The following is a 230,686-nucleotide window of genomic DNA, read 5'->3' on the forward strand; positions in this document are numbered from 1 at the left end:
ATCAGACATTCGATACCTATCTGGGCGAGTGGAACTATGAAATTCCATTATTGCTGTATCCTCTGCTCGCAGAAGACATCAAAGTGGAAGGCGTTGAATTTTTCTCAGATAAAAATCAGGGAATTGTTCAGTTGCGTTATTTTTTCAATCTGCTGGCAGATACTTTTCAGCTGCATTACAAGAAAGCTTATTACGAACCCGTTAATAAGATGTTCGAGTTTCTGGAAGCTTTACCTTACGACACTTTTGTATTGAATGCAACAGATGTTTTCAATATGAACGAAGAAGAACATACGGTACAGGCAAAGGAATGGCTGGTAGAAATTCAGCAAAAAAGCAAGCTGTATAAAAAGGCTGTTAAAGCCCGTAACCTTTCGCTGCTGGATCCCTTGTTTTCACAGACAGGATATTCCTCATTTCTTGAAATTTTACAAACCGACTGGGTTAATTACGGATTAGGATATTTTGAAGAGCTTGCTTATAAAAAAGCGGCATCTTCTGTATTTGAAGAGAACGGGAAGTTTGGCCTTAAAGATGCAAAAGGGGGTATTTTAGCTCCGGCAGTTTATGATGATATTTTTGAAGCCGATGATTACTACAATATATCGGTAATTCAAAAAGGTGCTTTTTTTGGTTACCTGCAAAGTGACGGAAAAGAATGGGTTTCTCCGGTATATGAAGATGCTTTTGACGTATTCGATTTTGGGCAGGAACCTTTAGGTGAAGTAAAGGTGAATGGCAAATCAGGGATTTTAAAAATCTATTCAAACACCTGGATGATTCCTGCGGAATACGATGCCATTGAAAGAGCAGCCTATGGATTTCTTTTGGTAGAAAAAGATGGAAAATTCGGAGTTTACAACGATGAAAACATACTGATTATCCCTATTGAAAGCGAAAATCCATATGAATATGATTATTTCCCTGAATTATTTTTCACCAGACAAAAAGGTACCGGAAAACGAAAATATTATACAAAAGAAGGAAACTATCTCGGAGACTTTTTAGAAGGCAGCATCTCAAAAGCAAGTACCTGTTTCTGGATCAAACCGAACAAATTTGACAAGAAGGGCAGATTGATTGATGAAAGAGGCCGCCTCATTATAGACGAAGCAGATCAGATGATCTTAATTGATAATTATGAAACTCTTGCTGTTCGTAAAGACAAAAGCTGGAAGATCTATCATGCTTTAAAACATCAGTTTCTGCTGGAAAATGAATCTGTTAGTAAAATAAAAGCACAGTCCAATGCCGGATATAAAAATAATGTCTTTATCCTGGAAACCAATGCGGGATCAGGACTTTTTGATGCAGGTAATGGAAATTGGTTAATCACTCCCCAACCGGAAATTAAGCAGATTCACTATCTGGAAAATGGATTTTTATCGGTTCAAAAAAATGAAGGGTATCAATTGTTCGGTTTTGAGAATGGTCTGTCAGCCCAATTGTATGATTATATTTCCAATCCTTTGAATTACAGAACAGAAGAAGGTTTATTGTTTCTGTATCAGGGTGAAAATATGTTGAGGATGCATGAAGACAAAAGCATTCACCGGGTAGAGGCTTCCGAATATGGTGCCGTTTATCTGGACCGGTATTCATTCCGGGGAAAAGATCTGGAATACTTTACTTCCTTTTATAACCGTTGGAAAAGCCAGAAAGGTAAGAACCCCGAACAATTCATGGAGGTTGGAACGATTAAAAAAATGGCTTTTGACGAAAAGGAAAACCAGAATTACCACGAAGCACTTCGTCTTTTTGAGTTATCTGCCCAAAAGGGTGACATGGATAGCCTGGTAGAAATAGGATTACTGCTTACGGATCCTGAAATAGAATCATTATTTGATCCGCAAAGAGGCATTGCATATTACGAAAAAGCAGCACAACGAAACCACCCTGTAGCCTGGAACAATCTCGGGGCTTTGTACCACAACGGAATTGGGTATTCTTTTAATATCAAAAAAGTAATTGAGGCCTATGAAAAGAGTGCCGAGCTTGGTGACGAAATGGCTCTTGTCAACCTGGGTGATCTGTATTATTTTGGACAACACGTGAAGCAGGATTACAGTAAAGCTTTGGATTTTTATCAGAAAGCTGAGAAAAAATATACCTACAATTACGATAAAATCTCAGAAATCTATTACCAGTTAAGAGACTATAAAAACCTCTTGGTATACTTGAAGAAAGACTATGATCAATCTTATTCCGGGATTTATTACGGCATTATCTACGAACACGGTATGGGAGTAAAAACGGATCTGAAGAAAGCCATTAAGTATTATGAACAGGCCAATACTTACAGTGCCTACGAATATGCAACTCAACGTTTGATGTATTATTATGGTGAAGATCCGGTCTTTAAAAATGAAAAGAAATACCTGAAGTGGAGTGCTTTTGCTGAAAAGCATGGTTTCGAAACAGATTAACAGGGATTTACCTATATTTACGTTCCTTAATGGAATGCAATTTAATAAAGATAAGGGTTTGATGCACAGGTTATTACTTATATTTACTTTACTTATTTGTCCATTTTTTGTTCAGGCACAGGATGTTTTAAGCAAATTAGAAAGAGAATACAGCCATGCCTCAAACAATACGGCAGAACAGCTCAACCTGGCTCCCAGGTACGCTACAGCACTATTTTTTCATAATCTTAAGTCCAAATCTTACCAGATTTTAGATACTAATATTTCCCTTGCTGCAAAACAGGCGGATGGAAAGTATGCCACAATTTTATATGCGGTACAGGCCATGAATTACCGGCTGGATAATAAAGCCGCGGAGTCTTCAAAAAGCCTCGATATGGCAAAGGCCTACAGCTTAAAAACGAATAGTAATGAAGCAAAGGGTTATGTACAATATGCAAAAGGCTGGATTCTGGTACGCAATAATAAAACGACCGATGCTGTCGCTGCTTACCTGAAAGCGATCGAATATTATGAAAACTCACCAACTACTTCCACACTATATGGAAGATTGGGTAATGCAGCCAAGGAATTATCTGCTATTTATTCTGACCTGAATGAATATCAGCTGGAAGAAAAATACAGCAAACAATTTCTATTGTTAGCTTCCAAGCAAAATGACCCCAATCTTATCTTTGATGCTTACATGCGGATGGGGTACGTATATGAACAAAAATATACACAGGAGCCATCCAATACAATGTTTCGAAATAAAACGGAACAGTATTATTTACAGGCTATTGCGACTTTTAATAAAAATAAAGATGCGATGCTTAGCAGAAACAGCCTCTCATATGCTGCCATCAATTTAGCTAATTTATATACTGGGTTTGACAGTGATAAAGCTATGCAATATGCACAGTTAGCCAATAAAGTGAGCCTGGAGATTGGTGATGCTATTCACATTGCTTCTTCCTTTGGAATTCTGGCAGAATTGGCATTGCAGGATAAAAATTATGATTTAGCCAAATCTTATTTTCTGAAAGCCTCCATGGAAATTGGGAAAAGCCCGGTAAGAAATCATATGATAGAATTGTCTATCCTTGAATCTCTATCCAGAATTAGTGAAGAGCAGGGTAATTATAAAGAAGCACTGACTTATTATAAAAGCTATGTTGATCAATACAAGAGCATTTACGATCAGGAAAAACTGGATATCACCAAAAGATTAGAATCCCAGTTTGATAAAGAGCGACAGGAGCAAAAGTACATCAAGCTACAGCTCGAAAGCGACAAGAAAGCACAGGAAATCAAACTTATTAATATTTTGCGTGCACAGCGTGAACAGGTTTATAACAACCTAAAATTGGTAGAAGAAAACCAGCGTGAAAGACTGAAATTCTCAGAACTTGAATCCGAGAAAAAAGAACAGCAGCTTCGTTTGGCAAAACTGGAGACCCAACAGAAGAATAACGATATTAATACCTTTAAAAAGCTTCTGGCGTTCAAGGAAAAGATCAATACGTACTACATTTTTTTTATTATCTTTTTCATTATTTTGATCCTCTTGTTGCTGTATGCCTATAAACAGCGTGCCAGGTCTATTAAACGAAGAGACGAATTGCATGCTTTAGCCATGGAACAGGAAAAGCAAAACTCGAAAATATCTACCCTTACTGCATTGCTTGAAGGGCAGGAGCAGGAGCGTGGCCGTCTGGCCCGTGATCTCCATGACGGATTGGGAGGTTTGCTGTCCGGAACTAAGCATCAACTTTCTTATTTAAATCCTCATCAATCCGAAAATATTGAAGAAGGAATTTCAAAATCAATTGAACAGATCGATGGTGCTGTGGAAGAACTGAGAAGGGTGGCACATAATCTAATGCCTGATTTATTAACAAAATACGGTCTGGAAGTGGCTATTCAGGAGTTTGCTTCACGAATTTCCAATTATGCTCTGGAAATCCATACAGAGTTTATCAATTACAGCAATTCCATATCGAAGGAAAAGCAATTGATCATTTACAGGATTATTCAGGAACTGGTCAACAATGCGATAAAGCATGCAGAGACTTCTGAAATTATCATTCAGGTAAGCGAAGAAGAAAACCTAATAAATCTTACAGTAGAGGATAACGGTAAAGGTTTCGATCATACCAATTTAGACGTTAGAAAAACGGCAGGTTTTCACAATATAGAATTGAGAGTCCAGTTTTTAAAAGGAACCATGAATATCACCTCCGAATTAAATATTGGCACCAGTATAGAACTTCAAATCCCTATTCATTAAACATGATAAAAGTAGCCATAACAGACGATCATCCGCTTCTATTGGAAGGACTGAAAAATATTTTAGGCAACAGCGGAACAATAGATGTCGTAGATTGTTTCAAAAGTGTCTCCGAAATGAATGCAGGCCTTGCAAAACAGGCGGTTGACATTCTGCTGCTCGACATTAATCTGGAAGATACCAACAGCATTGAACTCATCAAACCTTTAAAGAAAAAGTACAGCAGCCTTCAGATTATTATCCTTAGTGTTCATAACGAACTGCCCGTCATCAACAGTACTCTTGCTGAAGGGGCTTTGGGATATATTCAAAAAAATGCTTCAGTTTCCGAAATTATCGAAGGAATTAATGCTGTATATAGCGGTAACAGGTTTTTATGCTCTCAAACCAAAGCTGTTCTGGAGAAAAAATCAACAGACGGATTAAGTCAGGTTCCGAAACTGACACGAAGAGAAAAAGAAATTCTGGGTGAAGCAGCAAAAGGGCTTACTACCAATCAAATGGCGGAAAAGCTTTTTATAAGTCCGCACACGGTAGAAAGCCACCGCAAAAATCTTATCGAAAAATTTCAGACCTCCAACCTGAGTTCAGCTATAAAATTAGCTATAGAATACGGCTTGATTATCGAATAAAATAATCATCCCGAAAAAAGGCTGCTCACATCATGTAAGCAGCCTTTTTCTTATATAATCAAATAATTTGGGTGTGTACGGTTAATCTTTAAATTTCAACGCAGCCTGAAACAGATTCTTTTTGTCTACTAAATCGTATTCGTCATTGTAAACCGGCTGGTACATCAGGATGAAAACGCTGCCGTCAAAATCTTTTAAACTGATGGGCTGATCTACCATGATATCATAAAATCTTGTAATCGTACGGGTAGCAGTCCATTGCTTTGCATTGCCTTTTGGGTTTTTATCAAATCTGTGATCTTTTGCATCTGTATAATACCAGTATGAAGGCGCGGAATCCATCAGAAACATTTCTTTATCCTTGTTATAGAGCTCTTCGGCCATACCTGTATTCTGGAACCATGGAACTTCAGTATTCAAAACGCCCAAAGCTCCTGCATAGATATCTTTATTTGTTGTGGCACCCACTAAAAATCCTTCCAGATTGGAAGACGTGATTTCAAATAAAAAAGGAGATTTTTTCAGTTCATAAACATCATTCACGGGTTCAATTACTTTTCCATCCTGTTTAATAACGACTTTTAACGATTGTGCAAAAGTCATAAAACTTAATAAACAAAAAAGAAGGGTCAAACTTAATTTTTTCATTGTATCTCTTTAAATAATTGCAGCAAAGATATTAGACTTTATTTCCCTGTGCACTCGCTGATTTCAGGGGTTTTTATTTCATCAAATTAAAGCAGGTCAGTCTTCAGCTGGATTTTTATATAAGCCGTTTTATGTTTTTTACCATTAGCCGAAGCAGAGTTAAGAGGGTAGACTTCTGCATAGAAAGTGTCATTATCGGTCCAGAAAGCCTTTTTATCATCTGCTATTTTAAAGTTGGTGAAATTCACATATAAAAGGTTGTCCTGTTTCTTAGTTTGAGGAAAGTATTTAGAAATAACAAAATTACTCCCCACATCATGATTGGATGAAATGAAGGTAACCCAGCCTTTAGTTGGAAGGATTTGCGGATAACCTTCTGTACTCAGTTCAAACATAACTGCATTTTTTAAATTATAAAAAGAATAGTAGGAATCTGCAGCTTCATCAGAATTTTCTTTGAATACTTCCAGGTTTAAATAAGGCGACCTTCCTACATATTCATTGGCAAGCGGTCCGGTCTCTGTAGAGATACTTTCATGTTGTGTAATGACATCTTCTCTGCCGTTTTCTTTGTAAACCCAGTTATCTGCCTGCAGTTGTATATTGGGATTTTTTACCAGCTTTTCACCAATTTGTTTTTTTGAACTGGCTTTAAATTCCTGTTCAGAAATCTCCACAATGGTCCCGAACTTCTTAAAAGATTTATTCTTAGAATCACTAGATTCTCTAAAAGTGCTGCTTCTGATCTCATAAAGGTCAACCCCTTTTAACGTAAGTTCGTATGCCGGTGTGAATTCCGACTTCAGGACAAACGCTTCAATACTGTTCGAAATGTTATTATTAATGCTGTAATGAATAGAATAGAAGTCCTCAAACTCTTCAAATCCATAATAATTATCGAGTTTATTGTAAGGCATTTTCAAATAGGGAGCATCTGTATTCGGCGCGGTAAAAAACTGTACAGAATCCAGTTTAGTAAATAATTGAAACGGTACCTCCTGAACATTGTCCACGCCTTGTATTTTTTTGAAATCGGCAAATGTTACCGTTTTCTGCTTTACTTCAGTTTTTACATTATGTGTTTCTGATGTTTTATCCTTTTGGTTACATCCTGCAAGAATCACCATGGATGATATAAAGAATTGATTGATGACTTTCATTTTTATATTTTTGCCCAAATGTATCAGTATTCGGACCAATAGCCAATAAAACCACCTGATATAGGGAATAAATGGCCGAAAACAGGGATATTTTGAACGATGGATTTTGGAGAATTTTACAAAATGAAAACCTCAATATTGTAATTTACTTTATAAAAATGAAAAACTTAATAATCAGCCTTTCAATGGTGACTGCTTTATTAGCATCCTGTTCACCTTCTTCAGACAAAAAAACAGAAACAAATACATCTCCGGATACTCAAAAAGAAGTGGCATCATCTCAACCGGAACCAGTAGAAATTCCAGCTGATTTTTCAACATTGGTTCCTATTGACGTGTTGAATAGTAAAAGCCCCAATGTGCATGATAAATATGGGATAGAATTCTCCGGGAACTGTTACTCATGCGATTTGGCCAGTCTTTCTATAACGAAGAAGCAGATCAGATGGACCAACGTCTGTGATGAAAAAGACACTTTTGAAATTGATGATTTTTCATACACTACTGAAGAAAACAAAACGATCTTTAAAACACCGGAAAGAACCTATATTTTAACTCAAATAGATAAAGCACCCGTTTACGAACTTGTGATAGAAGGCAAAAAACTGGAGTTAAAGAACAAAAGAATATCAAAATATTTTACCACCAAAAAAGCTTTGCCGCTTTTCACAGAACATGACTGTGGAGATTTTGAGGGATAAGCCGTAGAGTAGCCCGGGACAGTCTTGTCTTAAAATATAAGCATAAAAAAACCTCAAAGTAATTTGAGGTTTCTTTATATAAAATAATGACTTAATTATTTTGCTGGTTTTTTAGGACTCATCATCATAATCATCCTTTTTCCTTCAAGTTTAGGAAGCTGGTCTACTTTACCCACATGCTCAAGTTCCTGAGCAAGTTTTAAAAGCAAAATTTCTCCCTGGTCCTTAAAGATAATCGAACGTCCTTTAAAAAATACGTAGGTTTTTAATTTAGAACCTTCTTCAAGGAATTTTTCAGCATGCTTCTTTTTGAATTCGTAATCGTGATCATCAGTCTGAGGTCCGAAACGGATCTCTTTTACTACCACTTTTACCTGCTTGGCTTTAAGTTCCTTCTGTTTTTTCTTTTGCTCGTATAAGAATTTCTTGTATTCCAATACTCTTGCAATAAATGGTTCTGCCTTGTCAGAAATTACTACTAAATCCAATTCTTGTTCCGCCGCAATTTGTCTTGCTTTGTCAATTGGGTAAATTCCTGGCTCTACGTTATCGCCCACTAAACGAAGCTCTCTCACACGAATTTTATCGTTGATCAAGTGAGCGTCCTCTTGTACCGGACGTCTCTGTGGGCCCCTGTTGTTAAATCTTTGTGCTATTGTATTATAATTTTATTGGTTAATTACTTAATTTAATTGATTTAAATATTTAAAATTAAAAGATTCCAGTTAATTATTTAAATTTTTGAATCCTTCAATCTTTTAATTTAAAAGTTATATGGCTGCTTCTTTTTTGAAGTAAGCAACGAAATCCTCCAGCTTCATCGCTCCAAGATCACCTTCTCCACGTCTTCTTACAGAAATCGTGCCTTCTTTCTCTTCATTTTCTCCTACAACAAGCATGAAAGGAATTTTCTTCAATTCAGCATCACGGATCTTTTTACCTGTCTTCTCATTTCTTTCATCAATCTGACCGCTAATATCGTGATTTTCCAAAAATTGTGAAACTTTTTTTGAATAATCTACATATTTTTCACTGATTGGTAGAATAATAAACTGATCCGGGCTCAGCCATAACGGGAAATCACCTGCAGTGTTTTCCAGCAGAATAGCGATAAAACGCTCCATAGAACCGAATGGTGCTCTGTGGATCATCACCGGTCTGTGCTTTTCATTATCATTTCCGATATAGTGAAGATCAAATCTTTCCGGTAAGTTATAATCTACCTGGATAGTTCCTAACTGCCATTTTCTTCCTAAAGCATCTTTCACCATGAAGTCAAGCTTCGGACCGTAGAATGCCGCTTCTCCGTATTCTACTACTGTTTTTAAACCTTTCTTTTGAGCTGCATTGATGATCGCACTTTCTGCTTTCTCCCAGTTTTCATCAGAACCGATATATTTTTGTTTGTTTTCAGGATCTCTTAATGAAACCTGAGTTACAAAATCTTCAAACCCTAAAGATTTGAATACATACAACGTAAGATCAATTACTTTTTCAAATTCTTCAGAAAGCTGATCAGGAGTACAGAATAAGTGAGCATCATCCTGAGTAAATCCACGAACTCTCGTTAAACCGTGAAGCTCTCCACTTTGCTCATATCTGTATACCGTACCGAATTCTGCATATCTTTTTGGTAAATCTCTGTAGCTCCATTGTGAAGTTTTGTAAATTTCACAGTGGTGAGGACAGTTCATCGGCTTCAGCAAAAATTCTTCTCCTTCGTTCGGCGTTTTAATCGGCTGGAAGCTGTCTTCACCATATTTGTCCCAGTGTCCTGAAGTTACATATAATTCTTTTGCCCCGATGTGTGGAGACATTACGAATTCATAACCTCCTTTTTTCTGAGCATCAGAAAGGAAATTCTCCAGTTTTCTTCTTAAAGCAGTACCTTTTGGCAGCCAAAGTGGTAAACCTGCACCTACTTTTTCAGAGAATGCGAAGATTCCAAGTTCTTTACCTAATTTTCTGTGATCTCTTCTTTTAGCTTCTTCCAATCTTTCTAGATATTCTGTCAGATCTTTCTGCTTAGGGAAAGAAATACCATATACTCTTGTTAATTGTGGGTTCTTTTCATTACCTCTCCAGTAAGCTCCTGCTGCATTTAATATTTTAACCGCTTTTACGATTCCTGTATTCGGAATGTGACCACCACGACATAAATCTGTGAAGTTATCGTGGGTTACAAAAGTGATTTCCCCATCATTAAGATTAGAGATCAATTCCACTTTGTAAGGGTTATCTGCATACGTCTTCAAAGCTTCTTCTTTTGAAACCGGATATAAAGAGAAAGTAGAACCTTTCTTTGCATTTTCCAGGATCTTTTTCTCAATCTTCTCAAAATCTTTTTCAGATAGACTTTCATCCCCGAAATCTACATCATAGTAGAATCCGCTTTCGATAGCAGGACCGATGGTCAACTTAGCATCAGGATAAAACTCAAGGATTGCCTGCGCCAGAAGGTGGGCAGAAGAGTGCCAGAAAGCCTTCTTTCCAAGATCATCATTCCAGGTCAAAAGCTGTACCGTAGAATCCGTGGTTATAGGTGTGGTCGTTTCTACTTGTTTGTCATTAACAATTGCGGAAATGGTGTTTCTAGCCAATCCCTCGCTTATAGATTTTGCCACATCAAGGGGAGTCACTGCTCCCTCGAATTCTTTGACACTATTGTCTGGAAGTGTAATTTTTATCATTGTTTACTAAGAAATTTTAAGATGCAAAAATACGGAATTTTTAGATAAAATACTATATTAGCATATATTTAGAATGAGAATTAATATTAAAAATGTAAAAGATGCAGATGGTTTTAGTCTCACTGAATTCCATATTTCGTTTTTCATAGAAAAATACCTTTGATTTTTTATTCAAGATAACACCAATATTAAGATACTTAGTCTATTTGTAAGTCTTTAAAAATAAATTAATTACAATTAATATGAATGCTATAAATGTTGACCTTCACTGCGATTTATTATGCTATTTGCTGGAGCCGGGTTCATTAATTAACGACAAAGAACTTGGATGCTCACTTCCTTATTTAAAAGAAGGAAATGTAAAGCTTCAGGTGATGGCTATATACTCCGCGACAGGGCAAAATAGTACTGCTTACGGAGCAAAACAGAGCGAAATATTTTCAGATCTCCTGCAAAATGAAAGTTTTTTCTTATTTGATGGTAACAATTATAAAAATCCTGAAAATATAGGCAAAGTAGGAGTTATCGCTTCTATTGAAAATGCATCCGGCTTCTGTGGCGAAGATGACACTTTGGAAACGGGTTTTAAAAATCTGGAAGCGATTATTGAAAAAACACAACGAATTCTTTACCTTGGAATAACCCATCATACTGAAAACCGCTTTGGAGGAGGAAACAATTCCGATGTAGGATTGAAAGATGACGGTAAAGTTCTGCTTGACTATTTCTCAGAAAAAAACATTGCTATTGATCTTGCCCACACCAGTGATCAGCTTGCCTATGGAATTCTTAATTATATTGATCAGAGAAACTACAAAATTCCTGTTATCGCAAGCCATTCCAACTACAGACAGGTACATGATAAAAAGAGAAATCTTCCCGATGAACTGGCGAAAGAAGTGATTAAAAGAAAAGGGCTGATCGGACTCAATTTTATCCGCAATTGTGTCGATGATACAAATCCGGAAATGTTATATGAACATATTCAGTACGGCCTTGATTTGGGCGGAGAAGATGCAGTTGCCTATGGTGCCGATTTTTTCTTCTGTAAAAACCATCCTGATAAATCCCGTCATCCATTTTTCTTTAAAGGATATGATGATGCATCTGCATTTAATGCTATCAATAAAGAAATTGAGAAGCGTTTTTCACATGAACTGATGGAAAAAATCAGCCATAGAAATGCATTGAATTTTATAAAGAAGATGTATAAATAAAATCATCATCCGATTACATCACAGCATAATTAACAGGTCGCTCCTCCGGAGCGACCTGTTAATACCTAAATCTATAAAAGATTATATTAAAAATGTTTTTTGATGTTTTATTTTACATGAAATAAAACATTGTAAATTATTGAAAAATATATTTTTATATATTCTTATTTAATGCTTTCTTTTATACTTTACTTTCTGCTTGATAATCTCAATAACATCCACATTCTGAACTTTGGACTTAATCCATCCGTGGATGTCAATATAGAATAACGAACGTCTATAATATTCATTATTGGAATATTCTTCCAGCTTTTTATCAAAGCTTTCAAAAGCTTTTTGTCTCTGATCCGGGATTTGATTATTCAGGTTCTTAAAAAACTGAATGCTTTCAAAATGGAATTCTTCCGGTTTTTTCATTTTCTTCGCAAATTTCAAAGTAGAAGCAATAAATTCATCATAATCTTCATCATTGCCAGACTCATATTTTGCCATTAAGATCAGAATTCTTGTATGGAACAAGAGGTCTTCCTGTACATTTCCTTTGGATTCTATAATCCTCATAGAATATTCAATGGACTTTTCAAACATTTTACTTCCGAAGAACATGGCGGCCATTTTAAGGTAAAGAATCATAAAATGGTGCTCATCAATCCTCTCTCTGAGCTTTTCCATTTTTAATTCCACTTCAGGAATAAGTTTGGTTCCTGTGAAGAATTCTCCTTTTACAAAGTGAATATTCATCAGCGTATTGTACTGAGTAAGAAAAATAAGAGACTGAAGGTTCTCATTCTGAACAAAATTCTCCGAATGAACCATTGTATTGAAGTTCTGGAAATGTTCCTCCAGAATATCAATATTTCCGTATAAAAACAAAATTTTCAGCAAATACGTATTCCCTTTGATATACCAGACAGGATGGCTATAGATCATTTCAGGTTTCTTGTGAAAAAGATCGACCCATTGATAAGCATATTTCAAGGTATATTTATAGTCCTGTAAAAGCTGGTTTTTCCAGACATGGGCTTTGTAATACCATAATTTCTCCGTAAAATTCAGCTTCTCCGGGTTAATACTTTTAATCTCTGCGTTAAAAATATCCATAACTTCCTGCCGGTCTGCATCGTTTTTTACATAACCATGGGTCAGCATTTCGCTATATAATTTCAACGAAAGATTGGATAATTTTGTAGTATAACGGTTTTGTTTACTGATCTCCTGAGATTGCTTGATAAGCTCTTCGGCACGACCTTCAATACTTCGTGTAATGAATTGTGATTCAATTACTTTTTCAAGATCTATGATCTCCGAAGCAATACTCTTTTCATCCAGTTCCAATGCTGTCTGCTTGGTTTTGTCTAATATCTTTAAAGCCTGCTTATAAAGTCCTTTCTGATAGAGGATATTGGCAAAATCTAACTGTTCGCGAAGCTGGATTCTATAATTCTGATGACTCGGGTTCATACGGAGACTCACCAAAATCTGCTTGTAAAGATGAGCCTTAAGATTAGAAAGCTGTTGTTTTGTAGATATTTTTTTCTCAATAATAATACTTTCGTCATATTCTTTCATCTTGTCCATCTCAGAAAATAACAATAGAAATTTGGCATCTACGTTAATTCCGAGACGGTTTACGTAGAGCTTAAACTGTCTTTTTTCAGAGGTCGTCAATGACTTTACCAATACAAACAAAAAATCTTTCTGCAATTCTGCCATTGTAAATTTTAAGGGATTAAATTATTGATTAATAAATAAATACAATTGTTTTTAAGCTGTTGAATATTGTAATTTTCAGAAAAAGTGAAAATAAAAAAATATCGCAAGCTGTAGTTTTGAGCCAAAATTAAGTAAAAAACTTCACTTATGAATTCCGAAAAAATCGAAATTTTTGATACGACACTGAGAGATGGGGAGCAGGTTCCGGGATGCAAACTGAATACGGAACAAAAACTGGTTATTGCTGAAAGGCTTGATGAATTAGGGATTGATATTATCGAGGCAGGATTCCCGATTTCCAGCCCCGGCGATTTTGAATCGGTTTCAGAAATTTCAAAACTGGTGAAAAATGCGAAGGTATGCGGACTCACAAGAGCGAACAAAAAAGATATTGATGTAGCAGCAGAAGCGCTGAAGTTGGCAAAGAAACCAAGAATCCATACAGGAATCGGAACTTCGGATTCTCATATTAAATACAAATTCAACTCAACAAGAGAAGATATTATTGAAAGAGCAGCAGAAGCAGTAAAATATGCGAAAACATATGTTGAAGACGTTGAGTTTTATGCTGAAGATGCAGGAAGAACGGATAATGAATATCTGGCAAGAGTGTGTGAAGCGGTGATTAAAGCAGGAGCAACTGTCCTGAATATTCCTGATACCACAGGATATTGCCTGCCGGAAGAGTATGGTCAGAAAATAAAATATCTGAAAGAAAATGTAAGGGGAATTGAAAAAGCAGTGCTTTCATGTCATTGCCATAACGATCTGGGGCTGGCTACTGCCAATTCTATTGCCGGAGCAATTAATGGAGCCCGCCAGATTGAATGTACGATCAACGGATTAGGAGAAAGAGCGGGTAATACAGCGCTGGAGGAAGTCGTCATGATTTTAAAACAGCATAAAAATCTGAATCTGCATACCGATGTGAATTCCAGAATGCTGAATGAAATGAGTGCTATGGTTTCTGATCTGATGGGAATGTCTGTACAGCCCAACAAAGCTATTGTAGGAGCTAATGCCTTTGCTCACAGCTCAGGAATTCATCAGGACGGAGTGATTAAAAACAGGGAAACGTATGAAATCATAGATCCTGCAGAAGTAGGTGTGAATGCCTCTTCAATCATTCTTACTGCCAGAAGCGGACGTTCAGCATTGGCTTACCGTTTCAAACATATCGGCTATGAGGTTACCAAAAATGAACTTGATTATCTGTATCAGGAATTTTTGAAAATCGCTGATCTTAAAAAAGAAATAGACAACGATGATCTGAGTGTTATGATGGATTCTTTCGCCAGAAAAATAGGATAGGTTTGATTTAAAATCAAGATAAAGTAAAAAATGAACAACAGTAAAAAGACACTTTTTGATAAAGTATGGGACGCCCATGTGGTAGAAACCATTCCTGACGGACCTCAGATCATTTATATAGACAAACATCTTATTCATGAGGTAACCAGCCCTCAGGCTTTTGCAGAACTTGAATCCAGAAATCTGGAAATCTTCAGACCGGAACAGATTGTTGCGACTGCCGATCACAATGTACCTACATTGCATCAGGATCAGCCCATCAAAGATGATCTTTCAAGAAATCAGGTAGAACAGCTTACAGAAAACTGTAAAAAAAATAATATTGAACTTTTCGGATTAGGACATCAATATCAGGGGATTGTTCATATCATCGTTCCGGAATTAGGGATTACCCAGCCGGGAATGAGCATTGTGTGTGGTGACAGCCATACCTCTACGCATGGGGCATTTGGCTCAATTGCCTTTGGAATTGGAACCAGCCAGGTGGCTCAGGTATTTGCCAGCCAGTGTTTATTGCTGAACAAGCCAAAATCAATGAGAATTACCGTCAATGGCAAATTAAACGAAAATGTTCAGCCTAAAGATGTTATTCTTTATATCATTTCAAAAATAGGAACAGACGGAGGGACAGGATATTTTTGTGAATATGCAGGGAGTGTATTCGAGGAAATGTCAATGGAAGGAAGAATGACCGTCTGCAACATGAGCATTGAAATGGGTGCCAGAGGCGGAATGATTGCTCCGGATGAAACTACTTTTGAATACGTAAAGGGAAGAAAATTCGCCCCGGAAGGAGAAGACTGGAATGAAAAAGTAGCGTATTGGAGAACCTTGAAAACAGATGAAGGCGCTGTTTTTGATCAGGAACTCAGCTTTGATGCTGCAGATATTTATCCTATGATTACCTACGGTACTAATCCGGGAATGGGGATTTCAATCCGTGAAGTTATTCCGGCACCACAAAATGAATCTGAAGAGAAAGCTTTACAATATATGGGACTGGAAGCCGGACAGGCAGTTAACAGTATCAAGGTTAATTATGTGTTCATAGGAAGCTGTACCAATGCAAGAATAGAAGATTTCCGTTCTGCAGCCCAGTATATTAAAGGGAAAAGCAAATCTGAGGCTGTAAAAGCTCTGATTGTTCCCGGATCTCAGCAGGTAGTTAAACAGATTTATGAGGAAGGTTTGGATAAAATATTCAGTGATGCAGGATTTCAGATTCGTCAGCCGGGATGTTCGGCATGTCTGGCAATGAATGATGATAAAATCCCGGAAGGAGAATATTGTGTTTCCACTTCCAACAGAAACTTTGAAGGCAGACAGGGACAAGGCTCAAGGACAATTCTTGCCAGCCCGCTTACTGCAGCAAAAGCAGCCATAGAAGGTAAAATATCAGCTTTTGAAAGTTTAAACTAAACAGATTAAAAGTAAATGCAAAAATTAGTTGTTTTAAAATCCCGTGCAGTTCCACTGCCGGCAGAAAATATAGATACAGACCAGATTATTCCGGCAAGATTCCTGAAAAGTATAGACAGAAAAGGGTTCGGAGAAAATCTGTTCAGAGACTGGAGGTTCAATATTCATACTGGGGAACCTAATCCGGACTTTGTTTTAAACAATCCCAAATTTGGTGGTGAGATTCTTGTTGCAGGAAATAATTTCGGTTGTGGGAGTAGTCGTGAACATGCTGCCTGGTCTTTAACGGATTATGGATTCAAGGTCATTGTTTCAAGTTATTTCGCGGATATTTTTAAAGGAAATGCTCTCAATAACGGACTTCTTCCCGTAAAGGTTTCCGAAGAATTTTTAAAAGAAATTCTGGAAGGCATCAATGAAAATCCTGACAATGAAATCGCTATTGATGTGGAATTACAGTCGATCAGCTTTAAAGATACCACAGAAACCTTTGAATTAGATTCTTATAAAAAAATATGCCTGCTGAACGGCTATGACGATATTGATTTTTTAATCAGCAGAAAGCAGACGATCACAGAATTTGAATTAAAAACACAAAAAGCAAATGAGCGACAATTATTTTAAAATCGCGGTTCTTCCCGGAGATGGGATTGGCCCGGAAATCATCGGTGAAAGCATTAAAATATTAGATGCTATTGCTGAAGCTTTTCAATGTAAATTCCATTTTGAATATGGATTAATCGGTGCAGAGGCTATTTTTAAAACTGAAAATCCTTTGCCCGAAGAAACGCTGAAAATCTGTAAAGAGTCTGATGCTGTACTGTTCGGAGCTATTGGTGATCCGGTTTTTGATAACAATCCGGAAGCGAAAGTAAGACCTGAACAGGGATTATTGAAACTTCGCAAGGAGTTAGGATTGTTTGCCAATATCCGTCCTTTAAAAACCTATGCCTCTCTGATTGATAAAAGCCCATTGAAAAGAGAAATTATTGAAGGTGCTGATATTCAGATTTTCAGAGAACTGGTAAGCGGAATCTATTTTGGTGAAAAATTTACAGATCCGGAAGGTGCTTACGCTTATGATGTCTGCAAATACAGCCGTGAAGATATTATTCCGATTGCGCACATGGCGTTTCAGGAAGCACAGAAAAGAAAGAAAAAGCTTACGCTTATCGATAAAGCCAATGTTTTGGATACGTCAAGATTGTGGAGAAAGACGTGTCAGGAAATTGCACCGGAATATCCGGATGTAGAGCTTGATTATATGTTTGTGGACAACGCAGCTATGCAGCTGATCCTTAATCCTAAGCATTTTGATGTCATTGTAACGGAAAATATGTTTGGTGATATTATTTCCGATGAAGCAAGTGTGATCGGAGGATCCATCGGATTGTTACCATCTGCTTCAGTAGGAGAGAAGAATGCTTTGTTTGAGCCTATTCACGGATCTTATCCACAGGCGAAAGGGAAAGGAATTGCCAATCCTGTTGCTTCTATTTTAAGTGTGGCGATGATGCTGGATCATCTTGGTTTAAAGACCGCAGCCGAAAAATTAAGACAGTCGGTAGAGCATGCTATTGAGAATAAGTATGTCACAATCGATCTTAATAGCAAACAGTATTACTCCACAAGTGAAGTGGGAAGCTTTATTGCCGATCATATCAGATATTCTGAAAAGTCTTATTACAATTTTGAAAATATTAAGATCGGAAAATCGACCATTGTATAGAAACAAAAGTTCAGTTAGATAGTTAGAAAGAAAAGTTCCGCCTCGTATGAGACGGAACTTTTCGTTTTTCATTATAATAAAGCCTTAAAAGCTCTTTTATTTTTTTGTGTTATCCGTTTTTCCTGATTTGTTTTTGGAAGACTTCTGAACATCTTCTTTGTCAATATCAGGTGGATTGGTCTTTTTTGATGCTGCAGGAATATTCTGGAAATCCTGATTTTGCTTTTGGGTTTCTGCGGTATTGGCAGATTCTTTCCTGGTGGTTTTTCCTTTTGTATCCATGAGTTTGAATTTTAAATGTAACAATATGGATATTATCATTCAAAGGGTTTGCCAAACAGAAATATTTTAACCTAAAGTCCCAGAATACCAATTTTTCCGGTCTTGTCTTCTATTTCATAATTCAAAGCCTTAGCCAATACAAAAATATTATTCAGGTTTTCCATGAGCTGCTTACGGCCTTCTGTTCTCAACTGATTCTGATCAATTGATTTTTCTGCCGTTTCTTTAGCTTTAGCTGTAACATTTTTAATGTCTTTTTCCGAGATCCTGTTAATAAAAGAATCGTCTAAAGATTGAATTTCAACACTTGGAGTTATTCTGATCTCAGCATCAGGAAGCTCGGTAATAATAAGCTTTTTATTGATGGAATCTACTTCGATCTTCATTTTGTTAAGATCATAAGAAACCTGTGCATTGGTTTTGGTATACGTAATAATGCTGTTGCTGGAAATTTCTTTCCCAAAAACTTCATAACCCATTTTGGTTTTCTGCATACTGGAAGTATTTTGCTCCATGACCACCATCTTATTCATCTTGGAAATCTGATTGGTCAGGATATAATAATCCGATTTTTCAGTTTTATTTCCAGGGTTCAGGCAGGATTTCAGACCAAAAAACAGCAGCACCATCGCACCGGCACCGGCTACAAAGGATAATATTGTTCTATAATTTCTCAAAATCTATTTAAAAATTTCTTTGATGACAGATGAATCGTTCTTTTTAAGAATTTGAACCAAATCCCTTTCAATATATCCTGTAGTGGGCATTTCTATAATTCTACCTACTTCTTTTCCATATCTTTTCAGAATAATGGTAGGAACTTTCTGAAGATTGTAAAGACTTTCGTCTCCGGTAGGAGATTCTTTCTTACGGTTAACAGCAATAATATTCAATTTATTTTCCGGATAACCTACGGCTTCCAATATTTTCATCAGTCTTGGAAAATCTCTGTGGCTATCTTCACACCAGGTTCCCATGAAAACAATAATATCATAGGTTCCGATTCTCTCTTTTTTTAATTCACTGACTGCTTTTTGATCAAGAACATACTCATCATGTTCTTTCACATACCAATCTGCATAAGGAGCTTTTAAAAACTGCTCTTTCAACTGGTTTCCCAAAAGCATTTTGCCGTCATTCTGGGTTTCAACTTCACGGTTTACCACTACTTTTTGTGCAGTAAGCTGTTGTGAAGCCAAAAACAAGGTTGAAAAGGCAACAATATTGGTAATAAATTTTTTCATATTTTATTTTTCGATAATTGATTTTAAATCAGCAGGAGAGTAGTATTTGTTTTTCAATACTTTATGATCTGCCTGTCTGTAAACATTGAATTTTTCTCCGGACTTTTCATAAAAAGATTCTACTTCCTTCTCTTTGTAAAATTCAACAGTTTCCTTTGCCTGCTCTTCATTATCACATGCCTTCGACATATTGGAGCGCTGAACTTCGTTGAATAGCTCTACAAATTTGTTGCCAAGTCCGAATTCCAGTACAGCACCACTCAAAACATACTGAAGATCACACAATGCATCAGCAATTTCTACAATATTATTGTCAGCAATTGCCTGCTTCAGTTCGTTTAATTCTTCCTGTAAAAGTTCTACTCTCAGATTGCATCTTTCCGGAGAAGGAATTTGTGGGGTATCTAAAATAGGGGCTTTGAAAGTAGTATGGAATTCTGCTACTTGGTTCAGACTATCAATTTTATCCATGAATTTTTTTATTTCCCACAAAGATAGAAAAGGATTTGTAAAATGTGAAATGTACACGAGTAAAATATGAGACTCAAAAGCGCAGGCTGTCTATTGTTTTAATTTTATTCCCGCGAATTAAAGTTAATAGGTATTCTAAACCATGATTTTACTGGTGTTCCATTCTTTTTTGCCGGACTCCACTTCCCTTTTATTTTTTTCAGAGCAAATTTTACATCCTCAAGAAGAATTTTATTGTTTTCTACTTTGGGCTCAATATCTACATTGATGATGTCTCCATTTTCATCTATTGAAAAGGATATAAGAAATGTTCCTTTTGGGTTGTAAGTTTCCCAATCCAAATAATTATTTAAGCTTTCAACAACTTCTTTTCTAAATGCTTTCATCCCTCCGGGCATGGCAGCGGATTGATATGATTTAACAATATCGTAATCGGGTTTGTAATTTTCAAAAAAATCTTTGGGTTGAAATATAAAATCGAAATAAGCGGCAACTTTCTGTCCGTTTTGTTCTGCAGGCTGCCAGTTTTTTAAGCTCCCTAAAGATTTGACAGCAAGAGTAAAAGCGCATTTGTTCTTTTCTATAATAGGATCATCGCTCTTTTTCTTTACTAAAGCAGGTTTACCTTTCTCATCAATCTTTAGGCTTACAAAATACATCTCATTTTGATCACATGGTTTTGAGCTGCTTTTCAGGAAATAGTCCTGCATATCTGAGAACAATTGGATAGAACCTCCTTGGTATGGAAACTGGTTATCAGGATACTGGGTAAGTGTTTTTTGTGAATATGCTGGCTCAAAGAACAGCATGAAAAGAAGTAAAGTAATCTTTTTCATGAATTAATGTGTTTTCCTGGTTATCAATAATGTTATTAATTTCTTCACTAAAGTAAGAAAAAGTCCACAATCTGAAACTTGTGGACTTTTAATAGGATATAGATAAGATTTCAATTACTCATATTTCCAGATTCCGGAGATAGTCAATATCATCAATCCTGGCTGCTTTTCCCCATAGCTGAAAACGCCTATATATTTTGAATGACAGGAAGTGCAATCGATACCAAAATATAAAGTAGGTAAATCATTAACTGTTAATTCTCCGAAATGCAACATTCTTTGAGAAGTTCCGTTGACAATTTTGTGCTTTAACAATTCATCTTTAGATACTACTTTATCTTCATGATACAGCTGCAGAACAGGAAATCCTGATTCATAAGGTACTATTGCAACAGTATTTTTGTTGCCGCAACGACAGCAGGTGAAAGTGGTTATTGCTGATGGAAGAGCTTCATCGTTGATGAAGGTGCTTTTTTCAACAGTAGCTTTTTCGGTTAGGTTTATTTTTTCTGATATTGAATACATCTGGGTTGATTTATGGCTGAATAACTGTGCCTACTAAATTAGGGTATTTTCCGCTTGGGCTTTTCTTAATGGTAACTTTTATATAACCTTCTTCAGCCAGCTTATTCCATGTTTTCTGGTAACCCGTGTTGATGTCGATAGGGATTTTCCACATGGTTTGTTTTCCTTTCCCTGCCTGGTTAAACCAAGGAATGATGTCTGCGGTTTGGGTTTTAAACTGCATGGAACTATTCAAAACATCGATTTCATAGTAAAAATCATACTTGTCTTCAGGTTGATTTAATGCTCTTTGGGTAAAAGTATAAGTGTAACCATTGATAATAGGACTTGTAAAACTTCCTCCTAATGTAGGAACTCCGGTACCGGTATAGTTGCCCACTGCTCCGCTGTATCTGTCGAATTTCTGTCCAACCTGTAAAGGAACATCATCAACAATATTATAACCTCCGTTGGCAGGCGGCCATCCACCATTTAAATTATTAGCTTTAAAAAGTGATTCCAATTCACTCCATTTTCCCCTTTTGTATAGGTCATAAGCTTGATTTTTTATGGCTTGACTTACCGAATTACCGGGATCATAGGTTACTGCCAATTCATCCGCATTTTTGTAGAATACAGTGGTCACATCCGGATTGATGTCTATTATTTCATCATCATCAGAACTACAGGCAACCGAGAAAGAAGTGATGGCTAAAAAAAAGATGTACTTAAATAAATGTTTCATATAAAAAATTTAAAATTATTTTAAAATAGTGAGGTATTAGAGGGAATTACCTTTTTGAAACATCATATTATTTACAAAGATTTTAAATGAATTACTGAAATGAGGATTAGTAATGATTTTCTGTTCAGTAAGAGAAATTTTTGAGGCTGGAATTTGTTTTAATAATACACTTTTCTGACAGTAAAGTGTAGAAATATCAATTTACTCCAAAATAGAGTCAGAAACAGCAGCTGCATGAGACATCAAAAACGGCTTTGGAGCTCCCTTAAATACAATCTGGGTAAACGGCACAATAAAATATTGTTATGCGATAAATTTAAATTAAAAAACTTAAATTATAGTTATTTTGTTTTAAATAAAATGTTTTTATGTAATTAATTTCATTTATAATTGTTTATTGTGATGATATTTTACTTAAAAAATAAAACTGCCCCATAAGGAGCAGTTTTTACATCGTTTAATTGTAAAGGATTAGTTTTTAACAAATCTCTTAGAAGATTCTCCGATTTGAATCATATAAGCACCTTTGATAAGGTTGCTTACGTTCACGGATCCTCTTTGTAGTTTTCCTGAGTCTATTAGTTTTCCACCCATATCGAAGATTTTATAATCTTCAGAAGTTGTATTGGAAATATAAAGTATATCTCTTGCAGGGTTTGGATAAAGTTTCACATCGGTGATCAGATCTTTCGTACTATGAAGATCTCCTTTTCCGGAAGAAACAATATTAAGGGTATAATCTTCTACTTGTCCGTAAGTGAAAGCTTCACATGAAGAAGTAGGGATTGAACTATACTTCATCATTACTCTCATTCTTGTAGAACCAACAGTAGCGGTAGCCGGGATTGTAATAGATCCTGTAACCGGACTTGTTGTAGAACCTGCTTTTGTCCATGCCAGTTCTCCGCTGTCTGTAAAGTCTCCGTCTCCGTTGTAATCAATATAAACCGCGTAAGCTTCGCTGTATTTTGTGGAAGTCCAAACCGGAGTAATGGAAATTGTGTAAGCGCTTCCTCTTGTAACATTCGTGGAAACTGAAGTGAAGTTTTCATATCCTGCAGTTCCTGTAGACGTATTATTGATAGATCCAAAGGTTACATTTCCTATTCTTTCATCTGCTGTGTTTGAGGCCGAAGAAGAACAATAAGTAACTGTTCCTCCAGAAAGAGTCGTAACGCTTACGGTGTTGCTAGATACTGAAGCATTCCCAGCTGCATCTTTTGCTTTCACAGAGAAAGAATATGTAGTTGCCGGTGAAAGTCCTGTTACAGTATATGTAGTAGAAGCCGTAGAACCAATTAATGAAGCTCCTTGGTATACATCGTATCCGGTAACGCCAACATTATCTGTAGCTCCAGACCATGAAAGGTTAGTGGTTGTAGCTGTAGTTCCTGAAGCTGCAAGAGTAGGAGCTGTAGGAGCAACGGTGTCAGGAGTTCCGGAACCTGCATTTACAGAGATGTTAGCATTGTTAACATCAAAGAAAATGTGGTTTGATCCTTTTACCATAATTCTTCCTGTCGTTGTATTGGCATTAGGGATAGTAACTGCCTGTGAGCCATCATTAGGCGTTCCTGCCAATAGAGTAGTCCATGTATTTCCACTGTCTGTAGACCAAAGGATATCCACATTAGCAGCATTTACCCCGTTGGCTGTAGTTCCTGCCACATTCCATGTTACTGTCTGAGAACTTCCTCCGGCGTATGTTGTTGCAGAGTTCTGTGAAGTGATATTGAATGGTCCGGCAGTTCCGTTAACAGTGATAACAGCATCATCGGAATTATTTCCTGAACCTCCTGCTTTGTTATCACGAACGGTAAATCTGAAGTTTAATGTTCTGGCTACTGAAGAAAGAGCCTCAACTGTGATTTCAGAACCAGCTGTAGTAGTTGCTCCTGTTAAAATCGAAGCCATTCTTGGGAAATATCTTACAGGTGCAGTAGTAGGAGTCCATGATCTGAAATTAGGTCCTGAAGCTTTTGTAGCACTTGCGGCGGAACTTGCTCCTGTCTGAGAAGAAGAAGCGTTGTCCATTTGTTCCCAGATGTAGGTTAAAGAATCTCCGTCAGCATCCGTTCCTGTTCCTGTCAGTACGAATGGAGTTCCTTTTGGAATGGTATAATCTAATCCTGCATTGGCTGTAGGAATTGAATTTCCTGTATTGGTATTAACAGAGCAGGTTTTAGCTTTAATATTATTGGTGATTTGTTGGATACTGATTGCATGGAAAAATGCGTCAGAATGCGGCTGGATATCCTGGCTGGTAATTCCTGCATAACCCATGATTGTTGATCCTGAACCAGGTTCCATATTGGCACCTGTTCCTTCATTGTTCATGGAGAAGGTGTGGTTTCCACCGAACTGATGTCCCATTTCATGAGCTACATAGTCGATATCGAAATTATCTCCTGAAGGAATGGCATCTGCCGGAGAAGTATAACCACTTCCTTTTGATCCGTTTGTACAGATACAGCCGATACAGCCTGCATTTCCTCCACCTCCTGAAGCTCCGAACAAGTGTCCGATGTCATAATTAGCTTCGCCAATTACAGATGTTAAAGTGCTTTGCAGCTGTGAATTCCAGTTGCTCATTCCTGAAGCAGCAGAATAGGGGTCTGTAGACGCATTGGTGTAGATGACAGCATCATTGTTGGCAATCAGAACCATTCTTGCAGCGAAATCTTTTTCAAAAACACCGTTTACACGGGTCATTGTGGTGTTCATTGCTGCTAAAGCCTGAGCTTTTGTACCTCCGAAATAAGTGGTGTATTCTCCTGTGCACGATAATGCCAGTCTGAATGTTCTCAGTTTGGCATCGTCAGCGTTAGGTCTTGCTGCAAGAGCAGAATTGGAAACTCCTTTCTGTGCGGCATCCACCACGGTACATTCAAATTTGTTAAGATCATCTTTTTTGTCAGATTTTCTGTACACTACATACGAAGAAAGATCTTTGGTGTAAGGCTCGATGAAAACAGCCGATTTGTCACCATAAATTTCCATAGATGACAGTCCTAGTGGAGAAACACTGAAATAAACTGTGGAATTAGGATCATCCAGACCTTGTCCTACATAGGATTTGATATCCGGATATTTTGCTGCCAACTCAGGGGCAAAATTGGAATTCTCCCTCACTTTAAAATTTTCCATTCTGCCTTCAGAATTCGGAAAAGAGATGATGAGTTCTGATTTTTCGCCTGCAGCCAGTCTCTTGGGAGCTTTTGCCAGAATGTTTTTCAATCCGTTGATATCCAAGTTGTATACCTTAGGATTGCTGATGCCGGTTTTGTTTGCAAAGATTTCTGATGAAGTTCTTTTTGAACCTTCAGACCAAAGACGGTCAGTCTGTGCGAAAGAAATACCCGAAATAAGGAGCATTCCAATCAGCGTTAATTGTTTTTTCATATTAAATATTAAATTTGATTGTGGAATATCAAATCTAATAAAAAATATATTACGGAAAACAAAATTTTTTAAGGAATATTTGGAGTTTATATATAATATATTATGCAATACATTATATATAATTGAAAAGGCTCATTAATACAGAAAAGTGAAAGTAATGAAGGATGTGTTGATTTTGAAAAAAAACAATATATTGATATTTTGTTTGTTATTTAATTAAAATGAGACAATATAAATTGATAATTATTTAAAGATATGCGGATAATGTTAGTAAATTGAATTTGTTATGCTGTTCCGTATTCTGTAGACAAAAAAAGCTGTTCCAGAATGAAACAGCTTACTATATTTAATGTATGTAATCCTTAATTACATTTTATCATCAGCAGTGGGACCATAAAGTCCCGGAACTTTATTTCCGGTTGATCTTAGGTAAACCACAAGCTCACCTCTGTGATGGTACAAATGATTATAAAGAAAAGCTCTTACCACCTGAACCTTTGGCATAGGAGGGAAAAGTACATTTCCATCCATTTCCATTTTCCATTCATTGAAATAAGTGTTCTCATCCGAGTTTTCAAGAGCTTTCTGTGCGTTGGCAACATTTTCTTCGAATTTTGCAAGGATATTCTCCGCTTTGGAAATATCTCCTTTGTCATACTTATACGTACCCATATCAAAAATATCCTTATTGAAAGTGGATTCGTACCAATTGTATACTTCAGCAATGTGAGAGGCAAGCTGACCGGTTGTCCAGTTTTTTTCGGACGGTTTCCAGTCTAGTGCGCTGTCGGGGATTGCCTGTAAAATTTTTCTGGTGTTTTCAGCTTCATGCAGAAATTCACCTAAAAGTGCCTGTTTAATCATTTGTATTGGGATTTTAAAATGTTATTTCGTGATATCTCTTCCGATGACCAGTCTCTGGATTTCAGAAGTTCCTTCTCCAATCGTACAAAGCTTAGAGTCTCTATAGAACTTTTCAGCAGGGAAGTCCTTTGTATATCCGTATCCACCGAAGATCTGAACTGCATTGTTTGAGATTCTTACACAAGCCTCAGAAGCATATAATTTAGCCATAGCTCCTTCTTTTGTCATTTTTTGTTTTGCATTTTTAAGTGTAGAAGCTCTTTGGATAAGAAGTTCAGCGGCATCAATTTCTGTAGCCATATCTGCTAACATGAAGTTGATTGCCTGGAAATCTGCAATAGGTTTTCCGAACTGATGTCTTTCTTTTGCATATTTCAAAGCAGCTTTGTAAGCTCCTCTTGCAGTACCTAAACTTAATGCAGCAATAGAAATTCTACCTCCGTCCAAAACTTTCATAGCCTGCTTGAAGCCTTCGCCTACCTCTCCTAAACGGTGAGAATCCGGTACACGTACGTTATCAAAAATTAATTCTGCTGTTTCAGAAGCACGCATTCCCAGTTTATTTTCTTTTTTTCCGGAAGTAAAACCAGGCATTCCTTTTTCTAAAACAAAAGCAGTAGAGTTGTTCTTAGCACCTATTTCTCCTGTTCTTGTCATTACTACGGCAATATCTCCTGAAATAGCGTGAGTAATGAAATTTTTAGCTCCGTTGATGATCCATTCATCACCATCTTTTACAGCTGTAGTAGACATGCCTCCTGAATCAGAACCTGTGTTGTGCTCTGTAAGTCCCCAAGCTCCGATTACTTTTCCGGAAGCCAGCTGAGGAAGCCATTTGTGTCTTTGTTCTTCATTTCCAAATTCATAAATATGATTGGTGCAAAGTGAGTTGTGTGCTGCTACAGAAAGACCAATAGATGGGTCAACCTGAGAAATTTCGTCCAGAATAGTAACATACTCATGATAACCTAAGCCGGAACCTCCATATTGTTCAGGAACTACAATTCCCATAAAACCCATCTCACCCAATTGGTGGAATAACTCTTTTGGAAACGTTTGGCTTTCATCCCATTCCATAATATTCGGTCTGATGTTCTTTTCTGCGAATTCTCTAGCGGTTTCCGCTATCATTTTGATGTTGTCAATAGTCTCTGTATTCATATAATAATAGTTAGTTCCCAAAGATAACCAAATTGATGGAATGCTAAAATAAATTATTTCAATCGTAATATCTAAAGGGTAATCCCTTTAGTTTTCAAATTTTTATATTTTCAGAATTAATACTTTATTAATAAAATATTCAGTCCTTTCCGTTTTTTATTTCACTATTTTAGTTCCCCAATTTTTAAAGCATGAAAAAATTTCTACTTCCTATCATTTTAATTTCCTCTTATATTTCTGCGCAGGTTCCTGCCGGATATTACGACGGAACTGCCGGATTGACGGGATATGCTCTGAAATCAAAACTTCATGATATTATTTCTGAAAAGATGGTCAACTGGCATTATGACGATCTTAAGGTGTTGTATGGACAGACTGATCTGGATAAATATTATGATCATGATGCTTCCAATACTCAGTATCTGCTGGATATCTATTCTGAAATTCCTTCAGGACCTGATTCTTATGAATATACTGCGGATCAGCTGGTAGCAGGTGTCGGCATGGAAGGCCAGGGATATAACAGAGAACACATGATGCCGCAGAGTACATTCAGTACAAGCTCATCTATCAGTGATTATCCTATGTATTCGGATCTGAATTTTATAATTCCTGTTGATGGATGGATCAACCAGCGCAGGAGCAATTATCCTTATGGAATAGGAAATAATACCAACCATTATATTTTTTCCAACACTTCGAGAATATCCAATGCAGCTATTCCCAATTATCCTTATACCGGAAGAGTGTATGAACCTATTAATGAATTCAAAGGTGATATTGCCAGGAGCTTGTTGTATTTTGCAGTACGGTATGAAGGAAAATTAGGTTCATTCAATACAGCTTATACTACTTCGGCCAATCTTACTCCTGCTACTGATCAGTGTCCATTGGATGGAACGGAAGAAAGAGCGGTTGATCTTGCTTATATTGCAATGCTGAAACAATGGAGTGCAGCAGATCCTGTTTCACAAAGAGAAATTGACCGGAACAATGCTGTTTATACTATACAAAAAAATAGAAATCCATTTATAGATCATCCTGAGTGGATTGATATGATCTGGTCCGAAACGCCTGATAATATTGCTCCCGCAGCTCCCGGATCACTGGTTTCAACCCAGCAGAATGCTTATTTTGTGAATCTGAGCTGGACGGCTTCTCCTGATAATGATGTTTTAGGCTACAGAGTTTATATGAATGGATCAGCGACACCTGTTGCGGTTACAAAAGGGACTTCCATCAGCATCGATCATCTGAGCCCGTCAACCATCTATACTTTTACGGTGAAAGCTTTTGATAAAGCATACCTGGAATCTCCATTCAGTAATACGGTGACAGCCTCAACAATTGCTTCGGATTCCTATGCCTCGGATCTTATCATTACCAAATATATATCCGGAACAAATACGGAATCTGTGAAAAATAATGCGCTGGAAATCGTCAATAAAACAGGACATGAGGTTAATTTAAATAATTACAGAATTAATATTCAGTTTAAAAATAGTCTATCCGGAGATTTCTATAATGGTGACACATATGAATTGGAAGGCAGGGTAGGAAACAATGAAACTTTTGTTATCCTGAATCCGAAAGGCACTTTATCATGTTATACTCCTGATGAGGCAAGATTTGCTACAGCTTCTGATCCTATGATGTTTGCGGGAGGAAATTATGTGGAACTTGCGTATAACAAAACAGTTACAGTAGATGCTATCGGGGTAAAATACACGACCAATAATAACGGGAACGTATCTTTATACAGAAAGAACACCATCAATCAGCCTAATAATACTTTTACTATCAGTGAATGGGATTCTTATCCGTCCAATTACTGTCAGAACCTTGGTGGCACATTGTCTACAGCAGAATTGATTGCTGACAATAATGAATTTATTATCTATCCCAATCCGGCTGATGATTATCTTTATGTGAAAGGAGCGGTTGACAAAGTAAAAATAGCCCAAATCATAGATCTTTCGGGAAAAGTGATTTATACCGAAAAAGATCCTTTCAGATATAAGAAACATATTTCTGTACAAGATGTTCCAACGGGAACTTATTTCCTGAAGCTTGATGAAAAGGTACATCAGTTTATTAAAAAGTAAATAACATCAGATTTAAATACTATCAGCTAAACCTAACAGGTTTTTAAAACCTGTTAGTTCTATTTTTATATGGTGTAGAAATAATTCAGGAGATTGCTTCGCCTTGCTCGCACTGACTGTCCTAGCCCTGATAGCAGCGGTTACCCCGCAGTAGAAGTGGGAGAGTTGTAGGGTTAGGGAGTTGGAATACGAAGGCGCGAGGAGTATGAGCGGATAGCAGGAACAGCTTCTTATTATAAAAAAAGTATAAAAAAGTAGAGTTAAAGTAAATATAACAACAGGATGATTGAATGTTTTTTTGCTTTTCCGTAATTTTATGGTTGGCATAAAGCCTTAAAAACCTTATGTTTACTACATCATTGATATAAGCTGATTCGCTAATAATGAATATCTATAAGTGTTTCTGCTTATATTTTTTATATATAAGTAATTATGCTTATATTTGCAGTATGATAGCGGTCATTACCGGTGATATTATAAATTCACAGCATGCGGACACTGAAGTTTGGATTACCAGACTTAAACATCTTCTCGAAAAATGGGGAAGCGCTCCTCACACATGGGAAATCTACAGGGGAGATGAGTTTCAGTTCAAGTGCAAAATTGATGACGTTTTCTGGCGTTTTCTAGCCATAAAATCTCTTATTAAAAGTGTCGAAAATCTGGATGTAAGAATGGCCATAGGTATTGGTGAGGAAAGTTTCTCTTCTGAGAAGATCACTGAATCTAATGGTACAGCTTATGTTAATTCAGGAAGACTGCTTAATGATCTTAAAAGTGACGGTCATACGGTTGCTATTAAAACCTCCAGTGATCCGGTGGACAGGGATCTTAATATCCTGTTGAAATGGTCGTCCAAGGATTTTGATAACTGGACGATGGCTACGGCAGAGATTATTCATGAAATGATCATGAATCAGGATATCACACAGGAGGATCTTGCTAAGAGATTTGCTATTTCACAGTCTTCGGTAAGCCAGAGGCTGAAACGAGCCAACTATGAGCTCATCGTGGAAACCAATCAGTATTTCAGAAAGAAAATCTCAGAATTATAGGCATGATCTTCATCAAACTCATATTGGCACATCTACTCGGAGATTTTATACTTCAGCCAAATTCATGGGTTGCAGATAAGGAAAACTATAAACTGAAAAGTAAGTTTTTATACATTCATGTTCTGATTCACATTGTTTTAAGTCTGATTTTTATTTGGGATCTTCAGCTTTGGTGGGTTGCTGTATTAGTGGGAATAACTCACTTTATTATTGATGCAGCCAAGCTTAGTTTCCAGAATGTAAAGACTAAGAAAAGATGGTTTTTCATAGATCAGCTGCTGCATATTCTGGTGATTGGCGGAGTTTCTTTTTATTTCCAGGAATTCAGCTTTGGATTTTTACAGAATCAGGAATTTTTAAAGGTAATTATGGCGGCACTGTTTTTAACAACACCGGCTTCTATTTTTATAAAAATCTTATTGTCATCATGGACGCCCGCTCCGGATGGCCCCAATACTATTCAAACCGAATCTTTATCAAGTGCCGGAAAATATATCGGAATTTTAGAACGCCTGCTGGTTTTCACTTTTATTATGGTGAATCACTGGGAAGGCGTAGGTTTCATGGTGGCTGCCAAATCTGTTTTCAGATTCAGCGACCTTGCACAGGCAAAACAGAGAAAGCTTACAGAATATGTATTAATTGGTACACTGCTGAGTTTTGGACTGGCTGTCTTAACAGGAATAATAATAAAATAAATTAATAAATCTAACTACAATTTAGAAAGTAAAATTATGAGTCAAAAGAAAGAAATGTTGTACGAGGGGAAAGCAAAACAAGTATTTGCAACCGATAATCCTGATGAAGTAGTAGTACGTTTCAAAGACGATGCTACAGCATTTAATGCTCAAAAAAGAGGTCAGGTAGACCTTAAAGGAGAAATGAACAACGCCATCACAACTCTTATTTTTGAATATTTAAATGAAAAAGGGATCAAAACTCATTTCATCCAAAAATTAGACGAAAGAGAGCAGCTGGTAAGAAAAGTATCTATCATTCCTTTGGAAATGGTAGTAAGAAACTACTCTGCAGGAAGCATGGCGCAAAGATTAGGAGTGGAAGAAGGAATTAAATCTCCGGTAACGATCTTCGATATCTGTTATAAAAAAGATGAATTGGGAGATCCGCTTATCAATGATCACCATGCCGTTTTCTTAGGAGCAGCTACTTACGAAGAACTTGACGAAATGTATGAGTTATCTTCAGATATCAATGATATCCTTATCGACCTGTTTGACAAAATCAATATCATCCTGGTAGATTTCAAAATCGAATTAGGTAAAACTTCAGACGGTGAAATCATCTTAGCAGACGAAATCTCTCCTGATACTTGCAGACTTTGGGATAAAGATACCATGAAGAAATTAGACAAAGACAGATTCAGAAGAGATCTTGGTGAAGTTACTGAGGCTTATGTTGAAATCTATAACCGTCTTAAAAATCTTTTACAGAAATAAGATTTAATTTATTTAAAGATTAAACCATTTAAAAATTAAACAGGCTGTAATCTTTTTAATCGTTAAATTTTTTAATCTTTTAATTTAGAAAAAATAGAAATGAAAAGTTTAGACATTCATAAAAGTGAATATTTAAAACAGTTTGAAACCCAGACTTACGGAAGGAATCTTTTCAGAACTCAGGAAGAGGAAAGACTGGATGCCCCTAATGAAGAATGTGGGATCTTCGGAATGTATTCAGATAATGATCTGGATACTTTCTCTCTTTCACAGTTTGGCCTTTTTGCATTACAGCACAGAGGTCAGGAGGCTTGTGGTATTTCCGTTTTAAAGGATGGAAGAATCACAAACATGAAAGACGAAGGACTGGTTTTGGATGTTTATAAAGAAATTCAGGAACCTGAAACTTTTATGGGAAATTCTGCAATTGGGCATACCCGTTATACCACTGCAGGAGATAAGAAGAAATATAATTTTCAGCCATTTTTCGCGAAAAACGAATATGACCAGATTATACTTTCTATAGCACACAATGGTAACCTTACCAATGCCAAAGAATTAAAAGCAGAATTAGAAGCTGAAGGCGTGGTTTTCAGAGCGACTTCCGATTCTGAAGTTATCCTGAGACTGATTCAGAAAAACCTTGATTTAGGTCTTCGTGGAGCGATTAAAGCAACCATGGAAAAGATTGAAGGAGCTTATTCTGTAGTAGGGATGACCAGAAACAAATTCTTTGCATTCAGAGACTTCAACGGTATCCGTCCGTTAGTATTGGGGGCTATTGATGAAAAATCTTATGTAGTAGCTTCAGAATCTGTAGCATTGGATGCTGTGGGTGCTCAGTATGTACGTGATATCCTTCCTGGTGAGATCATTTATACCAACGAAAACGAACCCGGAAAACTTCATTCTTATATGATGGATGAAGCGAAGGGTAAGCAGAGAATCTGTTCTTTCGAATATATTTATTTCGCAAGACCTGACTCTACCTTAGAAAATATCAATGTTTACGAGATCAGAGAAAAATCCGGAGAGAAAATCTGGGAACAGGCTCCTGTAGAAGCTGATTTGGTGATTGGAGTTCCGGATTCCGGAGTTCCGGCTGCTATTGGTTTCTCTAAAGCTTCAGGAATACCTTTCCGTCCGGTTTTGATCAAAAACAGATATATCGGAAGAAGTTTCATCGTTCCTACACAGGAAATGAGAGAAAGGGTAGTAAACCTTAAGCTGAACCCGATCATCTCTGAGATGAAAGACAAGAGAGTAGTCATTATTGACGATTCTATTGTTCGTGGAACAACATCTAAAAGACTGGTTAAAATTTTAAAAGATGCAGGTGTAAAAGAGATTCACTTCAGAAGTGTTTCTCCACCCATTATTGCTCCTTGTTATCTGGGAATTGATACTCCGTCTAAAGATGATCTTATCTCAGCGAATATGACTACGGAAGAACTTAAAAATTATTTGGGAGTAGATTCCTTAGAGTTTTTAAGTATAGACAACCTGAAAGACATTCTAGGATCAGCTAATCACTGTTTCGGATGCTTTACAGAAGAATATCCTGTTGGAAAAGGAGAAGAGATAGATTTATTCAATTAATCTCTTTATTGAAATATAAAAAGGACCGGGCGTACAACCTGGTTCTTTTGTTTTAGAAATGTAGCAAAAGCTTAATATTCCTGTATTATAAAATATATAATGGAGTTTTAATTTTGTAAGATTAAAACTTCAGGATATGAAAAATGCACTATTCACAGGTATTTTTATTGTATTTACCCAATTTTATGCTTCACAATCTTTTGACAAGCAGGCACACCGCGGAGGAAAATCCCTTTACCCGGAAAATACAATACCGGCTATGAAAAACGGATTAAAAATGAATGTTACCACATTGGAAATGGATCTGGCCGTTACAAAAGATAAAAAAGTAATTCTTTCCCATGATGCTTTTCTTTCACCGGAACTGGTTACAAAACCGGATGGAACTTACATTCCCAAAGATTCAGGCTTTTATTACAAAATATATAAAATGCCTTACGCAAAGATCAAAACATTTGACGTAGGTTTAAAAAAACTGAATAATTATCCTGATCAAAAGAAAATGAAGGCTCAGAAACCGCTCTTTTCAGACGTCATTGATGCTTGTGAGGCCTATGCACGCGAATTGAAAAGACCACTGCCTTTTTACAATATAGAAACGAAAACACGTCCCTTTTCTGATAACATTTTTCATCCTGAACCGAAAGAATTTGTAGATCTGATGATGAAGATTATTGTAGAAAAAAATATTCAGGACAGGGTAATCATTCAATCTTTTGATCCACGGACACTGGAAATTCTTCATAAAGAATATCCTAAAATCATGACCGCTTTACTTGTGGAAAAGGTAGATGATAAAAAACTGGCCCAGCAGCAGGCTTATTTTAAAAATATTTCTGTGGAAAAGTTCAAAATGTATCCAGATCATCTGAGTGGAGTAGCCGGAGATATGAAGTTCCTGAGTTTCACTCCTACTATTTACAGTCCGGAACACAATCTTGTAACGTCTCAATTAGTACAGGAATGCCACTCATTAGGCATGAAAGTAATCCCATGGACTGTGAATACCAGAGAAAGATTAAAGGAATTAAAAGAAATGGGAATAGATGGGGTGATCAGTGATGATCCGAGAATATTTGAATAAAACTTTTGATATAAATAGCCGGAAGAAAATCTTCCGGCTATTTTATGCGTGCAAGGTTAATGCACTTCGGTTAAAAAATTGGTTCTTAATTAGAATTTGTAGTTAAGACCTAACTGAAATACTCTGTTGTTGTTTTCAGCGGCAGACATGCTCTTATCAATCTTTGTTAAGCTGTTTACATATCTTGCATTGATACCGATATTGGAAGTGATATCATATCCTAAACCAAGGCCTAAACCAAAGTTGAATTTGTTGATCATATCTTTGTCGATATCTGTAGAGTGAGAACTTGAAGTAGTTGTTGTAACACCTCCAGTAGTACTTGCTACAGTAGATTCTCCTTTATTTTTCCCGTTAATGAAATAACTGAATTCAGGTCCTGCTTCAATATAAAATTTGTCAGTAGGTCTCATCTGAACCATTAATGGAACTGAAATGTAATCCATTTTTACTCTGCTCTGTACTTTAGTTTTTACATTCGTTACTCCATTGTCAGTTTCTGTAGAATACATTACATCTTTTGCCCCCATTTGGTTGTATAATACCTCTGGCTGTAAGCTGAAATGTTTTGAAAGTGGAATATTAACGAATGCACCTGCGTGGAAACCTAGTTGTTGTGTGTTGATTCCAAATTTCTGCTGGCTGAAATACGCTGAGTTTCCCCCTGCTTTGATCCCGAATCTAATAGGCTGAACATCTTTTTTTAGTGGTGATGCATTGACTGTTTTCGTTTCCGTCTTTGTTTCTGTCTCCTGAGCAAAAGCTAGTGTACCAGCAGTTAATGCTAATCCTAAAAATAACTTCTTCATAATTTTATTTTTTAATTTTACTATTTGTGTGTCGGATATCTCTCAATCAGACTCCAAGTATTTTGCAAATTGCTTGCCAAAGTCGAAAAATGCCTGTTTAAAGGGCTTTTCAAATGGTTTTTGAAAAGTTTATTTTAAACCATTTATCCCTTTTTGATGAATAAATGTTTTGTAAACTGAATGTTTTGTGAAAATAGTTGAATGCTCAATGCGCTTTATTATTGATAATTGAAATCATGAAAAATTTTTAACTGGAATTGACTTTTTCAGGGATTAATAACTCTTCCGGGCTCTTTTTAAGAATAAAAAATAAAAATACCGGACTCTTAAAAGCCCGGCATCCGTTTTGAAAATAATAAATATCTCTATTTAAAGCGATAAGCCACTCCAAGCTGAAGCGCATTGTTTTTGACTTTACTACCGTAATCATTCTTGAAAATTCCTGTTATACCTGCTGTGAATCTTGCAGTCACTCCAAAATTTTGTGTAAAATAATATCCTGCGCCAATTCCAATTCCAAAATTGAATTTATTATATAATTTCATTGAAATTTTATTAGAGAAATTCTCAGAATTAACAGTCGTTGTATTATCGTATCTTATTTCGTTTCTTCCGTCTCCTTCTATTTTTCCTCCCAGAAGTAATCCGAATTCAGGTCCTGCTTCCACATACAATTGAGGAAGAATATTGTATTGAACCATAATAGGAAGAGTAAGGTAGTTTAGATTAGTTTTGTACTCATATTCCTGCTTCGTAAAATAATCTCCGGAATCATGAATAAAGAGATCTTCCGTTTTTGATCCTAGCTGGCTGAAAAGAAGCTCGGGTTGTATACTGAATTTTTCAGCAACAGGAATATTGGCAAATATTCCGATATGTGAACCGGCTTTGATTTTTTCGTTATTATCAACTTCGTTTCTTTCCCCTCTGCTGAAAGTAGAACCATTGAAACCAGCTTTAATCCCAAATTTTACTGAAGATAGTTGGGTAGGAGACTTTTCTTTTTCCTGAGCATTCATTAAAAAAGAGCCAACAAGTGTAAGTCCTAGAAAAATTTTTTTCATGATTATAAGTTTTATTTTCTATTTTTTTTGTGGCAAAATATCTGCCATAAAGATAAGAAGTGATAAAAATCATACGGTATGCGAAAAAGTCAGGATTAAACTAATAAACCTGACTTTTTCTATTGAAATCAAAATGTATTTTAAATAAACAAAACACTTTTCAGTATTTTGTTGTGCACTCTAATGCCCAGCTATCTCTTGCAGTTCTCGTTAAAAATTAATGGTAATAGTTAGAGCTAGTTTTGAATTTCAATTGAATACACAATTGAATCAATACCTATTCATTGTAAAACAGGAACTGTAAAATTGGAAATTCCGGAATAGAGTACAATTACTATTCTATAGGCAAATTTCTTGCCAAAAAATATTCAAACAATAAAAAAGCCGGATTTACTATAATCCGGCTTTGTATTGAATAGAAAGTTTGTCTTTAGAATTTGTAAGCTAAACCAAATTGGAATACTCCGTTTTTTGCTTTATCTTCAGATAAATCAGGTCTGTTTTTCGCTACATCTGTTAAACCTGCAACATATCTTGCAGTAACTCCGATATTTTGTGTGAAATAGTATCCTGCTCCAAGACCAATTCCGAAATCAAATGATTTGAAAATATCTTTGGCATCTGCAGAGTTTGATTTATATTTTAATTTTGAATTCACAAGGAAACTAAACTGTGGTCCAGCCTCCAGGTATAGATTAGGAAGAGCATTGTACTGAAGCATTAAAGGAACAGAGATGTAATCTAGGTTTGCTTTAGCATCGCTGTCTGCTTTAAATTTTGCTCCCATTCCGCTGTACATTACTTCCGGTTGGAAAGAGAAGTCCTGAGCTACAGGAATATTAGCGAATACTCCTCCGTAAAATCCGGCTTTAGAGTTGAAGTCATTATCAGAAAGAGTAGAGATATTAAGACCTGCTTTTACACCAAATCTAACTGGCGAAGCGGAAGCTGTTGAAGTTTTCTGAGAGAAAGCAAAAGTACCTGCTACTAGGGCAAGGCCTAAAAAAATCTTTTTCATAAGTTTTTTATTTTAATAGTTTTTAAGTTTTATTTAACTTTTCATTAAGAAACAAACTGTATGCCAAAGTGTAAATGTACTGTGAATGTACCATTTATTGTGGTTTTTGAAGAATAATTTTTCTATCGCATTAAAAAAGTCGGATTAATTTTAATCCGACTCCACTTTAATTATAAAAATTTAATGAAAAAAGCTTAATAAAGCTTTAGAATTTGTAGTTTACTCCTACCTGGAATACACCATTTCGAACAGATCCTTCTCTGTCATATCCGTATTGGTATTTTGTTTTTACAATATCAGATAATCCTGCAGTGTATCTTACATTCACGCCAATGTTTTTGGTTAAATTGTAACCGGCTCCCAACCCGATTCCAAAGTCGAACGATTGAGTTGCATTTTTTAAAGCACCAGTAGAAGCGCTTTTCTTTAATCTTGCATCAATTAAAAAGCTAAATTGTGGTCCTGCTTCCACATATAGATTAGGAAGTGCTTTATATTGGAACATTACAGGTACGGAAAGATATTCTAAATTAAGTTTTGCATTGCTGCCTCCTTTCTCTTTAGCTCCCACAGCATTATATAATACTTCCGGCTGAACAGAAAAATCCTTAGCGACAGGAATATTCACAAAAACACCACCATAGAATCCGGCTTTTGAATTCATATCCATATTAGAAAGGTTGGAAACATTTAATCCCGCCTTCAAACCGAATTTGATTTTGGGTGAAGATGTGGATGGAGTAGTAGCCTCTGTAGAAGTTGAAGTGCTTTGAGCAAAAGCAAAAGTACCTGCGATAAGTGCCAGGCCCAGAAAAATCTTTTTCATAGATTAGTTTAATTTTTACGTTGTTTAACGTCCGAGAAGCAACAAACAATATGCCGGTAAACCCCTTGTATAAAGACTTTATGGGTTTTTAACAAATCCATAAATCATCAAATTGGGATATATTTTTGTTATTTTGTCGACACTTTGTTATTTTAACATAAAAAAAGAACAGATTAAAAAATTAATCTGTTCTTTTTTATTGAATATAAAATTTGTTAGTGAATATGTAGCTTACTTAAATTTATAAGCTAATCCTACCTGGAATAGGTTGTTTCTTGTAGCATCAGATCCACTAGGTCTGTTTTTCGCTACATCTGTTAAACCTGCAACATATCTTGCGGTAAGTCCTAAGTTCGGAGTGAAATAATATCCAGCTCCAAGACCAATACCAAAGTTAAATGTATTTAAATTGTCTTTGTAGTTGTCTGTAGTACTTGACTGTCCGTTTGATTCATTTTTGAACTTGTTTTTAGCACTTACCATGAAACCAAATTCAGGTCCTGCTTCCACATAAAGATTTGGAATCAGGTTGTACTGGAACATTACCGGTACTGTAATATAATCTAGTTTAGTAGAAGCTGAATATTTAGTTCCTGCTAACGTATAATCTGATTTATTACCATATTGTGAATACTGAACCTCTGGCTGAACGCTGAATGAAGCGGCTAATGGAATGTTGGCAAATACACCTGCGTTGAATCCTATTTTAGATTTTTGATCATCAAGACCACTATCTTTTGAAAGGGAAGAAACGTTCATACCTCCTTTTACCCCAAATGTTACCGGATTAGAAGATGTGTTTCCTGTCTGTTGAGCGAATGCGAATGTTCCTGCAGTTAACGCTAATCCTAAAATTAACTTTTTCATAACTTTAATTTTTTTAATTTTACTCTTTCTTAATTTTAAATTTTACTACTTGTCCAGCTTTTCAGTTGAACGGAGAGTATCTTTCAAATTGCTTGCCAAAATTTTTTTTATGAGTAAAATCAATAAAAAAATCACTTAGTGTTTAAGTGATTTTTTAAATAAAGTATTGATTGTTAATTATTTGTAATTTTAAATAAATGTTTGTTTAGACGTGGTCTAAATTGACAATTTTGTCAAAAACACGTTTTAAAATAAATTTATTTTTGAAAAACACGTTAAGCATCGTTCAATTTTCTATAAAAAGATAAAGATTCAAGGATATTTTCCTTGCTGCACTGATGATCATAGATGCAACAACCTATTCCAGAAAGCAGAGAGAAATTGATTTTGCTGTCGGTATTCTTCTTGTCATTCAGTAGTAAAGCAGTAATATCTTCATCTTTAAAATCGCTGATATCAAGGTATGGATAATATCTCTGAATGTTTTCAATGATTATTTTTGAATCTTCTTCAGAAATAAGGTTTTCAAGATAAGCCAGATGAGCTTCAGCAATCATTCCCATAGCCACAGCTTCACCGTGAAGGATCGGGTTTTCCTGCTGCAGACATAAACTTTCTACCGCATGTCCTATGGTATGCCCGAAATTAAGTGTTTTTCTAATGTTCTGCTCATGGAAATCCTGATCTACAACATTCTGTTTAATATTCATAGACGTTTGAATATGTGGGATTACCGTTTCTACTTCCAGTTTACGGATCTGTGTTAGCTGGTCCCAATGATTTTTATCAGCAATTAACCCATGTTTCAGCATTTCAGCAAATCCGCTTCTTAATTCTTTAAAAGGTAGTGTTTCTAAGAATTTGGGAAAAATAAAGATTTGCTCAGGGAAAGCAAAAGTTCCCACCATATTTTTATAGTGCATCAGATCAATCCCGGTTTTTCCCCCTATGGAAGCATCACACATCGATAGAAGGGTAGTAGGAATATTGATAAACTGTATTCCTCTTTTATAAGTAGATGCCACAAATCCGCCCATATCGGTTATTACACCACCGCCAAGGTTGATAACCAGCGCTTTTCTGTCCGCCTGCATTTCTGTAAGAATTTCCCAAAGTTGATTGGCTGTCTGGATATTTTTCATTTCTTCTCCCGCTTCAATCTCTAAAATTTCAAAGCCAAGATCCGTTTCCATATTTCCTAAAAGAACAGGAAGGCAGTATTCATGGGTATTTTCATCTACAAGAATGAAAATTTTACTGAAAGTTTTTTCGTGAAGAAACTCGTTGAGCTGTGAAAAATTATCGTTTAATATTGTTATCATCTTCTATTTTATGTAAAGTTAAAATGTAAACTATAGTGCAAAGTTATGATTCTTAATTTTTAACTCGTAACTAAATTACTATCTTTGCATAAATTTTTAGAATGAGCAGAGATAATAATAATTCAGATAGACCAAAGAGACCAAGAATTTCAACCAAGAAAAGTTCTGATGATTCTCGTGCTTCCAGATCTGGAAATTCTTCAGGATCAAAACCTTTCAAGAAGCCGTTCTCTAAAGACGGAGGAAGAAAAGGACCAGAACATCAGGGATCCAACTCAAGATTTGAAAAGAAACCTTTTAAAAGAAATACCGACAGTTTCGAAAATTCTAACGAAGATTCAGGTTCAAAATCTGAAAGAAAACCTTATATCACGAACAAAAGTGAGAGCTATGAGAAAAAATCTTTTGGAAAACCGAAGAGAGGAGGAAAGAATTTCGATACAAGAGATAAGTATGAAAGAGGCAGCCTGAAATACGGAAGAAGACCATCTAATGGTGAAGACAGAAATGATGACAAAACAAGATCTTTTGTACAGAAAAGAAGGTTGAATAAAATTGAAAAAGATGTTCATAAAGACAGCATCCGTCTTAACAAGTATATTGCTAATTCCGGAATCTGCAGCAGAAGAGAAGCTGATGAACTGATTACTCAGGGATTGGTAGAAGTCAACGGAAAGGTGGTAACTGAAATGGGATATCAGGTACAGAAAACAGACAGAGTAGTTTTTGACGGACAAAGCATTACTCCTGAAAAACCTGTATATGTACTTTTGAATAAGCCAAAAGGTTATATTTCTACTACAAAAGACGATAAAGCAAGAAAAACTGTAATGGATCTTGTAGCGAATGCTTCTCCGTACAGACTTTTCCCGGTGGGAAGACTGGATCGTTCTACAACAGGAGTTATCTTACTGACCAATGACGGACACATGACCAAAAAACTGACGCATCCATCTTTTGATGCTAAGAAGATTTATCATGTAACATTGGATAAAAAACTTACTGGTGAAGATTTACGTCTTATTGCAGAAGGAATCCGTCTTGATGAAGGATTAGCTGTGGTTGATCAGATTTCATATATTGAAGGGAAACCTAAGAATGAAATTGGAATTGAGATCCACATCGGATGGAACCGTGTGATCAGAAGAATTTTCCAGAGATTAGGATACGAGGTAGAATCTTTAGACAGAGTAATGTTTGCAGGATTAACGAAGAAGAATATCAAGAGAGGACACTGGAGAATCCTTACAGAACTGGAAGTGAACAACCTTAAAATGCTTTAAAACAATGATAAATGATGAGTTATAAATGATGAATAACAGATTCAGATTTGTAATTTACTTCATTCTCTCAAAAGTATCTTTAGGATAAAAAACAAAAAGCGCAGAATTATTTTCTGCGCTTTTTTATTTTATTAAGCTATAAATTTTAAAATTCATAACTCATCATTTATAATTCATCATTAAAAAGAATTAACCCAACACCGTTACTCCTTTTTCAATCATTTCATAGATGGCATCTCTGCCGTTGTCAGGTTTTACGTTTACTGCACGTGTTCCATTGAAATGAAGGCACGTTACATATCCGTTAGCTACTGCATCCTGTGCTGTAAATTTAACACAATAGTCTAATGCCAGACCTACAATTTCTACCAGTTGGATATCATGGTATTTCAGGAAATCATCCAAACCTGTTTTCATAAAATGGTTGTTATCCTGGAAACCGCTGTAGCTGTCAATTTCAATATTTTTACCTTTCTGTACAATGTGGGTTACTTTATCTCTGTTCAGATCTTTGTGAAATTCTGCCCCAAAAGTTCCCTGAATACAGTGATCCGGCCACATAAACTGGGGAACACCATTTAAAATAATACTTTCTCCTACCTTTCTTCCATTGCTGCTTGCAAAACTTTTATGACCTGCAGGATGCCAGTCTTGTGTAAGAACCACCTGATCATATTCATTTTCTTCCATCAGGAGATTGATGTATGGAATAATTTCGCTCGCTCCAGGAACTGCAAGTGCTCCGCCTTCACAAAAATCATTCTGTACATCGACTATTATTAACGCTTTTTTCATATTTTGATTTCTCGAATTTTTGATAAATTTACAAAACTAATCTTCAAAAATTTGTCCAAACCTGAATTTTCGGACAAATCGGCAATATAAATTTTCAATGCTTTTGAATGAAAGGCATAAAATTTTAAATAATTGAAGTTTATCTGCAGCCTATTGTATTTTGAGGCTTACACCAAATATCAATAGCTTATCTTTGCAGGAAATAAGTATTTTTATGTCATTTGAATCGTTAGGATTATCACACAATATTATTCGTTCTGTCAAAAAATTAGGATATTTAAAACCGTTCCCTATACAAGAGCAGGCTGTTCCTGTTATTTTGGAAGGGAAAGATCTGATGGGAATTGCTCAGACAGGTTCTGGTAAAACAGCGTGTTTTGTGATGCCGATTCTAGAAAAATTACAGAATGCGGAAGTTAAAAAAAACCGTAATGTTCAGGTTTTGATATTGGTTCCTACCAGGGAATTAGCTATTCAGATCGATGAAGTTTTCAGGGCATTCACAGAAAATCTAAAGAGAGAAGTCCGTACGATGGCTGTTTATGGAGGTGTTTCTATCAATCCACAGATGAAGGGAATGTTTGGAGTGGAAGTTTTGATTGCTACTCCGGGACGTCTGCTGGATTTAATTGATCATAATGCATTAAGTATTTCAGGAATTAAACATTTGGTGATTGATGAAGCAGATAAAATGTTTCAGCTAGGGTTTGGTGAAGAAGTGAATAAGCTTTTTGCCATGATGCCTGTAGCGAAACAAACTACTTTATTTTCAGCCACCTTGAATGATAAAGTTGCTGAAATGAAAGAACGTCTTTCTATCAATCCTACAATTATTGAGATTAAAAAAGAAGAAGTTGAAATTGATAATATCGAACAGCTTGCTTATCATGTTGCTCCGGAAAATAAAGGACCTTTTTTACGATATCTGATCAAAGAAAAAAAAGTTGAAAAGGCTTTGATTTTTGTTTCGTCTACAAGATCTGCAGATAATCTGGTAGAGAAACTTAAAAAGAATAAAATAAAAGCTGTGGCCATTCATAGCCAAAAGTCACAGGGAGCGAGAAGAAATAATCTGGAAGAATTTAAAGTAAACGGTGCTCAGATTTTGGTGGCTACAGACTTAATTGGGCGAGGAATCCATATTGAATCCCTGCCATGTGTTATCAATTACGAGTTGCCGCGTTCACCGCTGGATTATATTCACCGTATTGGTAGAACAGGGCGTGCCAATGAAAAAGGAACTGCAATCAGTATTCTGACGGATGATGAATTGCAGCATTTCAGAGTAATTCAAAAGAAAATGGGTCGAAAAGTAGCCCTGCAAAGAACAGAAGGTATTGATTTACACGGATATTAATACTTTATTATAATCAAGAAAGGTTTCAGTTTATACAATTGAAGCCTTTTTTAATAAAAAATCGGTACCACAAAAAACATTATCGGTATAATTAATGCTTTATTCACTTTATATTCTTGAATTTTTGATAAATTCGCGCAAGCTGGTATTTGTCAATTATTCTCATCAATAATAGTAATACCAATCGGCAATAATTAAAAAATTAAAACCTGAACAATGATTGATTTAGAGAAAAAAAAGTTTCCAATAGGCCCGTTTGAAGTGCCTGAAAATATTTGTGATATTACATTGGATACTTATATCAAAGTAATCAAAGATTTTCCTGGAAGGCTAAAGAATCTTATTGAACATTTTACAGACGATCAATTGGATACTCCTTACAGAGAAGGAGGCTGGACAGTAAGGCAACTTGTGAATCATCTTTCTGACAGTCATATGAACAGTTTTATCCGTTTCAAACTGGCACTGACAGAAGAAAATCCTACTATAAAGCCTTATGATGAAGCGAAATGGGCGGAGCTTCAGGACAGTTTTCATATGCCCGTAAAACCGGCAATGAGAATGTTGAAGGGAACACACCAAAGATGGGTAGCTCTTCTTAAAAGTCTTACCAATAAACAGTTTGAAAGAACCTTCCATCATCCTGAGCACAATAAAAATTATAATTTAAGAGAAAGCCTTGCTTTATATGTGTGGCACTGCAATCATCATTTTGCTCATATTGAAAATCTGAAGATAGAAAAAGGTTGGTAAGAAAACGTCTTAATAATCCTATATATTATCAGGAAATTATTAACAGGATTTCTATGTTATCTGAAAACTCTATTGGAAAATGGGGGAAGATGAACGTGTGTCAAATGCTAAAGCATTGTGATTTAGTTCTTCAGGTGGCTTTGGGAAAGTTCGAACTTCCCCGTATTAATGTCATTTTTGAGGCAGTAGGGATTTTTACTAAAATAGAAATGCATATTTTCAATAATGGAATTCCCAGAAACATGCCTACTTTTCAAAAACTAATCGTTAATTTTGAGTGTGATTTCGATGTTTCAAAAACCAATCTGCTGAAAACGCTGGAAGAATTCCGGGAAGTTTGTGAAAAAAACAACCTGCCGGACCGCCACAGATTATTCGGTACAATGACTGAAAAAGACTGGACATTTTTAGAATACAAACATCTTGATCATCATCTAAAACAATTTAATGTATGAGTTTTTTTGATAAAATATTCGGTGGTAAAAACGAAACCCCTGACCAAAAAACATTCTGGAAAAAGATAGAATCTGAAGAAGACCTTGCCAAAGCAATGGAAGACTCTTTTCAGAATAGGATAGCGATATTTAAACATTCTACAAGCTGTTTCATAAGCAGGACAGTTTTGAAAAACTTTGAAAAAGAAATAGAAAATTCAGACCAACTGGTGAGTGTATACTATCTGGATTTATTGGCACACCGGCCTGTTTCTAACAAAATAGCAGCAGATTTTGAGATCAGACATGAAAGTCCGCAGCTGATTGTCATAGAGAACGGAAAACCTGTTAACAGTGCTTCACACCAGGATATTTCTTTAAGCCAGATTGTATCATGAAGAATATAAATAATTATTTAGCCAAAGTTTTAAATGTTCCGCTTCAGAATGTGAATACGTGTAGTCTTCACTATGAAGTAAAGAAAATTCCTAAAAACCAGTTCCTTCTTCAGTATGGTGAAATCTGCCGACATATTTTCTTTGTAGAAAAAGGCCTGATAAAGATGTATTCCATTGATAAAAACGGAAAGGAACATATTATACAGTTTGCTCCGGAAAGCTGGCTGATTTCTGACCGAAGCAGCCTTTATTTCAATGAAAAATCCATTTATTATATAGAAGCAGTGGAAGATTCTGAAGTTTTGTTTCTTCATCCTGATTTCTTCAACAAACTGGTAGAACAATTTCCGAACAGCATCGAAAGAAGTGATTTTCTTCTTCAGAAACATATCAGAAGTCTTCAAAACAGGATCAATTCTTTATTGGGAGAGACTGCAGAAGAAAGGTATATGAAATTCATCAAAATGTATCCGGATTTACTCCTGAGAGTTCCACAATGGATGATTGCTTCTTACCTCGGAATTACTCCTGAGAGCCTGAGCCGTGTAAGAAAGGAGCTGGCGAGAAAAAATTTCATCCCGGATAACAAATAAGAAAGGCTGGGAGATGGAGGCTTGAAGTTCTGGTAAATATAAAAAAACTTCAAGAGTTATAAGATTTCCTTTACATTATCAATAAGAATTGAGGTAAATTATTTTTAAAACTATTTTAGCCTCCATCTTCCTTACTTTAAATAAATCTTTTTGGCAAGCTGTCCAACCTGTCTGAGTTTTGTCTGTGTATCTTCCGACCATGGAAGCCCTATGCAGAGCCTCATGCAGTTTTCAAACTGTTCCTGAAAGGTAAACATTCTTCCGGGAGCGATACTGATATTCTGTTTAATGGCCAGATCGTATAATTCTGTTGTTCGAATCTTTTGATCAAATTCTACCCATAAAGACAAGCCTCCCTGTGGACGACTGGTTTTTGTGCCTTCAGGAAAAGATTCCGCAATGGTCTGTACATAGTTCTGATAATTGAACTGTAATGTTCTGCGAAGCTGCTGAAGGTGCTTTTCGTATTTTCCGGATTTCAGAAAATTGGCAACAGCTTCATTCACAATGGAAATAGAAGATGTAGAATGCAGCAGTTTAAGCTTAAGAATTTTATCTTTATATTTCCCCGGAGCAATCCAGCCTACACGATATCCGGGAGCCAAAGTTTTTGAAATAGAGCTGCAATACAGTACGTTTCCGTCCTTATCGAAAGATTTACAACATTTTGGACGGCTGGAACCAAAATAAAGGTCTCCATAGACGTCATCTTCTATCAACGGAATATTATTTTCAGAAAGTATTTTTACAATTTCCTTTTTATTTTCATCAGGCATACAGCTTCCCAAAGGTGAATTAAAATTGGGAATCAACAAGCACAGATCTATTTTAGGCATTAATTTTTTTAAAGCCTCAATTTCTATTCCGGTAGTGGGATGGGTAGGAAGTTCCAAGACTTTTAAACCCAAACCATTGGCAAGCTGAAGAATTCCGGGATAACAAGGGCTTTCAATAGCAACGGTGTCTCCTGGTTTTCCTAAAGCCATTAAACAAAAAGAAAGAGCATTCATTCCGCCATTGGTGGTAATCAGGTCATTTTCGCTCAGATTTCCTCCCCATTGCAAAGAACGTACAGCAATCATTCTTCTTAATTTCAGATTTCCCTGAAGTTCTTCATATTCTGTACCACCGTCTTTTAATTCCCTTGTGGCGTTTACAATTTCTTTCTTAAGTTTAGCCTGAGGTAAGAGAGCTCCTGATGGAATTCCTATAGAGAAAAAGGTAAGATCCTTTTTACCCATATTTTCATATACCTTACTGATCAGCTCATCCGGTTCATCATTATTGGCGATCAATGATGGGCGACTTACCTCAGGTAAAGGAAGTTTTACAGAGAGCAGCTGGCTTACAAAATACCCAGACTGTGGTTTAGATTCTACTAAAGACTGTGATTCCAGTTCCAGAAAAACACGCTTGGCAGTATTCATACTCACCTGATGTTCCTGGCATAGCATTCTTACAGAAGGAAGCTTGTCTCCTGTCTTTAGAATCCCATTTCTGATCTGTCCTGCAATTCCGTCTGCAATTTCCGTATATAAAAATTCTTTACTCATATTGTTAAACTGTGCTCATGCAAATATACAAAACTGATACTGTGTTTATTTAATTATCCTTTCTAATTTTGAATATTAATTAAAAGCTTGAATAAAATGATGACAAAGCAACTATCAAAAGATGAAAATATAAGTGGCTGGATCAATGGATTTATAGGTGTAGTTTTATTTAGCGGCGGTTTGCCGGCCACTAAATTAGCTGTAATGGAAATGAGTCCTACTTTTGTAACGATTGTTCGTGCAGCTGTTGCCGGAGTCCTGGCGCTTATCGTATTATGGCTTGGGAAAGAAAAACGTCCTGTCAAAAAAGATTTGATTCCATTATTATTGGTTTCTCTTGGCTGTGTGGTAGGGTTTCCTCTTCTTTCAGCATTAGCGCTTCAATATCTTACTTCAGCGCATTCTATTGTATTTCTGGGAATGTTACCTTTGGCTACTGCTGTATTTGGTGTGATGCGTGGTGGTGAAAGACCTCATCCTATATTTTGGCTTTTTTCGATTGTAGGAAGCCTTTTTGTGATTGGCTATGCTGTTTCACAAGGAATATCTGCATCACCTATTGGAGATATTCTGATGCTGCTTGCCGTTATTTTATGTGGTATGGGTTATGCTGAAGGAGCTAAATTATCCAAGACATTAGGCGGATGGCAGGTGATTTCGTGGGCTTTGGTATTGGCGCTGCCTGTAATGATTCCTTTATTTTTTATTTATTTTCCGGCTGATATTCAAAATGTCAGTTTTCAGGGATGGTTTGGAATGGCTTATATTTCTCTTTTCAGTATGTTTATTGGATTTATATTCTGGTATAAAGGATTAGCACAGGGAGGAATAGCTACTGTTGGCCAGCTGCAGTTACTTCAACCTTTCTTTGGGCTGGCATTGGCTGCATGGCTTCTTCATGAGCAGGTAAGTGTAGGAATGCTAGGGGTGACAGTAGGGGTGATCTTATGTGTTGCAGGAACTAAGAAGTTTGCGAAATAATTAAATATAAAGCATTATGATTTAAGTCATAAGAATCTGCTTCACAATAGTCTACCTTTGATATATCACCACAAAATAGAGCATTATGAAGTTTATTATGTCAAGTCTGCTTATAGGATTTATTGTCCTGAGCTGCAAAAAAGAATCGAGGACAGAAACACATGTAGCTACAGACACAATCATAGCTGATACCATAAGGACGAATTCCGTTTCTCCTGTAAGCCCAATCCCTTCCGATACAATCCATCGTGATACGGTTTCCTCAAAAAAACTTACAGATACTATAGGAGCCCATAAAAACAAAATCCCAAAAAAGTAGCAACTTTTTATGTAATTACTTTGAAAAACCCGTTTTCATTAAGTGAAAACGGGTTTTACTATTTTGTTTTCCGACATACTATTAAAACCACAGATTTAGAAATGTGGTATCAAAAAAGCAATTTAATTACACTTTTAGTAGTGATATCTAATCAATAAATATAAAAACACTTAAAGTTGTTAAATTTTTTAACGTTTTTTAACTTTAGGAGTAATAATTAAGGTGCGGTTTTTGCATGCACATTACTATCGATTACCAATATTTTTACTAAGACTGAGAAGAGGAGAAGAAGAAAACAACACCAAAAACAACTATTATGGTTATCGACGAAAACATTTTGATTTCAGCGGGAGCAGAAACGAGACATTATACCCCTTCAGAAGTGATATTCTACGAAGGGGATATCCCTAATTATTATTACCAGATTATTAAAGGAGAAGTTAAGCTTAATAATTATAACGAAGAAGGAAAAGAATTTATTCAGAACATTTTATCCGATGGAGAAAGCTGTGGAGAATCTATTCTGTTCATAGAGAAACCTTATCCTATGAATGCTGAAGCCATTACAGAATGCAGTGTTCTAAGACTTCATAAATCCATTTTTTTTAATTTACTAAACCAGAACCCTGAATTATATATGGAGGTTAACAGTTTTCTTTCTGAACGCCTTTATTATAAATTTATTATGATGCAGAATCTTTCTTCTCAAAACCCATCCATCAGGCTTAGGGGCCTTATGGATTATTTGAAGAGCTTTCAGAAAGATGCACGTCCCTATTCATTCCTGATTCCATTAACCAGGCAGCAAATGGCTAGCCTTACAGGTCTTTGTGTGGAAACAGCAATAAGGACTATTAAACATATGGAACGAGATAAAATCGTAAGAATTGAAAATCGTAAAATCTTATATTAGATTAAATTTCTATGTTTTGTTTTTTTATTTAAAACCTATTTGATATTATGAAAACAATCAGCTGTATGAATATTGATGAAAGTCTTCTGCACTCTTTTGGTGCAGAAGACAAGGATTATAAAAAGCGGGAAGTAGTTTTTAGAGAAGAGGATCATGCACTTTATTATTTTCAGATTAGTGAAGGGAAAGTAAAATTGAATAATTATAATGAAAACGGAAAAGAATTCATTCATAATATTCTGGGCAAAAAACAAAGCTTTGGAGAAGCCATGCTTTTTCTCAACCAGAATTATCCAATCAATGCCATATGTCTTGAAGATTCCCGGATTATCAGACTTCCCAAAAATAATTTCTTTGAAATGATCAAACAGAATCCAGATCTTTCTCTTGAAATGAATGCCTGTTTTTCACAGGAGATTTTTTATAAATTGAAAATGGTACAGAGCCTTGCATCAGAAAACCCTATGCAGAGGCTTAAGGGTTTACTGGAATATCTTAAAAGCTATCATGATGAAGACTGCCAAAAATGTTTTCACATTGAATTTACAAGACAACAGATTGCCAACCTTACAGGTATGCGCGTGGAAACAGTAATCCGTACTCTGAAAAAAATGGAAAAAGAGGGTAGTATTATCCTAAAAGACAGAAAAATTTTGTATTAATCTGCATAAACATGATTCAGGTCATAAAAAAGTGAATTATTCTAACGTATATTTGACATACATTCTTTCACAATTCTTAAGCCCTTAGTAAAAGGCAAGCAAAAAGCATTTCGCTTATATTATTTAAAATTACCGACACCCAATTGTTGCCGTCTAATACTAGTCACGGACTGCAATAGACATCACTAAATATTAATAAAAAAATTCAGTTATGAACACTAGAAATTCGAGAAGCAGCAGCTCAAGAGGGCGTTCGCATTCGCCAGAAAACCTTGAAGAAGTATATCAATTAGGATATGATCATGGTTTTAATGATGCAACAAGAGATGAAGATTATGACGATGATTTTTCAGAATATGAAAATTATTTTGATAATGAAAATGACGATTATGATGATGATTACGATGAAGATGATTATGATGAATACGACGACGATTATGATGATGAAGATGATGAAGATTATGATGATGACGAAGAAGACGATGATGATCAGAGGGGTCGTAGAGGAGGAAGAAGCAGTTCAAGAGGCGGAAACGGCAACCAGCAGAGAGACAGCCAGGGAAGATTTACTTCCGGTAGAGGCGGTTCTCGTGGAGGAAACTCCGGTGGTAGTTCCCGAGGACGTTCAAATTCTGGTTCCGGCTCCCGATCAGGAGGCAGAGGCAGGTCATCATCGGGAGATGGTACTTCAAGAAGAGGTTTCGCTTCCATGAGCAAAGCTGAGCGTACGAGAATAGCCAGAATGGGAGGTCAGGCTTCACATGGTGGAGGCAGATCTTCGAACTCAGGTTCCGGCTCAGGAAGAGGAGGTTCATCGAGATCAGGAAACAATAGTAATAGCTCAGGAAGAGGAGGTTCAAACTCAAACTCAGGAAATTCAAGAAGAGGATTTGCTGCGATGAGTAAATCTGAGCGTACAAGAATAGCCAGAATGGGAGGCCAGGCATCCCACGGAGGCGGAAGATCTTCAGGTCGTTCCGGATTCGGAGGCAGACGTAATTCATAATTCTTTTTCCAGGATTGCCTCTTTAGACTTATATAAAGAGGTAATCCTTTAATAACAAACACCATTTACACCATGCCCAATAAAATATTAGAAACTGAAAGTGCAGTTCCTGCTACCAAGAAAGGTACGGCAGACAAAGAAACAGTCAACAAGGATGAAATGAAAAGTTCTCCGCTGCATAAGTTTTTTGTAAGTGCTCTTAAAGATATTTATTTTGCTGAAAATGCCATTCTTGAAGCGCTGGAAAAGATGCAGGAAGCCGCAACAACGGAAGAACTGAAGGATGCGTTTGAAGATCATCATCTTCAGACCCAAAAACACGTTAAGCGACTGGAAAAAGTATTCCAGCTTATTGAAGAAAAGCCCGAAAAAAAAGAATGTAAAGCTATTAAAGGAATCATCGAAGAAAGCGAAGAAGTCATCAAATCCACAGAAGATGGTTCTGCAACAAGAGATGTAGCACTAATTATTGCTGCACAGAAAGTAGAACATTACGAAATTGCCACTTACGGCGGGCTGGCCCAGCTAGCCATAACCATGGGACATGATAAGGCTGCAGACCTTCTTGAAAGAACCCTTCAGGAAGAAGAAGATACGGATTCGTATCTTACAGATATTGCGGAGACATCCATCAATTTCGATGCAGAACAAGAAGACTAAACTATGCAATAAGCCATATAGCTTGTTCTATATGGCTTATTTTAATCATGAAATCAAAATATATGGACTGTCAGAAAATCATAAAAACACTGAAACACAAAGATTTTGTAAAAGTCTCCCATACAGGGACGTGTTTCGAAGATGGAGCTGCAATTTATGCTAAAGAGATCAGAGAAAATATCTTCCTGCTATTTATCATTCTGAAAGATATTGATATTGAAAATATCCAGGCGTTAATTGCTCATTTCGACTGTTTAGGCAGTATAGGCTTAAAAGAACCGGAGCAGATCATGTTTTATTTATCCATAAAAGATAAAAATGACCTTCATTATTTTGAACAGTATTTGAAAGTTTCCAATAACTAATACCATTTTTTGAATATGACATTTGAAAACGACACTTTGCAACAGTCCGAATTGAATAACAAAAATAATGCAATAGAGAATGAGTCTTTATTTCCGTCTGTTATGAATTCTTACGGAGTGACAGCTTTTCTGATCAAGTCTCTGGAAAAGATTAAGAACAATGCTACCTGTGAAGTTCTGAAAGGAGTTATAGATACTTATCTCGAAGAATATATCCTCAATATCCAGGAGTTCCACTCTAATAACACAACGAAAACTACGGATATGGATGCTGAAATAAGATATGAATCTCCCGCATTTACTTTATATGCCAAAACAGCTTATTATAAAGTTCTGAAGGAAGAAGAATATATCAACAGGATTCTTGAAATTCTGGGAAATAAGACAGATTAATTTCTGTGTCCCATGATCTACTGCTTTTGAAAGAAAATACACCAACCACAAAAAGATTATGAATATGAACACCAACGAACACAACAAGAAAGCAGAACAACTGGATGTACACAGTACTTCCAATGATAATGAAAAACTGACTACCAATCAGGGCTTAAAGATCAATAACAATCAGGATTCTTTAAAAGCCGGAGAGCGCGGCCCTTCATTACTGGAAGATTTCATTCTGAGGGAAAAGATTACCCATTTTGATCATGAAAGAATCCCTGAAAGAGTAGTTCACGCCAGAGGTTCCGGCGCGCATGGCATTTTTAAACTTACTAAAAGCCTTGCAGAGTATACCAAAGCAAAATTTTTAACAGAACTGGGAAAAGAAACACCTGTATTTGTACGGTTTTCAACTGTAGCAGGGAGTAAAGGAAGTACAGATCTTGCAAGAGATGTCCGCGGATTTGCGGTGAAATTCTATACTGAAGAAGGAAATTATGATCTGGTGGCCAATAATATGCCGGTATTTTTTATTCAGGATGCGATCAAGTTTCCTGATCTTGTGCATGCCGTAAAACCGGAACCAGACAATGAAATTCCGCAGGCTGCATCTGCTCATGATACATTTTGGGATTTTATTTCACTAATGCCCGAAAGTATGCACATGATTATGTGGCTAATGAGCGATAGAGCGATCCCGAGAAGTATGAGAATGATGGAGGGCTTTGGCGTACATTCTTTTAAATTCATCAATGAGGCAGGAAAAGTACATTTTGTAAAATTCCATTTTAAGCCCAGATTAGGCGTGCATTCCGTAGCCTGGAGTGAAGCTCAGATGATTTCCGGAGTAGATTCTGACTTCCATAAACGCGATCTATGGGAAGCCATTGAAAATGGTGATTATCCGGAATGGGATTTCGGGGTACAGCTTATTCCTGAAGAAGATGAACATAAATTTGATTTTGATCTTCTTGACCCTACAAAAATAGTTCCCGAAGAAGAAGTTCCTGTAGAAATTGTTGGAACTTTAACGCTTAATAGAAATCCGGATAATTTCTTTGCAGAAACCGAGCAGATTGCTTTTCACCCGGGACATATTATTCCTGGGATTGATTTCACCAATGATCCGCTGCTGCAGGGAAGATTATTTTCATATACCGATACACAGCTTTCAAGACTGGGGTCGCCTAATTTCCATGAAATACCGATCAACAGATCTATCAACACGGTTCATAACAACCAAAGAGATGGTCATATGAGACAGCAGATCGTGAAAGGAAAAACCAGCTATGAACCGAATTCCATAGGCGGTGGATGTCCTTTTCAGGCCATGATGTCTGAAGGCGGCTTTACCTCCCAGCAGGAAAGAGTTTCAGGAGTGAAGATCAGAGAAAGGAGTAAAAGCTTTGTAGATCATTATTCACAGGCGAAATTATTCTATAACAGCCAGTCTGCACCGGAGAAAACACACCTTCAGAATGCGTTGATCTTTGAATTGTCAAAGGTAACCCGTCCTGAGATCAGAGAAAGACTGGTAGGGCAGCTTGCCTATATTGATACAGATCTTGCATGGAAAGTAGCGGAAAAATTAGGAGTGGAAGTTAAAAAACTGGAATGGCCCAATCAAAGTCTGCCTGCGGATAGTAACATTATAGAACTTCAAAGCGAAGAAAGAGAACCACATACACAGTTTTCTGATGCTTTAAGCATGATGAATACCGTTAAAAACACGATTAAAAGCCGAAAAATAGGCTTTATTCTGGCTAACGGTGCAGATGGAGGAGCTGTCAATGATCTTAAAACAAAACTTGAAGCAGAAGGTGCCAGAGTGGAACTGATTGCAACAAGTGTTGCTCCGGTAAAACTCAATGACGGTTCCGAACTGACTCCCAAACATTCTCTTACCAGTACGGCAAGTGTCTGTTTTGATGCTCTTACCATCTGTCCGGGAGAAAATTCCGTAAAAGAACTGATGATTGCTGAAAACAAACATCTGGTTCTGCATTTCATCAATGAAGCTTATAAACACTGTAAAGCAATTTACTTTGGAAAAGATACAGAGGTACTTTACCATAATTCCAATGTATCAGCGAAACAACATGAGGATCCTGCAATCATTACATGGGAAGACAATGATCCATCAGATAAATTCATCCAGGCTGTTGCTCAGCACAGAGTCTGGGATCTTGAAAAGGAGAGAAACGCGTAATCATAAAAACATCCTTCACACCAACACCAATCACTTTAAATATTTTAGATTATGAAAGCAGCCGTTTTTCACTCACCGGGTAATATTACCTGTGACACCGTAGAAGATCCCAGAATTCTGGATGAAAATGATATTATTCTGAGAGTCACCTCCACAGCCATCTGTGGCAGTGATCTCCATATGTATTCCGGAGGAATTCCGCAGGCCAGACCCATGGTAATGGGCCATGAGTTTATGGGTATTGTAGAAGAGACCGGGAAGAATATCGGTCATCTAAAAGTAGGTGACAGGGTAGTAGTTCCTTTTCCCATAGCTTGTGGAAGCTGTTTTTTCTGCCAGCATGATCTTCCTACTGCATGTGAACACAGTAACCCTGATTATTATGGACCGGAAGGAGGTATTTTTAAAGAAAAAGGCGGTGCCCTGTTCGGGTATACCGACCTTTATGGAGGATACAATGGCGGACAGGCACAGTATGTAAGAGTTCCATATGCCAATTTTGGTCCCAGAAAAGTTCCGGAAAACCTTACTGATGAACAGGTATTATTCCTTACAGATATTTTCCCCACAGGCTACACAGGAGTGATGTGGGGGGAGCTTAAAGGAGGAGAAACCGTTGCTGTTTTTGGAGCAGGCCCTGTAGGTACAATGGCCGCCAAAAGTGCTGTTCTTCATCATGCAAAGAAAGTTATTGTAATTGATACCCTTCAATACAGATTAGACAGAATTAAAATGCTTACAGGATGTGAAACCATTTTGTGGGAAGATGCTGAAAGCACCATTGGGCAAATCAGGGATATGACAGACGGCCGGGGTGCTGATCTTTGTATTGAAGCTGTAGGTTTTGAACCGGAAAGAAGTTTTATAGACCGTGCAAAAGCTGTTTTGAACTTTGAAAAAGGCTCAATCAAAGTTCTCGAAGCATGTATGAGCGCCGTACGCAGAGGTGGCATTGTTTCTGTTCTGGGAGTTTATCCCGTTAATTATGACAATTTCAGACTTGGACAGATTTTTGACAAGGGAATTACACTTAAAGCAGGACAGTGCAATGTTCATCCTATCATAGATAAGCTCTTGGACTATGTGGTGACCGGAAAAATCACCCTTGATGATGTTATTACCCACCGTTTATCTCTTGATGAAGTAAGCAAAGGATACGAAATTTTTGATAAAAAAGAAGACGGATGTGTAAAGGTCGTTCTTGACCCGTGGAAGCTGACAGGCTTTTAATTACAAATAAACGATAAACCTATTACTCAAAATTTAATAGTATGGATTTTCAGAAAAATCTTTTAGAATATATAAGTCAGTCACTGATGACCACCGATGAAACCATTTCAATTGCAGAAAGTGTTACGTCAGGATGCTTGCAACTGGCTTTTTCACAGATGCCTAATGCGTCAATGTTCTACAAAGGAGGAATGACAGCCTATTCTTTGTCAGAAAAAGTAAAATTACTAAAGGTTGACAGACAGGAAGCCGAAGAATGTGACTGCGTTTCAGAGAATATTGCAGAGACGATGGCTTTAAATGTAGCAAGACTTTACGAATCCGACTGGTCTATTGCCACTACCGGCTACTGTACGCCAATCCGGAATTCAGGATATAAAATTTTTGCCTATTTCTCATTCTCCTACAAAGGTGAGATTGTCCTGACTAAAAAACTGGAATTACATCCGAAAACACAAGCTCTAAATGCCCAGCTGTATTACACGGAATTTATTCTGGGCTGTTTTAAAAGTGAGCTTAACAGGCTTTTAATCTTAAAATAAAATTTATGCAACGCAAGAATCAATTTGTACTTATTACAGGTGCTACCAGTGGTATTGGTTATGAACTCGCGAAACAGTTTGCCATGAACGGCTACGATCTTGTTATTGTAGCCAGAGACCATGAAGAACTGGTAAGAAAAGCCGAAGAATTTAAAAACCATGGAGTAAACGTGATCAGTATCTCTAAAAATCTGTTTTTAGAAGAAGAAGCGTATTCTCTTTATTCTGAATTGAAAATGAATGCAATAAGTCCTGAAATATTAGTTAATGCCGCAGGACAGGGAGTGTATGGGAAATTTCAGGATACGGATATTCATAGGGAAATAGATATTGTTCATTTAAATATTATTTCAGTTCTCATCCTTACAAAGCTTTTTATTAAGGACAGGCTTCCAAAAGGATCAGGAAAAATTCTGAATCTGGCTTCTGTGGCCAGTAAAGCTCCTGGCCCATGGCATTCGGTATACCATGCTACCAAAGCATTTGTTTTGTCGTGGTCTGAAGCCATTCGTGAAGAGCTGAAAGACTCCGGAATTACAGTGACGGCTCTTTTACCCGGCCCTACAGATACTGACTTTTTTAATAAAGCAGATATGAACCGCAGTAAAATACTGGAAGATAAAGATAGTCTGGCCTCTCCGGAAGAAGTGGCAATTGACGGCTATAACGCTCTGATGAATAATGAAGATAAAATAATTTCGGGTTTGAAAAATAAACTGTCCGTAGCGATGGCGAATCTTACAAGTGATAGTATGGCCGCTCATAGAATGGCAGAAATGCAGAAACCAATAGAATAGAGCAGAAATAAAAAGATTATGAAATGGGAAAATTAGATAACAAATCTGTTTTGATTACCGGAGCCGACAGCGGAATAGGTAAGGCAGTGGCTCTTCTTTTTGCTTTGGAAGGAGCAGACATTGCTATTATTTATCATTCAAGTGATAGTGATGCTGAAAAAACAAAAAGAGAAATTGAAAACCTGAATAGAAAATGCATCATTTTTCAGGGAGATATCAATGATTATGAATTTTGTGAAAAAACAGTAAAAGAAGTTAATTCATCATTCGGAAAAATTGATATCGTCATTAATAATGCTGGAGTTCAATTTCCTGCTGACAGTATTGAACAACTTGAAGAGAAAAACATCAGACAGACCTTTGATTCCAATATTGTAGGAATGATTTTATTAACGAAAGTTGTATTTCCTTACCTGAAACAAGGAAGCTGCGTAATCAATACCACTTCCGTTTCCGCTTATCAGGGACATCCTGAGCTCCTTGACTATTCTGCAACAAAAGGCGCTATTGTCTCCTTCACGCGTTCACTGGCACTGCAGGCCAAACCAAAAGGAATCAGGATTAATGCCGTTGCTCCGGGACCTGTGGCTACACCGCTTACTGAAGAGACTTTTGATGAAAAAGAAGAAAATCCCAACAAACCACCGTTGGAAAGAAATGCAACGCCTGAAGAAATAGCCTTCAGCTTTCTTTTTCTGGCAAGTCAGGATGCCTCACAAATGACAGGACAGGTACTTCATCCCAACGGTGGACTGATAGTAAACGGATAAAGTATATTAAAGTATAAAACATCAAAATATTTAAAATATGAAAACTACAGCACTTATTTTAGGCGTTATCAGCCTGTTTGCTTTTACTTCCTGCCGATGTAATATTGATGAAGACGAAAACAAGAAAAGGGATCAGAAAAGCAGTTCGTCCAATACCGATAAATCCGGTCTGCCCGAAAGTGATACCCTGAGTATCAGATAAATTAACTATAAAAAATTCTGATGATGTACAGAGACGGTGCAAGAAAAAGTATTTGGCAGGAAGAGATCAGAAAATTTTCTACAGAAACGGATCTCAGCTCATTATTTGACGTTGCCATTGTAGGAGGTGGAATTACAGGAGTTTCAACAGCACTGAAACTTCAGGAATCCGGAAAAAAATGTATTATTCTGGAAGCAGCCAATATAGGATTCGGAACTACCGGCGGTACAACGGCCCATTTAAACGATTTTTTTGATACAACCTTTAATCAGGCTATCCGCGATTTTGGACTGGATAATGCACAACTGTATGCACAATCCGGAACTGATGCTATCAGTATTATTGAAGATAATATTCAGAAATATCAGATCAGTTGTGATTTCACAAGAAAATCAGCTTACCTTTTTGCCCTGGATGAAAAACAGGAAGAACAGTTAAAAGACATTGTAGAAGGAGCAGCTAAAGTAGGCCACGAAATGAGTTATGTAAATGAAATTCCTTTTCCTATCCCGTTCAGAGAAGCGGTGCTTATTCCTGGTCAGGGGCATTTTCATCCGATAAAATATATTAAAGGACTTTGCGGGGCTTTTATAAAACTGGGCGGTTCTATTCTGGAAAATTGTCTTGTTGAAGAACATGATGAGCAGAAAGACAATGTTATTTTAAAAACCTCCCAGGGAGAAATACAAGCAAAACATGTAGTATATGCCACTCATATTCCGCCGGGAGTGAATCTGCTTCATTTTACTAACGCGCCTTACAGAAGCTATGTGACGGCATTTACTCTGAAAAATGATAAATATCCGCGGGAGTTAGGTTATGATCTCTGTGAACCTTATCATTATTACCGTATTCAGAATATCGATGGTGAAAACTTATTGATTGCAGGCGGTGAAGACCACAAAACAGGACATGCTGATGACACCGGAGCATGCTTCTCAAGGCTTGAAAATTATGTACGGAAATACTTTGATGTGGAAACGATATTCTACAGCTGGTCCAGCCAATATTACGAACCAGTAGATGGGCTTCCATACATTGGGAAATTACCAGAAACTAAGGAAAGAATTTTTGTGGCAACAGGCTTCAGAGGTAACGGAATGATATTCGGGACACTTTCCTCACAAATAATACATGATTTAATCATTACCGGAAAAAGTAAATATGGAGACTTATTTAATCCTTCAAGAATCAAACCTATTGCCGGATTTTCTGATTTTGTGAAGGAAGCAGCAACTGTGGCATTTGATTTTGTGAAAGATAAAATTTTCAAGGATAAAATTGAATCCTTTTCAGAAGTTGGAGAAGGTGAAGCAAAAGTGATCCAATACAAATCCGAATCTTATGCACTGTACAAAGAAAATGATGGCACGTTGCATCTTCTGAGAAGTACCTGTCCACATGCAGGATGTGAAGTGCGGTGGAATAGTGCTGAACTGAGCTGGGACTGCCCATGTCACGGATCCCGGTTTAATGTTAACGGAAAAATCCTTACCGGGCCTACCACAAAGAACCTGCCAAAGGTATTTCCTTACCAAAAACGTGATTTATAAACGTTAAACCTTAAACTTTGAACCCTGAACTCTAACCTTTAAACTCCGAAATATGTCACGCAACAGCTTCCTGTATCGCAACAGCTTAAGTATTGTTCTCATTATCCTGATGATTATTTTTCTTGCAGGACAGTTATTTATGGGCTGGAAAACAGAAAATAAAGAACTTATTGAAAACGGACAGCCTGCTTTAAAGATTGGTGAATACATCCATAGCGGGCATTTTATACAGGCAACTTTTGAAAATTGGGAAAGCGAATTCCTACAGATGATGCTGTATGTTTTATTAACGATTTCCCTGAGACAAAAAGGCTCTAGTGAATCAAAATCTATGACAGAGGACGAAGATGTTGATAAAGAACCCGTACCACACCCAAAAGCACCGTGGCCTGTTAAAAAAGGAGGCATATGGCTGAAACTCTACAAACACTCTTTATCACTCGCTTTTGCCATTCTCTTTCTAGCAAGTTTTATTTTACATTTTTATGGAAGTCTTAAGGATTTCAATGATGAACAGATGATAAATGGAAATACTGCTGTAACGGCCATTCAATATATTTCAGAATCAAGATTCTGGTTTGAATCTTTTCAAAACTGGCAGAGTGAATTCCTGGCAGTAGCTTCTCTTGTTCTTCTCTCTATATGGCTCCGCGAAAAAGGTTCTCCGGAATCAAAACCCGTTGATATGGCTCATGATGAAACCCCTTGATTTTTATTCATCTTTGGCTTTGTCTGCATAATCGCAAAATATGATGCTGTGAATGCTGACAGGCTTTGGTAACCTACTTTATAAGCTACTTCACTCAAAGTATATTGTTGGGTATCAATTAACTCAATGCTTTTTAAAATTCGGGTTAGCTGGAGGTATTTCTGTAACGTAATTCCTGTTTCATTTTTAAAAATTCTCTGGAGACTTCTCACAGACATTTGTGCTTTTTCGGCTAAAGAAACAATATCCAGATTATATTTAAAATTGGAATTAATATCATTGCACACGGGAATCAGTCTGGTGTCAGTTGGTACAGGGATTTCTAGACCGCTGCTTTCCCTGCAGAAATTAGGAAGACTTTTTAAAATAGCTCTAAAGAAGATATCCTGTTCTTCATTTTCATTCAGAGATTGGTTCCATTTTGAGGCATACAAAAGCATTTCTTTCAAAACAGGTGGAACAGCAAATACCTGAACATTCTGATAAAATTCATCTTCAAAAACAGATTTGAAAAGAAATACCATCAGATTAACGGTTTGTGCCTCTGAGGTAATTTTGTGGGCCCTTCCTGAAGGAATCCAGATGACATGATATTGTGGGACAAGATAAATTTTCCTGTCAATATGAAAATACTGATAACCTTCTTCCACAAATGTAAGCTGGGCACGGGTATGCCTGTGTTCATAATCATCATGTTTCCAGTTTTTTTCGCACCACACATAAGCTTCTTTTTCTATAGAATCTACAAACTGGCTTTCCGTTTTTTCAATCAGTCCACATTTCATATGTCGTTTTGTATGTATATTTTGGCAAATTTAATAAAAACGACAGTAGTAATTTTGTATTATCAATGTAATAGCTACATGATTAATCCAAAATATAATTTATATCTTATTCAGAATGAAAAAACTATGTCTTTTTTTTATTTTAATTTTATTATCTAATAACACTTACATCATGGCACAAAATAAAGCTAAAATATTGGTTCTTATCCATTCCGATAATGGTGGAACTTACGAACTGGCTAAAGAAATAGCCAAAGGAATGGAAATTGAAAATAATGCAGTTCCGTATATCAAATTAGTCAAAGCCTCACAAAATCCAACCCTGAAAAATCTTCCTGTAGCAACTGTAGATGAACTAACCTCGTATGATGGAATTGCTTTTGGTTCACCGGTTTATTTCGGGAATATCAGTACGGGGATGAGTGAGTTTTTATCGAAAACCGTTCCGTTGTGGACTAATCACGCTTTGGAAGGAGTTCCTGCCACTGTTTTCATGTCAGCGGGAAGTGGAGCAGGAAAAGAGCTTGCTCTTCAGGCCTTTTGGAACAGTCTTGCTGTGCACGGGATGGTATTGGTATCTAATGGAATTCGTGGAACAGAAGAGCTGAACAAATCTATTCCACAGGGGAATACGGTTTTGGGAGTTACCAGCATGGCTTCATTAAAAGATGTGGAAAGACCAACGAAAGGAGAACGAAATATTGCTGAACTTCAGGGAAGAAATTTCGCAAAAATAGCACTGGCGTTAAAGGATACTCATCTTAAGAAAACAATAGCTGCTGCTGAAAATCACCAGAATTTCAATGAAATATTGAAGCAGAAAAATATTACACTTCCACAGGTTCCAAAACCGGCAGGAAATTATCAGCCGTTTGTACGTTCCGGAAATCTGGTATTTATCAATCAGGTTGCTTTAAAAGACGGGAAAATTTTCAATCCGGGAAAATTAGGTGTTGAAGTAAATGAGCAACAGGTGAAAGATGCTACAAAAGTAACCATGCTGAACGTGATTTCAGTGTTAAATGAAGCGGTTGGAGGAGATTTGAGCAAAGTAAAACAATGTGTTCAGCTTACAGGAATCTTCAATACCAAGGATGATTATACAAAACATGCAGATCTGATGAATATTGCTTCTGATCTTGCGGTTGAAGTCTTCGGGGAAAAAGGAAAACATGCCAGAGCTACTTTGGGGGCTTCTTCTATTCCTGTAGGTTCTTCAGTAGAGATTCAGGCAGTTTTTGAAGTAGAGTAGATTTTCATAATCATTAATGTTTTTTACATAAAAATCTGACAGATCTGACAGATTACACCGAGCATAAAAATCTGTGTAATCTGTAAAATCTGCCAAGGATAAAAACCCGGGTATAATTATTTTCCATTATAATTCAACGTTATCTTTGATCATAAACCTTGAAAAAATCTCAGCAATCAAAGGAATACTTTGTTTCAGCTGTTCTTCGGAAAGCGCTCCATAGCTTAATCTGAATCCATTTACATTATTTTGACTATATTGTTTAGGATGAATAATCTTAATATTTTTTTCCAGTAATAAAGTTGTTGCCGCATCCCAATCCAATTGTACTTTAGGAACTATCCAAAAAGCCAGACCACCTTCGGGTAGTGTAAAATCAGCAATATCTTTCATGTTTTTCTTCAACAATTCAAAAACAAAATCTCTTTTGTTCTTATAATGAACGGTTGCTTTTCTGATGTGCTTTTTTATGGCACCTTCTTTAATGAGCTGAAGAACTGCCTGTTCCATGATCACATCTCCATGCACATCAATGATCTTTCTCAGATCACCAATTCTTTTCAGCAGTTCCTGATTTTTAGTGGTCAGATAACCAATCCTCAAAGCGGGAGCTACCACCTTACTTAAAGTTCCGATATACACATAATTGTGCAGTTCGGGAAAACTTGAAATCGGGAGAATAGGACGATATCCGAAGTGAAACTCATTATCATAATCATCTTCAATGATGGTCATATTGTACTGATTTGATAACTCAATCAGTTTTAATCTTCTTGAAAGGCTTAGTGTAACGGTAGTAGGATATTGCCTGTGAGGAGTAATGTATAATGCTTTTATATTTCGATGTTGTTTTAAAAGCTTTTCAACAGCCTCGACACTGATTCCTTCATTATCTACAGGTACAGACAAAAGCTGTGCTCCCGCATACTGAAACGCTTGCCATGCAGGCTGATAGCCGGGATCTTCCACAACAACCATATCATCAGGACTTAAAAGACTCTGAGCAGTAAGGAACATACCCATCTGACTGCCTCGGGTGATAGAAATTTCGTTTTCAAGAATATGCATTCCGCGCTGATGATTAAGCATCTGAGAGATCATTTTTCTAAAATCCAAATCTCCATGTTCATCTCCGTAACCCATCATCTGCCATTTGGCTTTAATACTGAAAATTTGCCTATAAGCTCTTGCCAATTCTGTTACAGGTGCAATTTTACTATCGGGATGCCCGTCATCGAAATTAATTAAAATTCCATTAGGCAAGACCTGTAGATTTTTAGAATCCTGCAATGCATTTGCATTTTTTTCATGTAAGACAGGAAGCTTTTCTGACACGAAAATACCTTTTCTTTCCTTTGAAATTACCCATTCTTCATTGATCAACACCTGATAGGCTTCTACAACAGTGTTTCTGTTTATTTTTAACGTTTGGGCAAGGTTTCGGCTTCCGGGAAGGGCATCCCCTGCTTTTAATCTTCCTGTACGAATATCAGTGATAATAGTATCCGCAATCTGTAGATAAACTGCTTTATCAAGCTTTTTATCAATTTCTAATTCCAATTTCCAAGGCCGTAACATCTGGACTATCTATTTATGTAAAAACTGAATCATTTAAACAGTCCAAATATAAAATAATTTTGTCATGCAATAAAGCACAAAACCATAATAATTTTAAAATCATGGATAAGAAACAATTCAGTTCTAAAGATTTCCACGAAACTTTTGCAAGACCTAAGTATGTAAAACCAAGCCATTTGATTCATAAAAATGTAGAAAATGCAGGAGAGCATAATCAGTTTTCAACAGAAAGAAAGCATCCTGTTTTCTTTGTAGATCTTCCGAGTAAGAATGTCAGTATGACGATTGGAGGTTTAACTCCCGGGCAGCAAACCAACAGACACCGCCATACTTATGAAACCGTATTATTTGTAATTGAAGGAAAAGGCTGGACAGAAGTAGAGGATGAGAGAGTATATTGGGAAGCTGGTGATGCTGTATATATTCCTTCCTGGGCCTGGCATAAACACCAGAATCTGAGCGATACCGAACCTGCCAAATATATCGCTTGTGAAAATGCTCCTCAGCTGCAGAACTTAGGAGTCGCTTTGAGAGAGGAAGAAGGAAGAGACCTCTAATATCAATATTTTAAACTTTTAAACAAAAAACATGAAAAATGTACCGTTCAAAGGGATTATAGCCTATCCTATAACCCCTTTTGATAAAAACGAAAAAGTAGATATTCCGCTTTTCAAGCATTTGGTAGAAAGGCTGATCACTTCCGGAAGCCATGGTATTGCTCCATTGGGAAGTACAGGAGTCATGCCTTATCTGTCTGACGAAGAAAAAGAAGAAGTTACTGAAGCTACTTTACAGCAGGTAAAAGGTAGAATTCCGACATTGGTAGGGGTTTCTAATCTTACAACAGAAAAAACAATTCACCATGCCCAGTTCGCAGAAAAAGCTGGAGCAGATGCGGTAATGATTATCCCGATGAGTTACTGGAAGCTGACGGATGATGAAATTGTAGCGCATTATGATGCCGTTGCCCGTAAGATTTCCATTCCGATTATGGCGTACAATAATCCGGCAACAAGTGGAGTAGACATGTCTCCGGCCTTGCTGAAAAGGCTGCTTGAAATTCCCAATGTAACGATGATCAAAGAAAGTACGGGAGACATCCAGAGAATGCATTATCTATGGCGGGAACTTGGAGAAGAGGTTGCATTCTATAACGGTTCAAATCCTTTGGCTCTGGCTGCATTTTCTGCGGGAGCGAGAGGCTGGTGCACTGCAGCTCCCAATCTCATTCCCGAATTGAATATCAGTCTTTATAATGCAGTGGAGGAAGGTGATCTTGAGAAAGCAAAAATAATTTTCTATCAGCAGTTTGATCTTTTAAAATTTATTGTGAACAAAGGATTGCCAAGAGCGGTGAAATCGGGTCTCAATATTCTGGGTGAAGATGGCGGAAATTTGAGAAGTCCTTTAAAACCTTTACACGAAAAAGAAACCGAAGAATTAAAAAATATTATTGCAACGCTTATTAATTAGTACAATCCTATGAAAAAGTCCATTTTTTATCATGCAGGATGCCCTGTATGTATCAGTGCAGAACATGATATTGTTAGCCTTATAGGTTCGGAAAATGTTGAGATTATCCATTTAGGTGATGACAAAAGCAAAATTGAAGATGCTGAAAAAGCGGGTGTAAAATCTGTACCAGCTTTAGTAACTCCCAACGGGAATGTTCTTCATATTAATTTTGGAGCGTCTATGGAGGATGTGAAAAATTAGAATTTCATTAATCTGGTATAAACGGCTCAATTTCTTGAGCCGTTTTTTATCTCGCAGATTATACAGATTACGCAGATAATTACATAGAAATCTGCTTAATTTGCAACATCTGCGAGAGATTTTTTTATTCCGGACTTTTTAAATCGTTGCATTTCCCTCAACACCGTCAGAATTATTGGTTTTGTTTCCGGTTATGGCAGAAGCTACAAAACTGAAAAGGCTTACCAGTTTCCCCGCTTTGGTATCCCAATAATAGGTTTCTTTAGGTTCTACGCGGATAATGGTAACATTTGGGTCATCTTTTCCGTCAAACCAGGCTTTAGCCAGAGGAGACCATTTATCTTCGATCGTTGCTTTATCTTTATAAACAGAAGCTTTTCCGTAAACGGAAAGATATTGGGAATCGCTGTTGTTCATAAAAAACAGTTGTACTCTACGGTCTTCTTTTATCTCAAAATTTTTGTTACTGGTACCACTGCTTATGAACCATAGATTTCCGCTGTCGTCTGTTTCCTGCAGGGTCATGGGTCTTGAATTGATGGGAGTGGTTTCCAGTTCCGTACAGAACATACATATTCTTGCATTTTCTGACAATTCTTTGATCTTTTTGATCGCTTCCAGGTGGGTAAGGTTTTCTGTTGACATATTCTTATATTTTAGTGATTGGTAAGTAGTATAAGATTCAAATACCTGACCAAAAGAGGATAAAATGTGGTATCTTACATGGATTTCTTTTAGTTTTTTTTTGAAATCACAAAGAAGCAGAATAATTTTTAATACTATATAAGATGCAAGTATTTCATCAATTTCTATCTTTTGCAGATCATATAGATTTCGCAGATGATTGTATATATCTGCATAATTAAATTCTGCAAGAGAATTAAATGTTTGATTTTACATCTCTTAAATTCAGATATTGTCTTTTTCTGCCCATAAGTTTTCTGTAAATTTGATGAATGCAGATTTCGCCTCCCAAACACCTGGCTTCTTATATCAGACATTATATCTTTTTGGAAAATTCCCGGGAGGATATAAAAAGAATTTTCATAGCTTGCTCAGAATTTTTTTATCAATATAAAAAGTACCAAACGGAATAAAGCAGGCCAAAATTACCTTCCATGTTATTTCTTTAAATTTCCAGTTCTGCTCTACGCCCACACTCAGTGTATTGAACAGGAAGAGTAGGAATAATGTTCCGTGCACAGGGCCAATGAGTCTTACCCATAAAGGATTGTCCATCCAGTATTTCATAGGGACTGCAATAAATATCAGAATCAGTAAGGAAATTCCTTCCAAAATAGCCAGAATCCTAAGCCGGCCGATTTTTGTTTTAAATAAATTGATCATAATTATCTGAAATAAGGTCTGTTTGCAAAAGGAGAAAAAGGCCACGGAATGGCAATGAAAATAATAATCAATGCGATAGAAAACCAGAGTCCCATTGTCTTGAATTGTTCTTTATCTGACAATTTTCTTTTGGCTAATGCAGAGCCGATCGTGATGATAATAATGGCTGTAATCATCAGCGAAATATGGATTAGTCCGAAAAATACATGTTCCAAAGAGTCTTTGGCTTCGTTAAAATTTTTCCAGAAGTATTGGATCATTGGGCTTTTAAAATAAAATATCATTCCTATGGCCAGCTGAATATGAGCTATCGTTGCAGTCCAGTGCCTTACCTTGTTATCTGCTCCTGTAAATTTTCTGTTGGAAGAATATCCTTTGAAAGAACGATAAATTGCATAAATCAAGCTTATTAAGACCAACCATCGGGTGAGGGAATGTAAAAAAGTAAGGGTTTGATACATCGTTTTTTTTTGAACACAACAAAGGTAAAATAAAAACATACTAATTAGTATGTTTTTTGAGAAAAAATTATTGAAGCGTGTTGAAATAAGACTTAAGTCCTTTTAAATAAATAAGATATACTTCTTTTGAATTTTCTAACTTACCCAGATTTCTTATTCCCCAATAGCCTGAAATAACAAAAACACTTACTTCTTTTGCATTTACTTCTTTGTTGATGATTCCTGCTTCTTTACCTTTCTCAATACTTTCTGCAAGAGCCTGTTCCCATTCTTTTGAAAGTTCATGCAAAGCCTGTGTAAAAGCATGATGCCATGGTGCCATTTGCTGTACGAAATTTGAAGTAGGGCAGCCATATTCCACTTTTAAAAAGTCGTTTTCAATCAGTAAATGGAACATGATATCATAAATACTGTCTAAAGGATTCTGACTGTTTTGAAGAGAGTTTATGAAAATCTTTCTGAAATTGGGCTTCATCAGATCCGTAATAATAGCGAGTCCCATATCATCCTTGGTTTTAAAATGATAATAAAAAGCACCCTTCGTCACCTGAGTCGTTGCGATAATTTCATCAATGCTTGTAGTCTGAAAACCTTTCACATAGATCAATTCGAATGCTTTCTGGAGAATAGTAAGACGGGTTGCTTCTGATTTCTTCATTAAAACTGATGATAATATTTTACAAAGGAACACATTTTAAATGTAAAATAAAACTATCATTATTCTGATACTTTGATACAATTTAAATAATTTTTATAATACAGATATTCGTCGGAACTTTGCCTTGTCAATCTCAACAAATTACAAGACAATGAACTTTCAAAAAGAAATACAGATCAATACTGCATCAAAGACTGTTAAAAAAGGTCTTCCTGCAGCGCTTTGGGCATTAACGATAAGTGCCTTTGGAATTGGGACTACAGAATTTGTTATTGTAGGCCTGCTTCCCACAGTAGCTTCTGACCTTGGTATTACTATTCCATCTGCAGGGCTATTGGTAAGTCTTTATGCGATAGGAGTAGCTATCGGAGCACCGATATTAACGGCATTAACAGGGAAAGTACCACGCAAAATGCTTCTGGTTTCCATTATGATGCTATTTGTTATTGGAAACGGACTGGCGTCTATAGCTCCCAGCTTTATAACATTAATTCTGGCAAGAATACTTACGGGGTTGGCCCATGGAGTTTATTTTTCCATAGGTTCTACCATTGCAGCTTCGCTGGTCTCTGAAGAGAAGAGAGCCACAGCCATTTCTATTATGTTTGCCGGACTTACTCTTGCGATTGTAACAGGAGTTCCACTGGGAACATTTATAGGACAGCATTTCGGATGGAGAGCAACTTTCATAGGGGTTTCAATCCTTGGAATTATAGGGTTGATAGCCAGTTTGTTATTAGTTCCAAATAACCTTAAAAATGGGAAAACTGCATCTTTAAAGAGTCAGTTTAAAGTATTGGGAAACAGACGTTTGATTTTTGCTTTTTTAATGACTGCGATGGGGTATGGAGGTACGTTTGTAGTATTTACCTATCTGTCACCTATTTTACAGAAAATTACGGGATTTCAGGAATCTACGGTCACTTTTATCCTTTTGATTTATGGAATTGCCATTGCTTTAGGAAACCTCATTGGTGGGAAAGTTGCGAATAAAAATCCTCTGAAAGCTCTTTTATGGATGTTTGCAGCACAGGGATTGGTATTGCTTGCGTTTTATTTTACAGTAAGCAGTCCGGTTTTAAGCATCATTACTCTTTTTCTTTTAGGAGCTTTATCATTTGCTTCTGTTCCCGGACTTCAGTTATTGGTGGTACAGATTGCTGAAAAAGAAGTCCCGGGAACTGAGGATGTAGCTTCAGGGATCAATATTGCGGCTTTTAATATCGGTATTGCAATCGGATCTTATGCTGGAGGAATGATTGTTACCTCTTCCTTAGGTTTGGCAAGTACGCCATGGATAGGTGCTTTATTTCTGTTGGTTACGGTATTGATTACAGTCTACAGTATTCGTTTAAGCAAGAAAAATTAAGATTTCACGAATCGTTTTTATAATAATTTCTAAGCTATGCTTCATAGCGAAAACTACAAACCAGGATGTTAGAGGCATGTAAATGATGGTTTTATAAAGGCAGGTTTTATCTGCCTTTTATTTTTTCTTAAAATATTTTCAGTTTAAAAAATCTCTTTAATTCTGATTATGTAGCATGTATAAAATTACAATTTTCTGATTATAGAATAGACTTCGTTATTTAAATTGTATTAATTGAAATTATTGAAAATTAATTATTTAACATAAAATAATAATTCGTTTCTGAGATGAGTTATTGTGTACATTTATATTCAAATTTAAAAACACAAATAATGAAAAATTTAAAAAAATTATCCCGAAACGAACTTAAAGCGGTAAAAGCAGGTCAAGTTTGGATTGCCGAAACTTCTTGCGGTATAACAGCTACGACGACTCAGGACTGGACACCACAACAAGCAGAATGGCGTGAAAGGGTTGAAGCTATTAACTGTAAAACACCTATCTTTTCCGGCTCTGATCCTAAACATCTTGCAGCTAGCCTTAATTAATGTAAATTGAAGCACTTATAGTAGAAGATATTTGATTATAAGTGCTATTTAAAAATGAAATCTCGCCTATGGATTGCCATAAAAAGTTACTTCAACTATTCATTCTGTTGTATAGTGTTTTATCCTATAGCCAATCATACAAACAAGATACTTTACGTGGTGAGTTCACATATATGTTAAGAGCCAAATTTGATACGCGAACAGATAACAAATATGAAGACCAATTTTTGTTGCAAATAGGTGATAATTGTGCATTTTTTGCAAATGCAGTATCACTTAAAGGAGATTCAGTAATGGCAAACTCAGGAACAACAACAAATAATCCAGATGGAAGTATAACACTGGGTTGGAAAAAAGGAACGGTAATTCCAAAAACAGACTTTAACTTTACCATTATACAAACTCATGAAAACATACAATATTTTGATTCAGTTTTCATGTCATTGTTCACCTATAAAGAACCCGTGATAAAGAACTGGAAGCTTATAAATGAAACTAAAGTAATCAATACGATTAATTGTAAAAAAGCGGAAGTTACCTTTAAAGGAAGAAACTGGATTGCATGGTATGCTCCTGAAATTCCGTTTCCGTACGGGCCAATGAAATTCAGTGGATTACCTGGTTTAATCATAAAAATCACCGATGAAAAAGGAGATTATGATTTTGAATTGGTAAAATCTATTTCTAACTCTCAATTAAAAAACAAACGAATCAATATGAAGAAAAGCAGATACACCGGAGCTGCAGAAACCACACAGGCAAAATTAAAACAGGCACAAAGCAATGCTGAAACGAATGCAGCAGGTGTACTTGCTAGTTATGGAACTACCATTATAAAAGGACAGGAAATACTGAAGAAAAGAGAAAAAGAAAGAAAAGAGAATAAGAAATATGAAAATCTCCTGGAGTTAACACCTTAAGTGATCATATTTCATAAATTTCTTCATCTGTAAATACAAAAAATGTACTTTTCTTAGGCAGGTTTTTTGTATCTAATCCTGTGAATTCGCTGAAAGCAGGTAATAATAATTGATTGTTGCTGAGAGCAAAGCATGGAAGTCTGATGTTTTTAACAGCAGAATTCAGCACAATTCCTGGGTGGATATGTCCGGTAATCTGGAATCCGGATGCTGTTGCATCAAAATCATGAATAAAAGTGATGCCTTCTATTTCAAGTAATTCAGATTTATAATTAAAGCATAACTTTTCTTCCAGAGGTTTTGAGATCCGGTCATGATTTCCCTCAATAAGATAAAACTTCATATCTGGATACTGATTTTTCCACCTGCAGAATTCATCTACATCAGAATTGTCTCCGGCATGAAGTAGATCTCCGACTACAATAAATTTTTCAGGCTGAAAATATGCAATCAGCGCTGACAATCTTTCCATATCACTTTTCATAATATGATTGGCCAGTGCAATGCCGTTTTTACGAAAATGAGCGGTTTTTCCAATATGCAGATCAGATAGAATCAAGGCTTTTTCTTTTTGCCAGAATGCTGCCCGCTGGTTGGTGAGAATGAAACTTTCGTTTTGGATGGAAATATTTTTAGTTGCTATCAACACTTAATAAATTGAAAATTGAAGGTTTAAAGTTAATCTATTTAAACCAGATCAGCTAACTTTCCTGCTTACATGAAATTTCTCATCAAAAATATAAGTCAGTGGAAAACCAGTAGCAATTTCTCTTTCTAAAATTTCTTCAGGAGAAAGATGTTCCAGATACATGATAAGCGCTCGTAAACTGTTGCCATGCGCTACAATTAATACATTTTCCCCTTGTTTCAGCAACGGCCTTATCTGGCTTTCAAAATAAGGGATTACTCTGTTGTAAGTATCTTTAAGGCTTTCTCCACCTGGTGGAACTACATCAAATGATCTGCGCCAGGTATGAACCTGTTCATCACCATATTTCAGAGCCGTTTCTGCTTTGTTGAGCCCTTCAAGATTTCCGTAAGAACGTTCATTTAATGCTTTATCTTTAACGACAGGAATATCCGGATTTCCTATTTCATCCAGAATGACAGAGAGGGTATGCTTGGCTCTGATCAGGGCAGAAGTGAATGCTATATCTATTCTTTCTCCTCTCAGCGCAATACCTGCTTTTTTTGCTTCTTCAATACCGGTTTCAGTTATATCGATATCTTTCCACCCTGTAAATCTGTTTTCCAGATTCCAGAGTGACTGTCCGTGACGGACTAAGAACAATTTTTCCATTTTTAATTTTATTTCAACTTCTAAGAAGGTATACTCTAAGTTACGATGATTATTTAAACTTATCAAGAAAATTAACGTAGAATATTAGGTAATGAATAAGATTTAAAATAGCGTGGATTTATTGAGAAAAATATTGAATTAATCATCAAATATCACTTATATCAGACAGTTTCAGCATTCTTTTAATTCTCGCATCCAGTCCTTCACTTGAAAGCGTTTGTCGTAAACTGTCTACTTTAATAGGAAAACTTAACGGAGTAAATGATCGGGAATATTTTAAAATAATTTCAGATTTTTCAATTCTTTTAAAAGCTTCTACAAGCCGCTGTTCCTGAAGTTGCATATTAAAAACTTCTGTATACGCCTGTTTTATTAAAAAATGATTGGAATCATGGTCTTCCAATACTTTAAAAATCAGTCCGGCAGAACTCTGTAATGATTTGTTAGAACGTTGTTGCCCGGCATAATTTTGAATCACCATTCCTGAAATCACTGCAATATCACGAAATTTTCTCCTTGCCATTTCCGCAGAATTGATACTTGCGATCACATCATTCATCAGATTCTCTCTGCTTAAAATCTGTTGAAGATTGTCTTCATTTAAAGGAATTTCTTTATCACTGAACAGTTCAAATCCATAATCATTCATCGCCATAGAAAAGGATATTGGAGCCAGTTTCGAGATCCGATAGGCAATCAGAGCTGCCATTACTTCATGAACCAGACGTCCTTCAAAAGGATACATAAACAAATGATATCCTTCACGGTTTTTGATCAATTCCACCAGAAATTCATCTTCTTTGGGAATATGGGAGTTCTTTTCCTGGTTCATTAAAAGTGGGTGTAAAAATTTAAGCTCTTTTTCCGAAGCTTTCGGATTTAAGGCATGTGACAGTTTTTCTCTAAGAAAATGCCCCAGATTGGAGCTCAAAGGGAGCCTTCCGCCAAGATAGCTCGGAACCAGGGCTCTTCCTTTAGCTGCTCTTACATATACCGTCATATCTTTAATGATAACAACTTCCAGTGTACGTCCGGCCAGAATAAATTTTTCTTCTTTTTTTAATTTTGAAATAAAATATTCTTCAATCATTCCGATATAGCCACCGGAAATAAATTTTACCTTCAACATGGCATCACTCACAATCACACCCATATTCATCCGGTGGAGCATAGCGATTTTTCTTGAAGTTACTTTATAAAGACCATCTTCCATAATGACGATTTTATGAAACTCTTCATAGCTTTTCAACACACTACCGCCAATCGTAAGAAATTCCAGGATGCTTTTCCATTCTTCATCCAGCATTTCCTGAAAGGCATATACTTTTTTAATTCTTGGGTACAGTTCATCAGGATAAAAGCCGTCTCCAACCGCCAATGTCATCAGAAACTGAACCAGCACATCGAAACATAAAACCTGTGGCTCTCTGGGCTCAACCACTTTCTGTTTTACAGCTTCTTTTAGAGCTGAAACCTCGATCAGTTCCAAAGAATGGGTGGGAACACAATAGATTTTTGAAGTTTCAAAAGGAGAGTGGCCACTACGTCCGGCTCTTTGAAGAAAGCGTGCAACGCCTTTGGCAGAACCAATTTGAATAACCGTGTCTACAGGTTTAAAATCAATTCCGAGGTCTAAAGATGATGTGGAAACCACAGCTTTTAATTTTCCTGAACTTAAATTTTCTTCAATCCAGATTCTTAAATGAGCATCAATGGAACTGTGATGGATAGCGATCTGACCTGCAAAATCAGGATAAGCATCGAGTAAAAGCTGGTACCACATTTCACTCTGACTTCTGGTATTCGTAAATACAATGGTAGATTTTGATTCCAGAATAATAGGAACAACTTTATCTGCAAGTTTGTTTCCAAGATGTCCTGCCCATGGCAATATCTCGATTTCATCCGGGAATACCGGCAGAATATCTATTTTCTTATGTTCTTTGGCTGTAATTTTTGTCTTTGTAATATCATACGGAATAAGCACTTCCATGGCTTCATCCAGATTTCCTATGGTTGCGGTGATTCCCCATATTTTGATCTTCGGAACATATTTTTTAAGCTGAGAGATACCAAGTTCTACCATGACACCACGCTTTGAACCCAATAATTCATGCCATTCATCCACTGCTACACATTTCATATCCCGGAAAAATGTTTCATTATTTTTTTGTGCCAGAAGTAGATGAAGGCTTTCAGGAGTTACAACAAGAATTTCAGGCATCTTTTTTACCTGCTGTTGTCTAACTTTCGGATCCGTATCTCCGTTTCTTACGCCTACAGCCCAATCAAGCCCGATTTCATCAATGGCTTCCTGCATCGCTTTTGCAATATCTTTGGACAAAGATCGGAGTGGCGTGATCCAGATCATTTTTAATCCTTTTTTATATTGTTCAGGATGATTCAGAAAATCTGAAATTAAGGCTAAAAAAACAGAAAAAGTTTTTCCAAAACCCGTAGGAGCAACCACCATTCCGCTGTATCCGTTTCCAAATTTTTTCCAGGTTTCCAGCTGAAATCTGAAAGGGGCAATACCTTTATCCGTCATCCATTGCTGAATGATCTTTAGTCCGTTGGTATGTTCGAAAGCTGCCAATTTTATTTTTTATTTTGTTTTAACGCAAAAGGGGCTAAGAATTTGTGTGATATTGTTTAATTTTCGATCGAAAGGACGTTTCACTCAGTAAAGATAATTATTACTATCGCTGAACGTAGTGTCTTTGCGAACGAAAATAGTATTAATAAAAATATCTTGCGACATTGTTTTAAAATCTATTGTATTAATTTTTTTATTTCTTCCAAATCATCAATTTCGTCTACGGTTTTGTCTTTCCTCCATCTTACAATTCTTGGAAATCGTAGAGCTACACCACTTTTATGACGATTGCTGAAACCTATACCTTCAAAAGCAATTTCAAAGACCAGTTCTGCTTTTACCGTTCTTACAGGACCGAATTTCTCGATGGCATTTTTGGTAACAAATCGGCTCACCTCCATGATTTCTTTATCTGTTAATCCTGAGTAGGCTTTGGCAATGGTCACCAGGCTATCTCCGTTTTTCACAGCAAAACTATAATCTGTGTAATAAGCACTTCGCCTGCCGCTTCCTTTCTGGGCATAGATCAGAACGGCATCAATGGTAAAAGGATTGATTTTCCACTTCCACCAGTCACCTTTTTTCCGTCCGGAATGGTAAGGTGAATTTTTTTGTTTTAACATCAAACCTTCGCTGTTTACATCTCTTGAATTTTCACGAAGCAAATTCAGTTCTTCCCATTTTTCAAAATCCAGACTTTTGGAAATGCTGATGCGTTCAGGGTTCTCATTCAGTAATAATTCTTCAAGTAAAGCTCTTCTTGCGGAGATGGGTTTTTCTCTCAGATCGTTGTCTTCCAGTTCCAGTAAGTCATAGACAAAGACTTCTATAGGTATTTCTGAGAGCATTTTTTTAGTTAAAGTTTTCCTGTTTAATCTCTTTTGTAATTCATTAAAATTTAAAACTTTACCATCGTTTACTGCAAGTATTTCTCCATCCAGTACAAAGTTACCTTTCATGGCTTTTATGGCGTCTGTAATTTCCGGAAATTGTTCTGTGACGAGTTCTTCACCTCTTGACCAGATGAACACTTCATCGTTTCTCCTGATGATTTGCCCGCGTATTCCGTCCCATTTGTATTCTACCAGCCATTCATCAGGACTTCCCAGTTCTTTAGTCTCTTTTTCCAAAGGATAGGCAAGGCAGAAAGGGTATGGTTTTGAGTTGTCTGGGTTTACATTTTCGGCATCAATAAGTTCTTTGAAGGAAACTTGTTCCGGCTGCCATTTTCCCATTAAACTGTGCATCAAAGCACTCGGTTCCTGCCCTGAAAATTTTGTCAGTGCATTGATTAATGTTTTATCTGAAACTCCAATCCGGAAGCTTCCGCCAATTAATTTATTGAAAATCAATCGCTCGGTATAATCCAGCCCATTCCAGGACTGCAGTACAAATTCTTTTTTTTCTGCATCTGTTTTGCCTTTCAGACTCACGATATCATTCATCCATTCTGATAATGAACGTTCAATTTTTTCCTCTGGAGGCGGAAGAATTAATGATAGAGTTTCTCCAAGATCTCCTACCGAAGAATAGGATTCCTGAAACAGCCAATAAGGAAGTTTTGTGATTTCCAGGGCCCATTCTTTCATATAATTGGTATTGACATTTCTCTTAGGTCTTTTGCCGGTAAATAAAGCGATAAACCATACTTTATCTTCATCAGGAGCACGCTCAAGATAGTCAATGATAGCATCAATTTTAGCATTGGTTTTATTGGTTGTTTCCAACGCGTTGATAAGGTCTGCAAAATGTCTCATGATTCCGGATTTTGTGAGATTTCTTTTTCAGATTCTTCTTCATCTTCACCGTAAAGTGTTTCTACAACATCTGCTTTAATTCCTGTTTCATTCAGATATTTTGAAAAAACTTCTGTCTGTCCATGAGTAACATGAACCAGCTCTGCTTCAGTTGCTTTTACCGTCTGTAACAGCCCTTTCCAGTCTGCATGATCACTCATCGCAAATCCTGCGTCCGCGCTTCGCCATCTTCTGGCACCACGTACCTGCATCCAGCCGGAACATATGGCCGTGGCCGGATCTGGAATCTTTTTGATGATATTACTGTCGAGCAAAGCAGGTGGTACAATCACAATTTCGTGCTCCATTTCTTTCGGACGTTCTCTGAAATCCGCAATGGTATATTCAGGAAGTTCAATTCCGACTGTTTCAAAGGCTTCATTAAGCTTTCCGATAGAATAATGAACATATATTTTCCCTAAATCTTCCACTGCTTTCATGATACGCTGGGCTTTTCCTAAAGAATACCCTATGAATACAGAAGTTTTATTGTTTTCTTTATTTTTCAGAACCCAGTTCTGGAGTTTTTTATTTAAGTCCGGAACTTCCAGCCAGTTGTAAATAGGCAGTCCAAAGGTGCTTTCTGTCACAAATTCATTGCATTTTACCAGTTCGAAAGGAGTACTTAACCCATCATCCTGAACTTTATAATCTCCTGAAATGACAGTTACATAGCCTTTATATTCAAGCTTTATCTGAGCAGAACCAATGATATGTCCGGCAGGGTGAAGTGAAAGTTTTACTCCATTGATGGTAATCACTTCTCCATATTCTACGCTCTGGCATTCGATATCTGGTCCAATTCTTTGGTACAGAATAGGTTTGGTAAAATGGTGACAAAGGTATTTTTTCATTCCCCAGCGGGCATGATCAGCATGACCATGGGTGATAACAGCCATCTCTACGGGTCTCCAGGGATCTATATAAAATTTTCCCTGGGGACAGTAAATGCCTTTTTTTGTAAATGTGATTAATTTCAATGGTGTAATTGGTTTATAGAATTAGCTTCAAAAACTTAACCAATTTACAATAAAGTGTTTATTTTTTAATTTTTGTGGTATGAAATCTAATAACAGGATCTATTATGTTTGAATGATCATTCATAATAAATTCAGGCCAAAGCCGGTAATGAAATTTCTTTTATTAAACAGGCTTTCTCCGACTACGCCCAGGATAATGGTCCATTTCTATTGATGGAAAATGATACAGGAAAGATTGAAGGCATAAAAAAAGCTGTTCCGATTCGAAACAGCTTCTATCGATTATTTTTCATTCAACACGTCATTTACGAAGTCAATCCATTGATAATCCGGAATAGTTTTGTCTATGAAATAATCGGGTTGAATACCTTTTTCGTCAATGGCCATATCAGGAATACGAAAGCTTTTGGAGAGTGCATAACCCAGTTTAAACTCGTTACAAGGGGAATTTACAAAATACATATTGGAGATATCCAGAACTCCGGCAGTAGTGGTTCCGAAAAGCTTTACTTTTTTACTTTGTTTAGCAGCCAGTAAAAATTCTTCTGCAGTGCTTCCGTTTCCGTTGTTAATGATGATTCCTACATTCTTTGGATATGGTGAAATTTTATCCATTTTGGTGATTCCTACAATTTTTCCATCATCCTGAAGGCTTACAAATTTGCCTAAGTTCTTGCTGAGCTTGTCATAAGCTTTCTTCAGATATTCTCTTTCATCTGCCTGCATACCATATTTCTGATAGTTGTCATAGAAATCAAGCATTCTCTGATTATTCAGTTTTGTAGAATAAAGCTGTGTTCTTACACTTCGGATAGGGTTTGTGTAGAGATAAGGAATAATTTTGGCAAAACTGTTATCACTTCCACCACCATTATATCTGATATCAATAATTAGGTTTTCTGTACTTTCAATTTTTGATTTATTGGCTGTAATAACGCTGTCAATATCTTTTTTCAAAGCACCATTAAATGAAGGGATTCTCAAAAGCAGTGTAGTCTTATTAAGCTGCTTCAGGAACGGTTTTTGTGCCATAATAGCCTCATAATACGTTTCAATTCCTTCTTCTTTTTCAAATTTCGGGAAAACTCTTTTCAGGGTAAAGTCATTGATTTCAAGATAGTTTTTCCCTACAAGTCTCATATCGTGAATTTCCTGTCCGGTTTTATTTCTCAGATAATAGGTTCCTTTGGTTTTATCGTTGTTGAAAGTCAGCTTTAATTCATTAGGTTTCCAGTTTTCGGCTCCGGATTGTATGATAAAACCTTTATAGACTTCCCCAAACTTTTTAATACCTATTGTATAGGGCTCAACTTCCCAGATTCCTTCAATATCTGAATCATTTTTAGATGCAGCTTCTTTTTTGAACTTTTCAAGATCTATTTTCACCAATTCTGTTTTGGTATTTTCACTAGCTGCTGGCGGGGCTTCGGTAGCTTTATTTTCTATTTTTGAAACTGAAAAATGACCGGATCTGAAGAATTTAAGCCAGTCATATATTGTCTGATAACATTCTGTATCGGATTTTGCATTTTTGATTCTTTTCAGAAAGTCATCATTATGAGCCTGATAAGCGGGAAGACCTTTTTTATCAATCACATACTGATATCCGGCATCATTTTCTTCAAAAGTCTTTTTTACCCACTGATAATTACTTTCACAATTGCAGTTTTGAGCAAAGCTAAAAGAAGTAGATGTGATAAAAATTAAAAAAAGTGTTTTAATTTTAAGCATATATTAGTTATTAGTTGTGTTGTAAAGCTTACAAACCTAACGATAATCCTAATTTTTTATGATGCAAAAAAGAGAATTTTTCTAAAAAATCTTTTCTGATGCACTTTTTTGAGCTTTTCAGCAATATGAAAATGAACTTTCAGGCAATATTGACCTTCTTAAAATCTTTGAAATTTGTACATCATTAAAAAAGAATACAATGAGTAAAACAATTTTAATTACAGGGGCAGCAAGTGGATTTGGAAAGATAGTAGCTTTTGATCTTGCTAAAAAAGGACACAAAATAATCGCTACAGCTCAGGTCTATCCTCAAATGAGTGATTTAATCCGTGAAGCTAAAGAACAGGGAGTTGATCTGACTGTCGACAAACTGGATGTAACAAGCCAAAGAGATGTAGACTATATTGTAAAGAAATATGGTGATATTGACATTCTCATCAGCAATGCCGGAATTATGGAAGGCGGTCCGATTGCTGAACAGCCCGTAGACATTATCCGTTCTATGTTTGAAGTGAATGTATTTGGTGCATTGAACCTTGCACAAGGTTTTATTAAAAAGTTTGTAGAAAAGAAAAGTGGAAAGATTATTTTCACGTCTTCGATGGGAGGTTTATGGACCGTTCCTTATGTTGCGGCTTATTGTGCTTCAAAACATGCGCTGGAGTCTATTGCAGAAGGATTGCGAACTGAGCTAGCTCCGTTCAATATCAAAATTGCAACTTGTAATCCAGGTGTATTTGGAACAGGTTTCAATGATAGAGGCGTAGATTCTATTTTCCATTGGTATGATCCGAAAAGCAACTTTACTCCTGAATCAGCGTTTGACGGAGCGGCAGAATCTTTAGCACATCAGCTTGATCCTCAGTCTATGGCCGAAGTGATTGTAAATGTAGCTTTAGATGACAACAGCAACTTCAGAAATGTTCATCCGAAGGAAACCGAAGAGTTTGTAAAACAGCTTCAGGCAGAGGCATGGACCGCAAAAAGCTAATATCATGGAATTGAGTTATGAAACAGCCGAAAAGGCTTTGCAAACAGCTAAGGAAAAAGCATTATCTCTAAATATTCCTGTAACTATTGCTGTGGTAGATATGGGCGGACACCTTATCGCATTAGCAAGACTGGATAGTGTTTATGGAGTGATTGATTTTGCCGTTAAAAAAGCAAGAACTGCCGCTATGTTTGGTGTAAATACTGAAATGATGGGAAGTATTATCTCAGAAACAGGCATCCATGGATATGGTATGCTGAATTCAAATGAAGGGCTTTTGACTATTGCAGGTGGTGTTGTCCTTCAAAATGCAGAAGGAAAAATTATTGGTGCTATAGGTTCTTCAGGAGGAAGCCCGGAGCAGGATAAGGAAATTGCAGAAGCAGGAGCACAGGCTATTGCTTAAATTTCAGATATTTGCATGATGGAAAATACTTCTGAGATCATATTTGACAAACTGGTTTATTCATGCGCCTTTGAATCTTACAGAGGCCATGAGGAGTTTATTCCGGATCATTTTCTGGGATTTCAGATATCCGGAGAGACTCATGCTTTTCATGAGCATGGTAAAACGGTGATTAAAGAAGATACCGTAGTTCTGGTGAGAAAAAACCAACTGATCAGAACGATCAAATATCCTTCGAGCCATGAAAAGTATCAGTTTGTTTCCATTACATTGGATGATGAAACGCTGAGACAGTATGCTACAGAAAATAAAATAACCGTAAATACAGGTTTTAGTGGTAATGAGCGGTTATTTTTTGAACCTGATGAATTTTTTAAGAGCTATTTTGCTTCTCTTATTCCTTACATTAATAAAACAAAGAAAATTCCCTCAAAGTTAGCAGTATTAAAGGTGAAGGAAGCTATTGAGTTACTTTTGCTGAGTAATCCGGATGTTAAGAACCTTCTTTTTGATTTTTCTGAACCTCATAAGATTGATCTTAAAGAATTTATGAACAAAAACTTTATGTTCAATGTATCTGTAGATGCTTTTGCAAGACTTACAGGACGCAGTCTTTCGGGATTTAAAAGAGATTTCAGCAAAACTTTTGAAATGACACCCAAGCAATGGCTGAAAGAGAAAAGATTAAAAGAAGCGTACTATTTAATTAAGAACAGAGATAAAAAGCCTTCAGATATTTATCTTGATCTGGGTTTTGAGAATTTATCTCATTTTTATTCTTCTTTCAAAAAAAAGTTTGGAGTGACGACTACGGAGGTCTAACTTTTAACCATTAAAAAAACACAATTATACTATAATTTAACTGTTGGAAAAGCGCAAAGACGCAAGAAAGGTTTTACAATGTGATGATTTTAAGTCGCAAGGATTTTATCTCTGATAAAATGTGATCCTGAATCGTTGATTAATCACAACATCTGCGAGAATCTATCGATCATTTATGATTTTCCGGCCTCTTTGCGTTTTCTTACTGTTATGGGATCATATTTTCTGATCTTAATCTTTCAAATACCTGTGTAAAAGAGTCTTCTGTACTTGTGTAAGCTGTAAAGCCCAGTTTTCTGCTTTTAGACATATCACACATCACTTCCAGAGGTCTCCCCAGATCCAGGTCAGTATGCCATGCAGACGACAGACGGCTAAGATTACTTTCTTTGAGATTATATTTTTCTGCAATGGATGTCCAGGTTTCGTGATCGTTTTCCAGTTCTTTTTCAAGAGGTCTTATCGTTCCGTTGAAACCTTCAGCTTCTACACCAAACCAGACCGCCAGTTTTTTCCAAAGCCATTTCCATCGGAAAACATCTCCGTTAACAATATTAAAAGACTGGTTTTTTGCAGATTCTGTAGATGATGCCCAAACCAATTGTTTAGCCAGTATTTTGGCATCAGTCACATCTGAAACACCGTTCCATTGAGCCTCTGAACCTGGCCAGATGAACTTTCTTCCAGTTTCTTTGCAGATGCTGGCGTATACAGCCAATGTAGTCCCGATATTCATAAGATTTCCTATGGCATATCCAACTACGGTGTGAGGCCTGTGAATGCTCCAGGTAAAACCATCTCTTTCAGAAGCTTTATATACTTCGTCTTCCTGCGCGTAATAAAAGTTGGGAAGGGAAAGTCTTGGATGTTCTTCTCTGACAGGTGTTTCCGGTAAAACGCTTTCTTTAGCATAAGCTTCAAATGGCCCCAGATAATGTTTAAGCCCTGTAACCAAAGCCACATGCTGAACCGATTTTTTATGGGATAAAACGTTTAGCAGATTTCTCACCAATAGGCTGTTGACACGGATATTTTCTTCTTCTGTGTCGCAGCGCATCCATGTGGTAAAGTAGATATGAGTGGGAGAGATCTCTTTCAGTGCTTCTGCAAGGTTCTGCTCATTCATCAGGTCTGCTTTAATGGTACGAAGACCATCAATAGGAGTGTTCGGGTTTCTGGATAATCCGTATGTTGTCCAGCCTTGTGCAATCAATTCTTCAGCAAGGTTACTTCCTGTAATTCCGGTAGCGCCAACTACCAATGCAATATTTTCCATAAGTATTGTAAAATTTCCTGTACAAAATTATAGCTGACAGAAGGCTTTACCATTGATGTGGATCATGCATTTGGGTTGATCTGGATCAAGGATTATTCATAAAATTCTTTTTACGGATTCTGCTTACGGTTTCAGGAGCAAGACCAAGATAAGAAGCAATAAGGTTGTGTGGAACTCTTTTGATCATTTCAGGATTCTTTTGTGCCAGTTGAAGATATTTTTCTTCAGCCGTATAGCTATTGGAAACAATGAGTCTGTAATCTTTTGTCACAAGGCTGTTTTGATATAAAATTCTGAAATAGCGGTCCATCATAGGAATTTCCAGCATCATTTTTTCATAGTTTTCCAGGGTAATCATCAGGACTTCTGTTTCTTCAATAGCATCAATATTCAGGACAGATTTTTCCTGATTGATAAAACTGTTGAAATCTGAAATCCACCAGCCCTCAAAGGCGAACATATTGATGTGCTCATTTCCTTTTTCATCAAGAAAATAAGACTTCAGCAACCCCTTGCTTACAAAAGACAACGATTTGCAGACATCTCCTTCCATAAGAAGATACTGTTTTCTGCGAAGTTTTTTAAGGGTAAAATAGGACTGAATCAGGTTCTTCTGTTCGTCCGTGATATCAACCTTGTTTTCGATATGGGAAAGCAGTACTTCAAACATCCAATAAATATTTCATTAAAATTACTATTTTTCAACAGCAATTGAAACCCTATTTTTCGAAATCATAGAGGTTGATGCCTATTTCTTCATTTTTGATTTTGACAGCCCTTGTATTCAATGGATAGAAAATAAATTCTGCCGCTCCCTGAATTTTTGCCTCCAGAAGATGCCCAGCCAAAGCGGTATAATCTTCTCTTCCCAGCGTTATATGAAGGTGAAGCGTCTGTTTCCCTTCTATTTCAGACACATTTCCGGAAATATTGGTGACTTCCATCTGTTCTTTGAAAGTCTTGTCCACATATTTTTTGGTTGCGGGATTAAAGAAGCGAAGGGTAGCTTCACTTACAGCTCCAATTCCGGTTACTTCTCCTGCCTGGATATTTTGATCCTGAATAAAATCCGTTAAAGTTTCTATAATATAGGAATGATTATCAAGACTCAAGAGGTAAATCTGATCTGTTTTTCTAGCAGACCAACGGTTTCCTTTGTAATTCATAATCTCTGTATTTATCTTATTGTTTTCAAATAATTGATGATTCCAATCACATCATCTTCACCAAAACCTTTGTCATGCGCATTTTGATAGGTTTGAATCAAAGCTTCGGAAAGAGGATAATCTGCTCCTGCATTTTTAGCGAGAAGAATGTCTTTCAGCATCAGATCAAGGGCAAATGCCGGAGCGTACTGATCTTCAATCAACAATGGCGTTTTTACTTTGGTTGCACCGCTTCCGCTGGCACTTTCGTTAATAATTTCCAGCATATCTGATCGTTCAATTCCTAATTTTTCTGAGAGTAAAACAGTTTCCGCCAGTCCCTGATAGATAGTGGACAAAAAATAATTGATCGATAGTTTCCCTGCGATTCCTTTTCCGTTTTCACCCAAATGTTTTACAGATTTTCCCATTTTCAAAAGATAAGGCATAGCGCGCTGGATATCGTTTTCCTCACCTCCTGCCATAATGATCAGTGTTCCTTCTTTTGCCGGTAAAGTACTTCCTGCTACAGGAGCATCAATAAAAGATGCTTCTTTTATTTTGAGAGCGGCAGCGGTTTCTGTGGACGTTTCCGAAGAAATAGTACTCATATCCACAAAGAGTTTTTCCTGAATGTCTAAAGGAAGAATCTCTTTATATACTGCTTTTACAGCACTGTCGTTGGTCAGCATGGTGAATATAATATCACTGTTTTGTACAAGGTCTTTAATTTCGGTATAGATGGTAGATTTTTCCTGAAAACCTTTGGTTTTTTCCAATGATCTGTTGTAAACCGAAAGTGGAAAACCTGCTTTTTCAATATTCTTTGCCATAGGGTGGCCCATATTTCCTAGTCCGATAAATCCGATTTTTTCCATTATCCTATCTTTTATTTTGTTATTAATTAAGGTTGTATGTTTTCAATCTCCTGGATGAAAAGGAGTTAGTTGAAAAGTAAATCAATGAAAGTATAAAATATGATTGTTTTGCAGCAAAATATCGACCAAATGGGTATTTTACAAAATTAAGTTTTAATTATATTTTTCAGCATAAACTTTTAAAACCGGATAAACTTTCAGAAATTTGCAGCAAATAAGAATCAATGAAGATCGTAGATATAGAGAACTGGAACAGAAAAGAACATTTTGAATTTTTTTCTGGTATGGCAAGCCCTTATTTTGGATTTACAACCGAGGTAGACTGTACAAAAGCATATAATAAGGCAAAAGAAAAAGGGTATTCATTTTTTGCCTATTATTTCCACAAATCTATGGTCGCAATTAATACTGTGGATGAGCTAAAGCTCAGAATCATTGATGATCAGGTGATACAGTTTGATACCGTTCACGCTGGCAGTACGATTGGCAGACCGGATGGTACTTTCGGTTTTTCATTCACTCCTTTTTCAGAAGATTTCGAAACATTCAATGCCGCTTTGCAGGAGGAGATAAAAGGTGTTCATGCAAGTACAGGCCTTAGGTTAAGTAATGAAAGGCTGGGGAAGGACCACATCAGACACACCACCATCCCGTGGAACTCGTTCAGTGCGATATTACATCCTACTGATTTTAATACCACAGAATCGGTTCCTAAAATCGCCTTTGGACGGTTCAATATTCGTGAAGGAAGAAAATACCTTCCGGTTTCTATTGAAGCTCATCACGGATTGGCAGATGGAATTCATCTTTCTAGATATCTGGAAGAGTTTCAGAAAGGGTTGGATCAAGACTAAAAATAATACATAATTTATAAGAAAGCCGGATTTACAATAAATCCGGCTTTTTATGGATACATCATTATTCACTTCTGTGGTAAATACGCTGAAAACATTGATCGAGATCATAAAAAGTTAATGCAATAACCCACTACATTTACTTCCTGTTAAAATAAGACGCAAATAATGGGAAACAGGCTGATAAAAGCAGTTATGATATTTTGACTCAAAATATAACGTGGTATGTATGTGGTACACGTATTTAATAAAATTTTAATCATTTTTTTCTTTCTTTGCCTGTGTAAAAATGGAAAGAAATTCATAGGTGTTATTTTTTTAACAAAATATTTCAATAATTGCAAGCTATAAACCGTAAAATATTGAATAATATTAATTAAAACTTATAGGATTTTGAATATATAAAAATTATTTTATTCCCGGTATTGATTCTGTAAAACACAAATTGAACAGTGAAAAAAGACTTTGTACAGATACACAAGAGATGTGGTATCTGAAATAAGAGATGAAAAAGTATTATGAAAAATAGAAAACCTGAAACTAACTTAGAGGATTTAACCCAAAAGATTCTTGTACAAGACGAAATAATGGCATTGGCTAAAGCAAATTCTCCTCGTCTCTTGAATAAATTCAGATTGGTTTATCCCGATTTTTTTAAAAAGTTATCTGATATACAGCCTTCCCTTAAAAATTCTGAACTGATCTTTTGTATTTACCTTAAGCTCAATATGACCACCAAAGAAATTGCAACCTGTATTTTTGTGACTCCAAAAGCAATACAGAACAGGAAAAACAGAATCAGAAAAAAATTGAATATTCCTTCTGAATTTGATATTTATAAATGGTTTAATGAAATTTAAACCATTTTTTCTGCATTTATACTTCTACTATGGCTTTATCCAGATCATGATATAAAAGAATTTTCCAGTTATTTTCTCTTGCTTCTTTTTCCCATTTAAGCCTTAGCTCCATTGCTTTTCTGCCATCGAAATCGCTTTTATAGGCCAAATGGTATTTTAAATAAGAAGCCTGAGGAAGATCATCGGCTCCGTAGAAAGCCGTTTCATCATTTTCCCTGATCCAGAAAACCTGCATAAAAGGAGTGTGCCCACCTACCACTTCATAGGAAATTTCATTTGTGATCTGTCCCTGGTTTTCATTCATCCAGATAATGTTCGGAAGTTGAATCAATTTTTCCAGGATATCAAAGTCAAAAGAAGGATTTCCTTTCTTTTCCATTGCAAAATCCAGTTCGCGTTTCTGGATATACATCTGAGCATTTGGAAAAGCAGCTTCAAAACCATTTTCCGTAAGCTTTACAGCTCCTTCAATATGATCTTTATGGAGATGGGAAAGCAATAACTTTGTGATCTGTTCAGGACGAATATTTTCTTTTTTAAGAATTTCTGAAGCCACCGTTATTCCGGACTCATTTTTCCAGCCAATTCCTGCATCCAAAAGGATATAATCATTTTCAGTAATAATAAGAAAAGGCTGCACAGACATTTTGATTCCTCCGATGGTATCAAAATTTTCTTCTGTTAAAAGCGTAAAATCTTTGGTTTTACTCGTTGAAAAATTGCCTTCTTTAAGTGGAATTATTCTCATGTTGCAAATTTCTTTAATATTTCTAATATTCAAAAGGTTTTTCATCGATATATATGATCAATAAAAACAATCATAGATACAGAATGCTGAGATTATTCTACTTATCGCAACATTACGGATTATTCATAAAGATGTAAAAGATGAGACCAGGAAATTTCTTTTTTTAATGATTATCTTTGATCTCTTAAAATCTGACGATCTGCTGTCAGATGACTTTCAATTCAAATAAAAACTTTATATGTAATGCAGGAGAGTTCTTCCCAGGGTATTTCCCGGACTGTCATCTGGCTTATGGCTGTTATTTCCGGGCTTGTAGTCGCCAACAATTATTATAATCAGCCTTTATTGGCACTCATCTCTGAAGAACTTCAGGTTTCTGAAAGTGCTGCGAGTAAAATTTCTGTCCTTACACAGATTGGCTATGCATTAGGATTGCTGTTGATTGTTCCTTTGGGAGATAAGTTTTTCCGCAAGAAATTAATTTTAATTGATTTGTGTCTGGTTTTTGGTTCACTTTTATGGATGACTTTTGCTACTCAGTTGTGGATGCTGTATGCAGCCAGTTTACTGATTGGAGCTACATCAGTAATTCCGCAATTATTTGTCCCTATTGCAGCTGAGCTTTCATCTGATAAAGAAAAATCCTCCAATATCGGGTTGGTTATGTCCGGGTTATTGCTCGGAATCCTTCTGTCACGTTTTGTAGGTGGAATCGTAGGAGAAGTCTGGGGGTGGAGAGCCATGTTTGGAATTGCAGCCGGACTGATGATTCTTGTTTGGTTAGCTGTTTATAAAATGCTTCCGGAGCTGTCTCCTAATTTTAAAGGAACTTATAAGGAACTGATGCGTTCTGTTGTCCAACTTGCCAAAACACAACCGATTCTTCAACTGGCATCATTCCGTGGAGCTATGGCATTCGGGTCGATGTGTGCTTTGTTTACCACATTGGTTTTTCACATGGAGAAACCTCCTTTTAATGCCGGATCGTCTGTAGTGGGAAGCTTTGGATTAGCAGGAGCTGTAGGAGCTTTAGCTGCAGCTAAGGTGGGGAAACTTCAAAAGTATCTGGATATTAACCGGATTATATTGTACTCTTTATTGATTGTGATAGGAAGCTGGGGCTTTACCTATTTTGCAGGAGAAACCTATTGGGGATTAATTGTAGGGGTGATTCTTGTTGATCTGGGAGTACAGTCGAGCCATATTATGAACCAGACCAATTATTTCCTGATTAAATCCAATGCGGTGAACCGACTGAATACGGTGTACATGGTATCTTATTTTATCGGAGGATCACTGGGAACCTGGCTGGCTTCTATCGCCTGGCAAAAGGCTCAATGGACAGGTGTATGCTTTGTAGGAACTGTATTTGGTGTATTGGCTCTGATCGCTCATATATTGTTTTCAAAAAGAGTAAATAAAGCAAACACAGAGATGTGATTTTTTATATTTTGACTTGCTGAAGAAGCGTGATTTTATCTTGATAAAATCACGCTTCTTTTATTTTCAAATCTGCAGATTCTAATCTTTACTCTTCAATTGTTTCCTGGGTCTGCATCATTTCCCTATGTTTTCCTCCCCATTCATCAAGCTGTTTCCAGATCGGAATCAACTCTCTGGCAATAGCTGTAAGTTCATAATCTACTCTTGGCGGAACTTCAGCATGGACAGTTCTTTTTACCAGACTTTCTTTTTCAAGTTCTCTCAGCTGAAGGGTTAGCATTCTTTCCGTTATTCCTGAAATAGAGTTTCTAAGTTCACTGAAACGTAATTTTCCGTCTTTTAACTTATTTAAAATAATCAGTTTCCAACGTCCTCCGATTTTGCATACTGCATAGCTCAGATCACATCCCTGAATATACTTTTTGTTGATATTATTCGTTGAGTTTTCTTTTATTTTGCCCATTACTTACAAATTTGTTAGTACCATACATTTAGCTGTATACAATGCAAATGTAAGGTTTGAGATTTAATTTTGCTCATCAAAACAGAAAATAACTGCAAGAGGAAGGACAATAGCGCTCATGTTTTTCCGCAGTAGCAACAACTTAAATCAAAATAAAAATGCAATTAACGCCTAAGATAAAACAGATTTTAAATCATTTAGAAAGTATACAACCCTTCAATCCTCAGGATTCTTTAGACGGAGCAAGAAAATTTCTTGAAACCATGTCTCTTCAGCTTAGCGGGAAGAAAGAATCAGTAACCATGATTGAAGAGCTGCATATTCCACAGGAAAATCATCAGATTCCTATCCGTATTTACCGTCCTAAAGGAAGAGATGTTCAACAATCACCAGCTATTATTTATATTCATGGAGGATGGTTTATTGCCGGTGGGTATGAGACCCATGATGCTGTAGTCCGCAAGTTGGCTAATAAAACAGGAGCTGTAGTTATTTTTATAGATTACCGTCTTGCTCCCGAACATCCTTTTCCGGCTGGTCTAAATGATTGTATCGATGGTGTAAAATGGGTATTTGAAAATGCAGAATCTTTAGGAATCGATACTGATAAAGTAGGAATCATAGGGGACAGTGCCGGAGCGGCTTTATCAACGGCAGTTTCTACTCAGCTGGGAAAACATCTGAAATTTCAGGTATTGATTTATCCTGCAGTTGATAATCAGTTGAATTCTAAGACCTGGGAAACCTATGAAAACGGTCCGGTTCTCAATAAACAGGGTGGGATAGAAGCATGGGCAGGATATCTTCCGGAAGATGAGAAAGATAATCCTCTGGCAATTCCTGTTTTAATCAGAGATTTTAAAGAGACACCACCTACCTTAATTATTCTGGCAGAACATGATCCTTTACTGGATGATGGAAAACAGCTTTCTGCCAATATGGAAAATGCGGGAATTAAGCTTAAAACAAGCCTCTACAAAGATATGGTCCATGGATTTATGCATATGGGAGAACTACTGGAAGAAGTACAGTCAGCAGTGAATGAAATGGCTGAGTTTGCCCATCAAAACTTAAAATCCGGCGAATAAGTATCATGAAGAAATATGCATACATTGGATGTCTGGGATTTATAGCGGTTATTACAACAGAATTTGGGGTGATCGGAATTCTTCCACAGATTGCAGAACATTATAAGATCAGCATAGACAAGGCTGGGTATCTCTTGAGTGCTTTTGCTTTAATTATTGCGCTTACAGGACCTTTTATGACTTTACTGACATCAGGTTTTGACCGTAAGAAAATAATGCTTACTGCGATTTTCATGTTTCTGATTACAGGATTTGTATCTTCTTTTTCACCTCCTTTCTGGCTGCTGATGTTGGTGAGAATTTTACCTGCATTCCTTCAGCCGGTATATATCGCGACTGCATTATCTGTGGCGGTATCTCAGGCAGATGACCGGAAAAAGAATGGATTAATGGGAATTGTTTTTAATGGAGTAGCCATTGCCATGGTAACAACAGTACCGTTTGCCACCTGGATTGCCGGGCTTTGGGCCTTTCAATATTCATTTATGATACAGACTGTGGTGAGTCTGATTGCTCTGATGGTCGTTTATTTTATGCTTCCTCCAATGCCTGTGAAAGAGAAAAAATCTTATGGAAATCAGATCAGAATATTGAAGCAACCTCCATTTGTACTGAGTACACTGACTAATTTTTTCATGATTACTGCGTGGTTTTCTACTTACAGTTATTTTGCAGATTATCTGAACAAAGCCAAGGGAATGGATACTTCAATGATAAGCTATATGCTTCTGTTGTTTGGAATTATCGGAGTATTTGCCAATGGAGTTGCCGGAAAAATGCTTAATAAAAATGTGGCAGGTACCACCGCTATTTTTCTTTCCGGAACTATTGTGGTACCTGTTTTTCTCTATTTTTCTGACGGAAACCTATGGGCAACGATTGCTGTTATTGGAATCTGGGGATTCCTTTATTCACCGAGCTTTTTGAATGCATCCACTTATATGATTTCTTCAGCACCGGAGTCACTGGAGTTTGCCAACAGCCTTGCTACCTCATTCGGAAATCTGGGGGTGACGGTGGGAACTACCATCGGTGGATGGGTAATCGTTACTAAAGGAGTAGAGTATATTCCCTGGATAGGCCTTGTTTTTGGACTTCTTGCCTTTGCAATGATGATTCTAAAAGGAATCGTAGGGAAGCGCAGACAGGTACTTTCCGCCTGTCAGAATTAAACTGTAATAATTTTTGTTACATTAAATAAAATACAGTATCTTTGTACTATTAATTTGAAATTGATTAAGCTTTTATTTTTGAACCATTAAGATTTAATAAGAGTTTAAGAGTATTAAGATGGGCTTCGCTTTACGATTAAAAATCTGAATGACTCATCTAACTACGCTTTATCTTTTAAATGCTTCTTAACGGTTTTAATAGAGATTGAATATTTTTTGATAAGTTTAAACAGTTTCTTGATTAAAATTAAAGACAATGAAAATAGAAATCTGGTCGGACGTGATGTGTCCGTTTTGTTATATCGGAAAAAATAATTTTGAACAGGCTTTGAATAAGCTTCCTTTTAAAGATGAAGTAGAAGTAGAGTGGAAGAGTTTTCAACTGGATCCAACTCTAGACCCCAATAAAACTCAGGATACAATACAATATTTCAGGGAGAAAAAAGGAGTTGCTGAGCCTCAGGCTGCTCAGATGCTGGGGCAGGTTACTCAAATGGGAAAAGGAGCCGGAATTGATTTTAATTTTGGGAAAACTTTGATCACCAATACCTTCAGTGCCCACAAACTGCTTCATTTGGCTAAAAAACACAATAAATCCAATGAAATGGAAGAAGCATTATTTATTGCCCATTTTATTGATGGTAAAAACGTGGGAGATATAGAAGTTCTGGTTGATCTTGCTGAAAGTTTAGGAATTGATAAAGAAGAAGCAAGACAGGCCGTTACAACAGATCAACTGGATTATGAAGTCAACCAGGATATTCAGGAGGCGAGAAACAATGGAATTTCCGGAGTTCCTTTCTTCGTTTTGAATGGTAAATATGCCGTTTCCGGTGCGCAGCCTGCAGAGGTATTTGAAAATGCCCTTCAGCAGACGTATAAAGAAACCGTGAGCCCGTTTAAGGATCTTTCCGGTGAAAACGGAGCTTCCTGTGATGCAGACGGATGCAGCATCTAAGATATGAGAACCCCAAAATAGTTTTATTTTGGGGTTTTTAATTAGGTATATAATTGAATATTTATATATTTGAAAGACTTCAATGAAATCCGCTAAGATTTAAGAAAATGAACATTAACATTTTTAGATATACCTCAATTATTTCTTACCTGTTCATTATCTTAATGGGACAAATGATAGGATTACCATTTATTTTTTGGCTTCTATTTACTGCTTTTGATTTCTGGAATATAGAGCAAATTTTTGCTATATTAGGGCTTTTAGGTGCTATACTTAATAAGATGGAAAAATAAAGTACTCATAACAATTTTAAGTTTTATGATGATGCTTTCACCCATTATGGGCAGGATAGTGCAAACTCCCATAGAAAAGTTTAATTATTTTGCATTCAAGATTCCTTTGTTTCTGTTTATTGTATGTTATTTAATATTTATCGTTCTTAATGCAAAAAAAGGAAAACCTGTTGTATCTTTGTAATACAGTGTCAATAGCTGTATAAATCTGATTTCTCAATGATAAAAATTAACAACGAAAGTCATTATTCAATAGATGATACCCTTTTTGTTTTTGCATTAGATTCCGAAGCAGGAACCGTTTTTGACGATAAAAACAAATTAATTACCGGCATCGGAAAAGTAAATGCAGCGATTGAATTAACCAAAGAAATTCATACAAGAAAACCTAAACTGATCGTGAATTTAGGTTCTGCAGGAAGTAAAGGATTTCACAAAGGAGAAGTGGTATGCTGTACAAAGTTCATCCAGAGAGACATGGACGTAAGAGGATTAGGGTTTCAATTGTATGAAACACCATTATCCGGAGTACCACCTGTATTGGAATACGGTCTTAAAATGGATACTTTGAAAGAGGGAATCTGTGGAAGCGGAGACAGTTTTGAAATGAACCACTCTGAGACAGATTACAATATTGTAGACATGGAAGCCTATCCACTGGCATTGATTGCCCAACAGGAAAACATTCCGTTTTTATGTCTGAAATATATTTCTGACGATGCAGGAAGTGATGCTGCTGACGACTGGAGTGTACAGGTACATCTGGCTTCCGAAGCATTTAAGAAAATTCTTTTTTCATAACATTTATTCTTATCATTATGAGTTCAATTATCATTAATAAAGCCTCGGCTGAAGACGTAGAAATTGTACAAAGTTTAGGAAGACAGACGTTTTCTGAAACTTTTGCAGAAGATAATACGGAAGAGGCCATGAAAAAGTATCTGGAAGAAAGTTTTAATACAGAAAAAATAAAATCAGAGTTGAATAATCCTGATTCATTTTTCTATATTGCCTGGGAAGAAGACAATCCTGTAGGCTATCTGAAAGTCAATTCCGGAGAGGCACAGACCGAACTTCAGGATGATACCGCCCTTGAAATTGAAAGAATCTATGTAAAGAAAAGCCATCACGGTAAAAAAGTGGGCCAGCTTCTTTATAACCAGGCTTTGGAAACAGCTGAGCAGCTTGGTAAATCATACTTATGGCTTGGGGTTTGGGAAAAAAACCTGAGAGCTTTACAATTTTACAGAAAAAATGGATTCGTTGAGTTTGATAAGCATATTTTCAGGCTTGGGGAAGAAGAACAGACCGATCTGATGATGAAAAAAGTATTGGATTAATTTTCTGCAAAACAGAAAGATTGTATGTAACCACTGATTACACAGGGTTTCACAGATGATTGTGTAATACAATCCTTTATACTTTCCAAATACCAAAATGAAGCATTCAGAATTTGTAAAACATATTAATCACTATTATCCTTTATCTGAGGAAACCATTAAAGATTTATTGGATATCTGTACAGAAGAATACTACCACAAAAACGATCTTCTGCTGGAATCCGGTTCTATGGCCAGATATTATTACTTTTTAAAGTCAGGACTTATAGGATATTACACAGTAGATGAACAGGGGAATAACATTTACAAAATCTTTTTTGAAGAAAACAGCTTTGTTGCTTCTACAGCTGCTATTATAAAAAATGAACCCAGCGATTTTAATATCGTTGCACTGGAAGACTGCTCAGTAATACAATATCCTGCAAAAGCCTATCGGGGATTGCTTGAAAAACACCATGACCTTGCTCTTTTTCATATGTATTATCTGGAAAAAAACTGGGTAGTTAAAAAAGAACCTCTGGAAGTTTCCCTCAAATACGAAACAGCTAAAAAACGGTATTTGCAGTTGCTTGAAAACACCACTCTTTATAACAGATTAAAACAGCATCACATTGCTTCTTATCTGGGAATTACACCTACACAGCTCAGTCGGATCAAAAAAGAAGTTCAGGGAGATAAATACCATTAAATTTTACCCGTATTTATAATAATCAGTTATTAATGATTTATTTCATGTTTCTGGGATATATTTTAATATTATGTTAAATTTACATTATATCACAAATAAGAGATATAATTAAAATATTAACCAAACATGAACTTACACCACACGTATTTCTATCATCCTGATTTTGTAGAAAATAATACAGCCGTTATTGAACACTTTGAAAGGCAGGAAATTTCAATGCAAAAAATCCAGAATGCCTTAGGCAGGGCAGAACGTTTTATTGTTCCCGAGAATTCTTTTGAAACTACACTTTCTATGGGAATTGAAGCTGCAAGAGGAGTTCTTAAAGAAAGTAATATTTCAATCCTCGATATAGATATTATTATTTTTGTAAGCAGTTCTCCCGAACATCATATTCCCTGTGACGCCATCCAGATCCATCATGCGCTTAACGGAAAACCGAATACCCTATGTTATGATATGAACGCCAACTGTATTGGAGCGTTTATAGCGCTGGATCAGGTATCAAAATATTTAAAAGGAACCCGGTCCGGAACAAAAGCCTTGGTAGTTTGTGCCGAAAAATTTTCAAGGATATTAGATCCTGACAATCCGATTACCGCTTTTTGTCTTTCAGATTCTGCTTTTGCTTTCATCGTAGAAAATGATGGAGACAACACCTCAGGGTTATTAGATGTATTATATCATACAGACAGCAGTTTTTGTAATACCGTACTCTACCCACCTAAAGGAAATTCACGTCATGATCATGGCGATCTGACAACCTGGGATCGTATTTTTGACGGCATGGGAAGTGTTAATTTTGCACTGGAAAATATTCCTCTGTTCTTAAAGCGCAATCAGATAAGCCTTGAGCAGATTGATTTGTTTTTATTTTCACAGTTTTCTATCAGGAATATCAATATGATCCGCGATTACTTTCAGCTGCCGGAGGAAAAAATTCCTTTTTACTCTAAAGAGCTTGGGTATACCGGAGCATCCAGTCCATTTTTAGCTTTAGACCAATATCAAAAAGAAGTAAAATCATTGAAAAAAGGAGATTATATTCTTATATGGACCTTGGGAACAGGTTATCAGGCAGGATTAATGCTTTGGAAATACTGATGATCACCATTTTGCATGGATCCCACGGTATTAAAACAAAATAAAAAGATAAAAGCCTCAACATATGTTGAAGCTTTTATCTTTTTTATGCTACAATTTTGCTCTGTCAAAGATGCATTGGTACACAATATGTTTTAAAAAATACGATACCAGTGATTATCATTAATTAAAATTTATTTCAGCATGAAGAAGCTTATCAACATTGTATTTGTAATGACTGCCTTTGTACAGTTATCCGCACAAAAAATTATTCATCAGGAAGTTTTCAGTCCGAAAATGAATAAGAAAATCAAAACAGTAATTATTACCCCCAATCTTCAGCGTAATACGAAATATCCGTCCGTTTATATTCTTCACGGCTTCAGCGGAAATCCGGACAGGATTATCAAGCAGGATATTCCTGATCTGGTTAAAAAAGCTCAGCAATTGAAAACAATCTATGTGCTTCCGGATGGGAATTACAGTTCCTGGTATGTAGACAGCCCGGTTGTTAAGGATTCGCAATATCAGACTTTTATTGGAAAAGAACTGGTAGAATTTATTGATAAAAACTATCCTGTGAAAGCTGAGAAGAAATTCCGCGGGATTTTAGGATGGAGTATGGGAGGCTATGGAGCTACCAACATCGGGGTTACGTATAATAAGACATTTGGAATCGTTGGAAGTTCATGTGGAGCACTAGACTTCAATTCGTTCGGGGAAGGATATCAGAAATATATGGTGAATAAAGTGCTGGGACCATTGGAGTCTATCAATCCGAATTTCCTTACGGACAACAAAATAAAACTGATGGTCGCAGCAGATCAGCAATATATTTTCGACTGTGGTACAGAAGACACTCAAATGATTAATATGAACAGGAATTTTCATAAAAAGCTGACTGAAATGAAGATCCAGCATCTCTACACAGAATCTTTAGGCGGGCACGTTCCGGAATACTGGAGCAGATCATTATCGGAACAGTTGTCTTTGTTTGACAGATTTTTTAAACAATGAACCCTTTTTTAAGTTTCGACTAAAATCCGCTTCTATTGATATAAAAACTAATCAATATTCAATAGGAACGGGCTTTAGCCCGTTTAAATAAATAGATAATAAATCCATTGGCTTTAGCCAAAACTTACTTTATTAACCTTTTAAAAGGGCTAACCAGAAAAAAAACCTTTTTGAGCAATGCCAAAAAGGTTTTCGACTGATTGAATGTTCAAAAATACCAACTAACCAGGCATTCTATTAAAAATGTTGAAAATTTTTCCCCAGATGTTCCTCAATCACAAAGAACGGATCTTCCGTAAGGGTGTGTGCTCTCATATCAATAAGACTTACTTTGCTCATCATACGAAGCATAATCCTTCTTTCACATGGCTGTTCTACACCATCAATATTTCTTATTCCCGCACGGAAGGCCGATCTTCCATGAGCACATAAGTGATTATTAACAAGAATAACATCACCAGCCTGAGGAGTAAATCCTGAATAAATCAAATGTCGGGCTTCTTCCCAGAATTCATGCAGTGTATTCTGCGCTTCATCAGACTGTCTGATGCTGGAATTGAAAAGCTGTTCAGCAGCATCGAATCTCATGAAAGGAAGGCTATAATTCCCATACAACACAGAATCCAGGGTGTCTTCTTCACTGTTTCCAGTTTCCAGGTTGGCGTCTTTCGGAATTTTATAAATAGGATCAAAAAGTGCTCTGTACTTTTCCCCGATAGACTCATGAGAACGGATGGAATATAGCGTTGAAGGAACCTGCTCTTCGTTTCTCACATACATAAAGCTTAAAAAATCAGCCTGATGTTTCAGAAAAGCGTCTTCCGTATGGACATATAAATCTGTAGAAGATCCTGATCCGGTTTGCGTTTCCTTCATTTTTTCATCAGGAATGATGGCATGGATCAATCCGCCGCCTTTACGCTGTGAATAATATTGTACAGGCTTTGAGGGAAGTGCCCCATGAATAAGCGCACACGCAAAACCATATAAATTAAACTTTGAATAATCTGCCGATTGCCAGTTGGGTGGAGTAGAACCTATTTCCTCCTGATCTATATCCATCAATCCTGTAAAAACCAGCGCGCCATACTGATTTTCAGAAAAGTCACTCGCAAAATCAGCTGCTATATTTAGAATCCTTTCCGGAAGAAAATAAGAGGCCAGTTGATGTACATGCTTTATAAAATCACGGTTTTCATAAGTGTCATACTTTTTCTGAAGATGCAGAGCAGCATCTTTTATCATTCTTCTTTCCTGAGAGGTGACTTCTATGACCGTAGGAAGCAGTTTTACAGCTGTTAAACAGTCTTTATCTAAAATTTCTGTAGAATTCATTAAAAAAAATTTGGTGTTAAGTAATAATTTTTATCTTTGTTTTTAATTATTCTAAATAACAATAGCTGGTTCAAATTTAGTAATAATTACGTAATCACCAAATAAAATATAATAAAAAATGTAAAATTTAAAAACCTGACTATCAGATATATATAATCATATATCGAAAAAACCACAACAACTCACAGATTTAAAAAATCACATTACAAAACTTTTATGAACAACAATTTAATATCCCTAGAAGAGCTCGCAAGCACCACTTCACCTCACATTTCGGGGAATTTTGGGAATATTTTTCATCCTGACAATTATGATCATTATCGTAATGCTGTCAATAGTACTTTAGACCTGGTTCAGGAATTTCTTCACAGAAACAACAAGCCTTTCAGTGGTATAGAAGCCAAAACAATGAAAGGAATGGTACAACAGATTGATCTTAATCAGAAACTTTCCAATTATAATGAGCTTCTGGCAGAAGTAGATGATATTTATGTAAAGCATGCCACAGCTTTTCACTTACCACAATATGTAGCTCATCTTAACTGTCCTGTAGTAATCCCGGCATTGGCAGGAGAGATTCTTGTAAGTGCCATCAATTCTTCACAGGATACTTATGATCAGAGTGCCGGAGGAACCTTTATGGAAAGAAAACTGATCGACTGGACTGCCGGTCAGATCGGATATAATCCGAACGAAAGCGATGGCGTTTTCACAGCAGGAGGATCACAGAGCAACCTAATGGGATTGGTGATGATGCGTGACTGTTTTTCTCAGAAAAGATATAACCACAATATTAAAATGGATGGTCTGCCAGCGGAGGCAAGCCGTTTCAGGATATTTGTTTCCGATAAATCTCACTTCAGCAATCTGAAAAATGCATCCATTATGGGATTGGGTGAGAAAAGTATTGTTAAAGTTCCGACCGATGACCGTTTCCGTATGGATATTTCTCTTTTAAAGAAATACATTAAGAGGGAAGAGCAATTAGGAAATATTCCTATCGGAATCGTAGCGACAGCCGGAACGACAGACTTTGGAAACATTGATCCACTGGATGATATCGCCAATATTGCAGAACATTATAACATCTGGATGCATGTAGATGCCGCTTACGGTTGTGCTTTATTATTAAGCGAAAAATACCGTGATCTTATCAATGGCATTGAAAGAGCCGACTCTGTAACGATTGATTATCACAAATCATTCTTCCAGCCGATCAGCAGCAGTGCTTTTATTGTGAAAAACAAAAAAGAACTGTTGATTCTTAAACACCACGCAGATTATCTGAATCCTAAGGAAATGGATGAAGAAGAAATTCCGGCACAGATCAATAAATCCATTACCCAGAGTACAAGAAGATTTGATGCGTTAAAACTTTGGTTTACCCTAAGAATGATGGGGAAAGAACAATTGGCAGAATATACAGATACCGTGATCGATCTTACCAAAGATGCTGCAGCGATGATCTCTGAAGATGCTGATTTTGAACTCCTTTCAGATTCCGACTTGAGTGTTCTTGTTTTCAGATATGTAAATCCGGAAATCAGTGATCTGAATGCCTTGAATCAATACATCAAGATGAAATTGTTCTATAGCGGAGAAATCCTTGTAGCCAGTACAAAAGTGGATGGGAACTTCTATCTGAAGTTTACCTTCCTGAACCCGATTACGACTACGGAGGACATTCATCAAATTCTCACCACAATCAAAGCACATGGAAAAGACTTTAATTCAGAAAAATAAAACGGGAGAAAAAGCCCGGGAAATTACTTTCAGAATTCTGTTGAACGGAATGCTGAGAGAACTGGGAAACGGAAAATTCTATCAGGGCGTTCCGAAATATGATCTTCTTACAGCAAAGGCTCTTCAGAACAGTGATTATTCATTGTTTATGAGATTTGAAATGAAAAAAAGCGGACTGTTTTTATTTGCTCCGGTTTCCTATCGTTCCGAAACTCTTTTTCATGAATACGGACCTGTTTTGTGGGCGGTAGATCATCAAAACCAAGAAGTTTTTGAAGTGAATGATCAAAAGCTTACTGAACTGGTTTACAAAGAACTTTCTGAAACTACCAACGAAACGGGTTTTAGAAACTTTGTGGAAAGAATTCAAAGCAGCTTAAGAAATCTGGAACTGACAACAGAAGCCTGCCTGCAGGATGATCAGTTGTTGACCTATTCTTTCCTTGAATCTGAGCAAATGCTTCCCGCAGGCCACAATCTGCATCCTTTCACCAAATCAAGAATGGGATTTTCTGAGGAAGAACAGTTGTTATACGGCCCTGAATTCGGGAAAGGATTTCAGCTGGATTACTTCCTGATCCATAAAGACTGTATTACAGAAAAATCTCTTCCGGGGATTTCAGCAAAAGAAATCTTCGAAAAATGGACTTCTTTACCGGAAAGCTACGATTTTGAAAACACAAGTGATTTTTACATCGTTCCATGCCATCCATGGGAGGCACAATATCTTTTATCTACAGAAGAATATCCTGAAATGCTCGGTTCCGGGAAAATCATTCACATCGGGCCATTGGGTGAGGATTTTTATGCAACATCTTCCATAAGAACGGTGTATAATCCTGATTTCAGCTGGATGTTGAAGTTTTCTCTGCATGTTTTAATGACAGGATCTGTAAGAACAAACAGCTTAAAAGATCTCAACAGAGGTTATGCTTCCGCTATCTGGTGGCAGCACGAAAAAGCTTCATTTGAAAATGACTTTCCGAATTTTAAATTATTACTGGAACCATCCACGTTAAGCGTTCATTATGAAGGGAAGAATATGGACAGTCTCAATATTCTGCTCCGTGAAAATCCTTTTTCAAATGAAGATAAAGTGATTCTGTTAGCAAGGCTTTGTCAGGATGAATCTACAGACGGATTCAATTTTACGGCGCATTTCTTTAAAAATGTAGCCAATCAACTGGGTGTAGATGCAGAAAAAGCAGCCATTATCTGGTTTGAAAAATACATAAATCTGTTGCTTTCGCCTTTAAACTGGTTGTACAATCAATTGGGAATGGCTCCGGAAGTACATCAGCAGAATCTGCTTGTACAATTGGATAATCAATTGCTTCCTCAATCTATTTATGTGAGAGACGGACAAGGTTATTTAATCAAAGAAAGCTTCAAAGGAAAATATGAATCTTTGATCAAAGATTATCCTGAAGTGGAAGATCTTTTCATCAGAGATGAGCGTCTGCTGGATATTGTTTCTCACCATCTTTTGGTAAGCAACCTGAGTGCACTGATTGCTTCAATAGGTAAGACGGGACTTGTTAAAGAAAGAAGATTAATCCATATTCTGTACAGGGAATTTGAAAATCTTCATGAGTCTGAGCCATCATCTTTAACGGATTATGCATTGAATCAAAGATATTGGGCTGTAAAATCAAATCTTCAGTCGGCGGTTGCTGATGTAGATGGAGGTGTAAATGCTTCTTCAATTGCTTATGCTAAAGTTCCGAACCTTCTTCACAAACACTTCTTCTCGGATCAATTAATAAATCCGCAGGGAACAGAGGTTTTCTTTAAAAGGTACTTCCAGAAAGAAGACGTGACGATGAGTATGCGTCCTATAGATCTTGAAAACGACCTTGAAATGCTTCATGAATGGTTCAACCGTGAACACGCCGTTAAAATCTGGCAGATGAACTGGCCCATTGACGAATTGGAAACCTATTACAGACTGATGCTTCCAGGTGATGAAGCCCATAGCTATATTATTGCCGGAAATGATGAGCCTTCCTGTAATATCGAGATCTATTGGGCATGCAGAGATATTGTAGGCGATTATTACGAAGTATTGCCTACCGACTACGGAACGCACCAGTTTATTGCACCTACCGATCCAAAGAAAAAATTTGTCTCTCCATCCACGCAGTCTATGGTGGATTATGTTTTTGCACAGCCACAGGTAGGAAAAATGGTAGGCGAAGGATCTGTAGACTCGCTTGCGTCTATGATGAATAAAGCCCACGTAGGCTTCAAAGTAGACAAAGTAATTGAAATGCCTCATAAAAAAGCCAATCTGAACTTCTGCTACAGAGAATGGTACTGGGAAAAATTTCCACAGAATAAAGAGGTACAAATCACCACAAACATCACAAAAAATGACTAACAAAGCCGTATACAATGTAATAGGCATCGGTATAGGCCCTTTCAATCTGGGACTTGCCGCATTATCCAATCCGATTTCAGAACTGAAAACCCTTTTCCTGGACCAGAGAGATGGTTTCGACTGGCATCCGGGACTGATGATCGACCATGTAACCCTGCAGACACCATTTTTATGCGACTGCGTATCAATGGCCGATCCGACGAATCCTTTAAGCCTTTTAAACTATCTGAAAGAAACCGGAAGACTGTATAAGTTTTTTATCAGAGAAGATTTTTTCATTCCGAGAAAAGAGTACAACCGTTACTGCCAATGGGTGATTGAACAGCTTCCGCAATGCCGTTTTTCTACTCAGGTAGTGGATATTACGTATGAAGACGGTTTATATCATGTAACGACTATTCATACCAAAACCAAAGAAACGACTATTTTTAAAACGGAAAGATTGATTTTAGGAACAGGAACACAACCTCATATTCCTTCTTTCATTCCGAAGGATGATTCCCGTGTTATTCATACCAGTTCTTATCTGTATAGAAAAGAGGAATTGTTATCTCAAGGAAAGAAAATTGCCATTATCGGATCTGGACAGAGTTCAGCAGAAGTTTTTTATGACCTGCTTCAAAACAGGAACGAAGAAACACATCTGGGTTGGTATTCCCGTCCGGACAGATTTTTCCCTATGGAATATTCTAAGCTGACACTGGAGCTTACTTCACCTGATTATGTAGACTATTTCTACAACAGAAGCGAATCTGCAAGAAAAACCATTTTAAGCAAGCAGCAGGCTCAGTTTAAAGGAATCAATTACGATCTGATCAATGATATCTACGATTTTATTTATGATCTGAATATCGATAATGCGGATCCTAATCTTACAATTATTCCTAACAGCCAGCTGAACAGAGTAGACAACAGCAATCCGGATTTCATCAATCTTGAGTTTACCCAACTGGAACAGGAAATTCCTTATGATCAGGAGGCTGATTATATGATTCTGGGAACAGGATACCGTTATCACGAGCCTGCATTCTTGAAGAATATTCAGGATAGAATCAAAAGAGATTCCAGCGGATTGTTTGATGTCAACAGGAATTATTCAATAGACCACAACGGAGGCGAAATCTATGTGCTTCATGCCGAAGTTCATACCCACAGCTATATTTCTACCGATCTGGGAATGGCTGCGTACCGTAATTCCTACATCATCAATGATATTCTGGGAAGAGAGCATTATAAAATTGAAAAGAAAATTGCTTTCCAGGATTTTGATGTCGAAAAATATGCTGACTTACCAACTGCCAAAATTTAATCAAAAAATGAACACCAACTTAAAAAATACAATAAGCCAGGAAAACTGGAATCAGGCCAACAGAAACCTAATGGCCAAAACCATCTCAGAACTGATGCACGAAGAGCTTCTGAAACCTGTGGTAACCTTTGAAAATAAAAACGGATATACTGTTTTTACCCTTGAAACCGGAGTTGAAAATATTGTCTACAGCTTCCACGGACAGGAAAGAATGATGGATTACTGGCATATTGATAAAGACAGCATTACAAAAACAGAAAACGGTGAAGATCTGTCTTCGGTAGATGTAGCGGCCTTCTTTCTGGAAATGCAATCAGTTTTTGACTTAGACCCTTATACCATTGCAAGATATACAGAAGAATTACTGCATACTTTGTATTGTGATGCTTTAATCTTATCAAGAGGAGTGATGTCTTCAAAAGATCTTGCGGATGCGGATTATCAAACTGTAGAGCATAATATGACCGGACATCCTTGGGTAATTGTGAACAAAAGCCGGTTAGGTTTTTCTCCAAAAGACCTGAAAACATTTGCCCCTGAAGCCGATGAGAATCTAAAAGTGATCTGGCTGGCTTCCCATAAAAGCAGATCTTCATTCCAGTCTCTGGAACATATTGACAGAGATGAGTTTTATCGTTCCGAAATAGGAGACCTGCTGTATAATGATTTTCAGCAGCAACTGATCAGCGAAGGAAAAATTGTTGAAGATTATCACTTTATTCCTGTGCATCCATGGCAGTGGGAGCACAAGCTTCAGATACATTTTGCGGGAGATATTGCTTCCGGACTTTTAATACAATTGGGTGAGGGTAGTGACACCTACAGTCCGCAGCAGAGTATCCGTACTTTATTCAATGTAGATCATCCTAAAAAGAGATACCTTAAAACGGCGGTTTCTATTCTGAGCACAGGGAATATCAGAGGATTATCACCTAAACAGATGAAAATTGCTCCTGCTATTACAGATTGGGTAAAAGGTTTAATAAAAGATGACGCCTATCTGGAAAATAAAGAAACTATTTTCCTGGGAGAAGAAGCTGCTATTACTTATCTGCACCCTCAATACGGAGCTATTGTCAACGTTCCATATCAGTATAATGAATTCCTTGGCGCATTATGGAGAGAAAGTGCTGAAAACTATCTGAAAGAGGATGAACAGATGGTGACGATGGCTTCTTTACTGTACGTAGACGAAAGTGGAGTTCCATTGGTTCAGGCATTCGCAGAAAAAGCAGGAGTGAGTATCAAAGAATGGATTGAAAGCTACCTTAATGCTTATCTTACTCCTTTGCTACATATCTATTACACGCATTCATTATGTGTAACGCCTCATGGGGAAAATATTATGGTTGTTTTGAAAAATGGAGTTCCGAAGAGAATTGTCATCAAAGACTTTGTGGATGATATTGTACTTACTACAGAAGCCAGAGAAAAACTTCCTGCACACCTTGCAGATGGTTTGATCCAGTCTTCCAACAAAGAAAATATCCCGTTGTTTATTTTGCTTGGCGTTTTTGATGCTTTCTTCAGATATCTGTCGAATGCATTGCATACGTATTCCAACTTTAATGAAGAAACATTCTGGGAACTGGTTCACAACTGTGTAAAAAATTATAAAGCTGAGAATACCCACCTTCAGGAACGATACGAAAAATATGACCTGTACGTGCCGGTATTCAAAAGATTCTATATTAACAGTCTGCGTCTGAAAAATAACGGTTACAGTGAAAACAAGGCATTTGCCATTCCGAGAAAAGACGGAGCGCTGCCTAATCCGCTGTATCAGATTGCCAATAAAAATTCAGTAGCAGCAGTATGAGGAAATTCCTGCATATACTAAAAGAAGGAGCGGTTTTTACGTATGGAGCCATAGCCGGAAAGAAAGTTGAACTGACTTCCGGAAGTATCAACCGTTCCATCTTTAGTCTTGCCATTCCCATGGTGATGGAACTTGTCATGGAATCTGTTTTTGTGAGTGTCAATCTATTGATTATTGCAAAATTAGGCGACAAGGTTCTTGGGCTTGTGGGAATTACTGATAACTACATCAACTTCGCTTATGCCATCGCAGTAGGTTTGGGAATTGCAGCAGCAACCCTTACCGCCAGAAGAGCAGGCGAAAAAGATAAAGAAGGAATGGGAAGAACAGCCCAATACATCATCTTGCTGGCCCTGTTTTTTGCAGTGCTTATTGGTGGGGTTTCCTGCTTTTTTGCATCAGAAATTGTTGATTTTCTGGGAATCAATGCCAGTACGGTAACCGAAGGAGTTTCTTTCTCGAGACTGGTCTTCCTGAGTATCGGTCTTGTGATTCTCCGTCTCTCTGTAAATGGACTCTTCAGGGGTGCCGGTGATGCCGATATTGCGATGAAATCACTTTGGATTTGCCATATTTCCAATATCATTTTTGCAGTAATCCTTGTTTTCGGATTAGGATTTATTCCTGCTTTCGGATTGATGGGATTGGCATATGCTACAGTTTTATCAAGGCTTTTAGGCGTTTTATACCAGGCTTTTGTATTTGCCACAGGAAAAACCAGCATCAGCATCAGAGTTCCTTTACAGCTTGATATTCCATTGCTGCAGAAGATTCTGAAACTCGCCTTTGGAGGATTGGTTCAGTATATTATCCCAACATCCAGCTGGCTGATTATGGTGAAGATCATCTCCACTTTCGGAACTACAGCGCTTGCAGGATATATTATTGCCCAGCGTATTGCTTCGGTGGCAACAATGCCTGCCTGGGGAATAGGAAACGCAGCAGGAGTGCTTACAGGACAGAATCTCGGTGCCGGAGAACCGGAACGTGCTGAAAAAACAGTATGGAGAGCCGGAACCATCAACATGACTTATCTGGTCATTGTAGCCTTATTCTGGCAGATTGCTGCGGAATATGTGGTGAAATTTTTCACTACAGAACCTGAAGTTGCAGGATATGCGGTGCAGTACATCCACGTGGTATCAATGGCTTATCTGCTGTTAGGATTCACCATGGTCATCAGCCGTGCCTTGAATGCAGCCGGAAATATCATGCAGGTTACCCTGCTGTATATCGTCATGTTTTATGTGATACAGCTTCCTATGGCTTATCTCTTAGGGGTAAGACTTCATTGGGAACTGAGAGGAATATTTACCGCTATCGTTTCTTCGGAGATTGTTTTAGCTGTGCTATTCCTAATGATTTTTAAAAATGGAAAATGGAAAACTATAAAAATTTAAAATGAACACTACAGAAGAATTTTATGAAATTATCGCCTCTGCCATCGCTATAAAAAAAGAACTGGTAGATGAAAAGCTTACGTATCAGGAAATCCCGGAATGGGATTCTATGTCTCATCTTCTGATCGTAGAAGCCCTTGAACAGTTTTATCAGATCAAGTTTGATTTTAACGATATTCTGGAGATGGGAACCGTCGGCAAGATTCGTGAAAAAATGAAAAAATACGATGTATTCGTAGAAAACTAAGCCTATGAAAATTTTAGAAAATGTAATTGCCAATAAGAACCTGGCGTTTACAGATGCTTCCACCGGTACAACAATACCGGTGGGAACACTGTACCGGTCTTTAGGCTTAAATCCTGTAGAAAAAGGACTGCTCTTTTTATACAATGACAATCAGCTGCCAAGCATTGAGGTGCTTCTCAATTTTTACGGAACAGCGCACACGATTGCGGTACTGGGACAGAAACTGCATGAAGAATTCAAAGAACGTATTGAGGCAGAATACCGTCCGAAATACATCTTTGACCCACAAAGAGAAGCTATTGAAGGATATACTCTGAAATCATTCTCAGACAACATCAGCATCTTCGCAAAGGATGATTATAAGAGTGAAGTTACCATTCACCCTGACATCAAAATCCTTTTGAGTACTTCAGGGACAACAGGTGTTCCAAAACTGGTTAAATTATCTGATGAAAGTCTTTATCAGAACGCATTGAGCATCCTTCAGTATATGCCGATTCAGAAAACGGATGTAGTTCCTTTAAACGTTCCGATCAACTTTGTGTACGGATTCTCTATTTTCACCACCAACTGCATGCGTGCCGGAAGAATTGTCTGTACCGATAAAGACATTATGCAGAAAGCATTCTGGGATGAAATGGAGGAGTACGGTTACAGTACTTTGGGTGGAGTTCCCTTTCTTTATGAAAATCTGAACAGAATAGGATTCTTCAGAAAAGATTCTCCAGGTCTGAGGTATTTTACCCATACCGGCGGAGTAATTAACGCTGAATTGAGAAAAACCATTTTCTCTTATTGTCATGAATTTAAAAAAGAATTCTTTGCACAATATGGCCAGACTGAGGCTGGAGGAAGAATGGCTTATCTTACTACAGAAGGATTGCTGGAGGGAGAAACCTCTATCGGAACGCCCGTACACAACGGAAGTTTCAGAATTGATCCTGAAACCGATGAACTTCTCTTTTCACACATCAGTATTTTCGGAGGCTACGCCAATAAGCTGGACGATTTGACAACGTACGAGCAGCCTTCTGTACTGCATACCGGAGATACCGCCAGAAAAGGTGAAAACGGGATGTATTATATCACAGGAAGAATAAAACGTATCATGAAGCTTTTCGGAATACGTCTTAATCTGGATGAGGTAGAATTTATCCTTAAAAATGAAATGCAGGGCAATACTTTCGTATGTCTGAATGCCAATGATAAAAAAATTGTGGTATTGTATGACAATCCGGAAATAGATCCTCAGATCATCACCGAAACCATTAAAAATAAACTGCGTATTAATCCACAATATGTACGCATAGAACATATAGAAACATTTCCTTTATCACAAAACGGTAAAATAAACTATCCACTGTTACAAAAATTACAGCATGAAAACATCTAAAACCCTTATATTACTTCTTGGTCTTGCTTTATCTTCCAATTCGCTTTCTGCACAGCAGGGCGACAGAGTTCATGGCAAAATCATGCTGTCTGAAAAAGCACCGGTAAAAAATGCTGTTTTAAGACTTGTCAATACGTCTTATCAGGCAAAAACCAATAATTTAGGAGAATATTACTTTGAAAATGTGCCACCTGGAGAATATACGCTTCAGGTGGTTTTAAATGACATTGAACTGATGAGGGAACCCATCCACATTCAGAAAGATGTCTACGAAATTCCTGCGATCTACGCTCCTTTACACAATAATGTGATAGAGGGAATTACCGTATATGCAGTGAGCAGAAATAAATTTCTGGATAAAGACAGTACTTCAGTGGCCAAAATGCCTTTGAAAGTTCTTGAAAATCCACAGGCTTATACAAGCATCAATCAGCAGATTATGAAGGAACAGCTTACTTATGATATTTCGGAAGTATTGAAAAATGTTCCGGGTATGGTAAAAATGCAGGGAAGTCCGGGAAGAGGCTCGGGAGACGGAAGTTTCTACTACAGCCTTAGAGGTTTCCCTACGAAAGTATCGATGGTAGACGGTGTTCCTGCAACCACCAATGGTGAGATCGATCCTGCAGATATTGAACGTCTTGAAGTCATCAAAGGACCTTCAGGAACGTTGTATGGAGGCGCGGTAACTTCGTTTGGAGGCCTGATTAATGCGGTAACCAAAAAACCGAAAGATTATTTCGGAGGAGAAGCTTCTTATCTGATGGGAAGCTACAACCTGAACCGTGTTACCGCCGATGTTTACGGACCGATTACAGAATCCAGAAATATGTTATTCCGTTTAAATGCAGCGTATCAGTATCAGAATGGTTTCAGGGATTCCGAATTCAGAAAATCATTCTTTGTAGCCCCAACTGTAAGCTACCAGGTTAATGAAAGATTGAAATTTAACCTGGGAGCTCAGATTTATAATTATGAAGGAACAAATACTCCGATTATTTTCCTTCCGAGAACAAGGCAATATTTTGCCCATAATCCTGATGAACTAGGCTTTGACTGGAAAAGATCATATTCCAACAATGATATGACCTTAAAAGCTCCGTCTATTAATGTAAAAGCAGAGGCTAATTACAAAATTTCGGATCACTGGACTTCGCAAACCTTGCTTTCAAGAAACTTCAGAAAAACGGAAGGATTATATCAATACCAGTTTATCAGAGGGACAACCAGTGATGCCCTGCTGGAACGTAATGTACAGTGGCAGAACTCTGAAGCTTCTTCTACAAGTGTTCAGCAGAACTTCAATGGACAATTTAATATCGGGAAAATTAAAAATAAAGTATTGATCGGATTGGATTATCTGAATCAGACAATTAATAATAACCATTCTCCAATTGTAGTCTTTGATAATGTCAACGGACAAAGCTTAGAAGGATACCCGAATATTTCTAAAGATCTTGCCCTTCAAAAAATCCAGGCATTTACACAGGCAGCCATTCAGGCAGGCAAAACACCTTTAGTGAGAAATAATTCCGCATCCAACCTTTATGGAGCCTATATTTCAAACGTCACTTATATTACGGACCGTTTGATTACGCTTTTAAGCTTGCGTATGGATCATTACGAAAGTAAAGGACAGCTTAATCTGAATGATAACAAACGTACCGGTGATTTCAGTCAGACTGCATGGTCTCCAAAAGTTGGAATCGTATACCAGATCCTTAAAGACCAGTTATCTGCTTATGGTAATTATATGAACGGTTTCAGCTATACAGCACCTGTTGCGCAGCAGCTTCCGGACATTAGCGGGGAAATGAAACCTCAGATGGCCAATCAGTGGGAAGTTGGAATCAAGGGAAATCTTTGGAGGAATAAAGTGAATTTCACGGTTGGATACTATGATATCCTTGTTGATAATATCCAGAGAGGAACCGGAGTGATCCGTGACGGAAAAGAATACAATATTGTTGTTCAGGATGGAAAGCAAAGAAGTAAAGGGATTGAAATCGAAACTATCATGAACCCTGTTCAGGGATTAAATATTATGGCCGGATATAGCTACAATCACAGCAGATATGAAAAGGCTGATCCCGCTGTAGATGGGCGCCGTCCGGAATCTGCAGGTCCTGCCAATGTATTCAATTCATGGATCAGTTATATTCTTCCGATCAAAGGACTTCAGGGACTGGGAATTGGTTTCGGGGTAAACCGTGTTGGAAAACAGATTACAGGAAATAAAGTGGTTACCGGACAATTTGTATTTCCTGCCTATACTTTAGTGAATGCTTCCATTTCCCTTGAAAAAGAAAGATACAGATTAGGATTTAAAATGAACAACCTGGGGAATGCACAATATTTCGCAGGGCAGGGAGTGGTAGTCGCTCAGATGCCTCGTAACTTCGTTGCTGAGGTAAGCTTTAAATTTTAAGAATGAAGCTGAAATTCAGAAAAATTGCCTATCAGTTACATCTATGGCTCGGACTCACGTCCGGGCTTATAGTTGTTATCATGGCCGCTACAGGATGTATCCTGGCTTTTGAAGAAGAATTTAAACATATTGTTCACCCCAACCGATATTATGTTGAAAACATTGGAAGAAACAAACTTTCATTGGCTGAACTTACGGAAAAAGCAGAAAAAGTACTTCCTGAAGGATTGAAAGTCAAAAGTGTAGTGATGCCTTCCGATCCCTCACGAACGTATGTATTTCGTACCTTAAAAATGGACAATGAAGCATGGACGTATTGGGGAACCTATCTTTATTATTACCGGATTTATGTGGATCCTTATACCGGAAAAGTACAGGAAGTAGAAGATGCCAAAAAGGACTTCTTTGAAATTGTACTGGATCTTCACCGAAGACTTCTGCTAGGTGAGAAAATCGGAAAAACGATTACCGGTTATTCCACATTGATATTTGCTTTGATTCTTCTATCAGGGCTTGTGATATGGTATCCCCGAAAAATGAGTAAAGCCATGCTGAAAGGAATGTTTTTCATTAAAATATCGGCCAACTGGAAAAGAATCAATTATGACGCTCATAATGTCTTAGGATTCTATGCCATCATTCCTTTACTTTTAATATCTTATTCTGCATTGATATGGAGCTTTGAAGATGTAGATAAATGGGTAAAGAATACACTGAACGGAAACATTCCAACAGAAAAGAAAGCCAAAAGTACAATTCCTTCCGAAGAATTTTCAAACCGAAAAAACATTCTCAATCTCATTGGAAATACCATGGAAAAAGGGATGAAAGACAAAAAATCAGCACTTGTCAATTTTCCGAGATCGGAAGAAGGAACTTATTATGCAGAGTTGACCTATGACGCAAGACAATACAGGAATGAACAGTTTAATTTTGATCAGTATTCAGGAGAAGTTTTAAAATCTCAATCTTATAAAAACAAAAATACCGGATATGGAACCGCATTAAGGGAAAGAAATTACGATCTTCACACCGGAAGTATTCTGGGAATAACCACCAGAATTATTTATTTTCTGGCAGCTATTATTGCAACTTCACTTCCCATCACCGGTTTTATCATCTACTTAAACAGAAAAAAGAAGCAACCGAAGCATAAGAAAAACAAAATAATTTTTCCTTCTCATCATTAATAAAGAGAAGAGGTTATCTCAAAAGTCAAATGACGTGGTTTTTGTGGCTTTGTCATTTTGACGAAGGAAGAATCTCATTATAATTTAACTAAGAGATTCTTCACTACATTTCATTTCGTTCAGAATGACACTTTGACGTAGCCTCTTCACTTTTACTATTCAAAGCAAGAATATACAGTATCAATTTTATCGCATATAAAATCCTCGCGCCTTAAAACACATTGTTTTGGTCATTATTTGCGCCTTCGCGTTCAAAAATAAGATAATCTTTTTTTTGGAAAGTCGCAAAGGCGCAAGTTTTTTAATATTAATGCATTTTTAAGACGCAAGAAAATCAAAGATTTTCAGTAAGTGAAGCCGTAATTTATTCAATCGGCGAGAGATCTCATCACCCAATCAATCCCTTCACATTTTTTGAAAACACCTCAATTCCTTTATTCATCTCTTCAACATTCAGATCTCCGAAACCTAAACGAATAGCCGTAAGCCCTTTATTCTGATATAACAATGTTTTAGGAATAAAAAGATTGTCCTTCGCACAATTTCTACTCAGCTGCATCAGGTTCAGCGGAATATTCCATTCCAGCCATATAGCCAGTCCACCGGAGGGTTTTTCAAAAGAGATAAACTCACCCAGATTCTCTTCCAGCAATCCGGAAAAATAATCACGCCTTTCCTGATAAACTTTCAAAGATTTCTTCAGATAACGGTTGATTTCTCCTTCTGCAATCATTTCTCCAAGTGCTCTTTCCATCAGAATATCGCCTTGACGGTCTATAATTCCCAAGTATTTACGCATTTCTGTCATCAGATTCTCAGGAGCCACAATAAATCCTGTCCTGAATCCCGGTGCCAGAGATTTCCCGAAAGAACCGATATAGATCACCATTCCGTTGGTATCAGCACTGGCAAGAGGAAGAATGGGACTTTTATCGTAATGAAATTCATAATCATAATCATCTTCCAGGATGATAAATCCGTATTCATTGGCAAGCTCCAGCAGTTCAAAACGTCTTTGAGCACTCAATGCAACTGTAGTAGGATAGTGGTGGTGCGGTGTCAGATAAAGCATCCGGATTTTCTGCTTTTTACAGGCTTCCCGTACGCTTTCTACTATAATTCCTTCTTCATCAATCGGAATTGAAACAATGTCAACACCAGCTTTCATAAATATCATATTGACTGAAAAGTAGCTCAAAGCTCCCACCAATACGGTATCACCTTTGGAAAGAAGAATCTCGGAAACAATATAAATACTCATTTCCGTGCTTCTGGTAATGAGAAGATTGTTCTTAGAAATAGGAAGTCCACGGGAAAGATTCAGGTATTGGGATAAATGTTCTTTAAAAAATTCACTTCCGTCATGATTATAATGTCCAAACGCTTTTTGGTTAGATTTACGTTTTAAAATAGAACTGTAAAATCTTGAATGCTGCCCTATCTGCGTCAAACGAATATCCGGAACCCCATCATTAAAGATATATTCACAATTGGAATGCTCGAAAGGATTATCTAAAATATTGGACGTTTTAAATGAAAAACCAGTCGAAACAGGATAATTCTGAAGGTTATTTTGCTTAAAATCATTCAATTTAACCGGTTTTTCCTGATCTTTTCCAATCACAAAAGTTCCTTTATTCGGAAAACTCTCTGTCCAGCCCTGTGCAGAGAGTTCATCATATACTGCTACGGCTGTATTTCTATGGATTTCCAGCATTTCACTGAAAGTTCTTGTGCCTGGAAGCTTCGTGCCAAAAGGAAGAAACCCTCTCTGGATGGCATTGATCAGCTGATTGGCAATCTGCATATAGATAGATGTTTCTGATTTTCTATCAATTTTTATAAAACTTTCGTAAGGAATCTTAACCGGACTATCCATAATATCAAAACTGGCACAGTGTAACCATCCGGCAATATACTACTTTTGACATCAAAATAAAAATCTATGGAATTTCATCATCTGTTAAAAAAAATTGTACAGGAAGGAAGTATCCACGCCAAATGGCTGAACACGCTTTCATTTATGGAAAATGCCGGTGCAAGAAAAATATCAAAATGTGAACATCCAACATTAGTTTCTCAAATCCAGCTGAAACATGCTGCTGAAGAGCACCGCCACGCCTATTATTTAAAAAAGCAGATTGGGAAAATAAACCCTGAATTATGCAAAACCTATGAAAGCACAGAACTTCTGGCTCCTATCGCAACAAGCCAATATCTTCACTCATTAGATATTAAAGCCTGTCGTTATCTTCAGGAAGCTTTCCAACTTAATAAAACAGATATCAAATATGCTGCCTATCTTTTCGTAACCTATGCTATTGAGGTTCGGGCGGATGAACTTTACCCTGTTTATCAGCAGGCACTAACCGAAGCTTCTTCTAAAATTATGGTAAAATCTATTATCCTTGAAGAAGAAGGACATCTGGAAGAAATGATTCATCAGCTCAATGAGTTTTCGCCAGACTGGAAGCATCATGCAGACCATATTCTGGACATAGAAAAAGAACTGCATAAAGAGTGGATTAATGCGATTACAGAAGAAGTAGCTCAATTAAATTATGCTTAGCAATACTTCCCATTTTCAGGAATCCCTTGATAAACGAAAAGAGAAGGGAACCTTAAGAAGTTTGAGGCTTCAATCCGATGGAATTGATTTTTATTCCAATGATTATCTGGGGTTTGCAAAAAGTAAAGACCTTCAACAATTACTGCTGCAAAAGATTATGGATAACCCTCAACTGCTTTCGGGAAGCACAGGTTCAAGGTTAATTAGCGGAAACAGTGATATTGCAGTTTCCGTGGAAAATGAGATTGCGCAGAAACATCATTTTGAATCGGCATTGCTCTTCCCATCCGGATATAATGCCAACCTTGCTTTGTTTTCAACGCTTCCCAGCCGTCATGATGCCATTATTGTGGACGAACAAATTCATCGGTCAGTACATGATGGTTGCAAACTATCCAATGCTAAAAAACTGAAATTCAAACACAATGATATCGAAGATCTTGAAAATATTTTAAAAAGACAGAAAGGACATTGTTATATCGCGATAGAAAGTCTTTATTCGATGGAAGGAGATTTTGCTCCTGTTCAGGAAATCGCTGCCCTTGCCAGCAAATATAAATCTTCTTTGATTGTTGATGAAGCCCACGCCTTCGGCGTTTTTGGATATGGATTGATTGAAAAATTACAGTTACAGAACCATGTTTCAGCAGTTGTGGTGACCTATGGAAAAGCTCTCGGGGCTCATGGAGCAGCTATTCTCTGTAATGAAACAGTGAAATCTTACCTGATCAATTTTGCAAGTCCTTTCATTTATACCACATCAGCACAGGATTTCCAATGGATGAGCATCAAAACAGGATATGAATTTTTAGATCAAAATCATGAACTGGCTGAAAAACTTCAGAATAACATCAAAGTTTTCCGAGGTAGAAATTTACAGTCTCCGTCAGCAGAAACCAGTCCGGTTCAGGCTATTCTAATTCCGGATAATCACAAACTGAAAGAATTACAGTACATTTTATCTGAAGAAGGATTTTTAACCTATGCTATATACAGTCCTACAGTAAAAGAAGGAAGCGAAAGGTTGAGAATATGCCTTCATAGCTTTAATACAGAAGAAGAAATTATGAAACTGACGGGAATTATTAAAGAGTTTATTTAAAGCAAAAAAGATTCAAAACCCGTAACACGAATCCCGAACCCCGAATCTCAAAACATGAAATTATTTATAACAGGAATAGGAACCGAAATAGGAAAAACAGTTTGCTCAGCCGTTTTGGTTCAGCATTTTAAAACAGAATACTGGAAACCGATACAATCAGGAGATCTGCACTATACAGACAGTCATAAAATTGAAGCATGGACAGATACCAACTTTTGTCATCCGGAAACTTACCGTTTACAACTGGCTGCATCACCACATCAGTCTGCAAGAGAAGAAAATATAACCATCAATCTGAATGATTTTCAACTCCCCAATACAGCAAATCCTCTGATTGTAGAAGGAGCAGGAGGGCTTATGGTACCCATATCAGATACTACTTTCATGATAGATCTTATTGAAGAATTAAACATTCCGACAGCATTGGTAGTCAGAAATTATTTAGGCTGCATCAATCATAGCCTGCTATCAATTTTAGCTTTACAACAGAGAGGAATTAAGTTGGAATATTTAATTCTTAACGGAGATTTCCCCAAAGATACAGAAAGAGTGATCTGCAGTTTTATTGAAAAAGAAACAAACATTATAAAGATTCCCGAAATCAACAGTACAGATAAGGAATCTATACAACATGCTGCAAAGCAATTAACAATAACAAAAATAGGATAATGGATACAAAAACAACATTGAGAAATAACTGGACTAAAGAAGAGATCGAGGAAATTTATCACCTTCCTCTAATGGAACTGATCTATAAAGCAGCCACAGTACACCGCGAATGGCATGATCCTTCCGAAGTACAGATTTCAACATTATTATCTATCAAAACCGGCGGATGTCCTGAAGACTGCTCCTATTGTGGGCAGGCAGCCCGTTATCACACGGATATCAAAGTACAGGCTTTATTACCTACAGAAACTGTAATTGCTCACGCCCAAAAAGCGAAAGATTCAGGATCTTCAAGATTCTGTATGGCAGCAGCATGGCGTGAAGTTCGTAATAACCGCGATTTTGACAGGGTGATTGATATGGTAAAAGGAGTCAATGATCTTGGCCTTGAAGTTTGCTGTACATTGGGAATGCTTACCGAAGAACAGGCGATCAGACTTCAGGAAGCCGGATTATATGCGTACAACCACAACCTTGATACTTCTGAACAGTATTATGAGGAGATCATCTCTACCAGAACTTTTGACAACAGGATCAATACGATCAACAATGTAAGGAAAGCAGGAATCACAGTATGTTCCGGAGGAATTATCGGACTTGGTGAAACGCATAGAGACAGAATTTCAATGCTTTTAACATTGGCAACAATGCCAAAACATCCGGAATCCGTTCCAATTAATGCATTAGCAAGGGTAGCGGGAACACCATTAGCGGATAATGAAAAAGTAGATACGTGGGAAATGGTAAGAATGATTGCCACAGCAAGAATCGTAATGCCATCTTCTATGGTGAGATTAAGCGCAGGACGTATAGAAATGACCGAAACAGAACAGGCATGGTGCTTTATGGCAGGAGCCAATTCCATTTTCACGGGAGAAAGAGAAACTTTACTGGTAACACCAAATCCAGGAGTTTCTGAAGATATGCAGATGCTGCAGACCTTAGGATTGAAACCTATGATGAAAAAAGAAACATGCTGCTAGTAAATTATAAACGATAAATAATGAGTGATGAGCTGGATTATTGGTATTATAGTGCTTATTATAAAACTGGTTTTTGAACTTTTATAAACTGCTCTATAAGTTGGAAAACGCAAAGGCGCAAAAGCTTAGTAAGCAATATTTTCTTGCGTCCTTAAATATCACACGCAATCTATGATAAAACTTTGCGTCTTTGCGATTAATACAACATTTACGCCAACATATTCAACTAAATTATTGTTAAATCCATCTCCATCACTTATTACTTTTTAGATCAATATATGAATACATTAACCAAAGAAATCAGTCTGCAGGAGAGAGATAAAGCGGTGAACTGGCATCCGTACACGCAGATGAAAACAGCTGATGATGCCATTCCTATTGTAAAAGGAAAAGGAATTTATCTTTATGATACCGAAGGAAAAAAATATCTGGATGTCGTTTCATCATGGTGGGTAACATTGCACGGCCATTCTCATCCTTATATTGCGCAACGTGTTTTTGAACAGTTGAATACACTGGAACAGGTGATTTTCGCAGGATTTACCCATGAGCCGGCAATACAGCTTTCAGAAAATTTACTGAGACTTCTGCCTGATAACCAGGAAAAGGTCTTTTATTCGGATAATGGCTCTACCGCAGTAGAAGTTGCTTTAAAAATGTGTATTCAATATGCATACAATACAGAGAAAAAGAAGACAAAGATTTTAGCTTTTAAAAATGCGTATCACGGAGATACTTTCGGGGCTATGTCTGTAAGTGGAAAAAGCTTTTGGACAAGACCTTTTGAAAGCATGCTGTTTGAAGTTGTTTTTATAGATACACCCAATGCAGAAAATCTGGAAAGTCTGCGGAGACAGATTAAAGAATTAGCGGATGAGGCGGCTTGTTTTATCTATGAGCCATTAGTTCAGGGGGCTGCCGGAATGCTGATGTATAAAGCTGAAGACCTAAGCCAGCTAATGAAATTCTGTAGAGAAGAAGGCGTTCTCATGATCCAGGATGAAGTTTTTACAGGGTTTGGAAGAACAGGTAAACTTTTCGCAGCAGATTATCTTACGGAAAAGCCGGATATTATGTGTTTTTCAAAAGGATTGACAGGAGGAACGATGCCTATGGGAATTACAACCTGCTCCAATGAAATTTATGAGGCTTTCCTTTCTGAAGACCGTTATAAAACCTTATTTCACGGGCATTCGTTTACAGCTAATCCTCTAGCCTGTACCGCGGCACTTGCCAGTATGGAATTACTATTGACAAATGAAACTCAAATGAATATTAACCGCATCACTCATCAACATTCAGAGTTTGTGAAAGTACTTGCTTTGCATCCTCATGTAGAAAAGGTTCGTCAGATCGGAACTATTTTAGCGTTCGATTTTAAAACCGGGAATGATACTTCTTATTTCAATGAAATAGGGAAGAAGCTTTACAATGAATTCTTACAGAGAGGGATTATTATGAGGCCGTTAGGAAATGTAATCTATCTGGTTCCTCCTTATTGTATTACATCGGAAGAATTGGATTTTGTCTATCAGAATATTACAGAGGTTCTGGATCAGTTTAGAGAATAAAAGATCCGGTCCGGTAATAATTATTTTTAATTTTTTTAATATACCTTATAGGTTTCCAGGACCTATAAGGTTTTTATGTTGAATGCCAGTGCCGGTATTTTTTAAATATCCTGTTCTGATTTCTTCAAAATAGCAATCAATTCTTTTAATTCATCTTTATTGAATTCCAGCAAGTTCTGATTAAAATGATTGGATGGAATTTTGATATAATTCACCCATGAAGAAAGTTTTTCACGATAAACACTTCCGAATTCAATATTACTCATCGTTACAAACTTATATCTGGTTTCCTGGCCAGCCTTTTCGTTTTCTTTCTGTTCTACCATCTGAAGAGCCTGAATCAGTTTTCCCAATTCATTTTTGTCAATAGTAAGTGTCTTTTTGGAGATTTCATCAAAGGTTTCATATTCATACATAATTCCAAGAAAAGTATCCGATGAATTGTCAGAAATATCTTTCGTTACAATTTTTTGAATATTCAGGTTTTTAAATTTACCTAAATTGATGATTTTCTTTTCAATTAATGTTCCTTTTCTTGAATTGACAGTTAGGCCGCGGGATGTTGTGTTGGATCTTTGAATCGTTGGTGGTGGCACTATCTGTGCAGTTACCCATGTGCCTATTGCGCAGGAGATCAAAATAATGATTCTTTTCATTTGTAAAAAATTGTTATTAGTTTTTTTTTCAACACTATATAAAATATTTAAAAATAATTTTATCCCAATTCATTTCCCCATGAATGAAGTTCGGAAAGAATAGGTCCCAGTTTTTGTCCTTTCTCTGTTAATTTATAATAGACTTCCGGTGGGAAATTATAAACTTCAATCCTTTCAATAATAAGGTCTTCTTCCAACTGTTTCAGCTGTTCTGCCAATACTTTCTTGGAAACCCGGGGCATATTCCGCCAAAGTTCTACAAAACGTACCCGATCTTCTTCAAAAAGATTGTGCAGGATCAGAGGCTTCCATTTCCCTGAAAGAATATTCAGGCTTTTTCTTAATCCACAGTTTTTAAATTCTTCGAAATTCATAACACAGTTGAATATTTGTGGTTAACCTTTTGGTAACCTTCGATTGTTTTACCCTCATCGGGTAATAGCTTTGTTCTACAAACATACTCAAAATGAAATTACAATTATGGCGCAATGCAACATTGCTATTAAATATTGATGGAATTTCCGTCCTTGTAGATCCTATGCTGGGTGAAAAAGACTCTATGGGGAAAATACCTATGACGGACAGTGAATTACTGAACCCACTTACAGATCTGCCTTTTAATAAAGAAGAACTAAATAAAAGATTAAAAGAAATTGATGCTGTTGTCGTCACCCATCTTCATCCTGATCATTGGGATCCTGCAGCCGTCGGACTTCTTGATAAAAATATTCCGATCATCTGTTCGGATATTATTGCAGACCACATTGCTGCACAGGGATTTACCAATATTATTGCTGTGAATAATAAGATTCAGTGGAAAAATATTGAGATATCTGCCACGAAAGGACAACATGGAACCGGAGAAATAGGAGAAAAAATGGGTATCGTAAATGGTTTTGTTTTTAAAAAAGAAAATGAATCCGTTTACATAGCAGGAGACACGATTTGGTATGATGAAATTGCATCAGAAATTGACAAACACCAACCACAGCACATTATTGTTGCCGGAGGAGCCGCCACTTTCTCTGTGGGAGATCCTATTATTATGACCAGTGAAGACATTGTAAAGGTCTGTGAATATGCACCGGATTCTACTGTTTGGGTAACCCATCTGGAAGCGGTAAGCCATTGCAGAGAAGACCGGAAATTTATTCAGGGAAAAATAACAGAAAAAGGACTCGAAAATCAATGTTTCATATTGAAAGACGGAGAAGAGGCGAGTTTGAAATAGATGTGAATAAATAACAGGAGTTATGGCTTATTTTTTGAATATTTCCTGATAAATAATTTATATGCTGTCAGTTTTTCTCTTAAATCTTGATTGGAAAGAATTATTATTGGGACACGAAGAATGGTCTTTTCTCTTGGAGATCATTCTTCGTACCATGATTATGTTCATTGCCATCATCATCGGACTTAGAATTTTAGGAAAAAGAGGGGTAAAACAACTCTCAATCTTTGAATTGGTAGTCATTATTGGCCTGGGATCGGCAGCAGGAGATCCTATGTTTAATAAAGATGTTGGAATTATTTCGTCCCTTATTGTTTTTATTGTTATTATTCTTCTATATTCTATTGTGACGCATTTTATCGGAAAAAGTAAAAGTTTTGAAAATCTGGTGGAAGGAAAATCCATCTGCCTGGTAGAAAATGGAGAATTCTCCATTAAAAACTTTCAAAAAGAAAACCTTGGGAGTGACGAATTCTTTGCAGAGCTGAGACTAAAGGGAATTTCGCAACTTGGCCAAATTGAAATGGCTATAGAAGAAATATCAGGAGAGATCAGCGTATTTTTTTTAGAAGATGAATTTGTAAGATATGGACTTCCTATTATGCCAGGCTCATTACATAATCCGTTACGATATATTCGTGAGGAAAGACATTACTCTTGTATATTCTGTGGGTATACTGAACATAAAAGAGAGGGTAATGCCGGACGCTGCCCGAAATGCCAAAAAGAAGAATGGGTAGCATCCAGCAATAAAAGACGTGTCACCTGACCTTTGACTATCCTAATCCTCAACATATTTATTTCTCGCTGCTTTCAATCCAAAATACAGCATCAGTATTACCGCACAGCTTAACAAATAGAATGAACTGTTCCAGGAAGTATCCCAATCATGCAGTTTTCCAAACAATGGAGGCCCGAACGCTGCAATCAGATATCCTACAGACTGAGCCATTCCTGATATCTTAACGGCATTGATACTGCTTTTCGTTCTTGTAGAAAAGAAAAGAATTGACAAACTGAAAGATAACCCATTAGAAATACCAATTATCACCGCATTCCCATAAATCCACTGAGATTTCAGGAAGACAAACATCAGAGTACTTCCAAACATCAGGGTACATATAAAAAGGATCATAAGTCTTTGGTCTTTCATTTTACTGGCAATAATCGGACAGCAGAATGTCACAGGAATCATGGTAATCTGAATGACAAAAAATACCCAGCCCGAACTTTCTCCCTGCATATGAAAGTCAGCAAGAAAGGAAGGAAGCCATGCTACCAGGCAATAATAAAATAAAGACTGCAATCCCATAAAAATACTGATATTCCATGCCTGGGCAGATTTGAACATATTAAAATCTGAAGTACTGAGCGCTGTTTTAGGTGGAGCCGGATTTCTTTTGTTAAATATGAATTCCAATGATAAAACAAGGAAACCCAATGCGGCAATCACCAGCCATATTCCCAGAGAGCCTTTCCATCCAAAACCTGTCAGTTCTCCTATTTTCACGCTGAATCCTGAAGCTAAAGCTGCTGTAAGATTCATAGATACCGCAAAAATTCCTGTCATAAGACCAATCTGCTTTGGAAAATTATTTTTAACGTATCCGGGAGTAACCACATTTCCAATGCATATTCCCAAACCAATGAAGATAGAACCCAAAAACAAAAGCCATAGAGATCCGGTGATTCGCAAGAATAATCCAAAACTTAGAATAATCAGAGAATACATAAGCAGTTTACTGATTCCAAACTTATTGGAAAATCTGCTCACCAGTACAGAACAGGCGGCAAACATAAACAGGGGAATAGAAGTAAGCAGACTCACCTGAAAATTATCCAGTTTCAAAGCCTCCCTTACTTCTCCAAGTACAGGAGCAACCGCCACAATCGGTGAACGGAGATTGCTGGAAATAAGTATAACTACCAGAACATTAATAATTAATAAAACATACGAAGCATTCTTTTTTACTTCATTCTTCATCATAATAAAAACTTTTGTACAAAATTAGCACAGTAATTTTGTTTAATTTTGCCAAAGTTTTAACCTAAAACGACATGAATGCTAATGACAGTATAAAAATAGATGAACTGAAAAAGCCTTATTTTGTATGGTTTGAAGAAAACTGGGTGCATGATAATGTTCTGCATCACCATCAGAAAGGGCAGCTCGTGTATGTAGAGAGTGGTTTCCAGTATATTACTATCGAAGAAAAAATCTATCTCCTCCCTCAAAATCATGCCGTATGGATCCCACCAAATGCAGTCCATAAAACCAATTCCCATTCTGAAAAGATCAAACTGATGATCATGTTTGCGGAGATCAGTATCCAAGAATCTTTTTATCAAGAAGTGAAGGTATTTTCTGTTCCTCCGGTTTTAAAGGAAATGATAAAATATGCAGAGAAATGGTCTAAGCTGATGACTCCGGATCATCATGAAAGCTTGTTTCTGAAAGCATTGTTCAACGAACTTCCACGGTTTGTAGAACATTCCCTGACTCTTCATATCAGTCTTCCCAAAGATAAACGCCTTGCTAAAGTCATAGAACATCTCCACAGTCATTACCGAAATGAGATCAAAATGGAAGACCTGAGTGATACAGCACTTTTATCTTTCCGTACTCTGGAGCGTATTTTCAAAAAAGAAACAGGTCTTACTTTAAGCAAATATCAGCAAATGCTTCGTATCATCAAGAGTCTGGAATATTTGAGTTCCGGAAATCTTACCATTTCAGAAACAGCTTATGAAGTAGGGTACAAGAGTGTTCAGGCTTATACCAGAAGTTTTTATTCTGTGATGAAATTCAGGCCCACTGATTTTATTAAAACCATTCAATAGTTTTTTTAATCTTTATGAAAACAGTTTGAAATTATTAAAAAAGGGGAGTTATTAACATTATAAAACTTCGTACATTCCTTTAAAGAAAAGCAATCAACTGAATTAAATAAGAAAATATTTCACATTTCGCCCGTTTTTTTCACTTCATTAGTCAATATTCAATTATGATATTGTTGAAAATAAAAAGGTCTCCACGGATGGAGACCTTAAAAAAACACAAATGATGAAAAAAAATTATTTCGATTCACAAATATAAACAAAAATCATGTTATGCAAAACACTATAAGTTTATTTTTTTTAAAAATTATTGATTTTTCCTAAAAGTAATTATTTCCTAAATCTTCCTTGTTTTCTTTGAGATTCCGAAATCAGCAATATATAAACCTCTCCTGATAAAGATAATTCGCCATTTGAAGAATTGTACGCATGTTTTTTAAGCAAAATAAAGAAATTTCAAAAAGTGAATTATTATCAGTATACGACTTTATAAAGGTAATAATTAAACACACGCTTAACTATTTTGTGATCCTACTCATAAATTCTGAAAGTTTTTTGTACTACTTTGGATAAAAACCTGTCATATGAGTCCAAAGATATTTAAAGGAGTTCCTGCACAAAAGTTCGGTGGCTTCCATGATACGGAAAGCAGAAAAGTTTTTGACCAGGATCTGATTCCGAAAAAGTTTAACCTATTAAAAGAAAGATTCTTTTCAGTTAATAATTGGGAAAATTATACCGGAAAAGCTTTCGCTGCATTTAAATTATATGATTTTAATGGGAATCCTGCAGACCGAGAACCTCAAAAAGGAGATTTTATCAGGATTGATATTCCTGGTCCGGGAGAACCTGAGGCTAAAGGGTATGATTGGGTAAAAATAACAGATATCTGCTTCTATCAGGACAGTTTTTCTGAAAGTATATCAATCACATGCAGACCTTCGATAAATCCTCAAAATAAAAAAAGTCGTCATATTGCCCATTTTTATAGTTCTGCAGCCAGCTCAACTTTTATGATATCCCGCAATATAGCTTATTTAAAAGCAGCCGTATACGGACGAAATGAAAGACCCAACTGGAACGCAAAACTTCCGGATGTCATCAGAAATCTTGCTACTGCTATAGGCGGAATGCTGGGAATTGCAAAAATACAGTGGAAACAACTTACGGATAGTTTTCTGGATTTTGATTAATGCCGTTCTTCCTTTTTTGATCTAAGTCAAAGTTTTTTATCTGTTGTACCGGGACCTTTGCACCCGAATATTTTAAACAAATTTATGAGTACAACATTAAAAAAAGGACAGACTATTAATTTCTATCAGGCAACGGCTCCTATTATCATTTCGGTATTTTCAGTTTACCTTACCATAGGAATTGCGTTGGGAGTACTTCCCAGGTTTGTTCAGAACACGTTGGGTTTTGACAGCATTATTGTAGGACTTGTGATTGGTCTGCAATCATTGTCAACACTTTTAACCCGTGCCTATTCCGGAAAAATCACAGATACCAGAGGTGCTAAGAAAAGTAAAATGTCCGGCGTAATACTGGCTGTTATTGCAGGAATTGCTTATGTCCTGGCGGTATTATTTCAGACTCAACCGATTCTGGCACTTGCTTTTCTCTTATTGGCAAGAATTATTCATGGGATTGGTGAAAGTTTTCTCGTTACAGGAGCATTAACGTGGGGAATAGGTCTTGCAGGACATTCCAGTTCGGGAAAAGTAATGACCTGGAATGGTATTGCCATGTATGCGGGAATTGCAATCGGAGCTCCCATCAGTATCTGGTTAAGTAAAGAATACAATATTTTTCCTGCTTTTCTTCTTATTGCCTTACTTCCGCTGGTAAGCTGGCTTTCCACGGCAAAACTTCCTTCTATTCCCGTAGATAAAGATCATGTAAGAATGCCTTTCTACAAAGTAATTGGTACCATATCGGGTCAGGGTCTGAGCCTTGCTTTTTCATCAATGGCTTTTGGATGTATTGCTTCTTTTATTGCCTTGTTTTTCTCTCAAAAAAATTGGGGTGATGCTTCTCTTGCCTTTATGATCTTCGGAGCATGTTATGTGCTGACCAGAATTTTATTTGCTTCTTTTCCGGATAAATACGGAGGATTTACAATAGCCTTGATCTCTCTGATTATCGAAGTGGCAGGACAAATGCTGATCTGGACCTCTGCCTCCAAAACATTGGCTATTATCGGATGTGGATTGACGGGAGTAGGATTTTCATTGGTCTTTCCTGCATTGGGAGTTCTTGCCATTCAACAAGTAAAGCCCCAGATGAGAGGAACAGCACTAGGAGCCTATGTCGCATTTGTTGACCTTTCATTAGGATTGGCAGGTCCTATAGCAGGATTAATTGCCGGGTGGTTTGATTATCAGACTGTATACCTGTTCGGAGGAATCAGCTGTGTCATTGCAATGATTATTTTACTATTTAACAAAAAATAAAAATGGAATATTCCCTAATATATCAAGTAAAAGAAACGAAAAAAATACGTTCTGTATTTACCGTTAAAAAGAAACTCTTTATTACACCGCATTTAATCCGTGTCATATTTAATATTGATAAAAAACAGACTGAACTATTGGCTAACGTTAAGTCAGGATCTAATAATAAAATATTTATACCCGCTGAAGAAGAAAACGTAGCTCTCATCAGAACGTATACCAACAGAAAAATTGACCTTGAAGAAAAGGAACTGAGCATTGATTTTGTAGCTCATGGTGACAACGGACCAGCTTCTGCATGGGCATTGAAGGCCAATCCAGGTGATGTATTGGAAATAGGAATGAAAGAAAGCACAAAACCTTTAATTCCGGATGCTGATTTTTATCTGATGGCAGGAGACGCAACGGCTCTGCCTGTGATTTGTGCCATCGCAGAACAGTTTCCTTCCTACGTAAGAGCAAAAATAATATTGGAAGTGGCAGGTAAAGAGGACGAACTGATCTTATGTTCGGCAGCAGATTTATCTGTAGAATGGCTGCACAATCCTCATCCTGAGCAGGGAAGCATGCTTGCCGAAGTGGTGAAATCTGTTCAGTTTCCATCAGGTGTATTGAAAGAATATGTTTACATCGCTGCAGAATATACTACTGTACATGAGCTTCGCACCTATTTTAAAACAAACCTGAAATGGGACACCCAAGCCCTATACGCCTGTTCCTATTGGAGAGCAGGGCAACCGGAAGGAAAAACTTCTGAAAGCACTTAAGAAGCAGGAATAGCAATAAGTTTTTAACATATTTATTGCTACATTTGCAGTGACTGATTTAAATAAATGGAAGACGTATTAGTTTCATATATTAAAAGCAAAATATCAATAACAGATGAAGAATTGAAAGTTATTCTTTCTTATTTCAAACCTGTCAAATTAAAAAAGAACGAGCTTCTCGTTACCAATGTTCATTCTCCCAAAAAAACATTCTTTGTTGTAAAAGGCTGTTTAAGGATATTTTACATTAATAAGGAAGGGCAGGATTCTACAAGATATTTTGCTTTTGAAAATCAGTTCGCTACAGCACTTCATACCTTTATTACTTCGGAACCTTCTGATGAACTTCTTCAGGCAGTAGAAGATTCAGAGGTCTATTATATTACCCATCAGGATTTTTATCATTTATTGGACATTATTCCTCAATGGGAAAAATTTTACAGAATTTATATTGAAATTGCCTGTATTGCCAACACTAAAAGGCTGATGTCTTTTATGGTGCAGGATGCTCTTGAAAAATACAAACAGTTACTGGAAGAAAATCCGATTATTGTACGCCGGCTTTCCAACAAACTGGTGGCTTCCTATCTTAATATCTCACAGGAGACACTGAGCAGACTGAAGTCAAGGCTTTGATTTTTTGTTTGATAAACCTAACATTTTTACGAAGAGTTATTATTTATTTAAACTGCTTTTAAACTGGCTAAAATTCTCAAAAAATTAATACTAAAGCCCATTCAGAAAAAATTTAAGCCCTATATTTGCACTCATGTTAAAATGGTTCTCCATATTATGTTCAATGATGTATGTGCTGGCTACCACCAATGCGGGGGAAGTACTTAAAGTGCCTATGTTTGTGGAACATTTCATGGAATACCATGGAAGCTTTTCAGAATTTGTAATGGAGCACTATGATAACCACAAAGAGGATTCAGACTGGGATACCGATCAGAAACTGCCGTTTATCAATCCTCCTATCGTACTTACCGTACACGCACAGCTTCCGGAGCTTTCATTCGAAATAAAAAAACCTAAGGAAATTACTGTTTCAAAGAAAAGCAGTATTTACAAGGAAAAAGACTTTTCCAACCAATACCTTTCTCAGATTTTCCAGCCACCGCGGCTTTCTTAATCGACTTCACATTGAAAATTAATGCTTTATATTCTTATCTAAAGCAGTGAATTTTTGTTACATATCAATTAATTCGTAATGCATTGTATTGATGCTTAAGCCTTAACCAAAGAAGTTACAAATGCATGTTTTGATACTTTAAGTTTTGGGAGCATTTCAGCTTTTATAAAGCATTCCGAATTACCATTAATCGTTTTTTCCATGTTAAATAAAATTATTGAGTTTTCTGTAAAGAATAAACTCATCATTGCTCTGTTTACTGTGGCTCTCATCCTCTTTGGAGTCTATGAAACCACTAAACTTCCTATTGATGCCCAGCCGGACATCACCAATAATCAGGTTCAGATCATTACTACTGCTCCTTCATATGGTGCAGCAGATATAGAACGTCTTGTTACGTTTCCTATCGAACAGGCTACCAGCAATATCAGCGGAATTACAGAGCTGAGAAGTTTCTCCCGTTTCGGACTTTCATTAGTGACGGTAGTTTTTGATGATCAGACGGATGTGTATTGGGCGCGTCAACAGGTTCAGGAACGGCTGCAGCTTGTTCAGGACAATATCCCTGCCGGAATCGGTAAACCGGAATTAGGACCTATTTCAACAGGGTTGGGAGAGATTTTCCAATATGTGGTAAGAGCCAAAAAAGGATACGAAAATGTATATGACGAAACAGAACTGAGAACCATTCAGGATTGGGTGGTCAGAAGACAGCTTTTGGGAACAAAAGGTGTGGCAGATGTAAGCAGTTTCGGAGGAAAACTGAAACAGTATGAAATTGCCATTAATCCTAATAAATTACAGGCATTTAACATCAACATCAATGATGTTTTTGCAGCACTGGAAAAGAATAACCAGAATACCGGAGGTGCATATATTGAAAAGAAAGAAACCGTTCTGTTTATCCGCAGCGAAGGACTTGTGGGAAGTACGGAAGATATTGGAAGCATTCAGGTAGCGGAAACTAAAGAAGGAATTCCTGTGCATATTAAAGATGTAGCGTCTGTCAAGATCGGTTATGCGACAAGGTATGGTGCTATGACCTATAATGACACCGGAGAAGTATCCGGAGCAATTGTTCTGATGCTGAAAGGAGAAAATGCCAATGTCGTTATCGGAAATATTAAACAAAGACTGGAGAAAATCCAGGAATCATTACCGGAAGGAGTGGTGATTGAGCCTTTCCTTGATCGCGCTAAAATGGTGAATAATACCATTAGTACTGTAAAAACAAACCTGATGGAAGGGGCTTTGATCGTTGTTTTCATTCTGGTATTATTTTTAGGAAATTTTAGAGCAGGATTACTGGTGGCTTCCGTTATTCCTTTGGCCATGCTTTTCGCCATTATCATGATGAATATTTTCGGGGTTGGAGGAAATCTGATGAGTCTTGGAGCGCTGGATTTCGGTCTTATTGTAGATGGTGCTGTCATTATTGTGGAAGCCGTGCTGCATCAGCTTGCTCATAAAAAGCACTTTGGGAAAGACAATATGCTCACCAAAAAAGAAATGGATGATCAGGTTTCAGGCTCTGCGACCAAAATGGTTAACAGTGCAGTTTTCGGACAGATTATTATCTTAATTGTATATCTTCCGATTTTTACCCTGCAGGGAATTGAAGGAAAAATGTTTAAGCCTATGGCTCAAACTGTTGCCTTTGCCCTGATCGGAGCATTTATTCTTTCCCTGACTTATATTCCGATGATGAGTTCTCTGGTATTAAGCAGAAAGAAAAAAGAAAAAGAAAACATCTCGGACCGCGTCATGGGTAAAGTGGAAACCGGACATCAGCAATTACTGATGAAAGCTCTTAAATTCAGAAAAACTATCATCATTGGTGTGCTAATCCTGTTTGCAGGTGCTGTTTTTATCCTTTCCAGAATGGGTGGAGAATTTATACCATCTTTGGAGGAAGGCGACTTTGCTGTCGAAATGAGAATTCTTCAGGGAAGTAATATCAATGAAACCAAGAAAGCCACTACACAGGCGGCGCATATTCTTTTAACACAGTTTCCTGAAGTAGAAAAAGTAGTCATGAAAATTGGAAGTGCAGAAATTCCCACGGAACCAATGGCAATGGATTCCGGAGATATGATCGTCGTTTTAAAGCCTAAAAAGGAATGGACCTCTGCAACGACATTTTCTGAGCTTTCTGACAAAATGAGCAAAGCTTTAAGCATTATTCCGGGGCTGACAACCAGTTTTCAATTTCCTGTACAGATGCGTTTCAATGAGCTGATGACCGGAGCAAGGCAGGATGTAGTCTGCAAGATTTATGGTGAAGACCTGGACAGCCTTGCCGCCTATGCAAAAAAGCTGGGAAGCATCATCAACACCGTAAAAGGTGCTCAGGATCTATATATCGAACCAGTAGTAGGTGCTCCGCAGGTTGTGATTGATTATAACCGTTCGGAACTTTCCCGATACAATATTTCAGTGGCGGACATCAACAGGGTAATTAATATGGCTTTTGCAGGGCAGACCGCAGGTGCTTTGTATGAAGGCGAGAAAAAGTTTGATATCGTTGTCCGCATGGATAATGAACATAAAAAAGATATTACCAGCATTCAGAATCTTTTGGTTCCAACTTCTTCAGGAGAACAGATTCCTTTGTCACAATTGGCTAAAGTAGAGCTTAAAAACAGTCCGAACCAGATTCAGCGGGAAGATACTAAAAGAAGGATTATTGTAGGTTTTAATGTGAGAGGAAGAGATGTCCAGAGTATTGTTGAAGAACTTCAGCAAAAAGCAGATAAAAACCTGAAACTATCACCAGGATACACTGTTTCTTATGGAGGTGCTTTTGAAAACTTAAATGAAGCCAAAGCCAGACTGGGAATCGCAGTTCCTATTTCGTTAGTAATGATTTTCCTGCTCTTATTCTTTGCTTTCGGTTCTGTAAAACACAGCTTGTTAATCTATACTGCTATTCCATTATCTGCGATAGGAGGGGTGTATTTTCTGGCATTGAGAGGAATGCCTTTCAGCATCAGTGCAGGTGTAGGATTCATTGCATTATTTGGAGTTGCCGTACTTAATGGAATTGTTTTGATATCAGAATTTAATCGATTGAAAAAGAATGGAATAGCCAACACCAGCAGAATTGTACTCATAGGCACAAAAATCAGGCTTCGCCCGGTCTTAATGACGGCTTTTGTGGCTTCTCTCGGATTCCTTCCCATGGCCATCAGCAACGGTGCAGGAGCAGAAGTACAGAGACCTCTGGCAACGGTGGTGATCGGAGGATTAATGCTTGCCACTCTTTTAACCTTGTTTGTCCTTCCAATTTTATACGTCCTCTTTGAACATATTAATAAAGATAAAATGAAATTCTCAAAAAAAACCAACTATAAAAAACTGTCTGTTTTCCTGTTGTTAATATCCTTTGGAACTTATCAGGCTCAGGAAAATATTACCTATGATCAGGCTTTGGAAAAAGCATACCAGCAGAATGGTACTCTTAAAAATTCAAAATTAGTCTCAGAGTATCAGGAAAAACTGAAATCCAGTTATCTGGATATTCCACAAACGGAAATTACCGGAGGATTTGGCCAGATTCAGGGAGAGGAAACGGATAATTCATTCGGAATCACTCAAAGATTCAGTTTTCCAACGGTGTATTCAAAAAGAAAACAAATGCTGGATGCCGAATGGTCTGCCAGTGTCATCAATCAGAATCTGACCAGGGCACAGCTTACCAAAGAAGTAACAAGTGTTTTCTACAGGATACTGGTGCTTCAGGAGAAGAAAAAAGTGCTGGAATACATCAGCCAGCTTTACAATAATTTTGCAGATAAAGCCGGATTAAGATTAAAAAAAGGGGAAGCCAATATTCTGGAGGAATCCACCGCAGAAATCCAGAAAGAACAGATCAAAGTACAGTTGAATACGTTAGAAAACGACGTGAATATTGCAAAACTTCAGCTTCAGTTATTACTTCAGTCAGAGGTTCCGTACCAACCAGTTGCCGATCGTCCCACGGTGAATATCGGACTTCAGATTTCAGAAGAAATGGTACAACAGCACCCTGAGCTTCAATATCTGCAGCAGCAGATCAAAGTAGGAGAGGCAGAAGTACAGCTTGAAAAAAGCAGGCTGCTTCCGGATCTTCTTATAGGATACACCAATCAAAGTATGAAAAACATCAATAATAATCGGTTCAATTCGGTTCAGATAGGAGTAGGAATTCCACTGTTCACCAAAGGACAGAGAGCTTTGGCAAAGGCAGCACAGGCAAAAATAGCCATCTCCGAAAATCAGTACCAGAGAAAAGAAATTGAACTTAAAAACAGATTGAAACAACAGTTGACTACCTATATGAACCAACAGCAGATCATTGAAAATTATGAACAAAAACAGCTTCCAAAATCCGAAACTATTCTAAAAACGGCTCAGAAACAGATGGAGGTAGGAGAAATAGATTATCTGGACTGGGTAATCCTGGTGAATCAGGCCGTAAAAACCAAAGCAGATTATATTGATCAGCTTGAAAAACTGAATCAGATCGGAGCGGAACTTCAATTCTTAATTTCAAAATAATATCAACATGCATTTCAAGAATATATCCCTATACAGCTTGGTTTTCATCCTTACTTTATCTTCATGTTCTAGAAAAAATGAGGAGGAAAAAGCGGTGTATGAAAACACGAAATTTTCTAAGAACGACAAAAACTCCGTTCATCTTACAGAAAAACAGATTCAGTCTGTAGGATTAACTACAACCAGTATTCAGAACAGGAATATGGAAAAACTGGTGAGATTAAACGGAAAGGCAGAAATTGCACCATCGCATATCAGTTTAGTTTCCAGTATTATGGGTGGACATATCAAATCGATCAATGTCATTAATGGAAGTCATTTCAGCAAAGGACAAGTGCTTGCAGTAGTGGAAGACCCTCAGTTTATACAATTGCAGCAGGATTATCTGGTGACCAAAGCTCAGCTCGAAGCGGCAAGACTGAATTTCAACCGTCAGAAAGATTTGAATACAAGCAAAGCCAGCAGTGACAAAACCCTACAGACTGCTCAGGCAGATTATTCTACTTTGAATGCTACTTTAAAAGGACTTGAGGAAAAACTGAGAATCATCGGAATTAATGCCAAAGGTCTGACTACCGGAAATATCAGAAGTAAAATCAACATTTATGCTCCTTTTACAGGTTTTGTAAGTAAAATTCTTGTGAATAACGGGCAGTATATCAACCCGGCAGATACATTATTTGAGCTGATTAATCCAGCTGGATTACTTTTAGAATTAAAGGTTTTTGAAAATGATGTGAATGATGTAAAAGTGGGGCAGGAAATTCTGGTGTACAACAATCAGAATCCGGATGTGAAATCAAATGCTAAAATTGTCAGCGTAGTTCCCAGTATTGAAAACGGAGGTTCTGCAACGGCAATTGCCAGATTATCTTCTGTGAATACTGAATTTGTAAAAGGAATGTACATGAATGCCGAAGTGAATATCAGCAGTCGTTATACAATGGGACTTCCTAACGAGGCTGTAGTGTCTTTTGAAAATAAAAATTATGTTTTTGAAGATCTTGGAAAATCCAATTACAAAATGATTCCAGTGGTCACCGGAATTGCTGACGATCAGTTTACGGAGATTGTAAAAGCAGATGCTTTAAAGGATAAGAAAATTATACAGAAAGGAGCCTACAGCCTTCTGATGATGCTTAAAAACAAAGCAGAATAATTAAAGTGAAATCATAAAAGTCACAAAAGCTTTTGTGACTTTTGCGGTTAGAATAAAACAGACAAGAAGAAAAGATCAGTTATTCAGCTGATCTTTTTTATTTTAAACAATTCAAAAAAATGACATTTGACATGTTTTCAATAATTAAAATACTATTTGACGCATAATTCATTTTAAAATAATATTTTTAAGAAGTGAATAGTTGTAAAGGATTTCTAGATAAATAATTAAAAAAATTTTATCAAAACTTTATGACACAAAAACCTTTGCACAATTTCCATATTCCGGTAATGGGACTGGCTTACACCATAGACAGCCCGATTCGTGTTGCCCAGTATGGAATTTCTTCCGTCATCTCTATTATTGATGATGAAATCCTGGAAAAAATGAAGAACTTTTACAATAAAAAGTTCAATCTCAACTATTTCGGGATCTCAGCAAAAACAGAAGATTACAGAGCAAAAAGAGTTACCGCTTATCTGGATATGGTAGATGATATCGTGAATGAAAAATTTGAATCTTTCAAACAGGAAATCAGCAAAAACAAGGAAGCTTTGAAGGAATTCATGGCTATGCTTCCGAATACTTCAGATCTAAAAAACAGCCTTCAAAACCTTGTCAATCAAAAAGATAACTGGAGTTCCAATATCAAAAACTTTATCGAATCGAATTTAAAACCGGGAAGTATTGATGTCAATATCATGACGAAAGTAGATAAAGACAACTATCAGAATAATGAACAGCTTCCTGTAATGTATAACGATGCGCATGCTTCACTGCGTGGATTTGCCAAAAGTAAGCTATCATCATCAATGGTTCTTTCTGCAGGCATGAATCCCCGTTTGTACAGCTACATGGAAGAGTTTGAAGATTTTTTCCCGGACGAACACGGAAACATTAAAAAGAAAATTATCCTTAAAGTAAGCGATTTCCGTTCGGCTATGATTCAGGGAAATTTTCTGGCTAAAAAAGGATTATGGGTTTCAGAATACAGAATAGAATCCGGACTGAATTGCGGAGGCCATGCATTTGCTACTGAAGGAATGCTTCTCGGGCCTATCATGGAGGAATTCAAGCAGAAAAAAAACGATCTGATCCAATCAGCTCACGCCTTAATGACAGCTGCTTTGGAACAAAAAGGGAAGCATGTAGTTTCCGAACCTTTAGAAATGAAAATTACCGTTCAGGGTGGAGTAGGAACTTCTGAAGAACATGAGTTTTTATTGGCTAATTATAATGTAGACAGCGTAGGATGGGGTTCTCCGTTTCTACTGGTACCCGAAGCAACATCGGTAGATGCAGAAACCAGGAATTTACTTGTACAATCAAAAGAGCAGGATTTCTATCTGAGCAATATTTCGCCATTGGGAGTACCTTTCAATACTGTAAAAGGTACATCTAATGAAGTATTGAAGTTTGAAAAAGAAGCAAAAGGGAAATATGGAAGTTCTTGTCCTAAAAAACTTCTCGCACTAAGCAAAGAATTTTCTCCGGAAGGAACCTGCACCGCTTCCAGAAAGTTTCAGGATATCAAACTGAAAGAGCTTTACGAAAATAAAGATACATTCACTGAAAAAGAATTCAATAAAAGAAAATCCGAAATTACCGATAAAGCCTGCCTTTGTGTAGGACTTGTGAATGCAGCATACATGGAACAGAACCTTGAAATCAAAGGTGAAAAGCAAGGCGTTGTGATATGTCCGGGACCTAACATTGCCTTTTTTGATAAAGAAGTTTCTCTTTCGGAAATGGTAAAACATATCTACGGAAATACCAATATCCTTTCAGATAACCAACGTCCGAATATGTTTATTAATGAATTAAAAATGTATGTGGATTATCTGAGAAAGGAAATCACCGAATCCACTGCACAGATTACCCATTCGCACACAAAAAAATGGAATGCTTTCAGGAAAAATGTTCTTGAGGGTATCGAATATTATCATGAGCTTTTTAAAGCATCACCATTCTTCAGCAACGGTTTGTCAACCATTCATCATCAGTTACAGGAATATAAACTTCAGCTTATCGCTATTGAAATTCCTCAGGTTGAAAAATAACCGTATTTTTAATTGATAGATAATAAAAACAGCTTTTACATCGCTGTTTTTATTTTTTTTGTCACTAAGGAATTCACATGTATTTTTGTTAGAAGCGGCAAAGGTCTAAGAACATTTCAACTTTAATCAATGTAAGATTTTCAGAAAGAGATATAAAAATAAATAGTATTCAATTGTATCGGAGATAAAATTTTTGCGTCTTAAAACAGTTAGCTTTTAAATTATTTGCGCCTTTGCGCTTTTCCAACACATTCAAGTAATAAAAAAACTTAGGAAACATCAGCATTCCCATTTATAATAACTATGGCTGGAATGGTCATTTTGAATATTTTCCGGACTTAATATTCCCTACCTTAGAGGTCACTTAGTAAAATTATTTTTATGGAAAAAAGAAAAATCAAAAACACCGATTTAACGATTGCACCCATCAACTTCGGAGGAAATGTTTTTGGATGGACATTGGACGAGAAACAGTCTTTTGATATACTGGACCGCTTTGCTGAAGCAGGATTCAATTTTATAGATACTGCAGATACCTATTCATGGTGGGTAAATGGAAAAGGCGGACAGTCTGAAGAGATCATCGGAAAATGGATGAAGAGCAGATCTAACCGTAATGATATCGTTTTAGCTACGAAAGTAGGCTCAGAAACGAAAGAACATGGCTATGATATCAGCAAAAAACATATTCTTAAATCTGTAGATGAGTCTCTGCAAAGACTTCAGACGGATCATATTGATCTCTATTATACACACTTTGATGACAATACTACTCCTGTAGAAGAAACTCTTTCTGCTTATGATGAGATCATTAAGGCTGGGAAAGTACGTTATATTGCGGCTTCCAACTTATCTCCGGAACGTTTGAAAGCATCATTTGAAGCTGCAGAAAAGAATAGCCTTCCTAAATATGTTGCGTTACAGCCTCATTACAATTTAATGGAAAGAGAAGGATTTGAGCAAAATTATGCTCCTCTGGCAGAGCAGTTTGATTTAAGTGTATTTCCTTATTGGTCTTTGGCAGCAGGTTTTTTAACGGGTAAATACCGTGATGAAGCAGATCTTTCAAAAAGTGCTAGAGGAGAGGGCGTAAGAAAATACTTAAATCCTAAAGGACTGGAAGTATTAAAAGCGCTGGATCAGGTAAGTGCAAAGCATCATACAACGCAGGGAACCGTTTCTCTGGCATGGCTGTTATCTAATCCTCTGATTACAGCACCCATTGTAAGTGCTACCAGTGCTTCCCAGCTTGAAACGGTCTTCAATGCACCAAAACTTGTTCTGGATCAGGAAGATATTGAGCTGTTGAATAAGGCGAGCAACTAAATTTTTCAACTTTCATTACAGATTAAAAATTAAATCCGTTCATTGCTGAACGGATTTTTTATGATTCAATGGCGAAAACCACCCCGTCAAAAATTCTTTGAATTTTCGCCACCCTTCCGGAGGAGGGGAATGGAGTTCTTCAGTTGTGATATTCTTCTCTCAATATTAATCGGAATATTCCTTCAGAAGCTGTCTGTAGCTCATTAATATTGAGGATTTTGAGATAAAACCGATGAAATCATTGGTATCACTTACTACAGGGAGATTCCATACACCTGTATCATCAAAGGTCTGAAGAATATCCAGGGGTTTATTTTCACGGTGAAGAACGGCAGGCGGTGCTTTCATGATCTGGGTAACCGTCTGGGACGTTTCGATTTCTTTGTTAAAAAGATAGGGCCTAATGTCATCCAGCGTCAGAACTCCTTTGAGCTTTCTGTTCTCATCCACAACGGCGAAAATATTTTTATTACCATTCTTTACCATTTCAAACAGTTCTGTAACAGAAGCATTCTGATTGATCGTTTGCGAATATTTATCAATAAAGTCTTCGGTTCTTAAAGCAAACAGAAGGTTTTTGTCATGTTTATTTGTGAATATTTTTCCTTCATCTGCCAATGATTTCAGTTCAGGAGAAATCGGGGAAAACCACTTTGCAATGAGATAGGATATGATGGAAACTATCATCAGAGGAATAAACAAATCATATCCGAAACTTGATTCTGCGATCAGAAAAATAGCGGTAAGAGGAGCATACAGAACTCCACTCATAGCACCAGCCATACCTACGAGGACAAGATTAGTCATCGGAACATCTGTAAAACCAATATGCTGACAAATTAATGCAAATAAGTAGCCTAAAGTTCCTCCTGCAAAAAGAGAAGGAGCAAAGTTACCTCCATTTCCACCACTGAATATCGTAAATGAGGTGGCAAAGGCCTTTAAAAGCAATACCAGAACCAAAAATATGATAATGGTCCAGTCTCCGATCTCAAAATACCTGAAAAAACTATTTTCAATAATAGAGTAGGTATTTCCATTGGTGAAAGCTTTTACTGTTTCATATCCTTCCCCGAACAAAGGAGGAAAAAGTACGCATAACAGGGAAAGTACAGCTCCTCCGAACATCGCTTTACGCATTCTTGAAAGCTGAAGACCTTTTATAAAATGTTCTACTTTCTGAGAAATAATCACAAAATAGCGGGCATACAATCCTGTAACAATCCCTAAAATAAGATAATACGGAACATTTTTATAGTTGAAAGGGTCTCTGGTATAAAATCTGAAAAGAACATCTTCCTGAAGCAAAATCCTTGATAAAAGACTTCCGCAGACCGCAGCAACGACCAACGGAATGAAATCGGTAAAAACCACTCCGGTTAAAAGAATTTCAAAGGCAAACATAATCCCCGCAATAGGAGCATTGAAAGCAGACGCAATCCCGGCAGTAGCTCCTGCAGCAAGCAATAAAGTACGTTCTTTATAGCTCAGTCTGTACGTTTGGGCATAGTTTGAACCAATAGCGGCTCCGGTAACGGCAATAGGACTTTCCAATCCTGCAGAACCTCCCAATCCTACGGTAACAGCACTTTGTATCACCTGAGAATACATTTTAACGGAAGCTACGATACTGGAATTCTGTGCAATTTCGTATAAAATAGCTCCAATACCTTTACGATCCTGACCTTTAAACAAAGTTAAAACGATCATCGTTGTCAGAACAATTCCTAAAAAAGGAAAAACAATATAGAATAAAATCTGATATTCAAAATGAACTTTATTGGTAATGAAATAATGGATATTATGCACCAGTGTTTTCAGGATAACTCCCGCAAGACCAGCTGTGCAGCCCACAAGAATTCCGGAAAGAACAAGAAATTGGTTTCTGCTCAGCCTGTTGTTCAGCCAATGCAGAATAAGCTCATAACTGCGTGCTTTTTCCAGTCCGTATTTCTGGAAATCTCTTTTAAATTTAAGGAAACTGAGGTACTTTTTTTTGTTGTGAATTTTCACCTTGGAAATATTTTAACTATCATCAGATTGATACAGTTCTGTAAATTTATGAAATATATCACAAAAAATATAGTAAAGAGACTTTTTCAAAATATATCAATGAAAGTTTATTTCTATCAATCTTATCTTATTTCTTTAGATTTCCCGGAAAAAATGAACCCAACAGCCAGTGCTCCAAGGATTGCTGCACCTGCCAGAATTAATGGTTTCTTAGGAATAGAAAATAGCGTTTTCCCGTCAATTCTCATACTTCCTGTAGAAGGGTTCTGTACATTTCCTCCGGTATTTTCATCTTTATTGGCTTTTCTCATTAACATTCTCACCCCAGTGGAAGATGCATAACGAATTATTCCAGGAAACAATTCATACAAATTTTTAAAAACTACTGCTGACCAGTCGGGATAAGAAGCTTCAATTGGATTTTTGGCTGTTTTTACAATTGAAGCTGCCAGTTTACGAGGATCAAACGCAGGAGGAGGTGTGCTGAGTTTTATCCCTGAATAATTGGCAGCATGTTCTATTCCTGATGATTTCTGAAAACCGGGATAAAGCGCACAGATATGTATATCAGGAAAGTCTGAAACTTCACCCTGCAAAGTTTCTACCATTCCGCGCAAACCAAATTTCGAGGCTGTATATGCTGTTCCATAAGGTGCCGGCATCCATCCGCCAATAGAAATATTATTCAGTAAGACTCCTTTTTTCTGTTTTTTGAAAACAGGAAGCACTGCATGTGCCGAATGCATATATCCCAAAAGGTTTGTTTTAACAATCTGATCACTGACATCAACTGGAATTTCCTCAAATTTACCAAATGCCAACACTCCCGCATTATTGACCCAATAATCAATTTTTCCGGTGAATTCAAGGGTTTCCTTGACAAGGTTCTGAACATCTTCTGCAACAGAAGTATCTGTAGGAACAGCAAGCACTGTTGCTCCCAGTTTTCTGCATAATTCTGCAGTCTCTGTAAGCGCTTTTTCTCCTCTTGCTGCCAGCACAAGATCAGCTCCCTGTTCTGCAAATGCCTCTGCCGTAGCCTTACCAATTCCGCTTGAAGCACCTGTGATAACGACTGTTTCTCCAAAAAATGGTGGTCTTCTTTGATTTTTCATAATATGATGGATTTAAGTGTTCTTATTTTTTTATCATGATCCGTTTTCTGTATTTCTTTTTGGAAAAAGTATAAGCCTGATGGATGGGTTATTGGTAATAAATAACCTGAACCAGTCCATCGCAAGTTGAAGTTTATTTTTAAACCCTACCAGCGGAATGATGTGGATGAAAAGCCAGGTAAGCCATGCTATAAAACCGTTAAAGGAATTTTTCGGAAGATCTACTACCGCATTGTATTTAGAAATAATGGCCATACTGCCTTTGTCATTATACCTGAATTGCTCCAGCACTTTTCCATCTTCTATCCGTTTAAAATTGGCAGCGAGGTTTTTACTTTGCTGAATGGCGACCTGAGCAAGTTGAGGATGTCCTTTAGGATATTTTTCTTCGGAAATCATCAGACAAATATCTCCCAACGCATAAATATTGGTAGTTCCGGTTACTTTATTATAGTCGTCCACCAGTATTCTTCTGCCTTTTCCAATGGTTTCTTCCGGTAATCCTGGGATTTCTTTTCCAATAACTCCTGAAGTCCAGATCAGGGTTTCCGTTTCAATAGAATTTCCGTCGCTCAGAATGACTTTACAGTCTTTATAATCTTTTACAGATACATTCAAAAGGATTTTCACGCCTAATTCTTTCAGTTTCTCATAGGCCGTTTTCTGGGCCAGCTGGCTCATAGGCGAAAGTAAAGTAGGTAAAGCATCAATAAGGTAAAGATTGGAAAGTCCCAGTTTGATTTCCGGATATTCTTTCTGGGCAATATATTTTCCCATTTCCGCCAACATTCCTGCGAGTTCTACTCCAGTTGGTCCTCCTCCTGCAATAACAATATTCTGAAGTTTTTCGGCTTCTTTAATATTTTTATTTCTGGCCGCTTCTTCCAGAGTCAGCAGAATATGATTCCTCAAATAGAGTGCTTCTTCTATATTTTTCATCGGAAGAGCACACTTTTTTACATTTTCCATTCCGAAAAAATTAGACTCTGTGCCCAATGCCAGTACCAGATAATCATAGCTGAGATTTCCGGTATCTGTTTCTATTGTCTTATTTTCCGGATGTACTCTGATCAGGCTTCCCATGTGAAATTTCACATTTTTATTATTTGAAAACAGTTTTCTGAAAGGATAGCTGATATTGGAAGCTTCTATAAACGAAGTAGCTACCTGATAGATAAGCGGCGGAAAAAAATGATAATTGTTTTTATCAACCAGCGTTATTCTGAACCTTTTATCATTCTGAAGAGACTTGATAAGATTAATACCCGCAAATCCTCCTCCTACGATTAGAATGTGCTTTTTCATAGTATGTGATTATTTGAAATGGTGTACTGAATTTCATTCAATAACAAGACCAAAAGAACGACAAAACAAATATTTAACATAATCTATAAATTGCCAAAACAGCCTTAATATCAGCTCTCATTAAGAATTTCAGGTTTCAACAGGTATTTTCTTTTTAACGTTTCATTCAGTGCCAGCACGATGTTTGTACTTTACTGATCATCCAACACTTTAAATATTTCATATATGAAATCACACATTTTAACCGAAAAGCACCAACTGGGAATAGGGGGTGTAGCAATAGGAACAGCTTTTGAAAATATTACAGATGAACAGGCTCATGAAATACTGCAGGCAGCCTGGGATATCGGAATCCGGTATTATGATACTTCTCCATGGTACGGATTGACCAAAAGTGAACGGAGATTTGGAAATTTCCTTAAAGATAAAGACAGGGATGACTTTATTTTCTCAACCAAAGTAGGAAGGCTTTTTCATCAGGTTCCTGAATCTGATGTTCCTCCAACCATGTGGAAAAAACCTCTTGATTACGACTTCTTGCATGATTATACAGCCGACGCCGTACAGAAATCTATTGAAGACAGCCTTCAAAGAACCGGATTGAGTCATATTGATATTGTTTATGTCCATGACCTTTCTGAAGATCAGGTAGGAGATCGTTATCCTTATTTTCTGAAGCAGGCGAGAAACGGTGCTTTTAAGATACTTTCTGAGCTTCGTGATCAAGGAGTAATAAAAGCCTGGGGAATGGGTGTTAATAAGATAGAACCTATTTTAGACTGTATCGAATCTGCTGATCCGGATATCTGTCTTTCGGCCACACAATATTCTATTCTTGAACATGAAGATGCTGTGGACCGCCTTCTTCCGACTGTTAAAAATGTTGGGGTAAAATTGGTTTCGGGAGCAGGGTACAATTCAGGCTATATAGCAGGAAGAGAACGTTATAATTATAAAGATGTAATTCCAAAAGGAATGTATGAAAAGCGGAAAAAAATGAGTTCTCTTGCTGAAAAATACAATATAAGCCTTATTGATGCCGCCCTTCATTTTGTACTGGCAGCCGACGAATTTGCTTCTATTATTCCTGGAGCCAGCCGGCCTGAGCAGGTGAAAGACAATCTGCAGGCTCTTAACACTACTATTCCTTCTGAATTCTGGAAAGAATTGAAAAATGAAGGACTGATCTATGAGAAGGCGCAGATTCCGGAGAGATAACATATTTTCATTTTTTATTCTTTAAATGATTTAAATTCAAAATTTCTTCTAAATTTAATGATAGTTTTATCGCATGAAAATTCTTATCATTGAAGACGAAGCAGCACTTGCTCAAAGTATTTCAGAATATATGTCCGGAGAAAATTACCTCTGTGAATCTGCAAGCACATTTGGTGAAGCTATGAGCAAAATAGAAACATTCGACTATGACTGTATTTTACTGGACATTATGCTGCCGGACGGAAATGGACTTGTCATTTTGGAAGAATTAAAAAAGCAACAGAAACAGGACGGAGTAATTATTATTTCCGCTAAAAATGCCCTTGATGATAAAATTGAAGGACTAAAACTGGGCGCTGACGATTATCTTACTAAGCCATTTCATCTTTCTGAACTTATGGCCAGAGTATATTCTATTATCCGTCGAAAACAGTTCAGTAGTTCCAATGTGGTAAAACAAAATGAGCTTCAAATCGATTTATGGGCCAAAACTGTGGCAGTGAATGATGAAGTGATTTCTCTGACAAAGAAAGAATTTGATCTTTTAATTTATTTTATTGGTAACAAAAATAAAGTCATCTCCAAAAGTACCCTTGCGGAACATCTTTCCGGGGATTTCGCAGATATGCTGGACAATCATGATTTTGTTTATGCTCATGTAAAAAATCTTAAGAAAAAGCTCTATGATGCAGGATGCGGGCATTATCTTAAAACGGTGTATGGAACGGGGTATAAGTGGGAAAGCTAGAGTAATTATGAATGATGAGTTATAAATGATGAATTATTATGAGTGAAAAGAAAAATGTGCTGAAAGATAAAAGTTTTGGTTTTGCTATAAGGATTATTAATCTTTATAAATATCTTACAGCCACTAAGAATGAATATGTTCTGAGTAAACAGCTCTTAAGAAGCGGAACAGCAGTAGGAGCCTTAGTAAGAGAATCACAAAATGCTGAAAGTAAAGCAGATTTTATTCATAAACTGGCTGTTGCTCAAAAAGAATGTGATGAATCTATTTACTGGATTGAGCTTTTGTTTCAGACAGATTATTTATCATCCACAGAATATGAAAGCATCAATAATGAAGCTACAGAAATATTAAAAATAATCCGAAGCATCATCATTACAACAAAAAATAAATCATAACTCATAATTTATAATTCATCATTATTGTGAAGCCTCTACTCACCAAAACTACCAAACCCTTTTTGATCTACGTACTTATTGTACTGATGATCAGTATCCCTGTCTATTATTTTGTGGTGGATACGATCTGGAAAAATGAGCTGGATGAGCATAATCAGATTATTGTAGAGAAAACGGCTTATGAATTCAATCAGTTACAACTTTCTGAAGAAGCATTGAACAAAAGCCTTGAATTATGGAATCATATTCAGCCCGAAACCAGTATTGAAAGAATTTCTCCCAGTCAGGTAAAACAGGACAGTATTTATACTTACGAAAAGCATCTGCCTTTTATTTCGGAACAGAAAAAAGAGCGTTACAGATGTCTTAAAAAAGTAATTTATATTCATGGCAAACCTTATCTTTTTACTATACAAACCAATATTGAGGAATCTCATGAAACCATAGCCGTTATTGCCCTAATTACCATCTTTTTTTTCGTAGTGATTGTTCTTGGACTTTTATATCTTAACAGAAAACTTTCATCGTCTGTCTGGAAGCCGTTCAGAAGTACACTGGATCAGCTGAAAACTTTCAATCTTAACAGCCAGAGTACGATAGAATTTCCAGCTTCTGATACTGCTGAATTTGAAGAACTCAATCAGTCTCTTTACAAACTCATAGAACGAAATGTTTCTACTTACAAAACCCAGAAAGAATTCACCGAAAATGCTTCCCATGAACTGCAGACTCCACTAGCTATTATTAAAAACAAACTGGACATTTTGCTTCAGGATCAAAACCTTACTGAAAAGCAATACCGCATTGCAGAAGATATGAACAGGGCGCTTACAAGAAGTTCCCGTATCAATAAAAACCTTTTGCTGCTTGCTAAAATTGATAATAACCAGTTCGACAGCTCGGAAATTATTTCGCTGGATCTTTTGCTTCACCAAAGCATTGATATTCTCAGAGAACATTTTGAGCAAAAAAATATTTCAGTTACAGAACACATCACAAATGAGGTACAGGTAAGAGGAAACAATATTCTGGCAGAAATATTAATCAACAATCTTTTAATCAATGCCATTCGTCATACAGCTGTAGGAGGCAGCATTTCCGTACAGCTTACCCATTCTGTTTTTGAGGTTTCCAATTCAGGGACTGAGAAACTGAATACAGATTTCTTATTCAAAAGATTTTCAAAACTTTCAACAGATAATAGCGGAAGCGGGCTAGGCTTATCTATCATTCAGGAAATCTGCAGGTTTCATAAGAGGTCTGTTAATTACAGGTTTGAAAATCAACACCATATTTTCTCTGTTAAATTATAGTTAAAAAAATCCCGGTTTCCCATAATTCTAAATTTCTTCTAAATCGGTTTGCACCTTTGTATTGAAAACATACTGAGGTATAAATTGTATTTAGAAAATGAAAACTGTAAACAAAGTTGCATCCGTAACCCTTCTATTCTGGCTCATGAAAATTGTTGCCACCACATTAGGAGAGACTTTAGGAGATTTTATTTCTATGACGCTTCATCTGGGCTACGTAGCAGGTAGTCTGATTACCTTGGTGTTCTTTGTCATCATTTTATCCGTGCAGCTTGGTGTGAAAAAATATATACCAGCCGTCTATTGGATGGTGATTATAGGAACAACCACTTTAGGAACGGAAATCTCTGACTGCATCGACAGAACTCTGAAAACCGGCTATCTGACTGGTAGTTTAATTCTACTTTCCGGGCTCTTGCTTTCTTTGTTTTTATGGTACAAAAAATATGGAAATCTTGAGGTTTATCCCATTTTTGAAAAGAATAAAGAACTGTATTACTGGACTGCCATTTTATTTTCCAACAGCCTGGGAACTGCTTTCGGAGATTTTCTGAGTGATAATTTAGGACTGGGATATATGACCGGAGCTTTGATTACAGGACTCATTATTTTAATAGTCGTATTGATTCATTATTTCGCGAAGATCAATCATGTGTTGCTGTTCTGGATTGCTTTTGTTTTTACCAGACCATTTGGTGCTACTTTCGGAGATCTTTTAACCAAACCTTTAGCGAAGGGAGGACTGGATATGGGAACTCTCAATGCATCTCTCATATCTCTTGCTCTGATGGTATTGATGATCATCATTTCACAAAGAAAACACAGCCGGGAATTACCCCTTCAAAACGAATAATCCAACACCTGTTATAATAAAAAATATTTTAAAGAAAATAAAACTAGAAGAATGAATAAGACAGCCCTGTTATTTTTTCCAACCTGTATGATGGTTTCTTCTCTTGTTTCTGCCCAGACCGCTTCTGTAACCGCTTCAGGAAGGATCACAGGTATCGACAAAACGGCATTACCCTATGCTCATATTATTTTAAAGAAAGAAAAAGACAGCACTTTTACAGCCGGAACAATTACCAATGAAGAAGGAAGATTTTCTCTTACCGGAATAAAACCAGATCATTATCTTCTGGAAACCTCACTCACAGGATATCATACGCAAGTACAGCCCGTTTTTATAGGAAGTCTTTCTGAGTTTCTGGAAATTCCTGCCATTGAGCTAGTTCCGCAACAGGAAACAGAAAACAAAATAGAGGCGATTGCCATTACAGCTTCCAAAAAGAATGAAATAGACAGCCGTCTGGATAAGAAAACCTATTCTGTAGCAGATAACATCAGCCAAAGTGGTGGTTCTGTATTACAAAGCATGCAGAATCTTCCGGGAATTACGGTTCAGGACGGTAAAGTACAATTGAGAGGAAACGATAAAGTAACCGTTCTGATTGATGGCAAACAGACAGCTCTCACCGGTTTTGGAAGCCAGACCGGATTGGATAATATTCCTGCTTCTGCGATTGATAAAATTGAAATTATCAACAATCCTTCCTCGAAATACGATGCGAATGGAAATGCCGGAATCATCAATATTATCATGAAAAAAAATAAACAGAACGGATGGAACGGAAAAGCAGGATTCACCACAGGTTTAGGCTCACTTTGGGTGAGAAAGGAAAATCTTCCCACTATAAGACCACAATATACTCTTACGCCTAAAATTAATCCATCACTGTCTGTGAATTACAGAAAAAACAAGGTCAATATATTCTTACAGGCAGATAATCTTTATACAGAAACCCTTAACAAGAATGAATTTGTAACCCGTACTTATGATGACGGAACAATTATTAATTCCCAGCTGAAAAGAAACAGAAACACCAATTTCTTCACCACTAAGGCCGGAATAGACTGGAATATTGATTCTCAAAATACCTTAACCATTTCAGGAATGTACGGAAGTGAAAAAATTATCGACAGAGGAGATCAGCCATTTTTCAATGGAGATAAGTCTCAACGCCTGCGTCTGTGGCAGTTTTTGGAGGATGAGCTGAAAACAACCGTGATGGGAACAGCCTCTTATCAGCATAAATTCAAAGAAGCCGGACATGTGTTGAACGTGGGATTCAACTATACGTTCCATAGAGAGGATGAAAAATATTTCTATGATAATTATCTGCCGTCTTCTACAGGAACTGATGCGTTTAAACTATTATCAGATGAACAGGTATACGATTTCAATATAGATTATGTAAAACCATTGAAATATGGGCGAATAGAAACAGGAATTAAGTTGAGAAACAGAAGCATTCCTACCAATATGAATTTTATTCCGGGAACCAATTCTGTTCTGGATGTTTCTGCGGGTGGAAAGGCTGATTATAAAGAATTTATTCCTGCCGTCTATGGAAATTATATTTTTGAAAATGAAAAATGGGAAGCAGAATTGGGACTTAGATTAGAATATGTGAAAATTCAGTATGATGTAAATCCTAATCATCCTACCTATAAAAGTGACGGATACAACTACACCCAACCATTCCCGAATTTCAGGCTGGCATATAAGCTTGATGACCGTAATAAGTTCTCTGTTTTCTACAACCGAAGGGTAGACCGCCCCAATGAAGTGGATATCAGGATTTTTCCGAAATATGATGATGCAGAGATTATTAAGGTTGGTAATCCGGCGTTACGTCCACAGTTTACGAACTCTATTGAACTTGGATATAAGCACAATTGGAATAGCGGATATTTATATTCTGCATTATACCACCGTTTTGTCAACGGAACGATCACCAGGATTTCCAGTATTGTTCCGGGCAGCACCCTTATTTATGCCATCTTTCAAAATGCAGGAAAGAGCTATAATACAGGGTTTGAAACAATTTGGAACCAAAAAGTATCGGATGTTTATTCCCTGAATGTCAACGGAAATATATACCGTAATCAGATTAATGCATTTACTGTACAAAATCTGTATCCCCAGCCTAATACATTCTCCGCAGACCAGCAAACCGCTATCTCGGGGAATGTTAAGATGAACAATGTTTTTCACTGCTCAAAAGGGTTAGATATGCAGTTTACGTTGGTGTATCTGGCTCCGGATATTATTCCTCAGGGAAGAATACAATCAAGATTCTCAGTGGATGCAGGCGTGAAAAAAGCCATTCAGAAAGGGAAAGGGGAACTCTTTTTAAATGCTTCAGATCTGCTTAATACAATGGTGATCAAGAAGTCTGTACAAGGCAACGGATTTGCTTATACCAGCAATGATTACTACGAAACCCAGGTGGTTCGTTTGGGATACAGCTATAAATTTTAACAAAGAATCGGATAATTTTAAATGGAATTTAAAATGAAAAAACAGTTTCAAAAAACGCTGGTTTACGTAATGATTTTGAGCTCAGTGGTAAGCCGGATCAATGCTCAGAACACCAATGACACGATACGTGTTCAACAATATGTAGACGATAGCATTGGCACAAAAGAAGTTCAAAAAAACACACTTAACTATAAAAGCCTGATCATTCCTGGCGCATTTATTACCTACGGAGTAGCAGGTCTTTCCATCAAGAATCTGAAGCAGCTTAATCTATCCACAAAGGTTGAAATCAACGAACATCAGCCTAAACAGATACAACTGGATAATTATACCCAATATGCTCCGGCAGTAATGGTATATGGACTTAATGCAATCGGGATAAAAGGAAAACATAATCTGAGAGACCGAACCATTATTTACGCTTCGTCACAACTGATTGCGGCTGCCTTTACTATGCCTTTAAAGTATCTGGTCAAAGAGGAAAGACCGGACGGTTCTAATACGTTGTCTTTTCCTTCAGGGCATGCTGCCACGGCATTTTCTTCAGCACAATTTATGTTCCGGGAATATAAAGACACCAATTTCTAGGATATCCATTTGCAATTTTCACCGGAGTTTACAGAATGCTGAATGATAAACATTGGCTGGGAGATGTCATAGCAGGAGCCGGATTTGGAATTCTTTCTACAGAACTGGCATATTGGCTGTTTCCAAAAATTGATAATTTATTACGAGGAAAAAATAAAGTTAAGACTTCGCTTTCATCCACCATGGTAATGCCATTTTATCAGAATAAAATAGTGGGTATAGGCCTGGTAAAGACCTTTTAAAACACATTCTTCATTATATTTATTAAAAGCATCATTTCTTCTTGAATGATGCTTTTTCTTTACACCACCTTAGCTTTACGGATTATTTTCGCTAATAAGGCTGGAAAAAATCGTTTCAGGTAAACAGCCATCACTTCTTTACCGCCTATCGCTTGTTGTCTTTTCTGTTTCTCTATGGCATAAAGCATTTTTTTCGCGAAGATGTCTACAGGCATGCCATTCTTCGTAGCATCATCCATCGTGCCCTGTAATGAACCGTCCCCGGTAACAGCATTAATAGAAATATCAGTCTGAATAAAACCCGGACAGATCACCGTAATCTTAATATTCTGGCTGAATAATTCTGCCCTCAAGGCATCAAAAAATCCATGTAAAGCATGTTTTGCACCGGCATATCCGCTTCGCATAGGAGCACCGAAAATTCCCATTAGACTTGATACAACGGCAATCTGTCCTCCTTTATTTCGGATCATATAAGGCAAAACAGCCTTTGTAAGAGCTACTGTTCCTATATAATCAATATCGATAAGCTGTTTATCTACTTCAATATCGGTTTCCATGGCTAACGACCTCTGTGACATTCCGGCATTATTGATCAGAATATCAATCTTTCCAAATTTTTCTTTTGCTTTTGCTGCAATGGAAGGCATTTCTTTATAATTTTTAAGATCTAAAGGGATGACCGCATATCTGTCTCTGCTCAAACAAGATTTCTCAGCAACGGAATGAAGCTGTTCTTCTTTTCTGGAAGAAAGAATAATTTTTGCATTGCTGTTCCTGCAAAGCTCTTTCACTAAAGCTTCTCCAATGCCTGATGATGCACCTGTAATCCAAATGACTTTATGATTAAAATAATTACTCATATTCATTAGTATTTAATTTTAAAGTCGGGCAATATATTGTCCGGCTTTCATTCCTGAAAAGATGCAGCCTCCCAAAAATGTTCCTTCCAGAGCTCTGTAGCCGTGCATTCCGCCACCGCCAAAGCCCGCAGCTTCTCCTGCAGCATACAATCCTTCAATGATGCTTTCATCCTCTCTCAATACCTGACCATTCAGATTGGTTTTTATTCCGCCCAACGTTTTTCTGGTTAAAATATTAAGACGTACTGCAATCAAAGGTCCGTTTTCCGGATCTAAAATTTTGTGTGGTGCCGCTACACGTCCCAGTTTATCTCCTAAATAATTTCGGGTGTTCCGGATATAATTTATCTGGGTGTCTTTTGAAAATTTATTGTTGAGTTCGCGGTCTCTGGCTTCAATCTGTGATTTTATCTTTTCATATTTCAACAGGTTATTTCCTGCCAGTTGATTCATTCTTTTAACCAGATCTTCCAGATTATCTGAAACAATAAAGTCTTTACCGTGTTCTTTAAAAGCTTCTACAGGTGCGGGTGCCTTTTTCCCAAAAATCCTTTTCAGAAAAAGAGCATAATCTTTATTGGTGATATCCGGATTCTGCTCCGAACCTGAAAGGGCAAATTCTTTTTTGATAATTTTCTGTGTAAGGATAAACCATGAATAAGAAAACCCTGTTTTCTGGATATACTGTAAAGTCCCCAGCGTATCAAATCCCGGAAGAAAAGGAGCGGGGAGACGTTCACCTTTAGCATCAAACCATAGCGATGATGGCCCCGGCAATATGCGGATTCCGTGGTTGGGCCAGATTGGATTCCAGTTTTGTAAGCCTTCCGTGTAGTGCCACATTCTGTCCGGATTGATGATATGAGCACCTGCATTTTCTGCAATGCCTATGATTTTACCATCCACATAGGCCGGAACACCACAAACCATGTTTTCAGGTGCCTTGCCCAATCTTTCCGGCCAGTTTTTTCTTACCAGGTCATGATTGGCACCAATTCCTCCGGAAGCAATAATAATATTTGGAGCTGAATATTCAAATGTGGAGATAACGTTTCTGTTGGTTGCAGCACCTCTTTCCAGGGTATCATTTTCCAGAATATCTCCTTTAAGACCTTTTATTTTATCATTTTCTGTAATAATTTCAGTTACGCGATGTCTGAATTTCATCTGAAGCAGACCTTTTTCCTGAGCTTTGTAAGCTTTTTCAACAAAAGGTTTTATCACGCCAGTTCCTGTTCCCCAACTCACATGAAAACGGGGTACGGAATTTCCATGACCCGTTGCCGATCCATCACCACGTTCTGCCCAGCCAACCATAAACATCAGCCTGATTCCCAGTTTGGAAATATAATCGTACTTTTCACCGGCAGCAAATTTCAGATAAGCTTCAGCCCACTGGCGGGGCCAGTAATCTTCGGGACGGTCAAAACCAGCGGTACCTTTCCAGTCCTGCAGTGCCAGCTCATAAGAATCTTTAATTCCCATTCTTCTTTGCTGGGGAGAATTAATCAAAAATAATCCTCCAAATGACCAGAATGCCTGTCCGCCGATATTCTGCTCTGTTTCCTGATCCAGAAGCAATACTTTTTTTCCGGCATTGGTAATTTCCATCGCCGCGGTAAGCCCTGCCAGTCCGGTTCCGATAATAATTGCATCGGGCTGGAATTTTTCTTCCATTGTTAAGCGTGTTTTGATTCAACAATATGTTAGATAAATGTATAAAATTATTCGGAATCGGATTTAATATTAAAAATTTAAATAAACCTGCTTTGAGTAATCAGCCCTGAACTCTGAACTTTTCAACTTATCTTTGTGAAAAATAGAAGAATGAAGTATTTGTTTATCATTGCCTGCCTGGTTTGTTCAATATTCAGTCAGGCACAGCAAAAACAGGATCCATGGAAAGACAGCCAGCTGATGGATCCGGCATTACTGGCTTCCAGAATTGAAAATCAAAAAACAAAAGATCTGGTCATCATTTCGGTAGGACCTGAAGCTATTGTGAAAGGTTCTGTAGACATCGGACCGACTCATGAACCTGAAAATCTGGAAAAACTGAGAAATTATCTTAAAAATATTCCTAAGAACAGAGAAATTGTGATCTATTGCGGTTGCTGTCCTTTTGTAAAATGTCCTAATATCCGTCCTGCATTTGCATTGTTAATGGAATTGGGCTTCACAAATGCAAAGCTTTTAAATCTTCCGAAAAACATCAAAACAGATTGGCTGGATAAAAATTATCCTACAAATGATTAATATGAAGAACTCTTTAACAATATTATTTTTCATACTGTTTTCAGGATATATTTCTGCCCAGAACACCATAGAAGTAGGGAAGAAAGCTCCTGAAATAACAATGACAAAGGCAGATGGAACTTCATTTTCTCTTTCAGCATTAAAAGGAAAACTGGTTCTGATCGACTTCTGGGCAACATGGTGTGCTCCATGTGTAGAGGAACAACCTCAGTTGAAAACAATGTACAATACCTACTCCGAACAGATAAAAAATAATCAGTTTGAAATAGTAGGTGTTTCTTTGGATAAGAATAAAGAAAGCTGGCAGAAAGCCATTGACAGATTTCAGATTACGTGGATACAGATCAGTGATTTAAAATTCTGGAAAAGCCCTGTAGCAAAGCTTTATGAAATCGAAGAACTGCCTTTTAATGTCATTATTGACGGGCAGGGAACTATTGTAGCTAAAAACCTTCATGGTAAAGAACTTGAAGATTTCATTAAGAAAAGCCTGACACAGAATTAAGAAAGTTTTTTTCCGGATATAAGACAAAGAGTGGTAAGTTATTTTACCACTCTTTTTTAATTGAAAAAGATAGAAGTATTTGTGTATTAGAATCTTGCCTTAATCATTTAAAATATCTGTAAAGATATAGTAATGATCATGAGGGAACTCATCATTGTATCTGGACGTAAATATAATAAAATCTACCAATTAAATCACTTTATATTGAAATATGTGTAAAATTTAATATCTCATTAAAATAGCGTTCAATAATAAAGGTTATTATTACTACGAAACAAAACTTTTATACTGATTTCAAAGTTGTTGATATACAAAATATTGAATCCTTGTTTTTGTATTCTAATTTTGTTTCTGTGAAAAAGAGTTTCTACCTTCGTTTTGCGCTTTCAGTGATCTTACTGATGCATAGTGTGATTTCCATTTTCAGTGGGGATGTGAATGATTTTGGACAGATATACCTGAATGGATTAGGTTTCAATCCTGTAGGAATTTATATAGCATGGATAGTAAAACTGATTCATCTTTTATCAGTACCATTAATCTGGATTGATAGATACATAAAACCAATAGCTGTTTGTAATATTCTGATTTTCATTTTGGGAATCTATTATGTCCATTGGCAAAATGGATGGTTTGTGGTAGGTGGAGGAACGAATGGTATTGAATTCAATGTATTACTGATCTTCTGCTTTTTGAATCTTATGTACCCCAATGTTTCTTTGCATTTTATGAGTAAAAAGAAGAGTTAGACCTTCATAAATCATCTGTTTTTCCTCCAACATTATTACCGCTCATAATCAAAACTGATAGTTTATAGATGGTTACGTCCATTTGATAGACTTATTTTTTATATTTGGGAGAACAAATAGTACTTTGTACTTTTAAATCATAATAAGCTTGAAATCAGACAGTCAATCCAAATGGCGGATTCATTTGTTTTTTTGGATATTGTATTATATTCTGGAGGTTTACCTTGACTTTTATTGGTCCAGATATCAGTTTCCGGATTTCAAATGGCAGATAAGACTTCAGAATACATTTATGCTGGAGCTCGGATATCTTTTTGTGAAAATTCCATTAGCGTATGCTTTGCTGTATGTATATGAAAAGGTGGATCTTAAACTTATTTTTAAATATATTTTCTGTATTTTCATTGTAACAGCATCTGTTTTGGGTCACCGGTTTTTAACCCATTATATCATATATCCGTATATCTATGGCGTTACAGAGACATTGAACGGAAAGCATACTTCAGGATTTATCAATGGCTATGTGGTTTTTAATTCTTTTATGGATCTGATTTTTATGATAGGCCTTATTTTTGGGGTTGAAATTACACGGCAAAAGAATGTACTTAAAGAACAGATCTCTCAATTAAAATCTGAAAAACTGGATCAGGAGCTTACCATGCTGAAGGCACAGATCAACCCTCATTTTCTTTTCAATACGCTTAATAACATTTACGGAATGGCTCTGAAAAAAGCAGATGAAACTCCAGATGTTATTCTTCAGCTTTCCAAAGTAATGCGGTATAATATTTATGAAGCTGCAGAAAAAACGATTTCTCTAACCAAGGATATTGAAAATATTAAAGATTTCATCCAGATTCAGAAGATTCGTTACCATCAGCTTACCGTGAGTTTTATAGAAGATATTGATAATCCTTTTCAGAAAATTTCACCTCTGATATTGATACAGTTTGTAGAAAACGCCTTTAAACATGGTGTTTCCGAAAGTCTGGGAGAAGCATTCATTACCGTAGATATCCGATTAAAAAACGGAATCCTTACTTATTTCATAGAAAACTCCAAGCAGAAACAGCCCCATGAGCATTCCACAAAAATAGGTCTGAAAAATATACGCAGGCAGCTAGAATTACTTTATCCCAACCATACGCTTTCTGTAGAAGATAAGAATAACCGTTATAGTGTAACTTTAACCATTGATTTCTATGATACAACCAGCCACTAAAAGATACAACTGTATTATTGTAGAAGATGAACCTATTGCTGCAGATATCCTGGAAAATTTCATTTCCAGAGATCCGGAACTGAATCTCGTAGGAAAATGTGCAGATGCAGTATATGCCAGCAGTCTTTTAAGTATTCATGATGTAGATTTAATGTTTCTTGATCTCCATCTTCCGGTAGTAAAAGGCTTTGATTTTCTCAGAAATGTAAAAAATCCTCCTTTTGTGATTGTTACAACTGCTTATCATCAGTATGCGGTAGAAGGCTATGAGCTTGATATTGCAGATTATCTGATGAAACCCATCCCTTATCAGCGTTTTTTGACTGCTATTGGAAAATTCAAGCATTTGATGGAAGCAGATGATGCTTTACTCGAAGTTTACGAACGTAATTTTATTTTCATGAACAGTGGTAAAAAGAAGGTTAAAATTATTCTCCAGGATATTTTTTATATTGAAAGTTTAAGAGAATACATTCATATTCATACAAAGACAGAGACTTTCACTTTTAAAATGCCAATTAGTAAAATGGAGGAAATTCTAAATCCCAAAATGTTTGCCCGCATTCATAAATCTTATATCATATCAAGATCAAAAATAGAAGTAAAATCTGCCAATATTATTCAGATCAATGGAAAACAACTTCCCGTGGGAAGAACTTATAAGCCATTGATAGAGCTTTAGGATTGAGAAGTGAAATCCTGTTCAAAACCACCCCGTCAAAGGGCGACCAATATAAATAGAGATAGTTTATGATTTGAATGTTGAATACTGCTTTGGCTTAAGATGTTTAATCATCCTAAGCCAATTTTTTGTTTAAAATAACTTAAGACCAATAATCCCTACAACAATCAGTAATGCAGACAATAACCTTAAGATACTGGCTGAATCCTGAAAAAAAAGAATACCCACCAATAAAGTTCCTACTGCACCAATTCCTGTCCAGACTGCATATGCCGTTCCTATAGGAATACTTTTTTGGGCATACCAAAGAAATCCACCACTGACAGTCATACATAGAATCGAAAAAATGATCCAGCTCCATTTATTATTTTCCGGCTGTTGGGATAGTTTAAGCCCTAATGGCCATCCGATTTCAAAAATCCCTGCGATAATTAATGCAATCCAGTTCATACTATTTCTGTTTTAATAATATTGAGAATGAAAATCTTTTAAAGAAAATTCATTTCTTTTACGGTACAAAATTATCATTACCAATTTATAATCAGCCCTACAAACTATGTGATCCGGTAAAAAACAGAGATAGAATGTATTTTACCGAAGATGAACCGTTTCATATGATATAATGGAATTGGATAACACAAATAGTGATACCTTTATACCTCGAAGTAACTTAATATCATTATGCTGACAGACATTATTTCAACGCATCTCAACATTATTTTTTGTGGAATTAATCCTGGCTTAAAATCATCCAATGATGGTCACCATTTTTCAGGAAGGAGTAATCGTTTTTGGAAAGTACTGCATCAGGCAGGGTTTACATCCTATGAAATAGAAGCGGTGAATGATACTTCTCTTCTTGATTTTGGATATGGACTAACCACAGCTGTGGCCAGAGCAACCTCTCGTGCAGATGAACTTTCAAAGGAGGAATTTGATGAATCTCTTGAAAGTTTTAAACTGAAAATAACAAAGTACCAGCCGAAATATATTGCTTTTCTCGGTAAAGCAGCTTACAAGGCATTTTCTAAGAAAAAAGAAATTCTTTGGGGAGAGCAGTCAGAAGATTTTTGTGGGGCAAAAGTCTGGGTTTTGCCCAATACAAGTGGGCTGAACCGGGGGTTCTCTCTTGACAGTCTGGTGATGTATTATAAAGAGTTTTATCATTCGGTTCATGAATCCTGATATTTATACTTTATTGGGTTTGCTCACATATTTATTTCCTTTCACAAAAAAACGCCAGGGTAAAAGCGCATCTTCCTGTGCATAGGCAACACCAATACGAGGACCTGCAATGATTTCAGACTGAGGATATGAAATCCCATGGTCTTCAATCCAGATCTCATGTCCATCCAGATCTTTTTTATTGAATGTCCGGTCAATTCCTAATGCTTTCGCTGCTGATCCCGGACCTGCAGAAATAGAAGGTTTAGAAGCAGACATATTCCTTCTGAGTTCCATAATTTCTTTTCCAATTAAAGGTTCTATAGCCCTCACAAGAACGGCATGAGGATCATCCTGCACTGAAGTCACCACATTGAAAAGATGATGAATCCCATAGCATAGATACACATAAGATACACCGCCATGACTGTATAATGTTTCTGTACGGTCTGTACGTCTGCCTCCATAGGCATGGGAAGCTTTATCCTTAACGCCAAAGTAGGCTTCTGTTTCTACAATAATTCCGGCTGTTGTTTCACCATTGATTTTGGTAAAAAGTACTTTTCCCAAAAGATCCTGAGCCAGAAAAAGAACATCTTGATTGGAGTAATAGGAGCGTGGTAGTTTCAAATCCGTGATATTAGAATTATCAATTCAAAAATAATGATAATTTATCTTAAATGAAATTCAGGAAGATGAGTTTATTTTAATAAATAATAAATATGTAAAGCGCAGTAATTTTTCAATACGCTTTTGTTTTTAATATTTATACTGTTAAAAGAAGAGTATTCATACGTAATATGTATGATAATAATTTTTAAAGCTCACGTTTTCAATATCTAAATAAAAGTAAACAAATCTATTTTGATGTAGCAATAAAATAATTAAATAACTGAAAATGAATCATTTAAATTTAAATGCGAAATTTGCGCTGTATACGTGATGTATGTATGTTGTATATATTTATTTGATATATTTTGATTTTTGATGCAGATTTGTCATCAAATAACACACGATGAAAAAAATATTATTACAGGCTTTTGTGCTTACTTTTGCATTAAGCCATTCCCAGGTAGGCATTAATCAGCCATCCCCATCTGCAGCACTGGATATTGTCTCAAAAGGCAATACCAATACTACAAAAGCATTAGAAATAAACAATTCCACAGGAACGGAAATGATGACAGTTCTTGATAATGGAAATGTGGGAATAAACGCACCTATCCCTACTGCAAAGCTGCATACCAAAGGAAGTATCCGCTACGAAAATCTTCCCCAATTAGCATCCGGTGTAACCCCTATTGCAGTAGATGCCAATGGATATGTAGGTACCTATGTACCTGCTGTACTTTATTCATACATTACTATCGATAACTCTCAGACTACTTCAGCATTTTCTCTTTACAATAATAGTATTTTCTATAGTCTACCTTTCCAGGCTACCGGTATTGACAGTAATTCACTAAATGTAACATTGGGGACTGATACATCTGCAACGCTAAACAGGATCTCCGGAGGAAGTAATCCGGCAACCAATGTAATTTACATTACCATTCCTGATCCTGGCGTGTACAAGCTAAATTTAAAGTATTATATAAATTGTACAGGTGCTATTTCCGGTAGTAGTGGAGGGAACAATTTTATAGGTGTAGCCAGCAGCATTTATCTGGCATCTGCAGGAAGTACTACTTATAACGAACAGACCAGTATACGCTCCAATCTATTTCCTCTACGTGACAGTACAGGTAATTTAAGCAGCCCAGGGCAATATGATTATCCCTCACAAAATAGCATATTTTCTATTATAGCAACTACAACAGCCAATCAGAAAGTTGCTTTATTTACTAACTGGGGAACAGGTGATCAGTTCAACACAAATGCATGTTCTCTTTCAGGGGCTGCTGATAAAAAAGTAACATTCATTATTTCTAAGTTATAACTGCAAATAAAACGGTAATGAACAAAATATTCTTTATACCCTTTACATTTGTTTCCTTCTTTTTATTTGCTCAAAGCAGAAATATAGGATTCAATACAGCTACATCGAGCGCCACTCTTGATGTTGTATCTAAAAACAATACTAGCACAACTAAAGCTTTGGAAATTAATGACTCCTCATCTTCAGAACTTATGAAAGTAATCAATACCGGAAATGTGGGAATTAATATAGGGACATCCACGCCCACAGCCCTATTACATGTAAACTCTGCCGGAGTACTTAATATAAGGCATGAAAATTTACCTGGACTTTCATCACCGGCTTATACTCCTCCTTTCAATAAATTAGGCGTGGATGCCTCCGGAAATAGTGCAATAATGCCAGTTACTGTTAAATATTTGTATTATCAGCAACTTTCAAAATATCCTGCCACCTATTCACTTTCTAACAACACCGGAGGATTTTCGCTATATGACCCCAATCAATATATCAATATTCCTATTATTAATGATGCCGGACTAAAAGGCAATAGCGCAGGATTTACTTTTGGTACAGATACTTCAGCAACAGTGAATGGTCAGTCGGTAAGTAATGTTAAATATATTGTAATTCCTGAGCCTGGCGTATATTCTTTTGAAGCCTGGGGATCAGTACGTTGCAACAGATATAATAACACTCAAAATTATAGTTTCTCCGGACAGATCAATATAAATACCGTTTTTGCCACAGCATCCGGCAGTACTTATACTTCTAATTCTGTTTCAAGAGGAATTATTACCGCAGGCAGGGATGATTCTGGAAATGCAACAAATACAGCTTATTCATTTTCAAATGCTCAGATCTTAATGCATACATTACAAACAACAGTACCCAATCAAAAAGTGGCACTTTTCCTTCAATATGTCAGTGGAGAACCCAATCAGTTAACCCACGATGAATGTTTTCTCAATATACCAACTGGTGGTGACACAAGTTACTATATCATCATTACTAAATCGTAGTTTACAATACCAGGTTTAATAACAAATACTCTTTAAATACAAAAACCTGCAATATTGCAGGTTTTTGTATATTTTTATCTTGCTCCCGGAGGGCAGTGTTCTTTTAAATACTTGGTAAACATAGTTGTCAGATGCAGCAAGGTTCCTTCACCTTCATTAATAGCGTGGCTACGGTTAGGATAAGACATCAGCTGAAATTGTTTGTTGTATTTCACCAGTTCGTTAATATAAACTTCCGTATTTTGGTAATGTACATTGTCATCACCTGTTCCATGAACCAACAGAAGATTTCCTTTTAAGTTTTTAGCATAAAACAATGGTGAGCCTTTCACAAAGTCTTCTCTGTTTTCCTGTGGAAGCCCCATATAACGTTCCTGATAGATATTGTCATAGAATAACTGGTTGGCAACCGGTGCAATAGCGATTCCAGTTTGGTAAATGTCAGGATACTGCCCCAAAAGATTCAGGGTAGAAGAGCCTCCGCCGCTCCAGCCCCATACGGCAACTCTTGAAGTGTCAATATAAGGCCATTTTTCAAATAAAGCTTTTGCTCCCATCGCCTGATCACGGATATTCATCTGACCTATTTTACGATAGACAGATTTTCTCCACTCACGTCCTCTCGGAGAAGGTGTTCCCCGATTTTCAAGAGAAACATATAAATAACCGTCTTCAGCCATATCTCCGGCATATAACCAATTCCAGCCGGTATAAAAATCATCTGTGACTGTTTGCAGAGCAGGCTCCCCATATACGTAGAAAACGATTGGGTATTTTTTATTAGGATTAAAGTTTTTAGGCTTTACTACCCAACCATCTAATGTAATACCGTCCTGGGTAGTAATCTGAAAAAATTCAGTTTTAGATTTTGCAGGATCTGCTTTTGCAGACCTCTTGGCAGCAACCAATTCTTTATGTTCCGGAAGTGATATCACTGCATCTGTGGAAAATGCATTGATGCTGTTATTGGTAAACATGGCAATTTTTCCATTGGGTGATATCGTATAAGTATTAGAGCCTGTATAGGATTCAGGGGTTACTTTTTGGGCTTTTCCTCCTTTCATACTTACTTTGTACAGGTATTTCTGAGTGGCATTATTCGGGGAAGCTAAAAAGTAAATCTGGTTGTTCTTAACATCAAAGAATTCTGGTTTAATTACATCGTAAGCATCTTTTGTAATTAAGGTCTCTTTACCGTTCATATCTATTTTATAAATATGTCTCCATCCGTCCTTCTCAGAAAGCCATAAAAATTCTCTACCATTATCAATCCAGTCCCAGCCTTTTGGATCGTTGTCATTCCATCGGGTTTTTATATCAATCCATGCCGCATCGCTTTCTGTGTGAATGACCTTACAGCTTCCGGAATTGGCATCTGCTACGATAATTTTACTTTGATTCTGCATTCTGTTCAGTTGCTGCAGAATAATGGATTTAGAATCCAGCACCCATTCCATTCTTGGAATATAGTTTTGCTTCTCATCCCCTGCAATATCGGCTTTCTTTGAAGATTGGGAAGCAAGATCATAAAACCAGATACTGCATCCGGAAGGATCTTCTCCCACCTTTGGATATTCTACCGGAACGGTAAAAGAATACAGACTGTCTGTATTATTGATCATCAGGAAGTTTTTCGTACCACGTGCATCCAGCTTCCAGTAAGCAATTTTACTGCCGTCCGGCGACCATCTGAAACCATCCTGGGTTCCGAATTCCTCTTCATATACCCAGTCAAAAGTTCCATTGATCATTCCGTCTGTACCATCTGTAGTGATCTTAGTCTGCTTATTGCTGGCAAGATCTTCCACATAAATATTATGCTTAGATACATAAGCTACTTTTTTGCCATCCGGAGAATACTTTGCAAACATCAGTGAGGAAGCAGGTAATCCTTTTCCCAATTGGGTAAGCTTTTTAGTATTTTTGTCGAAAATCCAGTAATCTCCTCGGGTATTATCTCTCCATACTTTCTTTGTATTGGCAAAAAGCAATAAACTTTTATCATCAGGAGATACCTGAAAACTCTGTACCTGTAAGGCTTCAGAACTTCCGGCAGGAATCAGTTCACTACTGTTTAAAAGCGTCTGATCTTTTCCGGGATGCAATAGATCAACAATTTCCACTCCTTTTTTAGTAAATGAATAATAAGCGTTGCCATCTGGAGTCCATTGTGTCTTCTGTGCCGCGAATGGTGACAAGCACAGGAAATACAAGGCAATAGCTGTTAGTTTTTTTATATTCTTCATAGATCGTATTTGAATTAAACTCAATGTTCAGCTCTGTAATTTTCAATTTCTTCAACGGTTTTAATTAATCCGTTACCTAAAAGTCTGTATCCGTTATCTGTGATCAGGAAATCATCTTCCACACGGATTCCTCCGAAATTCCGGTATTCATTTACTTTATCATAATTAATAAAGTCTACGTTTTTATTTTCAGCCTGCCAAATGTCAATCAGTTCCGGAATCATATAAATACCTGGTTCAACAGTTACAACAAAACCGGATTCCAAAGCTTTCCCTAAGCGTAAAGATTTCAGTCCGAATGTTTTGGTATCTTTTGGTTCTTCTTCTATATAACCGATATACTGTTCTCCAAGATCTTCCATATCATGTACATCAAGTCCCATCATATGCCCGAGTCCACACTGAAAGAATAGGGTATGAGCATGATTCTTTACAGCATCTTCAGGGTTTCCTTTCATCAATCCAAGATCGATAAGCCCTTCTACCAGGTGTTGTGCCGCTTTGAGGTGAATATCTTTAAATCGTATTCCCGGTTTCAAAAGGTTTTGAGCCTGATTAAAAGCGTTCAGAACCACTTCGTACATTTCCTTTTGCTTCGTTGTAAAAGTTTTCCCTACAGGAAAGGTTCTGGTAAGATCACCCGCATATCCCATTGCGGTTTCTGCTCCGGAATCATTCAGGAAAAGATCGCCTTCTTTTATGGTATTAAGACGATAATGGTTATGCAGAATTCCTCCGTTGATGGTCACAATAGGAGGATAAGACATCTGACATTCTTTATTCGCTGCAAGATACTGGATCGCGTTGGCAATTTCATATTCTTTCATTCCCGGCTTCGTTGCACGCATTGCCAGCAAATGCATTTCATTGGATACATTCACGGCCTGTTCAATCTGTATAATTTCCTGAGGCTCTTTGATGGAACGCTGTTTTACAATGGCTTTAATCATTTCCACAGATGGTTGCAGTTCTGCAATTTTAATCCCAAGAAGGTCTCCCAGTACAATTTTATTGGAAGACTGATAGGGAGGAAGATAATGTACTTTTCTTCCTGAAGCTTTTGCTTTTACAATATATTGAAAAAGATCTGCATAAGGTAAAGTTTCCTGTACTCCGGACTTCAGGCTTTTTTCTTTCAAGGTTTCCTGCCTGCCCATCCATACAATATCATCGATACTTAGTTCATCTCCGAAAACAATGGTCTTATTTTCATCAATATCGATAATAGCCGCAATGCGGGGTTCCTGAATTCCAAAATAGTATAAATAGGTACTGTCCTGACGGAAATAATAAGGATTATGTTCAAAGTTCACAGGATTCTCTATATTTCCAAGAAATAATAAGATTCCGTTAGAGACACTTCTTTGTAATACTGACCTTCTGTCTTGATAAGTTTGTGCTGAAAACATATATTATGAATACTTTTTATTTTAAAAGTTTAAAGTTACGATTTTGTACTATTTATAGTACTTTATTCATTAAAAATAAGAATATGTAAAATTTGGATTTTAATATGATATTTAATGTTCATATTTTGCTTAACTTCAGCAATATTTTAACCTTGCTAATCTAATAACCCGGTAAAGCTTTCATATTATGATGAAGAGTCTCCAGTTTTCTGTTCCTGCCGATACCAATAAAAGTATCCGCATTCAGGAAGATATAATGCCTAATTTCTATCCTTATTTCCATCGTCATACAGAAACACAGATCATGTGGATTCTTAGAGGGCATGGAACACTGGCCATAGAACAGAATCTCTTTAATTTCGAGGCAGGTGATATTTTCTATCTCGGAGCTAATCAATCCCATGTTTTCAGGGGTAGTTTTGAGAAAAACGAAAAGCAGAAAGTTCATGCTATTTCTATTTTCTTTGATCCTCATAAAAAGATTGCTGCATTTTTTGACTTACCGGAATTTGAAGAACTTAAAAACTTCATCAATCATTCAGAAGTGGGTTTCCAGGTAGCAGCCAAACTTAAAGAAAATATCGCAGGAGATATTGCTGCACTGCAAAAAACAAATGGTGTAGATCAAATTATTGATTTTATAAGGATTTTAAACCACCTTATGCAAAACAGGCATTTGCATATTCCTTTATCCTCAGAAAAAAATCTGCCTAATCCTGTTTCTGATACAGATCAAAGAATTATAAATGCACAGACTTTTATCAAGAAAAATTTTGCCCAACATAAACTAACCCTTGATCTTATTGCCAAAGAAGCCTGTATGACACCTCAGGCATTTTGCCGGTCTTTTAAAAAACGTACCCGCATCACTTATGTTGAATACCTTAATGAACTTCGTGTACAACGGGCCTGCAGACTATTGACAGCCAGTAATATGTATAGTATTTCTTCCGTTGCATTTAATAGTGGATTCAATAGCCTTACCAATTTTAACAGGGTTTTCAAATCCATTATGAAATATTCTCCTAAAGAATACCTGAAACACTACAAAGAAGCCACCATAGAGCAATAAAAAACAACATGTTAAAATACGGTGAGAACCTATTAAAATATTAACATTTACCGTTTTAAAATTCTGCTAGTTTTGGATAAATATTATTTGATATGAGTACAAAACTAAACTGGGAAGGTATTTATCCCGCTGTATTAACGCCTTTTACAAAAGAAGGTGAGATAGACTTTGACATGTTTGCCACCAATACAGAAGCCCAGATTGAAGCAGGAGTTCACGGGATTATCCTTGCAGGAACATTAGGAGAAGCCAGTGCTTTGGAAACAGAAGAAAAATTTGAACTGCTGAAATATGCCAAAAAGATAACACAGGGTAGAATTCCTGTCATTCTCAATCTTTCTGAAAACACCACCAGAAATGCAGTCAGCTTTGCTCTGAAGGCAAAAGAATTTGGGGCAGACGGGCTGATGCTTCTTCCTCCAATGCGTTACAAAGCTGATAATCATGAAGTTGTTGAATATTTCAAAGCAGTGGCTTCTGCTACAGATCTTCCGATCCTTATTTATAACAATCCTGTAGATTATGGTATATATGTTACTCTTGAAATGTTTGAAGAGCTTATTGAATATCCGACCATTCAGGCTGTAAAAGAATCGACAAGAGATCTGGCGAACGTAACCAGAATGATCAACCGTTTTGGAAAAAGGATCAAAATTCTTGGCGGGGTAGATACGATTTGTCTGGAAACCCTGATGCTTGGAGCAGACGGTCTTGTGGCAGGTCTTGTAGATGCGTTTCCTAATGAAACCATTGCAATGTACAACTATGTGAAAGCCAATGAATATGATAAAGCTGTAGCAATTTACAGATGGTTTATGCCATTGCTGGAGCTCGATATTCACCCTAAACTTATTCAGTATATTAAACTGGCTGCAACAGCAGAAGGGATAAGCAATCCTTATGTGAGAGCCCCACGTCTTGAACTTCATGGAGAGGAAGCTGAAAGAATTCAAAAAATCATTGAAGAGGGCAGAGCGAATCGTCCCGTATTATTAATTCCAGAACAACAAATATGATGGAAGAAACATCAACACAAAATATTGATAGAAGAATCCAAAAGGCTGCTGAAGCCTTTCAGTTTCTTAAAAACACGACAGTCATAGAACGGGCAGAATTTATGAATGCTGTCGCTGATCAAATCGAAGTATTAGGAGTAGAGCTTCTGGAAGTTACTCATCAGGAAACGTCATTGCCATTAGCCAGACTTATTGGCGAAAAAGTCAGAACAGTAGGACAATGGAGAAGCTATGCAAAAGCTGTTGCTTCCGGGATATATACAGAAGCCCGAATTGATCTTGCCCAGCCTGAAAAACAAAAAGGAGATCTCAGAAAATATAATGTAGGCATCGGACCTGTCGTTGTTTTCGGAGCCAGTAATTTTCCTTTTGCATTTTCTACTGCAGGAGGAGATACTGCCAGTGCTATCGGTGCGGGTTGTCCTGTCATTATAAAAGCACATCCGGCACATCCTCAGACTTCACAAATGATGGCTGATGCTATAACAGCCGTTGTTAAAGCCTTTGGATGGCCTGAAGGAGTTTTTAGTCATATTACCGGAACATCCTATGAGATCGGAGGTTATTTAACTCAGCATGAAGACATCAGGGCAGTTGCGTTTACCGGTTCCTTCAATGGAGGGAAGGCTTTGTTTGATATTGCTAACAGCCGTGAAAATCCTATTCCTGTATTTGCAGAAATGGGAAGCATCAATCCTGTATTTGCTTTTCAAAACTTGCTTGAAAACAAAGCAGAATCATTGGCAAAAGAATATAGTACTTCTTTAACGTTAGGAGCAGGACAGTTTTGCACCAATCCTGGAGTATTTATTGCTTTGAAAGGAAAGGCACTTGACCGCTTTATCAATGCTCTAAAAGAGGAAATTCAAAATGTGGCTCCCGCTACAATGCTTCACAAGGGGATATTGGAAAGTTTTGAAAAAAATAGAAATATTGCAACAGAGCAGACAGATATTGAAATAATTGCTTCATCAAATACAGACGCAGAAAATGATCAGGGAAGTGCTTCAGTGATAAAGACAAATGCTAAAACATTCCTGAATAATCCCGTCTTGAGTGAAGAAGTCTTTGGCCCGTTTGGTATTGTTGTAGCGTGTGAAACAGATGAAGAGATCATGAAGATTGCCCAGCAGCTAAAAGGACAGTTAACCATTACCATTGCAGCCACCGATGAAGATGTACGTAGTAATCCAATACTGATCAATATTCTCAAAGATAAATGTGGAAGGCTACTATTCAATGGAATGCCTACAGGAGTAGAAGTTGTATATGCCATGCAGCATGGTGGTCCGTTTCCATCTACTACTGATTCCCGTTTTACCTCTGTGGGGCCGGATGCTGTAAAGCGGTTCGTTCGTCCTATTTCTTTCCAGAACTGGCCGGATGAATTTCTACCCGATGAGCTTAAAAATGGCAATCCATTACAAATCAGCAGAATGGTGGATGGAGTAATGAATTCAGAATCTTTAAAATTACAGACCACATGAACAGAACTTTTTTTTGTATAGATTCTCACACCTGTGGATGTCCTGTACGTCTTGTTGCAGGAGGTGCACCTATTTTAAAAGGAAATTCCATGATGGAACGCAGGCTTCACTTCATGAAAGAATATGACTGGATAAGAAAAGGATTGATGTTTGAACCCCGTGGTCATGATATGATGAGCGGAAGTATGCTGTATCCTCCTGTCGATGAAAATAACGATATCGGAGTTTTATATATTGAAACCAGCGGATGTCTTCCCATGTGCGGACACGGTACCATTGGAACAGTTACCATTGCTATTGAGGAAGGACTTGTTGTACCTAAAATTCCGGGAAAATTACGTCTTGAAACCCCTGCAGGGCTTATTCTCATCGATTATATACAGGAAGGGAAAAAAGTAAAGTCTGTAAAGCTGACGAATATAAAATCTTTTCTCTATGCTGAAAACCTGGAAGTAGAATGTCCGGATCTTGGCTTAATAAGTGCTGATGTCGCTTATGGCGGAAACTTTTATGCTATTATAGATCCTCAGGAAAATTTCAGAGATATCTCTGATTTTACGGCCAGTCAGCTCATCCATTATGGAAAAATTATCAGAAAATTGCTCAACGAAAAATATGAATTCATCCATCCGGAAATTGAACATATTACAGGATTAAGCCACATTCAGTGGACGGGGAAACCTAAAGATCCTAAAGCCAGTGGAAGAAATGCAGTATTGGTGGGTGAAAATGCTTTAGACCGTTCGCCATGTGGTACGGGAACATCAGCAAGAATGGCCCAATGGTATGCTAAGGGAAAACTGAAGCAAGGGGAAGAATTTATTCATGAAAGCTATATCGGTTCCCAGTTTATCGGGAGAATTGAAGAGACTGCTACTTTAGATGGGAGACCAGCCATTATTCCGTCAGTAGAAGGCTGGGCAAGAATTACCGGATATAATCATATTATTATTGATGATGAAGATCCTTATTGGCAGGGTTTTCAGGTGATGTAAACAAGCATATGACACAGAATAAAGGAAAAGCACTGATTATCGGTGCAGGAATAGCAGGATTAAGCTCGGCGTACTATCTTTTACAGAAAGGATGGCAGGTGGAAATTCTGGAACAGAATGATCTTACCAACAACTGTTCTTATGGAAATGCAGGAATGATTGTGCCCAGTCATTTTACCCCGTTGGCCGCACCGGGTGTAGTTGCTCAGGGAATACGCTGGATGTTTGACAGTAAAAGTCCGTTTTATGTAAAACCTTCACCCAATTCCAGGCTGGTTTCCTGGGGATTGAAGTTTTTGAAACATTCCAACCAGAAACATGTTGATTACTCTGCTGCAGCAATCCGGGATCTTAATCTGGCAAGCAGCAAATTGTATGATGAAATTGCCCAAAAAGACGGATTTGATTTTGAACTGAATCAAAATGGTATTCTAATGCTCTATAAAACAGAGAAAGTGGCAGAAGAAGAGACAGAGTTGGCTTACAAAGCCATCAATATGGGATTATCTGTTGATATTCTGGATCAATCAGAAATTCAGGAGCTGGAGCCCAATGTCCGGCTGGATGTAACCGGTGGGGTTAATTATAAGTGCGACGGCCATATGAATCCCATGAAACTGATGAAACAAATGATCTCTTATCTTAAAAATAAAGGTGTCGTTTTTCATACTCATCATCAAGTAACGGGCTTTAAAACTTTTGGAAATACGATTAAAACGGTCATTGCCAATGGTAAAGAATTTACAGCCGACCAGTTTATCATGACAGGAGGTTCATTTTTACCTGAGCTTGCACAAAAAGCAGGTATTAAAATACAATTAATGCCCGGGAAAGGTTATTCGTTGATGTACCAACCGGAAAATCCGCATAATACATTAGAGCATGCCGCTTTATTACTCGAAGCTAGAGTAGCAGTGACTCCAATGAATGGACAGATCCGTTTCGGCGGAACGATGGAGCTGGCTTCCCATCAGGATAAAATTAATATGAAAAGGGTAGAAGGAATCATCCAATCCATCCCCAAATATTTACCCGATTTTAAGGTTGAATCCCCTAAAGAATCCGAAATCTGGTTTGGATACAGACCCTGCGCCCCGGATGGCCTTCCGTATTTAGGACAGTCTTCCCAATTGAAGAACCTGATTATCGCAGGCGGCGGCGGTATGATGGGACTAAGCCTAGGACCCATTTTTGGAAAAACAGTTTCAGAACTTGCCAATGACGAAAAGCCAACGGTTGATATAGAAATATTCAACCCTGATAGATTTAGTTAAAAAACATCACATAACACACCAAATTAAAGCTAAAACAATTTGATTACTTAAATAATTTATTAACAACCAAATCCAAAATTTATGAAAAAATTTAAATTACTACTAATTGTTTCCCTATTTCCAGTAATAGGTTTTGCTCAGGAAAACAGACCTCGTGAGTGTAAAGCAGATGAAATGATGAAAAAACATTTTGAACTGCACCCTGAATCTAAGGCTGAATATGAAAATTTTGAGAAATACACTCAAGATTTCGTAAAAAAAATGGGATCAGACAAAAATTCATTGAATAATAGGGCCAGCAATCCAACCTACATCATCCCTGTGGTTTTTCATGTGTATGGAGAATCTCAAAGTAATGTAAAAGTAAATTACCAAAAAGTAGTTGACTTACTGCAACAAATCAACTTAAATTTCAATGGAATCAACACGGATTCAAATACCGTTGATCCTGATTTCCAATCTATCAGAGGAGCATTAAGTATTGAATTTCGATTAGCTAAAATTGATCCAACCGGAAAAGCAACAAGTGGAGTAGTATTTCACCCTTTCAAAGGCGGATATGGCAATGGAGGCGGATATGATGCACAAATTGGCGCAGATGCCTGGGATAATACAAAGTATATGAATGTGTATATCCAAAATGACTTGTATGCTAATAAAGATTTATATCAATCAGGAGTTGCCTGGTATCCGGATTCATACATGAGTTCAGTAAATACAGCCAGAGTGGTGTATAATGGACGTTATATATTTAATGCTGCAGGAACAGTGGCTTCAAACGAGTTTTCTGATACATTTACTCACGAATTCGGGCATTGGTTAAATCTTCAACACACGTTCAATGTTCTGTGTTCAACTTCGAACCCTGGTAATGATGGTGACGGAGTTGCTGACACCCCTGTAGAAAATGCTTCTTCCGGATTGGGATGTAACTCTGGAAACAATTGTCTTGGACAAAAAGTAAACGTTGAAAACTATATGGGATACAATGGTTCTTCCGGCTGTTATAAAATGTTTACCAATGGACAGGTTAACAGAATGCTGGCAGCATTAAACCATCCTTCGCGAATAAATTTATGGCAGCCTGCCAACTTAGCCGCAACCGGAGTTGCCAATACTCCACCAAGATTAGCCCTTAGCAACAGTACATTTACAGAGAACTTAAACAATAATGGAGTCGTGTCATTAGACGGAACAGTAGCATCTGCCCCTATATCAACGATTACGCTGAACGGAGCAACATTTGCCGTACCCAATGGAACAACTCTTACTGCAGGAAACCATTTCACGTCTTCATTACCAGCAGGATTAACTGCAAGTATAGTAGTTACAAGCTCTACGACTGCTACACTTACTATAAATGGTGCAGCAACCAGTCATTCTAAAAGTCAGGTCTTAAATTCATCAATTACGTTCCTGAATCCGGCTATAACAGGAGGCGTAACTTCATTAGGATCAACGACAGCTTTGGCCTTAACTTTTTCTTATAAAGATCCTTACAAAATAGTTACCGGAACTCCTCTGGAAAGTTATGCCAACCCAACACCAACAACAGTAACCACCAACTCAGGGGCAACCTGGAAATATTTTATCATTAACCCGGAGCTTAGTGATGATGCAGGGTATGGCGCCTGGTACTATGGAGCCAATCAATTAAAATTGGAAACTTATTGGAAAGGATTAGTGTGCCAAACAGGAACAAGAAATATTAGTTTAATTCCAGCCTGTACCACCATAACGAATGCAAATAATATAGGGTATCCAACTTGGACTCCCGGACAACTGGATGTGTATACTCCTACCTATACTACCTGGTCTGGTAAAACCGCTTATGTTGGTTTTAGAAACCAATTCGATGGCTACGATATTAACGGCTATTTCAAAGTGAGCGTTGGGGCCAATGGTTCAAATTATTCTGTCACTGAGTTTGCATACAACACACAACCATATGGAAGTATTACAACACCTTGTACACTATTATCCACTGCAAATGTTGATACAACAAACACAGAAACATCTATCTATCCAAATCCGGTTTCTGATGTTTTGACAATTAAAACAAAGGGGGAAATCAAATCAATTTCTGTCTACGACATGTTTGGAAGAAAAATGAATGCTAAAGCTATTGGTGATAAGGTTGACGTTAAACACTTCCTAAGCGGAACTTATTTGATTGATATTGAAACCTCTTTAGGGAAAACTTCTCAGAAATTCATTAAAAAATAGTATTACTATTCATATACAGTTGATTGGGCTTCATTGTAAGCCCAATTTTTTTATCCTGTTTATGAGCAGTTCTTCATTTATTTATGTAATTTTATTCTTTGATAACAATATTCAATGCATTATAAAAACGACAGGATCATTATCCGTGAATTTACCCCTGAAGAATTTTCATTATTTTCCACTCTTTTTGAAAATGAAAATGTAACCCGATATCTGCCCTACAAAACCCCGGAAGAATATAAAGAAATGTTTGACAAAGCATTGGCAGATTATGAAGGGGGACCATTCAGCAGATGGGGAATTTTCCAAGCCCAGAACAATGATTTTGTTGGAATGTGCCTTGCCAGAATCTTTCTCGACAATCCTGATCAGATGGAAATAGGCTATACTTTAGATGAAAAATACTGGGGTAAAGGTCTCGGAACGGACGTCTGTAAAACACTTGTTGACCACTGTTTATCAATAAATCATCAGAAAGATATCGTAGCAGTAACTGATCTTGATAATATCGGGTCCCAAAAAGTACTTTTGAAAAGCGGCTTTAAAAGAGTTGAAAATCTAAAACGGGAGGATAGGGAACTGGCGTACTTTGTTTTACAGAAAGAGTAAACTTATAGCTCATATTACAAACGGAGGGCTTAGAATTCCCCTCTTGTGGATGGTTAGCTTTTCCCACAGATTTCACGGATTTACACAGATGTTTGTGTATTATAAAAATCTTCGATTTTTAAACTTAAGTGAACTTCTTAGCAGTTTATCTGTACTTAAAATCAACTTAAGTGTTTTTATCTTTTGTGGCTTTTGTGGTTAAAATACAAAGTTTTCAGCTATAAAAACATTTCATTTATCAGATAATTTATCATAACTTGCAGAAATTATGATGTCGAAACGTTGCAAATATGCGCTTAAAGCAATGGTCAGATTAGCAAGGAATTATAACCAGGGCTTTCTGCCAACTTCCGTTATTGCACAGGACGAAAACATTCCCAAGAAATTTCTGGAACAGATTCTTCTCGAACTAAAAAGAGCCAAACTCGTTAACAGCAAGCAAGGCAAAGTAGGCGGGTATTATCTTTTAAAATCACCCGATGAGGTCTCATTAGCAGACATTTACCGAATTTTTGACGGCCCGATCGCTCTTACGCCATGCGTTTCTTTAAATTTTTACGAAGCATGTGATGATTGTGTAGACGAAGCAGTATGCTATCTGAGGAAAGAACTTATGATCGTTCGTGAAAAGACCAGAAAAAGCATGATGGAAGCTACCTTAACCAAGTTCATCAATAAAGAATAAAATTTTTTTTATTTAAATTCTACTATTTTGATAGGAGTTATAGAATTTTATATATATTTGCAAGACTTAAATCTCAATTCAAAATGGAAAACAGTCTGAAAAATGAATTCGAAAATCTTGTGAAAGAGGCTGATGAAGCTTCTTTCCAAACTAATGCACTGCAAATACTGACTGAAAGATTCCCGGGTAAAGTGATCTTTTCAACCAGTTTCAGTTACGAGGATCAGGTCATCACTCATCTGATTAAAGATTTAAATATTGAAATATTCACCCTGGATACGGGAAGACTTTTTGAACAGACTTATGAAACCTGGACTTCCACCAAGGCTTTCTTTAAAAAGAACATTAAAGCCTATTATCCGGATACGGACGAGCTCAGAGAATTTGTCACAGAAAACGGCCCTGATTCCTTCTATCAATCTGTTGAAAAAAGGAAAGCATGCTGTACCATCCGAAAGGTTCATCCTTTAAGAAAAGCACTGGAAGGCTATGAAGTATGGATCACAGGTCTGAGATCCGAACATTCTCCCAACAGACAGAATATGCCTCAGCTGGAGTGGGATCCTGATAACAGAATCATAAAATTTCATCCCATCCTTCACTGGACGACAGAGCAGGTGACAAAGTATGTAAAAAATCATCATTTACCTTACAATCACCTTCATAAAGAAGGATTTGTGAGCATAGGATGCGAGCCCTGTACCAGAGCGATCAAAGAAGGAGAAGATTTCAGAGCAGGCCGTTGGTGGTGGGAAGATGCCAACAAAAAAGAATGCGGTCTGCATATTCATCAATAAAAAAAGAAAAAAATGTCAATACATCATTTAAATTATTTAGATCAGTTAGAAGCCGAATCTATTTATATATTAAGAGAAGTCGCAGGCCAGTTTGAACGTCCGGCGTTGTTATTCAGTGGAGGAAAAGACAGTATCGTACTGGCGCATCTGGCAAGAAAGGCCTTCTTCCACGGAAAAATTCCGTTTACATTTGTTCATGTAGATACGGGACACAACTTTCAGGAGGTTTTGGATTTCCGTGATCAGCTGGTGGAACAGCTAGATGTGAATCTGGTCGTTAGGAAAGTGGAAGACACGATAAAAAGTAAAAAACTGACTGAGGCTAAAGGTAAATTCCCAAGCAGAAACTGGCTGCAAACCTATACGCTTCTTGATACGATTGAAGAATTTGAATTTGATGCCTGCATAGGAGGAGCCAGAAGAGATGAGGAAAAAGCCCGGGCCAAAGAAAGGATCTTCTCCGTTCGTGATGAATTCGGGCAGTGGGATCCTAAACTTCAGCGTCCTGAACTTTGGAATATCTTTAACGGAAAGATTCACAAAGGAGAAAATGTAAGGGTTTTCCCAATCAGCAACTGGACAGAGCTTGACATCTGGAATTATATCCGAAGAGAAAAAATTGCACTTCCTTCCATCTATTTTTCGCATGAAAGAGAAGTAATCGATTTCAACGGACAGTGGCTGGCCAATTCTTCCCATGTGGTTTTAGAACCGGAAGACGTCATTACTACTAAGAAAATCCGTTACCGCACCGTAGGAGATATGACCTGTACCGCAGCTGTGGAATCTAATGCTGTTACGATAGATGCCGTTATCGAAGAAATCGTAGCGACAAGAATCTCAGAGCGTGGCGAAACCAGAATTGATGACAGGGTAACAGAAGCCGCTATGGAGGACAGAAAAAAAGGAGGCTATTTTTAGTCAATGATAAAAGATAATTGATTAATGATTACACAAAGTATTTTCATCAATTATCATTCATAATTTATCACTTATCATTTATAATTACAATCGGATGGATATATTAAGATTTATAACAGCAGGAAGCGTGGATGACGGTAAAAGTACCCTTATCGGGAGACTGCTTTACGATAGCAAAAGCATTTTACAGGACCAGTTGGAAGTCCTTGAAAAACATTCTAAAAACAAAAATGAAGACGGAGTAGACCTTGCTCTTTTAACAGATGGTCTGCGTGCAGAAAGAGAACAGGGAATCACCATTGATGTTGCCTACCGCTATTTTTCAACGGCAAAAAGAAAATTTATCATCGCTGATGCTCCCGGTCATGTACAATACACCCGGAATATGATCACCGGAGCATCCAACTCAGATCTGATGGTTATTCTGATTGATGCAAGAAAAGGAGTGATTGAACAGACCAGAAGGCATTCCATCATCGCCTCTTTATTACAATTAAAGAAAGTAGCTGTAGCCATTAATAAAATGGATATGGTAGATTATTCGGCAGAAATTTTTGAAAATATAAAATCAGAATATGCAAAAATTGCAGAAAATCTTGGACTGAATGATGTAAGTTATTTCCCGATCTCTGCATTAAAAGGAGATAATATTGTTTCAAAATCTTCCAGAACAGACTGGTATGAAGGAAATTCTTTACTGGAATATCTTGAAGAAGTAACGATCAATGAAGAAAAAAATAACGGAAGCCGTTTTCAGGTTCAGTACGTGATTCGTCCTCAAACCGAAGAACTGCATGATTACAGAGGATATGCCGGACAAATATTAAGCGGAAAGTTCACCAAAGGAGATAAAATCCATATACTTCCTGCAAACCTGGCCACTGAAATCACCAAAATTGAGATCAATGGCATTGAAAAAGAAGAAGCCTTTGAAGGCCAGCCAGCCGTTATTCATCTTGCTCATGACGTTGATATCAGCCGTGGAGATATTTTTGCCACGGAAGAACATATTCCGGCCGTTGAAAAAGATCTTGAAATTCTTTTATGCTGGCTGGATCAGAAACCTTTGCAGCCAGGAAACAAATACCTTTTGCAGCAAAACAGCAGACTGATAAAAGCAGTAGTAAGAGAGGTTGATTACAAGATCAATGTGAATACTCTTATAAGGGAACAGGCCGATGGAGAGATTAAACTGAATGAAATTGTGAAAGTTACCCTGCGAACGGCACAGCCTTTGGTCTATGACAGCTTTACCAATAACAAAACAACGGGCTCTGCCATTCTGGTGGATGAAACGTCCAATTCAACGGTAGCAGCCTGTATAATTCAATAGAAAAAATGGCAATTTCCGATCAATTAACAGAGAGAATTCATCAGACTAAGCAAAACAGTATTCATGGATTCTTTGATAAAATAAAGACTAAAAAGTGGGTGAAGGATTTGTATGAAACACTTTTCCTTCCTCAGCATGACAATACTGAAGATGAGCTGAAAAGAAATTTTGAGGCACTGCAGGAAACACTTTCAGAACTTATCAATACGGTAACAGGAGATAAAACCCTTACTGAAAAACAGGTTAATCGGTTTTTTGAAGCTTTACCAGAAATTTATGATCAGCTGGTGCTGGATGCAAAATCCATTCTGGAATTTGATCCTGCTGCTGACTCACTGGAAGAAGTATACCTGGCATATCCCGGCTTTTTTGCCACGTATGTCTATCGTATCTCGCATCAGCTCTGGAGTCAGAAAGTGAAAATTTTACCAAGGGTCATCTCAGAATATGCCCACAGCAAAACCGGAATTGATATTCATCCGGGAGCTACCATTGGAAAGTCTTTTTTTATTGATCACGGAACGGGAATTGTGATCGGAGAAACAACGGTTATCGGAAATAATGTCAAAATCTATCAGGGAGTAACCCTCGGAGCTTTGAATGTTTCCAAAGAAAAAGCCCATCAGAAAAGACACCCCAATATTGAAGATGATGTGATTATCTATTCGGGAGCTACTATTCTGGGAGGCGAAACTACAATAGGCAGAGAAAGTATTATCGGAGGAAATGTCTGGGTTACACAGGATGTTCCTGCCAACTCTCTGGTCTACCACAAAAGTGAAATAAAAATAAAGGATAATTCTTCATTACCGGAATCATTAACCTTTGTGATCTAAAAAAACAAAAATAAAAAGTACATTGATATGAAATTTCAGAATGCATTAGAAACGATCGGGAATACACCCGTCGTGAAAATCAACAAACTCTTCGGTTCAGATCATGAAGTCTGGATCAAACTTGAAAAAAACAATCCGGGAGGAAGCATTAAAGACAGAATCGGACTGGCGATGATTGAAGATGCAGAAACCAAAGGATTATTAAATAAAGACAGCGTCATCATAGAACCTACCAGCGGAAATACAGGAATAGGTCTTGCTTTGGTGGCTGCCGTAAAAGGATATAAACTGATCCTTGTGATGCCTGAAAGCATGAGTATAGAGCGCCGTAAAATTATGGAAGCCTACGGAGCAGAATTTGTGCTTACTCCAAGAGAAAAAGGAATGAAGGGCGCTATCGAGAAAGCTAATGAACTGGCTGAAGAAACACCCAATTCATGGATTCCAAGACAGTTTGACAATCCTTCCAATGTAAAAGTACATGTAGAAACCACCGCTCAGGAAATTTTAAAAGACTTTCCGGATGGTCTGGATTACATCATTACCGGAGTGGGAACCGGAGGGCACATTACCGGAATAGCAAAAGTGGTTAAAGAAAAATATCCCAACGTAAAAGTAATAGCTGTAGAGCCGGAATTATCACCTGTATTAAGCGGAGGAAGCCCGGCGCCACATCCATTGCAGGGATTGGGAGCAGGTTTTGTTCCTTCCATTCTGGATATTACCCTTTTAGATGGAGTGATTACAGTAGGCAAAGAAGAAGCTTATGAATATGCCCTTAACGCAGCTAAAAAAGAAGGTCTTTTTGTCGGAGTTTCCACAGGAGCCGCTTTAGCAGCCATCGCCAAACATTTACCGGAAATACCACCTAACGCTAAAATCCTGACAATTAATTACGATACCGGAGAGAGATATCTGTCGGTAGAAGGACTTTTCTAATTCCTTAATTAACAACTACTTCAATGAAAACAAATATAAAATCACCAAAGGTCTTCCTTATCGGTGCAGGGCCCGGCAACCCTGAACTGATAACTGTAAAAGCTGTAAAAGCAATCGCAGAAGCAGACGTTGTTTTATGCGATCGTCTTGTAAGTCCTGAGATTCTGGAAACCTACGTCAATAAAGACACAGAAATTATTTATGTAGGGAAAGAATGCAGCAAAAATGCTTCCACCCCTCAGTCTCATATCAATACTTTAATGGTGGAATATGCCCGCCAGAATAAAACCATCGCAAGACTAAAAGGAGGGGATGTTTCCATATTCTCGAATATTCTTGATGAGTTACAGGCTTTAAAAGAAAATCATATTCCTTACGAAATCATTCCGGGAATTACAGCCGCTTTAGGTGCAGCCGCCTTTGCAGGGATGCCTTTAACGGCCAGAGGATATTCCACATCCGTTCGTTTTCTGACCTACTATAAATCAGAGATTGTAACTGAAGAGTATTGGAAAGAACTTGCTCTCACCAATGATACCCTTGTTTTCTATATGTCTAAAGGAAATCTTACTCCTCTTGTGGAAAAGCTGAAAGCACTTCAGATTTCAGGTGATAAAAAAATTGCAGTCATTGAACAGGCTACGACTCCTTTCCAAAAGGTATACACGTCATCATTTGATGATTTTAACGAAAAATTCGGAGACAAAAACTTTGCTTCCCCTTCTTTGGTTGTGGTTGGCAAAATCGTCAATCTGCATGAAGAATTTTCATGGCTTGAAAATGCCGAGCAGGAAGGTCTTTATTTTAAATCAGTAGAAAACGGAAGTCTAATCCCTACTACTCAAAATTTCTTTGAATATGCTGTCTGAATCTAAATTAAATGTATTAAAACAAATCTCCGGAGACTTATCCAGAGACGAAGCCATCTGGGCAAGCGGATATCTTGCGGGTATTGCCGGAGGGTCATCAATTACAGCCGTTCTGCCACCACTGGAAACGAATACTACTACACAGAATCCTGTAAAGAAAATAACGCTGGCTTACGGTACAGAAACCGGAAACAGCAAAAAACTGGCCACTGCACTGGCAGGCATCGTAAAGAAAAAAGGGCTTCAGGTAAAGCTGGCTGACCTTTCCCAATACAAGCCTAAAGATCTTGCCAAAGAAGAGTTCTTTTTTGTCGTCATCAGTACTCAGGGAGAAGGTGAACCGCCTGCTCTTGCTAAAAAATTCTACGATTATATTCATGAAAATGAAATTGATCTCAGCGGACTTAGATACGGAATTCTGGCACTGGGAGACAGTAGTTATCCTCTGTTTTGCCAGACTGGAGAAGATGTCGATTCACGCTTTGAAATATTAGGTGCCCAGCGTATTATTCCATTGAAAAAGTGTGACATTGATTACGAACAGGAAGCTTCCCACTGGATAGAGCATGTATTTGAAACAGTTAATAAAAATGCGGGGCAGAGTACAAAAAATATTTCAGCCCCAAAAGTTTCCGCCGGAAGAAAAAGATATCAGGGGAAAGTTTCAGCCATTATCAATCTGAACGATATTACCTCAGAAAAAGAAACCTATCATATTGAAATTGAAACAGAAGAAGCGCTTAGTTATCAACCAGGTGCAGCTTTGGGAGTGATCCCTTTCAATTCAAAAGAGGTTGTAGATGAGATTATTACACTCACAGGAATTAATCCTAAAAAACAGGTTGAAACAGCAAAAGTTACAGACACTGTGGAAGAACTTCTACTCAAGCATCTTAACATCAGCTATTTACTTAAATCTGTAGTGGCTCAATATGCAAAAATAACAGGGCATTCCATTCCGGAAGTCAGATTAAGTCTTCTTGATCTTCTTAGAATTTATCCTGTAAAAAATGCAGACGAATTTGAAGAAATCTTACAGATATTAACCGCTCAGACACCACGTCTGTATTCGATTTCTTCCTCTGTGGAAGCTCATGGTGATATGGAAATTCATATTACGGTTGCTAAATCAGAATTTTTTATTGACCATCAGAAACATAATGGGTTATGCAGTGGCTTTCTGAGTGAATTTAAAGAAGGAGAAGAGTTGGAATTTTATATTCAGGAAGCAGGACATTTCAAATTGCCGGAAGCGGATAAAGATATCATCATGATTGGTCCGGGAACAGGGATTGCGCCTTTCAGATCATTCCTTTGGGAACGTGATGCCACAGGTGCAGAAGGAAGAAACTGGCTGTTTTTCGGAGACAGGAATTTTGTATCCGATTTCCTTTACCAGGCAGAGCTGCAGGATTTTCTCAAAACAGGCAGTCTGACCCATTTAGATCTTGCTTTTTCCAGAGATACGGCTGAAAAAGTATATGTTCAGCACAGGTTGGAACAAAAAGCCCAGGAAGTTTTTTACTGGCTTGAAGGCGGAGCATCGGTGTATGTATGTGGTGCTAAAGATCCAATGGCCCGTGATGTAGAACAAACGCTTCTCACCATTATCCAGACTGAAGGAAAACGCAGCAAAGAAGATGCTGTAACCTACCTGGAAGAAATGGAACTGAGCGGCAGATATGCTAAAGATGTGTATTAAAAAGTAGTCGTAAAAATTAAATGAAACAATTATGAACAACAATAAAGAGAACCTTTCACCGGTAGAAAAAATTAAAACCGGCAGTAACGGACTCAGAGGAACTTTAAAGGAAAGTCTTGCAGATAACTTCACCGGAGCCATCAGAGAAGATGACCAGACTGTGATCAAATTTCATGGAATGTACCAGCAGGATGACAGAGACCGCAGGGAAGAGCGTGTCTCCAAAAAACTGGAATGGCTGTATTCGTATATGATCAGATTAAGACTTCCCGGTGGTTTTTTAACTCCGGAGCAATGGGTAGGATTGAATGAAACGGCTGAAGATCATTCTACGGGAACGATAAAAGTGACTACCAGGCAAACCATTCAGCTGCATGGTATTTTAAAATCTCATTTAAGACCTACCATTCAAAGTTTCAATCTTCAGCATCTGGATTCAATTGCCGCTTGTGGAGATGTCAACAGAAACGTAACCTGTACAGCCAATCCTTCGGAATCCCCTTTACAGCAGGAAGCTTACGAACTGGCAGGAAAAATCAGCGAAATGTGTCTTCCGAAAACCAAAGCTTATTATGATATCTGGATTGATGATGAACTTCTGGTAGACCGTAAAGCAGAGGAAGATCCTTTGTATCAGGACAGATATCTTCCAAGAAAACTGAAAATTGGAATAGCCGTTCCTCCCAATAACGATGTGGATGTATTCATCAATGATATTGCCCTAATCGCGATTATCGAAAATGATAAAATCGTAGGTTACAATATTGCTGCCGGAGGGGGATTAGGTGCCACTCACGGAAATGAAGCCACGTATGCCCGTCTTGCTTCTATCCTTGGATTTGTGGATACCGAGGAAAAAGTATTGAAAGCCGTGTACGAAATTATAACGGTACAAAGAGACTTTGGTAACAGAAGCGACCGGAAATTATCAAGATTAAAATATACCATTGATAAATTAGGTATCGACCAGTATAGAGCTGAAGTAGAAAAGAGAGCAGGCTTCAGTTTTGAGCCGGCCCGCGAATTTAAGTTTACACAAAGAAAAGACCGTTACGGCTGGATACAGAATCATGAAGGAAAGTGGTTTTACACCGTATTTGTAGAGCATGGAAGAATCCTTGATATTGAAGGATATCCTTTAAAATCGGGACTATTAAAAATTGCACAGACAGGGAAAGCCAATTTCCGTTTTACCTGCAACCAAAACCTTATTCTTGCTGATATTGATGAAGAAGATAAGTCTGAAATCGAAGGTATTTTAAAAGAGCACGGAATTTCAGAACATACCGACAGAGCAAGTGCTTTACGTAAAAACTCTGTTGCATGCGTAGCCTTGAACACCTGTTCACTGGCTCTGGCGGAGGCCCAACGTTATCTGCCTTCCCTGGTCACCAAAATAGAACCTATCCTTGAAAAATATGGTTTGTTGGAAGAAGATATCACGATCCGTATGACAGGTTGTCCCAATGGCTGTGGAAGATCTCCCAATGCTGAAATCGGATTTGTAGGTACAGCTTATGGGAAATATAATCTTCACATTGGGGGAGACCGCTTAGGAATGCGACTGAATACAAAATTTAAAGAAAATATTGGTGAAGAAGAAATTCTGACCACTCTGGATGAACTTTTCGCGATTTACGTACAGAAAAGACTTGCAGAGGAAACATTTGGTGATTTTTCATACCGTTACTTACATACCTTAAATTAATTATATGGCTGATTTTCATTATGATCTGAAAAAAAACAAAAAAACTCAACCTCTTCATTTAAGCGGACGAATGTGTATGTGTTGTTGATTCTCAAATAACAATACAAACAAAGCTGTTTGAAATAGTAAGGCATCTTAGTTCACCACTTAAATAAATCAAACCATTAAGGAATTAAAGTTATTAAGTAAAGTTAAGGTAAAATCATATGATTTTTTAAGACCTGTTCTTTAGTGCGAAACATTCTTAAATACCTTAAAATCTTATCAACTCTTAATGGTTTAAAAACTTTATGTTTTATTTAAAAATTCAGGCAGCTTCATTCTCAACCTAAAAAATGAAGAAAAATGAAAAACAAAAAGCAGGGAAATTTTCTACCAAAAGCAGGCATTATTGCATTTACATTTCTATTTTTTGACCTGGCAGAAGCTCAGCAGCAGCTTATAGAGCTTAGCGGAAGCATCAAAAATACAGATACACGAAAAGGTCTTGACTCCGTAAAAGTACAGATTGAAAATACACAGGATAAAGCATTCACGGATCAGTTGGGTAACTTCAAAATCAGAACAAGAGTTACCATTCCATTTCGGGTGGTTGTTCAGAAAGATGGTTTTAGCAGTCAAACTGTTGAAATCCTTTCGCCTTCCAACAAAATAACGATAGGCTTAAACCCTCAAAATACCATTATTGATGATGTGGTAATTTCTGCCTCCAGAGTTCCGGAAAAAATATTAAGATCTCCGATCGCCATTGAAAAAATTGATATCAAAACCATCAGGGAAAGTCCGGCTGCTTCGTTTTATGAAACCCTGGAAAATGTAAAAGGACTACAGCTTTTAACCTCAAGCCTTACGTTGAAAATTCCTAATTCAAGAGGTTTTAATTCGCCCAATAATTTCCGGTTCATGCAGCTGGTAGATGGAGTAGATGTACAGTCGGCAACCTTGGGAGTGCCGCTGGGAAATGCTATAGGACCTACAGAACTGGATATTCAATCTATGGAAGTAACTCCGGGAGCGGCTTCTGCATTGTACGGAATGAATGCCATCAACGGACTGGCAAGTTTACAGACCAAAGATCCGTTTACCTCTGAAGGGATAAGTGTTTATTTCCGTGGCGGAGTAAATCATGTAGACAATGTCAATCATAAAATAAGTTCTCTGGGAGAAAGTGCCATTCGTTTTGCAAAGGTGATCAATAAGAACTTTGCTGTTAAAGTTAATGCCTCTTACTTCAGTGGAACAGACTGGGTTTCCAATAATCTGACAGATCAGAATCCAGGTTCATTGGTAACAGCCAATCCTAACTTTGCTTTGGCTAACAATCCGGCTGAAGATCTTTGGAATAAATACGGTGATGAAAGAAACAACCGTGTAGCTGTAAAAGTAGATTACAACGGAAAACCAACCACATTCAACGTTTCGAGAACCGGATATCTGGAAAAAGATCTGGTAAGCCCTGACGTGAAGAACATTAAGTTCGATGCTGGATTATATTATCGTTTCGGAGACCAGTGGAGAACATCTTATGTGTATCGCTACGGCTTGCTGGACGGAACTTTCCAGAGAGGGAATAAAATCCGTTTGCAGAATGCCACAGTTCAGAACCATAAAGTAGAACTGACAGGAAGAGAATTAACCTTCAGAGCTTATGTATCCATAGAAAATACAGGAGATTCTTATAATCTCAAACCTTTGGCAGATAATCTTGATCTGACGAATCTTTCCAATGCCAACTGGAAAAATATATTCCAGACCGCACTTCAGAACAGTCTGAATGCCGGAACCAATCTTAATGATGCTTTCATCCTTGCCCGTCGGGAAGCCGACAAAAACAGGGCAGTACCGGGAACTGCTGCTTTCGAACAGTTAAAAAATACCATCGTCGGCATTAATAACTGGGATTCAGCGAATGCAGGTGTAGCCGGAGCTCCCGCAACAGGTGGAGCGAAACTTGAACAGAAATCCCGCTTTTATCAGGGAGAACTTACTTATGATTTCAGTAGGTTTGTGAAGATATTCAGCCTTCTGGCTGGTGTGGATTACCGACTGTACAGCATTACTCCGGATGGAAACAATTTTGTCGATTTCAATCGTCCCGTGAACGAAAGAAACATTCCTTTAGCCAATGGTACTTTCGGGAAAGATGTTATCTATCAGAAATATGGGGCTTTTGCACAGATTACCAGGCTTTTCTTCGATGATAAAGTAAAAATTAATGCCGCTTTACGGATCGACAGAAACCCGGAATTTGAAGCCAAACTAAATCCAAGAATAAGTGTAGTGTATTCCCCATTAAAACAGCATAATTTCCGGGCCTCTTTTCAAAACGGCTATCGTTTTCCATCTTTATTTGAAGCCCTTTCATTCGTGAATAATGGAAACGTAAGAAGAGTAGGAGGCCTGTCCAAAGTAAATGACGGATTAGGCTATCTGGAAAACTCTTATACGCTGGCATCCATCGATAAATTTACCTCAGCAGTAAACGCTGATGTTGACGCAGGAAAAACCCAGGCTCAGGCAGCTCAGGATAACAAACAGCTTTTAACGGTAGCGAATCTTCAGAAATTACAGCCGGAGAAAATCAATTCGTTTGAAGTAGGGTATAAGTCTACTTTTTTCAATAATAAACTGGTGCTGGACTGGGATTTTTATTACAATATCTACGAAGGATTCCTTGGTCAGGTAGAAGTGGCTGTTCCTAAAAACAGCCAGGTAGGAAGCAATACCGCTGTTCTTGCCATGCTCGACAGAAGTAAACAGGACCGATACAGGGTTTATACCAACAGCAACAGTACCTACAAAAGCTACGGAACATCTTTAGGAATCCGATATAATATCACAGGAAATTACAATATCAACACCAATGTTTCCTATAATGATCTAGCTTCCAATAATAACTCAGATCTGTTTATTACAGCTTTCAACACTCCGAAGTGGATGGTAAATGTAAGCGTGGGAAACAGAGAGATTGTTAAAAATATAGGATTTACTCTTGTAGCCAGATGGCAGAGCGGTTTTATGTGGGAAAGCCCCTTAGCATCCGGAGAAATTCCCGCTTATTACACCATTGATGCACAGGCTACATGGAAACTGCCTGAAATCCATGCCAATATTAAGATTGGAGCTACCAATTTGCTGAACCGCCGTTACTTCCAGTATGCAGCAGGTCCTGAAATCGGAGGACTGTATTATCTCGCTTTTACCTATGACTTAAAACTGTAATCAGGATGAGTAATTCTTTATATCCCATATTTTTAAAACTTGAAAACCTTTCGCTGCTGATTATTGGCGGCGGAAAGGTTGCCCTTGAAAAGCTGGAATCTGTTCTGGGCAATTCACCGGAAACATCCATCAAACTGGTAGCCAAAGAAATTATTCCGGAGGTCAGAACTTTACAAAACCAGTTTTCCAATATAACACTTCATGAGAGAGCATATCATGACCACGATTTTAATGGTACTGATCTGGCCATTATTGCAGTAAATGATGTTGAACTGGCCGGAGAAATCAGAGAAAAAGCCCAGCAAAAAAGTGTACTGGTCAATATTGCGGATAAACCTGATTTGTGTGATTTTTATTTAGGATCTATTGTTAAAAAGGGAAGTCTTAAAATAGCTATTTCCACCAATGGAAAATCTCCAACCATCGCTAAAAGATTAAGAGAAACCTTTACCGAAGTGATTCCTGACGAAATGGATCATGTATTGGACAATATGCAGCATATCCGTAATCAACTGACAGGCGATTTCGATTATAAAGTAAAAGAACTTAATAAGATTACAACAGAATATCTGTCCGAAGGAAAAGTTGCTGCAAAACCGGATATGGAAATTCAAAAGCTGATCAATATCACCAAAACAGCCCAGAGAAAAGCCAATATTTATCTGGGCATCATAGGAGTTTTACTTCTTTTCGGGTTATTTGGCCTTGTCGTGTATCAGTTTAATTTATCTGATGATATTCAGCATTTTCTGAATAAAGATGGCCGTATTTTTTACTGGATGCTGTTTGCGGGCTTTATGGCAGAAATTGTCGCCGGATCTATGGGAATGGGCTACGGAGTGATATGTACTACAATTCTTTTATTACTAAATGTTCCGCCGCCGGTTGTAAGTGCCAGCATCCACTCTGCGGAATCGTTTACCACGGCGGCCGGGAGTTTCAGTCATTATAAATTGGGAAACGTGAATAAAAAAATGGTCTGGGTGCTGTTTCCATTGGCTATTGTGGGTTCTGTTATCGGAGCTTTAACACTGTCTCATTATGGTGAACATTATGCTCACATCGTAAAACCAATTATTGCCTGCTACACGCTCTATCTTGGAATTAATATCTTAAACAATGCATTTAAAGATAAAAAAACCGGACAAGCGAAAGCCAAACGCAGAACCAATCTCAGAATATTAGGATTGGCAGGCGGCTTCATAGATTCTTTTGCCGGCGGCGGCTGGGGACCTTTGGTAACCGGAACGCTGATCAAAGAGGGAAGGATTCCCCGATATGTAGTGGGAAGTTCTACCGTTGCAAAGTTTTTACTAACCATTACCAGTGCTATTACCTTTATTTTTACGATAGGTATCCACCATTGGAATATTGTTTTGGGGCTTTTGCTGGGAGGTGTTTTTACCGCTCCGTTTTCTGCAATGCTTACGGCAAAACTTCCAACAAAGAAAATGTTTGTGGTGGTAGGAATGGTGGTTATTGCCATGAGCCTTATTACGATAACAAAATCGATCTTCTCATAAGAACAAATATAAAAACAGAAAAAAAGTATTAAACGCAGAGATTTTAATGTTTACTTTATTTTGAGGCATCAGGGGGGAAATTAATGATGCAGTGTATTGACACTATCATTACTCATTTTTAGTAAGAATCTGAAACCATTAAAACTTTGCGTTTTTTTATTTTTTTTAAAACTACATATAAAATGTTTTTGGAAAACGCAAAGACGCAACATGATTAATAAAAAACTGCTGTAAGGCGCAAGAATTTTATCTCCGATAAAATTAAATACAGGATACCTTAGTCTCTCATCAATTATTTAGATTTCGCAATTGATTCTTTTTGAGCGCATGTATAGCCAAATCTTCATCAGCGACATAGTCGCAACCATTTGCTCACTTTATTAAAAAGCTTACTTTTTTAAGCTTTGCGTTTTACTTTTCGCTTTATCTTACAACATATATTGTACTGTCAATCCCTGCTCTTTATTTTTCAAGCTCACGAATTACTACTTTAGCCATTTCTTTAGAACTGAAAGGATTTTGCCCTGTAATCAAATGTCCATCAACAATAACGTTGGAAGTCATTGGAATAAATGCTTTTTTGTAATGTACGTCCCGTTCTTTAAGAGCGGCTTCCAGGTTAAAAGGTACTTCATTTTTTCTTCTGGCCAGGGTTTCTTCAAACCAGTCAAATCCAGTAATCGATTTACCTTTAATCATATATGCTCCTCCTGAAAGCTCTACATTCAACAATCCTCCAACTCCATGGCAGATTGCAGCAACCATTTTATTATTTTCATACTGATCTCTGAGTATAGTCTGTAAAGTAGTATTATCAGGGAAATCATACATCGTTCCATGTCCGCCGGCAAGATAAATGCAGTCGAAAGATTCATTCTTTACCTCATTGAGACTTTTTGTATGGGCCAGTTCATTCATGAATTCAGGATCTTCATAATATTTTTTTGAAATTCCATCAAGGACCAGAGGTATCAGGCTTTCGGGGTCAACAGGAGTATTTCCTCCTTTTGGAGAAGCTATGGTGACCTGCCATCCTTTTTCCTTTGCCGCATGATATATATGGGTAAGCTCGCTAAGCCATAAACCTGTTTTAAAGTTACCACTGGCATACTGATCTATATTTGTTACGATTAGCAATATTTTTTTCATCATGATACGATTAATTAAAAGATTTTCTGAATTCTAAAGGTGAAACAGTAGTCTGGTTTTTAAACAAACGGTGAAATGACTGCGGATGTTCAAATCCTAAATTATAAGCAATTTCAGAAACAGATAAAGTAGTAGTGGAAAGCAGTTCTTTGGCCTTTTCAATCACTCTGTTCTGAATATGCTGTTGTGTGGTCTGTCCTGTATGAACTCTTAACATATCACTCAGATAATTGGGGCTGATATTCATCTGAGCTGCCACAAATTGTACAGTAGGAATCCCGTCAATCAGCAGTTTTTCATTTTTAAAATAATCATCCAGTAAAGTTTCAAGCTGTGTCAAAAGATCATGATTCACCTTTTTCCGTATTAAAAACTGGCGGTTGTAAAATCTGTCACAGTATTTTAACAGTAAATCAATGTTGGAAACCAGCAAATCCTGGGTGAAATTATCCATGTTGGCTTCTATCTCCCTGCTGATATTATCCATGATATCCGTTACGGATTTTTCTTCCTTTTCGGAGAGATACAAAGCTTCATTAGCAGAATACGAAAAATAACCGTAATTCTTTATGATAGCGGCTAATGGATAACCTTGTAAAAAATCAGGATGAATAACCAGTACACTTCCTCTTACTTCGGAAAGCAGAATATCTTCAAACTGTAATACCTGATGGGGAGCAATAAAATACATGATTCCATCCTCAAAATCATAATAATGCTGTCCGTATTTACATCTCCCTGCACAATCTTTTTTAAGGGAAACCACGTAAAAATCTGTGGTCACAGCACTCAGAACAGTCTTCGGATCTATAGTCACTTCATTAAAATCAAACACACTGATCAAAGGATTAGACGGCCTTTTCAGATTCAGATACCTGTGTAATGCTGTGATGGAGGTTACTTTTTCTGGAGTTTTCATTTTATTCTTTTTTACCACCCCGTCAAAAATTCTTTGAATTTTCGCCACCCCTCCGAAGGAGGGGAATATTTTGTCCTTCGGTTTTGGTGATGGTGTCTCTAAGTTACTTATTTTGATAGGATTATTTTGCGGCTTGCTGTTCTTTTTTAATCTGTTCAATTCCCTGTCTGTAAGTAGTTACCGGAAATTCCGGGAATCTCTTTCTGAATTTTGAATCATCAAACAGGTTATCATATTGATATCTGGGAAGCAGTTCCAACAGCTCTTTTGCATTTTTATTGAATAAGGATCCGATTGAAAAGGCGAGCTTTGGAATAACCGAATATTTCAGTTCTTTCCCATAAACTTCTGAAGCCAGCGCAATGAATTTTTTATAATTCAGCTTATGATCATCTACAGGTAAATGCCATGTCTGTCCGTAAGCATCCGGTGTATTTCCGATCAAAGCAGTGGCACGGCTCGCATCGGGAGTCCAGATCAGACTTCGTAATTTATCATCTCTTAAAGGGACTTTCAGCTTTTTGTCTTCTTTAATGGCATTAAAAACAAGACTGTTGGTAATACTTTGTGTTTTTCCGGGACCATAAAATTCTGGAGCTCTGCAGATGACTGCTTCTATGGCTCCTGCTTTCATTTCTTTTAAAAGCATTTCGGCCATCTGTTGTCTTACTCTTCCTTTTCTTCCGACAGGGTCAAATCGGGTTTGTTCGGTTAAAACTTCATTATTTTGAGGATACATATAGGTGTTATCAAAAAACACGAGCTTGGTACCATTGATTTTACAGGCTTCAATAACATTTTTCATGATGGTCAGAAACTGCTTTTCCCATAAACCGGTATCCATAGGAAGTCCCAGGGTAAAATAAGCGATTTCACTTCCTTTCACAGCTTCAACTGCCTTCTCCCTGTCTGATAAATCTGCGGAAAAAACAGTATCTGTATCATTTACTTTTTTTGCCATTCTGCTGACGATACGGATATCTGAAGTATAATTCCTTTTCAGTTCTCTTGCCAGCTCTTCACCAATCTGGCCGTTGGCTCCTAATATAGTTTGCATCATTTTTAAATTTTGAGAGTTACCTATTTCACTGAAAATAAACCCAATACTTTCAGTTTCTTTTATTTCTGATAGAAAATTCGGGCATAACTATAAAAACAGAGTAACTGAATCTAAGGAAGTTGTAACATAATCTCTGAACAATGTAAAAAAGCAGGAAAATAATTAGGCTGAGAAAATAAAAATACAGCACTGAATCATTTTTAACCACAAAAGGCACAAAAGTTTTAAATACTTCAATTTTTTCAGAGCCTAACATTGTGTGTAATAAGTACACCAAAGTTTTGTGAAAATCAAAGATTTTCATCTTATGTGAACTTTCCAGCGATATCATTTTACCTAAACAAACTTAAGTGTGTTAAAATGAAACCTTTTGTGACTTTTGTGGTTGGATCAAGAGTAAAAAACTTTACAATAATCAGGTATAATTCTTTACTTTTTCAGCCTTACTGTTTTTATTTTCGATCCAAGGCCAGGTAATTATCCTCAATTCTGCTGATCAGAATATAGAACAGGCCTGCATAGATCATCTGAATGCCCATTGCTTCCCAGTTTTCAACAGTACTGCTTCCAAAAAGGAGCAGGATAATGAGAGAAGCTCCGGCCATCGCCGCAATACGGGTTTTAAAACCAATGATCAGCAGAAGGCCGATTGTAAATTCGAGAAAGGGGAGAGTGACACTAAAAAGATGGACCAATGGCTGCGAAAGCCAGCTTGTTTCAAAACCCTTCACCATTCCTGATGCAAAGTCCTGCAATTTCACGAGACGAACCAATCCGTGTCCCAAAAGGTTAATTCCCATCGATACACGAAGGAAAAAATAGGCTGTTTTTGTGTTATTCATAAAGGTATTTTTTTTAGGATGGAAACGGGAACCCGGATGCTGGAAGATATAAATCTGCTGTGATTCACTTTTACTGTGTTTTTCAATCATTCTCTAATTTGTTTTTACAGACTTCGATAACTTCCTTCTTCCAGCTTCCAGCTTCCTTACTTATTAAACTTTTCTTCGCTGTTGTCAACCGGAGTATCGGGATCGTTCATCACCATTTTCGCAATATCATCTTTTCTCATAAAGACTACGCCATGCTTTTCTTTGGCATATTTTATAAATTCTTCCATAGCATGTACCATTGCAGGAGTTCCACCGATTCTGTCGTGAAAACTGATACTCATCATTCTCCTTTTGGAAGCTCCTTCTTCATACAACCGGTCAAATTCAAATTTCAGCTGGGCCAAAAACTGCTCCGGGCTCCAGTGTTTCCCTTCAATATTGACAATATCATTGTTACGAAGCGTATAAGGAACGACTACAAAGTTTTTTCCTTTTACTTTAGTTATAAAAGGTTCATCATGGCTTAGATCATCAATATGATACAGAAAACCCAGTTCCTGTAATACTTTAAGTGTATTCGGGCTTCTTCTCAACCAGTTGGCATTATAACCAACAGCTTTCTGCCCTGTAATTTTTTCAACAACATCCACACCTTTCTTTACGAAATTCAGTTCGTCAGCATAATTTTTATTCCACTGGTTATCCCAGGTAAAGCCATGAGCGGCAATTTCATGACCTCCGTTTGCAATAGCTTTGGCAACTTCAGGATACTTTTCAGCAGCAGTTCCTACGACATGAGAGGTAACTTTAATGTCATATTTTTTCCATAAATCAAGCATACGGTAAATTCCTTCATTTCCTCCGTAGCGGTACCAGCTTTCTGCGGGAAGATCCGGCTGTCCCTTGGGAAGAGGAGTTCCACTGAAAGGACTTTCAGCGCCTTCCGGCTGTCCGCCGGTCTCAAACTGCATAGAAACGGAAATGACCAATTGAGCACCATTCGGCCAGTATTTTTTTGTTCGGGCCTGTTTTTCATGCTGTTGCTTTTTTTCTTTTGTATCTCTTTCGTGATCAGAAAAGGACATCAGAACAATTGCAGAGGCAAGCAGCAATACTGATTGTTTTATATATTTCATTTTGAACGTATTGATAAGGCAAAATTCATCAATAATCCATTGGCATATATTGTAAAAATTAATGGTAAATTTGTAAAAATCCATTCTTCTATGAAACGAATCGTTAATTTCAGCTCTTTCAATGTTTTCAGTATTGAAAAGGAAAACTGGGATGTTGAATATCACAATCATAATTTTTATGAACTGATCATTATAGAAAACGGAAAAGGATTTCATCACCTCAACAGCATTACTTTCCCGTATAAAAAGGGGGATGTATTTCTACTCAGACCAAGTGACGGCCATGAATTTTCAATTAAAAACAAAACGAAATTCATTTATATAAAATTCATAGAACAGTATATCTGGGAAAACTTACTGCCCAACAAAAACAATGAACTTAAAAAGGCTGTACAGCTCCTGATGGAAGATCATTCCTTTGTATATGAATCAGCGATTAAGAGTAAAACAGACAGGGAACATCTTTTACAGCTTGCCCGGATTCTTCTGTATGAATTCAGCCATAAAAACACCTATAACAAAGAGATAACTACTGATCTGTTTTCGGGTATCATGACTATTCTTATCCGGAATACGATGCAAAATGCTACTGCAAAAAACCGGCTCACTCAAAATCTAAACAGAATTGAAAAGATTCTGTATTATATCAATGTCAATGCTCTGGATGCTGAAAAAATGAAAATTGAGAACCTGGCTGAAGAATTTATGCTTTCTCCCAATTACATCAGCATTTATATTAAAAAACAGACAGGTTTCTCCATACAACAGCATATCATACAGCATAAGCTGAAGACTGCTGAAAAGCTTTTACTGCAAAGCCATTATAATATCAGTGAAATTGCCGACAGGCTGGGTTTCAATGATGCCAGCCACTTTAATAAAATATTCAAAACGTACAAACAAATTTCACCCTCTCAGTTTAAAAAGAAAGGCTGATCTTATTGATCATCTGATTATATTTTTTTATATCTTTAATAATCAAATCTTTAAACCCATGAAAACAAGTTCCGGGATTCTGCTCTTTAAAAAAGAAAAAGACAGTCTGTATTACTTTCTGGTTCATCCCGGCGGCCCTTTCTGGAGAAATAAAGATTCTGGCGCATGGTCTATCCCCAAAGGAGAAATTCTTCCTGATGAAGATCCATTAGTGAGGGCATTAACGGAATTTAAAGAAGAAACAGGTAAAGCAGCAGAAGGCCAATTCATAGAATTATCACCCGTCAGACAAAAAGGAGGAAAAACAGTTTATGCATGGGCCCTGGAAGGAGATATTGATACTTCAGGTCTTTACAGCAATAGCTTTCCATTAGAATGGCCACCCAAATCCGGCAAAATAATTGAAATTCCCGAAGTGGACCAATGGGAATGGTTTGCTTCAGAAGAAGCACAAAAACAGATCAATCCGGCACAGAAAGATCTCATCACAGAACTTGAAAGTATATTAAAAAATTACTAACACCTAACTACAAAAACCATGAAAAAATTAAACAGAAAAACATTAAAAAACATGATCGGAGCCATTGGAATAGAACTGAATCTTCCTCTTCCTGTAGGCGTTTGCCTTGGCAATTTGCTTTCCCTTTGTCCTCCTCACTCTCATTGCCGTGCAGATGAAAGGTGCTATCCTGATGCTGCAGGCCCCTGCATCAACGGGCTTTGTCCATCAGGCTACCACTGCCATTCGGGGGAATGTGTCAGATAGAACAAGAAAACAAAAAACCTTTATCAGTGCTGATAAAGGTTTTTTATATAGTACAACTATTATTTATCGTTTTATCCCAATTGCTTTTAATGCACTGGATGTTAAAAAGATATCATCAAATACCGTCAGTGATTCTACATCATTGAAGCCTGTAGGGATCAGATCATTTTTATTAAAAGACAATTCGATAGAAGGGTCGTAAGAAGCGATGATTCTCACTTTTGAGTATCCATTATAATCTACTTTAAATCCTTCAAACATGCAGTTCTGCTCGGCCTTCTGATACTCTGCATATTCTTCGAAACCTACAATATCCGTTCTTCTTCCATCGTTATGATCCAAAGATTTCCATGCGGTATAATTTTTCGGTTCTTTTAGAATATTTCCTTTACGGTCTACAGGAACAAACATTCCAAGAGTCAAACGCTTCTTTAAGAAATTGGCATAATTATTCATCAGATTCAAAATCTGAAGATCAGCATATCCTTCGTGGGAATAATACTCCAGCACGAAAGTTGTCATCGGAATCAGCTTAAGAGAAGCATCAGTCGGCATATTTAGTCTTTACTTTTTTGGGCGATAAAAATAGTATTTTTATTTACGCTACCCAATGGAAACAGATGAATAGGATGGAATTTATACCCATTCTGAATAACAATAACTTTGGGACAAACTCTTATTTTTCATTATTTTTGAAACAATAACCATAGAAACCATTATGAACACCTCTGTAAAAGACATGGAAACTTTTGCAGATATAAATTACAATATATTGAATAAGATACTATTGGCAGCCGGAATCATTCAATGCTGCTTTTACAATATCCAGGCTCAGAGTGCCGGAGCACGCCCGGCCTATACCTCCGAATGGGGTCACCTTTATCGTGAAAATGGAAAAAATAAGGACGTTTTGGGAATCTTTTCTACTGAAGCACCAGTTTACCTCCTGGATTCTACCCAAACGCAATACAAAGTACAGGTAAGCAACGGTGATATTGGTTTTATAGACCGCCAGCCACTCCAAAAGTCTATGCGTGGGAAAAAATCAGCGGGTGAACCACTACAATATTTCTATAGAGGAAAAGAGGGATATCAATGTCCCCATTTTTATGTGCAGGGATCAGAATTACGTGTACGAAAAGGCCCTACAACGGAAAGTACGGCAACACGAAAATTGGCTTTAAACGAACTGATTTGCATTGATTATGTACCCCTGTATCAGGATGGCTGGGTATATATTGGCGACCATTTCCACGAAAATCCGGAATATATCCAGATGAAATACCTAGGAACAGAACTTACATACGACAAAATTTTGAAAGATTATCTGGCTGCAAAAGGAAAGAACAAGGAAAAAGAACTGACTCAGGTTTGTAGATTGCGCGAAATTGCATGGCTGGAAGATAAAAATCTTAAACAAGCATTACTTTATTGGCAAGAATCTTATTCAGGCATAGAAAATCCAAAGATAGATATCGATTTTGAACTTCTTCTGGCGGATCAACTGGCAAAAAAACCAGAAACTGAAGCTTATGAAAAAAAGTTGAAAGCCTTAAATATGCATTTTGTGTGGAAAGAAACCCAGCTTTTTGACGGAAAAATCACTGATGCACAGATGAAACAGCTGGAAATGCAGAAGGTAAAAGACATTCCCAATACCCCTGAATGCGGCTGGGAACCTCAATATTTTTACAGAACATCTGATATGATTGTAGCCTTTGAAGAATATAAAGGAAAAGTTTCCGGAAGCATTTACAAAATGTCCTTCAACAATGGCGAAGCTGTGATTCTGGGAAATGAACGTATGGATTCTAATTATAATGAAAAGGATTTTGTTACCCGTTTTGGAGATCTGCTCTCAACACGCTGGATTTCTTCTCCGCACGAATATTACATTCAGAATGGAGATGCCGGGCTCTTTATTTTTACTTTTAAAGAGGGGAAGCTTTTCAGCTATGAATGCATATATTATTGTTAAATGAATTGTTAATTATATTGATCAATAGAGGCGGGTTTTAACCCGCACATTTTATTATTTATTTTTCAAAGGTTTCAGCCTGAACTTAGCCAATATTAAGTTTTGGCTGAAGCCAATATATCTGTATTTAATTGTTAAAACGGGCTAAAGCCCGTTCCTATTGAATATTTACATTTGTCTCTGCTATAATACCACATTTATATATCAATAGAGGTGGGCTTTAGCCCGCCTATTTTATAAAGTATTCTTCCATTGGCTTTAGCCGAAACTTAAAATATTTTCTAACATAAGTGATTAAATTTTAAAGCCGTATCTTTACGTCACCAAACAAAATATTACAATATGTCATTTATAACACCTGAAGGAGCCAGGAAGGCTCAGCTATCCCTATCTGAAAGGGCACCCGTTGCTCATTCCATTCTCTCTGGGGAAGAGAATATTTCGAAATACAACAGTGGAGTATGTCATGATGTAGTTGCCTATGCATTGTATATGCGTGGTGCCAGGATAAGTCCTACTCAGCTTGCTGAATCTGCAGGACAAAAATGGTTAACCTTATTCAATTATCCGGCTGGAGAAAAATGGGACGGATACACACCCATTCCGGCAGGGAAGGCCATTGGTTTTTACAGGCTTATTGATAAAACATTCTTTCACTCAGCAATTACTACAGGAAACGGAAATGAAATCAGATCTGTGAACGGATTTTCATTAGGATCGGCATGGACAGTACCTGTGGATATGAAATGGGTATTGGGCAAAAAGAATTCTGACGGAACCTTCAATTATGATGGTACCAAGATAGAAGTCTATATTTCTTCTTTATAACAGAATTTATATTTCAGTACAACAAAAGGCAGATCAGCATATTCGCTTTTCTGCCTTTTTATTTTTTAAGCATCAGTACATTTCGGGCATATCCCGCTGATGATAAAATTATATTCGTGTGCGATGAAATGTTCCGGTAAACTGATTTCCGGAATAGCATTTTCAATGCACGTAACGGAATGACATTCCTTACAGTTAAAATGTACATGATTATGAAAATGCTGTTCATGGGTACATTTTCCACTGCACTTTGCAAAATTCACCACACCATCAATATTGACAATCTTGTGTATCGCACCTTCGTTTTCAAGCCTTTCCAGAACCCTGTAGATGGTTACTCTGTTGCACAGATCTCCAAGTTTCTTCTGAATATCAGAATGGGTAAGGGCAACATCCGAACTATTAATAAGGTTTAAAATTTCAGTTTTGGCGTGAGTATTTCTGACCTGTTTCATATTTTAATGCAACAAAGTTGCGTTATTTGAATTTTTATTTCTACTTTTGCAACAAAGTTACGATAAGAAAATTAATCCATACTATTATGAAATCAAAAATTCTTGATGCTGTAGGAATCTCCGCTGCTGTTTTATGCCTGATTCATTGTATTGTCTTTCCACTGCTATTAATTGTTCCATTGGGAATCTCCCATGATCCTTATATTGATCTGGTTTTCCTTTTCATAGGAGTCGTTGTGGTATTCAGAATAACAAAGAAAATGGAAAACCGGTGGCTGAAGTTTCTGTTCTGGATATCATTAAGCCTTATTTTCATTTCTATATTGACAGATTTTCTGTTTGAAGTTCATCTTCCTCTGATCTATATCGGAGCTATCGGTTTGATTACAGGTCATATCATCAATTTTAAAAATCATAAACATTAAATCATGACTAAAAAACTTCCTGTAACGGTACTCAGCGGCTTTCTGGGAGCTGGAAAAACGACACTACTGAATCATATTCTTCACAATAAACAAGGATTAAAAGTAGCTGTAATAGTGAACGATATGAGCGAAATTAATATTGATGCCCGCCTGGTTGAAAATCAAAATACCCTTTCAAGAACAGAAGAAAAGCTTGTTGAAATGAGTAATGGGTGCATTTGCTGTACACTTCGTGAAGATCTTATGGTAGAGGTAGAACGTTTGGCGAATGAAAACCGTTTTGATTATCTCCTTATTGAAAGTACTGGTATCAGTGAACCTATTCCTGTTGCTCAAACCTTTACTTATATTGATGAAGAGAGTGGAATAGATCTGTCCCGTTTCAGTTATGTTGATACAATGGTAACGGTGGTAGATTGTTTTAATTTCATGAAAGATTTTGGCTCTAATGAAATGTTGCTGGACCGCGATCTTACTGATATGGAGGGCGACTACAGAACGATTGTTAATCTTCTGACCGACCAGATTGAATTTGCCAATGTGATTATTTTAAACAAAACAGATCTTATCAATACTGAAACACTTGGCTTTTTAAAAGCAGCAATCCGAAAACTGAATCCCGACGCAGATCTTTTACACGCTGAGTTTGGAAAAATTGATCCCCAAAAGATTTTAAATACTAAGCTTTTCGATTTTGATAAGGCACAGTCATCCGCAGGCTGGCAAAAAGAGCTTCAATCTGATCATCATACCCCGGAAACTGAAGAATACGGGATAAGTTCACTTGTTTTTAGAGATAGAAAGCCCTTTCATCCCATAAGGCTCTGGGAATATCTGAATCATCATTATCCGGAAGGAACCATAAGAGCTAAAGGTTTGTTCTGGTTAGCTTCAAGACCTGATGATGCATTGAATTTTTCTCAGGCAGGAGGTTCATTCAGGCTTGAAAAAGCAGGAGTTTGGTGGAGTAGTATGCCTATGAATCATAGGGTTCAGTATTCTTCATTTGTAGAAAACCAAACATTTATAGAAAACAGATGGGATAAAAACTGGGGGGACAGAATTAATGAATTGGTATTTATCGGGCAGGATCTGGATAAAGATCAAATGTTATCAGACCTTCAACATTGTCTTATTAATGAAAGGGAAAAGGAACTATTTGACAAAAAACAAAGTTTTGAAGATCCGTTTCCAAAGAACATTTAAAATTAACTTTTAATTAATGCAACAATGTTACGATAAAAATTTAAATACAATAACTTACAGCATTATTTCAAAAACAATATGGACAGAAGAAAATTTCTAAAAGGATCTGCATTACTTTCAGGGTTATTGACCTTATCACCATCTGATTTATGGAGCTTCGGGAAAAATACGGAACTGCACCAGAAACGAAAAGCGAAGAATATCATTTTCATGGTAAGTGACGGGATGAGCCTGGGAACACTTTCAATGGCAGACTTGTATTCACGGAACATTTTAGGAAAAGGAAGTAACTGGCTTAATCTGTATCATGATAAAAAGGTGACCCGTGCTTTGATGGACACCGCTTCTGCAAGTTCTGTTGTCACAGATTCTGCTGCCGCAAGTTCAGCCTTTGGAGGAGGAATCAGAGTGAAAAACGGAGTTTTAAACATCGGAGCTAACGGAGAGAAACATCTTCCGATATGGCAGCAATATAAAAAAGCAGGAAAAAAAGCAGGCTGCGTGACTACGGTAACCATTACTCATGCGACTCCAGCCGGATTCTGTATAAATTCTTCCAAAAGAAATGCTGAACCTCAAATTGCAGAAATGTATGCAGAGCTGGAATTCGATGTGCTGTTAGGAGGCGGAGACGAGTTTTTCAATCCCTCCAAAAGAGAAGACAAAAAAGACCTCTATTCTGTTTACAGTAAAAAAGGGTACCGGATTCTAAAAACACAAAGCGATCTGAAAGAAATCAAAAGAGGAGAAAAATTATTAGGAATCTTTAGTACAGGAGCATTACCGTATACCATTGACAGAACGCACCTTACTGAGTACAAAAATACACCGACTCTTGCTGAAATGGCCAATACTGCTATTCATCAGATGAAAGATCATCCTGAAGGTTTTGTACTTCAGGTAGAAGCCGGAAAAGTAGACTGGTCTGCCCATGCCAATGACGTAGCGGCACTCATCCATGATCAGCTGGCATTTGATGAAGCGGTGAAAACGGTAATGGATTTTGCCGAAAAAGACGGAAATACTTTAGTCATCATCACTACAGACCATGGAAACGCTAATCCGGGCACTATTTACGGAGCGGATACAACCAGGCAATTTAACAGCATTTCCGATTACAAATACACCAATGAATACATTCTCAACAGGATTCACAAAGATTATTCGGTAAAAGATATTAAAGACTGGATTTATGAAGGTAACAAAATCACATTGACCGATGATGAAGCCAAGCATCTGCTAAGTTTTTACAACGGACTTGAAAAAGAAGAAGGGCTTTATAATTATAAGAAACTGCCTTTTAAATTGTATTCAGAAATTCAGAAAAGCAGGAATTCTGTGGGGTGGATCAGCATGGATCATTCCGGAGATTATGTGGAAGTAGCGGCTTATGGTCCTGGAAACGAGCTTTTACAGCCGTTTATTAAAAATACAGACCTTCATGATCTAATGCTGAAGGCCTGTCTGGTATAGACATTCATATTTTTTCATATTTAATTATTTGGGAGATACGAGGCGGATTGATTGTGTCCGCCTTGTTTTTTATGCAAAAAAGACTTCCATAAAAATTAAAGGATAAGTTTTTCACTTATTTCACATTAAGTATTCTGTAAAATGATCCTGTTTTATATAAATGAAATGGGTGAAACTTAAATTCCACCCATTACAAACATATTTTCCATTGTAGGGACTTTGCTTCCGCCTTCTTTTTCAAGAGTAATCGCAAAAGCCTGGGCTTTTGGTATATTGGCCAAGGCAATCCTACTGTCTTTATCTTCAGTGTACATTCCTGCATTTACCGGTTTTCCATCTTCTATAGCCCAAAGCTGATATTGCATTCCTTCGGGAGCTTTAGGAAGTTTTTCAGCATTCAGGTAAACTTCTTTTGTTTTCTTATCCCAGAAAACCATTGCTTTGGCTTCTGTGTGTTTTTCTACACCTTTCAGCATAACCATCTGCATATCGGGATTAGAGAACATATCAAGCTTCTGATTCATCTTCTCCATCGTCTTATCCTGACGTTTTTTATCTGCTATCAGTAATGATATTTCTTTCTTACTGGCAGATTGGCTGTTCATCCAGAATAAATTTCCGGCAACACTTACAAGAAACAATGCCGAAGCCGCCACTGCATAAGTTCTCCAGGGAGTCGTAGTTTGAGTTCTCTCCTGTTGAGTGATTTCCCTGTGAGTTTTTACATCAGTGATATCTGTTGAAAGAGTAGGAGTTACTTCTTCAACAATCTGTTCCTGCTGAATTTTATTCCAGATCTTAGATTTCAAATCACCTGGAGGTGTTACAGCCTGAGCTGTAGCAAGTTGTTCCAAAATTTTCTGTGCTTCTTCAAAAGCCGCTTTCACTTCAGCATTATTCTTCATCACACACTCCAAAATCCCTGCTTCCTCGGGAGAAGCATGACCTAGAATATAAGATTCTATAATTCCGGATGATATGTATTCTTTAGTGTTCAATTTATTGGTAATCTTTTAGCAAATCTTTTAATTTCATCAGTGCATTCCGCATTTTCGTTTTTACCGTTCCCAGCGGTATCTTCAGTTTTTCAGATATTTCATGTTGGGTATATCCCTGATAATAAGCAAGATTTATAAGCTCCTGCTTGTCTGCTTCCAGACCTTCCAGCACGTTATTAAATCCGATATAATCAGAAGAATTATTGGTAGTTGAAAGCTCTGCAGTATTATATACGAAATCAGGAAGTGATTGGTTTTTAAGCTCATTCTGGAATCCTTTAGACTTTAGATAGTCGATAGCCGTATTCCGGGCTATATTGATCATCCATGTATAAAACCGTCCTTTGGAGGAGTCGTACTGATGAATGGAGTTCCATATTTTGACAAAAACATCCTGAATAACTTCTTCGGTATATTCTTTAGACTGAACGATTCGAAGAATGATTCCGTATAACGCACCCGAATAGTGGTCATACAGATAATGAAAACCGTTTTCGTTTTTTTCTCTTAATAAAACGATAAGTTCCTCTTCAGAATAGGTTGTTTTAATAATATTTATTTTTCTGTTCAAATGTAATAAAATAAAACATATGGGCAACAAAATTCAACACATCTTTTATTTCGTACATGTTTTCCTGAAAATTATTAAAAAATATTCAATACAAAAATCGTATTTCATGAGTTGATTTTATTTTTCTTTAAAAATAATATACTACAAATCAGACAGTTATAATTTATTTGTTTTTTTTTCAATCTAAAACAAAACCAGCCTCGTAAATGATTTTAAAAACACATTCAATATAATTAACTAAAAATCAACGCAATGAACACACATTCAAAAATCACAGTTTTAGCAATGGTAGTTTTATCATTTGCTTTCAGCGGAAAGGTAACTGCACAAACGATGAAAGAAAAAACAGTAATGGTAGGAGGTGCTCCTATGTATCCTTCCAAAAACATTATTGAAAATGCGGTCAACTCCAAGGATCATAAAACTCTTGTAGCTGCCGTAAAAGCTGCCGGTCTGGTAGAAACATTACAGGGAGCAGGACCTTTTACCGTATTGGCACCTACAGATGCTGCCTTTGCAAAACTACCAAAAGGAACAGTAGAAAATCTTGTAAAACCTGAAAATAAAGCCACACTTACTTCGATCTTAACCTATCATGTTCTTCCAGGAAGATACAGTGCTAAAGAAATTTGGGCAGCCGTAAAAGCAGGAAACGGAAAAAGTATGATGAAAACTGTACAGGGTGAAAACCTTACTTTCTGGACAAAAGGTAAAGATCTTTACATAAAAGATGCAAAAGGAAACAGTGCCAAAGTAACAATTGCTGATGTGAACCAATCTAATGGAGTGATTCATGTAATAGATACTGTATTGATGCCATAATAAATTCTAAGATTTCAGACAGCATATCCAATATGCTGTTTTTGTTTCTTTTATATCTAACACTAAAAAAATTAATAGTATGAAAAAAGTAATTCAGGTTTCTAATCAGGGTGCCACCCTTAATACCAGCAGAAGAAACTTTTTAAAATTAGGTGGAGTAGGATTAGCCATCGCAGGCCTTACCATTATCGGATGTAATGACGATGATGACTTCCAGATTATAGAAGAATCCAAGTATGATCTTGGAACAGGAGATGTAGGTGTACTCAATTATGCCTATGCCTTAGAACAGCTTGAAGCCGATTTTTACACGAAAGTGGTCAACAATTTTTATACGGGGATTTCCAGTATTGAAAAAGAGGTTTTTACAGATCTCTATCATCACGAGGTGATTCACCGTGATTTCTTCAAAGTTGCGATTAGCGGTGCTACAGATCATGTGCTCCCTAAGCTTGAATTCCAGTATCCTAATGTGAATTTTAATGACAGAAATTCAGTATTGGCTACCGCAAAAGCATTGGAAGATACCGGCGTAGCAGCTTACAATGGAGCAGGAAAATACATTTCCAATCCTGCCTATCTTGTGATTGCAGGTAAAATAGTTTCTGTGGAAGCCAGACATGCCTCTGCCATCAGAAATCTAATCAATCCCGGATCTGCAGATTTTTCGGGAGACGATGTGATAGATGCCAATGGACTTGATCTCGCCAAAGAGCCAAAAGACATTGTAATGGCTGCCGGAACATTTATCAAAACACCTTTTACCTGGAAAGAAAGAGGAATCAACTAATCATTCACCTTAAAAACTCACATTATGAATATTCTTAGATTACTGGATAAGCTTTCTGATGATAAATTTTTCACTTCAGAAGCTTCAAGACTGGAAACCATCACGAATATTTCTTTATTCGGAAAAAAAGCAGCTACAGCAGCTGTGCCTCTTGGATTAGGAGCGATGATGGCTACTCCAGCCAAAGCAGAAGCTCCAAAAACAGGGTTAACAGGTATGGCTTTAAAAAGTACACTCACAGATGCTTTACAACTGGCATTGGTACTGGAATATCTGGAAAATGAGTACTACAGCATAGGATTATCAACACCAGGATTAATCCCTAATGGAGACAGAACCGTTTTCATGCAGATTTCAAAACATGAATCCGCCCATGTAAGCTTCCTGAAAAGCACACTGACTTCTTTAGGAACAACCCCCGGAAATAAGCCTACGTTCGATTTTACAGCAGGCGGAAATTTCATGCCTTTTACAGATTATAACCAATTTCTTATCCTTGCTCAGGCCTTTGAAGATACCGGAGTAAGAGCTTATAAAGGACAGGCAGGAAATGTGATGTCCAACAAAGTAGTGCTTCAGGCAGCATTACAGATTCATTCCGTTGAAGCAAGACATGCTTCACAAGTACGAAGAATGAGAGCTAACAAAGGGTGGATTGAGCTTGCTAACGGTGGAAGTATGCCTTCAGCCACCAATCCTGTGTATGCAGGAGAAGACAATACCAATCAGGCAGGCTACAATACAGCAACTCTATTTGGGGCTGCGGCAGGTTCTGCAGCTTATGATGAAATTTTAAGTGGCAGCGATGCACAGGCTATTGCTTCATTGTTCATAGTTTAGTTGTGATTTGGATGATGATAAGTGGTGAGTCCATTTCCGAATTTTCCGGGAATGGACTTTTTTTGTAATAATGAATGTTCTCCCTTCAAAAATATTCACATTTAAAGTGTATTATACAACAGATTTTACGATCAGACAAGGTACTTTTATCCTCATAATAGATGGTACTTCTTTACTTAAAACTTTTGCCGGCAAATTTTAAATAAATACACATATAGCTTTATTATAAAATTTACTGTAACGGAATACGAAATAATTTCGTAATTTGGTTTACTTATTAAAATAATAATTTAAAGCACTTAAAAATATTTAAAATATAAACTTTAATGCCTTGATTATCATTTTTTAATAATCAAAAAAGAAAAGTCTCTAATTGTTGACATAATATATGAAGAAATATCCAATTCCTGCGAATGAAGAAGGGAGAATGAAGAAACTGGAGTATTTTGATCTTTTGAACCTTGAAAAAGATCCCCAGTTAGACATTTTTGCAGAAACAGCATGTCTGGTGACAGACTGTCCTGCAGCGCTTATTGCTATGATGGAAAGCGAAACCCAGACCATTCAGAGTTGCGTGGGAATGGCTCTTGATTTTGTAGACAGAAAAAATACAGTCTGCCAATATTCAATAGCAAGTGGAGAAATTCTGGTCATCAATGATACATTATTGGATGAAAGATCATCAGAAAATCCACTTATTCTGGCGGGTGGAATCCGGTTTTATGCAGGAGTTCCGTTGATTGACGATGAAGGTTTTGTACTGGGGACGATCTGCGTTATCGACTATAAACCTAAAACCATCACAAAAGACCAGATATCTACTCTGAAAAAAATAGGAGACGCAATCACAAAAATTCTGACGGGTAAAAGGAAAAATATTCAGGCTGAATATTTTCAACAGACTTTTACCATTTCCAATAACCTGATCTGTGTTCTGGATAAAGACTTTTCACTGAAAGAGAGTAATCCGGCTTTTGAAAAGACTTTTCAAATGGATAAAGGTCAGATTCTCGGACAAAATTTTCTTGATCTGATAGGGAATCATAATTCTCAGCTCCAATTACTTTCCAAAAACCTTCCCAATACGGATGAAGAAGTAACATTTACAACTTCAACAAAAATAGATGATACCCAAACGATCATTATTGAATGGTCTTTAAAGCTCAATCAAAATCATTCAGAGATTTTTTGTTTTGGAATTAATATCACCCAACGCATCGAAGAAAAGCTTAAACTTGAAAGCTCTGAACGCCGCTTCAGAAGCTTCTTTGAAAACGCTATAGGCTTGATGAGTATGCATGATATGGAAGGAAATATCATTGCGGTCAACGAAAAAGGAAGAGAAACCCTTCAATATTCTGCTGAAGAGGTAGAAATGTTAAATTTAAAAGATCTTGTTCCTAAAAAAAACTGGCCTCTTCTGGAGCAATATCTCGAAAGAATTAATAAGAACCATGAAGATTTCGGGACTATGATCCTGAAAGCAAAAGGAGGTGAGGAAATGATCTGGATGTACCATAATCTTGTGGAAATCAACAAAGAAGGAAAACCTTATGTGGTGAGCACTGCACTGAATGTTACGGAAAGAGTAAGTTTGGAAAAAGATCTTGTTCATACCAAAAAGATGTTGGAACAAACCAGTGCTGTTGCCCAGGTGGGAGGATGGGAAGTCAACCTGAAAAACAACACGGTTTTTTGGTCGCAGTCCACCCGGGAAATTCATAAAATAGATAAAAATTTTCAGCCTGATTTTGAAAATGCACTGGGTTTTTACAGTGAAAAAAGCCGCGAAAAGCTGGAATCCTTATTCGAAAAGGCTGTAAAAGAAGGCGTTCCCTACGATGAAGAATTACAGCTTATACAAAATGACGGCGTGATGATCTGGGTAAGGGTAAAAGGTATACCGGAATTTGAAGATGGAGTATGTACGAGAGTCTACGGAATCATTCAGAATATTGATACCTTCAAAAATATCTACCTTGAACTGGCCAGAAAAGAAGCTATGCTGCAGTCTTTTGTAAAATACGTACCTTCTACAGTAGCCATGTTTGATAAAGATCTCAATTATGTTTCCGTAAGCAGAAGCTGGAAAGATGAGTTTCAGATGAATGACATCAGACTTATTGGAGAGAACATGTTTAAAATCTCACCCAATGTACCGGATGAGAGATTAAAAATATATCTGGATGCACTGGCAGGAAAGGCCTATAAAAATGAAGACATGGCCATAGAAGTTCCGGGTAAAGGAATCATTCAGCATTACAGTGTAGAAGTGACACCATGGTATCTTTCCAATAATGTTATAGGAGGAATTATTGTTTCTGCACAGAATATTACACCCTCCGTAAGAATCAATAGTGAACTGAAAAATGCCAAGAAAATGGCAGATATTGCCAGCAAAGCAAAGTCTGAATTCTTAGCCAATATGAGCCATGAAATCCGGACTCCGCTGAATGGTGTTATTGGCTTTTCCGACCTTCTTTTAAAAACACCGTTGAATGATATACAGACTCAATACCTCAATTACATCAATGAATCAGGGGAGAATTTATTGAATATCATCAACGATATTCTTGATTTCTCCAAGGTAGAATCCGGAAAAATGGATCTTATCATTGAAAAATCCAATATTTATGACATGGTAAGCCAGGTGATCAATGTAATCCTTTACCAGTCACAGAAAAAAAATATAGAATTACTCCTCAATATAGAACAGGGACTTCCTGAGACCATCTGGCTGGATGAATCAAGGTTGAAACAAATTTTGATCAACCTTCTTGGAAATGCCGTGAAATTTACAGCACAGGGAGAAATAGAGCTTAAAGTAGAAAAACTGAATCTGGACAGCAAGAATATCAAACTTAGATTTTCTGTAAGAGATACCGGAATTGGTATTCCTAAGGAAAAGCAACACCATATTTTCAATGCCTTTACGCAGGAAAACAGCTCTATCAGTAAAACGTATGGAGGAACGGGTCTCGGATTGACCATTTCCAATAATATTCTGAAATATATGGGAAGTAAACTATCATTGGTGAGCGAACCCCAAAAAGGATCTGTTTTCTATTTTGACTTAGAAGTTCCTTATGAGATATCTGATCGTCATGAAGACGAAGATCTGAAAATAAACAAAGTACTTATTGTAGATGATAATGAAGCCAACAGAATTATCATTCAGCACATGCTTGCTTATAAAAATATAGATTCGAAGCTTGCAGCCAATGGAATGGAAGCTCTTCAGATATTACTTGCAGGAGAGCGTTTTGATGTTATTCTGATGGACTACCATATGCCTATTATTTCCGGACTGGAAACGATAGAAAAAATCAAAGAACTGTTCAGCAAACAAAATGAATCTTCTCCTTTGATTATTCTCCACACGTCTTCCGAGGAACATGATGTGATCAATTCTTTCCGTCAGGAAAACAATTCATTCTTCCTGCTGAAGCCTATCAAGTCTGAAGAACTCTATAAAACATTGAGACGAGCTGTAAAAAATACTGAAAAAGAGGTAACCAGCATTCCACAACCGGAAACAGAAACCTCCATACTGATGCAGGCACCGCAGGTTTTACTGGTAGATGACAACCCTGTCAATATGGTTCTTAACCACAAAATGATGCGTTCATTGATTCCGGATACAGAGCTTACAGAAGCTACGGATGGACTTCAGGCGGTTTTGCAGTGTAAAGAAAAGGTATTCAATATCATTTTAATGGATGTTCAGATGCCGGTAATGGATGGCATTGAAGCTACCAAACAAATCCGCTTACTCCCGGAATATTCCAATGTTCCGATTATTGGAGTAACAGCAGGGAATGTGCTGGGAGAGAAAGAAAAATGTCTGGATTCCGGGATGAATGACTTCTTACCAAAACCTTTAAGACAGGCAGATCTGCTGGAAATGCTTAAAAAGTATATCATTAACGAAAATAATAGCCCTGCTGAAGATTCTTCCCATCAGGAAAATTACCTCGATATAAATATCCTGAATGAACAGATAGGCGATGATGATGAGGATTTCAGAAAAATATTCCTAGATCTTGTAGTAGATCAGCTTACTCAGGCTGAAGAGAATATCAAAAAAAGCACAGCAGAAAAAGACAGTGCCAATCTGAAACTGATTCTTCACAAGCTTAAAGGAACAGCAGGAACAGCAGGATTGGTAAAACTTACAGAACGTACTGCCAGCTGGGAAAATAAAGCAGATCCTGACATGGATTTTATCTCCATGGAAGAGGAAATTATCCGGGAGATAACAACAGGATTACAATTAATTAAAAATCTAATACAATAAAAAAAACTAAAATTATGCTGATTCTAATCGCCGAAGACGACGAACTGATTCTAAAAACGATTGAACACAAATTATTAAAAGAAGGACATGAAGTGATCCTGACCAGAAACGGGAAAGACGCTATTGAAACCCTTAAAACCAAAGATGTAGATCTGGCCATCACAGATATTATGATGCCGTTTGCCTCAGGAATTGAAATACTTTCGGCTATTAAAACCATGGGAAAGCAGATACCGGTGATCATGCTTTCCAGTATGGGGCAGGAAGAAGTAGTACTGAATGCTTTTGACCTCGGAGCTGTTGATTTTATTGTTAAACCATTCAGTCCCAATGAATTAACATTAAGAATAAAAAGATTTTCTTTAAAATAAACTACAACCATGTTTCTCACCACTTCTGTGCATTTTCTTTTTCTTGTTTTTCTGGGAATGCTGTCTTTAGTACTCTTACTGATCATCGTTGTACTGATTTACAGCTTTTATCAGTACAGAGAATCTGTTCAGTCATTCAGATGGTCTGAATTGATCAATAAAAAAATCTCAGAAGTGATTGTATATGGTGAAGAGGAAATGCCTGCAGACACTAACTTTTCAGTAACTTCCGGCAGTCCTTCATTCAGAAATCTGTTCCTTCAGAAACTGGCAGAATCTGAGAAAAAATTTTCCGGAGCAGCACAAAATAAAATCAAAGACTTATTCCGTGAATATGGACTTCAGGAAGAAGCATTGAAAAAGCTGAATCAAAAGAAAGAACATATCATTGCAGGAGGAATACAGGAACTTACAGCGATGCACGTGGAAGAAGCATTGCCAAAAATTTCTACATTTTTAACCCATCCTTCAACTCAGGTGTATCAGGAGGCACAATATGCGATGGTTAACTTTAAAGGATTCGAAGGTCTTCATTTCCTGAACAGCATTTCCTCCATAATATCAGAATGGCAGCAGCTTCGTTTGCTTATTTCGATCAACAACATTCCCGAGAACTCAGGGGATGATATTAAAAACTGGATGAAAAGTTCTAATGAATCCGTAGTCATTTTCACCCTTAAACTCTTAAGGAAATTTCAGATATTATCACTCTATTCTACAGTAATTGATCTCCTGGATCATTCTTCTGTTGATGTACGAATACAGACCGTACAAACTTTATTGTCACTGGAAAATTCTTCCACCATAGCTCATCTTATGGAAATATATCCCGATCAGCCGGTTGAAGTACAGAAAGAGATTCTGAAAGTCATGAAAAAGTCGAAAGACCAATACAGTACAGATTTTCTGAAAGATCAATTATTAAATAACCAAGACTCAGGAATAAAAGTGCATGCAGCAGAAGCTTTATGTGCTTTGGAGCAACAGGAATACCTGGCAGAAATAGCCCAAAAAGAAACCTCTTCAGAAGAACTCATTCAAATTATTAAATACGCATTACAGGAAAAAGTATGTTAGAATTCTCACACATCATCTATGAAGTTGTTATTTGGCTGTTTTTGATTTACGGAACAGCAGTAACCCTTATCTATGGCTGGATAGGAATTTATGCGCTTGGTGCTGTATTGCGTTATAAAAAAGAAAATACATTCACAGATTACAGTATTATTGCGGCCAATCCCAACGCTCCGGTATTTAGCGTTATTGCTCCGGCATATAATGAAGGGATGACCATTGTGGAAAATGTACGTTCCCTCTTATCTCTTTATTATCATAATCTTGAAATTATCATTGTAAATGACGGAAGTAAGGATGATTCCATTCAAAAGCTGATCGAAGCTTACGAACTTGAGTCTGTAGCTTATTATATTCAGGGAAAAATAGAAACCAATGCGGTAAGAGGAGTGTATAAAAGTAAAAATCCGGCCTTCAAAAAACTGATTGTTGTTGATAAAGAAAACGGAGGAAAAGCGGATGCTTTAAATGTTGGCGTCAATATTTCCTCCGGTGAATATCTGGTCTGCATTGATGTTGACTGTATTCTGGAGCAGGATTCGATTTTAAAGCTCGCAAAACCAATGCTGGAGCAAACTGATAAAAAGTTCATTGCCTGCGGTGGAGTGATTCGCCTGGCCAACAACTGCGTTATTGAAAACGGAAAAGTAGTAAGTGTCAATATGCCGAAATCTCTTCTGGGAAGAACACAGGCATTGGAATACATTCGAGCTTTTGTACTTGGACGTATGGCATGGTCCAGAGCATCAGGACTGATTTTGATCTCCGGTGCTTTTGGAGTCTTTGACCGAAAAATTGTACTGGCGTGCGGCGGCTATGATAAAAACACAGTGGGAGAGGACATGGAGCTGGTGGTAAGAATGAGAAAGTACATGGAGGAAAAAAATGAGCCTTACGAAGTACTTACTATTCCGGATCCACTATGCTGGACAGAAGTTCCTGAATCCAAAGATATTCTTAGAAAACAAAGAAACAGATGGATGCGCGGCACCATGGAAACCCTTTGGAAACACAGAAAAATGATGTTCAATCCGAAGTATAAAAAACTAGGGATGGTTAGTCTTCCTTATTGGTTCTTCTTTGAATTTCTCGGTCCGCTCATCGAATTTTCAGGTTATATTATCTTTATCATCTTTTTATTGCTGGGAATTATCAACTGGCCGTTCTTTATCGTTCTGTTCGCCCTTGTGATTTCAATGGGATTTTTATATTCCATCTATGCGATACTGGTGGATCTCGTAAGCCATCAGGTTTATACCAAAAGAAAAGACTTCTTTAGATTGATTTTCACGGCTTTTTCCGAACCTTTTTATTTTCATCCCATAGTGGTAAAAGCAGGCGTTAACGGATTTATAGATTATTTCAAAAAATCTCATGGCTGGGGCGAAATGACAAGACAAGGTTTCAACCAAAGCACACAGCATTTACCGCTGAAAGAAAGAATATATGCTATTCTTCAGGCAGGACTCAAAAAATGGGGAATGCTGGCGTTGGTTTTCTTTGCATTATTTTTAATAGGAGTAACCGCAGAATCTCTATGGTACAAATATACCTTTCCAAAATTTGAAACATCAGCCATTATTGGCCCTCTTTTCTTTGAAAATATCTTATTTGCACTGCAACTGACATTCTGTGTCGGAGTTATATATCTGATTATTAATTTTATCAAAGAAGGCTGGGCAAGAATCCTTGGGGTACTAACCCTGGTTGTTGTAACCGTTACACAATATATCTTATTCCTATATTTTTCTGAAAGCCGTAATGTATTGGGTGCAGACCTTTTATACTATAGCAAAGAAGAGATGAAGCAGATTTTACAGGCAAGCGGAATGCTCAACTTCAAAAACTTTGCATTACTGGGAATTTTGATAACAGCTTCCCTTGTTCCTTTATGGATTGCAGGTAAAACAGCTTTAAAATCAATCTATCCGGGAATGATACTATTGGTTTTCGGGTTAGCAGCATTCTTTATTCCCTCCAATCTAGCAGGAGCAAAAGTTTTGAATTCTGATACTGAGTTTAACCAAAATGCAGCAAAAAGTAAATGGGCTTATTTCTTTAAATCCAACCAAGATAATTTCATCAGCGATCATCCGGAACTCACAGAATTGTTGAGCGATAATGAAGATTTTACTGCCAATGCAGAAATGATCGACAAAAACTTTCCGTTCTGGAGAAAAGAAAACACCCCGGATTTCTTAGGATCCTATATGCACAAATCCGAGAAAGTTCCTAATCTTGTTTTTCTTGTGATGGAAGGCTTCGGACATGCGTATACATCGCCGAAGGGATATATCGGTAACTTCACCCCTTATCTTGATTCTTTATCCAGTAAAGGGTTGTATTGGGAAAACAGTTTAAGCTCAGCAGGAAGAACATTCGGAGCATTACCATCATTGACGGGGTCTCTTCCTTTTGGAAAAAACGGGTTCCTTGAAATAGAAAAAACACCAGAGAATTTCAATCTTTATAATATCCTTAAAGCGAACGGATTCGAAACAGGATTCTATTACGGAGGCCATATATCATTTGACCGCTACCGTGAATTTCTGGAGTACAGTGGAGTAGATCATATCGTAGATGAAGCCTCATTCAGCAGTCCTTACCGTAAACTTCCTGCCAACAACGGGGAGAGCTGGGGATATGAAGATCAGGCTGTTTTAAGTAAAATGCAACAGCAGCAGAAACCACAGAATCAACCGTATTTCAATATGATACTTACGCTTTCAACCCATAATCCTTTTTTAATCAACAATAAGGATTATTATGAAAAGTTGTACAACCAAAGACTTAACTCAGGGATTTTAACCAAAGAACAGAAAAAGTGGGCAGCCGCTCACAAAAATCAGCTCATCTCCGTATTGAATGCTGATGATGCGATGAAAGGTTTCTTTGAAAATTACAGCAAACGCCCTGATTTCAAAAACACAATTTTTGTCATTACAGGAGATCATAGTATGCCTGAAATAACCTTAGAATCTAAAATTGACAGATTCCATGTGCCTTTATTAATCTATTCACCCTTATTAAAAGAGTCAAAGCGATTCTATAAAACAGTAAGTCATTTTGATATCGCGCCTTCCATTCTGGCGTACTACAGAAATAATTATCAAATCAATACCCCTTCTACAGTTACATGGGTAGGACGTGGCTTTTCTGCAGATTCTGAAATCAGCAAGGCCGGAATTCCTATGATGCAGAGTAAAAACCAGCTTATAGATTTTGTTTCTGAAAAATATTATATCCATGACGGACAGCTTTTCACACTTAAGGATATGGAAGAAGATGCTTCCAATGACGCTGCAGCCATGGGTAAAATCAACGGCAGGTTCAATCAGTATAAAAGCATGAATGCTCAGTTTTATTCCACGAAAAAACTGATGCCGGATTCGGTAATGGTCAACTTTAAGAAAAAAACAAAGTCAAAGTTTTAAAACTTTCGGGTATAGCCTAAAGTAATATCAAACTGATTCCCTTTTTCACCCGGACGGAATTCCTGGTTATAATACATCGTTCCTACAGAAAAAAGATTGACGGAGCGGTAAGAGAAATTATACTCTGCACCTATTTTAAAGGTTTTAAGCTTAAAGGTCTCATTTTCCAAAAGGTTATTTCGGTATTCTTCCGGACTTATTCCTGTTCCGATCTGAAAAGCAAAATAGTCCTGAGCTCCTTTGGTATAATAACGTACCGTTCCTGTATAAGAATGGGAAATGTTTTTGCTGTCAGGCGTTATATAAGTACGAAGGTTGAACCAGAAATTTTTATAGTATTTTCCTACAGCCGCAGTATACATCCAGATGCTGTTGCTGAAATGAAGCTGGCGGTAGCCCAGTTCCGCCTCAAAACTGTGAGGAAGATTGGCATTCAAGGAAACTCCGGTACGGTATTTCGGAAACAGACCTACATCATCAGAATATCCTCCGCCTACATAAAGGTAGAACATTTTGGAAAGTCTCGGATAGGCTTCCAACTCAATCTGTGTACCGCCTTGTGCAAATTTGTTCGCATAGTTTCCACGAAGGATCACAGAACCAATAGGTGTAATTCTTTTGTAACTTACGCCCACGATATGCCAGTCGTCATCAAACTGCTTGTCAAAATGGGAATAGTTGTAAATAATTCCGACAGCATTTTTAGAAGACAGATCCTTGATTCTTACTGCAAGAGCCCTTGCCTCTGTATTTTTTGGATTGATAGATAATAGAGTGGTTATCGCTTTATCAGCTTCCTCATAATGATCCATTCCAAAATATACTTTTGCTTTCAACAACAGTAATGTCTCAGATTTTGAATGATAAGAAAGTCCTTTATCTATAATATCAATAGCCTTTGTATTCTGATCATTCCAATATTCCAATGAAGCATACGCCAGAAAATAGTCTTCATCCTGAACCTCTCTTTTTCCGAGATCTTCAAACACAGCTCTTGCTGCAGCCAGATCTTTGTTCCAGGTATATAGCCTTCCCAAAAAAACCGAAATATCAGTATAATTGGGAGCTTTTTCCAAAGCCTCTTTTGCCAGGGCAATAGATGTAGCATAGTCTTTCTGCTCAAAAGCAGTGGTACGGGCTTTAACAAATAATTCATCAGCAGTAAGATTCTGCTGGCTGTATAGCGTAATTGGAAAAAGTAAAGCTAATAAAAAGGTCGGATATCTTTTCATCGAGGTTTATTATTAATGAGCTACATCTTTATTACAAATATATTGAACTTTTATCTCTCAACCCAGAGATTATTTATTAAAACTTACTTTTTTGAGATTATTATTCCACAAAACATCAAATAATAGATATTTATGATGGAATAATTATTGTCGTAATTAAAAAAGAATTGATTTTTAAAAAAAGCTTCATCATGAAAATAGCAACGTATAACGTAAACGGAATCAACGGCAGGCTTCCTGTTTTACTCAAATGGCTGAAGGAAGCTTCACCAGACATCGTCTGCCTTCAGGAGCTAAAGGCCCCACAGGAACGTTTCCCTGTACAGGAAATCAATAAAGCAGGATACCAGGCGATATGGAAAGGGCAGAAAAGCTGGAACGGAGTAGCCATACTGGCAAAAAACAAAGAAATCACCGAGGTACAAAGAGCTTTACCGGGTGACACAGACGATGTACAAAGCCGTTATATAGAAGCTATTATTGATCAAATGGTCATCTGCTGTTTGTATCTTCCCAATGGAAATCCTTATCCCGGACCTAAATTTGATTATAAATTATCCTGGATTAAACGTTTTAAGCGACGAACCAACCAGCTCATCAAAATGGAACTCCCTGCTATTCTTATCGGCGATTTTAACATCATTCCCGAACCTATTGATGTTTATAAACCTGAACGTTGGGAAAATGATGCGCTATACAGAACGGAAGTGAGAAAAGCATTTAAAGATCTTCAGAAAAAAGGGTGGCTTGATTCTGTACGAAGTCTTTACCCCGACGAAAAAGTCTATACCTTCTGGGATTATTTGTATAAAGCCTACGACCGCAATGCAGGAATGAGATTAGATCACATTCTATTAAGTCCATATCTTCAGCCTAGACTGACTTCCGGTGGAGTAGACAGTCATGTACGGGGGTGGGAAAAAAGCAGTGACCATGCTCCCGTGTGGGTTGAACTATCGGATCGTTTGTAATTAGAGAAGTTCATATATATTATACTCCCGGAGTAAAAACCGGGAGTATATTAATAAATATTATAAGTATTAAGATTGTTTACGACGACGGCCAGAAACCTTTTTGTCAAGATTCCTGATATCCTGTCTCAGTTCACGGAACATTTCTTTAAAATTGTAGCTTTCATAATCTCCCGGTTCAAAATCTTCAGGAAAAATTCCTGAAGCATACTGCCATATTTCCACTACTTCTTCAAAAGGAATATCATAAGGTTCATAAAACGAATTGTCAGCACTTACACAGATGGCATTTTCTTTTCTTTCTTTAAAACGCTTATAGGTAATTCCGTCATTTAAGGTAACAAAAACATAGGTTTTGCCTTGTTTCAGCTCATTGATTCCCTCTACATATTTTCCTACAATATAAGACCCATTTCTGAACGGGGGCATAGAATCTCCATCTGCAGGAAAAGCTCTGTATTTTCCATTGGTAAGAAAAGGAAGAGCAATACGCTGAAGACTTTCGATGTAGTCTATATCGCTATAACCTTCCAGATATCCCATTGAAGCTTTCTGAGGAATAATTTCTATCGTATCATTTCCATGATTATCTACCGCAACCGGAAGAACAATCCTGTTATCCGGAAGCTTTAGCATTTCATCTATCGGATGCTTCTCAATATCTACAGACAGCATAAGGTCAATACTTACGTGGAAATATTTTGAGATTTTTACCAACAACTCGATAGGAGGTTCAGAAATTCCGTTTTCATATTTTGAATACCGGACTCTTGAAATCAATAATTCATCGGCTACATTCTGTTGGGAGAGCTTTCTCCTGGCTCTTAAAAAGCGTATATTATTTGAAAAAACTGACATTGATATAAGTATGTCAGCAAAAATACAAAATTTGATTCCGTTATCAATGAACAGAATGGTTTTTACCACAAGAAGAACACAAATTTTATCTTCCTTTTATCTTTTTTAAAAAAATTACTCTATCTGAAGACTGTTTATAGGCAAATTACAGAGGCCTTATAGCCATTGAAAAATAAATACCAATAAAGAGCATTTAATGCAAAAATAATAACTCTAAATTCCACAAATTGAGTTATCATTTTTAACTTTTAGAAAATCAATCACATATAAGTGAAAATTATATCCTTATTAAAATACACTTATATTAATGAAATATTAAATAATAAAAACTTATAATTAATTTATTCAAAATAATTTGCAATTGTAAAGTTATTATTCATATATTCGTGATGTAATAATCATATAAAATTATAGTTATGAAAAACTTAAAAAAATTGGACAGAAACGAATTAAAAGCTATTTCAGGTAACGGATTACTAGATCCAATCGGCGGTCTTCTAGGTGGACTAGGAGGTGTAGTTGGTGGAGTAGTAGGCGGTGTAGGTACTATCGTTGGAGGTGTTGTATCTGGCGTAGGATCTACAGTAGGTGGAGTAGTAGGCGGTGTAAGCACTGTTGTAACTAACGCTTTATGCCAAACACAATGTGTTGTTAATGGTGTAGTCCACATCAAATTACTTGAGTGCGGTTCTACTTGCTAATCAGTAAGCAAATTCACAGTAAAAAAATCAGACCGCTCTTTTCAGAGCGGTTTTTCTATATCCTTATAGACCGCAAAATATATCATAACACATTTATTATCAAATAATTAAATTTATTTTCAGCGCTTTCAACAAAAACCAATAAAGCAACATTGTTGCATTAATAAATTTAATTTTCTAGCTTTGCCGGATCATTAAAGTATATGCACATGAAAAGGACTGTTTATTTTTTGGTGGGTGGCACACTTATGTATTCACCATCCATTCTGAAAGCTCAGAAAAGTACCCCTGAAAAAAAAATTGTAAAAGACATAGAGTCTGTACAAGTACAGGGAAAATCTAATTATAACACTGTAAATATTTCAAGAAAAAAGCTGGATTTTATTCAATCCAATACCCTGGGAGAAACATTGAGTAAAATTCCAGGAATTCAAAATTCGGGATACGGACCGAATTCCGGTGCTCCCGTGATCCGAAGCCTAAGCGGAAACCGGGTAAAAATACTGGAAAACGGAACAGCAGTGAATGATCTTTCCGGGATAAGCCCTGATTTTAATACGGATATAGAGATGAACAATGTTCAGAGTATCACCGTTTATAAAAACTCTGCATCAGTTTTATATGGAGGAAAGGCCATTGGAGGAGCCATAGATATTGAAACGGATTATATCGCAAGACAATTGCCGGCTAAAAAGATCAATGTAAAAGGTCTTCTTGAAGGCGGAAGCAACAGTGGACAAAGACAAGCTTTTTCAGCGAAAGGAGTTATTGCTAAAAACTGGGTCTGGACGGTAGGAGCATCCAATCAGAAGCAGGAAATGGTCAGAATTCCCGGAAAATCAAAAGACAGCAGATGCTATGATCCGGATCTTGTCGGTTTCAACAGTATCTTACAGTCGTTGTGCCAGATCGATGTAAATTCAAGACGCGTACTCAATAAAAGTCTTTTTCCTTACATCAGCCAGTTTGCCAAGGATCACATGATCGAATATGAACTCTCTGAAGATGATCTTTACACCTTCAGTTCTACGTATTACAATCCTGCTGATGGTAAACATTATCCCAATCCAAAGAATGATCTGTATGTTCCTGGTCAGGATGCCGTGAAAGACCGTTATAAAAGTGAAGTAAACGGAATCAAGGATTATGTGGAAACAAAAGATGGAGTGATACCCAACAGTCATTCGGAAAGCAATTCATTTTATGTAGGAACCAGTTATATTGGAAAATCATTGTATGTCGGAGGAGCTTATCAGAATTCTTATTCCTATTTTGGAGTTCCCGGGTATGCCATCCCTAAAATTCCCCAACATAGCCATGGAAAACCAAAACCCAAAATAGAATATAGTCCCATCAATATCAGAAGCTTATCTCATAAAGCTATGTTTGAATCCGGTTACAAGTTTACCCATTCTCCGATTTCAAGTATCAAACTGAATTATATGGGCGTATTTTCGAAAAACGCAGAACTTCTGGATCGTTACCGTGCCAATCAGTTTGCTGTAAACCAACACAATGGACGTCTGGAAATCACACAGCAGAAATTGAAATTTCTCACAGGAACTACAGGTCTGGAGGTACAATACAGAGATATGAAAGGAACCGGAGGCCAAAGATATCTGCCTAATACTATAAGCCGTGAAATTGGGATCTTTACGATGCAGCATCTTGATTTTAATATCATTCAGTTTGATCTTGGGTATAGAAATGATCATGTGCAACGTAGAGCGGAAGCAGATAATAAGTATGTCAGAAGCCGAGGGCTTTCGGGCGGAAAACTCAGCGACAGAGATTTCACGCTTCACCAATTTCATAGTTCCGCACAATGGAATATTTTTAAAAAAGGATATCTGAAAGTACAGTACAACCATTCAGAAAGAGCTCCGGAAGTGAATGAACTGTATTCAGGAAACAATCATTTTGCGATCCTGACAGAAGAAAATGGTGATGACAAGCTGGATAAGGAAACAGCCAACACTATTGAAATCGGGACTGGGGTTAATATGAAAAACCTAAGAGTCTCCGCCAGCTGGTACAATACTTCTTATAAAAATTATATTTACCTTGCCCATACCGGAATTTCCAGAAATACTTTTATTGTAAAAGAATGGCGTTCTGATGACACAGAAATCAATGGAATTGAAGCTGAAGCTACTTATAAAACAGATCTTGGAAAAATAGGAAAGTGGGAGATAGGCGGTTATTATGATCTGGTAAGAAATATAAGCGTTGCCGACAGCTCCATAAGAAAGTGGAGTGATGGTGATTATATGCCCAATATGCCAACAAGCCGTTTCGGATTCTCTCTTGAAGGAAATGTACAGAACTTTAGTATGAATGTAAGTTTAGACCATTATTTAAAACAAAAATATTTAGGAAAGAATATCAATCCTGAGCTTCCTATGCCGGCATTTTCATTGCTAAATGTACGTTTAGCCTATAAGGATAACAGTTTAGGCATAGGTGATCTGGAGTATTATATTATAGGAAATAATCTGTTGAACATTGAGGCCAGGCTTCAGAACTCTCAGTTAAAGTTTCTCAGCCCGCTTCCCGGAATTAATATTTCAGCCGGTGTGAAAATAACAATATAAATCAATCTCATTTCTGCAGTTATTATGAATTAATAGCTGCAGATTTTTTTGTTGTCCATTCAAAATCCTTCTTAGAATGCAAACAATTTCTGGCTGTTTTTACTCTGTTTATCTATACAAAAATTAATCAAAAAAAACTAAAAAAAAGAGGTTATAACTTTTAATACGACGAGTTCTGTCGCTGCGCGTAAGTACCTTTGTATTAGAGATAAGATAAAGAATCCCGGGAAATTAATTGTCTTGCTAAACCCAATTTTTAACCTAACAAAAACCTCTTTTAATTTATGTGTAAAAAACAACTAATAATCATTTTTCTCCTTTTATTTTGCATTTCCTATGCGCAGAATGAATTTACTACCATCTGGAAACCCAATGCCAACGGCGTCATTGATCATTCAATAAGATTCGGCGGCACAGGAACCGATTACACCATTCACTGGGAAGAAGTAGGATATCCTGAGCATAACGGGATGTTTGATTATGTAAACTCCAGCAGCAATGAGCCTTTACTCATATATTTTGGGCCATCATTCCATCCAGATCCTCTGCAGGCGACTTACGAATTAAAAGTATCAAGCGGTAACGGATCATTTTACGGATTCAGGGCCAATACCGAAATCATACCCCCAGGTGGAAATCAGGAACTTATAGAACTTAGCCAGTGGGGAAATACGACATGGCTTCAGCAATTCGACAGAGCATTCGCCAACTGTCCCAATCTTAACGTAACGGCTGCAGATACTCCGGATTTGACAAAGATAACCAGTTTATCACAAATGTTCCTTAACTGTTCATCTTTGACAGGCCATACTTCATTTTCTTACTGGAATCCATTCCGTATTACGGACATGAGCGGTATGTTCAGCGGAGCGACGCTGTTTAATCAGAATATCGGAAACTGGGATACGGCAAAAGTAACCAATTTCAGCAGCATGTTTTCTTCTGCATCTTCTTTCAATCAGGATATTTCTGCCTGGAATACGATATCCGGAACTGATTTTTCCTCCATGTTTGCAGATGCCACAGCTTTCAACCAGCCATTAAATTCATGGAATACAGAAAATGCGACTAATTTCCGCTATACATTCTATAATGCAGCAGCATTTAATCAGCCACTTGATAACTGGATTACAGGTAAAGTGACAGATTTTGAGCATATGTTTGAAAATGCTGTATCATTCAATCAGCCCATCGGAAACTGGGATGTAAGTAAGATTGATTATTTCGCCGGATTTAATATGTTTGCAGGTGCTTCACATTTTGACCAGGATATTTCTTCATGGAATATCAAGCTTCAGAACTTCAGCTGGAATTCAATCTATTTTGGATTTAAAAATGTCGGCTTATCATGTACGAATTACAGCAATTTTCTCATCGCTCTGAATAATAATCCTACCTGGGCGAATTCGACAATAACGTCCGGAGTTATAGATGCAACAGGATTGGTTTATTCTACACCGCAAGCGATGCTTGCCAGAGCCCAACTCATCAACAAAGGCTTTAATATTAGTGGAGATTCCTATATTTCCGGTTGTTATCTGTCATCAAGAGAAGTTTCCCCAAAAACGAAAACTTCCGTGTATCCTAATCCAACGACAGGAGTGATCAACGTGGAATCCTCAGTAGATGAAAATGTTTATTTATATGATAATAACGGTAACCTCATTAAAAATATATTGTTTAGAAAAGGGAAAAACACCATCGATCTTACTGAATATCCTTCAGGAGACTATATCTTTAAAGGTGATAATTTTTTTAATAAAATCACCAAGCAATAATTAATCAGCTGAAAGGCTGTCTGTTTAAAGTCAGCTCCAAAATCTAAGATTTTGGAGCTTTTTATGGAAAAAATCGAACAACATTACCATCATTGCAAATTTTATATGAACACAATCCGTAAATTTGAGTCTTAACTGATATCCATGATAAAAAAGTACTTACTCTTTCTTTTAGTTTTCACTTCAGCAACGTCTTCACTGCTTGCTCAGAACTACGAAAGATATAAAACACTAAAAGACACAATATTACAATCAACAAGTCTGGGATTTGAGAAAAAGATTTCTGTAATAGTTCCCATAGAATGGCAAAAGAAGTCCGGGAACAAATTCCCATTAATTATTGTATTTGATCGGCAAAATAAAAGAAGTAATCATTATATTCTCAATACCATTGACTATTTAACGAGTAATGAACAGATCCCTTCCTCTATCGTAATAAGCGTTGAATCAGAACAAAGATACCGCTATCTGGAAACACAGTATAAAATTTCTGATCCCAAAGGCCTTGCACAGGAGAATGAAAAATTTATTTTTGAACAACTCATCCCATTAGCTGAAAGAGAGTACAAAGCCTCTTCTTTTAGAGTTTTAATTGGTCATTCCAGATATGGATATTTTACAACCTCATTATTGAATTCCAGAATAAATGATTTGAACGGAATTATTTCTATGAGCCCATTTTTTACTCAGAAAAATGTTGACCTAACAGATTCTATAAATCAATTCAGTAAGCGCTCTTTTCATACAAAAAAATATTATCGCTATGGAATCGGAAACGATTATCCCGAAGATTTCCTGAAAATGGATTCCATCATTAAGAAAATTAACAATCCCTTTCTGGATATGAAAGGATATGAGTTTAAAAAAGCAGATCATAATGCAACGCCAGGCTTACTTATTAATACAGCTCTTTACGAGATATTTGAAGATTGGTCTGCCATTCAGTCAAAGTATATATCAAATAAGCAAACAGACTTGAGCATTAAATCATCATTGGATAAAGAAATACGCTCCAATTACGGTGTTAATCTAAATTTTTCATTGGGTATTTTAAACGGAAAAGGGTGGGCATTTTATAATGAAAAGCAATACGATAAAGCTATTCAGGCCTGGAAAATCCTTATAGATTCTTATCCAAATTTTTCAGAGGCTTATTTAAATATTATAAAGGCTAAAATCTTACTAAAACAGGATTACTCTGCAACTGTTAAAGAATTCAATATTTCATTAGCAAATTCCGAATTTTATAAAGAAAAGGAAAAGAAGGATTTAGAAATTGAATTGCATGAAATAGTTAAATAAATGGATGTAATACGTGTAAAATCGAAAAATGTTAACGAAATTGCGCAAACTATATAACCAGCTACGCACGAGAATTACATGACAGAGAAATTTCCGACAATAAACAGCACGCTTTCACCTGATAGACTTGGTCAACTTATTCAAGAAAAATACGGACTAACCGAAAACACGGAATGCAGGATCTTCCGGCTTGCAATGAACCATTTATACATCGTTCATGATGGCGAAAACAAATACGTTTTTAGAGTGTATACTCATGATTGGCGAACCGAATTAGAAATTCAAGAAGAATTAAGACTTCTCAATCACCTGAAAGAAGCAGACCGACAAGTTGCTTTTCCCATAGCAGATCAATCAAACAATTTTATTCAGAAAATTGAAGCTTCGGAAGGAACAAGATTCGGTGTTTTATTTTCATATGCTAAGGGTATAAAAACAGCAAAATTCTCACCGGAAACCAGCTTTCTGATTGGACAGGCATTAGCTAAAGTTCATCAATCAACAGAACATGTAGAACTGATGAGAATGTCTTACAATGCTCAAAACCTGCTTAAGAACCCTGTTGTAAGGACAAAAAAATTCTATAATAAAAACACGACCGAAATTCAATTTTTAGAAAGTCTTTCCGGTTTTTTAACGCTAAAAATGGAAAATACAGACCTGCAGAAAATGAGATATGGAGCGGTTCATCTTGATGTCTGGTTTGATAATTTACATATTGATAACGAAAAAGAAATCACATTTTTTGACTTTGATTTTTGTGGCAACGGTTATTTATGCTTTGATATTTCTTATTTCCTATTTCAGCTATTTACAACCCATTTGAACGAAGAAGAGTATGAGGCAAAAGCAGATCATTTCATAAGAGGCTATGAAACTGTCACTAAAATTCATGATGAAGAAAAAAAGTTTTTACCTTACGCATGTCTGGCTATTATGACCTATTATATAAGTGTTCAGTGCAACAGATTTGAATATTGGACCAATATTTTCCTGAATGAAGATCATTTAAAGAGAATGGTGGGCAATCTCAAACGATGGATTGCTTATCATAAAATTGAGGTAAAATAATGACAGAAAAATGTATACTATTAATTATCATTTTAGAAAACTAATCAGCATGATAAAATGTTTGACAATTATTATATTATCCTTCTTCTCATTAACAACTTATGGACAAACAAAAATGCGCTCTATTGATGAATTAATAAACGATAAAGATCAAGGTTGGATTCTTGTAAAAGAATGGATAGACACCGCAAAAAATAAAGTGGAAATATTACCCGTAGATAGCAACCAAGCAAGGGATGCTTTATACAAAACCCAAGTTACAACCAAATCTCCAATGGGTTCAATTGTATACATGACAGGGGGCCTTTTGGTTGATAATGGCTGGATAAGAATTCTTGGCTCAGGTAGTGATAAGCTAAGCAGGTCATTGCCGGAATGGAATAGAGGAAAAACATTTGAGGATTATGGACAGCCAATTCCATATCTTTTAATTGCTGACGATGCAATAGGAGGTATTTTCATTCTTAATGGTGGCGGACTTGGAAACGATTTAGGAAAAGTATATTATTTGGCACCTGATAATTTGGAATATGAACCTCTTGACATTACTTACACTGAATTTCTGAATTTTTGCTTTAATAAAAATCTTGATGAATTTTATAAAGAATACAGATGGGCAAATTGGAAAAAAGATGTAGCAGAACTTAAAGGCGACCAGGTATTCAGTTTTTTTCCTTACTTATGGACAGAACAAGGTAAGGATATGAGTAAAGGATCAAAAAAGAAAGTTCAAATTGAAGAAAGTTACAAGCTTACTCTTGAATTTAGAAAGAAACTTGGATTTGATGCAGAGAAATAAATAATAGAACTTTTAAATTTCACTCAAACTATATCTAAAAATTTATATGATGAATACAAGCTTTCTTATCTTAAATAAATATTGTTAATATGAATACAAAACCCATCACTTTTCCCAATCAGAGAAAGCATAATGCTGTACTACGTTTTCTGCATTTGTTTGTTATTTCTTATGTGTATCTTTTTATTTTTACCTCTCAGTTTTCGCCTTTAGCAGGAATACATAAGAGTGGAGTCTTGTGGTTGTGTAAAAATGTTTTTCAGCAAACGCAGGTAGAATATATTACAATGACTGGCAGCGGCGATACCACATTAGATTATTGGGTAGTGCTTGTAAATATTGGCTTAGCGGTAGTGGCTGCACTCGTTATACTTCTTGCAGATAAAAAACAGCGGACATTTAAAGATCTTCATTGGTTTACGGTAGTAGTGGCACGCTATTATGTAGCTATGATAATGCTTTCATACGGTTTTGCAAAACTACACGACGGGCAGTTTCCTCCTAATTCAATTGGCAGACTGGAAGAAAAAGTTGGAGACATGTCACCAATGGGGATGGTATGGGCTATGATGGGAGCTTCCACTGGTTATACATTTGTTTCCGGATTGTTGGAAGTTATTGGTGGACTTTTGCTTCTTTTCAGGAGAACCAAAACCTTTGGTGCACTTTTTTCCATGACGGTGATGATCAATGTAGCTCTGTTGAATTTTTTCTATGATGTGCCGGTTAAAATATTTTCCAGTCATATTGTTTTGTTCTGTCTTTTTATTGTAAGCGGTGATGCAATGGCATTATATCGTTTTTTTATCTTGCATCAGCCATCCCAGTTACGTTTTCAAAAAAGAACATTCGACAAAAAGAGGAAGAGTATTACAGTTATTGTATTCAAATGGCTTGTAATAGCTTTTTTCATATTAAGCTCTTCATCAGCACTATTCTATACACCTCCGGCCGCTCCGATGGAGGGTGCATATATTGTAGATAAATTTATCATAAACAACCAGGAAATATCATGCAACGATTCCATTGGCTGGAAAAAAATACTGATAACTTCTCCAAGCCGGACAAAAGTAATCCTGAACAATGACAGTACTAAAACATTCCAGAGCGTTTTAGATACTGAAAATAAAACACTTATGCTTCGTAAAATAGATCATCAGGACCTATATGCTTACCTGCATTACAATACTCAAAAAGATAGTATCATTTTTACAGGAAATAAGGGTCGTGATTCTGTAAAAATAAAAACAATAAGAAAGAAAAAAGAAGATTATCTTTTAAACAAGAGGAGTTTTCATTGGATTAATGAGTATCCGTTTAACAGGTAACAGATATATAGCTTAGCGGGAAACAATATAAATAAGTGATTTTACTTAAAGAAGACATGTAGTTTTAGTACATGTCTTCTTATTTTCCGGGGTATTTCATTATTTCAAATCCTCCACATTGTTCAGTATATAGCACTGTTCCCACTGTTTCATCCCGATTTTAGGGTAGTAGCCCACAGCTTTTGGTGCGGCCAATAAAATCAATGTAGCTTTTGGGGTATGTTCTTTTGTCAATCGGATTAATTCTTTTCCAATGCCTTTCTTTTGATAATTCTCATCAACCGCCAGATCTGAAAGATAAGTGCAGAATGCAAAATCAGTTAATGATCTTGATACTCCAATCAATTTACCATTATCCCGAGCAGTTGCAATAAGATTGGCATGCTGCAGCATCTCTGTTATTCTTTCCGGTTCGTTTACCGGACGTCTTTCTCCTAATGTAGAGTTTACCAGCACCTGAGTAAATTCTTCTATTCCAATTTTCTCTTCAATTTGATACGTAATCATTTTTATTTTTTTACTGTTACTTCAAAAGATATTATCCGCAGGGGCTTCCTGTCTTTCAGACATCCCATAATCCCGTATCACGGAAGCTACACGCAATCTGTAATCTTCAAACACAGAATTTCGTCCTGCCTGTTGTGCTTTCCTGTGAGTGGTTCTGTTGCGCCATTCTTTTATACTATCTTCATCTTTCCAAAAGGACAGGGAAAGGATTTTTCGGGGATCTACGAGACTTTGAAACCGTTCAATCGAAATAAATCCAGGAATTCCTTCCAGTTCTGACTTTAGGGATCTCGCTATATCCAGATATTCATCTTTATTTCCTTCTTCAGGAGCGACTTCAAATATTACAGCTATCATACTTTTAATTAAATTATTTGATTTACAGGGCAAAATTATAGGTAATTTGGACTACATTTGTATACCAGATTAAACATATAGAGTAGTCCAGAATGTTTCCGTTTGAACATATCATCACTATTGATAAAGAAAAAAAGCTTCCTGTTTACAGACAGATAGCCATCTCTATTATTAATGCAATAAGAAACGGTAATGTAAAGCCCGGAATGGCTCTTCCCGGTACCAGAGAACTTGCAAAAACACTGGGTGTGCACCGTAAGACGGTAATCGCTGCATATGAAGAGCTCAATGCCCAGGATTGGATCCTGATTATTCCCCGGAAACAGGTCAGAGTATCTGAGAGTATTCCAACTCTACAACCTCAAAAGTGGAACGCTCAAGATTCATCTTTATCCTATGAAAATAATTTCGACCTTCCGATTCATCAATCAAAGAAAGATCCGTCACAGCAGGAGCTGACTGTTCTTCCTGAGATTTTCATTGATGATGGGCATCCCGATATTCGCCTTTCTCCTATAGATGAACTGTTGAAAATTTACCGCAGCTATACATCAAGAAGCTTTAGCATTAAAAAAGCAGTTGTTGGGACAACTCAAGGTACATTAAAACTAAGAGAAGAGCTATCGAGATATTTATCTGTAACAAGAGGACTCAATATTTCCGCTGATAACCTATTGATTACCCATGGCGCACAAATGAGCATTTATCTGGCGGCTCAGTTGCTTTTACAGGATGGAGACATTATTGTTTCCGGAAAACCGGGATATCCTATTGCGAACAGTGCATTTGAGAAAACAAAAGCATCTGTAATAGAGGTTCCTGTAGACGAAAACGGACTGGACATTAATGCTCTCGAAAAAATGTGTAAAAAGAAAAAAATAACCGCTGTATACCTCATTCCTCATCATCATTATCCTACAACAGTCACTTTGAGCGTTGAAAGGAGAATGAAACTGTTGGAGCTTTCCAATCAATATTCGTTTGCTATTATTGAGGATGATTACGATTATGATTATCATTATTCCTCCTCACCATATTTACCTTTGGCAAGTGGAGCTCATAAGGGGAATGTCATTTACATTGGTTCATTTTCAAAAATATTGGGTTCTTCCATTCGTATTGGTTTTATGGTAGCTCCTAAAAATTTCATTCAGGAAGCTGTTGTTTTACGAAAAGCAATTGATGTAGGAGGGGATGGATATATGCAGAATGCATTAGCAGAATTGATTAAAAGTGGTGATTTGGGAAGGTATCTGAAGAAAGCCAAAAAGTCTTACCATCAACGCAGAGATTATCTGAATATACTTTTGCAACATCATCTGAGCCCTTATATCTCTTTTACCTTACCAGACGGCGGCCTGTCGGTTTGGATACAGCTCAAACATCCCTACAGTGTTAATACATTGAAAACTCATTTACAATTGCAAATCAAACGAATAGATGAAGAAGAGAATGCTTTTCGATTAGGTTTTGCTTCAAAGAATGAGAAAGAACTTGAAGAGGTCGTTTTATTCATGAAGAAAATTCTTACAAATAGGTATTCAATATGATTATTTAATTAAAAAACAAAAAATTCGTCAATCTAACGAAAACCTAGTATAATTTCTTTTTTGTGATCTCTTAACAATACAATCATCAAAATAAATTTTATATTAGTAGAATAATAACCATCTAAAATTTAAGAATTAAATACAGAAAACATGAGAAATACTATTTATACTTTGTTATTACTATTTTTATTCTCAGGCTTTAATGCTCAGGAATATTCAAAATTAATAAGTGAAGCTAATCAATTATATGAATCAAAAGAGTATAAAATGTCTGCAGATTTATATGATAAAGCTTTTAAAATCGAAAGCGAAAATCCAAGTCACTTATATAATGGGGCGTGTTCATCCTCTTTAGCAGGAAATACAAAGCAAGCATTTAAATGGCTGAACTTATCAATAGAAAAAGGCTGGACCAATCTAAAGCACTTAAATTCTGATACTGATTTAGAAAACTTGCATTCGAAAAAAGAGTGGGGGAAAACCATTGAAAAGTTAGAAAAAAAAATAGCAGCCATAGAAGCAAATTATGACAAACCCCTGCAGGCTGAGTTATTGGCAATTCTTGATGAAGACCAGAAATATAGAGTACAAATGAGTGAAACTCAAAAAAAATTCGGCCCAAATTCTAAAGAAATAAATGACCTTTGGAAAATAACCAATCAGAAAGACTCCATTAACTTAATAAAAGTAAAAAAAATATTAGATGAAAAAGGCTGGGTGGGTAAAGACAAAGTAGGCGCGCAAGCCAATAGTGCATTATTTCTTGTCATTCAACATTCAGATCTGGAAACGCAAAAAAAATATTTACCCATGATGAAAGAAGCGGTAACAAAAGGCAATGCGAGTCCAGGTTCTTTAGCTTTGTTAATTGACAGAATAGAAATTCGCGAAGGCAGAAAACAAATCTACGGAAGCCAAATAGGAATCAATCAAAGTAATAATACTTACTATATTTTACCTTTAACTGATCCTGACAATGTAGATAAAAGAAGAACAGAAGTCGGATTAGATCCAATCTCTAACTATGTTAAAAATTGGAATTTGGTTTGGGACGTTGAAAAATATAAAAGAGAATTACCCGAATTAGAAAAATTAAATAAATAGAAAACCATCTGATTACAGCAGTTGGCACAAGTGGCGGATTAAGGCTCAATTAAAAGATTCCTTAATCTGCCATTTATTTTATAAGAAACGTAAGGGATTAAAAACTTTCTGGATTTAAGATTATTTATCTGAAAATATAAACAGTTGCGGAAGATAGAGTTTATTATACTTGAAAATCTGATGCAATAACCGAAATTATAAAATCATGAAATATAACATGTTCTGTGAATCTTTGAAACCCAAATAACATACAATTTAACATAATATAAATTATAGGATTTTTATTATTATTCAGAAATAGAGTAATTAACCTCCTGAGAATACTCTATATTCAATATTTTTCAGCCAAATACATTATAACAGTTTTTAAGAACTCTTTCTTTGCATATAAAATGATCCTGAAAAACATTTTATGAATTGCGCTATACACTGTTGGGTTATTTTAATCAAGATTCGTTGTACAGAGAAAAAATGATCAGCATATTGCCTTGTACGATTTTTTTTACTTCATATTTCTCTACAAGGCCATCCAGTGAGTTTTCTTTAAAGGGGCGTAAAATCCTTCTGGTTCAATGGTTTGAAAAAAAATTCGTAGTGAAAATTAACCCTTGACAAGGTTCTCTTGCAGACTCCCAGTTTTTCATCATAATTTGCCCCTTTTACATTATGTTAAATTAATCAAAGGAAATACAAAATCTTGCC

General features: G+C 37.0%; 211 protein-coding genes (1 of these 211 cut by a window edge). 143 read left to right on the plus strand and 68 right to left on the minus strand.

The window, feature by feature from the left end; genetic code table 11:
• From PZ898_RS03050 to PZ898_RS03060, 3 genes are all read left to right on the plus strand, one after another.
• On the plus strand, positions 1 to 2,426 hold the 3' portion of the coding sequence (locus PZ898_RS03050) for a tetratricopeptide repeat protein (protein WP_277694758.1). 43 nt of this gene lie to the left of the window's left edge; the window shows 2,426 of its 2,469 coding nt (coding positions 44-2,469); the start codon falls outside the window, past its left edge; the stop codon is at positions 2,424 to 2,426.
• 61 nt (positions 2,427 to 2,487) lie between these two features.
• Complete coding sequence (locus PZ898_RS03055) at positions 2,488 to 4,695, plus strand: histidine kinase (protein ID WP_277694759.1); 2,208 nt, start codon at positions 2,488 to 2,490, stop codon at positions 4,693 to 4,695.
• Positions 4,696 to 4,697: 2 nt separating this feature from the next.
• A complete protein-coding gene (locus PZ898_RS03060) occupies positions 4,698 to 5,327 on the plus strand; it encodes a response regulator transcription factor (RefSeq protein ID WP_062669750.1) in 630 nt (209 codons plus the stop codon).
• An 81-nt stretch (positions 5,328 to 5,408) separates the two neighbouring features.
• Here PZ898_RS03060 and PZ898_RS03065 read toward each other — a convergent pair whose 3' ends face one another.
• Both PZ898_RS03065 and PZ898_RS03070 read right to left on the minus strand, forming a co-directional pair.
• Positions 5,409 to 5,975 carry a hypothetical protein gene (locus PZ898_RS03065; RefSeq protein WP_120231060.1) on the minus strand — a complete coding sequence of 189 codons (567 nt, stop codon included), beginning with the start codon at positions 5,973 to 5,975 and terminating at the stop codon, positions 5,409 to 5,411.
• An 86-nt stretch (positions 5,976 to 6,061) separates the two neighbouring features.
• On the minus strand, positions 6,062 to 7,135 hold the full coding sequence (locus tag PZ898_RS03070; RefSeq protein ID WP_277694760.1) for a resolvase: 1,074 nt from the start codon (positions 7,133 to 7,135) through the stop codon (positions 6,062 to 6,064).
• A 158-nt stretch (positions 7,136 to 7,293) separates the two neighbouring features.
• Here PZ898_RS03070 and PZ898_RS03075 point away from each other — a divergent pair, with 158 nt between their 5' ends.
• Entirely contained in the window at positions 7,294 to 7,836 is a 543-nt protein-coding gene (locus PZ898_RS03075) for a hypothetical protein (protein WP_277694761.1), read from the plus strand.
• Between the two features lie 95 nt (positions 7,837 to 7,931).
• Here the strand turns inward: PZ898_RS03075 and infC are convergent, their stop codons facing one another.
• Both infC and thrS read right to left on the minus strand, forming a co-directional pair.
• On the minus strand, positions 7,932 to 8,432 hold the full coding sequence (gene infC / locus PZ898_RS03080) for a translation initiation factor IF-3 (RefSeq protein WP_027372223.1): 501 nt from the start codon (positions 8,430 to 8,432) through the stop codon (positions 7,932 to 7,934).
• Positions 8,433 to 8,606: 174 nt separating this feature from the next.
• Complete coding sequence (thrS, locus tag PZ898_RS03085) at positions 8,607 to 10,526, minus strand: threonine--tRNA ligase (RefSeq protein ID WP_110008821.1); 1,920 nt, start codon at positions 10,524 to 10,526, stop codon at positions 8,607 to 8,609.
• A 242-nt stretch (positions 10,527 to 10,768) separates the two neighbouring features.
• On the opposite strand from thrS, the gene PZ898_RS03090 reads away from it, so the two are divergent.
• The gene (locus tag PZ898_RS03090) at positions 10,769 to 11,743 is read left to right on the plus strand and encodes a membrane dipeptidase (protein WP_277694762.1); all 975 of its coding nucleotides are present in this window, start codon (positions 10,769 to 10,771) and stop codon (positions 11,741 to 11,743) included.
• A 168-nt stretch (positions 11,744 to 11,911) separates the two neighbouring features.
• Here PZ898_RS03090 and PZ898_RS03095 read toward each other — a convergent pair whose 3' ends face one another.
• Positions 11,912 to 13,456 carry a hypothetical protein gene (locus PZ898_RS03095; RefSeq protein WP_277694763.1) on the minus strand — a complete coding sequence of 515 codons (1,545 nt, stop codon included), beginning with the start codon at positions 13,454 to 13,456 and terminating at the stop codon, positions 11,912 to 11,914.
• Positions 13,457 to 13,603: 147 nt separating this feature from the next.
• Between PZ898_RS03095 and PZ898_RS03100 the strand changes: the two genes are divergently transcribed.
• From PZ898_RS03100 to leuB, 4 genes are read left to right on the plus strand one after another with little or no spacing between them, the layout of a single operon-like run.
• Positions 13,604 to 14,767: a 2-isopropylmalate synthase gene (locus PZ898_RS03100; RefSeq protein WP_277694764.1), complete on the plus strand. Its 1,164-nt coding sequence runs from the start codon at positions 13,604 to 13,606 to the stop codon at positions 14,765 to 14,767.
• Between the two features lie 30 nt (positions 14,768 to 14,797).
• Positions 14,798 to 16,186, plus strand: coding sequence for a 3-isopropylmalate dehydratase large subunit (gene leuC / locus PZ898_RS03105; protein ID WP_277694765.1), 1,389 nt, complete (start codon positions 14,798 to 14,800; stop codon positions 16,184 to 16,186).
• Positions 16,187 to 16,201: 15 nt separating this feature from the next.
• Positions 16,202 to 16,810, plus strand: a complete 609-nt coding sequence (gene leuD, locus PZ898_RS03110) for a 3-isopropylmalate dehydratase small subunit (RefSeq protein WP_062669734.1) — start codon at positions 16,202 to 16,204, stop codon at positions 16,808 to 16,810.
• Entirely contained in the window at positions 16,791 to 17,915 is a 1,125-nt protein-coding gene (leuB, locus tag PZ898_RS03115; protein ID WP_277694766.1) for a 3-isopropylmalate dehydrogenase, read from the plus strand. The genes leuD and leuB overlap by 20 nt, the downstream gene beginning before the upstream one ends.
• A gap of 96 nt (positions 17,916 to 18,011) precedes the next feature.
• Here the strand turns inward: leuB and PZ898_RS03120 are convergent, their stop codons facing one another.
• The 10 genes from PZ898_RS03120 to PZ898_RS03165 all read right to left on the minus strand — a co-directional run bounded on the left by PZ898_RS03120 (position 18,012) and on the right by PZ898_RS03165 (position 27,424).
• Positions 18,012 to 18,197: a hypothetical protein gene (locus tag PZ898_RS03120; RefSeq protein WP_062669731.1), complete on the minus strand. Its 186-nt coding sequence runs from the start codon at positions 18,195 to 18,197 to the stop codon at positions 18,012 to 18,014.
• A 71-nt stretch (positions 18,198 to 18,268) separates the two neighbouring features.
• Positions 18,269 to 18,874, minus strand: a complete 606-nt coding sequence (locus tag PZ898_RS03125; protein WP_062669730.1) for a DUF4230 domain-containing protein — start codon at positions 18,872 to 18,874, stop codon at positions 18,269 to 18,271.
• A gap of 3 nt (positions 18,875 to 18,877) precedes the next feature.
• On the minus strand, positions 18,878 to 19,441 hold the full coding sequence (locus PZ898_RS03130) for a thioredoxin family protein (protein WP_062669728.1): 564 nt from the start codon (positions 19,439 to 19,441) through the stop codon (positions 18,878 to 18,880).
• A 3-nt stretch (positions 19,442 to 19,444) separates the two neighbouring features.
• A complete protein-coding gene (locus PZ898_RS03135; RefSeq protein WP_034694493.1) occupies positions 19,445 to 19,912 on the minus strand; it encodes a nucleoside triphosphate pyrophosphohydrolase family protein in 468 nt (155 codons plus the stop codon).
• 104 nt (positions 19,913 to 20,016) lie between these two features.
• On the minus strand, positions 20,017 to 20,748 hold the full coding sequence (locus tag PZ898_RS03140) for an energy transducer TonB (protein ID WP_277694767.1): 732 nt from the start codon (positions 20,746 to 20,748) through the stop codon (positions 20,017 to 20,019).
• A 114-nt stretch (positions 20,749 to 20,862) separates the two neighbouring features.
• Complete coding sequence (locus PZ898_RS03145; RefSeq protein ID WP_277694768.1) at positions 20,863 to 21,273, minus strand: hypothetical protein; 411 nt, start codon at positions 21,271 to 21,273, stop codon at positions 20,863 to 20,865.
• Between the two features lie 10 nt (positions 21,274 to 21,283).
• Positions 21,284 to 21,997, minus strand: a complete 714-nt coding sequence (locus tag PZ898_RS03150) for a glycohydrolase toxin TNT-related protein (RefSeq protein WP_277694769.1) — start codon at positions 21,995 to 21,997, stop codon at positions 21,284 to 21,286.
• Between the two features lie 471 nt (positions 21,998 to 22,468).
• Positions 22,469 to 25,399, minus strand: coding sequence for a reprolysin-like metallopeptidase (locus PZ898_RS03155; protein ID WP_277694770.1), 2,931 nt, complete (start codon positions 25,397 to 25,399; stop codon positions 22,469 to 22,471).
• A gap of 366 nt (positions 25,400 to 25,765) precedes the next feature.
• The gene (locus PZ898_RS03160; RefSeq protein ID WP_062669718.1) at positions 25,766 to 26,263 is read right to left on the minus strand and encodes a DinB family protein; all 498 of its coding nucleotides are present in this window, start codon (positions 26,261 to 26,263) and stop codon (positions 25,766 to 25,768) included.
• 21 nt (positions 26,264 to 26,284) lie between these two features.
• Entirely contained in the window at positions 26,285 to 27,424 is a 1,140-nt protein-coding gene (locus tag PZ898_RS03165) for an acyl-CoA dehydrogenase family protein (protein ID WP_120231072.1), read from the minus strand.
• A gap of 191 nt (positions 27,425 to 27,615) precedes the next feature.
• Between PZ898_RS03165 and PZ898_RS03170 the strand changes: the two genes are divergently transcribed.
• The 6 genes from PZ898_RS03170 (at position 27,616) to PZ898_RS03195 (ending at position 34,724) form a co-directional block, all read left to right on the plus strand.
• The gene (locus tag PZ898_RS03170; protein WP_123278240.1) at positions 27,616 to 29,529 is read left to right on the plus strand and encodes an endonuclease; all 1,914 of its coding nucleotides are present in this window, start codon (positions 27,616 to 27,618) and stop codon (positions 29,527 to 29,529) included.
• A gap of 449 nt (positions 29,530 to 29,978) precedes the next feature.
• Positions 29,979 to 30,584: a SatD family protein gene (locus tag PZ898_RS03175; protein ID WP_034698295.1), complete on the plus strand. Its 606-nt coding sequence runs from the start codon at positions 29,979 to 29,981 to the stop codon at positions 30,582 to 30,584.
• Positions 30,585 to 30,586: 2 nt separating this feature from the next.
• Positions 30,587 to 31,282 (plus strand): DUF3307 domain-containing protein, encoded by a 696-nt coding sequence (locus PZ898_RS03180; RefSeq protein ID WP_062669712.1) that lies wholly within the window; start codon positions 30,587 to 30,589, stop codon positions 31,280 to 31,282.
• 36 nt (positions 31,283 to 31,318) lie between these two features.
• A complete protein-coding gene (gene purC / locus PZ898_RS03185) occupies positions 31,319 to 32,041 on the plus strand; it encodes a phosphoribosylaminoimidazolesuccinocarboxamide synthase (RefSeq protein ID WP_047430685.1) in 723 nt (240 codons plus the stop codon).
• A 99-nt stretch (positions 32,042 to 32,140) separates the two neighbouring features.
• Positions 32,141 to 33,640 (plus strand): amidophosphoribosyltransferase, encoded by a 1,500-nt coding sequence (purF, locus tag PZ898_RS03190; RefSeq protein ID WP_062669706.1) that lies wholly within the window; start codon positions 32,141 to 32,143, stop codon positions 33,638 to 33,640.
• 136 nt (positions 33,641 to 33,776) lie between these two features.
• The gene (locus PZ898_RS03195; RefSeq protein WP_277694771.1) at positions 33,777 to 34,724 is read left to right on the plus strand and encodes a glycerophosphodiester phosphodiesterase family protein; all 948 of its coding nucleotides are present in this window, start codon (positions 33,777 to 33,779) and stop codon (positions 34,722 to 34,724) included.
• 89 nt (positions 34,725 to 34,813) lie between these two features.
• Here the strand turns inward: PZ898_RS03195 and PZ898_RS03200 are convergent, their stop codons facing one another.
• The 6 genes from PZ898_RS03200 to aroB form a co-directional block, all read right to left on the minus strand.
• Positions 34,814 to 35,533 carry a porin family protein gene (locus PZ898_RS03200; protein ID WP_062669702.1) on the minus strand — a complete coding sequence of 240 codons (720 nt, stop codon included), beginning with the start codon at positions 35,531 to 35,533 and terminating at the stop codon, positions 34,814 to 34,816.
• A 365-nt stretch (positions 35,534 to 35,898) separates the two neighbouring features.
• Positions 35,899 to 36,597 (minus strand): porin family protein, encoded by a 699-nt coding sequence (locus PZ898_RS03205; RefSeq protein ID WP_277694772.1) that lies wholly within the window; start codon positions 36,595 to 36,597, stop codon positions 35,899 to 35,901.
• A 430-nt stretch (positions 36,598 to 37,027) separates the two neighbouring features.
• A complete protein-coding gene (locus PZ898_RS03210) occupies positions 37,028 to 37,615 on the minus strand; it encodes a porin family protein (protein WP_062669698.1) in 588 nt (195 codons plus the stop codon).
• A gap of 205 nt (positions 37,616 to 37,820) precedes the next feature.
• Entirely contained in the window at positions 37,821 to 38,441 is a 621-nt protein-coding gene (locus PZ898_RS03215; protein ID WP_062669696.1) for a porin family protein, read from the minus strand.
• Positions 38,442 to 38,672: 231 nt separating this feature from the next.
• On the minus strand, positions 38,673 to 39,308 hold the full coding sequence (locus tag PZ898_RS03220) for a porin family protein (RefSeq protein WP_062669694.1): 636 nt from the start codon (positions 39,306 to 39,308) through the stop codon (positions 38,673 to 38,675).
• A 275-nt stretch (positions 39,309 to 39,583) separates the two neighbouring features.
• Entirely contained in the window at positions 39,584 to 40,630 is a 1,047-nt protein-coding gene (aroB, locus tag PZ898_RS03225) for a 3-dehydroquinate synthase (protein ID WP_062669692.1), read from the minus strand.
• A 368-nt stretch (positions 40,631 to 40,998) separates the two neighbouring features.
• Between aroB and PZ898_RS03230 the strand changes: the two genes are divergently transcribed.
• Positions 40,999 to 41,913 (plus strand): pseudouridine synthase, encoded by a 915-nt coding sequence (locus PZ898_RS03230; protein WP_062671528.1) that lies wholly within the window; start codon positions 40,999 to 41,001, stop codon positions 41,911 to 41,913.
• A gap of 189 nt (positions 41,914 to 42,102) precedes the next feature.
• Here PZ898_RS03230 and pncA read toward each other — a convergent pair whose 3' ends face one another.
• The gene (pncA, locus tag PZ898_RS03235; protein ID WP_034698270.1) at positions 42,103 to 42,708 is read right to left on the minus strand and encodes a bifunctional nicotinamidase/pyrazinamidase; all 606 of its coding nucleotides are present in this window, start codon (positions 42,706 to 42,708) and stop codon (positions 42,103 to 42,105) included.
• Between the two features lie 214 nt (positions 42,709 to 42,922).
• On the opposite strand from pncA, the gene PZ898_RS03240 reads away from it, so the two are divergent.
• From PZ898_RS03240 to PZ898_RS03260, 5 genes are all read left to right on the plus strand, one after another.
• Positions 42,923 to 44,065, plus strand: coding sequence for a DEAD/DEAH box helicase (locus PZ898_RS03240; RefSeq protein WP_277694773.1), 1,143 nt, complete (start codon positions 42,923 to 42,925; stop codon positions 44,063 to 44,065).
• 216 nt (positions 44,066 to 44,281) lie between these two features.
• Positions 44,282 to 44,818, plus strand: a complete 537-nt coding sequence (locus PZ898_RS03245; protein WP_062669686.1) for a YfiT family bacillithiol transferase — start codon at positions 44,282 to 44,284, stop codon at positions 44,816 to 44,818.
• Positions 44,819 to 44,871: 53 nt separating this feature from the next.
• Positions 44,872 to 45,273, plus strand: coding sequence for a DUF1569 domain-containing protein (locus tag PZ898_RS03250; protein WP_062671526.1), 402 nt, complete (start codon positions 44,872 to 44,874; stop codon positions 45,271 to 45,273).
• A complete protein-coding gene (gene ytxJ / locus PZ898_RS03255; RefSeq protein ID WP_062669684.1) occupies positions 45,270 to 45,650 on the plus strand; it encodes a bacillithiol system redox-active protein YtxJ in 381 nt (126 codons plus the stop codon). The genes PZ898_RS03250 and ytxJ overlap by 4 nt, the downstream gene beginning before the upstream one ends.
• Positions 45,647 to 46,243 carry a Crp/Fnr family transcriptional regulator gene (locus tag PZ898_RS03260; RefSeq protein ID WP_034698263.1) on the plus strand — a complete coding sequence of 199 codons (597 nt, stop codon included), beginning with the start codon at positions 45,647 to 45,649 and terminating at the stop codon, positions 46,241 to 46,243. The genes ytxJ and PZ898_RS03260 overlap by 4 nt, the downstream gene beginning before the upstream one ends.
• Before the next feature lie 131 nt (positions 46,244 to 46,374).
• Here the strand turns inward: PZ898_RS03260 and PZ898_RS03265 are convergent, their stop codons facing one another.
• Complete coding sequence (locus tag PZ898_RS03265) at positions 46,375 to 47,796, minus strand: PLP-dependent aminotransferase family protein (RefSeq protein ID WP_277694774.1); 1,422 nt, start codon at positions 47,794 to 47,796, stop codon at positions 46,375 to 46,377.
• A 96-nt stretch (positions 47,797 to 47,892) separates the two neighbouring features.
• On the opposite strand from PZ898_RS03265, the gene PZ898_RS03270 reads away from it, so the two are divergent.
• The 16 genes from PZ898_RS03270 to PZ898_RS03345 all read left to right on the plus strand — a co-directional run bounded on the left by PZ898_RS03270 (position 47,893) and on the right by PZ898_RS03345 (position 61,095).
• On the plus strand, positions 47,893 to 48,777 hold the full coding sequence (locus PZ898_RS03270; RefSeq protein WP_277694775.1) for a DMT family transporter: 885 nt from the start codon (positions 47,893 to 47,895) through the stop codon (positions 48,775 to 48,777).
• An 85-nt stretch (positions 48,778 to 48,862) separates the two neighbouring features.
• Positions 48,863 to 49,096 (plus strand): hypothetical protein, encoded by a 234-nt coding sequence (locus tag PZ898_RS03275; protein ID WP_062669679.1) that lies wholly within the window; start codon positions 48,863 to 48,865, stop codon positions 49,094 to 49,096.
• A gap of 316 nt (positions 49,097 to 49,412) precedes the next feature.
• Entirely contained in the window at positions 49,413 to 50,009 is a 597-nt protein-coding gene (locus PZ898_RS03280; RefSeq protein ID WP_062669677.1) for a Crp/Fnr family transcriptional regulator, read from the plus strand.
• 47 nt (positions 50,010 to 50,056) lie between these two features.
• Positions 50,057 to 50,671: a Crp/Fnr family transcriptional regulator gene (locus tag PZ898_RS03285; RefSeq protein ID WP_277694776.1), complete on the plus strand. Its 615-nt coding sequence runs from the start codon at positions 50,057 to 50,059 to the stop codon at positions 50,669 to 50,671.
• 211 nt (positions 50,672 to 50,882) lie between these two features.
• The gene (locus PZ898_RS03290; protein WP_062669673.1) at positions 50,883 to 51,677 is read left to right on the plus strand and encodes a KGG domain-containing protein; all 795 of its coding nucleotides are present in this window, start codon (positions 50,883 to 50,885) and stop codon (positions 51,675 to 51,677) included.
• Positions 51,678 to 51,749: 72 nt separating this feature from the next.
• Entirely contained in the window at positions 51,750 to 52,337 is a 588-nt protein-coding gene (locus PZ898_RS03295; protein WP_277694777.1) for a ferritin-like domain-containing protein, read from the plus strand.
• A gap of 62 nt (positions 52,338 to 52,399) precedes the next feature.
• Complete coding sequence (locus PZ898_RS03300) at positions 52,400 to 52,702, plus strand: hypothetical protein (protein ID WP_131797461.1); 303 nt, start codon at positions 52,400 to 52,402, stop codon at positions 52,700 to 52,702.
• A 15-nt stretch (positions 52,703 to 52,717) separates the two neighbouring features.
• Positions 52,718 to 53,095 (plus strand): hypothetical protein, encoded by a 378-nt coding sequence (locus tag PZ898_RS03305; RefSeq protein WP_062669667.1) that lies wholly within the window; start codon positions 52,718 to 52,720, stop codon positions 53,093 to 53,095.
• A 58-nt stretch (positions 53,096 to 53,153) separates the two neighbouring features.
• Positions 53,154 to 55,292: a catalase gene (locus PZ898_RS03310; RefSeq protein WP_277694778.1), complete on the plus strand. Its 2,139-nt coding sequence runs from the start codon at positions 53,154 to 53,156 to the stop codon at positions 55,290 to 55,292.
• A 51-nt stretch (positions 55,293 to 55,343) separates the two neighbouring features.
• Positions 55,344 to 56,522 carry a zinc-dependent alcohol dehydrogenase gene (locus PZ898_RS03315; RefSeq protein WP_277694779.1) on the plus strand — a complete coding sequence of 393 codons (1,179 nt, stop codon included), beginning with the start codon at positions 55,344 to 55,346 and terminating at the stop codon, positions 56,520 to 56,522.
• Between the two features lie 41 nt (positions 56,523 to 56,563).
• A complete protein-coding gene (locus tag PZ898_RS03320; RefSeq protein WP_047430617.1) occupies positions 56,564 to 57,064 on the plus strand; it encodes a nicotinamide-nucleotide amidohydrolase family protein in 501 nt (166 codons plus the stop codon).
• Positions 57,065 to 57,069: 5 nt separating this feature from the next.
• Positions 57,070 to 57,861 (plus strand): SDR family oxidoreductase, encoded by a 792-nt coding sequence (locus PZ898_RS03325; RefSeq protein WP_062669663.1) that lies wholly within the window; start codon positions 57,070 to 57,072, stop codon positions 57,859 to 57,861.
• A gap of 23 nt (positions 57,862 to 57,884) precedes the next feature.
• Positions 57,885 to 58,631: an SDR family oxidoreductase gene (locus tag PZ898_RS03330; protein WP_277694780.1), complete on the plus strand. Its 747-nt coding sequence runs from the start codon at positions 57,885 to 57,887 to the stop codon at positions 58,629 to 58,631.
• Positions 58,632 to 58,668: 37 nt separating this feature from the next.
• A complete protein-coding gene (locus PZ898_RS03335; protein WP_157885741.1) occupies positions 58,669 to 58,833 on the plus strand; it encodes a hypothetical protein in 165 nt (54 codons plus the stop codon).
• Between the two features lie 20 nt (positions 58,834 to 58,853).
• Positions 58,854 to 60,386, plus strand: coding sequence for an FAD-dependent oxidoreductase (locus PZ898_RS03340; RefSeq protein ID WP_277694781.1), 1,533 nt, complete (start codon positions 58,854 to 58,856; stop codon positions 60,384 to 60,386).
• A gap of 52 nt (positions 60,387 to 60,438) precedes the next feature.
• The gene (locus PZ898_RS03345; RefSeq protein ID WP_277694782.1) at positions 60,439 to 61,095 is read left to right on the plus strand and encodes a DUF6766 family protein; all 657 of its coding nucleotides are present in this window, start codon (positions 60,439 to 60,441) and stop codon (positions 61,093 to 61,095) included.
• Here PZ898_RS03345 and PZ898_RS03350 read toward each other — a convergent pair.
• Positions 61,077 to 61,880, minus strand: coding sequence for an AraC family transcriptional regulator (locus PZ898_RS03350; RefSeq protein ID WP_062669654.1), 804 nt, complete (start codon positions 61,878 to 61,880; stop codon positions 61,077 to 61,079). The two genes, PZ898_RS03345 and PZ898_RS03350, sit on opposite strands and share 19 nt — an antisense overlap.
• A gap of 172 nt (positions 61,881 to 62,052) precedes the next feature.
• Here PZ898_RS03350 and PZ898_RS03355 point away from each other — a divergent pair, with 172 nt between their 5' ends.
• Positions 62,053 to 63,132, plus strand: a complete 1,080-nt coding sequence (locus tag PZ898_RS03355) for an Atu1372/SO_1960 family protein (protein WP_277694783.1) — start codon at positions 62,053 to 62,055, stop codon at positions 63,130 to 63,132.
• A 126-nt stretch (positions 63,133 to 63,258) separates the two neighbouring features.
• On the opposite strand, the gene PZ898_RS03360 is transcribed toward PZ898_RS03355, so the two are convergent.
• Entirely contained in the window at positions 63,259 to 64,710 is a 1,452-nt protein-coding gene (locus PZ898_RS03360) for a PLP-dependent aminotransferase family protein (RefSeq protein WP_277694784.1), read from the minus strand.
• A 101-nt stretch (positions 64,711 to 64,811) separates the two neighbouring features.
• On the opposite strand from PZ898_RS03360, the gene PZ898_RS03365 reads away from it, so the two are divergent.
• Genes PZ898_RS03365 through PZ898_RS03375 form a run of 3 tightly spaced genes read left to right on the plus strand, consistent with a single transcriptional unit; the run spans position 64,812 to position 66,426 of the window.
• The gene (locus PZ898_RS03365) at positions 64,812 to 65,267 is read left to right on the plus strand and encodes a cupin domain-containing protein (protein ID WP_062669648.1); all 456 of its coding nucleotides are present in this window, start codon (positions 64,812 to 64,814) and stop codon (positions 65,265 to 65,267) included.
• A gap of 31 nt (positions 65,268 to 65,298) precedes the next feature.
• Positions 65,299 to 66,183 (plus strand): dihydrodipicolinate synthase family protein, encoded by an 885-nt coding sequence (locus PZ898_RS03370; protein WP_277694785.1) that lies wholly within the window; start codon positions 65,299 to 65,301, stop codon positions 66,181 to 66,183.
• A gap of 9 nt (positions 66,184 to 66,192) precedes the next feature.
• Positions 66,193 to 66,426, plus strand: a complete 234-nt coding sequence (locus tag PZ898_RS03375; protein WP_120231091.1) for a thioredoxin family protein — start codon at positions 66,193 to 66,195, stop codon at positions 66,424 to 66,426.
• Positions 66,427 to 66,564: 138 nt separating this feature from the next.
• Here the strand turns inward: PZ898_RS03375 and PZ898_RS03380 are convergent, their stop codons facing one another.
• From PZ898_RS03380 to PZ898_RS03395, 4 genes are all read right to left on the minus strand, one after another.
• Positions 66,565 to 67,071, minus strand: coding sequence for a pyridoxamine 5'-phosphate oxidase family protein (locus PZ898_RS03380; protein ID WP_062669636.1), 507 nt, complete (start codon positions 67,069 to 67,071; stop codon positions 66,565 to 66,567).
• A gap of 399 nt (positions 67,072 to 67,470) precedes the next feature.
• On the minus strand, positions 67,471 to 67,773 hold the full coding sequence (locus tag PZ898_RS03385; RefSeq protein ID WP_062669634.1) for a DUF3817 domain-containing protein: 303 nt from the start codon (positions 67,771 to 67,773) through the stop codon (positions 67,471 to 67,473).
• A gap of 2 nt (positions 67,774 to 67,775) precedes the next feature.
• Positions 67,776 to 68,177 (minus strand): hypothetical protein, encoded by a 402-nt coding sequence (locus PZ898_RS03390; protein ID WP_228432491.1) that lies wholly within the window; start codon positions 68,175 to 68,177, stop codon positions 67,776 to 67,778.
• A gap of 124 nt (positions 68,178 to 68,301) precedes the next feature.
• Positions 68,302 to 68,892, minus strand: a complete 591-nt coding sequence (locus PZ898_RS03395) for a TetR/AcrR family transcriptional regulator (RefSeq protein ID WP_062669631.1) — start codon at positions 68,890 to 68,892, stop codon at positions 68,302 to 68,304.
• A 151-nt stretch (positions 68,893 to 69,043) separates the two neighbouring features.
• Here PZ898_RS03395 and PZ898_RS03400 point away from each other — a divergent pair, with 151 nt between their 5' ends.
• The 3 genes from PZ898_RS03400 to PZ898_RS03410 all read left to right on the plus strand — a co-directional run bounded on the left by PZ898_RS03400 (position 69,044) and on the right by PZ898_RS03410 (position 71,729).
• Positions 69,044 to 70,261 (plus strand): MFS transporter, encoded by a 1,218-nt coding sequence (locus PZ898_RS03400; protein WP_123279716.1) that lies wholly within the window; start codon positions 69,044 to 69,046, stop codon positions 70,259 to 70,261.
• Between the two features lie 332 nt (positions 70,262 to 70,593).
• Complete coding sequence (locus PZ898_RS03405) at positions 70,594 to 70,809, plus strand: hypothetical protein (protein WP_123279717.1); 216 nt, start codon at positions 70,594 to 70,596, stop codon at positions 70,807 to 70,809.
• 68 nt (positions 70,810 to 70,877) lie between these two features.
• Entirely contained in the window at positions 70,878 to 71,729 is an 852-nt protein-coding gene (locus PZ898_RS03410; RefSeq protein WP_123279718.1) for a GLPGLI family protein, read from the plus strand.
• Between the two features lie 4 nt (positions 71,730 to 71,733).
• Here the strand turns inward: PZ898_RS03410 and pdeM are convergent, their stop codons facing one another.
• The 6 genes from pdeM to PZ898_RS03440 form a co-directional block, all read right to left on the minus strand.
• Entirely contained in the window at positions 71,734 to 72,375 is a 642-nt protein-coding gene (gene pdeM / locus PZ898_RS03415; protein WP_157885740.1) for a ligase-associated DNA damage response endonuclease PdeM, read from the minus strand.
• Positions 72,376 to 72,426: 51 nt separating this feature from the next.
• The gene (locus tag PZ898_RS03420) at positions 72,427 to 73,029 is read right to left on the minus strand and encodes a 2,3-bisphosphoglycerate-dependent phosphoglycerate mutase (protein ID WP_277694786.1); all 603 of its coding nucleotides are present in this window, start codon (positions 73,027 to 73,029) and stop codon (positions 72,427 to 72,429) included.
• A gap of 145 nt (positions 73,030 to 73,174) precedes the next feature.
• Positions 73,175 to 75,625: a ligase-associated DNA damage response DEXH box helicase gene (locus PZ898_RS03425; RefSeq protein ID WP_277694787.1), complete on the minus strand. Its 2,451-nt coding sequence runs from the start codon at positions 75,623 to 75,625 to the stop codon at positions 73,175 to 73,177.
• 176 nt (positions 75,626 to 75,801) lie between these two features.
• On the minus strand, positions 75,802 to 77,382 hold the full coding sequence (locus PZ898_RS03430; protein ID WP_277694788.1) for an ATP-dependent DNA ligase: 1,581 nt from the start codon (positions 77,380 to 77,382) through the stop codon (positions 75,802 to 75,804).
• A complete protein-coding gene (locus PZ898_RS03435; protein ID WP_120231102.1) occupies positions 77,379 to 78,401 on the minus strand; it encodes a ligase-associated DNA damage response exonuclease in 1,023 nt (340 codons plus the stop codon). Before PZ898_RS03435 ends, PZ898_RS03430 begins: the two co-directional genes overlap by 4 nt.
• 282 nt (positions 78,402 to 78,683) lie before the next feature.
• On the minus strand, positions 78,684 to 80,132 hold the full coding sequence (locus PZ898_RS03440) for a S41 family peptidase (protein ID WP_277694789.1): 1,449 nt from the start codon (positions 80,130 to 80,132) through the stop codon (positions 78,684 to 78,686).
• Between the two features lie 199 nt (positions 80,133 to 80,331).
• On the opposite strand from PZ898_RS03440, the gene PZ898_RS03445 reads away from it, so the two are divergent.
• From PZ898_RS03445 to PZ898_RS03455, 3 genes are read left to right on the plus strand one after another with little or no spacing between them, the layout of a single operon-like run.
• Entirely contained in the window at positions 80,332 to 81,123 is a 792-nt protein-coding gene (locus tag PZ898_RS03445) for an SDR family oxidoreductase (protein WP_277694790.1), read from the plus strand.
• A 4-nt stretch (positions 81,124 to 81,127) separates the two neighbouring features.
• Positions 81,128 to 81,529 (plus strand): heme-binding protein, encoded by a 402-nt coding sequence (locus tag PZ898_RS03450; protein WP_277694791.1) that lies wholly within the window; start codon positions 81,128 to 81,130, stop codon positions 81,527 to 81,529.
• A 15-nt stretch (positions 81,530 to 81,544) separates the two neighbouring features.
• Positions 81,545 to 82,351: an AraC family transcriptional regulator gene (locus PZ898_RS03455; RefSeq protein WP_277694792.1), complete on the plus strand. Its 807-nt coding sequence runs from the start codon at positions 81,545 to 81,547 to the stop codon at positions 82,349 to 82,351.
• Positions 82,352 to 82,559: 208 nt separating this feature from the next.
• Here the strand turns inward: PZ898_RS03455 and PZ898_RS03460 are convergent, their stop codons facing one another.
• The 4 genes from PZ898_RS03460 to PZ898_RS03475 form a co-directional block, all read right to left on the minus strand.
• Entirely contained in the window at positions 82,560 to 83,627 is a 1,068-nt protein-coding gene (locus PZ898_RS03460; protein WP_277694793.1) for an SDR family oxidoreductase, read from the minus strand.
• Positions 83,628 to 83,712: 85 nt separating this feature from the next.
• Positions 83,713 to 84,297: a Crp/Fnr family transcriptional regulator gene (locus tag PZ898_RS03465; RefSeq protein ID WP_277694794.1), complete on the minus strand. Its 585-nt coding sequence runs from the start codon at positions 84,295 to 84,297 to the stop codon at positions 83,713 to 83,715.
• A 49-nt stretch (positions 84,298 to 84,346) separates the two neighbouring features.
• On the minus strand, positions 84,347 to 84,793 hold the full coding sequence (locus PZ898_RS03470; protein WP_120231108.1) for a PPC domain-containing DNA-binding protein: 447 nt from the start codon (positions 84,791 to 84,793) through the stop codon (positions 84,347 to 84,349).
• Positions 84,794 to 84,804: 11 nt separating this feature from the next.
• Complete coding sequence (locus PZ898_RS03475; protein WP_277694795.1) at positions 84,805 to 85,650, minus strand: NAD(P)-dependent oxidoreductase; 846 nt, start codon at positions 85,648 to 85,650, stop codon at positions 84,805 to 84,807.
• Positions 85,651 to 85,874: 224 nt separating this feature from the next.
• On the opposite strand from PZ898_RS03475, the gene PZ898_RS03480 reads away from it, so the two are divergent.
• Both PZ898_RS03480 and PZ898_RS03485 read left to right on the plus strand, forming a co-directional pair.
• Positions 85,875 to 86,504: a chloramphenicol acetyltransferase gene (locus tag PZ898_RS03480; protein ID WP_277694796.1), complete on the plus strand. Its 630-nt coding sequence runs from the start codon at positions 85,875 to 85,877 to the stop codon at positions 86,502 to 86,504.
• Between the two features lie 518 nt (positions 86,505 to 87,022).
• Positions 87,023 to 87,364, plus strand: a complete 342-nt coding sequence (locus PZ898_RS03485; RefSeq protein ID WP_062669594.1) for a hypothetical protein — start codon at positions 87,023 to 87,025, stop codon at positions 87,362 to 87,364.
• A gap of 16 nt (positions 87,365 to 87,380) precedes the next feature.
• Here PZ898_RS03485 and PZ898_RS03490 read toward each other — a convergent pair whose 3' ends face one another.
• Positions 87,381 to 88,112 (minus strand): MBL fold metallo-hydrolase, encoded by a 732-nt coding sequence (locus PZ898_RS03490; RefSeq protein ID WP_277694797.1) that lies wholly within the window; start codon positions 88,110 to 88,112, stop codon positions 87,381 to 87,383.
• 243 nt (positions 88,113 to 88,355) lie between these two features.
• On the opposite strand from PZ898_RS03490, the gene PZ898_RS03495 reads away from it, so the two are divergent.
• On the plus strand, positions 88,356 to 89,552 hold the full coding sequence (locus PZ898_RS03495) for an MFS transporter (protein WP_123279726.1): 1,197 nt from the start codon (positions 88,356 to 88,358) through the stop codon (positions 89,550 to 89,552).
• Positions 89,553 to 89,640: 88 nt separating this feature from the next.
• Here the strand turns inward: PZ898_RS03495 and PZ898_RS03500 are convergent, their stop codons facing one another.
• Positions 89,641 to 90,018 (minus strand): helix-turn-helix domain-containing protein, encoded by a 378-nt coding sequence (locus PZ898_RS03500; RefSeq protein ID WP_120231112.1) that lies wholly within the window; start codon positions 90,016 to 90,018, stop codon positions 89,641 to 89,643.
• Between the two features lie 158 nt (positions 90,019 to 90,176).
• Here PZ898_RS03500 and PZ898_RS03505 point away from each other — a divergent pair, with 158 nt between their 5' ends.
• The 8 genes from PZ898_RS03505 (at position 90,177) to PZ898_RS03540 (ending at position 97,657) form a co-directional block, all read left to right on the plus strand.
• Positions 90,177 to 91,106 (plus strand): alpha/beta hydrolase, encoded by a 930-nt coding sequence (locus PZ898_RS03505; RefSeq protein WP_277694798.1) that lies wholly within the window; start codon positions 90,177 to 90,179, stop codon positions 91,104 to 91,106.
• 5 nt (positions 91,107 to 91,111) lie between these two features.
• Entirely contained in the window at positions 91,112 to 92,278 is a 1,167-nt protein-coding gene (locus tag PZ898_RS03510) for an MFS transporter (protein ID WP_277694799.1), read from the plus strand.
• A 256-nt stretch (positions 92,279 to 92,534) separates the two neighbouring features.
• Positions 92,535 to 93,236 (plus strand): DsbA family oxidoreductase, encoded by a 702-nt coding sequence (locus PZ898_RS03515; protein ID WP_120231115.1) that lies wholly within the window; start codon positions 92,535 to 92,537, stop codon positions 93,234 to 93,236.
• Between the two features lie 512 nt (positions 93,237 to 93,748).
• Positions 93,749 to 94,330 (plus strand): nucleosidase, encoded by a 582-nt coding sequence (locus tag PZ898_RS03520; RefSeq protein WP_120231116.1) that lies wholly within the window; start codon positions 93,749 to 93,751, stop codon positions 94,328 to 94,330.
• A 17-nt stretch (positions 94,331 to 94,347) separates the two neighbouring features.
• The gene (locus PZ898_RS03525) at positions 94,348 to 94,869 is read left to right on the plus strand and encodes a GNAT family N-acetyltransferase (RefSeq protein WP_277694800.1); all 522 of its coding nucleotides are present in this window, start codon (positions 94,348 to 94,350) and stop codon (positions 94,867 to 94,869) included.
• A 97-nt stretch (positions 94,870 to 94,966) separates the two neighbouring features.
• Positions 94,967 to 95,557 carry a Crp/Fnr family transcriptional regulator gene (locus tag PZ898_RS03530; RefSeq protein WP_277694801.1) on the plus strand — a complete coding sequence of 197 codons (591 nt, stop codon included), beginning with the start codon at positions 94,967 to 94,969 and terminating at the stop codon, positions 95,555 to 95,557.
• A gap of 126 nt (positions 95,558 to 95,683) precedes the next feature.
• On the plus strand, positions 95,684 to 96,661 hold the full coding sequence (locus tag PZ898_RS03535; protein ID WP_277694802.1) for a 3-oxoacyl-ACP synthase III family protein: 978 nt from the start codon (positions 95,684 to 95,686) through the stop codon (positions 96,659 to 96,661).
• 183 nt (positions 96,662 to 96,844) lie between these two features.
• On the plus strand, positions 96,845 to 97,657 hold the full coding sequence (locus PZ898_RS03540; protein WP_277694803.1) for an alpha/beta hydrolase-fold protein: 813 nt from the start codon (positions 96,845 to 96,847) through the stop codon (positions 97,655 to 97,657).
• 237 nt (positions 97,658 to 97,894) lie between these two features.
• Here PZ898_RS03540 and PZ898_RS03545 read toward each other — a convergent pair whose 3' ends face one another.
• Complete coding sequence (locus tag PZ898_RS03545; protein ID WP_277694804.1) at positions 97,895 to 98,992, minus strand: TauD/TfdA family dioxygenase; 1,098 nt, start codon at positions 98,990 to 98,992, stop codon at positions 97,895 to 97,897.
• A gap of 216 nt (positions 98,993 to 99,208) precedes the next feature.
• Here PZ898_RS03545 and PZ898_RS03550 point away from each other — a divergent pair, with 216 nt between their 5' ends.
• Genes PZ898_RS03550 through PZ898_RS03590 form a run of 9 tightly spaced genes read left to right on the plus strand, consistent with a single transcriptional unit; the run spans position 99,209 to position 112,901 of the window.
• On the plus strand, positions 99,209 to 100,735 hold the full coding sequence (locus PZ898_RS03550) for an aspartate aminotransferase family protein (protein ID WP_277694805.1): 1,527 nt from the start codon (positions 99,209 to 99,211) through the stop codon (positions 100,733 to 100,735).
• The gene (locus PZ898_RS03555) at positions 100,707 to 103,115 is read left to right on the plus strand and encodes a GNAT family N-acetyltransferase (RefSeq protein ID WP_277694806.1); all 2,409 of its coding nucleotides are present in this window, start codon (positions 100,707 to 100,709) and stop codon (positions 103,113 to 103,115) included. Before PZ898_RS03550 ends, PZ898_RS03555 begins: the two co-directional genes overlap by 29 nt.
• Entirely contained in the window at positions 103,108 to 104,424 is a 1,317-nt protein-coding gene (locus tag PZ898_RS03560) for a SidA/IucD/PvdA family monooxygenase (protein WP_277694807.1), read from the plus strand. The genes PZ898_RS03555 and PZ898_RS03560 overlap by 8 nt, the downstream gene beginning before the upstream one ends.
• 7 nt (positions 104,425 to 104,431) lie before the next feature.
• On the plus strand, positions 104,432 to 106,243 hold the full coding sequence (locus PZ898_RS03565) for an IucA/IucC family siderophore biosynthesis protein (RefSeq protein WP_277694808.1): 1,812 nt from the start codon (positions 104,432 to 104,434) through the stop codon (positions 106,241 to 106,243).
• On the plus strand, positions 106,240 to 107,643 hold the full coding sequence (locus PZ898_RS03570) for an MATE family efflux transporter (RefSeq protein ID WP_277694809.1): 1,404 nt from the start codon (positions 106,240 to 106,242) through the stop codon (positions 107,641 to 107,643). The genes PZ898_RS03565 and PZ898_RS03570 overlap by 4 nt, the downstream gene beginning before the upstream one ends.
• 1 nt (position 107,644) lies before the next feature.
• Positions 107,645 to 107,890, plus strand: coding sequence for an acyl carrier protein (locus PZ898_RS03575; protein WP_002979498.1), 246 nt, complete (start codon positions 107,645 to 107,647; stop codon positions 107,888 to 107,890).
• A gap of 4 nt (positions 107,891 to 107,894) precedes the next feature.
• Positions 107,895 to 109,283, plus strand: coding sequence for an AMP-binding protein (locus tag PZ898_RS03580; RefSeq protein WP_277694810.1), 1,389 nt, complete (start codon positions 107,895 to 107,897; stop codon positions 109,281 to 109,283).
• The gene (locus PZ898_RS03585; protein WP_277694811.1) at positions 109,270 to 111,711 is read left to right on the plus strand and encodes a TonB-dependent receptor; all 2,442 of its coding nucleotides are present in this window, start codon (positions 109,270 to 109,272) and stop codon (positions 111,709 to 111,711) included. The genes PZ898_RS03580 and PZ898_RS03585 overlap by 14 nt, the downstream gene beginning before the upstream one ends.
• A 2-nt stretch (positions 111,712 to 111,713) precedes the next feature.
• Positions 111,714 to 112,901, plus strand: coding sequence for a PepSY-associated TM helix domain-containing protein (locus tag PZ898_RS03590; protein WP_277694812.1), 1,188 nt, complete (start codon positions 111,714 to 111,716; stop codon positions 112,899 to 112,901).
• Positions 112,902 to 113,289: 388 nt separating this feature from the next.
• On the opposite strand, the gene PZ898_RS03595 is transcribed toward PZ898_RS03590, so the two are convergent.
• The gene (locus PZ898_RS03595) at positions 113,290 to 114,780 is read right to left on the minus strand and encodes a PLP-dependent aminotransferase family protein (protein ID WP_277694813.1); all 1,491 of its coding nucleotides are present in this window, start codon (positions 114,778 to 114,780) and stop codon (positions 113,290 to 113,292) included.
• Between the two features lie 66 nt (positions 114,781 to 114,846).
• Between PZ898_RS03595 and PZ898_RS03600 the strand changes: the two genes are divergently transcribed.
• From PZ898_RS03600 to bioA, 5 genes are all read left to right on the plus strand, one after another.
• Positions 114,847 to 115,470: a hypothetical protein gene (locus PZ898_RS03600; RefSeq protein WP_062669553.1), complete on the plus strand. Its 624-nt coding sequence runs from the start codon at positions 114,847 to 114,849 to the stop codon at positions 115,468 to 115,470.
• Entirely contained in the window at positions 115,463 to 116,572 is a 1,110-nt protein-coding gene (locus tag PZ898_RS03605) for a pyridoxal phosphate-dependent aminotransferase family protein (protein WP_277694814.1), read from the plus strand. Before PZ898_RS03600 ends, PZ898_RS03605 begins: the two co-directional genes overlap by 8 nt.
• 54 nt (positions 116,573 to 116,626) lie before the next feature.
• Positions 116,627 to 117,241, plus strand: a complete 615-nt coding sequence (gene bioD / locus PZ898_RS03610) for a dethiobiotin synthase (protein WP_277694815.1) — start codon at positions 116,627 to 116,629, stop codon at positions 117,239 to 117,241.
• A complete protein-coding gene (gene bioB / locus PZ898_RS03615; protein WP_062669547.1) occupies positions 117,241 to 118,224 on the plus strand; it encodes a biotin synthase BioB in 984 nt (327 codons plus the stop codon). Before bioD ends, bioB begins: the two co-directional genes overlap by 1 nt.
• 278 nt (positions 118,225 to 118,502) lie before the next feature.
• On the plus strand, positions 118,503 to 119,795 hold the full coding sequence (gene bioA / locus PZ898_RS03620) for an adenosylmethionine--8-amino-7-oxononanoate transaminase (RefSeq protein ID WP_277694816.1): 1,293 nt from the start codon (positions 118,503 to 118,505) through the stop codon (positions 119,793 to 119,795).
• A gap of 101 nt (positions 119,796 to 119,896) precedes the next feature.
• On the opposite strand, the gene PZ898_RS03625 is transcribed toward bioA, so the two are convergent.
• Both PZ898_RS03625 and PZ898_RS03630 read right to left on the minus strand, forming a co-directional pair.
• Positions 119,897 to 120,451 carry a hypothetical protein gene (locus PZ898_RS03625; RefSeq protein WP_062669542.1) on the minus strand — a complete coding sequence of 185 codons (555 nt, stop codon included), beginning with the start codon at positions 120,449 to 120,451 and terminating at the stop codon, positions 119,897 to 119,899.
• A gap of 59 nt (positions 120,452 to 120,510) precedes the next feature.
• A complete protein-coding gene (locus PZ898_RS03630; RefSeq protein ID WP_120231132.1) occupies positions 120,511 to 120,825 on the minus strand; it encodes a helix-turn-helix domain-containing protein in 315 nt (104 codons plus the stop codon).
• 92 nt (positions 120,826 to 120,917) lie between these two features.
• Between PZ898_RS03630 and PZ898_RS03635 the strand changes: the two genes are divergently transcribed.
• Positions 120,918 to 121,682 carry an MBL fold metallo-hydrolase gene (locus PZ898_RS03635; protein WP_277694817.1) on the plus strand — a complete coding sequence of 255 codons (765 nt, stop codon included), beginning with the start codon at positions 120,918 to 120,920 and terminating at the stop codon, positions 121,680 to 121,682.
• A gap of 61 nt (positions 121,683 to 121,743) precedes the next feature.
• Positions 121,744 to 122,451, plus strand: coding sequence for a YetF domain-containing protein (locus tag PZ898_RS03640; RefSeq protein ID WP_062669536.1), 708 nt, complete (start codon positions 121,744 to 121,746; stop codon positions 122,449 to 122,451).
• A 12-nt stretch (positions 122,452 to 122,463) separates the two neighbouring features.
• Here PZ898_RS03640 and PZ898_RS03645 read toward each other — a convergent pair whose 3' ends face one another.
• Positions 122,464 to 123,669 (minus strand): MFS transporter, encoded by a 1,206-nt coding sequence (locus tag PZ898_RS03645; protein ID WP_277694818.1) that lies wholly within the window; start codon positions 123,667 to 123,669, stop codon positions 122,464 to 122,466.
• 71 nt (positions 123,670 to 123,740) lie between these two features.
• Here PZ898_RS03645 and PZ898_RS03650 point away from each other — a divergent pair, with 71 nt between their 5' ends.
• From PZ898_RS03650 to PZ898_RS03695, 10 genes are all read left to right on the plus strand, one after another.
• A complete protein-coding gene (locus PZ898_RS03650) occupies positions 123,741 to 124,523 on the plus strand; it encodes an AraC family transcriptional regulator (protein ID WP_277694819.1) in 783 nt (260 codons plus the stop codon).
• Between the two features lie 581 nt (positions 124,524 to 125,104).
• A complete protein-coding gene (locus PZ898_RS03655; protein ID WP_277694820.1) occupies positions 125,105 to 125,713 on the plus strand; it encodes a hypothetical protein in 609 nt (202 codons plus the stop codon).
• 84 nt (positions 125,714 to 125,797) lie between these two features.
• Positions 125,798 to 126,973 (plus strand): MFS transporter, encoded by a 1,176-nt coding sequence (locus tag PZ898_RS03660; protein WP_277694821.1) that lies wholly within the window; start codon positions 125,798 to 125,800, stop codon positions 126,971 to 126,973.
• Between the two features lie 2 nt (positions 126,974 to 126,975).
• Entirely contained in the window at positions 126,976 to 127,740 is a 765-nt protein-coding gene (locus PZ898_RS03665) for a siderophore-interacting protein (protein ID WP_277694822.1), read from the plus strand.
• A gap of 66 nt (positions 127,741 to 127,806) precedes the next feature.
• Entirely contained in the window at positions 127,807 to 128,376 is a 570-nt protein-coding gene (locus tag PZ898_RS03670) for a Crp/Fnr family transcriptional regulator (protein ID WP_062669523.1), read from the plus strand.
• Positions 128,377 to 128,509: 133 nt separating this feature from the next.
• A complete protein-coding gene (locus PZ898_RS03675) occupies positions 128,510 to 128,872 on the plus strand; it encodes a hypothetical protein (protein WP_131797460.1) in 363 nt (120 codons plus the stop codon).
• Between the two features lie 201 nt (positions 128,873 to 129,073).
• A complete protein-coding gene (locus PZ898_RS03680; RefSeq protein ID WP_277694823.1) occupies positions 129,074 to 133,411 on the plus strand; it encodes a CusA/CzcA family heavy metal efflux RND transporter in 4,338 nt (1,445 codons plus the stop codon).
• A 7-nt stretch (positions 133,412 to 133,418) separates the two neighbouring features.
• Entirely contained in the window at positions 133,419 to 134,570 is a 1,152-nt protein-coding gene (locus tag PZ898_RS03685; RefSeq protein WP_277694824.1) for an efflux RND transporter periplasmic adaptor subunit, read from the plus strand.
• A 251-nt stretch (positions 134,571 to 134,821) separates the two neighbouring features.
• Complete coding sequence (locus PZ898_RS03690; RefSeq protein ID WP_277694825.1) at positions 134,822 to 136,630, plus strand: hypothetical protein; 1,809 nt, start codon at positions 134,822 to 134,824, stop codon at positions 136,628 to 136,630.
• A 381-nt stretch (positions 136,631 to 137,011) separates the two neighbouring features.
• The gene (locus PZ898_RS03695) at positions 137,012 to 137,956 is read left to right on the plus strand and encodes an aldo/keto reductase (protein ID WP_277694826.1); all 945 of its coding nucleotides are present in this window, start codon (positions 137,012 to 137,014) and stop codon (positions 137,954 to 137,956) included.
• 165 nt (positions 137,957 to 138,121) lie between these two features.
• Here PZ898_RS03695 and PZ898_RS03700 read toward each other — a convergent pair whose 3' ends face one another.
• The 3 genes from PZ898_RS03700 to PZ898_RS03710 form a co-directional block, all read right to left on the minus strand.
• Positions 138,122 to 139,969, minus strand: a complete 1,848-nt coding sequence (locus tag PZ898_RS03700; RefSeq protein ID WP_216444584.1) for a chloride channel protein — start codon at positions 139,967 to 139,969, stop codon at positions 138,122 to 138,124.
• A 122-nt stretch (positions 139,970 to 140,091) separates the two neighbouring features.
• Entirely contained in the window at positions 140,092 to 141,084 is a 993-nt protein-coding gene (locus PZ898_RS03705; protein ID WP_277694827.1) for an SDR family oxidoreductase, read from the minus strand.
• A 33-nt stretch (positions 141,085 to 141,117) separates the two neighbouring features.
• Positions 141,118 to 142,389: an NAD(P)/FAD-dependent oxidoreductase gene (locus PZ898_RS03710; protein ID WP_277694828.1), complete on the minus strand. Its 1,272-nt coding sequence runs from the start codon at positions 142,387 to 142,389 to the stop codon at positions 141,118 to 141,120.
• 225 nt (positions 142,390 to 142,614) lie between these two features.
• On the opposite strand from PZ898_RS03710, the gene PZ898_RS03715 reads away from it, so the two are divergent.
• From PZ898_RS03715 to PZ898_RS03750, 8 genes are all read left to right on the plus strand, one after another.
• Positions 142,615 to 143,607, plus strand: a complete 993-nt coding sequence (locus PZ898_RS03715) for an aldo/keto reductase (protein WP_277694829.1) — start codon at positions 142,615 to 142,617, stop codon at positions 143,605 to 143,607.
• Positions 143,608 to 143,680: 73 nt separating this feature from the next.
• Complete coding sequence (locus PZ898_RS03720) at positions 143,681 to 144,355, plus strand: response regulator transcription factor (RefSeq protein WP_062669504.1); 675 nt, start codon at positions 143,681 to 143,683, stop codon at positions 144,353 to 144,355.
• Positions 144,356 to 144,393: 38 nt separating this feature from the next.
• Positions 144,394 to 144,753, plus strand: coding sequence for a four helix bundle protein (locus tag PZ898_RS03725; RefSeq protein WP_174525188.1), 360 nt, complete (start codon positions 144,394 to 144,396; stop codon positions 144,751 to 144,753).
• Positions 144,754 to 144,815: 62 nt separating this feature from the next.
• Positions 144,816 to 146,066 (plus strand): HAMP domain-containing sensor histidine kinase, encoded by a 1,251-nt coding sequence (locus PZ898_RS03730; RefSeq protein WP_277694830.1) that lies wholly within the window; start codon positions 144,816 to 144,818, stop codon positions 146,064 to 146,066.
• Positions 146,067 to 146,163: 97 nt separating this feature from the next.
• Positions 146,164 to 146,919, plus strand: coding sequence for a hypothetical protein (locus tag PZ898_RS03735; RefSeq protein ID WP_277694831.1), 756 nt, complete (start codon positions 146,164 to 146,166; stop codon positions 146,917 to 146,919).
• A 51-nt stretch (positions 146,920 to 146,970) separates the two neighbouring features.
• On the plus strand, positions 146,971 to 149,391 hold the full coding sequence (locus tag PZ898_RS03740) for a TonB-dependent receptor (protein WP_277694832.1): 2,421 nt from the start codon (positions 146,971 to 146,973) through the stop codon (positions 149,389 to 149,391).
• A gap of 33 nt (positions 149,392 to 149,424) precedes the next feature.
• A complete protein-coding gene (locus tag PZ898_RS03745) occupies positions 149,425 to 149,979 on the plus strand; it encodes a hypothetical protein (protein ID WP_277694833.1) in 555 nt (184 codons plus the stop codon).
• Positions 149,980 to 150,014: 35 nt separating this feature from the next.
• Complete coding sequence (locus tag PZ898_RS03750) at positions 150,015 to 150,221, plus strand: hypothetical protein (protein ID WP_277694834.1); 207 nt, start codon at positions 150,015 to 150,017, stop codon at positions 150,219 to 150,221.
• A gap of 59 nt (positions 150,222 to 150,280) precedes the next feature.
• Here PZ898_RS03750 and PZ898_RS03755 read toward each other — a convergent pair whose 3' ends face one another.
• Both PZ898_RS03755 and PZ898_RS03760 read right to left on the minus strand, forming a co-directional pair.
• Entirely contained in the window at positions 150,281 to 151,084 is an 804-nt protein-coding gene (locus PZ898_RS03755) for an SDR family oxidoreductase (RefSeq protein WP_123279762.1), read from the minus strand.
• Between the two features lie 18 nt (positions 151,085 to 151,102).
• Positions 151,103 to 152,761 (minus strand): FAD-binding dehydrogenase, encoded by a 1,659-nt coding sequence (locus PZ898_RS03760; protein WP_062669490.1) that lies wholly within the window; start codon positions 152,759 to 152,761, stop codon positions 151,103 to 151,105.
• Positions 152,762 to 152,911: 150 nt separating this feature from the next.
• On the opposite strand from PZ898_RS03760, the gene PZ898_RS03765 reads away from it, so the two are divergent.
• The 5 genes from PZ898_RS03765 (at position 152,912) to PZ898_RS03785 (ending at position 156,498) form a co-directional block, all read left to right on the plus strand.
• Positions 152,912 to 153,340 (plus strand): rhodanese-like domain-containing protein, encoded by a 429-nt coding sequence (locus PZ898_RS03765; RefSeq protein WP_123279763.1) that lies wholly within the window; start codon positions 152,912 to 152,914, stop codon positions 153,338 to 153,340.
• Position 153,341: 1 nt separating this feature from the next.
• Positions 153,342 to 153,845, plus strand: a complete 504-nt coding sequence (locus PZ898_RS03770) for a TlpA disulfide reductase family protein (RefSeq protein WP_228436646.1) — start codon at positions 153,342 to 153,344, stop codon at positions 153,843 to 153,845.
• Between the two features lie 353 nt (positions 153,846 to 154,198).
• Positions 154,199 to 154,594, plus strand: a complete 396-nt coding sequence (locus PZ898_RS03775; protein WP_277694835.1) for a DoxX family protein — start codon at positions 154,199 to 154,201, stop codon at positions 154,592 to 154,594.
• 184 nt (positions 154,595 to 154,778) lie between these two features.
• Positions 154,779 to 155,816, plus strand: a complete 1,038-nt coding sequence (locus PZ898_RS03780; RefSeq protein WP_277694836.1) for a histidine kinase — start codon at positions 154,779 to 154,781, stop codon at positions 155,814 to 155,816.
• A complete protein-coding gene (locus PZ898_RS03785; protein WP_277694837.1) occupies positions 155,797 to 156,498 on the plus strand; it encodes a LytTR family DNA-binding domain-containing protein in 702 nt (233 codons plus the stop codon). Before PZ898_RS03780 ends, PZ898_RS03785 begins: the two co-directional genes overlap by 20 nt.
• A 132-nt stretch (positions 156,499 to 156,630) precedes the next feature.
• On the opposite strand, the gene PZ898_RS03790 is transcribed toward PZ898_RS03785, so the two are convergent.
• Positions 156,631 to 156,948 (minus strand): multidrug efflux SMR transporter, encoded by a 318-nt coding sequence (locus PZ898_RS03790; RefSeq protein ID WP_062669479.1) that lies wholly within the window; start codon positions 156,946 to 156,948, stop codon positions 156,631 to 156,633.
• Positions 156,949 to 157,179: 231 nt separating this feature from the next.
• Here PZ898_RS03790 and mug point away from each other — a divergent pair, with 231 nt between their 5' ends.
• On the plus strand, positions 157,180 to 157,683 hold the full coding sequence (gene mug, locus PZ898_RS03795; protein ID WP_062669477.1) for a G/U mismatch-specific DNA glycosylase: 504 nt from the start codon (positions 157,180 to 157,182) through the stop codon (positions 157,681 to 157,683).
• Between the two features lie 3 nt (positions 157,684 to 157,686).
• Here mug and PZ898_RS03800 read toward each other — a convergent pair whose 3' ends face one another.
• On the minus strand, positions 157,687 to 158,292 hold the full coding sequence (locus PZ898_RS03800) for a DNA-3-methyladenine glycosylase (protein ID WP_120231156.1): 606 nt from the start codon (positions 158,290 to 158,292) through the stop codon (positions 157,687 to 157,689).
• A 385-nt stretch (positions 158,293 to 158,677) separates the two neighbouring features.
• Between PZ898_RS03800 and PZ898_RS03805 the strand changes: the two genes are divergently transcribed.
• Entirely contained in the window at positions 158,678 to 159,601 is a 924-nt protein-coding gene (locus tag PZ898_RS03805; RefSeq protein WP_277694838.1) for a hypothetical protein, read from the plus strand.
• Between the two features lie 17 nt (positions 159,602 to 159,618).
• Positions 159,619 to 160,602 (plus strand): hypothetical protein, encoded by a 984-nt coding sequence (locus tag PZ898_RS03810; protein ID WP_277694839.1) that lies wholly within the window; start codon positions 159,619 to 159,621, stop codon positions 160,600 to 160,602.
• A gap of 74 nt (positions 160,603 to 160,676) precedes the next feature.
• On the opposite strand, the gene PZ898_RS03815 is transcribed toward PZ898_RS03810, so the two are convergent.
• Positions 160,677 to 162,848 carry a S9 family peptidase gene (locus PZ898_RS03815; RefSeq protein WP_277694840.1) on the minus strand — a complete coding sequence of 724 codons (2,172 nt, stop codon included), beginning with the start codon at positions 162,846 to 162,848 and terminating at the stop codon, positions 160,677 to 160,679.
• 20 nt (positions 162,849 to 162,868) lie between these two features.
• Positions 162,869 to 164,257, minus strand: a complete 1,389-nt coding sequence (locus PZ898_RS03820; RefSeq protein WP_277694841.1) for an aminopeptidase P family protein — start codon at positions 164,255 to 164,257, stop codon at positions 162,869 to 162,871.
• A gap of 187 nt (positions 164,258 to 164,444) precedes the next feature.
• On the opposite strand from PZ898_RS03820, the gene PZ898_RS03825 reads away from it, so the two are divergent.
• The 18 genes from PZ898_RS03825 to PZ898_RS03910 all read left to right on the plus strand — a co-directional run bounded on the left by PZ898_RS03825 (position 164,445) and on the right by PZ898_RS03910 (position 187,471).
• Complete coding sequence (locus tag PZ898_RS03825) at positions 164,445 to 165,329, plus strand: AraC family transcriptional regulator (RefSeq protein WP_228432499.1); 885 nt, start codon at positions 164,445 to 164,447, stop codon at positions 165,327 to 165,329.
• A gap of 92 nt (positions 165,330 to 165,421) precedes the next feature.
• Positions 165,422 to 166,345 carry a dihydrodipicolinate synthase family protein gene (locus PZ898_RS03830; protein ID WP_277694842.1) on the plus strand — a complete coding sequence of 308 codons (924 nt, stop codon included), beginning with the start codon at positions 165,422 to 165,424 and terminating at the stop codon, positions 166,343 to 166,345.
• Positions 166,342 to 167,832, plus strand: coding sequence for an aldehyde dehydrogenase (NADP(+)) (locus tag PZ898_RS03835; protein ID WP_277694843.1), 1,491 nt, complete (start codon positions 166,342 to 166,344; stop codon positions 167,830 to 167,832). Before PZ898_RS03830 ends, PZ898_RS03835 begins: the two co-directional genes overlap by 4 nt.
• Complete coding sequence (locus PZ898_RS03840; protein ID WP_216444570.1) at positions 167,829 to 168,827, plus strand: 4-hydroxyproline epimerase; 999 nt, start codon at positions 167,829 to 167,831, stop codon at positions 168,825 to 168,827. The genes PZ898_RS03835 and PZ898_RS03840 overlap by 4 nt, the downstream gene beginning before the upstream one ends.
• A gap of 8 nt (positions 168,828 to 168,835) precedes the next feature.
• A complete protein-coding gene (locus PZ898_RS03845; RefSeq protein WP_277694844.1) occupies positions 168,836 to 170,101 on the plus strand; it encodes an FAD-dependent oxidoreductase in 1,266 nt (421 codons plus the stop codon).
• A gap of 81 nt (positions 170,102 to 170,182) precedes the next feature.
• Entirely contained in the window at positions 170,183 to 172,327 is a 2,145-nt protein-coding gene (locus tag PZ898_RS03850; protein WP_277694845.1) for a zinc-dependent metalloprotease, read from the plus strand.
• A 114-nt stretch (positions 172,328 to 172,441) separates the two neighbouring features.
• On the plus strand, positions 172,442 to 172,936 hold the full coding sequence (locus tag PZ898_RS03855) for a GNAT family N-acetyltransferase (RefSeq protein WP_277694846.1): 495 nt from the start codon (positions 172,442 to 172,444) through the stop codon (positions 172,934 to 172,936).
• Positions 172,937 to 173,204: 268 nt separating this feature from the next.
• Positions 173,205 to 173,621, plus strand: coding sequence for an Rrf2 family transcriptional regulator (locus tag PZ898_RS03860; RefSeq protein WP_062669451.1), 417 nt, complete (start codon positions 173,205 to 173,207; stop codon positions 173,619 to 173,621).
• Between the two features lie 83 nt (positions 173,622 to 173,704).
• Complete coding sequence (locus PZ898_RS03865; RefSeq protein WP_277694847.1) at positions 173,705 to 174,418, plus strand: phosphoadenylyl-sulfate reductase; 714 nt, start codon at positions 173,705 to 173,707, stop codon at positions 174,416 to 174,418.
• Between the two features lie 12 nt (positions 174,419 to 174,430).
• Entirely contained in the window at positions 174,431 to 175,339 is a 909-nt protein-coding gene (gene cysD, locus PZ898_RS03870; RefSeq protein ID WP_062669446.1) for a sulfate adenylyltransferase subunit CysD, read from the plus strand.
• Positions 175,340 to 175,433: 94 nt separating this feature from the next.
• Positions 175,434 to 176,672, plus strand: coding sequence for a GTP-binding protein (locus PZ898_RS03875; protein ID WP_277694848.1), 1,239 nt, complete (start codon positions 175,434 to 175,436; stop codon positions 176,670 to 176,672).
• 5 nt (positions 176,673 to 176,677) lie between these two features.
• The gene (gene epsC / locus PZ898_RS03880; RefSeq protein WP_120231170.1) at positions 176,678 to 177,508 is read left to right on the plus strand and encodes a serine O-acetyltransferase EpsC; all 831 of its coding nucleotides are present in this window, start codon (positions 176,678 to 176,680) and stop codon (positions 177,506 to 177,508) included.
• 27 nt (positions 177,509 to 177,535) lie between these two features.
• The gene (gene cysK / locus PZ898_RS03885) at positions 177,536 to 178,447 is read left to right on the plus strand and encodes a cysteine synthase A (protein WP_277694849.1); all 912 of its coding nucleotides are present in this window, start codon (positions 177,536 to 177,538) and stop codon (positions 178,445 to 178,447) included.
• Between the two features lie 23 nt (positions 178,448 to 178,470).
• Complete coding sequence (gene cobA, locus PZ898_RS03890) at positions 178,471 to 179,316, plus strand: uroporphyrinogen-III C-methyltransferase (RefSeq protein WP_216444562.1); 846 nt, start codon at positions 178,471 to 178,473, stop codon at positions 179,314 to 179,316.
• On the plus strand, positions 179,306 to 181,018 hold the full coding sequence (locus tag PZ898_RS03895; RefSeq protein ID WP_277694850.1) for a flavodoxin domain-containing protein: 1,713 nt from the start codon (positions 179,306 to 179,308) through the stop codon (positions 181,016 to 181,018). The genes cobA and PZ898_RS03895 overlap by 11 nt, the downstream gene beginning before the upstream one ends.
• A gap of 31 nt (positions 181,019 to 181,049) precedes the next feature.
• A complete protein-coding gene (locus tag PZ898_RS03900) occupies positions 181,050 to 182,726 on the plus strand; it encodes an NADPH-dependent assimilatory sulfite reductase hemoprotein subunit (protein WP_277694851.1) in 1,677 nt (558 codons plus the stop codon).
• 345 nt (positions 182,727 to 183,071) lie between these two features.
• Positions 183,072 to 185,948, plus strand: a complete 2,877-nt coding sequence (locus PZ898_RS03905) for a TonB-dependent receptor (RefSeq protein ID WP_277694852.1) — start codon at positions 183,072 to 183,074, stop codon at positions 185,946 to 185,948.
• A 5-nt stretch (positions 185,949 to 185,953) separates the two neighbouring features.
• Positions 185,954 to 187,471 carry a TSUP family transporter gene (locus tag PZ898_RS03910; RefSeq protein ID WP_277694853.1) on the plus strand — a complete coding sequence of 506 codons (1,518 nt, stop codon included), beginning with the start codon at positions 185,954 to 185,956 and terminating at the stop codon, positions 187,469 to 187,471.
• Positions 187,472 to 187,933: 462 nt separating this feature from the next.
• On the opposite strand, the gene PZ898_RS03915 is transcribed toward PZ898_RS03910, so the two are convergent.
• The 5 genes from PZ898_RS03915 to PZ898_RS03935 form a co-directional block, all read right to left on the minus strand.
• On the minus strand, positions 187,934 to 188,623 hold the full coding sequence (locus tag PZ898_RS03915) for a type 1 glutamine amidotransferase domain-containing protein (RefSeq protein ID WP_277694854.1): 690 nt from the start codon (positions 188,621 to 188,623) through the stop codon (positions 187,934 to 187,936).
• Between the two features lie 7 nt (positions 188,624 to 188,630).
• Positions 188,631 to 189,539: a helix-turn-helix transcriptional regulator gene (locus PZ898_RS03920; RefSeq protein WP_277694855.1), complete on the minus strand. Its 909-nt coding sequence runs from the start codon at positions 189,537 to 189,539 to the stop codon at positions 188,631 to 188,633.
• A gap of 121 nt (positions 189,540 to 189,660) precedes the next feature.
• The gene (locus tag PZ898_RS03925; protein WP_277695596.1) at positions 189,661 to 190,596 is read right to left on the minus strand and encodes an NAD-dependent epimerase/dehydratase family protein; all 936 of its coding nucleotides are present in this window, start codon (positions 190,594 to 190,596) and stop codon (positions 189,661 to 189,663) included.
• A 455-nt stretch (positions 190,597 to 191,051) separates the two neighbouring features.
• Positions 191,052 to 191,531 (minus strand): DoxX family protein, encoded by a 480-nt coding sequence (locus PZ898_RS03930; protein ID WP_277694856.1) that lies wholly within the window; start codon positions 191,529 to 191,531, stop codon positions 191,052 to 191,054.
• A 56-nt stretch (positions 191,532 to 191,587) separates the two neighbouring features.
• Positions 191,588 to 192,568 carry a polysaccharide deacetylase family protein gene (locus PZ898_RS03935; protein ID WP_277694857.1) on the minus strand — a complete coding sequence of 327 codons (981 nt, stop codon included), beginning with the start codon at positions 192,566 to 192,568 and terminating at the stop codon, positions 191,588 to 191,590.
• A 90-nt stretch (positions 192,569 to 192,658) separates the two neighbouring features.
• On the opposite strand from PZ898_RS03935, the gene PZ898_RS03940 reads away from it, so the two are divergent.
• From PZ898_RS03940 to PZ898_RS03950, 3 genes are read left to right on the plus strand one after another with little or no spacing between them, the layout of a single operon-like run.
• Positions 192,659 to 193,504 carry an AraC family transcriptional regulator gene (locus PZ898_RS03940; protein WP_277694858.1) on the plus strand — a complete coding sequence of 282 codons (846 nt, stop codon included), beginning with the start codon at positions 192,659 to 192,661 and terminating at the stop codon, positions 193,502 to 193,504.
• A 58-nt stretch (positions 193,505 to 193,562) separates the two neighbouring features.
• Entirely contained in the window at positions 193,563 to 194,024 is a 462-nt protein-coding gene (locus tag PZ898_RS03945) for an NUDIX domain-containing protein (RefSeq protein ID WP_277694859.1), read from the plus strand.
• Positions 194,025 to 194,042: 18 nt separating this feature from the next.
• Positions 194,043 to 194,270 (plus strand): hypothetical protein, encoded by a 228-nt coding sequence (locus PZ898_RS03950; RefSeq protein WP_062669420.1) that lies wholly within the window; start codon positions 194,043 to 194,045, stop codon positions 194,268 to 194,270.
• A 63-nt stretch (positions 194,271 to 194,333) separates the two neighbouring features.
• On the opposite strand, the gene PZ898_RS03955 is transcribed toward PZ898_RS03950, so the two are convergent.
• Positions 194,334 to 194,825, minus strand: coding sequence for a hypothetical protein (locus tag PZ898_RS03955; protein WP_062669418.1), 492 nt, complete (start codon positions 194,823 to 194,825; stop codon positions 194,334 to 194,336).
• A 163-nt stretch (positions 194,826 to 194,988) separates the two neighbouring features.
• Between PZ898_RS03955 and PZ898_RS03960 the strand changes: the two genes are divergently transcribed.
• Both PZ898_RS03960 and PZ898_RS03965 read left to right on the plus strand, forming a co-directional pair.
• A complete protein-coding gene (locus PZ898_RS03960; protein WP_277694860.1) occupies positions 194,989 to 196,248 on the plus strand; it encodes a hypothetical protein in 1,260 nt (419 codons plus the stop codon).
• A 342-nt stretch (positions 196,249 to 196,590) separates the two neighbouring features.
• The gene (locus PZ898_RS03965) at positions 196,591 to 197,076 is read left to right on the plus strand and encodes a hypothetical protein (RefSeq protein WP_034697952.1); all 486 of its coding nucleotides are present in this window, start codon (positions 196,591 to 196,593) and stop codon (positions 197,074 to 197,076) included.
• A 65-nt stretch (positions 197,077 to 197,141) separates the two neighbouring features.
• On the opposite strand, the gene PZ898_RS03970 is transcribed toward PZ898_RS03965, so the two are convergent.
• The gene (locus PZ898_RS03970) at positions 197,142 to 197,531 is read right to left on the minus strand and encodes a transcriptional repressor (protein WP_216444554.1); all 390 of its coding nucleotides are present in this window, start codon (positions 197,529 to 197,531) and stop codon (positions 197,142 to 197,144) included.
• An 86-nt stretch (positions 197,532 to 197,617) separates the two neighbouring features.
• Here PZ898_RS03970 and PZ898_RS03975 point away from each other — a divergent pair, with 86 nt between their 5' ends.
• The 3 genes from PZ898_RS03975 to PZ898_RS03985 all read left to right on the plus strand — a co-directional run bounded on the left by PZ898_RS03975 (position 197,618) and on the right by PZ898_RS03985 (position 200,635).
• Positions 197,618 to 197,956, plus strand: coding sequence for a MerC domain-containing protein (locus PZ898_RS03975; protein ID WP_277694861.1), 339 nt, complete (start codon positions 197,618 to 197,620; stop codon positions 197,954 to 197,956).
• Between the two features lie 3 nt (positions 197,957 to 197,959).
• A complete protein-coding gene (locus tag PZ898_RS03980) occupies positions 197,960 to 199,162 on the plus strand; it encodes a GTP-binding protein (RefSeq protein ID WP_277694862.1) in 1,203 nt (400 codons plus the stop codon).
• Between the two features lie 78 nt (positions 199,163 to 199,240).
• Positions 199,241 to 200,635 (plus strand): alkaline phosphatase, encoded by a 1,395-nt coding sequence (locus tag PZ898_RS03985; RefSeq protein ID WP_277694863.1) that lies wholly within the window; start codon positions 199,241 to 199,243, stop codon positions 200,633 to 200,635.
• Between the two features lie 176 nt (positions 200,636 to 200,811).
• Here PZ898_RS03985 and PZ898_RS03990 read toward each other — a convergent pair whose 3' ends face one another.
• Together PZ898_RS03990 and PZ898_RS03995 are read right to left on the minus strand one after the other, a co-directional pair.
• A complete protein-coding gene (locus tag PZ898_RS03990; RefSeq protein ID WP_062669406.1) occupies positions 200,812 to 201,633 on the minus strand; it encodes an anti-sigma factor in 822 nt (273 codons plus the stop codon).
• Between the two features lies 1 nt (position 201,634).
• Complete coding sequence (locus tag PZ898_RS03995; protein WP_228432501.1) at positions 201,635 to 202,204, minus strand: sigma-70 family RNA polymerase sigma factor; 570 nt, start codon at positions 202,202 to 202,204, stop codon at positions 201,635 to 201,637.
• A gap of 252 nt (positions 202,205 to 202,456) precedes the next feature.
• Here PZ898_RS03995 and PZ898_RS04000 point away from each other — a divergent pair, with 252 nt between their 5' ends.
• From PZ898_RS04000 to PZ898_RS04030, 7 genes are all read left to right on the plus strand, one after another.
• Positions 202,457 to 203,026: a fasciclin domain-containing protein gene (locus PZ898_RS04000; protein ID WP_062669404.1), complete on the plus strand. Its 570-nt coding sequence runs from the start codon at positions 202,457 to 202,459 to the stop codon at positions 203,024 to 203,026.
• A gap of 79 nt (positions 203,027 to 203,105) precedes the next feature.
• The gene (locus PZ898_RS04005) at positions 203,106 to 203,816 is read left to right on the plus strand and encodes a ferritin-like domain-containing protein (RefSeq protein WP_062669402.1); all 711 of its coding nucleotides are present in this window, start codon (positions 203,106 to 203,108) and stop codon (positions 203,814 to 203,816) included.
• A gap of 24 nt (positions 203,817 to 203,840) precedes the next feature.
• Positions 203,841 to 204,656 carry a ferritin-like domain-containing protein gene (locus tag PZ898_RS04010; RefSeq protein ID WP_062669400.1) on the plus strand — a complete coding sequence of 272 codons (816 nt, stop codon included), beginning with the start codon at positions 203,841 to 203,843 and terminating at the stop codon, positions 204,654 to 204,656.
• Between the two features lie 388 nt (positions 204,657 to 205,044).
• Complete coding sequence (locus PZ898_RS04015; protein WP_277694864.1) at positions 205,045 to 208,953, plus strand: response regulator; 3,909 nt, start codon at positions 205,045 to 205,047, stop codon at positions 208,951 to 208,953.
• Between the two features lie 14 nt (positions 208,954 to 208,967).
• A complete protein-coding gene (locus tag PZ898_RS04020; protein WP_062669396.1) occupies positions 208,968 to 209,324 on the plus strand; it encodes a response regulator in 357 nt (118 codons plus the stop codon).
• Positions 209,325 to 209,333: 9 nt separating this feature from the next.
• Entirely contained in the window at positions 209,334 to 210,401 is a 1,068-nt protein-coding gene (locus tag PZ898_RS04025) for a HEAT repeat domain-containing protein (RefSeq protein WP_277694865.1), read from the plus strand.
• A complete protein-coding gene (locus PZ898_RS04030) occupies positions 210,395 to 213,832 on the plus strand; it encodes a sulfatase-like hydrolase/transferase (RefSeq protein ID WP_277694866.1) in 3,438 nt (1,145 codons plus the stop codon). Before PZ898_RS04025 ends, PZ898_RS04030 begins: the two co-directional genes overlap by 7 nt.
• On the opposite strand, the gene PZ898_RS04035 is transcribed toward PZ898_RS04030, so the two are convergent.
• On the minus strand, positions 213,829 to 215,064 hold the full coding sequence (locus tag PZ898_RS04035) for a YaiO family outer membrane beta-barrel protein (RefSeq protein ID WP_277694867.1): 1,236 nt from the start codon (positions 215,062 to 215,064) through the stop codon (positions 213,829 to 213,831). The two genes, PZ898_RS04030 and PZ898_RS04035, sit on opposite strands and share 4 nt — an antisense overlap.
• A gap of 191 nt (positions 215,065 to 215,255) precedes the next feature.
• Between PZ898_RS04035 and xth the strand changes: the two genes are divergently transcribed.
• Positions 215,256 to 216,035, plus strand: a complete 780-nt coding sequence (xth, locus tag PZ898_RS04040; protein WP_062669388.1) for an exodeoxyribonuclease III — start codon at positions 215,256 to 215,258, stop codon at positions 216,033 to 216,035.
• A gap of 69 nt (positions 216,036 to 216,104) precedes the next feature.
• Here xth and PZ898_RS04045 read toward each other — a convergent pair whose 3' ends face one another.
• On the minus strand, positions 216,105 to 216,893 hold the full coding sequence (locus PZ898_RS04045; protein ID WP_062669386.1) for a LexA family transcriptional regulator: 789 nt from the start codon (positions 216,891 to 216,893) through the stop codon (positions 216,105 to 216,107).
• 416 nt (positions 216,894 to 217,309) lie between these two features.
• Here PZ898_RS04045 and PZ898_RS04050 point away from each other — a divergent pair, with 416 nt between their 5' ends.
• From PZ898_RS04050 to PZ898_RS04080, 7 genes are all read left to right on the plus strand, one after another.
• Entirely contained in the window at positions 217,310 to 217,594 is a 285-nt protein-coding gene (locus tag PZ898_RS04050) for a hypothetical protein (protein ID WP_062669384.1), read from the plus strand.
• Positions 217,595 to 217,803: 209 nt separating this feature from the next.
• A complete protein-coding gene (locus tag PZ898_RS04055; protein WP_277694868.1) occupies positions 217,804 to 220,188 on the plus strand; it encodes a TonB-dependent receptor in 2,385 nt (794 codons plus the stop codon).
• A gap of 284 nt (positions 220,189 to 220,472) precedes the next feature.
• A complete protein-coding gene (locus tag PZ898_RS04060; protein ID WP_277694869.1) occupies positions 220,473 to 221,966 on the plus strand; it encodes a BspA family leucine-rich repeat surface protein in 1,494 nt (497 codons plus the stop codon).
• A gap of 144 nt (positions 221,967 to 222,110) precedes the next feature.
• Positions 222,111 to 223,268: an alpha/beta hydrolase-fold protein gene (locus tag PZ898_RS04065; RefSeq protein WP_277694870.1), complete on the plus strand. Its 1,158-nt coding sequence runs from the start codon at positions 222,111 to 222,113 to the stop codon at positions 223,266 to 223,268.
• 195 nt (positions 223,269 to 223,463) lie between these two features.
• A complete protein-coding gene (locus tag PZ898_RS04070; RefSeq protein WP_277694871.1) occupies positions 223,464 to 224,339 on the plus strand; it encodes a phosphotransferase in 876 nt (291 codons plus the stop codon).
• Positions 224,340 to 224,349: 10 nt separating this feature from the next.
• Positions 224,350 to 225,138: a DUF2625 domain-containing protein gene (locus PZ898_RS04075; RefSeq protein WP_277694872.1), complete on the plus strand. Its 789-nt coding sequence runs from the start codon at positions 224,350 to 224,352 to the stop codon at positions 225,136 to 225,138.
• 89 nt (positions 225,139 to 225,227) lie between these two features.
• Positions 225,228 to 226,466 (plus strand): hypothetical protein, encoded by a 1,239-nt coding sequence (locus tag PZ898_RS04080; RefSeq protein ID WP_277694873.1) that lies wholly within the window; start codon positions 225,228 to 225,230, stop codon positions 226,464 to 226,466.
• A gap of 99 nt (positions 226,467 to 226,565) precedes the next feature.
• Here PZ898_RS04080 and PZ898_RS04085 read toward each other — a convergent pair whose 3' ends face one another.
• A complete protein-coding gene (locus tag PZ898_RS04085) occupies positions 226,566 to 226,973 on the minus strand; it encodes a GNAT family N-acetyltransferase (protein ID WP_277694874.1) in 408 nt (135 codons plus the stop codon).
• Positions 226,974 to 226,994: 21 nt separating this feature from the next.
• Positions 226,995 to 227,330 carry an antibiotic biosynthesis monooxygenase gene (locus tag PZ898_RS04090; RefSeq protein ID WP_216444541.1) on the minus strand — a complete coding sequence of 112 codons (336 nt, stop codon included), beginning with the start codon at positions 227,328 to 227,330 and terminating at the stop codon, positions 226,995 to 226,997.
• A 92-nt stretch (positions 227,331 to 227,422) separates the two neighbouring features.
• Here PZ898_RS04090 and PZ898_RS04095 point away from each other — a divergent pair, with 92 nt between their 5' ends.
• Positions 227,423 to 228,880, plus strand: coding sequence for a PLP-dependent aminotransferase family protein (locus tag PZ898_RS04095; RefSeq protein ID WP_216444540.1), 1,458 nt, complete (start codon positions 227,423 to 227,425; stop codon positions 228,878 to 228,880).
• A gap of 150 nt (positions 228,881 to 229,030) precedes the next feature.
• A complete protein-coding gene (locus PZ898_RS04100) occupies positions 229,031 to 229,984 on the plus strand; it encodes a DUF6624 domain-containing protein (protein WP_216444539.1) in 954 nt (317 codons plus the stop codon).
• Positions 229,985 to 230,686 lie beyond the last annotated feature (702 nt).

This window comes from Chryseobacterium sp. WX (assembly GCF_029542485.1).
GTDB lineage: Bacteria > Bacteroidota > Bacteroidia > Flavobacteriales > Weeksellaceae > Chryseobacterium > Chryseobacterium cucumeris.

Excerpts from the sequence above, each read along its gene's own strand:
- PZ898_RS04020 (WP_062669396.1), top strand. The coding sequence starts at position 208,968 with ATGCTGATTCTAATCGCCGAAGACGACGAACTGATTCTAAAAACGATT.
- PZ898_RS03815 (WP_277694840.1), bottom strand. The coding sequence starts at position 162,848 with ATGAAGAATATAAAAAAACTAACAGCTATTGCCTTGTATTTCCTGTGC.
- PZ898_RS03765 (WP_123279763.1), top strand. The coding sequence starts at position 152,912 with ATGAAGTATTTGTTTATCATTGCCTGCCTGGTTTGTTCAATATTCAGT.
- PZ898_RS04100 (WP_216444539.1), top strand. The coding sequence starts at position 229,031 with ATGAGAAATACTATTTATACTTTGTTATTACTATTTTTATTCTCAGGC.
- PZ898_RS03450 (WP_277694791.1), top strand. The coding sequence starts at position 81,128 with ATGGAATTGAGTTATGAAACAGCCGAAAAGGCTTTGCAAACAGCTAAG.
- PZ898_RS03670 (WP_062669523.1), top strand. The coding sequence starts at position 127,807 with ATGGAAGACGTATTAGTTTCATATATTAAAAGCAAAATATCAATAACA.
- PZ898_RS03860 (WP_062669451.1), top strand. The coding sequence starts at position 173,205 with ATGATGTCGAAACGTTGCAAATATGCGCTTAAAGCAATGGTCAGATTA.
- leuB (WP_277694766.1), top strand. The coding sequence starts at position 16,791 with ATGAGCGACAATTATTTTAAAATCGCGGTTCTTCCCGGAGATGGGATT.
- PZ898_RS03915 (WP_277694854.1), bottom strand. The coding sequence starts at position 188,623 with ATGATGAAAAAAATATTGCTAATCGTAACAAATATAGATCAGTATGCC.
- PZ898_RS03865 (WP_277694847.1), top strand. The coding sequence starts at position 173,705 with ATGGAAAACAGTCTGAAAAATGAATTCGAAAATCTTGTGAAAGAGGCT.
- PZ898_RS03735 (WP_277694831.1), top strand. The coding sequence starts at position 146,164 with ATGAAAACTGTAAACAAAGTTGCATCCGTAACCCTTCTATTCTGGCTC.
- PZ898_RS03950 (WP_062669420.1), top strand. The coding sequence starts at position 194,043 with ATGAAAAAATTAAACAGAAAAACATTAAAAAACATGATCGGAGCCATT.
- PZ898_RS03665 (WP_277694822.1), top strand. The coding sequence starts at position 126,976 with ATGGAATATTCCCTAATATATCAAGTAAAAGAAACGAAAAAAATACGT.
- PZ898_RS03295 (WP_277694777.1), top strand. The coding sequence starts at position 51,750 with ATGCCCAATAAAATATTAGAAACTGAAAGTGCAGTTCCTGCTACCAAG.
- PZ898_RS03525 (WP_277694800.1), top strand. The coding sequence starts at position 94,348 with ATGAGTTCAATTATCATTAATAAAGCCTCGGCTGAAGACGTAGAAATT.
- PZ898_RS03845 (WP_277694844.1), top strand. The coding sequence starts at position 168,836 with ATGACACAGAATAAAGGAAAAGCACTGATTATCGGTGCAGGAATAGCA.
- PZ898_RS04000 (WP_062669404.1), top strand. The coding sequence starts at position 202,457 with ATGAACACACATTCAAAAATCACAGTTTTAGCAATGGTAGTTTTATCA.
- leuD (WP_062669734.1), top strand. The coding sequence starts at position 16,202 with ATGCAAAAATTAGTTGTTTTAAAATCCCGTGCAGTTCCACTGCCGGCA.
- PZ898_RS03740 (WP_277694832.1), top strand. The coding sequence starts at position 146,971 with ATGAATAAGACAGCCCTGTTATTTTTTCCAACCTGTATGATGGTTTCT.
- PZ898_RS03205 (WP_277694772.1), bottom strand. The coding sequence starts at position 36,597 with ATGAAAAAAATTTTTCTAGGACTTACACTTGTTGGCTCTTTTTTAATG.
- PZ898_RS03680 (WP_277694823.1), top strand. The coding sequence starts at position 129,074 with ATGTTAAATAAAATTATTGAGTTTTCTGTAAAGAATAAACTCATCATT.
- mug (WP_062669477.1), top strand. The coding sequence starts at position 157,180 with ATGCTGACAGACATTATTTCAACGCATCTCAACATTATTTTTTGTGGA.
- PZ898_RS03720 (WP_062669504.1), top strand. The coding sequence starts at position 143,681 with ATGAAAATTCTTATCATTGAAGACGAAGCAGCACTTGCTCAAAGTATT.
- PZ898_RS03270 (WP_277694775.1), top strand. The coding sequence starts at position 47,893 with ATGATGACAAAGCAACTATCAAAAGATGAAAATATAAGTGGCTGGATC.
- PZ898_RS03980 (WP_277694862.1), top strand. The coding sequence starts at position 197,960 with ATGACTAAAAAACTTCCTGTAACGGTACTCAGCGGCTTTCTGGGAGCT.
- PZ898_RS03320 (WP_047430617.1), top strand. The coding sequence starts at position 56,564 with ATGGATTTTCAGAAAAATCTTTTAGAATATATAAGTCAGTCACTGATG.
- PZ898_RS03645 (WP_277694818.1), bottom strand. The coding sequence starts at position 123,669 with ATGATGAAGAATGAAGTAAAAAAGAATGCTTCGTATGTTTTATTAATT.
- PZ898_RS03975 (WP_277694861.1), top strand. The coding sequence starts at position 197,618 with ATGAAATCAAAAATTCTTGATGCTGTAGGAATCTCCGCTGCTGTTTTA.
- PZ898_RS04065 (WP_277694870.1), top strand. The coding sequence starts at position 222,111 with ATGATAAAAAAGTACTTACTCTTTCTTTTAGTTTTCACTTCAGCAACG.
- bioA (WP_277694816.1), top strand. The coding sequence starts at position 118,503 with ATGAATACATTAACCAAAGAAATCAGTCTGCAGGAGAGAGATAAAGCG.
- PZ898_RS03325 (WP_062669663.1), top strand. The coding sequence starts at position 57,070 with ATGCAACGCAAGAATCAATTTGTACTTATTACAGGTGCTACCAGTGGT.
- PZ898_RS03200 (WP_062669702.1), bottom strand. The coding sequence starts at position 35,533 with ATGAAGAAGTTATTTTTAGGATTAGCATTAACTGCTGGTACACTAGCT.
- PZ898_RS03430 (WP_277694788.1), bottom strand. The coding sequence starts at position 77,382 with ATGAGACATTTTGCAGACCTTATCAACGCGTTGGAAACAACCAATAAA.
- PZ898_RS03555 (WP_277694806.1), top strand. The coding sequence starts at position 100,707 with ATGGAAAAGACTTTAATTCAGAAAAATAAAACGGGAGAAAAAGCCCGG.
- PZ898_RS03075 (WP_277694761.1), top strand. The coding sequence starts at position 7,294 with ATGAAAAACTTAATAATCAGCCTTTCAATGGTGACTGCTTTATTAGCA.
- PZ898_RS03370 (WP_277694785.1), top strand. The coding sequence starts at position 65,299 with ATGAAAAATGTACCGTTCAAAGGGATTATAGCCTATCCTATAACCCCT.
- PZ898_RS03310 (WP_277694778.1), top strand. The coding sequence starts at position 53,154 with ATGAATATGAACACCAACGAACACAACAAGAAAGCAGAACAACTGGAT.
- PZ898_RS03710 (WP_277694828.1), bottom strand. The coding sequence starts at position 142,389 with ATGAAAAAGCACATTCTAATCGTAGGAGGAGGATTTGCGGGTATTAAT.
- PZ898_RS03400 (WP_123279716.1), top strand. The coding sequence starts at position 69,044 with ATGAACTTTCAAAAAGAAATACAGATCAATACTGCATCAAAGACTGTT.
- PZ898_RS04025 (WP_277694865.1), top strand. The coding sequence starts at position 209,334 with ATGTTTCTCACCACTTCTGTGCATTTTCTTTTTCTTGTTTTTCTGGGA.
- PZ898_RS03420 (WP_277694786.1), bottom strand. The coding sequence starts at position 73,029 with ATGGAAAAATTGTTCTTAGTCCGTCACGGACAGTCACTCTGGAATCTG.
- PZ898_RS03155 (WP_277694770.1), bottom strand. The coding sequence starts at position 25,399 with ATGAAAAAACAATTAACGCTGATTGGAATGCTCCTTATTTCGGGTATT.
- PZ898_RS03460 (WP_277694793.1), bottom strand. The coding sequence starts at position 83,627 with ATGGAAAATATTGCATTGGTAGTTGGCGCTACCGGAATTACAGGAAGT.
- PZ898_RS03500 (WP_120231112.1), bottom strand. The coding sequence starts at position 90,018 with ATGGGCAAAATAAAAGAAAACTCAACGAATAATATCAACAAAAAGTAT.
- PZ898_RS03165 (WP_120231072.1), bottom strand. The coding sequence starts at position 27,424 with ATGAATACAGAGACTATTGACAACATCAAAATGATAGCGGAAACCGCT.
- PZ898_RS03350 (WP_062669654.1), bottom strand. The coding sequence starts at position 61,880 with ATGAAATGTGGACTGATTGAAAAAACGGAAAGCCAGTTTGTAGATTCT.
- PZ898_RS03130 (WP_062669728.1), bottom strand. The coding sequence starts at position 19,441 with ATGAAAAAATTTATTACCAATATTGTTGCCTTTTCAACCTTGTTTTTG.
- PZ898_RS03515 (WP_120231115.1), top strand. The coding sequence starts at position 92,535 with ATGAAAATAGAAATCTGGTCGGACGTGATGTGTCCGTTTTGTTATATC.
- PZ898_RS03405 (WP_123279717.1), top strand. The coding sequence starts at position 70,594 with ATGAAAAATTTAAAAAAATTATCCCGAAACGAACTTAAAGCGGTAAAA.
- PZ898_RS04005 (WP_062669402.1), top strand. The coding sequence starts at position 203,106 with ATGAAAAAAGTAATTCAGGTTTCTAATCAGGGTGCCACCCTTAATACC.
- PZ898_RS03265 (WP_277694774.1), bottom strand. The coding sequence starts at position 47,796 with ATGAGTAAAGAATTTTTATATACGGAAATTGCAGACGGAATTGCAGGA.
- bioD (WP_277694815.1), top strand. The coding sequence starts at position 116,627 with ATGAAATTATTTATAACAGGAATAGGAACCGAAATAGGAAAAACAGTT.
- purF (WP_062669706.1), top strand. The coding sequence starts at position 32,141 with ATGAAAAGTTTAGACATTCATAAAAGTGAATATTTAAAACAGTTTGAA.
- PZ898_RS03605 (WP_277694814.1), top strand. The coding sequence starts at position 115,463 with ATGCTTAGCAATACTTCCCATTTTCAGGAATCCCTTGATAAACGAAAA.
- PZ898_RS03830 (WP_277694842.1), top strand. The coding sequence starts at position 165,422 with ATGAGTACAAAACTAAACTGGGAAGGTATTTATCCCGCTGTATTAACG.
- PZ898_RS03785 (WP_277694837.1), top strand. The coding sequence starts at position 155,797 with ATGATACAACCAGCCACTAAAAGATACAACTGTATTATTGTAGAAGAT.
- PZ898_RS03875 (WP_277694848.1), top strand. The coding sequence starts at position 175,434 with ATGGATATATTAAGATTTATAACAGCAGGAAGCGTGGATGACGGTAAA.
- PZ898_RS04075 (WP_277694872.1), top strand. The coding sequence starts at position 224,350 with ATGTATACTATTAATTATCATTTTAGAAAACTAATCAGCATGATAAAA.
- PZ898_RS03570 (WP_277694809.1), top strand. The coding sequence starts at position 106,240 with ATGAGGAAATTCCTGCATATACTAAAAGAAGGAGCGGTTTTTACGTAT.
- PZ898_RS03805 (WP_277694838.1), top strand. The coding sequence starts at position 158,678 with ATGAAAAAAATATTATTACAGGCTTTTGTGCTTACTTTTGCATTAAGC.
- PZ898_RS04015 (WP_277694864.1), top strand. The coding sequence starts at position 205,045 with ATGAAGAAATATCCAATTCCTGCGAATGAAGAAGGGAGAATGAAGAAA.
- bioB (WP_062669547.1), top strand. The coding sequence starts at position 117,241 with ATGGATACAAAAACAACATTGAGAAATAACTGGACTAAAGAAGAGATC.
- PZ898_RS04030 (WP_277694866.1), top strand. The coding sequence starts at position 210,395 with ATGTTAGAATTCTCACACATCATCTATGAAGTTGTTATTTGGCTGTTT.
- PZ898_RS03440 (WP_277694789.1), bottom strand. The coding sequence starts at position 80,132 with ATGCTTAAAATTAAAACACTTTTTTTAATTTTTATCACATCTACTTCT.
- PZ898_RS03345 (WP_277694782.1), top strand. The coding sequence starts at position 60,439 with ATGTCACGCAACAGCTTCCTGTATCGCAACAGCTTAAGTATTGTTCTC.
- PZ898_RS03280 (WP_062669677.1), top strand. The coding sequence starts at position 49,413 with ATGGTTATCGACGAAAACATTTTGATTTCAGCGGGAGCAGAAACGAGA.
- ytxJ (WP_062669684.1), top strand. The coding sequence starts at position 45,270 with ATGAGTTTTTTTGATAAAATATTCGGTGGTAAAAACGAAACCCCTGAC.
- PZ898_RS03530 (WP_277694801.1), top strand. The coding sequence starts at position 94,967 with ATGAAGCATTCAGAATTTGTAAAACATATTAATCACTATTATCCTTTA.
- cobA (WP_216444562.1), top strand. The coding sequence starts at position 178,471 with ATGAAAACAAATATAAAATCACCAAAGGTCTTCCTTATCGGTGCAGGG.
- PZ898_RS03145 (WP_277694768.1), bottom strand. The coding sequence starts at position 21,273 with ATGTATTCAATATCAGAAAAAATAAACCTAACCGAAAAAGCTACTGTT.
- PZ898_RS03300 (WP_131797461.1), top strand. The coding sequence starts at position 52,400 with ATGGACTGTCAGAAAATCATAAAAACACTGAAACACAAAGATTTTGTA.
- PZ898_RS03380 (WP_062669636.1), bottom strand. The coding sequence starts at position 67,071 with ATGTCAACAGAAAACCTTACCCACCTGGAAGCGATCAAAAAGATCAAA.
- PZ898_RS03745 (WP_277694833.1), top strand. The coding sequence starts at position 149,425 with ATGAAAAAACAGTTTCAAAAAACGCTGGTTTACGTAATGATTTTGAGC.
- PZ898_RS03920 (WP_277694855.1), bottom strand. The coding sequence starts at position 189,539 with ATGAAAACTCCAGAAAAAGTAACCTCCATCACAGCATTACACAGGTAT.
- PZ898_RS03535 (WP_277694802.1), top strand. The coding sequence starts at position 95,684 with ATGAACTTACACCACACGTATTTCTATCATCCTGATTTTGTAGAAAAT.
- PZ898_RS03210 (WP_062669698.1), bottom strand. The coding sequence starts at position 37,615 with ATGAAAAAGATTTTTTTAGGCCTTGCCCTAGTAGCAGGTACTTTTGCT.
- PZ898_RS04035 (WP_277694867.1), bottom strand. The coding sequence starts at position 215,064 with ATGAAAAGATATCCGACCTTTTTATTAGCTTTACTTTTTCCAATTACG.
- PZ898_RS03925 (WP_277695596.1), bottom strand. The coding sequence starts at position 190,596 with ATGCAAACTATATTAGGAGCCAACGGCCAGATTGGTGAAGAGCTGGCA.
- PZ898_RS03090 (WP_277694762.1), top strand. The coding sequence starts at position 10,769 with ATGAATGCTATAAATGTTGACCTTCACTGCGATTTATTATGCTATTTG.
- PZ898_RS03520 (WP_120231116.1), top strand. The coding sequence starts at position 93,749 with ATGATAAAAATTAACAACGAAAGTCATTATTCAATAGATGATACCCTT.
- PZ898_RS04080 (WP_277694873.1), top strand. The coding sequence starts at position 225,228 with ATGAATACAAAACCCATCACTTTTCCCAATCAGAGAAAGCATAATGCT.
- PZ898_RS03705 (WP_277694827.1), bottom strand. The coding sequence starts at position 141,084 with ATGAAAAATCAAAGAAGACCACCATTTTTTGGAGAAACAGTCGTTATC.
- PZ898_RS03070 (WP_277694760.1), bottom strand. The coding sequence starts at position 7,135 with ATGAAAGTCATCAATCAATTCTTTATATCATCCATGGTGATTCTTGCA.
- PZ898_RS03685 (WP_277694824.1), top strand. The coding sequence starts at position 133,419 with ATGCATTTCAAGAATATATCCCTATACAGCTTGGTTTTCATCCTTACT.
- PZ898_RS03930 (WP_277694856.1), bottom strand. The coding sequence starts at position 191,531 with ATGATTGAAAAACACAGTAAAAGTGAATCACAGCAGATTTATATCTTC.
- PZ898_RS03810 (WP_277694839.1), top strand. The coding sequence starts at position 159,619 with ATGAACAAAATATTCTTTATACCCTTTACATTTGTTTCCTTCTTTTTA.
- PZ898_RS03565 (WP_277694808.1), top strand. The coding sequence starts at position 104,432 with ATGAACACCAACTTAAAAAATACAATAAGCCAGGAAAACTGGAATCAG.
- PZ898_RS03510 (WP_277694799.1), top strand. The coding sequence starts at position 91,112 with ATGAAGAAATATGCATACATTGGATGTCTGGGATTTATAGCGGTTATT.
- PZ898_RS03100 (WP_277694764.1), top strand. The coding sequence starts at position 13,604 with ATGAATTCCGAAAAAATCGAAATTTTTGATACGACACTGAGAGATGGG.
- PZ898_RS03340 (WP_277694781.1), top strand. The coding sequence starts at position 58,854 with ATGATGTACAGAGACGGTGCAAGAAAAAGTATTTGGCAGGAAGAGATC.
- PZ898_RS04060 (WP_277694869.1), top strand. The coding sequence starts at position 220,473 with ATGTGTAAAAAACAACTAATAATCATTTTTCTCCTTTTATTTTGCATT.
- PZ898_RS03635 (WP_277694817.1), top strand. The coding sequence starts at position 120,918 with ATGAAATTACAATTATGGCGCAATGCAACATTGCTATTAAATATTGAT.
- PZ898_RS03375 (WP_120231091.1), top strand. The coding sequence starts at position 66,193 with ATGAAAAAGTCCATTTTTTATCATGCAGGATGCCCTGTATGTATCAGT.
- PZ898_RS03825 (WP_228432499.1), top strand. The coding sequence starts at position 164,445 with ATGATGAAGAGTCTCCAGTTTTCTGTTCCTGCCGATACCAATAAAAGT.
- PZ898_RS03790 (WP_062669479.1), bottom strand. The coding sequence starts at position 156,948 with ATGAACTGGATTGCATTAATTATCGCAGGGATTTTTGAAATCGGATGG.
- PZ898_RS03560 (WP_277694807.1), top strand. The coding sequence starts at position 103,108 with ATGACTAACAAAGCCGTATACAATGTAATAGGCATCGGTATAGGCCCT.
- PZ898_RS03695 (WP_277694826.1), top strand. The coding sequence starts at position 137,012 with ATGGAAAAAAGAAAAATCAAAAACACCGATTTAACGATTGCACCCATC.
- PZ898_RS03675 (WP_131797460.1), top strand. The coding sequence starts at position 128,510 with ATGTTAAAATGGTTCTCCATATTATGTTCAATGATGTATGTGCTGGCT.
- PZ898_RS03495 (WP_123279726.1), top strand. The coding sequence starts at position 88,356 with ATGCAGGAGAGTTCTTCCCAGGGTATTTCCCGGACTGTCATCTGGCTT.
- PZ898_RS03625 (WP_062669542.1), bottom strand. The coding sequence starts at position 120,451 with ATGAAAAGAATCATTATTTTGATCTCCTGCGCAATAGGCACATGGGTA.
- PZ898_RS03215 (WP_062669696.1), bottom strand. The coding sequence starts at position 38,441 with ATGAAAAAGATTTTTCTGGGCCTGGCACTTATCGCAGGTACTTTTGCT.
- PZ898_RS03650 (WP_277694819.1), top strand. The coding sequence starts at position 123,741 with ATGAATGCTAATGACAGTATAAAAATAGATGAACTGAAAAAGCCTTAT.
- PZ898_RS03585 (WP_277694811.1), top strand. The coding sequence starts at position 109,270 with ATGAAAACATCTAAAACCCTTATATTACTTCTTGGTCTTGCTTTATCT.
- PZ898_RS03220 (WP_062669694.1), bottom strand. The coding sequence starts at position 39,308 with ATGAAAAAGTTAATTTTAGGATTAGCGTTAACTGCAGGAACATTCGCA.
- PZ898_RS03690 (WP_277694825.1), top strand. The coding sequence starts at position 134,822 with ATGACACAAAAACCTTTGCACAATTTCCATATTCCGGTAATGGGACTG.
- pncA (WP_034698270.1), bottom strand. The coding sequence starts at position 42,708 with ATGAAAAAAGCGTTAATAATAGTCGATGTACAGAATGATTTTTGTGAA.
- PZ898_RS03175 (WP_034698295.1), top strand. The coding sequence starts at position 29,979 with ATGATAGCGGTCATTACCGGTGATATTATAAATTCACAGCATGCGGAC.
- PZ898_RS03905 (WP_277694852.1), top strand. The coding sequence starts at position 183,072 with ATGAAAAACAAAAAGCAGGGAAATTTTCTACCAAAAGCAGGCATTATT.
- PZ898_RS03060 (WP_062669750.1), top strand. The coding sequence starts at position 4,698 with ATGATAAAAGTAGCCATAACAGACGATCATCCGCTTCTATTGGAAGGA.
- PZ898_RS03835 (WP_277694843.1), top strand. The coding sequence starts at position 166,342 with ATGATGGAAGAAACATCAACACAAAATATTGATAGAAGAATCCAAAAG.
- PZ898_RS03900 (WP_277694851.1), top strand. The coding sequence starts at position 181,050 with ATGAACAACAATAAAGAGAACCTTTCACCGGTAGAAAAAATTAAAACC.
- PZ898_RS03260 (WP_034698263.1), top strand. The coding sequence starts at position 45,647 with ATGAAGAATATAAATAATTATTTAGCCAAAGTTTTAAATGTTCCGCTT.
- PZ898_RS03945 (WP_277694859.1), top strand. The coding sequence starts at position 193,563 with ATGAAAACAAGTTCCGGGATTCTGCTCTTTAAAAAAGAAAAAGACAGT.
- PZ898_RS03985 (WP_277694863.1), top strand. The coding sequence starts at position 199,241 with ATGGACAGAAGAAAATTTCTAAAAGGATCTGCATTACTTTCAGGGTTA.
- PZ898_RS03595 (WP_277694813.1), bottom strand. The coding sequence starts at position 114,780 with ATGGATAGTCCGGTTAAGATTCCTTACGAAAGTTTTATAAAAATTGAT.
- PZ898_RS03505 (WP_277694798.1), top strand. The coding sequence starts at position 90,177 with ATGCAATTAACGCCTAAGATAAAACAGATTTTAAATCATTTAGAAAGT.
- PZ898_RS03960 (WP_277694860.1), top strand. The coding sequence starts at position 194,989 with ATGAACACCTCTGTAAAAGACATGGAAACTTTTGCAGATATAAATTAC.
- PZ898_RS03550 (WP_277694805.1), top strand. The coding sequence starts at position 99,209 with ATGAACAACAATTTAATATCCCTAGAAGAGCTCGCAAGCACCACTTCA.
- aroB (WP_062669692.1), bottom strand. The coding sequence starts at position 40,630 with ATGATAACAATATTAAACGATAATTTTTCACAGCTCAACGAGTTTCTT.
- PZ898_RS03055 (WP_277694759.1), top strand. The coding sequence starts at position 2,488 with ATGCACAGGTTATTACTTATATTTACTTTACTTATTTGTCCATTTTTT.
- PZ898_RS03315 (WP_277694779.1), top strand. The coding sequence starts at position 55,344 with ATGAAAGCAGCCGTTTTTCACTCACCGGGTAATATTACCTGTGACACC.
- PZ898_RS03150 (WP_277694769.1), bottom strand. The coding sequence starts at position 21,997 with ATGAAACATTTATTTAAGTACATCTTTTTTTTAGCCATCACTTCTTTC.
- PZ898_RS03820 (WP_277694841.1), bottom strand. The coding sequence starts at position 164,257 with ATGTTTTCAGCACAAACTTATCAAGACAGAAGGTCAGTATTACAAAGA.
- PZ898_RS03475 (WP_277694795.1), bottom strand. The coding sequence starts at position 85,650 with ATGGAAAAAATCGGATTTATCGGACTAGGAAATATGGGCCACCCTATG.
- PZ898_RS03095 (WP_277694763.1), bottom strand. The coding sequence starts at position 13,456 with ATGGCAGAATTGCAGAAAGATTTTTTGTTTGTATTGGTAAAGTCATTG.
- PZ898_RS03660 (WP_277694821.1), top strand. The coding sequence starts at position 125,798 with ATGAGTACAACATTAAAAAAAGGACAGACTATTAATTTCTATCAGGCA.
- PZ898_RS03630 (WP_120231132.1), bottom strand. The coding sequence starts at position 120,825 with ATGAATTTCGAAGAATTTAAAAACTGTGGATTAAGAAAAAGCCTGAAT.
- PZ898_RS04090 (WP_216444541.1), bottom strand. The coding sequence starts at position 227,330 with ATGATAGCTGTAATATTTGAAGTCGCTCCTGAAGAAGGAAATAAAGAT.
- PZ898_RS03750 (WP_277694834.1), top strand. The coding sequence starts at position 150,015 with ATGCTGAATGATAAACATTGGCTGGGAGATGTCATAGCAGGAGCCGGA.
- PZ898_RS03275 (WP_062669679.1), top strand. The coding sequence starts at position 48,863 with ATGAAGTTTATTATGTCAAGTCTGCTTATAGGATTTATTGTCCTGAGC.
- thrS (WP_110008821.1), bottom strand. The coding sequence starts at position 10,526 with ATGATAAAAATTACACTTCCAGACAATAGTGTCAAAGAATTCGAGGGA.
- PZ898_RS03760 (WP_062669490.1), bottom strand. The coding sequence starts at position 152,761 with ATGGAAGAAAAATTCCAGCCCGATGCAATTATTATCGGAACCGGACTG.
- PZ898_RS03365 (WP_062669648.1), top strand. The coding sequence starts at position 64,812 with ATGGATAAGAAACAATTCAGTTCTAAAGATTTCCACGAAACTTTTGCA.
- PZ898_RS03840 (WP_216444570.1), top strand. The coding sequence starts at position 167,829 with ATGAACAGAACTTTTTTTTGTATAGATTCTCACACCTGTGGATGTCCT.
- PZ898_RS04045 (WP_062669386.1), bottom strand. The coding sequence starts at position 216,893 with ATGTCAGTTTTTTCAAATAATATACGCTTTTTAAGAGCCAGGAGAAAG.
- PZ898_RS03590 (WP_277694812.1), top strand. The coding sequence starts at position 111,714 with ATGAAGCTGAAATTCAGAAAAATTGCCTATCAGTTACATCTATGGCTC.
- PZ898_RS03540 (WP_277694803.1), top strand. The coding sequence starts at position 96,845 with ATGAAGAAGCTTATCAACATTGTATTTGTAATGACTGCCTTTGTACAG.
- PZ898_RS03360 (WP_277694784.1), bottom strand. The coding sequence starts at position 64,710 with ATGTTACGGCCTTGGAAATTGGAATTAGAAATTGATAAAAAGCTTGAT.
- PZ898_RS03285 (WP_277694776.1), top strand. The coding sequence starts at position 50,057 with ATGAAAACAATCAGCTGTATGAATATTGATGAAAGTCTTCTGCACTCT.
- PZ898_RS03395 (WP_062669631.1), bottom strand. The coding sequence starts at position 68,892 with ATGAAGAAATCAGAAGCAACCCGTCTTACTATTCTCCAGAAAGCATTC.
- PZ898_RS03725 (WP_174525188.1), top strand. The coding sequence starts at position 144,394 with ATGAGTGAAAAGAAAAATGTGCTGAAAGATAAAAGTTTTGGTTTTGCT.
- PZ898_RS03755 (WP_123279762.1), bottom strand. The coding sequence starts at position 151,084 with ATGAGTAATTATTTTAATCATAAAGTCATTTGGATTACAGGTGCATCA.
- PZ898_RS03240 (WP_277694773.1), top strand. The coding sequence starts at position 42,923 with ATGTCATTTGAATCGTTAGGATTATCACACAATATTATTCGTTCTGTC.
- PZ898_RS03965 (WP_034697952.1), top strand. The coding sequence starts at position 196,591 with ATGTCATTTATAACACCTGAAGGAGCCAGGAAGGCTCAGCTATCCCTA.
- cysK (WP_277694849.1), top strand. The coding sequence starts at position 177,536 with ATGAAATTTCAGAATGCATTAGAAACGATCGGGAATACACCCGTCGTG.
- PZ898_RS03180 (WP_062669712.1), top strand. The coding sequence starts at position 30,587 with ATGATCTTCATCAAACTCATATTGGCACATCTACTCGGAGATTTTATA.
- PZ898_RS03480 (WP_277694796.1), top strand. The coding sequence starts at position 85,875 with ATGAAGATCGTAGATATAGAGAACTGGAACAGAAAAGAACATTTTGAA.
- PZ898_RS03955 (WP_062669418.1), bottom strand. The coding sequence starts at position 194,825 with ATGCCGACTGATGCTTCTCTTAAGCTGATTCCGATGACAACTTTCGTG.
- PZ898_RS03445 (WP_277694790.1), top strand. The coding sequence starts at position 80,332 with ATGAGTAAAACAATTTTAATTACAGGGGCAGCAAGTGGATTTGGAAAG.
- PZ898_RS03970 (WP_216444554.1), bottom strand. The coding sequence starts at position 197,531 with ATGAAACAGGTCAGAAATACTCACGCCAAAACTGAAATTTTAAACCTT.
- PZ898_RS03600 (WP_062669553.1), top strand. The coding sequence starts at position 114,847 with ATGGAATTTCATCATCTGTTAAAAAAAATTGTACAGGAAGGAAGTATC.
- PZ898_RS03330 (WP_277694780.1), top strand. The coding sequence starts at position 57,885 with ATGGGAAAATTAGATAACAAATCTGTTTTGATTACCGGAGCCGACAGC.
- PZ898_RS03140 (WP_277694767.1), bottom strand. The coding sequence starts at position 20,748 with ATGAAAAAGATTACTTTACTTCTTTTCATGCTGTTCTTTGAGCCAGCA.
- PZ898_RS03895 (WP_277694850.1), top strand. The coding sequence starts at position 179,306 with ATGCTGTCTGAATCTAAATTAAATGTATTAAAACAAATCTCCGGAGAC.
- xth (WP_062669388.1), top strand. The coding sequence starts at position 215,256 with ATGAAAATAGCAACGTATAACGTAAACGGAATCAACGGCAGGCTTCCT.
- PZ898_RS04055 (WP_277694868.1), top strand. The coding sequence starts at position 217,804 with ATGAAAAGGACTGTTTATTTTTTGGTGGGTGGCACACTTATGTATTCA.
- PZ898_RS03580 (WP_277694810.1), top strand. The coding sequence starts at position 107,895 with ATGAAAATTTTAGAAAATGTAATTGCCAATAAGAACCTGGCGTTTACA.
- PZ898_RS03850 (WP_277694845.1), top strand. The coding sequence starts at position 170,183 with ATGAAAAAATTTAAATTACTACTAATTGTTTCCCTATTTCCAGTAATA.
- PZ898_RS03455 (WP_277694792.1), top strand. The coding sequence starts at position 81,545 with ATGATGGAAAATACTTCTGAGATCATATTTGACAAACTGGTTTATTCA.
- PZ898_RS03195 (WP_277694771.1), top strand. The coding sequence starts at position 33,777 with ATGAAAAATGCACTATTCACAGGTATTTTTATTGTATTTACCCAATTT.
- PZ898_RS03935 (WP_277694857.1), bottom strand. The coding sequence starts at position 192,568 with ATGAAATATATAAAACAATCAGTATTGCTGCTTGCCTCTGCAATTGTT.
- PZ898_RS03465 (WP_277694794.1), bottom strand. The coding sequence starts at position 84,297 with ATGTTTGAAGTACTGCTTTCCCATATCGAAAACAAGGTTGATATCACG.
- PZ898_RS03355 (WP_277694783.1), top strand. The coding sequence starts at position 62,053 with ATGGCACAAAATAAAGCTAAAATATTGGTTCTTATCCATTCCGATAAT.
- PZ898_RS04085 (WP_277694874.1), bottom strand. The coding sequence starts at position 226,973 with ATGATTACGTATCAAATTGAAGAGAAAATTGGAATAGAAGAATTTACT.
- PZ898_RS03940 (WP_277694858.1), top strand. The coding sequence starts at position 192,659 with ATGAAACGAATCGTTAATTTCAGCTCTTTCAATGTTTTCAGTATTGAA.
- PZ898_RS03655 (WP_277694820.1), top strand. The coding sequence starts at position 125,105 with ATGAGTCCAAAGATATTTAAAGGAGTTCCTGCACAAAAGTTCGGTGGC.
- PZ898_RS03575 (WP_002979498.1), top strand. The coding sequence starts at position 107,645 with ATGAACACTACAGAAGAATTTTATGAAATTATCGCCTCTGCCATCGCT.
- PZ898_RS03335 (WP_157885741.1), top strand. The coding sequence starts at position 58,669 with ATGAAAACTACAGCACTTATTTTAGGCGTTATCAGCCTGTTTGCTTTT.
- PZ898_RS03245 (WP_062669686.1), top strand. The coding sequence starts at position 44,282 with ATGATTGATTTAGAGAAAAAAAAGTTTCCAATAGGCCCGTTTGAAGTG.
- PZ898_RS03715 (WP_277694829.1), top strand. The coding sequence starts at position 142,615 with ATGAAATCACACATTTTAACCGAAAAGCACCAACTGGGAATAGGGGGT.
- PZ898_RS04095 (WP_216444540.1), top strand. The coding sequence starts at position 227,423 with ATGTTTCCGTTTGAACATATCATCACTATTGATAAAGAAAAAAAGCTT.
- cysD (WP_062669446.1), top strand. The coding sequence starts at position 174,431 with ATGTCAATACATCATTTAAATTATTTAGATCAGTTAGAAGCCGAATCT.
- PZ898_RS03490 (WP_277694797.1), bottom strand. The coding sequence starts at position 88,112 with ATGAGAATAATTCCACTTAAAGAAGGCAATTTTTCAACGAGTAAAACC.
- PZ898_RS03485 (WP_062669594.1), top strand. The coding sequence starts at position 87,023 with ATGAAAAATAGAAAACCTGAAACTAACTTAGAGGATTTAACCCAAAAG.
- leuC (WP_277694765.1), top strand. The coding sequence starts at position 14,798 with ATGAACAACAGTAAAAAGACACTTTTTGATAAAGTATGGGACGCCCAT.
- PZ898_RS03855 (WP_277694846.1), top strand. The coding sequence starts at position 172,442 with ATGCATTATAAAAACGACAGGATCATTATCCGTGAATTTACCCCTGAA.
- PZ898_RS03170 (WP_123278240.1), top strand. The coding sequence starts at position 27,616 with ATGAAAAAATTTCTACTTCCTATCATTTTAATTTCCTCTTATATTTCT.
- PZ898_RS03470 (WP_120231108.1), bottom strand. The coding sequence starts at position 84,793 with ATGAATTACAAAGGAAACCGTTGGTCTGCTAGAAAAACAGATCAGATT.
- PZ898_RS03160 (WP_062669718.1), bottom strand. The coding sequence starts at position 26,263 with ATGATTAAACAGGCACTTTTAGGTGAATTTCTGCATGAAGCTGAAAAC.
- epsC (WP_120231170.1), top strand. The coding sequence starts at position 176,678 with ATGGCAATTTCCGATCAATTAACAGAGAGAATTCATCAGACTAAGCAA.
- PZ898_RS03250 (WP_062671526.1), top strand. The coding sequence starts at position 44,872 with ATGTTATCTGAAAACTCTATTGGAAAATGGGGGAAGATGAACGTGTGT.
- PZ898_RS03910 (WP_277694853.1), top strand. The coding sequence starts at position 185,954 with ATGAGTAATTCTTTATATCCCATATTTTTAAAACTTGAAAACCTTTCG.
- PZ898_RS03410 (WP_123279718.1), top strand. The coding sequence starts at position 70,878 with ATGGATTGCCATAAAAAGTTACTTCAACTATTCATTCTGTTGTATAGT.
- PZ898_RS03065 (WP_120231060.1), bottom strand. The coding sequence starts at position 5,975 with ATGAAAAAATTAAGTTTGACCCTTCTTTTTTGTTTATTAAGTTTTATG.
- PZ898_RS04050 (WP_062669384.1), top strand. The coding sequence starts at position 217,310 with ATGAAAAACTTAAAAAAATTGGACAGAAACGAATTAAAAGCTATTTCA.
- PZ898_RS03305 (WP_062669667.1), top strand. The coding sequence starts at position 52,718 with ATGACATTTGAAAACGACACTTTGCAACAGTCCGAATTGAATAACAAA.
- PZ898_RS03120 (WP_062669731.1), bottom strand. The coding sequence starts at position 18,197 with ATGGATACAAAAGGAAAAACCACCAGGAAAGAATCTGCCAATACCGCA.
- PZ898_RS04010 (WP_062669400.1), top strand. The coding sequence starts at position 203,841 with ATGAATATTCTTAGATTACTGGATAAGCTTTCTGATGATAAATTTTTC.
- purC (WP_047430685.1), top strand. The coding sequence starts at position 31,319 with ATGAGTCAAAAGAAAGAAATGTTGTACGAGGGGAAAGCAAAACAAGTA.
- PZ898_RS03290 (WP_062669673.1), top strand. The coding sequence starts at position 50,883 with ATGAACACTAGAAATTCGAGAAGCAGCAGCTCAAGAGGGCGTTCGCAT.
- PZ898_RS03385 (WP_062669634.1), bottom strand. The coding sequence starts at position 67,773 with ATGATCAATTTATTTAAAACAAAAATCGGCCGGCTTAGGATTCTGGCT.
- PZ898_RS03545 (WP_277694804.1), bottom strand. The coding sequence starts at position 98,992 with ATGAATTCTACAGAAATTTTAGATAAAGACTGTTTAACAGCTGTAAAA.
- PZ898_RS04070 (WP_277694871.1), top strand. The coding sequence starts at position 223,464 with ATGAACCATTTATACATCGTTCATGATGGCGAAAACAAATACGTTTTT.
- PZ898_RS03640 (WP_062669536.1), top strand. The coding sequence starts at position 121,744 with ATGCTGTCAGTTTTTCTCTTAAATCTTGATTGGAAAGAATTATTATTG.
- PZ898_RS03135 (WP_034694493.1), bottom strand. The coding sequence starts at position 19,912 with ATGGATAAAATTGATAGTCTGAACCAAGTAGCAGAATTCCATACTACT.
- PZ898_RS03770 (WP_228436646.1), top strand. The coding sequence starts at position 153,342 with ATGAAGAACTCTTTAACAATATTATTTTTCATACTGTTTTCAGGATAT.